The following is a 230,686-nucleotide window of genomic DNA, read 5'->3' as shown; positions in this document are numbered from 1 at the left end:
TATTAAAAATACAGTAGAAGTTCTTGAGTTAACAAAGAAATATTACGACAGAATTTTTGATGAAAATCTTAATTTCGCAGTACTTTTTATTGATAACAAAAACTGGAATAAATATGCCTTTTCTCCACCTCCCGGTATGCCTCAAGCATTCTATGAAGGTAATATCGTTTTAGGTTTAGGAAAGTCAGTAATTGCAAGAAATGCTGAAAATGGAATTAAACAAGCTCCTCCGCCAGTTAAAGAGGTCTTAAAACAACATTTTGGTGAAAATATAGACCTTGACTACTTTTACAGAGATGCGCTGTCACTCCACGAATTGGGTCACCTATATCAATTCTACAGAACAGGTAAAAGCTCACAACGCAGGTGGCTAAATGAGCTTTTCGGAAATCTATGTCAAGTTGGTGCAGCCCGTAGTTTCGACACCCAAACTGTACTTGATCAAATGGACGTTTTACAAACTACCATGATTCGAGGAAATCAATGGGGTGAGCTTAAGTTCAAAACTTTGGGTCAATTTGAAACGGAGTATTTACAAATAATGCAACAAGGACAGAACTATGGCTGGTATCAAACTCAGTTCTACTTTAAAGCAAGGGAATTACACTCAAACTTCGGTGATGATTTCCTCAGGTTGTTTAGAGATTTTTTGATTGACACAAATCCAGACATAATTGGCGAATTAGACAATGCGGAATTGAATCAGCACATACTAGACACTTTTGGAAAGGAAGCAGCTGAAATTATGAAATGGAAATATGATAGCTGACAATATAAATAACTTACATTCAGTCGCTGCGTTTTAAATACGGTGACCGTTATAATACCTAACAAAATACCATTAAATATCGATGAAAGTTTACGGAAAATGTCTTCAGTGTAGTAATGAAATAGCATATGCAACGAGTGCAAATACTCGAGTAGAATTTGCAATGCAAGATGGGGAGATTATAAAATTGACTTGTAAAAATTGCGGGAAAATAAATGAATTTCATGTTGACAAATTACACGCAAAACAATCAAACTTAGCAAAAATTGGTGCGGGTATTATTTTCTTAATTGGTACGCCACTTATGTTTTTATTTGTTAGTCCAATTTTTTCAGAAAGTCGTAATCATTATGTGATTTTAATTATTGGCGGATTTTTAATTATACCAGTAATAGCCTATGGAATTATAAAGAAACAAGATCAAGTTAGGGTTAGTTCTTTCAATCGTAAAAAACTAAAAGGACGGATTCATAACATCTAGGTAAATACACTAAAACCAAAACAACCACAAAATGAAAAACTTATTTACCCTTCAAAATTTAAAATTCGTATTAGGTTTCGCTACCGGTTTTATAATTTATGATGCTTTTGCAAAAGATGAAATCGACTGGGTTAAAGCAATTGTAGTGGCTATTCTGTCAGTGGTTATCATGTTTGTTATTGAGCGGATAAAAAATATAACTGTTTCAGCCAACTAAGTAGACTAATATTTTAGCTCTGTTCTTAAACAAATATGAGTTTTATAAATTTAAAGTCAGAATTAGTCCGAAAAATAGCAGCTTAAATACCTTAAAAAACTGATAGAATGACCATAACTGACCTTTTCAGAGTTATAATTAAAATCTTTGGAATTTATTGTTTTACAACTCTTATATATCGATTACAGCCAAGAATGACGGTTAATTTTGGATTTGATTTTTTCGAATTTATAATTAGTATAATTCACTTGGTTCTTATGGGATTAATTGTTTTCTTTTTTCTGTTCAAAACGGATAGATTAATTAAACTCTTTAGACTTAGTAAAGGGTTTGATTCCCATATAATCGATATGAAAAATCTAAACGAGGTTGGACTTTTTAAATTTGGAATAATAATAATTGGACTTTTAATGATCGTTGACAATATTGCTCCCTTTTTAAACTACTGTTTTTTAGAGTTTAAAAAGCAAGTTTGGACAAACAAAATGGACGAAAGTTCAAGGATGATCTTGAACTTATCTATCGACTATAACAGGTGGTTTACTTGTGGATTTAATATTTTTATTGGAGCTATATTTTTAAACAATAACAATAGAATTTCAAAATTCTTAATGAAAAAAGGGAAAAACGTTGGGTAAGAATGCCTACTTCAAGAAGAGCTTAAAGGTTCAAATTTAAAATTCGTATTAGGTTTTACAACCGGTTTTATTATTTATGATGCCTTTGTAAAAGATGAAATCGACTGGGTTAAAGCAATTGTAGTGGCTATTCTGTCAGTGGTTATAATTTATAGAGTTAAGCACGTAATGCTTTACGTCTTTAGAATTTGTACTAGTTTATTTTCTTACATTTAAATAATACGGATTTAATGTTTGGTTAAAACGTTGGTATCTAAATTGCTATAATTTTAATTAGTTTTCAATACCAGCATTATAATGAAGATTTTAAATTTTTCGCTACCGTATAGTACAAAGATTTTAGGCTTGATACTGCTAATAATAGCATGCATTTCATGTTCAGAAGAAAATGATGACGATATCTTAGAAGCTGATGATAATGAACAAATAGAAAATGATAATCTCATAGTTTCAGGGAAGCCAGAAAATAATGATTTTATAGTAACCGCATCTTATGAGAGTCTGTTCACCGTAGATGCTAAAACAGGACAAGAAACACTTGTATATACATTTTCCGATCAAACAGATATAGAAAAACTTGCAGATTATGATGAAGGCAACCTATTTGTTACTACCGATGATAACAGTGTAAACGCAATAAATCTTGCCAACAAAAATCTACTGTGGAGTACTCCAATGCTAAATTATGATACGAGTAGTTATGGGATAACGCCACCTGCATGTGTAGATGGCAAATGCTATGCATCGGGTACTTATGGAGTTGTTGTAGCTTTAGATCAAAATACTGGAGAACTTTTATGGTATTATTCAACGCATCCAAATGGGGATTTGGATAATGGTTTAAACGAGAATAGAACACCTGTAGTTCATGATGATAGGGTGTTTGTAATGTCTGAAGAAAGCTTTTATGGGTATTTCCCTACCTATCTGCATATTTTAGATAAAGAAACTGGGCAATTATTACAGAAGATTGAATTTCCAGAAGATATAGAAGTTATCAATGAACCGTTGATTGTAAATGACATCCTTTACATATCAGCTAAAAATCTATATGCTATAGATTTACAAAGCTTAGAAGTTATATGGATTTTTGAAGCTGAAAAACTAGGCGATATAAATATTTTAAACAATAGTTTGGTGGTACAAGGGGAGCCAATGAGGGATACGGTTTATTCTTCACTTTTCTGTCTTGATTCACAGACAGGTGAATTACAATGGGAAATTGAAACTGGTTTTAAGGCCATATGGTCACCAATTATTGTGGAGAATGTGGTTTATGGGCTTTATGATAAGGGTAGTAGTTTATCTTTTTATGATTTAAGACCATATGCAGTTTCTTTGAGCAATGGAGAACAACTTTGGTTTAGGGATGATATCTCCGTTGATAACAGTCCCGTTTACGCCTATGGACAATTGTTTTATCATGGGCATGCTATTAATTATACAGATGAAACTAAAAATAATTCAGGTTTAATGGCATTGAACGCCAATAATGGAAATATAGATTGGTTAAATCCTGCTTATAGGTTTGGTACATCAATGGCTCCATTAGTAGTAGGTCAAAACGGTGTATTTGGTCCATCTTATTATAGAGGAGGAAATTGAACATGCACCTATTCTAATCTTCTGGTACTCGTCTTGACGGTTTGGGAGATGAATATTTTCTAAAAGCATTGTTCTAATTGATAGGCTTAAAAAAATAGAATTAAATTTGCTTTGACCTTAGGTTTTAAAATTCTTCTAACTCCCATACGGGTCACTAGTTAACGCAAACATTCAATTTATTTTATACCAAGCCTAAAACACCCTCATGATTACATTTATTACATCCATTATCCTTTTGGTGTTGGGTTATATCATCTACGGCAGATTTGTAGACAAAACGTTTAAACCGAATGAAACAGAGCAAACTCCCGCACATGCTATGGAAGATGGGGTGGACTTTGTACCCATGAATAGTAATAGAAATGCATTTATTCAAATTTTGAATATTGCAGGTGTAGGTCCCATTTTTGGTCCCATATTGGGTGCTCTGTATGGTCCCATCGCATTTATTTGGATTGTGCTTGGATCTATTTTTGCCGGTGCCGTGCATGATTACCTAACCGGTATGATCTCGTTACGTTTTGGTGGTGCGCATTTACCGGCATTGGCATCACGTTTTTTAGGAAAATCGTTTAGCCACGTTGTAAACTTCTTTGCGTTACTACTTTTAATTTTGGTAGGTACTGTTTTTGTAACCGCACCTGCGAATATGATTAACGACCTTATTGGTACAGATACCAGTTATTTGACCATTGTACTTTTTTCAATTTTTGTTTACTACATTATTGCCACATTATTACCAATAGATAAAATCATCGGTAAAATTTATCCTGTACTTGGTTTGTTGCTCATACTAAGTGCCATTGGTATTTGTATAGGTATGTTTGTTATAGGAAACCCTATTCCTGAGCTTACATTTCAAAATATGCATCCGCAGAACATACCCTATTTTCCAGTAATTTTCTTGACTATTTCATGTGGTGCCTTGTCGGGTTTTCATGCTACGCAATCTCCCATAATTTCACGTACCATCAACAATGAAAAAGATGGTAGAAAAGTGTTTTATGGTATGATGATACTTGAAGCCGCTATTGCCATGGTATGGGCGGCTGCATCAATGAGTATTTTGGACGGAGATTCTTTAAACGAGCTTTTACAAAATGGCGGACCAACTGCTGTGGTGAATAAGATTGCCACAATTTCTTTGGGAGCCATTGGTGGTACCATTGCTGTTTTGGGAGTAATCGTATTACCCATTACATCGGGAGACACTTCTTTTAGAGCTGCACGTATGATCATTGCGGATTATTTAAAAATTGATCAGAAAGTGTTGAAGAATAGATTTATGGTGGCTATTCCGCTGTTTATTATTTCGTTCATTTTAACCAATATGGACTTTCAGTTATTGTGGAGGTACTTTTCATGGGCAAACCAAGTAACGGCAGCCATTGCATTGTGGATCGGCGCCGTGTACCTGTATCAAAAGAAAACACATTACTTAATTGCCTTGGTTCCTGCATTTTTCATCACAACGGTTGTGGGCTCCTATATATTTTATGATCCTAACGTAGGTTTAGGCTTGGACATTGAAATTTCCAATTGGATAGGAGTAGGGATATCTACGCTAATTACTTTTCTGTTTTTCAATAAAAAGAGAGAACAGGATATACCACAATAAACTTCATCGCCATATAATAGCAATGAAATGTATTTTTGTCATCATGAGCGTTAATTAGAATTAATGGAAAACGAAAAGATATTTAGAACAAAAACAGGATTTTGCCATATTTTACCGGACAGAATTTTGCTTACAAGAGATGGGGTCAAAGGTAATATTGCAAATGCTACTGTTGGTAAAAATATCACTGGTATTTTAATTATTTACGGTGGTATGGCTGCATTTTTACTGTTTTCGGCATTTCAAAGTTTTCAAAAAGGAGAGATACCTATAACTGTGGTTTACATTGTAGTTGGACTGTTTTTGGTATATGGAATTTTTAAAAGTCTAAATAATTCGGCTACACCAATTATCCGAAGAGATAAAATTAAAAGTGTGAAATTTAAGAAAGCGATCATGGCAATTACGCGGTCTAGATTTGAAGTTGTTTTTGAAGAGGATGGGGCTATTAAAAAGCGTATAATTATGTTGCCAGGTATAATGTCTGATGGACAAAATGAGACAGAAAAGGCTAGAAAAATTATGATTGAGGAGCAATTATTAAATGAATAGCATTTAGTTTAATCGATGATAAGAGAAATACTTAAAAAGCTAATCTGGCTAATTCTTTATCTCCTGTTCAATGCGGTACTATTTTTTATTGAAATCAGTGTGTTGTTCACTACGAATGATAGTTTTACGGGCGGTAGCGGCTTTACGTCCGTTGACGATATTTTAGAAGCGTTCAATGTAGTATTTAACATCCTTGAAGGCATGGTTATGGTGTTCTATTTATATACAGCGATAGGCTTGGCTATTGTTGCTTTGTTACTGTTTATTCCTCTTCAAGTGTACTATATAAACCGTAAATTTAAAAATCATAAGAAGAAGTTTTTATATAGTTTACTAGCTTCCTTCGCTGTAGTAATGACCTTGAAGTTGCTATTATATGCTTGGATGTTTATAGATCTGAATTATCTGTAATATTGTTCTAGAATTTTATAGTTTGCCATAGGTCAAATAAAATATAATCAAAACCCACCAAACAAATAACCATGGGAAAGAAATTAGAATCCATCACTCCCGATTTACAAAAATTCATAGAAAAGCAAAAGATATTTTTTGTGGGTACGGCTGCTGCTGAGGGGAATGTAAATGTATCCCCAAAAGGAACGGACTCATTTCGGGTAATCGATAAGAATAAAATTGTTTGGTTGAATCTCACCGGTAGCGGTAACGAAACTGCGGCACATTTGATCAAGAACAACCGAATGACCATTATGTTCTGCGCCTTTGAAGGAAAACCTATAATTTTACGATTGTATGGTACTGCGGGTATATATCACAAAAGAGATATAGAATACAAAAAATATATAGACCTATTTCCTGCGAATACTGGCGCTAGACAGATTATAGAAATGCAGGTAGACTTGGTACAAACATCTTGCGGTTTTGCCGTTCCGTTCATGGATTTTAAGGAAGAACGCACCACTTTAAACGATTGGTCTAGTAAGCAGGGAGAAGAAAAAATTAAAGCGTACTGGAAAAATAAGAACACCAAAAGTATAGACGGATTTGAAACGAATATTCTTGGTAATTAATCAGTAAAAAGAAATACAGAGTGAAGCAATTTATAGCACGTATAGCATTAGTCGTAAATGATTACGATGAAGCCATTGAATTTTATACCAAAAAACTGAACTTTTTACTTGTTGAAGATACCAGTTTAGGTGAGGGTAAAAGGTGGGTGGTTATTGCTCCCAGAGGAGAAGATAATTGCTCTTTAGTGTTGGCAAAAGCAGATAGTGCTGAGCAGAAATCTAGAGTAGGTAACCAAACAGGTGGTCGCGTTTTTCTTTTTTTATATACCGATGATATCGCAAGAGATTATCAAAATATGACTGCTAAAGGAATCAATTTTAAGAGACTTCCAGAAAAAATGCCTTATGGTACTGTTGCCGTCTTTGAAGACCTGTATGGTAATTTGTGGGATTTAATTCAGCCCATAGACGAACAACAGCAACAACAGCAGCAACAATAGTATTGGCGTTTCGTTACTATGTGGAAATTTCTAAAAGACATATTCAATTTAAAGAGAAAAGAATCTTCCTTGAATTCTAATAGGTCTTTAGAGTTTTTCAATGCAAAAAAACTACTATGTGGTATTGGGAAATCTGAAATACGTGAAAGTGAAATTCTTATTACCGAGTATCCATTTGAGCCATCCATAGCCTACCCAACAGCTATAATTTCTGCTAAGGATATAGATAGTATGTCCTTGGAAATAGGAGTGTGTAAAGTGCATACAAAAAATGATATCATTTTTGTTTCGGCAGAACTCAAAGAAAAAATGAAACAGTTCGCCAAAAGTAATAACATTAGACTTATACCGCAAAGTTGGAATTGGGATTGGATTCTAGAGCCTTATCTAGATACCGAATTTACCAAAGAAAATGAGCAACGCGCTTTAGAACGATTACTAGAAAACGGATTCACGGCAAGTGAAGTAGATGCCATAAGAGCCGAGGTGAAAAATCAAATGTATGCCTATAATTTTGACACCATGCTGTGGGATTGGTGCAGCCTTGGTCTATCTGATATACTATCTGCTATGCGGGCAAAATATGGTAAAGAGCAATTCCGTGAGTTTTACAAAAGAGCTTTGGAAATAGAAAAGCGAACAGGTAACAGTACGACTTCTAATAGATTTTAATACCATAAAAAAAAGGGCAAAAATCTTGATAGACTTTTACCCTTTTGTATAACTGTAAATGTATTTTATTTCAAGGTAGATTTAAGCATCCAGATTAATTTCTCTTGTCCGGATATTAAATCACTGATTAAGGTAACCGTACCTTCATCATCATTGTTCGATGAGAATTCTAATATTTCTCGTTCTTGGATCAATAACTCGTTTAAGTTGTCTATAAGTAAAGAAATACCTGTAGCGCCATCAGACACTTCTTTGATAATTCTAATGGTCTTATTGTCCAAATAATCTTCAAACGTATGTAAAGGCTGTTGGTCTAAAGTTAAAATACGCTCAGCAATTTCATCAACTGTTTCCGTAGCTTCAGTATATAACTCTTCGAATTTCTCATGTAATAGAAAGAAATTGCTTCCTTTTATGTTCCAGTGCATACCTCTCAAGTTCATATAATGAATTTGATAATTAGCTAATAGGACGTTTAATTTATCACTGATTTCTATTTTATAATCTTGGTTTAATCCCACGTTTTTATTTAAAGTTTCCATGATTTTGTTGTTTTAATTTCTTACTGTAAAATTACGCATAAAGCCCCTGTTTTAAGGTAACTAAAGTTACATAACCAATACGTTTTGTTTATACTGCTATTAAATTTTATGAATAAATATTCTTGTCATTTTAAGCAATTGTAGTTCAGAAAATAGATTCGTAAATTAGAAAGGTTAAAATGACACTGAACTACCATGCAAATTCCAGAAATTCCTAATTTAATTCATTATGCTATTCCTTTTTTTACGGTTACGGTAATTTTAGAAGTGATACTATCCGTAAAGATAAAACTACATGACTACGAGTTTAAAGACGCCGGTACCTCTATTGTTATGGGGCTAGGTAATGTTGCCATAGGTTTAATTACCAAAGGTATTGCATTGGGGTTTTTCTACCTATTGTATAATTTTTGGCATCTATTTGAAATTCCGTTTGCGTGGTGGTCATGGATCATTTTACTTTTTGCCGAAGACTTATGTTATTATTGGTTTCACAGAACCAGTCACGAAAGTCGGTTTTTTTGGGCGAGTCATGTGGTGCATCATTCTTCTAAAAATTACAATCTGAGCACGGCATTACGACAGTCGTGGTCTGGCGGATTTTACACCTTCATTTTTTGGATTCCATTAATTCTCATCGGTTTTCATCCGGTGATGGTTTTGGTGCAGATGTCCGTCAGTCTCATCTATCAATATTGGATCCATACCGAGTTCATCACTAAAATGCCCAAGTGGTTCGAAGCTGTTTTCAATACACCAAGTCATCACAGGGTGCACCATGCTACGAATCCGCAGTATTTAGACAGAAACCATGCTGGAATTTTTATTATTTGGGATAGAATATTTGGCACTTTTGAGCCAGAGGTGGAAAAACCGGTTTACGGTTTGGTGAAGAATATTGACACCTATAACCCTATAAAAATTGCTTTTGGGGAATGGTACAAGATGCTCGGCGATTTTTTTACCTCTAAAACCAATTGGCGTAATAAATTCAAATATCTAATGAAGCCACCCGGTTGGAAACATGATGGTACCAGCATTCTATCAGCTGATTTGCGGAGGGAGTGGGAGGAGCGTAATAAGGTATAATTATAGTTTTTATGTAACATACAGTTCTTTTTAGCGTCATATAAAAACCAACCACCAGTAGAATGACCAATAAACTAGTAGCATACATAGGAATTTTAGGAGTAAGTTTATTTGCGATAGCCGCCATCGTGGGACCGTTGTTAATTGATGATTACAGTGTAGTAAGTCAATATATTAGTGAATCTTTTGCGATAGATACCCAATACGGTAAATACTTGCAGTACTTCGGATATATACCTAGCGGAATTCTCATTACCATTTTTTGTTTTAGTGCTCCCAGAAAACTACCTAGTTCAAAACTGATTGTAGCCGGTTTTTTTGGTTTGGCGCTTTTTTACGGATTGGGAACTATTTTGGTAGGAATTTTTCCTTGCGATGCGGGGTGCCCAACAGATGTAATGGATTCCAGCCTTGCTCAACTTATACATAATGCAGTGGCATCTTTAACGTATATATTTTTTCCCATTTGTTTATTAGGTATCGGGTTAGGATTAAAGAAGTTTGAGAACTACGGTCGCTTATCTCAAATAGCTATCGCTATGGGAATCATTAGTGGAATTTTTATCTTCTCACTATTCTCTGATCCCAATTCAGGTTACCGGGGAATCTTACAGCGAATTATAGAAACGTCCTTTATTGTGTTTATGGTTTCTAGTGCGTTGCGAATTTCCAAGGATGCGGGAAAATAGTATTACGTATGGAGTATTAAGTGCAAAGTATCAAGTACAAAGTATTAAGTAAAAAGTAAAAAGTACGAGGTACAAAGTACAATGTATTTAGTATTAAGTACAACGATTAACGGTCTTTAAATAGCTGCGCTTGCTCGCTATGACGAACAACCAACAACGAAAAACGAAAAACGATTTTTAGTCACTAAGCGTAGTCGAAGTGAACGTGTCCAATAGAACAGATAGCCGCGCTCTGCTCGCTATGATGAGTAGCTTAAAGAATCGTCTTTGCGAGGAGTTTTTTACGACGAAGCAATCTGAATAAATTGTGTTTGTATGATTATTTCTGGCTATTAACTTAATAGTCACTAATTGAACGTGTTCCAAAAGAACAGATAGCCGCGCTTGCTCGCTATGACGAACAACCAACAACCAACAACGAACAACGAGCAACCAACCAACAACCAACAACTACTCCAAATAAACCACCCCATCTTTCATTACAAAAGATACATTCTTCATAACAGCAATATCCTCAACCGGATTTCCTTTTACCGCAATAATATCAGCTAGAAATCCCTTTTTTAGGTTTCCTAATTTGTTTAAGTGAAACATTTTGGCATTGTTTGCAGTGGCAGATTTTAGCACATCAATAGGCTTCATTCCGTAGGCAACCATTAATTCCATTTCACGATAGTTTTCGCCATGTGGAAAAACACCCACATCACCACCAAAAACAATTTGTACTCCAGAATCCAGCGCCATTTTAAAGGACTTTCTTTTTTGTTGAATGCGTTCGGGCTCTGGATCGGTTCCTTTGTTCCAACCTCTGTATTGGGTAATGGCATCGCCTGCAGCAAGGGTAGGGCATAAGCCAACACCTTTTTCTTTCATCAGCTTAAAAATTTCGGGAGTACCACCATCACCATGCTCAATAGTTTCAACACCGCCAAGTATGGCTCTTTTCATACCTTCGGGAGTGCTGGCATGGGCAACTACATATTTACCAGCAGTAGTTGCAGTGGCTACCATGGCATTAATTTCCTCTTGTAAAAAAGTAGGTTTAGAAGCGGCACCGGGAGTCCAACGGTAATCGGCATAAATTTTAATCAAATCGGCACCGTTTCCCATTTGTCTACGAACGGTTTCAATACACTGGTCAACACCACTTGCCGCTTCAGCACCTAATGGAACCGTTACACCGTCATGAAATCCCTTTGGTCCGTATGCACCCGTTGCCACAATTGCAGGTCCGGCAACCAATAACCGCGGTCCGTCAATAATTCCGTTATCAATCGTTTTCTTTACATAAACATCGCTATAACCGGCACCTTCGGCACCCAAATCTCTCATGGTGGTAACTCCCGCTATAAGCGAATTTTTTACGTGTACCGTACCTCTAATAGCACGTTCAACAGGAGATTCCTTAAGCACCTGGTCGTTCCAGTCTGTTTCGTTATAGGGGTGTAGTAGTACATGTGAATGTCCTTCTATAATACCTGGCATTAGAGTAGAACCGGCTAACTCAATTTCTTTTGGAGCATTAGTTAAGTCAATTCCGTTTACTTTACCGGCATAGGTAATTAGATTATCTTCTACTAAAACTACCCAATCATCATGCATTTCTACACCATCAAAAACGCGGTCTGGTTTTAAGAGTGTTTGTGAAAAACATAGGAAAGGAGAAAATAGGCAGATGAAAATAATTGATTTCATGGAATAAGTTGTTTAGTTGGCAATGGCAGTAGTTAATAGGCTATCTAAATCTTGTTTAGTATGCTGATTTCCATTAGATATTACCATGTAAATATCTTGGGTATTTTTAATGTTTTCTAGCGGATTGCTGTTAAGCAATACAAGGTCGGCAATTTTGCCTTCGGTAACTGATCCATAATCAGCATCTTGCTTTAAAAACTTAGCACCGTTATAAGCGGAAGCTTTTAAGGCATCTAGTGGAGGAATTCCTGTAGCGACCATTGCTTCAAGTTCTTTATGTAACGAAATACCAGGATAGGTGTAACTATTGTAAGCACCACTATCGGAACCAGCTAAAAGTGATACTCCGTTTTCGTTTAATTTTGATGCAAGTTTACCAAAGAATTGGTCCAATGCTTTCCGGTCTGCTACTTGCTTTTCAGTGGCATATTTTACGCGGTCAATTCTTCCTTGGTATGTTTTCTGAATTCCGTCGCTCATGTACTTTAAGTAGGTGTCTTCAGTATGGTCGACTTCATCTAAATAACTAAGTACACCACCAATATGCAATGTAGGCACTACAAAAACATTGTTTGCTTTAAGTTTTTGAAATGTAGCGAGTGCCGTTGAATCTGTATAAGAAGACTGTAGTAGGGGCATAGCATCCCAAAATCCTATTTCTTTGTCTATCAGTTTTTGTGTAATTTCTTTTTCATTACTTGAGCATCCTTTCATAATATAATACAGGTGCTCCACAGCATCAATACCGACATCGATGGTGGCATTAAGTTCCACGGTAAAAGGCATGTGCCCAGAAGTTATAAGGTTTCTCTTTTCTGCTTCTTCTATCACCTTTAAATAATTCTCGCCAGAAATACGACTATCATAAATTTTTACAAAGTCCGACGGTATCGCTTGCAATGAATCTAACGCATTATGAATATCCGAATCATTGTCCACTTCCAAAGAACCTGCCCAAGTACCGCCTGGTCCATCAATTTTTGGTCCCGATGTAAAAATCGTAGGTCCGACCAACTCATTGTTCTCAATAGCTTTTCTCCATTCCAAAACCGAAGAAGTAAGGTCACCACCGGCATCGCGAACCGTGGTTATTCCATTAGCCATAAATAGGTTTAGAAATTTCTTGTTCGCTTCAATTAACGAATCGCCACCTCTAAAATGGGTATGGTTATCCCAAAACCCGGGTACAATGAATTTATCTTTAGCATCGATTACTGTATTCGCTTCAATGCTACCGAACTCTTCGCTTGAAATAATTTTGGTAATTCTATCATTGTTGATCAGTATGCTTACAGTGGAAATAGAACCATCTTCCAAATTAATTACATTTCCGTTTTTAATAAGAACGTCATATGTGGTTTGTTTTTCGTGTTTGCAGCCCGTAAACATTATAAGAGAACAACAGGTTAATGCACATATCAATTTCGATAAACTCATAGTATTTAGGCAATTTTTAAGGGTAAGATAAAAAGAAAATATGGTGAATGTTAGTTCGGCATCCTATATTAAGGTATGATTTAGCACATGAACAATAAGGCTTATTTAAATTGGTAAAATGATGTTATACCGACTATGATTTTTACTTTTTCGCAGATTGCCATCCACCACCATCACGATACTTGATATTTTCGGCAGCATGATAAATTATACCCTCAATTCTTTTATTTCTAGTTTCTTCACGCTTTGCTTGATTTAACCAATAGAGGTAACTTTTACGTTGACTGTGTGTAAAGTTTTTGAAGTTGGTAAAAGCTTTTGGGTTTTTATCAAATGCCATTTGTAGCTCATGGGGAATAACACCGTTCTCCACATCATCTAAAGAAGACCAAGAGCCATTGGCTTTAGCAATTTTTATGGATTCTAATCCTTTGGCATGCATCAAACCGCTAGCTTTTAATTCCTTAATGTGTACTTTATTTACCTTGCTCCACACACTCTTAGGTTTTCTAGGACAAAAGTATTGTCGTCTTTTACCATCTCCAAGACTTTTTACGGTACTATCGATCCAGCCATAACATAAGGCTACCCGAACAGCTTCTTCCCAACGCATACTTTCCTGCTCATGTGCCACGGTATAAAATATAAGATGAACGCCTTTATGGGTAGAATGATTATTATGTAACCATTTTCTGAATTCATTATCGTTTTTAAAGTATATCTCCGGAATATTTAACATAATTCGATTAAATGAGCATTAATTTATCATAAAAGTACAATGTTTAATACAGAAAGTATTGGTTAATACAGCTACTCGCCCTATTTTTATGCATTCTTAAATCAACTAAACAACAATTAATAACGTATGAAAAAAATCTTCAATGCGCTGCTTTTTGGCTTTGCGCTTATTATTGTCTCTTGTGGTGGCAATAAACGAGAAGGAGCACCAAAGGTATTGGTGTTCTCTAAAACAATGGCTTTTAAACATGCATCTATTCCTGCTGGTGTCGCTGCAATTCAAAAGCTAGGTAGTGAAAACGGATTTGTCGTAGATACTACTAAAAATGCAGAACTATTTACCGATGAGAATTTAAAAAACTACTCCGCCGTAATATTTCTAAGTACTACGGGAAATATATTGGACCAATACCAAGAAGCGGCTTTTGAGCGCTACATTCAAGCGGGTGGTGGTTATGTAGGTATACACGCTGCGGCAGATACCGAGTACGATTGGGGCTGGTACAATGATTTGGCCGGAGCACAATTTTTAAGTCACCCAAGGGGTATGCCTACTGCAGATTTCATTATAAAGGATAAGAACTTTAAGGCAACCGAGTTTTTTACGGATTCAGTTTGGACCAGAACAGATGAATTGTACAACTACAAGAACATCAATCCAGATGTAAATGTAGTTATGACCTTAGATGAATCTAGCTATGAAGGTGGTAAAAACGGAGATTTTCATCCAATAGCCTGGTACCATGACTATGATGGCGGGCGCGCTTTTTATACGGGCGGCGGGCATGCCGATGCCAGCTACTCAGAAGATTTATTCTTAAAGCATGTTTTGGGCGGTATTCAATATGCAATTGGTGAGAATTTAAAGCTGGACTATGGTAAAGCAAAATCTCAAATACCACCTGATGCCGATCGTTTTACCAAAGTAACCCTAAGTGAAGGTCAGTTTTTTGAACCTACAGAAATGGCGGTATTGCCAAACGGAGATGTCTTAGTGGCACAACGTAGGGGAGAAGTAATGTTATATAATAATGAAACACAAGAGCTAAGTGAAGTATTAAAGCTTGATGTTTATAGCAAAACCTTGAATACTCCGGGGGTAAATGCGGAAGAAGGATTAATGGGCTTGCAAAAAGATCCAGATTATGCAAATAACCATTGGATATATCTATACTATGCGCCAACAGGTGATGAGTGGGTAAACCGTTTATCACGTTTTAAATTTGAAAATGGCAAGTTCGATACGGCATCTGAACAAGTAATTTTAGATGTTGATAGTCAGCGTGAAATATGCTGCCATACCGGTGGTTCCATCGCATTCGGACCAGATGGATTATTATACCTATCTACGGGTGATAATACTACGCCGTTTAATGAAAAAGGAGTAAAATATGTTCATAATGGTTTTGGACCAATGAACGATATACCGGGTCACGAACAGTACGATGCACGTCGTTCTTCAGGTAATACCAATGACTTAAGAGGTAAGATATTACGAATTAAAGTAAAGGAAGACGGTTCTTATGATATACCGGAAGGAAACTTATTTCCGGTAGGTACAGATAAGACCAGATCTGAAATTTATACAATGGGTCATAGAAATCCGTACAGAATATCCGTAGATATGAAAAAAGGATATGTGTATTGGGGAGATGTAGGTCCAGATGCAAGAGCCGATAGTCTAGGAGTTAGAGGACCAAGAGGTTATGATGAAATGAACCAAGCCAAAAAAGCAGGAAATTTTGGATGGCCAATGTTCATTGGTGATAATTATGCCTATAACGAGTACAATTACGAAACTGGTGAAAGCGGACCGGAATATGATCCCGAAAAACCAATGAATACCTCACGCAACAATACCGGATTAACGGAATTACCACCTGCTATGCCAGCATATGTGTATTATCCATATGCAGAAACGCAGGCTTTTCCACAGACGGCTACAGGCGGTAGAAATGCTATGGCAGGACCTACGTACTATTCAGATATGTTTGAGGGTGACGAGAAATTACCGAGTTACTACGATGGCAAAGTAATTATCTATGACTGGATGCGTGGATGGATGTTCGCGGTACATTTAGATGAAAACGGGGATTTCAGTAAAATGGAACCTTTCGCGCCAAATGTTAAGGTCAATAACTTAATTGATATGGAATTAGGACCTAATGGTAAAATCTACCTATTGGAATACGGTAGTGGTTGGTTCTCTCAGAATGCAAATTCCGCTCTAGGCTATATTGAATTCAATGGAGGAAACAGACCACCTTTAATTAATGAAGTTACCGTTAGTGAAACATCTGGGAAAACTCCATTGACGGTAAACGCTTCGGTAGAAGCAAGTGATCGCGAAGATGATGCCATTAAATACATATGGAATTTTGGAAATGGTGATACCAAAGAAACAACCGAACCGAATGTAAGCTACAGCTATGCAGATGCGGGCGTATACAAATTAAATGTAACCGTAGCAGATGATAAGGGTGAAGAAGCTGTAAGCGAAAGCACAAGTATAATTGCAGGTAACTCCAGACCCGAAGTTTCGATTTCGTTAGGTGAAAGTACTCCGGCATTTTACTTACCAGGACAAAAAATTGCATATGATGTATCGGTAACCGATCCAGATGGTACAGAAATAGACGAGAATAATATTTTTGTGAGTGTTGATTATTTAGAAGGTATGGATAAGGTGGCCATGAGTATGGGACACCAACAAGTATCTGCAACCGTAACCGGTAAAGCGTTAACGCAGGCGATGGATTGTAAGACATGTCATAAAGAGGCGGAAGCATCCATAGGGCCTAATTACAAAGATGTAGCTGCTAAATATAAAGAGCGTCGTGATGCTTTAAAGTATCTACAAGGTAAGATCGTAACTGGAGGTAACGGTGTTTGGGGAGAAGTGACCATGCCTGCACACCCTAATGTTACATCAGATGAATCTAGACAGATTGCACTTTATATCCTTTCCTTGAATGGTGATGATAAAAAAGAAAAATCGTTGCCAGCGAAAGGCACTATAACGGCCGAATCATCTGCGCCAGGTAATATGTTGGTCATAACGGCTAGTTATACCGATGCGGGTGCAGAAGGGACTATTCCTCTTACAGGTTCTAAATCTATCGCGATACCGAGTAGTACGGTAAAGTTTAATGATCAGATGAAGTTGGACGGAATGCAAGCGGTACAGTTCGGCGGTATGGATCTATTGTTGATCAACAAATCGGCAGGATGGTTTATGTTGGAGAATATGTCATTAAAAGGAGTAAAATCGGTTGCCTTAACTGCAGGATGGCAAGAAGCACCGAACATGTACTTTGATTTTGAAATACATGAGAATACCCCAGACGGACCATTATTAGGAAAGGGTCAAATGCCAGCTCAGGCAAAAGGGTCGGAAGGCACTATGATTACAATACCTATTACGGGTACGGTATCGGGTGAAGGTCCATATTATATAACCTTTAAAGGTGAAGAAGGTAAAGAGCTAGCACAAGTAGCACTTACCGGAGCTGTTTTTAAATAAGTAAATACTGATACAAATGAAAAGCCCGCTATTAGCGGGCTTTTTTATGTCTTACTTTGGGGTGGGTTAGCTTAATTTCTTGCTAATTAATGTTCCAATTTCCATGAGTAAATCTGTTTCAGCTGCGGTAAAATCATAAGGCACGGGCTTAGCGATGCCAATAGTTCCGTACAGCTTGTCATTATGCATTAACGGGGCCGCCAGCGATCCTTCTACTTTGGTATCTTTTGCTGACGGTTTGGCAACACCAGAATCATCTGTTTGAAGGTTGCACATTTCAACAGGCTTTCTTCTCTCTGCAGCAATGCCGGCCATGCCTTTACCTATGGGTATAGTAGCTAGTTTAGGAATAAGAAATTCAGGAATACCTACTTGGGTTTTTAATTGTAAAAGTGAATTGGTATCTAAAAAGTGTAAGGTGCCTGTAGAGCAATCAAAATGCGCTAAGGTCATTTGTAAAAGATTGTCCCAGTTTGGGGTTACCTTATTTAGTTCCGTTTCTATATTTGATTTAAAATCTTCTGGGTTCATTTTTAAGTATTCAAAATTTATCGTAATTCTAAATTAATCATTTCACTGATTTCATGTGCCCTGTCAACAATCATAAAATGTTCTCCACCTTGAATTAAGTGCATTTTAGTATTTCCTCGTGGGGGAATTAATTTATCACTAGTTCCATTTATTTTAACTATAGTATTGTAACGATTGATGTTTTTCCATGTTATGAATTCATGTAATACCCATTTCACAAAACTTAAGTCAGTATCATTTAAAATTTCCGTTAATAGTTTAGTATTTTTAGCTCCCATTAAATAATTAGCTAAAATGTGAGGGGGTTTAAATAAAAAGGTAGGAATAAATTTTATACAATTTAATTTACCAATCCACTTATAAATTGGTCTTATTTCCTGTTCAGTATGTACGGAAGATATGAGTATGATTTTTTTTGGTTTTAATAATTGGCTTATTTCCGTTGCTATTAACCCGCCAAAACTTACACCTATTAAACAAAATTCTTCGTTGTTATCTATAGCTGTGCTAAGCCTTTTGGAATAATCTTTAATTGATTCATTGGGATAAGGGGAAATCCAGTCTATAGAAATAAGTTCTAGTTCTAGATTTAAGTAATTGAAAACCCTTTTATCTGCACCTAATCCGCTAATACCGTATACCTTCAAACTATCTTTTTAATAAGCTCTAACATTTAAATAGTAGCTACAATAAAGATACATTTTTAATTCAGGTACAAGGTATATAATACTATGCTACTTTCTTTAACCTTGGCGGTCTTCGGTAGGCATAGTAGCCTAGAACCACTTCTAGTGCTTTTGCAATAGCTATTCTAATAGGAAACAGTTCGGCACCCAAAGATTCATCAATTGAACGTAACTGCATATAATAATTACTGATTAGCGGATAATTGTTCTTTGATGCAATATGAATTTCTGCTGCGGCTACAGCTTGTGGTTTTTGTTCCTTAATTGGTTTACAGGTTACTAGAGTCGGCGTATTGTTTTTATGCAACATAGCAGAGAAACCGAACAATCTACAAATGAGTCCGCGGTGTGCATACTCAGAGCAAAAACCTTTTGCTCCGGGTGCAATTACCGTATTAAGTACGGGACATAGTGTAGTTGAAGTATTGTTTTGTAAGAGTTGCAACCATTCTTCGGCTTTTCCATCTTTTAATAGATGGTAGGCGAGGGGTAAAAATTCTAACGCAGTAGCGTTAATGTCAGGTTTTAAACAGCAGTTTCCACAATTGGCAACACAACCAAGACCAGTGGATTTTTGAAAGGAGCCCAACTCCTTTTCCAGTTGATAGAACACACGGTCTACCGCTCGGACTTTTAGGTATATCGACACTATTTTGTATAAGGTTGCACGAAGATAGTCTTAGTTTATATACAAAAAGCAGAAAAACAATTTATTATAGAAAGGTTATGATTTGAGTTTATCTTGTTGATAAACAAATAATTAAAATTTTGAAGTCTTAAGCTTTAATGGTTTTTGATCTGTATTTAAAACAATATCGAAACCAATTACTCCTAATACCTGTTCTTCTTCGGTCAGCACTTGCACTTCCCATTCACCTGGCATTACATTATCTTTATAGGTATAGCCTCTAAAACCACCATCTCTACCGCCGGTAATGTCATAGCCTATATCATCTACCGTTTCCCAAGTTTTGGTTTGTTCATTATATTTTCTCCATCTATGAAAAATGGATTTTTTTAAATCTGTAGGGGCAAAAATCGAAGAGAAAATATAGACTCTTTGTTCGGGGGTGTAACTAAAATCTAACTTGTGCTTTCTCCAAAAAATATGGGATTCTTCCGATTCATAGGTAACCTCATATTTGCCGTTTTTCTGAACAATATTATGGGCAACAATGCCTTTATCCAAAGCCAAGGGAACTGGAGGAATTAATCTTAAAAAATAGAAGAGGTTGATTATACCGTAAATAGATATGATAATGGTAATCATTTTCCAAAGCTTGATTTCTTTTCGCGTGCTGGGACTTTTACCATAAATAAAAGTAAGTAAAACCAAAGTGCTTACTAAACTTGCGGCACCCGAAATCAAAAAAATAGTGGTGTTCAACTCTTTGATAAACACCGGTATCATGAACGTAAAAAAAGTAAAGCTTATAAAGTAATATACCCCAAACTGCAGGTATTTATTGGAAATTCGCTTTTTTAGAAATTCATTGGCTATAAGTAGTAGTACGAGTATTATGAAGAAAGATGCTGTTTTGGACAATGAAACACTTCTTGAAAAATATATGACATACGCACTGGATAATCCTCCGAAAAAAAACTGAATCGCTAATGGTAAATATTCTTCATAGCGTTCTAAAAAAGTACCTTTCCATTTACCATCATCTACTAAGTTGTAGAGGTATAATGTAATGGATAATGACGTCATATGTAAGCAGAGCACAGTGAGGTCATAAAGGCGATCAATACGCCCTAGCGTAAAGGTGTCGAATATGAATCCGCCTATAAAGAATAAAATAGGGGCATATTTAGAATGCCTTCTAATAAAGCTTCTAAAAGCGCTGTTTTTGTATCTAGCTAGCGTGTTCTTCATGTAGGGTTATAGGTGCTGAGCAAAATTAGGTGTTATTGGGTACCTATGTTGACCCTAAATACAATTAGGTGAACGTTAAAATTTATTTCATTAGTAATGTTGAATCAGTTTTTTGTGTCAACATAGAAATTTGGATCAACATGCAAAGAATCTAAGTTGCCTTTTATCTTTTTACTCAGCCATGATGTGGATGGATTTAACCAAACTGGTTCATCATCTATAAAAACCCGTATCGGAATTTTAAAATCTTTAACCGTATTGTTGAAACGATAGGATAATTTTTTACCATCAATTGAATACTCAAATACCGGAATTTTAATGGTGCGCAAATATTGGTCAAAAAATGGGCTGAGATCAAGGTCCATTTGAGATGAAATATAATCTTCAATCTGTGCCGTGGTCACTGTTTTATGGTAGAACTCTGAATTGAGTCCGCGTAAAATGGCTCTCCACTTTTCATCATCATTGACTATTTGACGTAGTGTATGTAGAATATTTGATCCCTTATAGTACATATCACCACTACCTTCATGATTTACATCGTAAATACCGATGATAGGTTTATCATTGCGAATATTTTTACGAATGCCCTGTACATAAGCATTTGCTGCTTCTGTGCCATAATGGTAGTCTAAAAACAAACTTTCTGAGTAACAGGTAAATCCTTCATGCACCCACATATCTGCAGCATCTTTATAGGTAATATTGTTGGCAAACCATTCATGTCCCGCTTCATGGATGATGATGAAATCAAACTTCAATCCCCAACCAGATTGGGATAAGTCCCTGCCTAAATATCCTTTTAAATACTGATTTCCGTAAGTAACCGAGCTTTGGTGTTCCATGCCCAAATAAGGAACTTCAACTAGCTTAAAGGAATCTTCATAAAAAGGGTATGGACCAAACCAATGTTCAAAAGCTTGCATCATTTTGGGTGCATCTTTAAAATGGACTTTGGCTTTCTCCAAATTGTCTTTTAAGACGTAATAATCCATGTCAAGTGCTCCTTTTTCACCTTGATATACTTCATCAAAATGAACATAATCTCCAATATTAACATTGACTCCGTAATTGTTGATTGGGTTAGAAACGAACCAATTATATGTATTACTGACTTTATCTACACTCCTCAATCTACCGTTAGATATGTTAATAAGTTCCTTTGGGGCCTTTACACTGATCAGCATACTGTCAACTTCATCATACATATGATCTTTATTGGGCCACCAAACACTGGCACCTAAGCCTTGGCAAGAGGTAGCTACGAAATCCTTACCGTTGTTATCTTTCTTCCACGAGAATCCGCCATCCCAAGGGGCATTTACAGCCTCTTTTGGGTGCCCGGAATACGTAACGATTATTTCATTGAACTCACCTTTGATTTGAGGTTTGCTCAACTGAACAAAATGTGCGTTAACGTCGTGTTTTACTTCAAGTTCTTTTCCGTCTTGAGTGACCTTTTCAATGGTTAAAGGTGGCTGTAGATCCACCTGTAAAACTTGATGAGGTTCCAAAACTTTATAGCGAATGGTATTACTGCCGCTTATAAATTTATCATCTGGGTCAACGGCAATATCCAAATGGTAGTAATTTAAATCCCACCATTCACGTTCTGGGGTAATACTGCCCCTTAAGGTATCTTGTTTGGTAAATGTTTGGGCTTGCGAAAAAGAACATAGCCCTAAAGCCAGTGCAACTATAAATTTGTTCATGTACAACGTAATTTGGTCTTATCTAAATATTCCATTTGGAAAAACAACCGGACTCTCAAATCCGTCTTCGCCAACAGCCGAAACTCCAAAGAAGTAATTATCAATAACAATGCCGTCCAGAACAAACTCGCTCACATCGCCTACGTATCTACTATGGTCCCAAGTAGGGGAGGTGGTATCTCTCCAATATATTTTATAACCTTTTGCCCCATCTACCTTGCTCCATTGAAATTTGGCGGCAGGTTCAACGATACCGCCAATTTTAACCGTTTCAGGAGCTGGTGGCGCCCATGCTATAGAGGCAAGATTAATAGCGTTCGCTGCCGTTAATTTAGCGGCATATTCGAAATTTACATGCTCTAACACATCGCCGTAGGCAATACCATCTTCCACACGAATATCTTGATGTTGTTGCGTGTAGTTTTCATGAGCTTCCATGATACGAATTCCTGGAAAACCTGCATCATTAAAAGGTCTATGATGACCACCACGACCAAAGCGATCTAAACGATAGATCATCATGGGGTTCATTTCTGGCATATATTGCTTTACGTTTTTATGAACGTAGCGTGCCAATTGTCTAGAAACACCATCGACCTCACCACCGTAAAATCTTCGGGCTTTACGTTGCTCTTCGGTTTCAGTTGGGGGTACAGGTTCAGAAAAAATCCTAAAATCTACATTGCTGATGGTGCCATCTACACCTTTTATATTACCGATCATGTCATTATTGAAAATACCAATGATTTCCCAACCTTGATCTTTAGCATATTGTGCAATACCGCCACCGCCAAAAAGACCTTGTTCCTCACCAGAAAGTCCCATATAAATAATACTATTCTCAAATTGATACTTAGAAAGTACACGAGCGGCTTCTAAGGTACCTGCCATACCACTGGCATTGTCATTTGCACCAGGGGAATCATCTGTAAAATTAGTTGGGTCACTAACACGAGAATCTATATCACCGCTCATAATAATATAGCGATTAGGATATTTTGTTCCTTTTTGAATAGCAAGTACATTTACTACTTCCACATCTTTTACGATACGTTTATTAGCACCTTTTTTTACTAAATCTTTTTGAAAGAACACATTTAAACAATCGTTGCATTCGGATGATGTTTTTTCGAACTCACTTTTGATCCATCTACGTGCAGCTCCAATACCTCTTGTGGTAGAGACGGTATCGCTTAATGTATGTCTAGTGCCAAAATTGGCAAGCTTGGTAACATCCTTTTCAATACGTTCGGCTGAAACGGCATCTATAATATCATAAATACGTTGATCGGTCTGTGCAGTTATCGTAAAGATTGTAGTTAGAAAGGCGAAGAGTAAAAGTTTTTTCATTTTAATTTTTTGATAAGTAAAGTTTGTTTGGGTAATCGGATTCTAAAATTAAGTAAAATATAGGGCTGATAATAATTTCATTTTGAAAAGTATATATGTATGCTGTAGAAAAATATTTTTTGAATAGGTATTTTCATAGGGCTGTTCGATTATTAGACTTTCTTCTGAATTAAATAATATACTCCAATTAACGGTCCAATACCTAAGGTAATGAACAGTTGATCAATAGGAATGATCGCTTGAAGTGATCCTAGAAGCTGTATACTCAAAATGGTTATTGCATACCCAATACAATTTACCAGGGTCAAAGCAGTTCCTTTTAACTCAGGTGATACTGCCGATGCTACCAAATTGGAGAACTGAGGTGAATCTGCAGTAACGGCAATTCCCCATAAGCACCATCCCGCCAAAAAAAAGTATACGGGTAAGGAAAACAGTAATGGAGAAATAAAACAAAAGAATCCCGATGCTATCAAAGCCACCAAAGCTACTTTTTTACTACCTGCACGTTGGGAAAGAATACCACCGTAGGCACAAGATAATCCGCCTAAGGCAATAACGATTCCCGTCCATAAAAATACCGAAATATCGTTGCCGGATTTCAGGGCAAACCACTGTATGGCAATTGGGGTAAACGCCCAAAAGGCATATAGTTCCCACATGTGTCCAAAATACCCGAATGCAGCTTTTTTAAAATTATAATTTTTGAAGAGTTTTGGTCCGGCATTTAACTGTAATGATGTACTTGCCACTCTGTAAGGACCGTTAGGGATGAGAAAAAATAAAAGAAAACCTCCCAACACCGTAATACCGGAGGTAAGTTTTATAACACTATCTGGATGACTGGCCCAAGTAGTACCCTTAATAAGAAACGGAAAAGCGGTACCCAAAACCAAGGCGCCAACTAAAAATCCCAATGCTTTGCCCAGTCCTTTTTCATAATAATCTGCGGCTATTTTCATACCCACCGGATATATTCCCGCAAGAAAAAAACCCGTGCCGAATCTAGCCATTAATAAACCCGTGACATTTAATTGCGGAAAAATGAGCGATACATTTGATAAAGCCGCTAAGCAAGCACACACCATAAATACTTTTGAGGGGGAAAACCTATCGGCAATCATAAGAATGCCAAAGATCAATGTGCCCATTATGAAACCGAACTGAACAGATGATATAACATAACTAACGATTTCGCCACCAAAATCGAGCTTTTTGGTCAATGATTCTATAATGGCATTACCTGCAAACCAAGTAGAGGTACAGGCAAACTGAGAAAGAATGATGATAGGGAGAATATGCAGTTTTTGCTTCAATAGATGATGAGATTTAACCAGATTCTAAAACGAATATTTAGAATCTGGCTGATTGATCTATCTTTTGTCGGCAAAACGTTTCAAAATTTCACGAACATTCTTTGTATTGTCCACAAAATATCTTGCTTGTGTTTTTTGGCGACCCACTTTAACGGTAATGGATTCTTCCGGTAACTCTTGAAACATAAATTCATCGGTCCAATCATCACCGATAGCGAAAACAAAATCGTATTCATGCTCTGTATATACACGCATAGAGGCTCTACCCTTGTTTACATTGCTACTCTTAATTTCCATTACCTTATTTCCGTTTAATACACTAAGGTCATCGTTAGCGATCAAACTGGTCAACACCGTATTTAATTCTACAGAACGTTTTTGGCCAAAATCTGGATCGGTATTTCTATAATGCCATGCTAAAGAGTAATTCTTTTCCTCAATAAAACTACCGGGCGTTCGATCTACAAAAGACTCAAGAACCGGTAATATTTTCTCCATCCAATCTTTTTTAACCGTTTCAAGCATTCTAAACTCCTCACCGCCCTGTGAGATCCAAACCCCATGCTCAACGATCATATTGTATTTTTTGGGTAAGAACCATTTTGTAAATGTCTCCTTGTCTCTTCCACTTATTAAATACATATCGGTATTGGGCTGAGATGAGATCTCGTCCAATAAACTATATAGTTCTTCATCTGGTGATGCTTTTTGCGGGTCGTTGTGAAAGCCTGCCAAAGTACCGTCGTAATCTAAAAATACCAATCGTCGTTTCGCGTTGGTATAACTATTCATCACCGTATTCATAATATCTACCGATAATCTTCTAGATCTATACGTTTGATCTTTCTCTTTTTGGTTGACAAGCGAGTTCATAAAGTCGTTGGCCCATTTTTCTACATTGTAGCGTTCCAATCTCTTCTGTAATAAGGTATTTCTAGAGATTTGTTCCTCTTCTGGCATATTGATAGCTTCAAAAAGAGAATCGGCTATTTGCTCAAAATTATTGGGGTTGATCAGCAATGATTCATTCATTTCATTTGCAGAACCTGCCATTTCACTAAGTATTAGTACCCCGGTTTTATCTGTTCTTGTGGCTATATATTCCTTGGCTACCAAATTCATACCATCTCTAATAGGTGTCAACCAGGCAATATCAGAAGAGGTATAAAGGTCGATAAGGTTATCAAAAGGCATTGATCTGTAGAAATACCATATCGGGGTCCAGCTTACGGTAGACAGTTCTCCGTTAATACGTCCTACCAATTCGTCTACTTCACGTTTCAATAATTGATATTGCGGTACGTTAGATCTAGACGGAACCGCAAGAATTATAAGTCTAACCTTTTCTTTGTACTGCGGATATTTCTTCAAGAAATATTCAAACGCATTCAAACGTTTGGCAATACCCTTGGTATAATCTAAACGGTCTATCGAAAGGAAAAACTTGGCATCTGGTGCAGATTTTTTATGCGTGTCCAGTCTTTTTTGTAATTCGGATTTTTCATCCTCGGTACGTTGAGAGTGTTCTTTTGCCGCGTCGCTAAATTTCTTATAGTCAATTCCCATAGGAAAGGAATCCACTTTTATCACTCTATCATCTAAATAGATATCGTTAAAGCTAACTTCTAAGCCCAATAGCCTTCTTACAGAGCTTAAAAAGTGACGTTCGTAGTCGTACGTATGAAAACCGATTAAATCAGATCCCAGCAGTCCTTGTAATACTTCACGCCTCCAAGGTAAGGTTCTAAAAATCTCGTACGATGGGAAAGGAATATGCAAAAAGAACCCAATGGAAATATCAGGTCTTTCAGCTCTTACCATTTGGGGTACCAACATTAATTGATAGTCATGGATCCAAATAGTATCTTCATTATCTGCCTTAGCAAGAATGGCATCGGCAAATTTTTGATTTACAGCTTTATAAATTTCCCAGCTATCCAATTCAAATTCAGAATACTCTAAAAAGTAATGAAACAATGGCCATACGGTTCTATTACTAAATCCGTAATAAAAACCATCTACTTCTTTCTCTGTTAAATTAACCTTAGATGAACCGTGTTCCGCTAAGGCACTATCTATTTTAGGGATTAGTTCTTCGGGTATTTCCTCATCTGTCAATCCGCTCCAACCAATCCATAAACTATCACCTCCAGAGTGAACAGATTTCATTCCAGTAGCCAGTCCGCCTACACTTGGTACCGCAGAAATGTCGCCATTGCTAATTTGTAATTGTACAGGTAGTCTATTTGAGATAATGATAGTTTTCGCCATAAAAGAGGATTTTTTGCTTCTTCTTGATAATTATTTCTCTAAATTTCGGGAAAAAGGAGGGCAATACCAATTGAAACCTCAAATGAATCAAGAATTTTATTGAATGGATAATTTAGACTACGGAATAATAGGAAATTGCAGAAGTGCAGCATTAATTTCAAAGACAGGAAGTATAGATTGGTGCTGTTTGCCAGAATTTGATAGTCCGTCTGTATTTGCCAAGTTATTGGATGAAAATATAGGAGGAAGTTTTGAAATAAAGGTGAATGACAGCTATGAGATTACCCAAAGTTATGAGCGGTACACCAATATTTTAATTACCTCATTTAAATCTGGTGACGACCATTTTGAAATTCATGATTTCATGCCTAGATATCGAAAATTGGATGGTAGTCATCATGCACCGCCAGAATTGATCAGATTTTTTAAACATATATCCGGTAAGCCAAGTTTTTCGGTTTTGTATGATCCAAGACTGGAGTATGCAATGGGTAAGACCGAAACCTACATCAAAAAAGATTTCATAGCCAGCTTAACCTACGATGTTAAGTTCGATACGGTATTCTTATATACTTCTTTTGATAAAGAAGCTATTGTCAATAGTGTTGAATTGGAGCTGGTACAAGATGAATTCATGCTTATGGGCTACAATGAAAAGTTGTTGCTGCCAACCACTCAGAGAGCTTATGTAGATCTTCAGAATACTAAGGTATATTGGTTAAACTGGACTGACTTAACCCCAACCTATAAGAAGTTTAATGATGAAATATCTAGAAGTGCTTTGACCTTAAAGCTATTGAGCTATGATAAGACCGGTGCCGTTTTAGCTGCAGCTACAACTTCTTTACCAGAAACCATTGGAGAAGTTCGTAATTGGGATTATCGTTTCTGTTGGATCAGAGATGCTTCTATGGTTATAAAGGTAGTATCAGAATTGGGGCATAAGAATGTTGCAAGAAGATATTTACAATTCATTATAGACCTGATACCCGATAAGGCAGAGAAACTACAGATCATGTACGGTATCAATAAGGAGAAAAAACTGACCGAGGAAACGCTAGAGCATTTGGCTGGTTATAAAGGTTCAAAACCGGTTCGTATAGGTAATGCGGCTTATCACCAAAAGCAAAATGATATTTATGGTATTCTGATGGATGTGATTTATGAACAAATGGTAAAGTTCAGCGTTGATATTGAAAATGGAGAAGATTTATGGGCCATTACAAAAGGTATCGTTTGGATTGTAAGTAATAATTGGAAGGATGCCGATAAGGGTATTTGGGAATTCCGTACAGAAGACAGGCACTTTACATTTTCAAAAGTACTTTGTTGGACGGCATTGGACCGTGCGATCAAAGTAGCCGAAATGTTAGGAAAGCAACACAAAATAGATAAATGGGAACCAATAAGAGCAGAGATTTGGCAAGATATCTATGATAACGCTTGGAACGAAGAAGTTGGTGCATATACCCAATCGTACGGTTCTAAAGACTTGGATGCTTCCGTTTTATTGATGGAGTCTTATGGTTGTGTTGAAGCCAAAGATGAAAGATATATAAAGACCGTCAATGCCATTGGAAAGGAATTAAGTAATGACGGATTGCTTTATAGATATAAAAATGAGGATGACTTTGGTTTACCTTCATCTTCGTTTACCGTATGTACTTTCTGGTACATCAATAGCCTGTTTAAAATAGGAGAAGAGAAAAAGGCACTGGAATATTTTGAGAGATTGTTAGGTTACAGTAACCATTTAGGTCTGTTCAGTGAAGATATTGATTTTAAGACAAAAAGGTTATTGGGTAATTTCCCTCAAGCTTATTCCCATTTAGCCTTAATAGAGTGTGCTATTAATTTCTCAAAGAAAGAAAGCGAAGACAAAATGTTAGAATCGTTGAGAGAATAATCAATGTAAAACTAAAGCCTTTATTTTAGTAACTAAGGCTTTAAAATGTTCTTCTGTTGTAAACGGATTCATGACGGTTATGCGCAAGAAATGAACATTTTTTAATTTCGTTTGTACAATATAAAATTCGCCATCTTCTAAAAGTTGCTGGCGAATTTTTATGTTTACTCCATTCTGCTCATCAATATTTAAGTTAGGTAGAACATACCTAAAGCATACAATATTTGACATAGGGCGTAATGCCAATTCAAAATTAGGTTCAGCTTTAATAATATCTGCGAACAAAGACCCTAAATCGTAAAGTAGTGTAACATTGGCATCAAAAACTTCTTCACCATATAATTTAAGAAGTGTAAACCAATGTATGCCCATCATGTTTTTGGTGCATTCAAAAGTCCGCTTTCCAGAATTGTACCAATCTTCATGTTCCGAATCGCTCAACAAGTAATCTGCTTTTTGACTGAACGTAGCCTTGGCATTGTTTTCATCCTTAAAGAGTAGGGCAGTGGTCAATGCAGGCATCATCATCATTTTATGACCGTCAATAACTACTGAATCGGCATGTTGAATGCCGTTTAAGGTATGTCTGTATTTTTTAGAGAAAATACCGGCACCGCCATGGGCACCATCAACGTGGAACCAAATATTATGTTCTTTGGCGAATTTAGCAATGTATTCAAGATCATCAAAAATACCGGTGGCTGTTGACGGTGCGCTACCAATTATGGCAAAAACCTCAATTCCCTTTTGTTGAGCTTCTTTTAACTTCAAGTCCAATAAATCGGTATTTATATTGTATTCATTGGTGACAGGAACTTTTATAATGCCTTGATCGCCCAATCCCATTATTCTGGCAGCACGATCTACACAGTAATGGGCTTCTTCGCTAACCATAATTCCTAACTGGTTTTGACTTCCTTCTCTCCACACGTTCTTTTTTGTGACAGCTTTTCTTGCGCTTAATAATGCGGTAAGATTTGCCAGGGTGCCACCTGAGGTTAAAAACCCACCGGCATTATCATTAAATCCAATTTTATCACATATAAATTCTATAATTATGCGTTCAATGGCATTGGATGACATACCCATTTCATAGACTGCGGTTCCATTGTTTAATAGGGAGCTCAATAAACTTGTTAGTGCAGTAATAGGCGCTGGCGGACTCACTTGATGACCAAGGTAATTGGGGTGATGTATATGAGTGGTACGCTGGTTTATTTCTTGAAACAAATTTTTGCTATCCCCATTTTTAAGAAAATCATTCCAAAATTGTAGTTCATTCGCAGGATTGTTCCATTGAATGGCATTTCGTGAATTTCCATTCAACTTATCTTCTAAATGACTGGTCAACTGGTCAATAAGTTCGTGACCATTGGCATTAAAATTCGAGGTATTGTAAACTTGTTCAAGTAATTTTTTATGCATGGTCTAAAAGTAGTCGCAATAAGAATGTTTACCAAACAAAAAAACCGCCCCAATGGGGCGGTTTAACATTCAAGTTACCAAACAACAAAAGTAATCTGAATTAGTCAAAGGTGTACCCGTTATCTGCAGCTACTTTATCCGCAATTTGCGTACGTAGTGCAACTACATTTGGGTAATTTGTATATTTTGTAAAACGTTTAAGTCCCATTAACATCATTCTTTGCTCATCACCTTCGGCAAAAGAAACTATAGCTTCTTTACCTTTCTTAATGATAGTTTCGGTAGCATTATACAAATATAACTTAGACATAGCAATTTGAGTAGCCTGAGCTTCTTCGCCATAACGTTTTGCATTTTTTTCTGTACGTAACAAAGCAGATTCTGCCATGTATACTTCAATAAGAATATCGGAAGCAGCAAGCATTAACTGCTGGTGCTTTTCCAATTCTGGACCAAATTTTTGTACTGCAGATCCAGCGACCATTAAAAATACCTTTTTAAGTCTCTTCAAGATATCTTTTTCCTCTGCAAATAGTTCAGAGAAATCAGGAGTGTCGAAAGAAGGAATACCCATTAGCTCTTCGCCAACTGCAGTTGCCGGTCCTAAAAGATCTACATGACCTTTCATTGCTTTCTTAACAAGCATACCCACCGCCAACATTCTGTTGATTTCGTTAGTACCTTCATAAATACGAGCAATTCGAGCATCTCTCCAAGCAGATTCCATAGGTGTATCTGCACTAAAGCCCATACCTCCAAAAATTTGGACACCTTCATCTGCCGTATGTTGTACATCTTCCGAAACCGCTACCTTTAGAATAGAACATTCTATTGCGTATTCTTCAACACCTTTTAGTTCGGCTTCTTGGTGAGTATTACCTTCGCTTTCACGTATTGCAATTCTATCTTCAATATTTTTTGCGGCACGGTAGCAAGCAGATTCACCTACGTAAGCGTTGGTTGTCATATCTGCCAATTTAGCTTTTATAGCTCCAAAATTAACGATCGGAGTTTTGAACTGAATTCTTTCGTTGGCGTAGTTTACCGCCTCATTGATTACTCTTCTTTGAGCTTCTAAACAAGCTGCAGCTAATTTTATACGACCAACGTTCAACGCATTCATCGCAATTTTAAAGCCATTTCCTCTTGTAGAAAGCATATTTTCAACAGAAACCTTGGTTTCATTAAAAAATACTTGGCGGGTAGAAGAGGAGTGAATACCTAATTTCTTTTCCTCATCACCTAAGGTAATACCATTACTAGGGTCATTTTCTACGATAAACCCAGTAATGTTCTTGTCATCTTCAATACGTGCGAATACGATAAACAAGTTACAGAAACCAGCGTTTGATATCCACATTTTCTGACCGGTAATGCTGTAAGTTTTTCCATCTTCGGAAAGAACAGCTTTAGTTTTACCTGAATTTGCATCAGACCCTGCACCTGGTTCTGTAAGGCAATAAGCACCAAACCATTCGCCTGAGGCTAATTTTGGAACATATTTTTGCTTTTGTTCCTCTGTACCATATAAAGTTATTGGCATAGTACCAATACCTGTATGTGCACCAAATGCCGTACTAAAAGAACCAGTTGCACCAGAAATGTAATCACATACCAACATGGTAGAAACAAATCCCATGCCCATACCACCGTAAGATTCTGGAACAGCTACGCTCAATAAACCTAATTCACCGGCTTTGCGCATGGTTTCTTCGGTATATGCGTAATCTTTTTTCTCAAAACGTTCCCAGTGTGCCCATAATTCTCGATCAACGAATTCTTTGGTGCTTTCACGCATCATTCGTTGTTCTTCGTTCAAATCTTCCAAAGTGAAAATATCATCACAGTTGGTCTCCTTAACAAGGAATTGTCCTCCTCTAAGAATGTCTTTATCCGATGTTTCTGTACTCATGTTGTTAATTGTATTTAGAAGTTAGAATTGAGAGAATAGAAAATAGATTTACGAAAGGCTATTTTGAAAACCCATTGTCATTTTCTGAAATTCTTCAATCTTTTCTTCGAGTAATTTTAATTTAATATCCGTTATATAATTTCTATGGTATGCTATTAGCAATTGTGTTCCTAGTTCAAAAGAAGAGCCTAAAGAAATACTTAAAAAATGGCTAAATGATTTATCTGTTCTTGCAGAACCTTCTGCAATATTACTTGGAATAGAAATTGAACATCTACTCATTTGAGAGCTTAAATCAAATCTTTCATGCTTTGGAAAATTTAATAGAATATCTGATATGTCATTAGCTATGCTGATACCTAGTTTCCATATTTTCAAATTTCTATAATTATGCCTTAAAGCCATTTAGCAATAATCTTATCTCTTTTTTCTATAATCTATCTTCTTTCGGTTATTTTAAAAATTCGAATATGCCGGCAGCACCTTGTCCCGTTCCTACGCACATGGTAACCATACCATACTGACCTTGCATATTTCTTTTACGCATTTCATCAAAAAGTTGAACCGATAACTTAGCACCTGTACAACCTAATGGGTGACCTAATGCTATAGCTCCTCCGTTTACATTAACTATATCTTGATTCAAGTCCAATTCTCTGATGACCGCTAAGGATTGAGAAGCAAAAGCTTCGTTCAATTCGATCAACTTTATATCATCTTGTTTTAAACCAGCTTGTTTTAGTGCTTTTGGCACAGCAGCTACAGGTCCTATACCCATTATTCTTGGCGGTACACCTGCTGCGGCATAATTTACAAGACGCGCAATAGGCTCAAGATTCAATTCTTTTACCATTTCTTCGCTCATTACCATTACAAAAGCGGCACCATCACTCATTTGTGAAGAGTTACCTGCTGTAACACTACCACCTGCGGCAAAAACCGGTCTAAGTTTGTTCAATATAGCGGTTGAAGTACCGGCTCTAGGTCCTTCATCTTTGGTTACCGTATATTTTTTAGTAGCCTTTTTACCATCAGCTCCAACATAGGTTTCTTCAACCTCTATTGGTACTATTTGATCTTGAAATCTATCTTCTGCCTGGGCGCGAAGAGCTTTCATATGAGAGTTATAGGCAAATTCATCCTGATCTTCTCGCGAAACTTTGTACTCATTTGCAACGGCCTCAGCGGTATTTCCCATACCCCAGTAATAATCTTCATGGCCCGCCTTAACTACATCATAATTCAATTCTGTCTTATAACCTGTCATAGGTACTGAACTCATGCTCTCGGCACCACCGGCAATAATACAATCCGCCATACCTGACTGAATTTTGGCAGTTGCAATACCGATGGTTTCGATGCCCGACGAACAAAATCTATTTACGGTAACTCCAGGAACATCAACGATATCCAATCCCATTAGCGAAATTAAACGTGCCATGTTCAAACCTTGAGAACCCTCAGGCATTGCGTTACCAACAATAACATCGTCAATTCGTTTTTTATCTAAGTTTGGCAATTCTTTCATCATATACTCGATGGTTTCGGCTGCCAATTCATCGGTACGTTTAAAGCGAAAGACCCCTTTAGGTGCTTTACCTACCGCTGTTCTATAACCTTTAACTATATATGCTGTTTTCATTTTTTAATCTTGCTTTTAGCTGTCAGCTTTTTGCTGCTAGCATTATTTGTTGTTAAAATAAGACTGCCACTAATTATAAGCTTATGGCATATAGCTGAGTAAATTAATTACGTAACGGTTTTCCAGTTTTCAACATATGCTGAATTCTTTCTAAAGTTTTTCTTTCTGTACAAAGTGAAAGGAAAGCTTCTCTTTCTAGGTCTAACAAGTATTGCTCGTTTACCAAGGTCGGCTCGGATAAATCGCCCCCGGCCATTACATAGGCCAGTTTATTTGCAATTTTCTTGTCATGCTCACTAATGTAGTGGCTGGCCTCCATAGAATCTGTTCCTACTAAGAACATACCCAATGCCTGTTTTCCTAAAACTTTAATATCTGAACGTTTCGGTTGTTGCGTATAACCTTGTTCGGCCATCAATTTCGCATAGGCTTTGGCCGTTGCAATTTGTCTGTCTTTATTAACTACAACAATATCTTTACCATGTTGCAATATGCCTAAATCATAAGCTTCATAGGCAGAAGTGGAAACCTTGGCCATACCTATGGTCAAGAAATACTCTTGAAGAACATTCAGCTCAACATCGTTCTTTTTGAAGGTATCTTGTGCGCGAACGGCAAATTCTTTAGATCCGCCACCGCCAGGAATTACCCCAACACCAAATTCTACAAGTCCGATATATGTTTCAGCGGCTGCAACTACCATATCTGCATGTAAAGAAAGCTCGCAACCACCACCCAATGTCATGCCATGAGGGGCAGAAATTGTTGGTATCGCAGAGTAGCGCATACGCATCATAGTATCTTGAAACATTTTAATGGCCATATTAAGCTCATCATATTCCTGCTCAACGGCCATCATGAAAATCATACCAATGTTTGCTCCTACAGAGAAGTTCGCAGCTTGGTTACCCACAACCAATCCTTGGAAATCTTTCTCTGCCATATCAATTGCTTTGTTCAAGCCAGATAAAACATCGCCACCAATGGTATTCATTTTAGACTGGAACTCAACATTTAATATTCCGTCACCTAAATCTTCAACAACAACACCGCTGTTTTTAAATACCTCTTTAGATTTTCTGATATTGTCAAGTATGATAAAAGAATCTTGACCAGGTATTTTTTCTACTGATTTTTTAGGGATATCATAATAATAGGTAGCCCCTTCTTTAACTGCGTAGAAAGAATTTATACCAGCGGCTTTCATATCATGAACCCAAGCAGCAGCTTCAAGACCTTCTGCTTTAATAAACTCCAATCCTTTATCAATGCCTACGGCATCCCAAATTTGAAATGGTCCATGTTCCCAACCAAAACCGGCTTTCATAGCATCATCAATTTTATAAAGCTCATCGGTAATTTCAGGGATTCTGTGAGATACATAGGCAAATAACTGTCCGAAACTTTTTCTGTAAAATTCTCCAGCTTTATCCTTTCCGCCAACAAGTACGGCAAAGCGATCAACTACTTTATCTATTGTCTTGGTCAATTCTAAAGTTGCAAATTTTGCACTCTTTTTAGAACGATAATCCATCGTATCCAAATCAAGGGTCAAAATTTCGGTTTTACCTTTATCATCTTTAGATTTTTTATAAAAACCTTGTCCCGTTTTGCTTCCTAACCATTTATTGTCCATCATTGTACTGATGAATTCAGGCAGTTTAAACAGTTCATGGCGCTCATCATCGGCACAATTATCATAAATACCGTTAGCAACATGTACAAGAGTATCTAAACCTACAACATCAACAGTTCTAAAAGTGGCCGACTTTGGTCTACCTATTACTGGACCTGTTAATTTATCTACTTCCTCCACGGTCATACCCATTTCCTTTACCATATGGAAAAGACTCTGAATACTGAATATGCCAATTCTATTTCCTATAAATGCAGGGGTGTCTTTAGCAACAACAGATGTTTTGCCCAAGAATTTTTCACCATACCCATTTAAGAAATCCAATACTTCAGGCGAAGTTTTAGGACCAGGAATAATTTCAAAAAGTTTTAAATAACGTGCAGGGTTGAAAAAGTGGGTACCACAAAAGTGCTTTTGAAAGTCGTCACTTCTACCTTCTGACATAAATTTAATAGGAATACCGGAAGTGTTCGAGGTAATTAAAGTACCTGGAGTACGGTATTTCTCTAAATTTTCAAAGACCTGTTTTTTTATGTCCAATCGCTCAACAACTACTTCGATAATCCAATCTACCTTGGATACTTTAGCGATATCGTCTTCTAAATTTCCAGTCGATATGCGACTAGCAAATTTTTGATGGTAAATAGGAGATGGTTTTGATTTTAGCGCTGCCGCTAATGAATCGTTCACCATTCTATTACGTACTACTTTGTCTTCTAATGTTAAGCCTTTCGCCTTTTCTTTATCATTTAGTTCACGAGGAACAATATCTAGCAATAAAACCTCTACGCCAATATTTGCAAAATGGCAGGCAATACCGCTACCCATTATTCCTGAGCCAATTACTGCTACTTTTTTAATGTGCTTGTTCATGTACTTTATGCTGTATTAATTGATAAGTTGAATTAAAATAATTTTTTGTCTGCAATAAGCTTGTTAATGGCTTCGGTAACTTCAAAAAAATTAGCAAGCTTTTCATCTGTCACTTCACTTTTAACCACTTCATTGAACCTAAGAACCGTGTTTTTAGAATCGTTTCTTTTTTCCAACCCAAATTCAGTCAAATAAATAAGAACGCCTCTACCATCGTTAGGGTTCGGCTTTCGTAAAATGAGACCTTTTTGCTCCATACTTTTTAAAATTCTGGAGAGGCTCGTCGCTTCCATTCCCATCTTCGGACCTAGAGATGTAGAAGGTGTACCTGTTTTTGGGTCTATGCTCAATAAAGTAAAGCCAACTGCCATAGTAGAATCAAACTTCTTTGCTTCTTCATTATACATTCTTGCTACCGCTTGCCAAGTAGCTCTCAACGCATAATCTATCGTTGCTTCTTTCATACTCATTTAGTTGGTTCCCAAATATAATAAAATTTATTATGCATGCATAATAAATTTTATTATATTTTATTTAAATGAATCTTACTAAAGTAATTTAAGCCAGCATCCTTTATATGTTGCTGTTGAGTTGGTTATAGCTTAAACCGCTGCTCAATTATTTGTACTGTTAAATGGTGAAAAGCAAAACACCCAACTAAAATATTATCATTATTTAGTTGGGTGTCATAGTTATAAGTTGAACTGTTATCTTAATTTATTATCGCTCGTATATATCATTGTAAAGGGAAATATATTTTTCCTTGATAACTTTTCTTTTCAGTTTCATGGTTGGGGTCAAATGACCACCATCAATACTCCAAACATCTGGGGTAAGTCTAAACTGTTTTACTTTTTCCCATTTAGCAAATTTCTCATTGGCTTCATCAATTTCTTGCTGATAACGAGCCAATACTTTTTCGTTTTTTATGATATCGGAATTTACGGGTATTTCAATTTTATGTATCGCCGCCCATTCCTGTAAAAATTCAAAATCTGGTTGTATAAGGGCAGCAGGCATTTTTTCACCTTCACCAACTACCATTATCTGCTCTATAAATCTAGATTGTTTAAAACGATTCTCTAACAATTGAGGAGCTACATACTTACCACCCGAAGTTTTGAACATTTCTTTTTTACGATCAGTAATTTTAAGGAAGCCTTCACTATCAAGTTCGCCAATATCTCCTGTTAAAAAATAACCGTCAACAATTACTTCTTTGGTTTTTTCCTCATCTTTATAATAGCCCAGCATTACTTGTGGACCTTTAATACAGATTTCTCCGTCTTGCGCAATCTTAACCTCGGTACGGTCAATGGGTTTACCGACTGTGCCAATTTTAAATCCGCCATCTCGCATATCATTTACCGAAACTACAGGTGATGTTTCAGATAAACCGTAACCTTCCATTAAGCCAAATTCCGCCGCATTGAAAATTCTTGATAATCTGGGTTGTAAAGCGGCACTACCTGAAGCTATTAAACTAAGGTTGCCACCTAAGCCTTCTTTCCATTTACTAAAAATAAGTTTTCGGGCTATGGAAAGTTGAGTTTCATACCACCAACCATTTTTACCGTACGGTTCATATTTTAAACCAAGTTCCACTGCCCAGAAAAATAATTTCTTTTTTAAACCGGTTAGCTCTGTTCCTTTGGCATAAATTTTATCGTAAACTTTTTCTAAAAGTCTTGGTACCGCTGTCATCACATGCGGACTCGTTTCTTTTAAGTTGTCGCTAATTTTATCCAGTGATTCTGCATAGTATATGGTAACACCTCTAAATTGATATAGGTAAATTAGCATTCGCTCATATACATGGCAAAGAGGTAAAAAGCTTAACGCCTTGGTTTCACCGTCAACTATTGGAAAACGCTTAGAGCTTTCAATGGCATTACTAACCAGGTTGTTGTGAGATAACATAACACCTTTAGGTCTTCCGGTAGTACCAGAAGTATAGATTAGTGTCGCCAAATCGTCTGGAGTAACTTTATTCTTTAATTTTTCAACCTCTTCTTGGTTAGCGGTATCTGCACCTAGCTCCAATACTTTTTCCCAATTGTCGCAATTAGAAAGATCGTCAAAAGAAAAAATGTTCTTTAGGCTCGGCACCTGGTCCTTTATTGAAACTACTTTATCATGTACTTCGCCACAAGAGACAAAACAGTATTTAGCTTCGGAGTGATTTAAAACATAGGCATAATCCTCTTCCGATATGGTAGGGTAAACCGGTACATTCTGGGCACCTAATTGTAATATACCGATATCCATGATATTCCACTCAGTTCTGTTCGTGAGAGAAATAACCGCAATTTTATCATTGGGCTGCACGCCTAGTCGTAATAAGCCACGGCTAATAGCATTTGCTTTGTTGATATATTCTTGTGTAGATGTACTAATCCACGTTCCATTTTTTTTTGACACCAAAGCCTTTTTCAAGGCATGCTTTTCTAGCTGATAATATGGAAAGTCAAAAAGACGGGTAACTTTTTGCATACTTAATTTATAATAAGAATTGCAAAATAGTGAAAGAACTCGATATTTTAAAATTGTATTATTAAATAAATCAGCTTCTTATTACAATATTCTTAATTCGAGTAGTTTAGGTGGTATTGTATCGATTTTTGCCATTCGACCACAATAAATTGTTATTGAGCGTGTTATGTATACATCTCAACCTTTTGTAGGAATTTTCCTTATTAAATAAGGTTAGGTTTGTATGGAAGATTATTATCCCAAATCGTAGAAAACATGAAAAATAACTACTTAACGAAAACATTTTTTAAGTCTATTGCAATATTTCTCGTCTCTTTTTCAGGATTGACGTTGATGGCGCAATCAGAACCTTTTAATTGCGATTACAACGCATATTTATTTCAGTATAATGATATCTATGCCTTAGACCTTGCCTCGGGCAGTTCTTATTTGGTAGCTGAAAATATAACATCGGGTAATGTAAACGGTGTGGGCTATAATCCAACAGACGGTTATTTGTGGGGTTATCTTTCTACACCATCTAGTACCATAGTAAGAATAGGTAAGGATTATTCAGTTGATCAATATACAATACCAGAATTGCCAACGGGTAATAAATATGTTGGCGATATATCTCCAGATGGAATTTATTATTTTAAAGCTGGCGGCTCATCATATTATAAGGTAGACATTAACCCTGAATCGGATACGTATTTAGAATACTTGGGTCAATTTCAATTAAGTCAGAGTATGGGAATAGCCGACTGGGCTTTTAATGCAGCCGATGGTATGCTATATACAGTAGAGGGTAGTACTAGATTATTATATAAAATAGACCCAGAAACGGGTACGGTTTATAATTTGGGTGCTGTTCCTATTCTTGATGGTTTAAAATATACGTTTGGTGCCGTTTACTTTGATGTTGATGGTAACTTTTATATTTCTGCCAACCAAACTGGTTCTGTTTATAAAATTGATAATGTTCAAGACATCACCTTAGGTGTCATACAATCTAACATATTTGCATTTGGTCCAGCAGCATCTAGTAATGATGGTGCGCGTTGCCCTACGGCACCTGTACCTCAAGAAGACTGTTTAAATGGAATAGATGATGATGGTGATGGGCTTGTGGATTGTGATGATCCTTCATGTTCTGGTGTAGCTGCTTGCCCCGTAATAGTTACCACCTCTAGTGCCAATAAGGGAGGACTGGAAAGTAACGACAGACTGGCGAATTTGATAAGCAAAAGAAATTTTAACCGTGCCAAGACCAACTATGTATTCGATAAAACAAAGGCTAAAAAGCTTGTTAAAAATGCATTTTACGGTCTAAGTTCAAAGAATGATGTAAATAATATTCCATTGAACTCTTTGGTACCATTAGGGGTAGTAGGTGAGACCAGTACTATTGAATCTTCACCTAGCGACCTGTTGGACTTGACCAATGCTTCAGATATTTACTCGGTTGATTATTTAAATGGCACTGAAAATCTGGGGTCGCTTATGGTCATCAAAACCGATAATAAGGTTTATGAACACAGTAAATTTATTTGTGACCGTTTTTTAGGCGCTCAATTGTTATCTGTAAGTAATATTCAATTAAGGGAAAAGGACTTTATTAAATCTATCATCAAGCAACCAGATGGTAGTCTGGAATTTGCCTTAACTTTTTCGGCTAGGGTAAATACAGCAGGGAACTTTACTGTAGAATCTCACTGGAATATTGATGCCTACACAAATGATACCTCATTTTACAATTTTCAAATTTGGTCAAATTCAGTAGATGACTTATTATTATTGGCTGATGAAATACTAGATCTTTTAGAAGCCAATTCAGAAATATCTGAATACACGGGATCTACACCGCCACCTGTTTTTGTAAAATCTGCTAGTTATAAAAACGGCGAGGTTTTATTAAATATCGTGAACAACAATAACTCAGAAAGTATCAACTTGGAGGGAGGGCTAAAGCTTACCGAAACAAGTGATACCGAAGTATTAGGAGTTTCTGCTGATATAGATGGATATTTAGATTCTGTAGCGTTGAAAACAGGTACACTGTTTGATCTTGGCTTTAGAATTAGCACTGGGGCAGGTGCTACGCCAGATGATTTATTTGTTGCCGATGCTCCATGGGGCTTAGATGATTCTGCCGATGGAACTACGGTATCCACTTACGAAGTTTTACCTGCTGAAGGACCTTACGTAGGCGATGGTTATCCTATAGAAAGAAATATTAAACTTGGTGGTACAACCAGTAATTATTTAGGTGTGTACAGAGCTTTAAATCCTAGGTTTACTGCAGTTGATTTAAGTGATTATTCTAAGATTAGTTTTGAGGCAAAAGGTACATCGAACTTAGATGTGCAGCTGATCAAAGGTAATGGTTCAATTTATAAGACTACTATTACATTAGATAGTGAACTTAAAGTATACACGCTTTCTAAAGATGATTTTACAAATGAATCTGGTGAAGCAACCGATTTTTCTGATATTAAAGTATTGTCTTTCAATTTGATTGCAGAGAATGGTTATGCTGAAGAAAAATCTATGGAGCTGCAAAATGTTGATTTTCATAACAGAGAGCCAGGTCAGGAATTTGTAGATACAGATTTAAACAAATCTGTTGTATATCCTAATCCTATGGTAGAAAGTACAAGCCTATACTTTTATGAGGAAGATGCAGATACTTATGAGTTGGATCTATATTCTCTTAGTGGAAGGCTGATCGGTAGTCACCATATGGAAGGAGAAAGTATTGCCGGGCAAAATGAGATAATTGTTCAAAGAAAAGATTTGGCCCCAGGGCTGTACCTCTATAAACTTCAAAACTCCAAAGAAAAAACATGGAGTGGAAGGTTATTGGTGCGATAATATGTTTTGGTTGAAGTAAAAAGCTGTGTATCCAATTTATTGGAAGTACACAGCTTTTGTGGTTATAATAGGTTGTAATTATTTCTGATTAAGTAACCATTCTTTGGCATTAATAAAAGCAGTGATCCATGGTGAAACTTCATCATTTTTATCTGCTGGATAATGCGCCCAGTTCCACGGAAAAATAGAACGCTCTATATGTGGCATGGTTACAAGATGACGCCCTGTTTTGTCACAAAGCATAGCGGTGTTAAAGTCACTGCCATTAGGGTTTGCCGGATAGCCTTCGTAACCATATTTAGCAACAATATCATAGTTCTCCTCAGATTGTGGTAAAGAGAATTTGCCTTCCCCGTGAGAGATCCAAACGCCCAGTTTGCTTCCTTCTAATGAGGATAGCATAACCGAGTTGTTCTTTTGTATTTCCACCGAAGTAAAGTTGCTCTCATGTTTATGAGAATCGTTGTACGTCATTTTACCGTGCGTTTCATGCTCTGGATTAATTAAATCCAATTCCATGAACAATTGGCATCCGTTGCAAATGCCAACCGATAATGTATCTGGTCTAGCAAAGAAGTTTTTAATAACCGTATTTGCCTTATCGTTGTACTTAATGGCTCCTGCCCATCCTTTTGCACTACCTAGCACATCGGAATTGGAGAAACCACCAACTGCACCTAGAAACTGAATATCCTCTAAATTTTCACGACCCGAGATAAGGTCCGTCATGTGAACATCCTTAACATCAAATCCTGCCAAGTACATCGCATTTGCCATTTCGCGCTCAGAGTTACTCCCTTTCTCACGAAGAATAGCAGCTTTAGGTCTAGTTGTTGATTCATTATGAGCTCTGCTTGGTAGCTTCAATGTAGTGGCAGTTGGAAAATTATAAACTAATGGTTGAACTTTATAATTGTCAAATCTATCTTTTGCCAAACCATTTGCGGTTTGTTGATTATCTAATAGGTAAGATGTCTTAAACCAAGTATCACGAAGGGTCTCAATATTCAAGCCCATTTCCATACCATTATTTTTTATGGTTAGAACAGCTTCGTTTGTAGTGGTTCCTAATTTAATGGCATCTATCTTATTCGATTCAAAAACAGTTTCAATGCTATCATCTTTTGCCTGTAAAACAATACCTGCGTTTTCAGAGAACAATACTTTAATGGTGTCAGATTCACCTAGCGCTGTAAGATCAAGATTTGCACCTAAATCTATATCGGCAAAACAAAGCTCAAGTAATGTAGTGATCAGTCCGCCAGACGCAACATCATGCCCTGCAACAATTTTATCATCTTTAATTAAAGATTGAACTGTATTAAAAACAGTTTTAAAGTAAGCGGAATCGGTAATCGTTGGTGTTTCGCTACCAATGCTGTTTCTGGTTTGTGAGAACGAAGAACCACCTAATTTAAAAACATCTTTAGAAAGGTTGATGTAGTAAATAGATCCGGCATCTTTTTGTAATACCGGTTCAATTACCTTATTGATATCGCTACAATTTCCGGCAGCGGAAATGACCACCGTACCTGGAGAGATAACATCGCCATCCTTATATTTTTGTTTCATGGAAAGTGAGTCTTTTCCTGTAGGTACATTGATACCTAATTCAATGGCAAAGTCAGAAACCGCTTGAACCGCTTTGTATAAACGGGCATCTTCACCTTCATTTTTACAAGGCCACATCCAGTTTGCAGATAATGAAACAGAAGCCAATCCGTCTTTTAACGGTGCCCAAATAAGATTGGTCAAAGATTCTGCAATACTATTTTTACTTCCGGCAGATGGGTCTATAAGGGCAGAAATAGGGGAGTGCCCAATACTTGTGGCAATACCTTCCTTACCTTTAAAATCCAACGCCATTACACCACAATTGTTAAGTGGTAATTGTAATGGGCCAGCACATTGTTGTTTAGCAACGCGACCACCAACACAACGGTCGACCTTGTTCGTTAACCAGTCTTTACTAGCGACAGCTTCAAGCTGGAGTACGGCGTCTAAATAATCATGAAAAAATTCAAGCGAATAGTTAGCGTTTGCATAGTTTCTTTCGACCGTGTTATCTGTCAATATGGTCTTGGGCGAGCTACCGAACATGTCCGATAATTCCAGATCCATAGGTTTTGCACCATTAGTCTTTGATTCGAAAGTAAAACGGTCATCACCGGTGACATCACCAACTTCGTACATTGGCGATCGCTCTCTATCTGCAATACGTTGAAGTAAATCAATATCCTTTTTTCCAATAACCAGTCCCATTCGTTCTTGAGACTCATTACCTATAATTTCTTTGGCGGATAAGGTAGGGTCACCCACAGGTAACTTATCCAAATCTATATTACCACCAGTTTCCTCAACAAGTTCTGACAAGCAATTGAGGTGTCCGCCAGCTCCGTGGTCATGAATGGAGACAATGTTGTTTTCCTCACTTTCTACCATACCGCGAATAGCGTTGGCAGCTCTTTTTTGCATTTCTGGATTTGAACGTTGTACTGCGTTCAATTCTATAGCAGAACTGAATTCTCCGGTATCGGCACTAGAAACCGCTGCACCACCCATACCAATTCTATAATTATCACCACCTAGAATTACAATTTTGTTACCCGTTTCTGGTTCAGCCTTAATGGCTTGTTCTATTTTGCCGTAACCTATACCGCCCGCTTGCATAATAACTTTATCATAGCCTAGCTTACGGTGATTTGAGGTAGTAGTATTTTTGTTTTCTTCGGATGAATCAAATGGAGATGAATTTTCATCGTACTCGAAAGTCAATACAGATCCAGAAATTAATGGCTGACCAAATTTATTTCCAAATTCGGAAGCGCCATTAGAAGCTTTTATAAGAATATCCATAGGTGTTTGGTACAACCAATCTCTTTCGGTCATTCCTTTCTCCCAAGGTCTATCTTTTTCTAATCGGCTATATGCTGTCATATAAACCGCTGTACCTGCTAATGGTAAAGAACCTTTACCACCAGCCAATCTATCTCTGATTTCTCCACCAGCACCCGTTGCCGCACCATTAAAAGGCTCTACGGTAGTAGGGAAATTGTGGGTTTCCGCTTTTAACGAGATAACGGAATCAAATTCTTTTTCTTGATAGAAATCTGGCTTATCAGCACTTTTAGGGGCAAACTGTACAACTTTTGGTCCTTTAACAAAAGCTACATTGTCCTTATAGGCAGATACAATATCATTTGGGAATTCTTGTGATGTCTTTTTAATTAGCTTGAAAAGGGAAGTGGGCATCTCTTTGCCGTCAATAACAAAAGTACCATTGAATATTTTGTGTCTACAATGCTCTGAGTTTACTTGGCTAAAACCAAAAACTTCAGAATCGGTTAACTTTCTACTCAGTTTTTTACTAAGGTTTTCTAGATATTCTACCTCTTCATCGTTAAGCGCTAAACCTTCTTGTTTGTTGAAAGCGCTAATGTCCTCAATATTCAGAATGGGTTTTGGCTCTACGTGAATAGTAAAGATATCTTGATCTAGGGCTTTATATTTTTGGGAAATCATTGGGTCAAAGCCCATGAAATTCTCTTCCACTGTATTGAATTCCTCAATACGAATGATACCGGCAATACCCATGTTTTGAGTAATTTCGGTAGCGTTGGTACTCCAAGGAGTAATCATTGCAGCCCTTGGACCAACAAAAAAGGCGTCAAGAGACGCCGCATTTATTTTTGGTTGGTTGCCAAACAACCATATCAATTTATTTGTATCTTCAGATGAAAGCTCCTTAGCGGTCTGTACCGCAAAAACCTTAATTGTAGGTTCCCCAAAAAAGTGAATCATTTTCGTGTGTCTGGTATTGATTTTTAAAGTACAAAATTAAGGTTTTACAAGCTAAGATTTACGGGAATTTAAAACACTTTTAAACACTGATTGTTAATGAAATTAATGAGATATTGTTTTATCTTTATCCATCAAAATCTAAAATCCTACTCAAGTTTTACTTTATAGGTCTAAAATGTAGACAATTACATTTAAATTTGTTTAAGTCTGAATTTTAGAGTTCATTGAATTTATAGTGAGTTAGCTACAATTGTAAGTGGAAAATATAAAAAATAAAATGACAAAAGAAAATTTAGAACCCAAGGCTCTCGAATATTGTATGGAAATGATAGGTGGTAAATGGAAACCTGTTATTCTATATCATGTTGTTAAAGGAACCAACCGTTTTAATAAACTTTTCAATGAGATTGAGGGTATTAATAGGCAAATGCTAAGCAAGCAATTAAAGTCGTTGGAAAAGACCGGTATTCTTGATCGTACCCTTTATGGGGAAATGCCACCTCGTGTAGAATATACGTTAACGCCTTTGGGGAAATCTCTTTTGCCAGTTGTACAGGCAATGACCAAGTGGGGGCAAAAACAAACCAAAGAGAAAGTTGAGGTAGTTGACCTACCACAAAATCAGCAATTACCTCTTTTTTAAAATTGTTCTGATGCGCTTTCTTAAAACGGCATTTCAATAGCGCTAAAATTTCTATAATTACAAAAATAGCTTAGTAAGTTTTGAATTAGATAAAAATTCAGGGGTACCGCTCATGTACCAATGAATTTATGTACCTTTTAGTAACTAATTCAAACTAAAATGAAACAAAAAACTACCTTATTTACAGTGGTGTGTTGTATGTTGACCCTATTAGGTACATATGCACAAAAGAAACGATCAAATAAACAGATCGAAAAATTAAAATCTGAAGTCTCGGTCCTTGTTGAAGAGAATAAAAAATTATCGCAAGTTATGGTCGATAAGATATTCAGCTTTTCTGAACTTGGATTTCAGGAAATTGAATCCTCTAAATATTTAACGGGTATTCTTTCTGAGAACGGGTTTGAAATAGAACATTCTATTTCAGGAATACCAACGGCATGGTTCGCTACTTGGAGTAATGGTGACGGACCAATAATTGCTTTAGGTAGTGATGTTGATTGTATACCAAAGGCATCCCAATATCCAGGTGTAGCATATCATAAACCTATAGTGGAAGGCGCTCCCGGTCATGGAGAGGGTCATAATTCGGGTATTCCGATGAATATTTCATCTGCCTTGGCGGTCAAGAAAATTATGGAGCGTGAAAATATTGGCGGTACACTATTAGTGTGGCCGGGTATAGCTGAAGAATTGGTGGCAGCAAAAGCTTGGTATGTTAGAGATGGACTTTTTGATGATATTGACATGTGTATTTTTACTCATGTGGGTAATAACCTAGGGGTGTCTTACGGTCCAACAAGAGGTACGGGTCTCATATCGGTAGAATATAGTTTTGATGGCGAAGCTGCTCATTCTGCAGGCTCACCTTGGAGAGGAAAAAGTGCTTTGGATGCAGCGGAACTTATGAATGTTGCATGGAATTATAAGAGAGAGCATTTACATCCCTTAAAACGGTCTCATTCCATATTCACCGATTCAGGTGATCAACCTAACGTGGTACCTTCAAAAGCTTCCATTTGGTTTTATTTTAGAGATATCAAATATGAGGGAATTATGGAAATGTATGCAATGGCCAACGATATGGCCAAAGGAGCTGCTCTAATGACTGGGACAACCATGACTTCAAAGGTTTTGGGAACGGCATGGCCTAGACATTATAATAAGGTTATAGCGGAAACCATGTACGAAAATATTAAAGAAGTTGGTTTGCCAGAGTGGTCTGATGCGGACCAAAAACTGGCAAAAGCGGTACAGACTGAAGTCAATTCGGAAAAAATAGAAGGTTTGCCAACTAAGTTGTCCGATTTGGGACTACCTGTATTGGAGCCCATAAGTGGTGGTTCTGATGATATTGGAGATATATCATGGAAAGTACCAACGGTTACCTTGAGGTTTCCGTCAAATATACCAGGATTACAAGGTCATCATTGGAGTAATGCTATTGCTATGGCTACACCTATAGCGCATAAAGGTGTGGTGGCAGGAGCTAAGGTAGAGGCTATGACCATTATCGACTTTTTATTAAAGCCAGATTTGTTGGAAGGGGCTTGGGATTATTTCAATAACGAGCAGCAGAAAGAAACGAAATACCAACCTATGATATCGGAAAGTGATATGCCACCTATCTACTTAAATAAAGACAAGCAAGACCAATTTAGACCGGACTTGGAAAAATACTATTATGATGAAACTAAATATGATACATATTTAGAGCAATTAGGAGTAGAATATCCAACGCTAAAGAAATAGGTGAGTAGATACTATCCATTAAAAAAGCCTTTCCGTTTTAAGTAACGGAAAGGCTTTTTTCATTGTCACTCTGACGATTAAATACTTTTTTCCAACAATGCCATGTAAAAGCCATCATATCCGCTTTTAGAAGCATATATTTTTTTGTCCTTTACCAAACTAAAATCCTTTCCTTCCTCTGATTTTAAGAACGACTGTACTTGATGACTGTTCTCTTGTGGTAAAATAGAACAGGTAGCGTATACCATTTTGCCGCCTGGTTTTACAATTTTACTGTAATTTCTAATGATTTCGTGCTGTGTCTTTACAATTTTGTCTAGAAACTCCGGTTGCATTTTCCATTTAGAATCTGGGTTTCTTCTTAGCACGCCTAATCCTGTACAAGGGGCATCAATAAGAACTCTATCTGCACTACCGTAAAGTTTCTTATACACTTTTGTAGAATCTATTTCGCGAACTTCAATGTTATGGGCGCCATTACGTCTAGCCCTTCTTTTAAGTTCTTTCAATTTACTTCCATAGATATCCATAGAAATTAATTGTCCCTTGTTTTCCATTAAGGCCGCTAAATGCAAAGATTTTCCACCGGCACCGGCACATGTGTCTACAACGCGTTGCCCTGGTTCAATATCCAAAAAGTCTGACACCAACTGTGAAGAGGCATCTTGAACTTCAAACATACCGTCCTTAAAAGCTTGGGTTACAAAAACATTGGCTCTTTCAACAAGCTTTAAAGCAGAAGGATAGCCTTTAATGGGCTCGGCAACTATATTTTCGTCCAACAGTGCTTTGCGTAAGGTTTCTTTGTTTGTTTTTAAGGTATTGGTACGTAAAATTACTTCTGCTGGCTCATTTAATTTGGCAAGCTCCTCCGTCCATAATTTATCTCCTAAAGCTTTTTCCCCAAGCTCGTCTATCCAATCCGGAACCGCTTCCCTAAATTTTCTAGTTTGCGAAAGTTCGTCGAATTTTCCTTTAATCCTTCTTTCGGGTGTTGGTTCTATTTGTTTCCAATTAGGTAGTTTAATTCCTTTTAAAACAGCCCAAACCGCCCACATGCGAAATAGATCCGGTCTGCTAAAGGGGGCTTTAACTTCTGCTATCTCAGCATAAAGGCGTTTATAGCGCACCATTTCATACGTAGTTTCCGCAATAAAACCACGATCTCGCGAACCCCAGCGTTTATCGAATTTTAATACTTTTTGAACTACCTTGTCGGCATACTGGTTTTCGTTAAATATAAGGTTAAGCGCATCTATTACGGCAAACACCAAATTTCTGTGTAATTTCATTAGAAGTGTTATTGTTACAATGTCAGAAGATTTGAAGCCGTTATTAATTTCAATTTAATTGATATAGGCTTTTATCCTCCAAAAAATTATGGCTGCAAAGGTATTGTTTTAGAAGCGATTCCATTTATTTTTGATAAACTTTATACCTTATTTACATGCGTTACATCATTCTTCTGGTAATTTTAATGGTCTCTTGTTCAGAAAATGTACAACGCGTGCCCTTTAGTTCGGTCAATATAGAGACGGTTTATTCAGATTCTATAAGTATTAGGGCCATTGAAATAATGGGGAACAGTTTGGCATTTGCAGCTAACAAGGGTGCGTTTGGTACTGTTGATTTCTCAACGGGTAAAATAAGAACGAACATTCAAAAATATCATACCGGTATTCCCGCTTTTAGGGCAATAGCCCATACTTCATCAGATTTTTTCATGCTGTCGATAGAATCGCCTGCATTGTTGTATAAAACGGGAGATAACGGACAAATGGAATTGGTATACAAAGAGGAGGGAGAGGGCGTTTTTTATGATTCCATGACTTTTTTGAACGATATGGATGGAATTGCCATGGGCCATACGGTTGATGGATGTTTGAGTGTTATTATAACTTCGGATGGCGGAAAATCATGGTCAAAATTACCTTGTTCGCAATTACCGGAAGGTATTGAGGGCGAAGGAGCTTTTGCAGCAAGCAATACCAATATTAAGACTATTGGCAACAACATTTGGATGGCAACCACGGCTGGGCGAATTTTATTTTCTTCGGATAAAGGAAAGACATGGAAAACTTACCGGACGCCCATTATAAATAATGAACCGACCGAAGGAATCTATTCAATTGATTTTTACGATGAAAATTTAGGGGTTGCTTTTGGTGGTGACTATACGAAACCAGAAAATGCAATGGCAAATAAGGCAATAACAACCGATGGAGGAAAAACCTGGAAATTATTGGCAAATGGTAAGCAGCCAGGGTATAAAAGTTGTGTGCAATTTGTACCAAATTCAAATGGTAAAGAATTGATTGCAGTAGGGTTTACTGGTATATCATATTCCTATGATATGGGTGAAAGTTGGAAAGAACTATCTGACGAATCTTTTTATACGATTCGGTTTCAAAACGATTCCGTTGCATATGCGGCAGGAAAGAACCGAATTGCTAAACTCGTGTTCAAATAGTTATCTACCGCCTTTGTTTTGACGATATTGCTTCATTAATTGACGCTTAAACTCTTCTTCAGATCGCAGTAATAACAACGTCTTTTTTGCGGTTATAACCTTGCTTACGTCTTTTAGGAATTTAGTGTCCAGTGCTTCCTCTTCTTCTTCAATTTTAATATGCAAGGCTAAGAGGTTTTCTGCCTCTTTTTCGGTAAGACCATCGGCATCTTTTATTTTACCTCTAATTTGGTCGTGATTCTTTTTTCGTAATTTATTTCTATCCTCTTGATATTTGTTGTAAACAGGCCAAAAATCTTGTGCTTCTTTACTGCTTAAAGAGAGTTTTTCGGTTATAAAAGCTACTTTAAGGGTATTTATCTTTTCCCAATCTTGATTTCTTTGTGCAAAAGAAATAGAGGAGACAAACAGAAATATAATAAGTACAAGTCTATTCATTATCGTAAAAATTTAATTCGTCAAAATCACTTACATTTTCATTTAAGTAATCGAGAAGGTTATCGCTCTCAATAGGAGCGTTTAAAAAATCTGAAAACTCGGTATTCGTTACCGGTAGAACTTCGGCTATCTCGTAAGGAGATAATTCAAAATCGTTATTTTCAAAATAGGCTTCAATATCGGTATTCGCCAAGTCGCTAAAACTTAGTTCTTGTTCACTGTTCCAATCGTACCCTAAGGCAATTAGGGCAATTGCAGCAATCGATGCGGCTACAGCAATAATTTTCTTAATTGGAAAAAGCGGAATTACTTTTGATTCATTCTCAAGCTTCTTGTTTAACCTTTCGTTGAACGACTCAAAATAATTGTCAGGAACCTTAAACGCACTTTCTTCTGGAAAAGAACTTTCAGGTTGAGACAATTTATCCATCAACCTTTCCTCGAAGCTATTGAAATAGCCTTCTGGAGTTTTAAACGGAATGTTATTTTTTTTGTTCATGATACAAGTTTGACACTCAATTATATAAAAGGTTTAATCTTCTTTTAAATACTGTTCAAGTTTTTTCACCGCTAGGTGGTAAGATGCTTTTAAGCCGCCAACAGAAGTGTTCAATATTTCAGAAATTTCTTCATACTTAAGCTCCTGAAAATACTTCATGTTAAAAACCAATTTTTGCTTTTCAGGTAACGTAGCAATTGCCTTTTGAAGTTGAAGTTGAATTTCGTCTCCTTCAAAATAAACGTCTGCTTCTAAATTTTCAACTAATCTATCTTGGTAGTCCGTATCAGATACGCCTTGTATTTTTGCTCTTTGCTTTATAAAATTTAAAGCCTCGTTGGTGGCAATACGGTACATCCAAGAAAATAATTTACTATCACCTTTAAATCCGTCAATATTTTTATAAACTTTTATAAAGGTATTTTGTAGTACATCATCGGCATCATCATGGTTTAAAACAATACTACGTATTTGCCAATACAGACGCTCTTTATAGGTATTTACCAATACCTCAAAAGCTTGCGCTTGCTTGCTTTTAATTTTTAAATCCAATACTAATGTTTCCTCTTCGATCACTTAGAAATGAGGTTTGTTTATCTTTAGACCATGAAGTTGGCTAAAGGTTTAATCTTGTGGAAATTTAATCTAATTTTAATCGTTGTTATCTGCTATTTAAGCCAAAGATTGCATTTGCACCAGCTTATGATATGTACCGTTAAGCTCTAAAAGTTCATTGTGTGTGCCTTGCTCTACAATTTCTCCTTTTTGGAGCACTACAATAGTATCTGCGTTTTGAATAGTAGAAAGCCTATGTGCAATAACGATGGAAGTTCTATTCATCATCATCTTTTCTAGGGCATCTTGTACCAATCGTTCACTCTCGGTATCTAAAGCGGATGTAGCTTCGTCTAAAATCATTATTGGCGGATTCTTTAGAACAGCCCTCGAAATGGATAGACGCTGTTTTTGACCACCACTTAATTTATTTCCGCTATCACCAATGTTGGTATCGTACCCATTTGGTAATTCCATGATGAAATCATGTGCATTGGCAATTTTTGCGGCCGCTATTATTTCTTCATCCGTAGCATTTTCTTTACCTAACCCTATATTATTTTTAACCGTATCATTGAAGAGTATTGAATCTTGAGTAACCAACCCTAACAAACCACGAAGCGATTTTTTACTTAGATTTTTGATGTTATTTCCATCAATGCTAATATCTCCTTCGTTAACATCGTAAAAACGCGTTACAAGATTGGCAATGGTGCTTTTTCCACTACCAGATTGCCCTACGAGTGCTACCGTCTTACCTTTTTCAACCCTTAGGTTAAAGTTTTTTAAGACGTAATCATCTTCATACTTAAATGAAATATTATTGATGCTTACAGCCGTATCAAATGTATTTTGTTGAATGGGATTCTCAATCTCGGAAATAGGATTTCCGGTTTCTAAAATTTCTAAAACACGTTCTGCAGCTGCATTTCCTTTTTTAACTCCGTAAGATGCTTTACTAATTGCCTTTGCCGGAGTCAGTATTTGGTATGACAATGCCATGTAAGTAATGAATAGTTCCGCTTCAAGCGTTTTTTCTACAAGTACCATTTGTCCGCCATACCAAAGGATTACACCTATAGCGGCAATACCGAAAAATTCACTTGTTGGTGACGCTAAATTTTGTCTGTTCAACAAGCTATTTGAAAAATTAAAAAATCGTTTAGTGGAAGCTTGAAATTTCTTCGCAAATACAGATTCTGAATTAAAAGCTTTTATAACCCGTAAGCCACCTAATGTTTCCTCTAAAATAGATAAGAAATAACCTTGTTCATTTTGAACCTTGTCCGATTTTTGCTTTAATGATTTTCCGATTAGTGAAATTAAAAAGCCGGAGAGGGGAAGAAATAGAAAAACAAACAATGTCAATTTCGGACTTATTGCGAGCATGGCTATAATGGTGAAAATTATGGTAAGCGGCTCTCTAACAATTAATTCCAATATAGATAAGAAAGAATGTTGAATTTCTAAAACATCTGAAGTAATACGGGCAATAGTGTCACCTTTCCTTTTTTCCGAATAATAGGAGATGGGCAATTCTACTGTTTTATCATAAAGCTCGTTACGTAAGTCCTTAAGTACACCATTACGTAAAAAAGTAATGAAATACATAGCTAGGTAATTGAAAAGATTTTTTAGCAAGAACATGGTAATGATCAACCCCACCATAAGCATAAGAACTTCACCAGGGTCACTATGCTGGCTTTGTTCCGTTATATAAAAATTTAGCGAATCTGTTACATAATCTTTTAATCCGGTAATACCATCCCACTGTGGTTTGGTATATATTTTTTCCGTTTGTTTAAAAAGCACGTTCAACATTGGAAATAATGATATCATTGCCAATGTTGAAAATAGTGCATAAAAGATGTTAGATATAATGTTTAGAAAAGCATATACCTTGTAAGGCTTCGCAAAGCGAAGAATCTTTTTGAAATAGTTCATTAAGCTAAATTAAGCTCAGCAAGTATGTTCTTGATCTTTTGATCAAGTTCTGCTGCTACTTTTTTATAATCTTCAGTTTTTTGCAATTTCGTATTGGTGCTGATGTAGAATTTAACCTTAGGTTCTGTGCCGCTAGGTCTTGCTGCTATTCTAGTACCATCTTCCGTCTCGTATATTAATACGTTAGATTTCGGAATATCAATAGCTTTTTCTTCACCAGTTAATACATTTTTAGCAATTGAAGTGTTATAATCTTCAATCCACTTTACTTTAGAACCAGCTACCGATTCTACCGGGTTTTCTTTAAAGTCCTTCAACATCTGCTTAATTTCTTCGGCACCACTAATACCTTTTTTAGTGATGGAAACTAAATGCTCTTTATAAAAGCCATAGTCAACATAACATTGAATTAAGTCTTTGTAAAAAGAACTGCCATTGGCTTTCGCTTGGCTAGCAATTTCGCAAGCCAATAGGGTAGAGGTAACCGCATCTTTATCGCGAACAAAATCACCTACCATATAACCAAAACTCTCTTCGCCACCACCGATAAAATCGGACTCGGGGAAATCTTTGATCATTTTACCGATCCATTTAAATCCGGTCAAAGAAGTTTTAAATTCTACTCCGTATGCTTTCGCCATGGCTTCCATCATAGGGGTGGATACAATAGTTGTAGCAATAAACTCATTGCCTTTGAAGCCTTTTTCTTTTCTCTTTTCTAGAAGAAACTTTGTCATTAGTACCATTGCCTGGTTTCCGTTGACAATTTCCATTTCGCCGTCAAGGTTTCGTACGGCAATGCCTAAACGGTCACTATCGGGATCTGTACCTACAACCATGTCTGCACCAATTTCTTCAGCCTTTTTTACAGCCATTGAAAGTGCTTCTGATTCTTCTGGATTAGGAGATTTAACCGTTGGAAAGTTTCCGTCTGGTTTGGCTTGTTCTTCAATTATAGTTACGTTTTCATACCCGCCAAGTTTTAATACCTCTGGTATAGCAGTAATTGATGTGCCGTGTAGCGATGTGAAAACTATTTTAAAATCATCTTTTCCTGCAGCATTAAAATTACCGGCAGCAACTGATTGTGAAATAAAAGCTTCATCAACTTCCTTATCGATTACTTGAATTAAACTATCATTGGCAGTGAATTTGATATCTTCAAAACCAAGGGCGTTAATTTCGGCAATAATCTCTCCATCCTGTGGAGGTACTATTTGTCCGCCATCTGTCCAATATACCTTATAACCATTATATTCTGGTGGATTGTGAGATGCGGTCAAAACAATACCTGCATGGCAGTTTAAATGTCTTACGGCAAATGAAAGTTCTGGTGTGGTACGTAATTCTGAGAAAAGAAATACTTTGATTCCATTTGCAGAAAATACTTCGGCAACCGTTCTAGCCAGGGTGTCACTATTATTACGACAATCGAATGCGATGACTACTTTAATATCTTCGCCTTGGTATACTTTATTTAAATAGTTGCTAAGACCTTGTGTGCTCTTACCAAGCGTGTATTTGTTGATACGGTTGGTGCCTACACCCATAACGCCTCTCATTCCGCCGGTTCCGAATTCCATATTTTTATAAAAACGGTCGCTCAGTTCTTCTTTATCGTTAGCGATAAGGTGTTCAATTTCTTTTTTTACGGCTGGATCAAAAAAATCGGTTAGCCAGGTTTTTGCGGTATCTAGGATGTTATCCATAGGTTTATAGTTTTATGTGCATTTAAGTTAATGAGAATTTTATTATTCTAAAAGAGTCGTGTTCAATTCTTTAGATATTATATATCTCTTTTCTTCTTTCTTTGAACGTATTAGTATTTCACCAATAAAACCGGCTAAGAACAATTGAGTTCCTATAACCATGGCAACCAGTGAAATATAGAACTGTGGTCGGTCTGTGAGTAATCTTCCAAATTTATTTATGAATAGTTTGTCTATCCCTAAATATAAAGCAAATCCGAATCCGATTAAAAACATTAAAACGCCCAATGCACCGAATAAGTGCATAGGTCGTTTACCGAATCTAGAAACGAACCAAATGGTCAATAAATCTAGAAAACCATTTATGAAACGTTCCATTCCAAATTTTGTTTTACCATATTTACGCGCTTGGTGTTGAACGACCTTTTCCCCAATTTTGGAAAAGCCCGCATTTTTTGCCAATACCGGAATATACCTGTGCATTTCGCCAGAAACTTCAATATTCTTGACCACATTTTTTGCATAGGCTTTTAGACCACAATTAAAATCATGTAAGCGAACACCGGAAGTTCTTCTAGCGGCCCAGTTGAACAGTTTAGAAGGTGTATTTTTAAATATTACTGAATCGTAGCGTTTCTTTTTCCATCCAGAAACCAATTCATAACCTTCATTGGTTATCATGTTATATAACTCGGGGATTTCTTCTGGATTATCCTGTAAATCGGCATCCATGGTGATGATAACATCTCCTTCAACAGCTTTAAAACCGGCATGCAATGCTTGCGATTTGCCAAAGTTTCGTAAAAAATGGATTCCCTTGACCGAGGGATTTTGGTTGGATAATTCTGTAATTATGTTCCAAGAATTATCTGTACTGCCGTCATCGACAAAAAGTATTTCATAAGAAAAATGATTGGATTGCATTACAGATACAATCCAATCATGAAGTTCTTTAAGTGATTCTTCTTCGTTAAGTAAAGGAATTACTATTGATAATTGCATGCGCGACTTCTGGTATTATCTCCAAAAATACTACAATTACTTAGTATTAATAAGCTGCTTCTTCTTTTTTCAAGATTAATCCGGTGATTAGCCCCACTATAGTCGCAAAAATTGCGGAAATAAGCATAAAAACACACATTATAACCCAAAAGAAATCCTGTTGTACTTTCATTCCTTGATCAAATTGTTCAGGAGTCATTTTAGGATTTTCGGCTAATGTTTTAATTTTTGCCATTTCGGCGCTTTTAGCCATAAAGTCCGGTTCTATAACATTTGAAAATAGAAGGAACCAAATAATTCCTATTATAAAGCTTATAACAGCTACTCCAGGAGCAATTTTTACTGCTTCTATAACTTTAAGTAATCCGGAATTAGATTTTTTAAATTGGATTATAGCAAGAACAACAAATGTGGCTAGAATAAGAAATTGAATTACTTGAATTGCAAATCCTTGTTCGTACTGCATATCCATTATATAAAGCAATACCGAAAAGACTACTCCGGTAATTCCTGACAGCCCTCCAAAAATAAGTGCAAATTTTCCTGTTTTAGGTTGATTTTCTTCCATTTGATATTGTGATTATAGGTTGATTTATTTATTAGTATCGTATTGGTTTATTTTGTTACAAATGTGATGAAATATTATTTTTGTTTTTTTTACGATTTGTAATTGTTCATTTATAGAATTTCACTATTTTTGCAGCCTTAAAATGAGTGCCCGTCGGAATGGGTGCGTTAAAGTTTTTAAAATGAAAAAAGATATACACCCAGAAAATTATAGAATCGTGGCCTTTAAGGACATGTCTAACGAAGAGGTATTTTTAACAAAATCTACAGCGGATACAAAGGAAACTTTAGAGGTTGATGGTGTTGAGTATCCATTGGTAAAATTGGAAATCTCAAGAACTTCTCACCCTTTTTACACTGGTAAAGCCAAATTATTGGATACAGCCGGTCGTATCGATAAGTTCAAGAACAAGTACAAGAAATTCTCGAAAGAAGAGAAATAATCATTTTATTTCTTTAGATAAATATAACGCCTTCGAATTTTTCGAAGGCGTTTCTTTTTATTTTAACTTTTAAATAATGGAAGTTGTCCATTATATATAAACGCTCAAAGGATAATTGTTAATTTTGAAAAAAAATCATCTTGTATGAACTTTATTCTTTTTGATGGTCCGCGTAGGAATCATTTATTGCCTTTTACTTTTACCCGTCCGGTTTCAGAAATTCGCGTTGGTATTTTAACGCTTCGTGAAAGGTGGGAAGCATATTTAAAAGATTCCATTTCATCTCTAACAGAAGACTATTTAAGTATTAAATATCCCGTCAATATAAAAGGTGAAAATATATTTATAGATGCATCGGTTTTGCCTAATGATAATTTGCTTAAAGCAGTAAAATCTTTAAATAGCGGCGAGGTCTTAAAATTAGGGGATTTAACCATAGCTTATTCAAGTGATTCGGCAAAATCTGATGATGAATTGACTTCTTTTAAAATAGCTGAGTTTGCAGGAGAATTGGTTCAGATTAATAATACGTGGGATATTTTTGATAAGAATGCCGAGATTTTACAATCTGACTTTGATTTTATCACCAAAGGAAGAAAAAGTCAACCTATTTCAGAAACAAATCAATTGATTCACCCAGAGCGTATATTTCTTGAAGAAGGTGCCAAGGTTGAATTTAGTATACTCAATGCAACTGACGGACCTATTTATTTAGGGAAGAATTCCGAAATATGGGAAGGAAGTCTTGTGCGAGGAGCCCTTGCCCTTTGCAACAATGCAATTATAAAAATGGGTGGTAAGCTTTATGGTGCAACAACTATTGGGCCATATAGTAAGGTGTGTGGTGAAGTAAGTAACTCCGTTATTTTTGGCTACTCTAGTAAAGGTCACGAAGGGTATTTAGGTAATGCCGTATTAGGGGAGTGGTGCAACATTGGTGCGGATTCCAATAACTCTAATCTTAAAAATAATTATGCAAAAGTTCGTTTATGGGACTATGCAACAGAACGTTTTGAACAAACGGGATTACAGTTTTGTGGGTTAATGATGGGTGATCATAGCAAAACGGCCATAAATACCATGTTCAATACGGGGACTGTAATTGGTGTAAACTCAAATATATATGTTCCGGGTTTTCCAAGAAATTTTGTTCCTAGTTTTAGTTGGGGCGGTGCTTCTGGTTTTACAGCCTATCAACCGGCAAAAGCATTTGATGCAGCTAAGGTAATGATGGCTAGAAGAGGAGTGGAGTTTAATGAGGTTGAAGCCGATATTTTGACACATGTATTTGAAATAACAAAGAAATGGAGAAAGTACTAATTGCTTAATTCTGACTACCAATTAGTTGTAATTTTTTAAGCTAATATAAGATTAAGTATTTTTGCATTCTCAAAGAGATGATTAGATGAAGAAAAAAGTGGCATTTTACACTTTAGGATGTAAGTTGAATTTTTCAGAGACCTCTACCATTGCCAGAAACTTTACAGATGAAGGTTTTGAAAGGGTGGACTTTTCCGAAGAAGCGGATATGTACGTTATTAATACATGTTCTGTGACAGATAATGCCGATAAGAAATTTAAGACGATTGTAAAAAAGGCTCAAAAAATTAATCCTGATGCATTTGTAGCTGCTGTTGGTTGTTATGCGCAGTTAAAACCTGAAGAACTGGCAGATGTTGATGGTGTCGATTTGGTTTTGGGGGCTACTGAAAAATTTAAGATAACCGACTATATAAACGATTTAACCAAAAATGATCATGGTCAAGTGCATTCGTGTGAAATTGCAGATGCAGATTTTTATGTTGGTAGTTATGCTATTGGTGATAGAACAAGGGCTTTTTTAAAAGTTCAAGATGGCTGTGACTATAAATGTACTTATTGCACTATACCACTGGCAAGAGGTATTTCTCGAAGCGATACGCTGGAAAATGTACTTAAGAACGCTGCAGATATTTCTGAACAAGGTATAAAGGAAATTGTGCTCACAGGTGTTAATATAGGTGATTACGGTAAAGGGGAGTTCGGTAATAAAAAGCACGAGCATACTTTTTTGGATTTGGTAAAGGCGTTGGATGATGTGGATGGTATTCACCGTCTTCGAATTTCGTCAATTGAGCCAAATCTTTTGAAAAACGAAACCATTGAGTTTGTTGCTCAAAGTAAAACTTTTGTACCTCATTTTCATATTCCGTTGCAAAGCGGTAGTGATGATCTTCTAAAATTAATGAAGCGTAGGTATATGACCAATCTCTATAGAGAACGTGTTTCTAAGATTAGGGAGGTGATACCAAACTGTTGTATTGGTGTAGATGTTATCGTCGGTTTCCCGGGTGAAACGGAAGAACATTTTTTAGAGACTTATCATTTTTTAAATGATTTGGATATTTCTTACCTACATGTATTTACCTATTCTGAAAGAGATAATACTCCGGCGGCTACTATGAACGGTGTGGTGCCGAATAAGATACGTAACAAGAGAAGTAAAATGTTACGAGGCTTGTCCGTAAAGAAAAGAAGGGCGTTTTACGAAAGCCAACTCGGTAATGAACTTACCGTATTGTTTGAAGGGGAAAACAAAGAAGGTTACATACATGGTTTTACCGAAAACTATGTAAAGGTAAAAGCACCATGGAATCCTGCATTGGTCAATACTTTACATAAAGTGCAGCTTACGGAAATTGATGCTGATGGTTTGGTTCGGTTTAATTTTGTAAAAGAAGAAGTAGAAGTATAAAAAAAAACCTTTCGTAAAAGAAAGGCTTTTAAATTTTGTTAGATTCGAATACCTATCGGTAACATCTCTTTGTACTGTCTTCGGTTTTTACGAAGAAATCCGGCAATATGCGGACTAGTTGGAACAACTCTAAGGTTTCTTTCTTGAATAATACTTAGAACGGCTTTGATGAAGTTTTCTCTAAAACTCTCGTCTGTAATTTCTTCTGGAACTACCAATTTGGTAAGAAAGACTTTTCGTTCTTGAGAAGAGTATTCAATTCTCGCAAGATGACCGTTTACGGTAGTTTCAAATTGGCGCAGAAAAGAATTGTCATTAATGATAACATCGTTCATATAGATAATTTTAGTGTTGTTATTAGACAAAAAAATTACGATGTTCTCATATCGTAATTTTGTCATTTAGAAATGCTATAAAAAATTAAACACAATGAAAAGAAAGTGTTTTTCACATTCTCTTACAAAACTAGTTAAAAATTACTTAATTTCCTAGTTTTTACTACGTTTCATGGCTATGAAAGATAATAGAATTCATTTGTATTGTATGCCGGGTATGGCTGCAAGTCCTACTATATTTGAGTATTTAAATCTACCACAAGATAAATTTGTGTTGCATTTTTTAGAATGGATTATTCCTACAAAGGGTATTTCCTTTACTGACTATGCAAAGAAAATGAGCGGAGAAATCAATGAAGATAATGTGGTGTTGTTAGGTGTGTCATTAGGTGGGCTTCTGGTACAAGAAATGACCAAATATATACAGGTAAAAAAGGTAATTATCGTTTCAAGTGTAAAAACGCGACATGAGCTACCAAAAAGAATGTTGTTTGCAAGATACACCAGTATACATAAATTGCTTCCCACAGGGTTGATCAATAATGTAGAATTAGTTGCCAAATATGCCTTTGGTGAAAGCGTAACCAAGAGGTTGTCGTTATATGAAAAGTATCTGTCAATTAGAGATAAAAATTATATAGATTGGTGTATTCATGAATTGGTAAATTGGAATCAAGAAGTACCGTGTGATAAATTGGTACATATTCATGGGGAGAAAGACACTGTTTTTCCAATAAATCATATATCCAATTGTATTCGGGTTAAGAATGGAACCCATACCATGATAATTCATAGGGCAAAATGGTTTAACGAGAACTTGCCAACAATTATTTTGGAATAAGATAGTTCTATATATACCTTTGGTAGACTATAAAAGTGGGTAGAAACAAATTAAAAAATAAAATTCATGAAAACTATTAAGAATGTATTGATGTTGTTAGGAGTGGTATTTGTTGCGGGTACATTGATATTTGCCGTGGGTAATACCAATGCAGCCGTTGTTAAAGACAATTTAGTGGTAAATGATAGTGTTCAGAAAAATGTGGCAAAATCATATAAAATTTCGTCTATTGAGATACCTGAGAATTTAAATTTCGCGGGGGAAGTGGTTCCACAAGATGATCCAGAGATTTTAGAAAGAATTGATCGTGAGTTTTTGGTGAATACATACTGGCAGTCAAATGCCGTTTTACTTATTAAAAGAGCTCATAAATATTTTCCGGTTATAGAGCCGATTTTAGCAAAAAATGGTATTCCAGATGATTTTAAATATTTGGCTGTTGCAGAAAGCGGTTTAACAAATGTGGTTTCTCCTGCTGGGGCTACAGGATTTTGGCAAATTATGAAAGGTACGGGTAGGGAGTATGGTCTTGAAGTAAATTCTAACGTAGATGAACGTTATCACCTAGAAAAATCTACAGAAGTAGCTTGTAAGTATTTAAATAGATGGAAGAATAAATATGGTAGCTGGGCTTTAACGGCAGCTGCTTATAATGCAGGTCCTGGTGCGATCAACAAATACATGGGTATACAGCAAGTTGATAATTATTGGGATTTATTGCTGGGTAGTGAAACCGGTAGATATGTGTTCAGAATTATGGCTATAAAGGAGATTCTTTCTAATCCTGAAAAGTATGGTTTTCATATAGAAAAAGAAGACATGTACGAGGCTGTACCTACTTTTACGGTAGAAATAGATGAGCCAGTTGCTGATTTTGCCGACTTTGCTCAAGAGTACGAAATCAATTATAAAATATTAAAGCGCCATAACCCATGGTTGAGAGAGGCGCATTTAAATAATAGTTCTCGAAAAAAGTATACTATAGAAATTCCGAATAAAGGATATTATCGAGGAACCAAATAAATTTAGATTTTTTTCATTTGTTGCTGCATCATTTTAATTTGATCCGTCAACATATTGTTTTTGTCTAGCTTTTTTGCTTCGTTCAATAATGTAGTAGCTTCTCTTTTGCGTCGTTTCTGCATAGATATGCCTGCCAAGCTAAGTTTTGCCATAGCAACATCATAGTCCATCGTAAGACCTAGCTTTAATGCTTTTTTAAAGTATTTTTCCGCCTGGGTTAAATTGGTTTGTGAAAAAATGATACCGTGTAGGTAGTTATAATAACCTTGTTGTTTAACGGTTAATGCAGCTTCAGGGTTTTTAATTTTATCTAACCAGTTTTTTGTTCCGGTCAAATCTTGCTTACGCATTCTTAAAAATGCCAAGAGAATGATTTCATTTCTAAAATAAAGGAATATAAATATTAAAGAGAATAGGATAAGAAATATACCATTTCCAATATTACCTTCTATAAATTGGTATACGGCGTAGGCAATTATTAGTCCTGCAATAACTAATTTTAAATTTTTATTGAACATATTTTGAGTATTTTAATCTAGTTGATCGTTAAATTGAAATTTTAATTTTTATCAAAACCCTATTAAAATAAAGCGGTTTCAAGGCAAAAATTGAATTCGGGCAAAATTAATCAAAAGCTTCGTTTTCAGACGTACGGATTTATAAAAATATTTTTTTTCATAACCCTTGCTAAAGCAAAAACTCTTTGTATATTTGCGCCCAGTTTTACCTGTCCTTTGAAAAGGACGAATTTCAAAATTAATACAAAGCATTTAATTATATAGGCGATGAGCAAGAGAACGTTTCAACCATCAAAGAGAAAAAGAAAGAACAAACACGGTTTTCGTGAGCGTATGGCTTCCGTTAATGGAAGAAAAGTTCTTGCAAGAAGAAGAGCAAAAGGAAGAAAGAAGTTAACTGTTTCCTCTGAACCAAGTCATAAAAAATAATGATTTCATTGTTTTAAAAATATTTAGGTGTTACTTTTCTGAAAGTAACACCTTTTTTTTGTCCAATTCCCAAAATACAAAGTTTTAAAAATGCCAAAAAGAAAAGATTTAAACTCCATTTTATTAATAGGATCAGGTCCTATAGTTATCGGTCAAGCATGTGAATTTGATTATGCAGGTAGTCAGTCTTTACGTTCGTTACGTGAAGATGGTATCGAAACTATTTTGATAAATAGTAACCCAGCGACCATTATGACCGATCCATCGATGGCCGATCATGTTTATCTAAAACCTTTGACAACTAAGTCGATTGTGGAAATTTTAAAAGCACATCCACAAATTGATGCCGTTTTACCAACTATGGGAGGTCAAACCGCATTGAACTTGTGTATAGAGGCCGATAAAAAAGGAATTTGGGAAGATTTCGGTGTCGAATTGATCGGTGTAGATATTGATGCAATTAACATTACCGAAGATAGAGAGCAGTTTAGAGAGTTAATGTTGAAAATTGGTGTTGGCATGGCACCACAAGCAACGGCAACTTCTTTCTTAAAAGGAAAAGAAATAGCTCAGGAATTTGGTTTTCCTTTAGTAATACGTGCTTCATATACCCTTGGTGGTGCAGGAGCATCTATTGTATACAAGCCAGAAGATTTTGACGAGCAATTAAGTTATGGTTTGGAGATTTCGCCTATACATGAGGTAATGATCGATAAAGCCCTAATGGGGTGGAAAGAATATGAGTTGGAGCTTCTTCGCGATAAAAACGATAACGTAGTTATTATCTGTACTATTGAGAATATGGATCCAATGGGTATACATACAGGCGATTCCATAACGGTAGCACCGGCAATGACATTATCCGATAGAACCTTTCAGAAGATGCGAGATATGGCTATCAAAATGATGCGTAGTATCGGTGATTTTGAAGGAGGATGTAATGTACAGTTTGCCGTTAGTCCAGATGAAAATGAAGATATTATTGCAATTGAAATTAATCCGCGTGTATCAAGATCTTCAGCTTTGGCATCAAAAGCTACGGGTTACCCTATTGCAAAAGTTGCTACAAAATTAGCTATAGGTTATTCTTTAGATGAGTTGGATAATCAAATTACAAAATCTACATCGGCATTATTCGAGCCAACGTTGGATTATGTAATCGTAAAAATTCCTCGTTGGAACTTTGATAAGTTCGAAGGTTCTGACCGCACCTTAGGTCTTCAGATGAAATCTGTTGGAGAGGTAATGGGAATAGGTCGTTCTTTTCAAGAAGCCTTGCACAAAGCAACTCAATCGTTAGAAATTAAGAGAAATGGTTTAGGTGCAGATGGTAAAGGATATAAAAATTATGAACAGATCATAAGTAAGCTTACCATACCAAGTTGGGATCGTGTATTTGTAATTTATGATGCCATTCAAATGGGTATTCCATTAAGTCGTATTCATGAAATTACCAAAATCGATATGTGGTTCTTAAAGCAATATGAAGAACTGCACTTTTTGGAAAAAGAGATTTCAAAATATACCATTGCTACACTTTCAAAAGATTTGTTGTTAGAAGCAAAGCAAAAAGGATTTGCCGATAGACAAATTGCGCATATGGTAGATTGTTATGAGAGTGAAGTATACAATAAGCGAACAGAACTCAATATCAATAGAGTTTATAAGTTGGTAGATACCTGTGCAGCTGAGTTTAAAGCAATGACACCATATTACTATTCAACTTTTGAAGAAGAAATAGAAAAGCCAGATGGCACACGATATGTAGAGAACGATAGTATTGTTACCGATAAAAAGAAAATTGTAGTTCTTGGTTCCGGTCCAAATAGAATAGGTCAAGGTATCGAGTTTGATTACTGCTGTGTTCATGGTGTGTTAGCCGCTGCAGAATGTGGTTATGAAACCATTATGATCAACTGTAACCCAGAGACAGTTTCTACAGATTTTGATACGGCAGATAAACTGTATTTTGAACCTGTTTTCTGGGAACATATTTATGACATTATCCGTCATGAGAAACCAGAAGGGGTTATAGTTCAATTAGGCGGGCAGACTGCACTTAAGCTTGCTGAAAAGTTATCTAAATATGGGATTAAGATCATAGGGACTAGTTTTGAAGCTTTAGATTTAGCAGAGGATAGAGGTAACTTCTCCGATCTTTTAAAAGAAAATGATATTCCGTTCCCAAAATTTGGTGTTGCAGAAACAGCCGATGAGGCTTTAGCGCTATCGGATGAATTAGATTTTCCATTATTGGTAAGACCGTCTTATGTTTTAGGTGGTCAGGGAATGAAGATTGTTATTAATAGAGAAGAGTTAGAAGAACATGTAGTGGATCTTCTTAGAAAAATACCAAACAATAAACTGTTGTTAGACCATTACCTAGATGGCGCTATTGAAGCGGAAGCGGATGCTATTTGTGACGGTGAAGATGTGTATATCATTGGGATCATGGAACATATTGAACCATGTGGAATTCATTCAGGAGATTCAAATGCCACTTTGCCACCATTTAACCTAGGTGAGTTGGTTATGCAGCAAATAAAAGATCACACCAAGAAGATTGCTTTGGCATTGAATACAGTTGGGTTGATTAATATACAGTTTGCGATAAAAGATGAAGTTGTTTATATAATCGAGGCAAACCCAAGAGCATCTCGAACGGTTCCTTTTATAGCTAAGGCATATAAAGAGCCTTATGTAAATTATGCAACCAAGGTAATGTTAGGCGAGAAAAAAGTGAAAGACTTCAATTTTAATCCGCAACTAGAAGGTTTTGCTATTAAGCAACCAGTATTCTCTTTCAATAAATTCCCAAATGTGAACAAGAATTTAGGACCTGAAATGAAGAGTACAGGAGAGAGTATTTTATTTATAGATAGCCTAAAAGATGATGAATTTTACAATCTTTATGCTAGACGTAAAATGTATTTAAGTAAATAGTCCTATAATTAGACTAATCTTGAAAAGCAGAAGGAAAACTCTAAAATATTAGAGTTTTCCTTCTGCATACAATCTTCTTATTTCCTTCTTGTCAAATTTACCCACACTAGTTTTGGGTACTTGATCTATAGTAACAAAATGATCAGGAATTTGATACTTCGCAAAATCTTTTGCTAAATATTCTTTTAGCACTTCACTTGAAACAGTATTATTTTTGTCTGCTAAAACTATTGTGGCCAACGGTCTTTCTGACCATTTTTCATCGGGTATGGCAATAACGGCTGCTTCACTAATTTTTGGATGTGACATTAATGCCGATTCAAGGGCGACACTAGAAATCCATTCTCCGCCACTTTTAATCAAGTCTTTAGTACGGTCAGTAATTTCCATGTAGCCATCCGCATCGATTGTACTGACATCTCCAGTTCTAAACCATCCATCTTTCGTGAAGCTATCTCGGCTATTGGTTTTAAAATAGGACTTTATGACCCAAGCACCTTTCACTTGTAATTCTCCCATTGTTTTCCCATCACGAGGAGCAACTTCGCCATCATCGCCAACTATACGCATTTCTATACCGGGAAATTCAATTCCTTGTTTTGCTCTTATTTTAATTTGTTCCTTTTCGCTAAGATTCTCATGCTTTTGCTGTAATCTACTAGCGGTACCTAAGGGAGAGGTTTCCGTCATTCCCCAGGCTTGTACACCTTTAATACCAAAATCTTTTTCAAAATTTTCAATAAGACTTGCAGATAGGGCAGAACCACCAACAAGATATTCCTCTAAAGCTAATTTAGTTTTTGGCGGATTCTTTTTCATTGCTTCATAAACACCTCTCCATATAGATGGTACCCCATTAGCCTTATTGATCTTTTCGCTTTCTAGAATTTTTATGATCGCATCGGGTTGTAAATGTAGAGATGGCATTACCATATCTGATCCCGTTAAAAGGCACATATAGGGAAAACCCCAAGCCATAACATGAAACTGTGGTACAATGAGTAAAATTGTGTCCTTATTACTGTAATTGCCGGCATTTGGGGTAAGAATGGTCATGGCGTGTAAGTATGTTGATCTATGTGAGTATAGCACACCCTTTGGCATACCGGTAGTGCCGCTTGTGTAACACATACCGCTAGCATCGTTTTCATTTAAGGAAGGCCAGTCTATGGTTTCTATTTGCTCACCAATTAAATCTTCATAATGCATAATATTAGGCAGGGAAGTGGTGAAACCCGAAGCCGCATTTATAATGATGTACTTTTCTACGGTTTCCAATAGAGGGGCAATTTTTTCTAAAAGAGGCACTAATGTAGCATCAACAAATATGACCTTGTCTTCAGAATGATTGATAATGAATTCCGTCTGTTGCGATGATAGTCTAATGTTTATTGTATGGCAAACAGCGCCAATGCCTGGTATGCCGTAATACAGTTCTACATGCTGATAGTGGTTCCAGGCAAAAGTGCCTACCATATCGCCCTTCGTGATTCCAAGTTTGTTCTTTAAGGCATTTGCAAGTTGACAGCACCGTTTATATAGTTGTCCATAAGTGTATTCATGCCTTGTTCCATCAGGTAAATAGGATATTAATTTTTTATCGGGAAAAGCGCTCTTTGCATAATTTAAAATAGTGGTTGTGGTAAGCGGGTAATCCATTATTAATCCATTCATGATAATACGGTGTATTTTAAAATTAGATATTAATATGAAATTAAATACTTGATTAAATTAAGATATAACTAAAATTTTAACTATTAATATTTAAAAATAATAATCTTCTGTTAAGAGGTATGGTGTAACCGCTTTTTAGGTTAAAAAATAATTTTATCCGGTAATTAACTTTTTGATTTTATCGGTAAACTTGATTGTAGATTAAATAAAAGAACTTGAAAAAATTAATATTGGGTATTGGGGTGTTATTATTGGTTTTTGCCGCTTTGACTTATTGGTCACTATCAAGTACCGCAGAGACCTTTAAAACTTGCGAAATTTTAGGCATGCCAGATGTAGATAAGATTAATTTTAGGCAATACGATTCAGTTTTGATTGCGGCAAGTACTTTGTACGAGGCAAATGGGGTAAAAACCGTAATGCAGGGCGAACAATATAGAGAGGCGTGGTCAACACCAATTAAAGTTCCAATTTTATTCTTGAATGAAAAAGAAAATCCACTTAAAATTTTAGAAGAAGGTGGCGGAAAACAGACACATTCTTTAAAACTACAGAAAGAGGATGGAACATTAATGACTTTAAGGAGTGTAACCAAAGACCCATCTCCCTTGGTGCCTAAAATAGCGGAGACTTTGGGTATAGAAAACATAATTGTGGACGGAATTTCGGCACAACATCCGTATGCTGCATTGGTAGTTGCACAGCTATCTAATAAGGTGGGTGTGCTCAATACTAGACCGCAGTTAGTATTTGTGCCAAAACAAAAGTTTCTTTCAGATTATAATCATAAATATGGCAATAGACTATTTCTATTGGAATACGAAACCGAAGGAAATGCTAAGTGGTTGCAGTTAAAGAATGTTGATTCATTAATAGATACTGACGATTTGCAAGAGCTGAAAATAAAGCATCCGAGCAAGGTAGAGCTTAGTACTGAATCATTGGTAAGAGCTAGACTGTTCGATCTTTTAATAGGAGATTGGGATAGACATGCAAAGCAGTGGGGTTGGGCTATTGAAAATAATGGTGATGCCGTAAAAGCAATTCCTTTACCATGTGATAGAGATAATGCCTTTTTTAATTTAGAAGGTGTTTTGCCATCACTTATCTCTAACAATGCCTTTTTGCCAGAGGTGCAGAGTTTTGAAAAGGAAATCGATTTTTTACCTGGTCTAATTTCGCCTTTTGATATTTATTTTCTGCAAGATATTCCTTTATCGACCTTTAAGAAAGAGGCAGAAAAATTACAGTCATTATTGACAGACGATGCAATAGCATCATCATTTACAGTATGGCCGCAGTCAATTTATGAATTGGATGGAGAAGAGCTTATAGCAAAAGTAAAGAACAGGCGTAAGCACTTGGTAGCATATGCGACACAATTTTACCACGAGATTAAAAAGAGTGAAAGGCTGACCACGGCATTAAAAGGTTCAGAGGATATTGAAATGACCAAAGAAGAAATGGGTTGTTTTAACTGTACCGATAAATAAATTTCATCAAAAGGTAATGCCAAATTGTTGAAATTAGAAATATAAAATTATGACTGAGATTCTAGTAAAAAAAACCGAGAAATATATAAAGAACTTGTTAGCTGAACAGATGAACAAGAATTTTCTTTTTCATACCCAAGGTTATGCCAAGAAAACCATAGGTAAGGCAGAAAAAATATTGGAAGATAGTGAAGTGTCCAAGAACGATAGAAATGAGATCTTAATTGCTACTTGTTTTATTCATGCCGGTTATGCAGTAGATTATAACAATCATGTAGAGGAAAGTGTGCAGTTGGCGTCTAACTATTTGCGGGATAATAATGTTGATAAAGATAAAATCGACAAAGTACTCGATTTAATACGTAGCGCTTGGAACAATAAAGAACCGAAGAGTGTATCTGAGAAGATTGTAAAAGATGTTCGTACATGGTTTTACGCCTCAGAGGATTTTGAAGAGATGTTGCAGTTGTTGAGGCTTGAACTTGAAAATTTTGACAAATCTGTACCCGATATGGATACATGGCGTTTAGATTATGTAGAAGAGTTAAGGGTAAAACATCGGTTTTATACCGAATATGCGAAGGAAAATTGGCAAGAAGAGAAAGAAGATAATATTCTTTCGTTGATTTCTCGGTTGCAGAAAGCGGAAAAAACAGAAAGGAAAGAAGTTTTAAAAGCTAAGCTAAAAGATGAAAGTCCGCAGAGAGCTATTCAATCCCTATATCGAATTGAATTAAGAAATCATATAAAATTAAGTGATATTGCAGATACCAAGGCAAATATTCTTTTATCTGTCAATGCTATTATAATCTCTCTTTTGTTAGCTAATTTATTGCCTAAACTAGATACGCCATCAAATTCATATCTTATTTATCCTACGGTTATTTTCGTTCTATTTAGTATTGCTTCAATGATCATGTCGGTATTGGCTACTAGACCAAAGGTTGATAATGAAGATGTGGTTGAAAACGAAATCAATAAAAAGGATACAAATTATCTCTTCTTCGGTAATTTTCATACCATGAATGTGAAAGACTTTAAATCAAAGATTAGAGATATCATAAAGAGCCAAGATACTATTTATGATTCATTGAGTATGGACTTGTATTATCTAGGTAAGGTTTTACAAGAAAAGTACCGATTATTGAGGTGGACGTATACCATTTTCATTATAGGTATAATACTGTCCGTCGTTGCCTTCGGTTTTGCATTAAAGTACTATGGTATGGAAGATGAACTATTAGATGCTGTAACACCTATACCAGAGCAATAGGTAATTTTAATTAAACCAAACGGCATACTTTTTTCGCCTTAGCTCTAAAGCAAGCTCCTTTTCAATTTTTAATGCTTCTGCTCTTGTAGTTACAGGATCTATGTGGTTAAAAAGACTACCGCGTAGGTAGAGCCCATATTTGTTAACAATTTTAGAAGATATATTGTGTCCTTTTTTGCTTAAAGTTCCCTTTTTGTGTTGATCAAATCGTTCCTTTGGGGTTTTACTGGTCATGCCCACATACAAGCATTCTAACACACCGTTAAATTGTGGGTTGGCTTCTCTGAATTTTCTATGTTCAGTGTATACTTTTTTAGATAGTTCTATAACATAAATGGTATACATGAAGTGTAGTGTGATAAGTAGACTTAAGTATATTTTAAAAGCTTAGAGCTATTCTTCGAAAACTTCAATGCCTTCAGTGGTGAAAGAGAATGCCTGAGCTCCCAGACCACCTACCATAACAGCTTGAAACAATGGATTTAATTTTTTCTTTGAATACCAATCTATCATAAAATTAGCACCGCTACCACCCGAGGTGTCTTGTTGTTCTATGACATAATCAATAGTTTCCATTGGGGTAAGATAAATAGGGGAGTCTATATAGCTTCGTACCAAATCTCCTTCAGTATTGTAATAGTCGATCTTACTTACGAATAGACTATCTTTTAAACTAGTATTTCTAATACTCAAAGTAGCCGTCAGTAGCGTTCGAGAATCTCTTGTTTGATTATAGATATCTGAATAAATAGGAACGTAAACTTGTCTTTTAAAAGCATTGTTTGAGGCGGTATTTGCCTTTCTATTCAATGTATGATTATCTAAAATCTCAACAGGCACCTCTTCCGCAGATTTTTGTCTGCAAGAGAATACTGTTATTGCAAGAATACAAAAAAGGCAAATACCACCACTAAACTTTCTATTTTTCAAATGTCATATTTTAATCTTCCCATTCTGTATGGAAAATACCTTCGCGATCTAAACGCTCATACGTGTGAGAACCGAAATAATCACGTTGTGCTTGAATTAAATTTAATGGCAACTTGCTAGAAGTATACGCATCAAAATATGTAAGGGAATTTGATAGTCCAGGTAAAGGAATTCCGTTCTGTGCTCCAAATGCCACTAATTCTCTAGCTGCACCAACCGTTTCTTTTACTTTGTCAACAAAATTAGGCGAAAGCAAAAGGTTAGGTAATGATGGTTCCGCTTTAAATGCTTCTGTAATATCTGCTAAAAGTCCGGCACGTATAATACAACCCGCTCTCCATATTTTTGCAATAACCGATATATCCAAATCGTAACCATATTCTTTAGAAGCATCTGCCAATTGATGAAGACCTTGAGAATATGTGATAATAAATGAAAAGTAAAGCGCTTTTTCGGTAAGCTCTTCTAACTTCTCTTTATCCATATGTGTAACAGATGGTCTGTCATACAAAGCATCAGCTTTGATTCTTTCATCCTTTAGGGCAGATAGTTCACGCATACTAACAGCAACGTCTATAGATGGTACAGGAATGCCAAGATCCATGGCATTTTGGCTTGTCCATTTACCGGTACCTTTTTGTTTTGCCTTATCTAGAATTTGATCTACCAATCTGCCTTTGGTCAAATCATCTTCCTGCTCAAAAATTTCAGATGTAATTTCAACTAAAAAAGATTGCAGTCTACCTGAGTTCCATTTGGCAAAAGTGCTATGTAACTCATCATTATCATAATCACCTCCTTTTTTAAGAACATCATAAATTTCAGAAGTTAGTTGCATTAACCCGTACTCTATACCATTGTGAACCATTTTCACATAGTTTCCGGCAGATTTAGGTCCTAAATAGGCAACACATGGTTCACCATTATATTTTGCCGATACGGCTTCAAAAATTGGTTGAATATGCTCGTACGCAGATTTTGAACCACCAGGCATAATACTTGGTCCTCTACGGGCACCTTTTGCGCCACCAGATACACCGGCACCAAAAAAGTTGATTCCTTTTACTTGTAAATCAGCTTCTCTTCTATCGGTATCGGTAAAGAAAGAGTTTCCGCCATCAATGATGATATCACCCTTGTCTATATGCGGTAAAAGTGATTCTATTACCCCATCGACAATTTTTCCCGCCGGTACCAAAAGCATAATTTTACGTGGCTGCTTTAAATTTTTTACAAATGTTTTTATGTTGCTAGATGCACTTACTTTATCTAAATCTCCACCTAAAGTCTTTAAAGCCTCAACTTTTTCGTCATCTAAATCATATCCATAGGCAGAAAATCCGTTATCTGCCACGTTCAAGATAAAATTTTGTCCCATTACCCCAAGACCTACTAAACCAAAATCATACATAAATTGAATGTTTTATAATTAAAAGACATTGAAATGTTACAACTTAATAGCTGTTTGTTGTTTGTAACATAATGCGAATCAAAAATAATTTAAAATATTGACTTTAAATCCAAATTGTATCTTAATAAAGCCCGATAATGGCGTACTTTTTAAGATATTTGACGAATAAAAGAATATCTACCTAAAAATGAAAAAGACAGAAAATCATATGCTCATAATTTTTGGAGCATCTGGAGATTTAACGGCAAGAAAACTAATACCTGCAATATTCAATTTATATAAAGGAAACGATCTTCCTGAAAATTTTGTGGTATTAGGTGTGAGTAGGAGTGATTTGGGCGATTTAATATTTAGAAACAAAGTAGTTTTAGAAAGTCCATATTTAGAAAAGGAGCGAGAGGAGTTCGATGCGGATTATATTCAGAAATTTGCCGATAAGCTTTTTTATGAAGATTTAGGTTCAGACTATGATACCTCTTATGAGCGTTTAGAAAAGCGTATTTCAGATTTAGATCAAAAATATGGTACCAATGGTAACCATATGTTCTATTTGTCTACACCACCTAGTTTATATGAACCAATTGCGAAAAATTTATCTGATCAAGGGTTAAATGACGAATCTAGAGGTTGGAGAAGACTAATCGTAGAAAAGCCATTTGGCTATAGTTTAGAATCGGCTAAGGAACTTAATGATGGGCTACATACCTATTTTAAGGAAGGTCAGATTTTTAGAATTGATCACTATTTAGGTAAAGAAACGGTACAGAATTTATTGGTAACGCGTTTTGCCAACAGTATTTTTGAGCCACTTTGGAACCGTAACTATATTCACCATGTAGAAATTACCAATGCAGAAAGTGTAGGTGTTGAAAAAAGAGGTGGCTATTATGATAAATCTGGTGCATTGAGAGATATGTTTCAGAGCCATTTATTGCAAATTGTTGCATTAATAGTAATGGAGCCTCCATTAAGTGCAGATGCGGAAGAAATTCGTAATGAGAAATTGAAGGCATTGAAGTCTCTTAAAATTATGAAGGATGAGCAAACGCTTTTTGAAAATACGATCAGGGCACAGTATGTAGCCTCTAAAATTGATGGTCAAGAAGTAAAGGGATACCGTGAAGAAGAAGGTGTAGATGAAAACTCAACAACAGAGACATTTGCTGCAATTAAGTTCTTTGTCGATAACTGGCGTTGGGCAGATGTACCTTTTTATGTAAGAACGGCCAAGCGAATGCCTACAAAGGTAACAGAGGTAGTTATACATTTTAAAACTCCACATCATCAGATATTTAAAGAGTCGGGCATAAGTAATAAAGACAATAAATTAGTCATTCGAATTCAGCCCGATGAGGGAATCTTGATTAAATTTGGAGTAAAGGTACCTGGTCAAGGTTTTGAAGTAGAACGTGCAAATATGGATTTCTACTATTCTAGTTTAACCGAAACTCACGTAATGGAAGCATACGAGCGTCTGTTGTTAGATGCCATGCAAGGTGATGCTACTTTATATGCAAGAGCAGATGAGGTTGAAGCTGCCTGGGCATTTGTGGATCCGATTCTAGAGTATTGGAAAAATAGTAAAGATGTAAAAATGTACGGTTATGCGGCCGGTGTTTGGGGACCAGAAAATGCCAATGATCTTATAGAAGGATTGGGTGAGTGGCGTAACCCTAGCGAGAACTTGGCAGACGAATCTGGCTATTGTGTTATTTGCTAATTAAACGGCATTATAATTAAAGTAAAAGTTTAGAATGGAATTAAAAGTATATCAAAATAAAATAAAGGTAGCAGAAGAGTTCTCTAAGTATCTAATTGAAAAATCGGGTACTCAAGACGCTTTTCATATTGCCTTATCTGGTGGTAGTACACCTAAAATAGTCTTCGATGTTTTAGCGGATGAATTTTCAAATGATATAGATTGGAAAAATATTCATTTGTATTGGGGAGATGAAAGATGTGTTGCACCAGATGATGATGAGAGTAATTACAAAATGACGGTTGAGCATCTTATTTCTAAAGTAGATATACCGGAAGGAAATATTCATAGAATAAAAGGTGAGGCAGATCCAAAGCAAGAAGCAAAACGATATGGAGAACTGCTGGAAAAAGAATTACCAAAAGAATTGGGCTTGCCTCAATTCGATTTAGTGATTTTGGGTATGGGTGATGACGGGCATACGGCATCTATTTTTCCGCACGAAATCAATTTATGGGTTTCTCCAGATAATTGCGAAGTGGCTACACACCCAGAATCTGGTCAAAAACGAGTTTCACTTACCGGTAGAATAATCAATAATGCCAAAACCGTTACTTTTTTGGTAACAGGCGAGAGCAAGGCTGAAAAAGTGAAAGTAATTGTGGATAGGGAAGAAGGGTATATAGATTACCCAGCAAGTCACGTAGCACCTAAAACAAAAGACTTGGTCTGGTTCTTAGATGCTGCCGCGGCAAAATTGCTTACTTCATATCAATCTTAATATTCTCAGATTCCAATTCTTTAATATAATCTTCTGAGTTGAAGGATTTAGATTCAAACTTGGTGTCTCTTTCTTGAGCTTCAAGTTTACGGTATTTGCTGCGTGCAAATCTTCTTACTCCTTGATCATCTGTTATGATAAGACCTGGTACGGGAACATTTTTACCATCTGTTCCCTTAGCTACCATGGTGAAATATGATGAATTGCAATGCTTTTTAGTACCCGATGTTATATTTTCCGATTCTACACGAACACCAACTACCATAGATGTTCTACCAGTGTAGTTGATGCTTGCTTTCAAGGTGACCAGTTCACCCACTTCAATAGGGTTTAGAAAGTTTACTCGATTAACAGAAGCGGTTACACAATACTGTTGAGAGTGTTTAGAGGCACAGGCAAAGGCAATTTGATCCATTAAGTTCAATATATGCCCGCCATGTACCTTTCCTCCAAAATTAGAGTGGGACGGAAGCATCAACTCTGTTATAGAAACTCTAGATTCTTTTACACTTTTAAACTTTTCCATAAACTTGTTGCTATAATATTCTGGGGTTATTTAATTTCTAAAATGAGGTGATTTTTCAGGGTGTACTTCGGTAATGAAGTATTTGGTGTCGCCCAACCAAAAGAAAGTCGTATAGCGTTCTACATAATTTACTTTTACATACTGACCTTGGTATTCCTGTAATTTTTCTATGACCTCTTTATCCTTGTCCAATACGGAAAATGAGAAAATTTGAGCACCAGAAATTCCCTGGCTAATTTCACCTTCCCAAGTTTTAACCAGTACGCCTTTGTGGCTTATTTTAATGAGTTCTCCAGAGCGTACACCTTCGCTAAAGGTTACGAAGTATATAAAGGCATAATAAAGCGCACCGATTACGACAATGCCTAATAAAAATAATGAAACTATCTTTTTCATGTGTTTAGTTTTAATGTATAATAAGTGGTTGGTTTATAATTTTAATTTGGGTTCTTCTTCAAAATCCTCATCTTCCATTGCACGGTTAATTAAGGATTCTGGAATAGATTTTTTTGCTTTTGCACCCATTTTTTTAAGCTTTTCTATACTGGTTACGATATTACCTCTACCTTCAATCAATTTGTTCATTGCGCCACGATATTCACTTTTGGCATCGTCCATTTTTTTACCCACTTTCATAAGGTCACCAACAAAGCCTTCGAACTTGTCATAAAGAGCACCCGCTTGTCGGGCAATTTCAATGGCATTTCGTTGTTGTTTTTCGTTGTTCCACATACTGTCAATAGTACGTAGGGTAGCCAAAAGAGTAGAGGGCGTAACAATAATTATATTCTGTTCAAATGCTTTATTGTACAATGAACTATCATGATTTATAGCAATAGCAAAAGCTGGTTCTATTGGTACGAACATCAGTACAAAATCGGGACTCTCCATTTCATAAAGGTCTTCGTACTTTTTAGCGGATAATTGGTCTACATGTCTTCGAAGGGAGTTGATGTGGTCTTTTAAATACTTTTCTTTAAGCTCATCTTCGGCATTTACGTAACGCTCGTAATCTGTAAGGGAAACTTTAGAATCCACCACCATTTTCTTGCCGTCGGGTAAGTTGATGATAACATCTGGTAACACTCGGCTTCCGTCATCACGGGTAAAACTTTGCTGTACGGTGTATTCCCGGTCTTTTTCCAATCCCGATTTCTCCAAAACACGCTCTAATACCAACTCGCCCCAATTGCCTTGCATTTTGCTGTCACCTTTTAAGGCTTTGGTCAAATTCTCAGCTTCTTGGGTAATTTTAATGTTTTGGGTCTGTAGGTTTAATAATTGTTCCTTTAAAGCTGAATGAATACTGATGTTTTCCTTTTGACTTTCTTCCACCTTCTTTTCAAAAAGCAGTATTTTTTCATTTAAAGGAGTGAGGATGTTTTTTATGTTCTTCTCGTTACGCTCCGTAAATTTTAAACTTTTTTCTTCTAAAATTTTATTTGCAAGATTTTCAAACTCTTTGGTGAATTTTTCTTGAAGCTTTTCAACTTCATCTTTTTGCTCGCTGTTCTTTTGCTGCAAATTTTCAATATCTGCTTGGTAGCGAACAATTTTATGGCTTAAAAGTTCTTTTTCAGATTGTAGTTGAAGTTTTTGTTTTTCACTTTCCTGTAGTCGGTCTTGAAAAACAGATAGGTTGTTATGCATTTGCTGCTCACGTTCCTCTAACATACTTTGTCGGGATTTCGTTTTTAACAGCTGAATATAATTACCAAGAAAATAGCCAATGGCAAGGCAGAGGATTGTTATAGCTATGTATATGTAAATTTCGTTCATGTGAATGCTACAGTGATCTTGTAAAGATACTTGATTGCAAAGTAAAGTTTAAAAGAGCTGGTCTGTTTTTAATTAACATACCCTATCTAATTTCTGATAAATGTTAAAATAGCTATTTTTTAATCTTAAAAGAACCGGTAGTAGCATCAAAAGAAATAGTATCAGGAGGGAAAAGGGAGTCAAAACTATTATTTTCAATTAGTTTACAAGGTTGATCAAAGGCATTGGTGTCGCCATCTAATATCAACATTTTGTCGCATAATTGAATAGCAAGTTCAATTTCGTGACTGGTGTATAAAATGATTTTATTGGTTTGGTGGGCAATAGACTTTAATAGTTTTAAAATTGAAACTTTATGATATAGATCTAAATGCGTTGTGGGCTCATCCAACAATATAATATCGGTATCTTGAATTAATGCACGTGCTATTAGTATCCGTTGTAGTTGCCCATCGCTAAGTTGAAAACATTTTTTATTTAAGAAAGGCGCTAGCTCTAATAAGGCTATGCTTTTATAGATTACGGAAATGTCATTAGTACCTAGTTTCCCCAGCCAATTGGTGTAGGGTTGTCTACCTAATGCTAATAGCTCGTAAACCGATAAATTTTTAGAAGCGATAGGTTCTGTAAGTACCACACTTATTTTTGAAGCTATTTGTTGTTCATTGTAAGTAGCTAATTCTTTGCCATCTATGCGTATGGAACCTGCAATTTTAGGTTGAAAATTTCCTAATGTACGTAGCAATGTAGATTTACCAATTCCGTTGACCCCCACAATAGCGGCAAGCTCTCCTTTTTGTAAACTAAAAGAAATAGCTGAAGCAACCACCTTACCCTCATAGCCAATGCTAAGGTCGTTGATCAAAAGAGTGGTATGTTGAGAGTTATGGGAGATAATATCTGTTTTAAGTTAAAATATCATTTTACGTTTGCGAACCAATAGCCAAATAACTATAGGAGCTCCAAAAATACTTGTTATGGCGTTAATGGGTAAAACACTTACCGAACCAGGTATTTGAGCGATGGTATCACATAATAACATTAAAATGGCTCCGCAGCAAAGCACCGCGGGAATTTGGATTTTATGATCGGCTGTATGGAATAATTGGCGTGTAACATGTGGTACCGCCAAACCTACAAAAGCAATTGGTCCTGCAAATGCGGTTATTGACCCTGCAAGTAGCCCCGTTGCTATAATAATAGTGTAGCGAGATTTTTGTAAACCGATACCTAAGCTTTTGGCATAATTTTCTCCAAGTAAAAAAGCATTTAAAGGTTTAATTGATAGTACGCTAAGAAGAATCCCCAATAATGTACATAATGCAACAATCAACAACTGCCCCCAAGATAAATCGCCTAAACTGCCAAAAGACCAAAAAATATATTGTTGTAATTTTTCGGCTTTGGTAAAATACGATAATACACTAACTATAGCAGCGGTTATACTACCGAACATGAGTCCGATAATCAATAAAGCCATAGTGTCTTTAACCTTTGCGGCAACTACTAAAACTAACGACAAAACCAAAAAACTGCCCAAACTAGATGCCAATGCTAAGGTTATATCATTAAAGGCGGATAAAGTAATTAATGAAGCACCCATAATTAATAATGCGGCACCTAAACTTGCTCCGGAACTTATACCAAGTACATAAGGTCCTGCTAATGGGTTTCTAAATAAGGTTTGCATTAGTAATCCGCTTAATGATAATCCACCACCAACCATTATTGCCGTTAGCGCTTTTGGTAATCGGTATTCCCAAATGATATAATAGTTAGAGGAGTTTTCCGAAACAGTTCCAAATAATATTTTAAGGCTGTCAATGAATGCAATATTGACAGAGCCTAGGCAAATATTTATACAAGCACAAAGCAGCAATACCAGCAGCAGTATGGTAAAACGAATGCGATATGTAGGCAAATTTGACAATTAAAGCAGTGGTTTAAAGAAATAGGGTATATAGTTGGGTAACAGACCAGGATGTAAAATATGAATTAAATCTTTTAATACAAGATCTGGTCTTTGTGGAGCTAATTCGTAATATAGTGTACCACCGGTTTCACCTTTAGTATTTGCGGTAGTGAACACTTTTTGTTGTTTAAAGGCATCAAACTGTGCATAATGATGACTGGCAGATTGCATTTCTTGGTAAGAACCAAATTGGGCTGGACCTATCCAGTATTCTGCATGTTGACCTTTCTCTAAAACACTTTCCCAGCTTAGCGAAAGGCTTCCTTTTTCGTTGGTATCTTTCCAAAGGTAATTCGCATTGGCATCACGTAGAAAATTTGCGGCCCAACTTTTGCCGCTGGGCAAATACCATATATCTTTATACATTGCGCCACTAATTACAGTTGGTTTTTTCTCCGCTTTAGAAGCTAATTTCTTGGCTTCAAGATATGCCTTCTCGATACGGTTAAAAATGATGTCCGCTTCTTCGGATTTATCGAAAAACGGAGCAAAAAACTTTATCCATTCCGCCTTTCCTAACGGAGTTTCTTCTACCCATTCACCATTGTATACCACAGGTATGTTGGCACGTTGAATGGTTTTGTATGTATTATTGCCATTATTGATTGAAAATCCAAAAATAAGGTCTGGTCGTAATGCTAGAACAGCTTCGGTATTTAAATCTTCATTGACTCCAAGCTCTATAATTTGTCCTGATGCTATTCGTTCTCTTGCCGCTTTTGAAGATATATATTTCGTATCTGGAAAACCGATAAGCCGATTTAAAACACCTAATTCCTCCAAAGCGGGAATGTGGGTCGTTGAGGTAACGACAACCTTTTCTACCGGTGTAGAGATAATGGCATCGTACTCATTTTTGTCTAAAGTTATGCTTGCTTGAATATCTTTCGGGATCAAAGCGTAGCTATAAGTAGTTTCTGCATTTACCCAGGGTGTCAGTACATTAATAACCGTAATTCCATTAGCTTTTTTTACAATACTAAAACCATTTGCATATTGTAAATGCACATTGCTGGTAGTAGTTTGTTTGGGAATTGCATTTTTTTCTTTCTGCTTGCATCCGCATAAAAAGAGAATGGAGGTACTAAAAAATAATCGTTTAAGCATGGTGGGTTTACATCTAGTTTTCAAATGTAGTATTATAAAAGTTTACTTAGAAAGATTAAACTAAATGTTTACTTTCGCCGTGAATTTTGGTTTTCATTGCCTTGGTAATGAAATTAAAAGGGAATCTGGTGAAAATCCGGAACTGTTCCCGCAACTGTAAGTTTATTTCAAACGATTTTATTGGCGAATAGAATCTGTTGGTTACTTCTTTTAGAAGGTGCTATTTACTGCAAAGCCACTTTGTGATCCAAACCGGTTTGGATATCATGGGAAGGCAAAATAGTATTAAACAAGTCAGGAGACCTGCCTGGTTCAAACAAACAATGTTAAACTTTCGGGATAAAAGTTTGCGTATGGGTACAGACATACTACGCTCCCGTTTATGAATTTAAACGAATGAAAAATTATTTTTTGTGGCCAACGGTCACTGTATTATTATGTGCAAAAGTAGGAGCACAGCAAGAGCAAGATTCTACTAAAACGCTACAATTAGATGAAGTAGTCGTAAGTGATTCGCGTTTTGAATTAAAGCGTGAAAATTCAGGAAAAACAGTGATTTCAATTTCTCAAGAAGAATTGAAACAGAACCAAGGTCGTTCAGTAGCTGAAATCATCAATACCAAAAGCGGAATTGAAATTAACGGATCCAGAAGTTTTGCCGGTCAAAATCTTTCTACGTTTGTAAGAGGTGGTAACAACCGCCAAGTTTTGGTAATTATTGATGGTATTCAGGTATCTGACCCTTCAGGAACCAGTGCAGAATATGATCTTCGTTTATTGAATACAGATCAAATTGAACGAATAGAAATTTTAAAAGGTGCTGCAAGTACATTATACGGTAATGCAGCGGCAACCGCAGTAATAAATATTTCGACAAAGAAAGCAAAAAAAGAAGGTCTAGCCTTGGATGTTATCTCTAGCTATGGTACAAACCAGACCGAAGCAGATCAGAATTATAATATTTCCGATATTTCGAACACGGTGAATTTGACCGCTAAATACGGAAAATTATCTATTTTGGCTTCCGGAGGACATCAAAATACAGATGGTTTATCAGCTGCTATAGGAACAGAATCAGATGAAGTTTCTAGAATAGATGGTAATTTTAAAGTGGGATATCAATTTTCTGAACGCTTTGATGTTAACGTATCTGCTTTTTATAATAAATTGAATAGCGATTACGATAATGGATTTCCGATAGAAGATGCAGATTTCTACTTTACCAGTGAACAGTCAAGATTTGGTTTAAGTTCTGCGTATAAGTATGAAAACGGAAGTATTAATGTAAATACGGCATTTAATCAAATTACGAGGGCTTTTGAATCTAGTTTTCCTGCTAGTTATGATTCACAATCATATGTGTTGGATGTTTTTAATAAATACACCTTTACAGAAAACTTTCATACGATAATAGGTGTAAATTATATAGATTATAAAACTTTGTTTTTTGAAGATTACAATTCAAATACGGTTGACCCTTATATAAATGCGGTCTATGTAGGTAAGCAGGGCATAAATGTAAATGCAGGTCTGCGATTAAACAACCATAGTGAATATGGCTCTAATTTTATCTATAATATAAATCCGTCTTACAGAATTAACATCAATAGTGGATACCTGAAGTTTATGGGTAGTTATGCTACATCCTACATTGCACCAAACTTATCGCAATTATACGGACCATTTGGTGCCAATCCAGAATTGGATCCAGAGGAAGATAGTACTATAGAGGGTGGTTTGGAGTTTAAATTATCTGATACTTTTATAATCAATGCTATTTACTTTAATAGAAAAGAAGACGACCGTATAGAATATGTAACTATTGATCCGGTTACTTTTGAAAGCCAGTACAGAAATGCAGCCGAAACGGCACATTTTGATGGAGTAGAAGTAGGGGTGCAGTCAGAACTGGCAAAAGGACTATCTTTTGATGCCAACTATACGTATACAAATTCTAAAGAAGGTTTGGCTTTAAGGGTGCCTAAGAGTAAAATCAATGCAACTTTAGGTTATGTAATAAAGGATAAAACTTATGTTGGATTGGCATATCAATTTGTATCGGATAGAACGGATACTGATTTTGCTACCTTTTCAGAAGTGACCTTAGATAGTTTTAGCTTAGCTAATTTGCAATTGAAACATGAGTTTTGCAGTACCTTATCGGCATTTTTAGCAGTCGATAATTTATTGAACGAAGAATATACAGAATTGGTTTCTTATACCACCAGGGGCAGAAATGTACGCTTAGGGTTTACCTTGAGTTTATAATAAAAAAAGGGACAGCGAATTCGCTGTCCCTTTTTTATTGTTTGATTCCTCAATTTTAGAATTCTAAATTGTAGACCGTATCATCAACCATTTTATCGCTCATTAAACTATACTCTTTAGAACTGCTAATAATTTCTACGGGATAATTTACCGTAAAGTCGCGTTTACCGGTAGCACCAGTAATAACCTCTATGGCTTTTGCTAATAAAGGCTCGTTTTCTTCACCGATAATACCAAGATTGCTATAATCTTCTTTAAGCTCATAATCTGGCTGTAAACCGCTTGTAAAGTCATAAAAACCATCTGCGTTTTCATTTCTACCAATTAAAGGTTGTATTGCCCATTGGTTGTCTGGGTTAATATTATTAACTCTTGAAGGTGTATATAAATATGAATTTTCCCGATCATCTACCAAAGTAGTGGAGAATTCATTTTTTCCCCTGGTAACGTCACCAATCTGTATAACATCGATATAAGGTTCAAGACTATTGATCAATAACTCACTAGCGGATGCGGAACTGGCTGAGGTAATCACGTATAATTTATCGAAGCCAAGAGAACTAATTGTTTCCCCGTCAATCTCATCGGCAAAATATACTTCTAATTGACTATCTGTAAATTGCTCTTGTAACTTATCATTATATCTCTTTCTTAGAAATAGATCGGAAGTGTTTGTACCATAGATCATGCTGGCCAATAACCTAGTAGTATTTACAGAGCCACCAGGGTTGTAGCGTAAATCCATAATTAAATTGGTAATTCCTGCAGCTTTTAAATCTTGAACGGCAGCATAAAGGTCGGCGTCATATTCATTGGTGAATTGGTTATACATAATATAGCCAATGTTCTCACCGCTAATGGTAAAAGATTTGGATAGAAACACAGGGTTTTCAGCAAGTCCTTCCTCTTTAGTTAACGTTACCTCTGCTTCGTTAGGCACAATGTTTCCATTTTCAAAATCTGCCATGTTCAAGGTATACGTATCGTTCTCACCAAAAAGTAAATCGATATAATTATCAATAGTCAACGTTTGTCCGTCAACACCGGTAAACAAATCTCCACGTTGAATATCAACTGTACTTGCATTTGAATTCGGGACAATATAGCGTACAAACCCAAAAATTTCATCACTATCTTGAAATTGAACAAGACCAAATTCCAATCCGTTACTTTTAGAAATACCGGCCAATGAATTGGTAAGTTCACGGTAGTCTTCATTATAGAAGCTAAATCGATCTTCAATATACTGTAATTTATTCTCAAAAAAAGACGCTGGGTCATCTTCAGAGTCAAGAAATGCGGTATAATCGGCACTGCCTTCTTCGGTATTAGCAAAGCGATCATCTGCCAGGTCATCAACATTAGCTTGCCAGAAATACCAAAAGTTCATTGCTTTCCACATGAAATCTTGTACTTCTACATCTGCCGATCCATCTGGATCAACCGTATTTGGCAACGATAGATCATCGTCTTTAGAGCAGGATAAAGCCAAAACAGCAATAAATAATAATATCTTCTTCATAACAGTGTAACTAAAATGTTTTGAATTTATTTCTTTTCAGTTACAGGAATTTTGGCAAGTGGTACACTATTGTTCAATAATAATGTAGTATTTCTTGGGTTATGTAACTTTGAACTTGAAACGATCTCAGCTGGTAATTCCACATCAAAATTTCTTTTGGCACCGTTACCGTTAATCTCTTGAATGGCTCTTGCAAGTAAAGGTTCATTTGCATCGCCTAATACACCTAAGTTGGTAACATCTTCAGGAAGTTCAATATCGGGTATTAATCCATCTACATAATCTGAAAAACCTGCACTGTTCTCAACTCTACTAATTATTGGTTGAAGTCCCCATTGTACATTAGGGTTTATATTGTCTACTCTATCCGCATCATATACATTACCACCTTCTGGATCATCAACAAATAATACCGAACCTTGGTTTTTACCAACCGTTGTACCACCAATGTGAACTACGTCAATGTAAGGTTCTAAACCGACCATCACCAATTCACTTGCAGAAGCCGAAGCCTCAGTAGCAATAATGTATACCTTACTTAAGTTTAATGTATTTAAAGCGGCACCAGAATTACCATCGGTAGTGCCCGTAGTACTTACAAAATAATTATCGGTTAAGCTACTATCAAATTCTGCCTGTAATTTTGCATTATATACTGTTCTATAAAGCAGATCGTTGGTATTGGTACCTTTAATTAAACTGGCTAGAACAGAAGCTGTAGATCCTCTACCACCTGGGTTGTAACGTAAATCAAGTACCAATTCATTTACACCTTGCGCAATGAAATCGGCAAAAACAGCATTCATGGCATCTTCAGATCCGGCAACGAATTGGTTGTACATTAAATAACCAATTTTTTTATCGCCCGAAGTAATTACCGTATTCACATGAATAGGGTCTTCTACAAGTCCCTCAAATTTTGTTAGGGTAACTTTTTTGTCACTAGGACTTATTCCGCCATCCACAATATCTGCCATATTGAGAGTGTAAGTGTCGTTATCACCAAAAAGTAACTCGATATAATTATCAATGTTCAATGTTTGACCATCAACCCCAATAAATAAATCACCTCTTTTAATGTCTTTACTTGAAGCGTCTGAATCTTTAACAACATATTCAACAAAACCAAATACGTCTTCGGTGCCAGAGATTAGACCAAGGCCAAACTGTAATCCATTACTTTTAGAGATACCGGCAGAACTATTTACCAAATCGGTATAATCATCACTATAAAAGGTAAATCTATCTTCAGAAAACAATAGGTCATTTTCTAAGAAAGCAACCGGGTCATCATTTTCTGCAAGATATTCTTCGTAAGCAGTCTGTGTATCAAAACGGTCATCGGCCAAGTCGGGCACATCTCCCTGCCAGAAGTAATAAAGGTTTAGGGTTTGCCAAAAGAAGTTTTGGACTTCAATATCAACTTCAACTGTTTCTTCTTCTACAGGATTTTCAATTTCTTCTTCTTCAACCACTGGGTCGTTATCATCATTGCTACAAGACATAGTAATAAGACCAAGGCAAAGGAGGGACAAGAAAAATTTTTTCATAGTAATTTTTAATTTTAATAAAGGTATACTGCTTTAACGAATTTATGAACTATCATAAACTATACCGAAAAAGACATTTTAGTAAGTACGTATATAATTAGTAATAGGATGTTAAATTTACTTACAAGTCAAAGAAATAAAAATTAATTGTAACAAAAATCGTTCAGTGTCGTCTTCTTTTTGTAAACCGATAAGAAAGGTTACAGACAGCCAAACCAAAATGAAACAAACAGAGTTTTTAAATACAGTATTACCGTTTAAGGATAAATTGTTCCGCATGGCCAAAAGGTTATTGGTGTCTACGGAAGAAGCTGAAGATGCAACGCAGGAGATTTTAATTAAGTTGTGGTCCAAGAAGAATATGATGGACAGTTATAATAATGTAGAGGCATTTGCCATGACCATGACCAAGAATTTTTGTTTGGACCGTTTGAAGTCTAAACAAGCCGGAAATTTAAAATTGGTGCATAGTAATTACACAGATTCTAGTACCTCTTTACAAGGTCAATTAGAGGCAAAAGATAGTATTGATTGGGTAGAACGGATAATGGCAGAATTACCTGAGCAGCAGAAAATGGTATTACAACTACGAGATGTAGAACAATATGAATATGATGAAATAGAAAAATTACTGGATATGAAACCTACGGCCATACGGGTAGCTTTGTCCAGGGCAAGAAAAACCGTAAGGGAAAAATTAATGGAAAAGCATAATTATGGAATTGCATAACATAGAAAAATTAATAGAAAAGTATTTTGAAGCTACCACCACGGTTGCCGAAGAAGAAACACTTAGAAAGTACTTTACAGAGGGTAACGTTGCTCCACATTTAGAACAGCATGCACCTTTGTTCAATTACTTTACAAAAGCAAAAGAAGAACGCTTTACAAAGCAGGTACCATTAAAACCTAGAAAAAATTATTTGAAATGGGCATCCGTTGCTGCGATAGCAATCTTTATGGTAGGGCTTTATTTTTATCAACCTACACCACCTCCTGTTACTTTGGCAGATGAGTATACACCAGAGGAAATTGAATCTGCAAAAGAGGCTTTGGCCTTATTGGCAATGAATTTTAATAAAGGTACAGAGCAACTGAACCATTTAGAAGAATTTGAAAAAACAACGAATAAATTTTTAACGAAAAATAATTAAAATGAAAAAGATACTAGTATTAGCACTTTTAGTGTTAGCTCCGGTAATTAGCACTGCCCAAGATATTTTTGAAAAATATGAGGATAATGATAAGGTAACCTTTGTTGCCATGCAACCAAAAATGTTTCAGATGTTGGGTAAAATGAGTGTTAGCTCAGATGATCCAGAAGCAAAAGAATTTTTTGAGCTAGTGAATTCAATTACCAGCTTTAAGGTAATTACCACTGAAGATGCGGCCATCTCAAAAGATGTAGATAGTTGGGTTACCAATAGGCTAAAGAGTTCTGCTTTTGAAGAATTGATGAGAGTAAGAGACGGTAGCTCTAATGTAAAGTTCTATGTTAAGGAAGGTAAAGACAGTGATCATGTAAAAGAACTTTTAATGTTCGTTACCGGTTTAAAGGATATGGATATAGATGTCAATGGTAAAAAATTGGAAACTGTTCTATTGTCCTTAACAGGGGACATCAATTTAAGGTCGGTATCAAAGTTGACCGACAAAATGGATCTGCCAGGTGGTGATCAATTAGGAAAAGCGGCCCAAAAGGGAAATTAAAGTAAAAATAAGCGTGTCGGTGATTAAAACGGCACGCTTACCATAAAAAAGAATAATTCATCAATCGCCAGAACCTCAATAGGGGAAGGTATTTAAAATCAATAATCATGAGAAAAGTAGCAGTAGTATTTTTAATGGCAATTTTACCCGCAATGGGTTTTTCACAATCTGTATTCGATAAATATGAAGATATGGATAATGTTGGGTCTGTAATAGTAAATAAGGGAATGATAGACCTTGTTTCTAAAATAGGTAGTATTAGCGACGATCCAGAGGCGCAAGAGTTTATGGAAATAGCTAGCGGATTAAAAAATGTAAAGGTATTTATGACGGAGGATAGTTCGGTATCTGCAGATATGTCTTCTACCGTTAAGAAATACTTGAAGTCTTCTAAGTTAGAAGAGTTGATGCGCGTAAAAGATAAAGATGTAAACGTAAAATTTTATGTTAGGGATGGTAAAAAGAAAGATCACGTATCAGAACTATTAATGTTCGTTAGCGGTTTGGAAAATGTTGAAGTGGGGCATAAAGGCAGAAAACTTGAAACTGTTCTAGTTAGCCTTACGGGCGATATAGATTTGAATAAAATAGGGACATTGACCAGTAAAATGGATTTACCCAAAGATTTGAACAAAGCATCGGGAAAATAATTGACTAAAGAAAAAGATCTTCCATGATAATGGAAGATCTTTTTGTAAAAAAGCAGAATATGAAAAACTTATATTGGATGACGGTCATGTTCATTACATTGGTCATATCATCATGTTCATCAGAACAAAGTTTACAAGAGTATTATATAGCAAACGCAGAGAATCCTAATTTTATGTCGTTTGATTTGCCTTCAAGCCTATTAAATTTAGATCAGGCAGAATTAAGTGCAGCTGAAAAAGAAGCTGCGTCGTCGGTAAAGAAACTGAATATATTGGCATTTCCTAAAAAACCTGAAAACGAAGCTGATTATTTAGTTCAAAAAAACACGATTAAATCCATTCTTAAAGGATCGGATTATAGTGAACTTATGAAAATGAATACTCCGTATGGCAAAGCGACCTTACAATTAAAGGAAGATGGTGACACCATTGATGAAGTTATTATCTATGGAGATAACGATGAAAAAGGACTCGTTTTGGTTCGTGTATTAGGGGATGATATGAACCCGGCAAGTTTTGTAAAACTAATACAGGCAATGGAAAAATCTAATTTTGATGGTAAAGGACTCGAAGAACTTGGCGATTTAATTAAAAGTTAAGAATATATTTTATTTGTCTTAAATACAGCCCGTTACAGTAATGTAACGGGTTTTTTATTTGCCCTTCGTGTGCTTTAACATTATTTTTAATGTGACCATTTAAGAATATTGGTGTCATAATAAATGAGAACAATTAAATAACAACCTAACAAACATTAAAAAAATGAAAGACGCAGAAATTTGGATGGATAAAGGAATTGATTTTATAGTACTCTATGGTCCAAAAATTATTGGAGCTATAATTATTTATATTATTGGTTCATGGATTATAAAAAAATTAATAAATGTTGCTAATAAGGGTATGACCAAGCAACAATACGATGAGTCGCTGAAAAGGTTTTTGTTGAATTTAGCAAAATGGGCACTTACAGTATTTCTTATTTTAACGGTCGTATCTACATTAGGTGTTGAGACTACAAGTTTTGCTGCGGTGATTGCAGCAGCCGGTTTGGCAATTGGTCTGGCATTACAGGGTTCACTGTCCAATTTCGCGGGTGGTGTATTATTGATCATCTTTAAGCCTTATAAAATTGGAGACTTAATTGAAGCGCAAGGTGTACTTGGTAGTGTAAAGGAAATTGAGATTTTTACGACCAAATTGGTTACACCAGAGAACAAGTTGGCTATAGTACCTAATGGTGCAATGGCAAATGGAAACATCGTTAATTATACTGCTGAAGGTAAAATTAGGGTAGACACTACAGTTGGTGTAGATTACGGATCTGATTTACAGAAAACAAAAGAAGTATTGTTGGCAATGTTAAAGGCAAATCCACAAGTATTACAAGATCCTGCTCCATCAGTTAACGTATCTGAATTGGCAGATAGTTCGGTGAATTTAGCTGTGCGTCCTTTCTGTAAGCCAGAAGATTATTGGGATGTTTACTTCGCAACTATTGAGGGAACTAAGAAAGCTCTAGATAGTGCAGGTATTGAAATTCCTTACCCACATGAAGTTCAAATAAATAAATAATTTAGTCTAGTTAGTTAATAAAAAGCCCGTTGAACTTGCTCAACGGGTTTTTTTATAATCGAGTTTTTAAAGCTCTGAGGATTATCTCGAAATTTTAGATCAAAATTTACGATGGTATCTTCACCTTATCACAAAGGGTTCTATTCTTTAACAATCTGTAAATTATTTTTTGCGAAGTCCAAAGTTCTAATTGGGAACGGAATGTTGATATCGCGTTCATCAAAGTGTTTCTTGATAATTTTAATGGCTTTATGTCTTGCAGCATGTTCTTGTTTTACGTTAACACAATCTGCCCAAAAACGCACCATAAAGTTTATGGAACTGTCACCGAACTCTGTAAAAAAGAATTCTACATCTTCACCATCATTTTGCTTAAAATTATCGGCAATAACTTTTACCGTTAAATCTTCTACCATTTGAAGGTCACTTTCATAGCCTACACCACAGTTAACAAATATTCTATTTCTGTTGTTCATAGAGTAATTGGTAAAAGAACTATCTATAAACTTTGAATTAGGTATCACAACCACATTGTTGTCCGGCTTCTTAATTATGATATTTCTTAAACTAATCTCCGTTACAAAGCCAGAAACACCATCAGCTGTAATAAAGTCGTTTATTTTTAGCTGTGGCATAAATGAAAGTATGAGACCGCCAAAGGTATTACTCAATGTGCCTTGCAAAGCTAGACCAATGGCAAGACCTACAACCCCGGCACCTGCTAAAATGCTGGTTAATACTTTATCTAGGTCCAAAACGCCAAGGGCTATAAAAAATCCTATTAAAATAATGGATACAAATACCACCTTTGCGATTATTTCTTGAATGGATACTTGAGATATTTTTCTTAAAATAGTTCTTTTAAGCAATTTGCGTATTCCTCTTGCCAGAAAATAAAATAGAAACATCACCAATATCGCCATAGCGAAATTCGGTAATTTTAAGATGATCGATTCAAGCCAACCATCTAATTTATCCCATAGATTACTTACTGATTCTTCAACTGAGAAATTTGTTTGCATACAATTTTAGATTTGTGTTCAAATGGAATATATATGATAAGAAGCACATTCTAAAATGCATATCGCCCAAAATGGGCGATATGAAGTATATGGACTAAAGAAAATTTTTAATGCATTAAAACAGCCTTAAATTCCAGTATAATTACTAGGTGAAATTTGCTTTAATTCGTTTTTGATGTCATCTGAAACTTCTAAGGTATCTATAAAGTTGGCTATTGAATCCTTGTTAATCTTTTCATTGGTACGTGTAAGACCTTTTAGCGCTTCATAAGGGTTCGGGTAACTTTCACGTCTTAATATCGTTTGGATAGCCTCGGCTACAACTGCCCAATTATTCTCTAAATCTTGTTCAAATTTCTCTTTATTCAAAAGTAATTTGTTCAAGCCTTTTAAGGTAGATTGAAAAGCGATAAGTGTATGGGCAAAAGGTACGCCTACATTTCTAAGAACAGTACTATCGGTTAAATCTCTTTGTAATCTAGAAACCGGAAGCTTAGCTGCCAAGTGTTCAAAAAGGGCATTGGCAATACCAAGGTTTCCTTCAGAATTTTCAAAATCTATAGGGTTTACTTTATGTGGCATGGCAGATGAACCCACTTCGCCTGCTTTGATTTTTTGTTTGAAATAGTCCATGGAAACATAGGTCCAAAAATCGCGATCTAAATCTAAAATAATGGTATTTATACGTTTTAAGGTATCGAACAAAGCAGCCATATGATCATAATGCTCTATTTGGGTGGTAGGAAACGAATGTTGAAGTCCTAATTTCTCTTGAACGAATTTTTGACCAAATGCTTTCCAATCAATGGCAGGATATGCTACTAAATGTGCATTAAAATTACCAGTTGCACCTCCAAATTTGGCAGCACTAGGTATATCGTTAAGCAAATTAAACTGCTCTTTTAGACGGGTTACAAAAACCATAATTTCTTTTCCTAAGCGAGTAGGAGAGGCAGGTTGACCATGGGTTCTTGCAAGCATAGGTATATCTGACCATTCTTTGGTCAATTCTTCCAATTTTTCAAGTACTTCTAAATATTGAGGAACATACACATTGTTCATAGCTTCCTTAATGGAAAGAGGAATAGCTGTGTTGTTTATGTCTTGTGAAGTTAATCCAAAATGTATAAACTCCTTAAATTCTGAAATGTTCAAAGCATCGAATGCCTTTTTTATAAAGTATTCAACAGCTTTTACATCGTGATTAGTTGTTCTCTCAATTTCTTTAATTTCTTGGGCATCGGCAGTAGAAAAATCTGTGTATATTTTTCTAAGTGTTTCAAACTTCGATGAGTCAAAAGAAGAAAGTTGTGGTAATGGAATTTCGCATAAAGCAATAAAATACTCTATTTCAACTCTTACCCTATATTTTATCAACGCTTCTTCTGAAAAATAAGCAGATAATGAATTGGTTTTTGAACTATAACGGCCGTCAATTGGAGATATGGCACTTAATGCATTGAGAGACATAAACAATGGTTAAATTAATAAGGGGCAAATATACCTATTCGAGTTAAAGTTTAAAACGATATACAGTAATAGTTATGGAGTTAATTACATCATTATTTTAAGTTGATAAATTAATTTTCGCTTGGTTGTCTCTTTTCAAGAATTTTAAGTGTTCGTTTTGCTCTGGCTTTATATGCTGCACTGCCAGTTTCATAATTTTGTTTTAAAATCTGCATTAATTCTGGGTGGATCCAACTTATACTATATCCTAACCACAGTAGTATTGTCATAGAATAAGCTTTTGGCGCAACTTTGTGTTCACCTATCAACCAATCAAAAGCAACTTCTGTAATTGTATTTAGTTGAGCGTTGGTCAATTTATGATTATGGGAAATTTTGTTATTTGAAAATTCGTTTAAAACTAATAATTCACAAATTTTTGCTGCCGGTCTTATTGATGATTCTAAAGAGATAAATGAAAGTGAATCTACAAAAGTATTTATATGTGATAAAATAGGTTGTAAATCTTTATTGGCCACATATTCTAAAATCCAGCTTGCTTTGCAGGATACCGGATTTATGTCGTCTTTAATAATATCTATAAGAATAGGAATCAATTTTTGGTCGGCTTCTATAATAGAAGCCATTTTACTGCGTTTTTCCCTTAAAGCTGTGACGTAATTCAGTGCTTCACAAAGCTCTAGCTTATTCATAAAATTGTATCTTTATTCCTTATTTCCCCCACAAATGAAATTACTTAAAAAAATTAGCCTAGTTGTTTTGGTCGTTTTTATTGCCATGCAATTTTTTAGTCCTACAAAAAATGTTTCTCCAGGTAATCATGCCAAAGTTTTCATCACAGAAACGAATCCTACACCAGAACTTAAAAGTCTTTTTGAAAATTCGTGTTACGATTGCCATAGTAATAATACAAAATATCCATGGTATAATAATATAGCACCAATATCTTATTGGATGTCAAACCATGTAAATGAGGGTAAAGAGCACTTAAATTTTTCTGAATGGGATACCTATTCCCTAGATAAAAAAGATCATCTGCTAGAAGAGATCGAAGAGGAGGTAGTTGAAGGTAAAATGCCATTGACCGAATATACCTATACCCATGGAGATGCAAAACTTTCAGAAAACCAGGTGAACGATTTGGTAGAATGGGTAAAGCAAACAAGAATTATCTATCAATTAGGGAAGCAACCAAAGTAGGGACCCCAATTACTGCATTTTCTGAAATAACGGTTAAATTTCTTCGTTCATCGCCAGAAATTGCTGGTTTAGGGTCAACAAAGTAAATTGGCGTATCTGTACTAACAAAATCAATTAAACTAGCTGCTGGGTAAACCTGCATTGAAGTACCGATTATTATTAAACAATCGGCTTTTTCAGTAATTTTTATTGCGTTTTCTAACATAGGTACAGCCTCACCAAACCATACAATGTGTGGTCTAAGTTGATATCCGTTGGCGCAAGTTTCGCCCAATAAAATATCTTTTCGGCAATCAAAAATTTCATTTTCAGTATTAACGCTTCTCGCTTTTAATAGTTCGCCATGTAAATGAAGCACATTTGAACTTCCGCCTCGTTCATGAAGGTCATCTACATTTTGAGTAACGATATCTACGTTAAAATGAGTCTCTAAATCTGCGAGTGCTTTATGTGCGGCATTGGGTACAACGGTAAGTAACTGCCTTCTTCGTTGATTATAGAACTCTAAAACCAATTCAGGATTTTTTTGAAAACCTTCTGGTGTGGCAACTTCCATAACATCATGTCCTTCCCATAAACCATTAGAATCTCTAAAGGTTTTTAATCCGCTTTCGGCTGAAATTCCTGCACCGGTTAAAACAACTATATTTTTCATGGCTACTAAAATAAAGCTTAAAAATATACTTTTCTTATCTTGGTTGCATGATAGATATGGAGCTTTTAAACTATTTAGAAGGGTTTATTTCAGAAAATAGAAAAGAAAGATTTACAGAAATTTTAAGTCAGCGAACAAATTATATTACAGTAGCCGTTGAAGATGTATATCAAATGCATAATACAAGTGCCGTGGTTAGAAGTTGTGAGTCTTTTGGGGTGCAAACGGCACATTTAATAGAGGGTAAGTACGGTAAGCGCTTAGATGAAGAAATTGCCATGGGTGCTCAGAAATGGGTAGATATAGAAAGATATCAAAATTCAGAAACGGCCATAGAGACCTTAAGGAATAATGGATATAAGATAGTGGCCACGAGTCCGCACGCAGATAGCTCGCTCTTACAAGATTTTAAATTGGACGGTAAAACCGCCTTGTTTTTTGGTACCGAGAAAAAAGGCTTGAGCCAATATGTGTTAGATAACTCCGATACTTTTTTAAAAATACCAATGGTAGGTTTTACCGAGAGTTTAAACATATCTGTATCCGCTGCTATCATTCTTCAGCAGTTGACTACGCAATTGAAAACTTCAAATATAGATTGGAAGTTAACTGAAACAGAAATGCTGGAAAGGCGATTAGACTGGACGAAAAAGTCAATAAAGAGTATTGATGATATTTTGGAACGTTATAAGTCTGATAATTAAAAAAATGTTAACTTGTTAATCAACAACTAATTAAAAAGATCATGTATACGGCATTAATTATTCTTGGGGTAGTATTGGTGTTGATAGTTTTACTGGCTTTAATAGCGCCAAAAACATATCACGTTTCTAGAAGTATCACATTAAATCATAGCTCGGCTAAGGTTTGGCCTCATTTAAAATTCCTCAAGAAACAGCAAGAATGGTCGCCATGGTCAAGAAAAGACCCTAATATGGAACTTACTTTTACCGGAGTTGATGGTGAGGTTGGCGCTGTTAGCCATTGGAACGGAAACAAAGATGTGGGTGAAGGTGAGCAAGAAATTACAAAAATTGTGGAAGGTGAACGTATTGAACAGGATTTAAGGTTTTTTAAGCCATATAAATCTCAGTCGGACTGTTATATGAATCTAGATACAGTAGATGAAAATAAAAGTAAGGTAACTTGGGGTTTTTCAGGAAAGAATAAGTTTCCGATGAGTATAATGATGTTGTTCATGTCCATGGATAAAATGGTTGGTAAGGATTTTGAGCAGGGATTAGAGAATTTAAAACATAACTTAAACAATGAGATATGATAGCATGGTTTGAAATCCCTGTAACGAATATGGAAAGAGCTCAAAAATTTTACGAAGCTATTTTTGATGTTACCATTACGGTAAATCAATTTGGTGAATTTGTAATGGGCTTATTCCCAGATAAACAAAGTGTTGGGCAGTCTAGCGGAGCATTGGTAGTACATGAAGAATATAAACCTAGTATGACCCATGGAGCTATGGTTTATTTTGGATGTGAAGATGTTGCCAACGTGTTGAGTAAAGTTGAAACAGCTGGAGGACAGATCTTACAGCCCAAAACCGAAATAGGCGAGGGGCACGGATTTATGGGTTTGCTAAAAGATACTGAAGGCAATAGAATTGCTTTGCATTCCAACACATAAAAAGGCTAGTTCAACAGCTCTAATAGTGCTACTTCATTTTCATTATCAAGAATTATTTTATTGTTTTCTACTGTTACTTCGGTTTCCGAATAACGGTCATAAAGTTTTGTTCCATCACCAAAAATACCTTTAACCGATATGGTCTTTTTTCCTTTTGCAAGGTCTAAACCAATTACGACTTTATCTACATATTCATCTTTGGAGAAATATCTGCTAAATACGTACGGAGTTTTGGTGATCCTTTTATGTATGCCTGCACCTATAGCAGGATGGTCATTTCTAAATGTTCCAAGTTTTTGCCAATGAGATAAAATTTCTTTTGTTTTTGGTAAACTATCCAACTCTTCCCAATTCATGAATGAGCGTAAGGTGGCATCGCCTTCGGTACCTTCAATAATTAAGCTACGTGCAGTTTCATCACCATAATATATTTGAGATGCCCCTGGGGTAAGCAATAAAATATTGGCAGCTTTTTTGGGGTTCTCCCTTGCTTGATCAAAAGGTTGACCGTCATCATGAGACGTTAAGTAGTTTAAGACACTCTTATCTTTAAATGTAGTATGTAATAGTTTGCTGTATTTACTAAAAATAGATTCATAGTCTTTTTCGGCATCGGTCTTTAGCTCGAAGTTGATAAGACTTTTGAATCCGTTGTCAAAATAGTTTACTTTTTTATCGCCTAGGTCAAATTCTTGTCCGCCCGAAATACCATAATTATACACTTCACCGACCATATAAAAAGGCTTGTTGTCCAATACTTTATTAGCATTTTTCTTTTTCCAAAGTTCAAAAGCCGCTGAAGCTTCTTTGTATAATTCTGCCCATGCATTTTCATTGGCATGTTTTACCGTATCGACCCTAAAACCATCTACGCCATATTTATGAACATAATCGGTTAGCCATTTAATAATATAAAAACGAGGAGCTCTAGGGTAACCGGTTCTATCAAAGAACAACTCTAGCTCATCTAGCTCTTCACTTAATCTACCTTCTTCTTTCCATTTTGCCATTAAAGCATCGGGTAAGTTTACCGCAGCATCAGATTCCGTTAGAATATCCGGTAAATTGTTCACCAAGGTACAAGCGGTCGTATTTTCGTAGGTAGTAAATTCGCAAGTAGGCGAGGTGCGTACCCATTCTTCTGGCCAGACAGGATCTTCATCGGTAACCGGACCGGTATGGTTTAAAACTACATCTAATAAAATACGTATTCCGTTTTTATGTGCTGTGTCAATTAATGTTTCCAAGTCCTTATCCGTTCCAAAATTCGGGTCAAGTGCAGTCCAGTCTTTAGCCCAGTATCCATGATAACCGTATGTGTTTCCGGTACCTTCATCGGTAGCACCATGAATTTGTTCAACAATAGGGGTAAACCATATGGCATTTACACCTAGGTCTGTAAAATAGCCTTCTTTTATTTTTTGGGTAATTCCTTGAATATCACCTCCTAAAAAACCTCTAAGCTTCCCTGTTTCCTCATCACGTTCGTAGTTGATATCGTTGTTAGGGTTGCCATTATTAAATCGGTCGGTTAAAAGAAAATAAACAGTAGCAGCTTCCCATTGAAAATTGGGGTTCTTCTTAGTGTTTTCTACTTGTTCTTGGGTATCAGCATTAGTTTTTACTTCTTGCTTAGAATTTGATTGGCAAGAAATTAGGATTATGGTGAATAGCCCTAGAAAGAATACGTTTTTCATTTTCCTGTTATTTGCTTTAAAGCTATAACAAGGATTTCGTTTTAAAAAATATTATTTCTTTCTGTTGAGAACTTTATATTCCTCATAACAACTACTAATGGCATCAAGTATCTGAAGATCATTGGCTGTTGTGATAAACGATTTGGAATAATTGCAATTGTTAAGAATGTCTTGAATATCCACTTTTTCCAATTGTAGAAATTCGGTCAACGTTTCTCGGTCAAATTTAGAGGCAAGAAGGTTACGAATGTCGTCATCTTCTCGCATTTGCCTAAGCTTACGCATTTGTGCAGGTTTTTTTCCAAAGAGGTTTCGTAGTAAATCGGCAGGATTCAAAATTGCACCCAATACCTTTGTTACGGCACTTGGGTTTTTGTTACCACCTTCATAACTTACGCCTAAACCAGATATGCTGTACTGGTATGCATTGTTTATAGGAAGGTTCTTTACGTCAATTTCTAAATAGCCCGTTAGTTGATAAGGTCTAACTATAACTTCTTCTAAGGCATATGCAAGCTCGGTCAACGCAATTTCGGTACCTTCAAATTTGAACATATCGTTGGTGACCCTAATTTTTTGGGATTTAAAACCAAGAAAGGAAAAGTACAAAGTATCGTTAACCGCAGCAGTAATGGAAAATTCACCATTTTCATTGGTAATAGTACCAAAAACCTGATTTAGGTTTACTACGTGTACACTTTCAAGAGGTTCGTCAGTTTGAGCATTTTTTACAACAGCATTTAGGCGTTGACCTTCTTCCGTTTCTTGTGAGAAACCCAAAAATGATAGAAAAATAAGTGCAAGCGATAAATAATATTTCATTGTACTAATGCGTAATTTAGTTGCAAACAAAATAAAAAAAATACGCCGAAGCGTATTTTTAATATACAATTAACTAAAAGAAATCTCCTTTTCTTTTGTTGCTTCGTCGTTTTCCGGAGTTTGGAGCACTAGATTCGCTTCTGTCTCTTCTGCGTCCTTTAGACTGAGAACCACCATCTCTTCTTCCTTTTCCGCCGCCTTCATCCCTGCGACCGTTTCTTTTGCCTCTGAAGCCGCCACCACCGCTTCTGCGACGACTACCACCGCCACCGCCAGGGTTTTTAGAAACTTCTACATTTACGAAACGTCCGTCAACCTTAAAGTCGGTGAACTTATCTAGAATTTGTTGTGTAACCTCTGCCTCGGTATTAAAGAAAGAAAAACTCTCTTTAACATCTACTTTGAATACGTCTTCTTGACCTAGACCTACAGTATCTCTAATGAAGTCTTTTAAAGACATCCAATCATAACCGTCCCTTTCGCCAACGTTTACAAAGTATCTTACCGAACCACTAGTTGGTATTTCAGCTTTTCCATTGTTACGGTCTCTACCGCTATCAGAAGAATTTAGATCTTTTGACTTGTTGTAATAGTTAAAGAATCTTGTAAACTCAACTGAGACAATTTTTTTAATCAACTCTTCTCTATCAATACCTTCAAGAACATCGTTAATAGCAGGTAAATAAGCATCTACCTCTTCGTTGACTTTCGTGTCCTTTATCTTATTGGCTAAGTGATATAGTTGGATCTCACAAATTTCCATTCCCGTAGGAATTTTTTTGGATAGGAATTTTTGATTGATCTTATTTTCAATTGCTCTGATCTTACGTTGCTCACTTCGAGTAACGATTACCATAGAAATACCAGATTTTCCGGCTCTACCCGTTCTACCGCTACGGTGGGTATACGTTTCTATTTCATCTGGTAACTGATAGTTGATTACGTGTGTAATATCATCTACATCAATACCACGCGCAGCAACATCTGTTGCCACAAGCATTTGAATTTGCTTCTTACGGAAAGAGTTCATGACCAAATCACGTTGGTTCTGACTTAAATCTCCGTGTAATGCACCAGCATTGTAACCGTCTTCAATTAATTTTTCGGCTACTTTTTGTGTATCACGTTTTGTTCTACAGAAAACAACTGAAAATATATCTGGATTGGTATCTGCTAATCTCTTAAGGGCAGGATAACGATCTCTACCACCAACAACATAATATTCATGTTGTACGGTAGATGCACCGGAATTTTTAGCACCCACTGTAATTTCTTGAGGTGAATGCATAAATTTCTTAGCGATCGTAGCGACCTCTCTTGGCATTGTAGCCGAGAATAACCAAGTTGATTTATCATTAGGCGTACCAGAAAGAATATCTTTGATATCTTCCATAAAGCCCATGTTCAACATTTCATCAGCTTCATCAAGTACACAGTAGTCAATTTTGGAAATGTCAACAAGACGTCTGCTGATCATATCTTTCATTCTACCAGGTGTAGCTACAATAATTTGAGCTCCTCGCTTTATCTGTCTTGCTTGCTCCGTTATGCTGGCACCACCGTAAATGGCAACAACATTAATATTGCGTTCGTATTTTGAATACGCTTGCATTTCTTTTGTGATCTGTAAGCAAAGCTCACGAGTAGGTGATAATATCAAACCTTGTGTGGTTCTACTATCACTATCGATTTTTTGAATTAATGGAAAACCGAATGCGGCTGTTTTACCAGTACCAGTTTGCGCTAAGGCAACTAGGTCGGTTTCACTCTCCAATAAAATAGGAATTGCTTTTTCTTGTACTTCTGATGGGGTTTCGAAACCCATATCAGTAATAGCATCTAATAAGGACTTCTGTAGTCCCAGTGCTTCAAACTTTGTCATAAATATGTTATACTAAATCGCAAATATGAATGTTGCATAGAGCGATTATCGTATATAACCTATTTAGACTCAGCGCAACACATGCTATACCAGCGGCGTTAATTAAGCGGCAAAGGTACTGCTAATATTTGAATCGGTATAATTTAATTAAAAAGTAATATTTATGGTGCCAGCGTATAGCCATATATAGATAAGAATGTACCGGTTGTACCAAAGATGATCATTAGTATAATTAGCCCTTTTTGTAGTGCCGGACTATCATAAATGATGATACATACTGCACCTAAAACAATACAGATTTGATAGAATAGCAGGGCATAATCGAATTTTTTGGTAGCGTAGTCATAGGTTTGCGTTAGTTTTTCCCATTCCTTTACTCCGGTAATGTTCCCTAACTCCCCTTCAATGTCCTGCACCCAATTTTCTTCGCCAACTTGCGAAGAGCCTAATAGAATTTCTGTTTTTTCAGAATCATATTTTGCTATCTTTTTTTCAACCTCGGTAATTTTCTGTTCAATTGCAGGGGTTTTGTCACCAGATACAATTCCGCTTTCAATTAAAGCGTGCAAATAGTCTAGTTCACTTTCTTTCAAACTCTCTTTAATACTTTTAGATTGGTACCAACTAGAATAACTCACTACATTGTTGTGGGCAATCATCATTTCTTCTTCTAGCTCTCCGTTTACCATTTGAGATATGGCCATTAGTGCGGCAAATAAGGCAATAAGAACACCGCCAATAGCTTCTGCCCGTTCAGATGCGACTGATACCTCTACCGTCTCCTTATTGTTTTTACCTTGTAACATGAATAGTATTTAAATATGCAATCAATTTTTTAAATGCCTGTGCTCTATGGCTTATTTCGTTTTTAATGGATAATGGTAATTCGGCAAATGTTTCTTTATAACCATTGGGTTGAAATATGGGGTCGTAACCAAAACCATTTTTACCTCGTTTACTTTCTGTGATTACCCCTTCAATTTTCCCTTCAAATATATGGGTTTCGCCATTTAAGTTCAATACAATTACGGTTTTAAAGTGAGCCGAACGGTCGCTTTTATTTTTTAAATTGACCAGTAATTTGTTCATGTTTGCATTAGAATCATTGTGTTCACCAGCATAACGTGCGGAGTATACACCGGGTTCGCCGTTGAGGGCGTTTACAAGAAGCCCCGTGTCATCTGCAAAACAAGATAGATTGTAATTGTTGGTTACAAAATCCGCTTTAATTTTTGCATTACCTTCTAATGTCTGTGCGGTTTCTGGTATATCAGTAGAACAACCAATAGTATCAAGGTTTATAAGTTCAATTTGGTCTGTGACCATTTGTTGAACTTCTTTTAATTTATTGGGATTGTGGGTGGCAAAAACAAGCTTCATGGGAACAATTTGGAATCTGGTTTGTCAATTTACACTTTCAAAAGTACTAATTTTATAAAATGGAATTAAAGGTACCACCGGTTTTAGTGTTTTTGTGTTTTGGATTAATGATGTATCTATTGGCAGAATTCTTGCCGATCGGATATTTCGATTTTTATGGTAGAATGTTACTGGCAAAAATTTTGGTTGGTGCGGGTATTATAATAGTGATGTTGGCTTTGATCCAATTTAAAATGGTGAAAACCACTGTAGACCCTACAAAACCAGATAAAGCTTCAAATTTAGTAGTTGGCGGCATTTATAAATTTTCAAGAAATCCGATGTATTTGGCTATGCTGTTATTGCTATTGGCTTTGGGTATTTTTTTAGGAAATGCATTCAATACATTGGTTGCTGCAGGCTTTGTGGCATATATGAATCGGTTTCAGATTATACCTGAAGAGCAAATTCTCTTGAATAAATTTGGGCGTACCTTCAAAGATTATTGTATATTAACAAGGCGTTGGTTTTAAGGGAGTTGTTAATTCTTTGCATTAATGAATTACCTAATAATCACAATTATTAACTAATTAGCTTATAATTTAATATATTAGCATTTTAACTAATAACAATGATAGCTATTATAACTGGCGATATTATTAATTCTGAAAATCATCCAAGTTCTCAGTGGATTGATTTGTTGAAGAATTACTTTAACCAATTTGGCGAATCGCCAATGAATTGGGAGATTTATCGTGGAGACGAGTTTCAGTTAAAGGTTACCGAAAAAAATGCGCTATTTACCGCAATACGTATAAAGGCAATGCTTAAAACTATCAAAGGGTTAGATGTAAGAATGGGTATAGGTATTGGGTTGGAAACATATATAGGTACAGGGGTTACAGAATCTAACGGACCTGCATACCAAAGATCAGGACGCAATTTTGAAACCCTTAAGGAAAGTAAAGTAAACCTAAGTATAGCTACAGGTGAAGCAAAAAATGATAGGACATTGAATTTAATGTTACGTTTAGCTTTGGACTTTATGGATGACTGGAGTGTGGTTTCGGCAGAAATTGTCACTCTGGTACTAGATAATCCGCATTCTTCCCAAAAGGAGATAGCCCAAAAATTAGGAATTAAACAATCGGCAGTAAGCCAAAGGTTAAAAAGAGCAAGATTAGATTTGGTTTTAGAAGTCTTGGCATATTACAAAGAATTAATTACCGCAAAATAAATATGTTGATTTTCATAAAACTACTACTGGCTCATTTGGTCGGAGACTTTATTTTACAACCCACACGATGGGTACTTCACAAACAATCTAATAAAATAACATCTAAGTTTTTATACTTGCATGTGCTTTTGCATTTTGTACTCTATATGCTGTTGTTGTGGAATTTGTCACTTTGGAAAATAGCAGTAATGGTAGCGGTACTACATTATGTTATCGATTTACTGAAATTGTATACTAACGACATGTTCAAGAATAAAAGCATTCCCTTTTTTATTGACCAAGCATTACATATTCTAGTAATTTATTGCTGTGCTTTTTACACAGATTTATATTCACATACCTTAGCTCTTTTTGAAAATTTAGATTGGTATTTAATTACGGCAATTGTATTTGTAACATATCCTGCCTCAATAATAATGGGTAAGATTTTAGAGGGGATGTCAAATCAAATAGAAACCGATCATAAATCATTGCCAAATGCGGGTAAATATATTGGAATTATAGAAAGATTATTTGTGTTGATATTTATAGTTATTGGCAGGTGGGAAGTTATAGGTCTGCTCATAGCGGCAAAGTCCGTATTTAGGTTCAATGATTTAAAGGAACGTAATAATAGAAAACTGACCGAATACATTTTAATAGGAACATTGGTGAGTTTTGGTATGGCAATTTTAGCGGGACTCTTGTATATTTCTTAAACAAAGTAGATGTTCAAAAAGCAATTCTTATGCTATTTTCTAATGATGATTTTTTTACAGAAAGCAGCAGCACAAATAAACATTTTCAAATCTTTTGATGGGGTACAAATAGCTTACACAGATGAAGGTATTGGTGCACCGGTTTTATTACTGCATGGCTTTTTAAACTCTAGGAAATCATGGGATAAAACAGCATTAAAGAAAGATTTGATTGATGCCGGCTACCGAGTTGTAATTCCCGATTTACGGGGCAATGGAGATTCAGATCATCCTAAAAATGAAGAAGCATATAAAAATGGGGCAGAGGTTAAAGATATTATGAGTTTAATTACTCACCTAAACATTGAAAACTATAAGGCGATAGGTTATTCTCGTGGAAGTATAGTTCTTGCTAAATTGTTGACACAAGACAATAGAATAGATAAAGCGGTTTTAGGCGGAATGGGAATAGATTTTACGAATCCGAATTGGGATAGAAAAATAATGTTCGCTAAAGCTTTTAACGGTGAGGTAAATGAAATGACCAAAGAAGCGGTAAATTATGCAAAATCTATAAATGCAGATCTACGTTCTCTTTATTTACAACAAAAATATCAGCCAGTTACCACTGTTAAAGAACTGAAAAGTGTAGAGATAGAGGTGTTGGTAATTTGCGGCACGGAAGATTTTGACAACGGAAACGCAAAAGAGTTAAAAGATAGCTTTATTCATGGTAAATTGGTTAAAGTTCCTGGTGGACATAATGGAACTTACAAGACAACGGCTTTTTCAAATTCTGTAGTTCAATTTTTAGAATAAAAGAAGCCATTTTGTTAATTTGCATCATAACCTAACCTTTTTGTTTTATTTACAAGATATCGCATAGCAGGATAAATTAAATTTTTACTTTTGCTTCTTATTTTTAGAACCAAAAATTCCTATCTAACCAAAAGAAAATGATGGTAGAAGTAAGTAGAAAATATGTTTTTGATTTTGATAGTACATTAACTAGGGTAGAAGCTTTAGATGTACTAGCAGAAATGACTCTAGAAGGAAGATCGAACAAAGAGGAGGTTATTCAAGAAATTCAAAAAATTACCAATTTAGGTATTGACGGTGATATTTCTTTTACCGAATCTTTAGAACGTCGCATTAAATTGTTACATGCTAAAAAAGAGGACTTAGATGGGTTGGTAGAGAATCTTAGAAATAAAATTTCAAAATCTATTGCCGCCAATAAAGAATTTTTTGAGAAGTATGCAGATGATATCTATGTGATATCTTGTGGTTTTAAAGAGTTTATTGACCCTATTGTAAAAGAATACAATATACCTTCGGAGCGTGTGTATGCCAACACGTTTAAATTTGATGAAGAAGGTAATATCATCGGTTTCGATGAAGAAAATGTGCTGTCTCAGCATAATGGTAAAATTGATTGCCTAAAACAGATGAATTTGGACGGTGAAGTTCAAGTTATTGGAGATGGTTACAGTGATTATGTAATGCGCGAAGCAGGTATAGCAGATAAGTTTTTTGCTTACACCGAAAACGTGCATAGAGAAAAAGCCGCTAACAATGCGGATTATGTTACACCCAGTTTAGATGAATTTTTATTTGTGAACAAGTTGCCAAGAAATATTTCGTATCCAAAGAATAGGATCAAGGTCCTTTTATTAGAAAATGTGCACACCGCTGCATTCGATAATTTATCAGAAGACGGTTTCTCCGTTGAGCTGATCAAACATAGCTTACCAGAAGAAGAGCTCATAGAAAAGATCAAGGGCGTTCACGTACTTGGTATTCGCTCTAAAACTCAGGTAACAAAAGCTGTTTTAGATGCTGCGGACAAATTATTGGTTGTAGGTGCCTTTTGTATAGGTACAACGCAAATAGATTTAGAAACGGCCAAGAAAAAGGGAATCGTAGCCTTTAACGCTCCGTATAGTAATACAAGATCTGTGGTAGAATTGGCCATAGGTGAGATTATTATGTTAATGAGAAGTGTTTTTGACCGTAGTAGGGAAATTCATGAGGGACAATGGCAAAAAACAGCTGCCGGTTCTCGCGAGGTTCGTGGTAAAAATTTAGGTATTGTTGGTTACGGTAATATTGGTAAGCAATTATCGGTTTTGGCCGAGGCTATGGGTATGCGAGTATATTACTATGATGTAGATGATAAATTAGCGTTAGGTAATGCTGTAAAATGCAATACTTTAGAAGATTTGTTAAGTGTGTCGGATGTAGTTACGTTGCATATAGATGATAATAAAGCCAATAAAAATTTCATTGGCGAACGTGAGCTTAACCAAATGAAAAAAGGCGCGATGTTGATCAACCTTTCTCGTGGATTTGTTGTTGATATTGATGCCTTGGCAGAAAGCTTAAAATCTGGACAAGTAGGTGGTGCGGCAATTGACGTATACCCAGATGAGCCAAGAAGTAATGGTGAGTTTAAAACAAAATTACAAGGTTTTCCAAATGTAATTCTAACTCCTCATGTTGGTGGTAGTACAGAGGAAGCTCAAAGGGATATTGCAGACTTTGTTCCAAATAAAATTATGGATTACATCAACTCAGGTAATACTGTAGATGCTGTAAACTTCCCGAACATTCGATTGCCGAAACAGAATAAATCGCATAGGTTCTTGCACATACATAAAAATGTACCTGGTATTATGGCGAAGATCAATAGGGTGTTGGCTCAGTATGAATTGAATATTAATAGTCAGTACCTTTCTACCGATAACGAAGTAGGTTATGTGATAACCGATTTGGATAGGGAATATAATAAAGAGGTTATAAAAGAATTAAAGAAAGTAGAGAATACAATTAAATTTAGAGTTCTTTACTAGTAAAGTATTTTGACTTTCGCTAATTGCGAAACAGGCGATAATTTATTATAAAGGTGTAAGCTATTTAGTTTACACCTTTTTTGTGCGCATTTTTTTAAATATCGATTACAACATTTTTAATATTATTCGGTTATGGTTATGATGCATTTTCAACTTGTAGGAAATATCTTTAATCATGATAAAAAAGCATTTATCGAAAATTAAATTACCTAAGGGGTTTAACAACTATTACCTTTTGGTAATAACCGTAATTGTATTGACAATATTGATACAGTCAATTATACAGTACTCTCTTTCCAGACAAAGACAAGACTCTCTTAGAATCAATGAAGCAGGGCGACAACGAATGCTATCACAAGCGATTATGAAACACGTCTACGAGTGTAAGTATGGAACTTGTGATTATGGTAAGCTTCGATTGGCAATGAATAAGCTATCTAATGCTAATATTGCATTGCAGAAAGGTAATGAAGCTACAGGTATTCCTGTTTTGGATAATGAGGAAATACAGGAGAACTTTAATAAAATGCAGCCGCACCTAGAGTATATGTTGGCCACTTTAGATGATTTTAATAATATTGGGTCTGTAGATATGGAAAAGCTATCTGCAGAAACGGATAAGTTTCTGGTTTTGATGGATACCATTGTGGGGCAATTTCAAAAAGCATCAGAAGAAGATATAAAAACCTTAATGATCATTGAATTGGAGTTAGCGGTATTTTCTCTATTAATTTTAATTTTTGAAATTTTTTACTTCATTAACCCGTCAATTAAAAAGATGGCAATTCAGAATCAAAAGTTGAAAGAAATTAATTGGCATCAAACCCATGCATTTCAATCACACATGAAGAATATTAAAAATTATAACCATGTGCTGAAAATTGAAAAGAATACAGCACATAAAGAAGAGCTTATCTCATTTTTAATGGAAGAACTTACAGATTTGGAAGGTGTTTCAGATAACATGGTAAAATCCCTAGAAAAACAGGCGTAAATCAAAATATACGGGTAGTTACCGGTGATGGTATGGTTCATTTTTCAGAATGGTAAAGGCTCTGTAGATCTGCTCGGTAATAAATAGACGTACCATTTGATGTGAGAATGTCATTTTTGATAAGCTTATTTTTCCTGAGGATTTTAGGTAAATCTCATTACTAAAGCCATAAGGACCACCAATTAAAAATACCAATCTCTTAATACCAGAATTCATTTTTTTCTGCAAATATTGAGAAAACTCTACAGAACTAAATTGCTTGCCTTTTTCATCAAATAGAACCAATACATCTGTAGGTGTTAGTTTTTTTAGAATAAGCTCACCTTCTTTTTCCTTTTGTTGCTCTTCAGACAAGTTTTTGGTTTTCTTGAGGTCGGGTATGATTTCTATTTCAAAATTGACATAATGCTGTAATCGCTTTTCATAAACATCAATAAGCTGTTGTAATTGGCCGCTATCGGTTTTGCCTATGGCCAAAAGTTTTATAGTCATACGCCAAAAGTAAATCAATTTCGCAAATGGATTTGTAAATTAGCATAACAATAGCGTATAAATATATGATTTCAGAAGACCAGTTTAAAGAAGAAATAAAATTAATCATTGCAAATGCCATTAGGGAAGATGTAGGTGATGGTGATCATAGTTCCTTAGCTTGTATTCCAGATAGTGCAACTGGCAAGGCAAAGTTGTTGGTAAAAGATGAGGGTATTATTGCTGGAGTGGATTTTGCCGAGCTTGTTTTTTATTTTGTTGATCCCAGCTTAAAAATAGACGTATTGATTAAAGATGGGGCTCCTGTAAGTCATGGTGATATCGTTTTTTATGTAGAAGGTAGTTCACAAAGCATATTAAAAGCAGAACGTTTGGTGCTCAATGCCATGCAAAGAATGAGTGCTATTGCGACAAAGACCAATATGTTCGTTAACCTTTTGAAAGGCACGGGAACTAAGATTTTAGATACTAGAAAAACTACCCCGGGTATACGTGCTCTTGAAAAATGGGCGGTGAAAATTGGTGGTGGCGAAAATCATAGGTTTGCACTTTATGATATGATCATGCTAAAAGATAATCATATTGATTTTGCTGGCGGTATTACAAAAGCAATAGATAAGACCAAAAATTACTTGAAAGAAACTGGTCGTGATTTAAAGATCATTGTGGAAGCAAGAGATTTAGATGAGATTAAAGAGATATTAAAATCAGATGGCGTATATCGCATATTAATAGATAATTTCAATTATGAAGATACGCGAAAAGCGGTCGAATTAATTGGAGATACTTGTTTAACAGAGTCATCGGGCGGTATTAATGAAAAGACCATAAGGGAATATGCAGAATGTGGGGTGGATTATATTTCTTCGGGGGCATTAACACATTCGGTATATAACTTAGATTTGAGCTTAAAAGCAGTGTAGATGTCTTTAGAGGTCGAAGAAAAGCTAGAGAAAATACCAATTGTAAATTGGGTGGTCAGGTTTTTAAAACAAATCAGGTTGCCTGGTTTTGAAGGGCTTTCTATTTACGATCTTTTAGAAATGTACGTACTTGGGGTATTGAGGGGAACACTTTCTACAAGAGCTAGTGCTATCGCCTTTAGTCTATTTATGGCCTTGTTTCCTTTGATTATTTTCATGGTAACCTTGGTGCCGTTTTTAGTGTCGTATATTAGTATTGAACATGGAGATTTTGACGTTCAATTCCAGCTTTTTTTAGAATCTTTTCTGCCAAGTGCAACAGGCGATTATTTTGGAGAAGTTTTTACACAAATTAAAGACCAAAAGCGTGGCGGACTCTTATCTTCTGCATTCTTACTGTCTATTTTTTTGATAGCAAATGGCGTAAATTCAATTTTTGGTGGGTTTGAGACGTCGTATCATATAGAACTTACACGACATTTCTTTCGTCAGTACCTATATGCTTTAATGGTCGGGTTGATATTGGCAATTCTAATAATCGTTGGTTTTGTAGCATATATTTATTTTGAATTCTATGTACTTGGTTATTTATCTGAGTTTGCAGCGAAACAAGGCAACTATATTTTAGGTGAAGATGAAGTAGTGGGTATACAGATTGCGAAAGTGTTATTCTTTATTATTCTATCATATTTTACAACGGCTATTCTGTATTATTTTGGCACACGCGAAGGTAAGCAAGCAAAATTTTTCTCTGTAGGAGCGTTAATGACGACTATTTTATTTTTAATTACGTCGTATCTTTTTGGTATTTATGTTGAAAAATTTGCCCGATACAATGAATTATATGGAGCCTTAGGAGGATTATTGATATTAATGGTTTACATCTGGTTAAATTCTAATATATTGCTACTTGGGTTCGAGCTGAATGCATCCCTTAACACTTTACGTAAAATCACAAGAAAAGAATGATAGAAAAAACTGTACAATTAAGTATTCTCTTTACATTATTTATTTCAATGAGCATTTCGGCTCAATCTGTTTTTGGAAAATGGAAAACAATAGATGATCGTACCGGTAAACCAAAAGGACTTATAGAAATTTATGAAAAGGATGGATTAATGTATGGTAAGGTATTGGAGATTTTAGAAGAGGGAAAGGAAGGGAAGTTGTGCGAGAAGTGTGATGGAGAATTAAAGGATAAACCTGTAAAGGGTATGGAAATCATTACGGCAGGAGAAAAAAATAACGATGGTGAATGGAAAGGAAAAAGATTGTTTGATCCAGAACAGGCAATGACGTTTCGTTTTAAAATATGGCTAAACCCTGAAAACTCTAATGAGTTAAAAGTACGTGGGTATTTGGCATTTATCTATAGAACCCAAACATGGTTACGGGTGGAAGGATAGCTATGGCAAACTTTGTTAATGTAATATTGCCAATACCTTTAGAGCGCAGTTTTACTTATTGTATTACTGCTGAAGAGGCAAAGGTGCTTCAGCCTGGCATGCGTGTGGCTGTTCCCTTTGGAAAATCTAAAATATATACCGCAATTGTTTATAATGTTCATCAAAACCCTCCTGAAGCCTACGAGGCAAAGGAGATTCATGAACTGCTAGATGATTACCCCATTGTAAACCCAATTCAGCTTAAGCATTGGCAATGGATAGCTTCTTACTATATGTGTACCTTGGGCGAAGTTGTGCGTAGTGCTTTGCCAAGTGCATTTCTTTTGGAAAGTGAAACGCTAGTATTAAGAAATACGGCATATGAAATTGATGAAAACGAACTGTTAGATGACGAATTTTTGGTTTATGAAGCACTTCAGCATCAGTCTATATTAAAAGTTCAAGAAGTCTCCGCAATCGTAGAGCGTAAAAATGTATTGCCCATTTTACAACGTTTGCTCGATAAAAACATTATCGTACTAAAAGAAGAGGTTTATGAACAGTATAAGCCAAAATTGGTCAGGTATGTTAAATTAGGAAACGAACATGCATCCGACGAAAAACTAGAAGAACTTTTAAAATCATTGACAAGGGCTCCAAAACAAAGTCAGGTAGTGTTATCGCTATTTCAATTGCAGGGTAAAACTCAAAAACCTATTAAGGTTTCTGAACTTGAACAAGCCAGTAATGCTTCTAAGGCAGTAATAAAGTCATTAGTAGATAAGGGAATTTTAGAAGAGTACTTTATAAAGACCGATCGTGTGAACTATGAAGGAGAAAATGATAGTTCAGATTCTAAAGATTTAAATGAATATCAAGAAGTTGCTTTAGCTGATATAAAATCTTCTTTTGAAGCTGACAAGGTTACCTTGTTAAAAGGTGTAACATCATCTGGTAAAACTGAAGTTTATGTAAAATTGATCGAAGAGTGTTTGCAAAAGGGTCAGCAAGCTTTGTATTTATTGCCGGAAATTGCGTTAACTACCCAACTTATTAGTAGACTTCAAGAATATTTTGGTGAGAAAATAGCCATATACCATTCTAAATACAATGTACAGGAAAGAGTGGAGGTTTGGCAAAATGTGTTACAAGCCAAACCTAAAGCACAGCTTGTAATTGGAGCTAGATCTGCAATGTATCTTCCTTTTAACAAACTGGGTCTTATTATTGTTGATGAAGAGCACGAAAGTTCGTTTAAGCAATTTGATCCAGCTCCTCGATATCATGCAAGGGATGCAGCCATAGTTTTGGGTCATCTTCATAATGCAAAAATTTTATTGGGTTCCGCTACTCCCAGTGTTGAAAGTTATTACAACACACAAACCGGTAAATATGGTTATGCAGAGATAACTAGGCGATATGGTAATGTACTAATGCCAGATATGGAATTGGTAGATATTAAAGAGGCGCAAAGAAAAAGAAAGATGAAGGGGCATTTTTCTGAACGACTTTTTCTTGAAATGGAAGAAACTCTCAAAGAAGGTTCGCAAATCATACTTTTTCAGAATCGAAGAGGGTTTGCTCCATTGATGGAGTGTTTAACTTGTGGTCATTCCCCTCAATGCCCAAATTGCGATGTAAGCCTAACTTATCACCAATACAGAAATCAGTTGCGTTGCCATTATTGCGGGCATCATACCGCATTGCCAGAAAGTTGTTTCGCTTGTGGCAGTCCAGAGTTGGATACCAAAGGCTTTGGTACCGAACAAATAGAAAAAGAGGTTAAAGAACTTTTTTCAGAAGCTAAGGTCGGTAGAATGGATTTAGATACCACACGTGGTAAGCATGGTTATGAAAAAATTATTACTGCTTTTGAACAGCAAGAATTAGATATATTGGTGGGCACTCAAATGCTTACAAAAGGCTTGGATTTTAGAAATGTGAATTTAGTTGGGGTAATGAATGCTGACAGCCTTTTAAACTTCCCCGATTATAGGGCGCATGAAAGAACCTACCAATTGCTGACCCAGGTATCGGGTAGGGCAGGGCGTACTAAGAAAAGAGGGAAGGTTTTAATACAAACCTATAACCCATATCATCAGATTCTAAAGCAAGTGACTACTGGTGATTATGAAGGTATGTATAAAGAACAGTTGTATGAGCGTGAGCAATTTAAGTACCCACCAATAAATAGAATAATAAAGGTAACTTTTAAACATAAAAATTATAATGTGCTTAATGAAGCGGCAGATTGGTTTACGGGAGCACTGCGAACCAATTTTGGAGGTACGGTATTAGGACCAGAATACCCACCCGTGGCAAGAATTCGAAATCAATACTTAAAGCATATAGTGGTTAAGGTGCAAAAAGCACAATCTTTGGCACAGACAAAGGCAAATATTAGAAGAATAGAGAAATCGTTTAAGTCCGTAGCGATGTATAGAAGTGTTAGGGTTATATATAATGTAGATCATATATAAAAAAAGACCGCTGATCAGCGGTCTTTTTTTTAGAGTAAAATTATGTCATATATTATACGTTACTAAGCGCTTCGGCAAGTTCTGTTTTCTTATTTCTACTTAACGGAATGGATCTACCGCTAACTTCAACATTTTTACTGTTGAATTTTTCAACCTTTTCAAGGTTAATGATGTATGATTTGTGAATTCTTAAAAATTTGTCTTCCGGTAATTGCTTTTCAAAAGACTTCATTGTTGATAAGATTACAATATTAGCTTCGTCCGTTACTAATTTAATATAGTCACCAAGAGCTTCGATCCACTTAATATCATTTAAAATAACCTTCCTTTTCTTAAGGTTGCTCTTTACAAAAATATGCTCTTCGTCTTCATTGACTCTATGCATTTGTTCGTAATTGGCAACGGCTCTTTTTACAGAGGCATCAAAACGTGCCATTGTAATCGGTTTATGTAAATAATCCGTTACATCGTAATCAAAAGCTTTAAGTGCATAATCAGGTTTACCGGTAATCAAAATTACCTGAGGACTGTTTTCTAGTGACTCGAGTAGGTCGAATCCTGTGATAATTGGCATTTCAACATCAAGAAATATAAGATCTATCTCATGGTTCTTGATTCCATTTTTAGCTTCGATAGCATTACTATATTCTGCTACCATAGTTAAATTTGGATGATTGTTTACCAACTTGGCAACGGCCATCCTTTGCATAGATGAGTCGTCAACGATGATACTTCTTAACTTCATAAGGGTTGATTTGTGGGGTTAAATCATCGACAAAGAACCGAAAAAACATGCTGAACTGCAACAAAAGATGTGAACAATGCGCTGTTGATCGTGTAATTGGTAATGATGATATATTTAAGATTTGGTTTAATTTTTAAATGTTTATACCATTCAATAACGAAGAATATTCGCATTTCTTATATTTATTTTAAAAAAATATCTATTTTTGCACTCCTTAAAAACAAATATAATATGAACCATTACGAAACTGTTTTCATTTTGAATCCCGTTCTATCTGATGTTCAGATAGAGGAAACAGTTAAGAAATTCGAAGATTTCTTAATTAACAATGGCGCCAAAATGGTAGCTAAAGAGAATTGGGGGCTAAAGAAATTAGCGTATCCTATCCAAAACAAAAAAAGTGGCTTTTACCACTTGTTTGAATTCACTAGCGATGGTGAGGTGGTAGCACCTTACGAGCAGGAATTTAGAAGAGATGAACGTGTTATGCGTTTCTTGACCGTTAAATTGGACAAGCACGCAATTGCATGGGCAGAAAAAAGAAGAACAAGAAACAAAACCGCTAAAGCTTAAGTATTATGGCAACATTACAACAACAGGCAAAAGGAAAAAAAGATGGAGAGATCAGGTATCTAACTCCATTGAACATTGAGACCAACACTAAGAAAAAGTATTGTCGTTTTAAAAAATCTGGTATTAAATACGTAGATTATAAAGATGCTGATTTTTTATTGAAGTTGGTAAACGAGCAAGGTAAATTGTTACCTAGAAGACTTACAGGAACTTCATTGAAGTATCAAAGAAAAGTGGCACAAGCCGTAAAGAGAGCTCGTCATTTGGCATTAATGCCATATGTTGCTGATTTATTAAAATAATAAGACAAAGAATCATGGAGCTTATATTAAAAGAAGACGTACAAAATTTAGGTTTTAAAGACGACGTAGTAAATGTTAAGAACGGTTACGGAAGAAACTTCCTTATACCTCAAGGCTTAGCTACTATGGCTACGGTTTCAGCTAAAAAAGTTTTAGCTGAGAATTTAAAGCAAAGAGCACATAAAGAAAAGAAAGTTGTTGATGCCGCTAAGAAAACAGAGGAGGCATTAAAAGCTTTAGAATTGAAAATTACCGCTAAAACAGGTGCTGCCGATAAGTTATTCGGTTCTGTTACGAATGGTGATTTGGCTAGTGCTCTTGAAAAAGAAGGTCACGCAATTGACAAGAAATATATTAGCATACAAGGTGGTGCTGTTAAAAGAACCGGTCCTTACAATGCTCAAATCAGATTACACCGTGAGGTAATCGTTGATTTCGGTTTCGAAGTTGTTGCCGAGCAGAAATAATTAACTCTCAAAGTTAATAACTTTAAAGAGCTATGCGTGCATAGCTCTTTTTTTTTGGTATTTTTGTTAAAGAACTCATAAATAACTCTAAACCAAAAATTCCATGAAAAACAACTTGTTTTTTCAATTGATGTTGTTGCTTTTTGTTAGCGCAACTTATGGCCAGGTTACCACCTCTAATATTAGAGGTTTGGTAATGGATGATCAAGATCAACCGTTATTTGGCGCTAATATTGTCGCTATTCATACCCCAACGGGCACAAAATACGGGTCAATTACCAATGAAGATGGTAGATTCAACCTATTAAACCTTCGCGTTGGTGGTCCTTACACGGTTGAAATTTCTTATGTAGGTTTTAAACCTTATTTACTTACAGACGTAGATTTATCATTAGGTCAAACATTTAATGTAGATGTTAAATTGGCTAGTGAAAGTCAAGCGTTAGACGAGGTTACCGTTGTTTCTGATCGATCAGGTACTTTTAGTAGTGATCGTACAGGTGCGGAAACAAGTGTAGGTAGAAGAGAATTAACTCGTTTACCAACAATTTCTCGTTCAGCACAAGATTTTACACGTTTAGAGCCAACTGCGAGCGGAAACTCGTTTGGTGGTAGAAACGATCAATTTAATAATTTCTCTTTGGATGGTGCTATTTTCAACAACCCGTTCGGATTGGATGCTGCTACACCAGGTGGTCAAACAGACTCACAACCAATTTCTTTAGATGCAATTGAGCAAATTCAAGTATCTACGGCACCATATGATGTAACTCAATCAGGATTTACTGGAGCTTCTGTAAATGCTGTAACTAAAAGTGGTACTAATGAATTTCATGGTACGGTTTACGGATTTTTCAGAAATGAGGATATGACAGGTGGTAAAATTAAAGGAGACGATATTGTTAAGCCTAAATTAGACCAAAGTCAATACGGAGTAAGTATTGGAGGTCCAATTGTAAAGAACAAATTATTCTTTTTCGCCAACTTTGAAAGAGATGAGCGTACAGATTTAGGTACTAACGGATGGGTACCAAATACAGGTTCAGGTGCAATTAACGAATCTAGAGTATTGGAAAGTGATTTAATTAATGTACAAAATCAGTTATTGGCGGTGGGCTATGATCCAGGTGCTTACGAAGGTTTTACACATGATGCTGAATCTACTAAAGGTCTTTTTAAATTAGATTGGAATATTAATGATAATAATCGTTTGGCTGTTATTTATAACTTTTTGAAATCTTCAAAAGAGAAGCCTGCACACCCAACGGCAATACAATTTAGAGGTCCTAATGCAAACACATTACAGTTTCAGAATTCAGGATATGAAATAAATAATGACCTAAAGTCTATTCAAGTTGAATTGAACTCGACCTTATCGGAAACGGCTTCGAATAAGTTACAAGTTGGATATACACACTTTGACGATTATAGAAATCCGTTTTCTACTCCGGCACCTTCTATAAACATTACAAAAGATGGTTCTAACTATATTATTGCCGGTCATGAGCCATTTTCCGCAAATAACAGATTAGATCAAAAAGTATTGCAGATTACCAATAACTTAAATTTTTATAAAGGCGATCATACGTATACAGTTGGTTTTTCTTTGGAGAAATTTATGTTCGATAATTCATTTAACCTAACCGCTTATGGTTTTGATTTATTTGGTGGTGTAGATATTGCAGATTTTGATGCAACTACCTATGATTTTGCTGGTCCACAAGCAACATTTAATGCAAATAATGCTGTGCCAGATGGTGAAGGTTGGGCATTGGCAGAAACTAATGTGGGTCAATTGGCATTTTATGTTCAAGATGAATGGAATGTAAATGAGAAATTCAAATTAACATATGGTGTTCGTTTTGATAAGCCTTTGTTCTTTGATTCTGCAGAGAAAGCACAAGATGTTATTGATAGAGGTTTTGTTATAGCTGATCAGCCATACCAAAATCCTAATACAGGTGAAACTGTATTTATAGATAACACGCAAATGCCTTCTAACGATTGGTTGATATCTCCAAGAGTTGGTTTTAACTATGATGTTTATGATGATAAATCATTACAATTGCGTGGTGGTTCTGGTTTGTTCACCGGTCGTTTCCCATTCGTATGGTTAGGAAATCAGATTTCTTCTCCAGACGTATTTTTCTTGCAGGCTGTTGACCCAGATTATAAGTTTCCACAAGTATGGAGAACAAACTTAGGTGCAGATAAGCGTTTAGATAATGGTATGGTGCTTACTGCAGATGTATCGTATACAAAAGATATCAATGGTCCTCATGTACAAAACTGGGCATTGACTTCACCATCAGGTAATTTATCTGGTGTAGATATAAGAGCAACATATACTGAAGGAGATTTATTAAACAGCTTTGGTTTAGGGGCTGGTCCTTATGTTTTTACAAACTCTAATAAAGGAAGAATTTGGAATGCATCTTTAAAAGCTCAGAAAAACTTCAGCAATGGTTTGTATGCTATGATGGCGTATAGTTATTTAGATGCTAAAGATGTGAATTCAATTGAAGCAGAAATAACATCAGATGCTTTTGCAGGTAACCCGATTGTAAATGATGTAAATGCAGATGTGCTGGCTCATTCTAAGTACGGGGATAAGCATAGATTCATTGGTGTAGCTAGTAAAAACTGGCAATACGGTAAATGGGCTACTACACTTTCTACGTTCTTTGAATATGCTCAAGGTGGTAGATTCAACTATACTTATGGTGGTGATATTAATGGTGATGGATCAGGTATCAACGACCTTATTTATGTTCCAACTTCTGCAGAAATTGGTCAAATGCAATTTTCAGGTGCTGGTCAAGGAACAGCTTTTGATGCATATATTGCTCAAGACGATTACTTAAGTGGTCGTAGAGGTCAATATGCGGAGCGTTACGGAGCTTTAGCGCCATGGAGAGGTCGTTGGGACGTTAAGTTCTTACAAGATTATAAAATCACTGTATCCGAAGGAAAAACAAATACAATTCAGTTTAGTGTAGATGTACTTAATATTGGTAATTTGATCAGTTCTGATTGGGGATTGGTTCAGCAACCAAATAATGTGCAACCAGTAGGTGTTACTGTTGATCCAGATACAAATATTCCTACATATACCTTTAATCCAGAATTGACCGAGACATTTGGTTACGATGCTAGCTTATTATCTAGATGGCAAGCACAAGTAGGATTGAGATATATCTTCTAAGATTATAAAATTAAGTTGTAAAAGCCCTAGCAAATATGTTAGGGCTTTTTATTTTTGCAAAATGAAATATACGAGGCTAACAAAAGAGCAATTAGAGGAATTACATCCAGAATTTATCAATTTTCTTGCGACACAATCAATAACGGGCGATGAATGGGAAGATATTAAAAAGAACGAGCCCAAAGTAGCAGAAGAAGAATTAGATGTTTTTAGCGATTTAGTGTGGGAAGGTGTTTTGGCCAAGGTTTCCTATTTGGAGAATATTTCCAATAATCAAATGCATCTATTTCATTTGACCGAAAAAGAAATGAAACTTATTTCTGTAAAGGTGATGAACCCTGAAATTGATTTGACTACTACTGTTGGTTTTGACTGGTTCAAGAGAAATTGGCAATCAGATTTCGTAGAATATTTGACCGCTGCAAAAGCTTATACTGATGATAAAAATGTAGATAAGTTTTTGTTGATTCAACAAGGTGCGGTAATCACCAAAGGAGAATTATACCAATGGTTCGAGAAAGTAATCGTTACCTCTTAAAATTATATAAATCTAATATTCATACTGCGTAATTATAACCTTATTTTTAGTAAGGTTATATTTGTGATACAATTATAAAATTAATGGCACAGAAACCATCTATACCTAAAGGCACCAGAGATTTCAATCCATCTGAAATAGCTAAGCGTAATTACATTTTTGATATTATCAAAAAGAACTTTCAAACTTATGGTTTTCAACCCATTGAAACACCTTCTTTTGAGAATTCAGATACGTTATTGGGTAAATATGGAGAAGAAGGTGACCGTTTAATTTTTAAGATATTAAATTCCGGGGATTTTATACGTAAGGTTGATGAAGCGACCTATGCAGATAAAAACTCCGCTACCATAGCACCTAGAATTACCGAAAAGGCATTACGTTACGATTTAACCGTACCGTTTGCCCGTTATGTGGTTATGCATCAAAATGATATAGATTTTCCATTTAAACGTTATCAAATTCAACCAGTTTGGAGAGCAGATAGACCGCAAAAAGGAAGATTTAGAGAATTTTTTCAATGTGATGCCGATGTAGTGGGCTCAGATTCCTTATTACAAGAGGTAGAATTGATTCAGTTGTATGATGCCGTATTTTCCGAGTTAAAATTGGAAGGGGCAACCATTAAAATGAACAATAGAAAAATACTGGCAGGTATAGCTGAAGTTATTGGAGCTAAAGATTTACTTATAGATTTTACCGTTGCTTTAGACAAGCTTGATAAAATAGGAGAGGACGGTGTTAAAAAAGAAATGCTTGCAAAAGGGATTTCTGAGGAAGCAATAGAAAAAGCATCTCCTTTGTTTTTACCTCAAGGTAGCAATGAAGAGCAATTAGAGCGTTTAGATGCCTTATTGAAAAATTCTGAAGAAGGTAAAAAAGGTTTGGAAGAACTTCGTTTTATTTTAGAAACGATAGCTGTTTTAGGCTTGCAATCCGCTAATTTATCTATTGATGTAACTCTTGCGCGCGGACTTAATTATTACACAGGGGCTATTTTTGAGGTTGCTGCGCCAGAAGGTGTGAAAATGGGATCTATAGGTGGTGGCGGTCGCTATGATGACCTTACCGGTATTTTTGGATTAAAGAACGTAAGCGGAGTAGGTATATCATTTGGTCTAGATCGTATTTATTTGGTTTTAGAAGATTTAGGGCTCTTCCCAGAGGCAATTGACCAATCTTTACAAGTATTATGCGTTAATTTTGGTGATAAGGAGGCTATGGCTGCTTTGAAACTGGTAAGTCAATTGCGAAAATCGGGTGTTAAAGCCGATATCTACCCTTCTAGTGCCAAGATGCAAAAACAAATGAAATATGCCAATAATCGTAATGTACCTTATGTAGTTTTAATAGGGGAACAAGAGTTGGATAATAATTCATTCGTTGTAAAAAACATGAAAGAAGGTACACAAGAAAAGTACAGTTTAAACAAAGTTCTAGACTTTGTAAATTACTTGAGCTAACTACTTTAAAATCAGATAAAATTTTACTGAGTCATTTTTGATTATATTTGGTTAACCAATCTGGTTGTGCAATTTTACATTGTACAATTGATATAGGCTTAAATCAATATTAAATCAAGTTTTATAATTACAATATCATGACGAATAGTAACAAATTATCTGGAAAGAACATTCTTATTACCGCTGGTGCCCAGGGCATAGGAGAGGCTATTACCAAACATTTTATAGATAGCGGAGCCAATGTTTCCATTCATTATTTTTCTAGTGCAGATACTGCAAATGAATTGGTAAAGTACGCGACCAATAAGGGTTTAAAAGCAATTGCAATATCTGGGGATTTGACCAAGGAAGAAGATGCAAATGCCTTAGTTGAAAAAACGGTTGAAGCTTTAGGCGGGCTTAATATTCTTATAAATAATGCCGGGTCTTTAGTGGCTAGAAAGTTACTAAGCGAAATGGAAACAGAATTTTGGCACAAGGTGATGGATATTAACATGACTTCAATGATGTTCGTTACACGAGCAGCAGCACCATATTTGGCAAAGAATGAAAATAGTAGCATTGTCAACTTGGCATCTTTAGCTGGGCGTAAAGGAGGTCACCCTGGATCATTGGTGTATTCTACCAGCAAAGGAGCTATTTTAACCTATACAAGGGCACTTGCTTCAGAATTAGGACCACAGGGAACAAGAGTTAATGCAGTTGCACCAGGACTTATCTTAGGAACCTCATTTCACAATACACATACCACTAAAGAATCTGCAGCAGAAACTACAAAAGGTATTCCTATTCAAAGAGCCGGTAATGCAGATGATGTTGCCAGAGCTGTGTTATATTTAGCCTCTGAATATGATGGCTTTATTACTGGAGCTACTCTTGATATTAATGGAGGAGTTTATAATATGTAAACATTATGTACTATTGATGTAGTCTTTTCATGATTTCTGTGCATATGGTATTGTAATAAGCTGTTTCATGAGGTACGTAATTGTTTTTCAAAACCTCTGTAATCTCATTTTTGAACTGATCAATGGAAATTAATTTAAAGGATTCTACTTCACTTTCTTGTTTTTGAAGAGCGTGAAGAGGAATTTTTAATTCAGCAATAAAAGTATGATGGTATTCGCAATCTATAAGAGTATCTGAATGTTTGTGTTCAGATTTATAAATTCCTATTTTCTGTAATGCTACCGGTTGAATAGAAAGTCCTATTTCCTCTTCGATTTCCCGTACTGCAGAAATCTTTATATTTTCACCTGCCCCAATATGCCCTGCAACGGAGACATCCCATAGTAAGGGGAATACATCTTTATTTTTTGAACGCTGCTGAAGTAGAATTTTACCTACCATCCAAGGTGTAGAACCATACATGTACTGTCTGGTGATACCATCCATTTTTATGTGCTTCACTTTTCATGGCAGTTCTGTTGGTTAGATTGCCATTAGCATCTAAAATATCAATTAGTTCATCCATAGAATAAAAAAAATCCCTCCATGTATTTGGAGGGATTATATCAGTTTATTCGAAATAATTAAACGTTTCGCCTTCTTTAATAGTAAGCAAGGTTTCGTAGATCAAACGAATTACATTTTCAACATCGTCTTTATGAACCGTTTCTACCGTAGTATGCATGTAACGTAACGGTAAAGAAATCAAAGCAGAGGCAACACCGCCATTACTGTACGCAAAAGCATCTGTATCTGTACCCGTAGATCTAGATGCAGCCATTCGTTGAAATGGAATATTTTTCTTTTCTGCAGTTTCAATAATACGTTCACGTAATTTATTCTGTACCGCTGGGGCATAGGAGATTACAGGTCCTGCGCCAATTTCAGTGTGCCCTTGTACCTCTTTCTTAATCATTGGGGTTGTCGTATCATGACAAACATCTGTAACTATAGCAACGTTTGGCTTAATAGTTTGTGTAATCATTTCCGCACCGCGCAATCCAATCTCTTCTTGTACAGAGTTGGTTATATAAAGACCAAAAGGTAATTCTACTTTATTCTCATGTAGTAGACGTGCAACTTCGGCAATCATAAAACCACCAGCTCTGTTGTCAATAGCTCTACAAACGTATTTGTCTTTGTTGAGAATTTGAAATTCGTCTGGGTAGGTTATTACACAACCTACATGTACTCCAAGTTTTTCAACTTCCTCTTTGGTTGTGGCACCAACATCAACGGTAATATTCTCAATTTTTGGAGTTTCTTCTTTATCTCCTTTTCGTGTATGAATAGCTGGCCAGCCAAAAATACCTTTAACTATGCCATTTTTTGTATGGATATTTACCCATTTAGAAGGAGCAATTAAGTGGTCGCTTCCTCCATTTCTTATAACATGGATAAGTCCGTTGTCCGTAATATAATTAACGTACCAAGAGATTTCATCAGAATGTCCTTCAATTACAACTTTATATTTTGCATCAGGATTTATAACTCCGACAGCAGTACCGTAAGTATCTGTGATGAAGGTATCTACGTAAGGTTTTAGGTAGTCCATCCATATCTTTTGCCCTTCCCACTCATATCCTGTAGGAGCGGCATTGTTCAAGTATTTTTCAAAAAAGTCTTCAGACTTTTTGGTAATTATTTTTTTCTCAGCCATCAATGTTAATTTAAGATACAAACTTAAGAATATTAGCGTTGTATTAATAATAACCTTCTTTAATATTCGTTAATTTTGGCAGGACTTTTGTTAAGCCTATGGTAATGAAATATAACTTTTTACTACTTTATTTACTGGTCTTCGGTGTTTTCATTTGTTCAGCTCAGGTTGAAGAACAAAAACTTGATTCTGTTGCGGAAAAAATGATTATTGTTTCGGGTGATTCATTGCTGCAAAGCTCTATAGCGTTAGAGGAAGCCTATGTATTCGGTAAATTAAAGTTTTCGTCTTATGATGAAAAATTGAGGTATTATATTTTACGTAGAAAAACCCAAAAGGTATATCCGTATGCAAAAATGGCAGCGGAACGGTTAGTAGAGCTAAACGATAGTTTGGCAAATATGAAGAACAAGCGCAAACGTAAAAAGTATACCAAAAAAGTACAGAAATTTATTGAAGAGGAGTTTTCTGAGGAGTTGAAAAAATTGACCAGAACAGAGGGGCAAATTTTGGTTAAACTTATATACAGGCAAACCGGTGCAACTGCCTTTGATTTGGTCAAGGACTTAAGAAACGGATGGCGAGCATTTTGGTATAATACAACAGCTAAATTATTTAATATAAGTATCAAGGAAGAGTTTCATCCAGATTTGGTAGAAGAAGATTACTTGATAGAAGATATTCTGCAACGTGCATTCTCTAAAGGAAAGTTAGAACGCCAAGAAACTGTTTTAGACTATGATTATGATAAGTTGTATAATAAATGGAAGAAAACTACAAAAGTGCCAAAAGACTAAGTCTACTTCGATTTTACACCAAATAATGCATTCATAATTGTCATAATACCTTTGAAACCCAAATATACGGCATAGGCTGCTAGAATCAGACCTAAAATACAAACCGGCCAATACATGGGGTGATCTTCGTTTTTAAACGCTTGCCAAAGTATAATTGGAGCGGTAAACATCAGCACAACGGTTAATGCCAGTCTTTTTAATCCTTTTACAAGTAAATCTTTATCAGTTCTCCTCATTGTTCGTAATTGTAATGCTATCAGTATATTCTTCTACAATGGCAAAATAACCTAGGGCGAAATTATCTGAACGCTCAACATTGTCGACAATTTCGTCGTTATCTATACCGGTTATATTTATGATGTTTCCGCGAACAGTTGCAGCAGGTGTTTGAAATGGACCTTGGTCGCCACCCGACTGTACAATAATCTGATTCATGTAATTGTAGAACTGTTCGTCGGCACCTAGTAAACTTATGTTAACTACAGAACTTGTATTTATGGCTAAATCATTGTCGTAAAAGTACGAGAATATAAAGGTTTGTCCTTGATAAAACTCATCTTCTGTTACTAAAAACTCTCCGAAATCTAAGTCCAACACATAAAAATCATCACTATCGGCCCGGTCGGTAAATGATACTATAACCTCTGTTTCATCACCTGAAAAAAGCGTTTCATCGCCTTGCTCTAAAGAATCTATAGGTACAGATTTCACATAAGTGGTTGTGGCAAAATACTGTTCTTCGCTAGTCTGTATAATCAATTGAAATACGTCACCTTCATCAATACTGCTTACTCTAATTCTTTGATCTGCATCAAAGTTAGGGTCTGGAACCCATTTACCGCTGCCAGGTTCCAATTCTGCTAAATTCGATACTCCGCCACCTTCTAGTATTTCTGGGGCATCAGGGCTTGGTGTTCCATAATAAATAATGGCACTTTCTATCGTGGCAGTGGTATTCTCATCGAAAAAAGAGCTGCTTTCCGAAACCACTATTTCAATAGGTAGAAATTCTTGAGATTCGTCAACGCGTATTACACCATTGACAATCAGTCTTGTGTCGTTTTCGGGTAGTTCTACGTCGATAACATCTTCACATGAAATGAAAAGAACTATGCTTAATGTAATTAATATATAGCGTTTCATTGCTTATAGTTTAAAATTATAAGTAACGGCGGGTACTATGCCAAAAATGGAAGTCCTTACCGCTTCATTTACTCCTGTATCATCATTTTGTCTAAAACTAATAGAAGCCGCATTTCGTCTGTTATAGACATTATAAAGGCTAAAGACCCATTCGCCCTTTAGCTTTCTGTTTCTGTTCTTCTGAGGGGTTAATGTTGCTGAGAGGTCCAAGCGGTTATATGCAGGTAACCGCTGTGTGTTTCTTAACCCATAGTAGGGCACCGTTAAGTCTTGAAATTCAAATTGACCAATTGGGTAATTCGTTGGTTGCCCTGTTTGATAGGTGAAATTTCCACTAAAACTCCATTTGTCATTTAAATCATAGCTTAAAAACATTGAAATGTCGTGGGTTTTATCATAAGGAGTGTTGTACCAATTTCCAAAATTAATTCCGGTTTCAATATTACTACGGCCATTATCGATAACTGAAGTTCTACCTGGGGTACGTTGTTCAGATTTAGATAAGGTGTATGCTAGCCACCCTTGAAGCTTACCTTCGTTTTTTCGTAATAGAATTTCCAGACCGTAGGCACGCGCTTCGCCATTTAAAATTACTTGCTCAATGGCATCATTGGCAATTAGATTGGCGCCGTCTATATAATCTATTCTATTTTGAACATCTTTATAGAAAATTTCAGTTTCAAAAGAAAAATCACCGTCATTAATATTTTTAAAGTAACCAAAGGCATATTGATCCAGAAGCTGTGGTTTTGTAAAAGGGCCACTTGGCGTCCATACATCTAAAGGAGTAGGGGAGCTGGTGTTTGAAAGGAGGTGTAAATACTGGGCTAACCTCGTATAGCTGGCTTTTATAGAACTTGTTTCATTTAATGTGTATGAAAACGATGCTCTAGGTTCAAAATTACTAAATTGAGCGAGTGTAGTACCTCTGCCGGGATTAATGACATCGATAGGGTCCGCTTCTTGGTAAATTAGTAATAATGGATCAAAATAAACTGGGTTATTATTGGCGTATACGTTCAATTCATCTTGACCTAATCGCATAAAATGACTAAAACGTAAACCATAACCTACACTTAAGTTATCACTTAATTTATGTTCAAAATCAACATAAGCGGCAAACTCATTCGCATATTTTTCGGTTAATTGGTCTTCAATTATTCCCGATTCGCTATTACTTGGTTCTATTTTACCGGGATTAAATTGGTAGTAAACGTTGTTAATGCCGTAGTTGACCTGTAGTTTGTCGGTGGCGTAATGTTTAAGATCGTATTTAATATTAAAATTCTGAATTCCCGAATTCCAATTAAATCCAACAAAATCAAGTTTTAATCCGTAGTAATAGTCCGAATATATTAAAGATAAGTTTGAGAATAACTTATCGGAGAAAAGATGGTTCCATCTAAAATTACCGACGGCATTACCATAGGTGTTTACAAAACTATCATTAATACCAAACACATCACGGCCAAAATACCCAGAAAGGAATATGTTGTTTTTTTCGTTTAATCTATAGTTCAACTTGGTGTTCAGGTCGTAGAAATAGGCGGTGTTGTCTACATCAAATAGAGGTAAAAAAAGATGGGCATATGAAGCTCTGCCACCAATTAAAAATGCTGCTTTATCTTTTTTAATCGGTCCCTCTAATAATAACCTACTGGCAACGGCGCCGATACCGCCATTCATTTTAAACTCTTTGCTATTACCTTCTTTTTGAAATATATCTAATACCGATGACACTCTACCACCATAACGTGCAGGTATACCACCTTTATAGAGTTTTACATCTTTTATGGCATCGGGATTAAAAACAGAAAAGAATCCGAATAAGTGTGATGAATTAAAGATGATAGCTTCATCTAAAAGAATAAGATTTTGATCGGCAGCGCCACCCCGAACATTAAAACCCGATGCGCCTTCACCCGCATTTGTAACACCAGGAAGTAGTAGTATTGATTTAATTACATCAGCTTCACCTAAAATTACGGGTATTTTTTTTATGGTGCCCACAGATAGTGTATTTACACTCATTTGTGGTTTTCTGATATCCATCTTTTCCACATTTTCCGTAACCACTACTTCTTCTAATTGTTCCGCCTCTTCATTGAGTGAAAAATCTATTCGCTTATTTTCGGTTAGCGTAATTTCCTGTATAATATTTTCAAAACCCAAGTAACTGATGAGTACGGTATAGGTACCCTCAGGAAGTGTTATGGAATAAAAGCCGTACTCATTAGTGGTGACCCCGGTATTTAATTCTGGTATGGCAACAGTAACACCTATTAGGGTTTCATTACTGCTTGATTCCGATATAGAACCACTTAAGGTATATTTTTGTTGCCCCCATGATGAGACTGAGAAGCAAAATAATGAGATAAGAATAAACGGTAAATATCCCTTCATCAATTTTTTTAGTAAAAATACTTAGAAATAGGAGATACTCCTACAATTAAATAAAGGGCAAAAAAAATACCCTTAACGTTAATTAAGGGTATTTATAAAATTAATTTCTATTAAATGGATTCTAATATACCATTTAATGTAGCGCTTGGTCTCATAGCTTTTTCAACCAATACAGGATCTGGTTTGTAATAACCGCCAATATCTTGTTTTGAGCCTTGTGCATCTATCAATTCTGATAGTATCTGTTCTTCTTTGTCATTGATATCAGAACTAACTTTAGAGAATATAGCTTTTAGTTCGGCATTGTCATCTTGTAATGCTAATGCTTCAGCCCAATATTTAGCTAAGAAAAAGTGGCTACCTCTGGTATCGATTTCCTTTACTTTTCTAGAAGGAGATTTATCGTTCAATAAAAACTTTTCGGTTGCACTATCTAAAGTATCGCCTAGAACCTTAGCAGCAGGATTTGAATTTTTCTCACCAAAAAACTCCAATGAAACGCCTAATGCTAAAAATTCACCTAAAGAATCCCATCTTAGGTGTCCTTCTTCCAAAAATTGCTCAACGTGCTTTGGAGCAGATCCACCGGCACCGGTTTCAAATAGTCCGCCTCCGTTCATCAAAGGAACTATGGATAGCATTTTCGCACTGGTACCAACTTCTAAAATAGGGAAGAGGTCAGTAAGGTAATCTCTTAAAACATTACCGGAAACAGAAATGGTATCCTTACCATCCTTCATTCTTTTTAACGTGAAGGCTGTAGCTTTAATAGGAGACATAATCTGAATGTCCAAACCTTTTGTGTCCTCTTGTGCTAAATAAGTATTTACTTTTTTAATAAGTTCGGCGTCGTGAGATCTATTTTCATCTAACCAAAAAATAGCAGGTACATCTGTTGCTCTTGCTCTTGAGACAGCTAATTTTACCCAGTCCTGAATAGGAGCGTCTTTCACTTGGCACATACGCCAAATATCACCACTATTTACAGTATGCTCAAGTAAAACTGTACCACTAGTAGTGTCAACTACCTGTACCGTACCGCTCTGGTTAATTTCGAAAGTCTTGTCATGAGAACCGTACTCTTCCGCTTTTTGAGCCATTAGACCTACGTTAGGTACTGTACCCATAGTAGTAGGGTCAAAAGCTCCATGTTCTTTACAGAAGTCGATTGTTGCCGTATAAATGCCAGCATAACTACTATCTGGAATTACTGCTTTGGTATCTTGTGGCTTGCCTTCGGCATTCCACATTTGTCCTGAGTTTCTGATCATAGCCGGCATTGAAGCATCTATAATAATATCACTAGGTACATGTAAGTTAGTAATTCCTTTATCGGAATTTACCATTGCTAAATCCGGTCCGTTTGCCAAGGCTTCATCCAAATCGTTCTTGATGGCATCTTGTTCTTCTTTTGGCAAAGCTTCTATTTTTTGATATAAGCTTGCTAAACCATCACTAGGTCTAATTCCTAATTTTTCAAAGGTATCCTCATATTTTTCGAAGACAGACTTAAAGAAGGTGTCCACAACATGACCAAATATAATTGGATCGGATACTTTCATCATTGTAGCCTTTAAGTGTACTGAAAAAAGTACGCCTTTATCCTTGGCATCTTTTACCTCTTTGCTCAAGAAGTCAAGTAGCGCTTTTTTGTTCATTACCGTTGCATCAATAATTTCAGCAGCTTGTAAGCTGATATTATCTTTTAGAATAGTTTCAGAACCGTTAGAAACTAATTTGATTTGTACGGAGGTTTCGTTCTTTAGAGTAACAGATTTTTCGTTGGCTTGAAAATCTCCTTCGCCCATCGTAGCAACATGTGTTTTGGAGTCAGAGCTCCATGCACCCATACTATGAGGATTCTGTTTAGCGTAATTCTTTACGGCCTTTGGTGCTCTTCGGTCAGAGTTACCTTCCCTTAATACAGGGTTTACGGCACTACCTTTTACAGTATGATATCTAGCCTTAATTTCTTTTTCCTCGTCATTTTTAGGCTCATCTGGATAATCGGGTAGTTTGTAACCTTTTGCTTGTAATTCTTTTATAGCCTCGTGTAATTGAGGTACCGATGCACTAATATTAGGTAATTTTATAATGTTTGCTTCTGGCTGTTTAGCCATTTTGCCCAATTCTTCCAAATCATTGGACACTCGTTGCTCTTCCGTTAAAAATTCGGGAAAGGTAGCAGCGATTCTTCCAGCCAAAGAGATGTCTTTAGTTTCAATTTCAATTCCTGATGATTTAGTGAAAGCTTTTACAATAGGTAAAAAAGACTCTGTTGCCAATGCAGGCGCTTCGTCTGTTTTTGTATAAAAAATTTTGGACATGTGCGGTTTGTTTTAATTTAAGCGGAACAAATATACAATTTTATACAGGTATGAAGGTGGAGATAATGCCTTAATATTTAAGGCGGGCGGGAAGTTTTGTTAAATAACAAAAGCCATATCAATGTACGCATACAATGATATGGCTTTTTAGAAAAAGTTTACGGACTGTTTGTTTTAATTTTTCATTAAAACGGCAACCCTTGATTGCATCCGCTTCACTGATTCAACGTTTAAAATATTTTTCGATTCCCAGATACGCAATCCGGCATCTACACAATATTTCTTTTTTATTGTCATCATTGAAAACTAAAAACCTAGTGTATAGTATTTTTAAAATTCAACTAATTTTAAACTTAATTGGCGACAGCCAACAAACTTAAAATTTACCCCATTTAATAATCATTAAATGATATGGTCAAACAATAATACGATAGAACGTAAACTTCGTAATGGTGTCGAAATGGATGCTTTTCTCAATCACCATTTTTTAACCACAGTTCAATTTACAAAAAATAGTAATATAAAACGTAAAATTGTAAACTTTTATTAATCAACACTTTATGAACATCGGTTATTCACTTTTGTTCATAAAAAAAGCACTGTCCTAAAATAGAACAGTGCTTATTATTATTGTGAAGAAGAATTTATCCTCTTACTTCCTTAATTCTAGCTTTCTTACCAGTTAATTCACGGAAGTAGTATATTCTAGATCTACGTACTTTACCACGCTTGTTCACTTCAATTTTTTGAAGAGCAGGTAGGTTAATAGGGAAGATACGTTCAACACCTACAGTTCCAGACATTTTACGGATTGTAAACGTCTCTGTAGAACCAGTACCTCTGCGTTGTATAACAACACCTTTAAAGAACTGTGTTCTTGTTTTCTCACCTTCCTTAATTTCGTAGTAAACAGTGATTGTATCACCAGCAGAAAATTTTGGAAATTCTTTTTTAGTTACGAATTCGTCTTGTACAAATTTTATTAATGATTCCATTGTATAGTTAAAATTGGAATTAAATTAGAGCAACATTCACGATTATCGTCAGAGGTTATTCTAACAGGCTGCAAAATTAGTGTTTATATTAAAATACACAAGTATTTATTTGCTTTTTCTTTATTTTTTTGGATTTTGATTATTCCAACAAATCCGGACGTAACTTTTCTGTACGTTCATATGCTTTGCTTTCTCTCCATTCTTCAATTTTACCAAAATTTCCACTTAGTAGAACGTCTGGAACCTTTGAACCTTTGTATTCAGCTGGTCTTGTATATACAGGCGGAGCTAATAGACCATCTTGAAAAGTATCGGTAAGTGCAGATGTTTCGTCATTGAGTACGCCAGGTAATAGTCTAATTATTGCATCGCATAAAACCGCCGCACCTAATTCGCCACCAGAAAGCACGTAGTCTCCAATTGATATTTCTTTCGTTATAAAAAGATCTCTTACGCGCTGATCCACTCCTTTATAATGTCCGCAAAGAATAATAATGTTTTTGGACATAGATAGGGTGTTGGCTGTTTTCTGGTTTAAAGTTTCGCCATCTGGAGTCATATATATGACTTCGTCATATTCCCTTTCAGATTTTAAACCTGTAATACATTTATCTATGGGCTCAATCATAAGAACCATACCGGCTCCTCCGCCAAATTGGTAATCATCTACGTTTCTATACTTTGTATCGGTATAATCCCTAAGATTATGAAAATGGACCTCGACCAAATCTTTTTCAATGGCTCTCTTTAATATGGAGGCTTCAAAAGGACTGGTGAGTAGCTCAGGTAACACTGTAATTATGTCAATTCTCATTTTTTAATTTTGCATCGTCATTTAACCTGCCAAAAGTAATGAAAACAGTGGTAATCTTTTTCCCAACCAAGCTTTTCGTATAATTTTTGAGCTGGGTTATCGATAGCAGTTTCCAAGGCAAGACCTTTATAGCCATTTATTCTGCAAAATTCTTGAGCTTTTAATAGCAGTTGCTCACCAACAGATTTACCTCTGTGCTCAGCAGCAACGAATAAGTCGTTTAAGATAATAGATTTCTCTAGGCTAACGGAAGAAAAGGTAAAATATAGCTGTACAAAACCAATTGCAATATTTGCTTCATAAGCAGCAAAAATTACAGATTCGTTATTTATAAGTCTATCGTTTAGAAAATCTCTTGCGGCTTCTAAGTCAGATTCCATTTTATAAAATACTCTATATCCGTCAAAAAGATGAACTATGTCATCTATTTGTGCTGCCGTAATTCTTTGTATCATTATTCAGATAAAAAAAGCTCCAATTTGGAGCTTTTTAAATTATTTAGTTTTCTTCTGTTTGTTAATCTCGTCTTGCAGTTGTCTACTGATTTTTTGTTCACGCTCTAAAGCTCTTCGCCTATGATCTTCGTATTCCACTTCTAATTCAGATAAATTCTGTTTTGCTTCCTGTGTAAGAATATTGCTATTTCTAAATTTATAGATAAATAAACCAAGCGTTAGAAATAAGATTCCGATAATGGTCCATAGTACAAAGTTATATGTTCCTTTGGAAACTGGTAAGCCAAGAAAGGACATGCTGTCTTTTTCCTCTGTGACCAAACCTAAGTTGGTAGTGGTCTCTTCTAATTTTTTATTTAAAGAGGTAATGGTAGTTTCATGCTCCGCAATAGTAGCTTTAAGCTCGCCCGTTTTCTTGTTCATGGCGGCTATGGAGTCCAAAACATTTTTTCTGATTTTAAATAAATTAGATTCTTTTACCACTTCATATCTAACACCATCTGCTCTATAGTTTCCTGATCGCTTGGCAATATAATCGAATTGATTGCTGATCGGTCCTTCGTCTAAAGACAACTTATCTTCCTCTTCTTCGGTATTTTGAGCAAATTGTACATTACTAGCTAATAAAAAGGCTAATAACAATAGTATTCTATAGAAATTCATGTAATAGATTCTTAGGTTAATTTGAATAATTTAGAGTTGACTAAAGTACTTTATAAAAATTGAATTATGAAAAAAATATAAAGCTTAAACTTTCTTTATTTACCTACGTTCTTAATTAACAAATGGATCTTTTGTTCGGCAAAAATTAATAATACGTATAACGTCTTACTTTGGCAATGTATTTTGCCAGGCGAATTACTTGATGAGAATATCCGTATTCATTATCATACCATATATATAGGATAACATTTTTTCCGGTACTTGAAACTATGGTAGCCATACTATCATAAATAGATGGAGCAGAAGTACCGATAATGTCAGAGGATACCAACTCCTTGTCCAATGAGTATTTTATCTGTTCCACCAAATCACCTTCCAAAGCATATTTTTTAATCATGGAATTGACTCCGTCCAAAGAAGTTTTTTGGTTGATTTCAAGGTTTAAAATAGCCAAAGAGCCATTTGGTACGGGTACTCTAATGGCATTAGAGGTTAATTTACCTTCTAAAGATGGTAGTGCCTTGGTAACAGCTTTACCTGCTCCTGTTTCGGTAATCACCATGTTTAGGGCGGCTGCACGACCTCTTCTGTATTTACCGTGCATATTGTCCACTAAATTTTGGTCATTGGTGTAGGCGTGTATGGTTTCTAAATGCCCTTTTTTAATGCCGAAAGTTTCTTCTATCGCTTTTAAAATGGGAGTGATGGCATTGGTTGTACATGAAGCGGCTGAAAAAACATCAGTATCATCCGGTGAATATTCCAAGTGGTTTACACCATGCACGATATTGGCAACTTCTTTGCCGGGAGCGGTTAACAACACCTTTGCAGCCCCATTGGCTTGTAAGTGTCTTTCTAACTGCTCTTTTGTTCTAAAAGCACCTGTATTGTCTATGACCAAAGCTTCTTTGATGCCATATTCGGTATAATCTATTTCTTCTGGCATGTTGGCATATATAACATGTACCGTAGTGCCGTTGATGATAAGTTTTAAATTGGAATAATCTACTTTGACCGTTCCGTTAAAAATACCGTGTACCGAATCTGTTCTAAGCAAGCTTGCTCTTTTTTCAAGATTTTCAATACTTGGTTTGCCTCTAACAACAATAGCTCTTAATCTTAATTGGTTGCCTTTGCCAGTTTTTGACATAAGTTCTCTCGCAACCAATCTTCCTATTCTGCCAAAACCATAAAGTACCACATCTTTGGGCTCTATACTTTTAAAATCTTGTGCAGATTGTAGTTTATCTATGACAAAAGATTTTACATTGTTAAGAATATTGGTGTCAGAATGGTATTCGTACGTTAGTTTACCGATGTCTAATTTGGAAGGCGGTAAGGCAATGTCAGAAATTGATCTCAATATTTCTACGGAATCAAAAATAGAAATTGGTTTTTGTACAAATTCACCAGCGTACTCGTGCAAGTGCATAATGTCACTTACATTTTTGTCAATAACCTGATTTTTGAAAAGAACAATTTCAATGGATTTATCATACCATAAATCACTTACGATTTTGATAAATTCTGTAGTAGCTTTTCTGCGGTCTGCTTGAAATGCCAGCTCTTTTTCAAATGTGGTTTGTGGAGCCATAATTAGTTGATTATTTTAGAATTCGCACAAAACTAGAAAAATTAAGCACTTTAAATAAATATTTTTCAAAAAAAAGCCTTCGTTTTTACGAAGGCTGTATTTATTAAGGGTTTTATTATTGAAAGATGAGTCGGTCTCTTTCACCATTGGATCCTAACATGGTAATGACCGTTTTTCCATATTTAGAGATACCGCCAAAAGCTGTATAAGCATCATCAATATTTCCTATTTCTTGATCATCTATTTTTACAATTACCTTTTCAGACAAGCCATAACCTCTATAACGTTCTGGTACACCTATAATCTTAACACCTGTTTTGGTCTTGTATACCTTTTTATCATGTTCGGTAAGGTTCTTAACTTCTAGCCCCATTTCTGGTACTACTAGCGTTTGTCTTTCTTTTAGGGTTAGGGGCAATACTAGTTGCTCATCTTTTCTGTTGATGACAAATTCTAAAGTATCCCCAGGTCTTTTGGTGGATAGATATCCGGTTAAATCAGGATACTTGTGAACATCGATTTCATCAACCTTTTTGATAATATCGCCTATTTCAATACCCGCTTCTTCGGCAGCAGATTCTTCTTCAATGTATTCTATATACACACCATCAATATTATTTATGCCTTTTTCAATGGCGTCTCTAGTGTTAACAGGTGCAGGTCTTATACCCATAAAACCTTTTTGTACATTACCGTATTCCAAGATGTCCTGAATTACTTTTTTCGCAATATTGCTAGGTACCGCAAAAGAATAACCAACATATGAACCGGTTTGTGATGTTATGGCTGTATTAATACCGATTAAGTCACCATTGGTGTTTACCAATGCTCCACCAGAATTTCCCGGGTTAACCGCTGCATCGGTTTGTATAAAGGATTGGTTCTTGCCAAGATTTCGTGCTTTTGCACTAACAATACCAGCGGTAACGGTCGAAGTAAGGTTGAAAGGATTACCAACCGCAAGCACCCATTCGCCGATTTTGGTGTGGTCGGAATCTCCAAACGCCAAATACGGTAATTTCTCGTCCGGGTCGATTTTTATCAAGGCGATATCAGAATTTGGATCGGTACCGATCAATTCGGCATTGTAAGTTCTGTTATTGTTCAAAGTAACCTGTAATTGATTCGCTCTACTGATTACGTGATTGTTGGTAACAATATATCCGTCAGAAGAAATTATAACACCCGATCCCGTACCAACCTGTGGTACGACTTTGCCGCTAGTTCCATAGAAAATATCAAATATATTGGTTGGTGCCTTGCTTATTGTAATATTCTTCACATGGACTACCGCGTTAACGGTGTTTTCTGCCGCATTGGTGAAATCAACCTCATTAATACCTGCTCCCTTAGCTGATGTAGGTGTGTAACTGGCGTTTACCACTCCGTTAGAATTTTCTTGAGCTATTATGGTAAAATTTTCCTTCTCGAAAAATAGTTTATAAGCACCCAATGTAATCGCACCTGCAAAAATGGAAACAAATAGGAGACTTGCTATTCTTTTCATATTCATCAGAGTTTTAACTTATTCTACACAAAATTAATCGTTTTTATGCTATAATATAAGCGTTTAACTACTTTTTAACTAGCGAAGAAAATCTAATTATGTGCTATCTTTGAGCCTTTAATAAAGCATGGAAAATACATTTTATAAATATCAAGGTACAGGTAATGATTTTGTGATGATCGATAATCGCAATGGTCAATTTCCAAAAGAAGATACGGAGTTAGTGGCAAAAATTTGTCATAGAAGATTTGGGGTTGGTGCTGACGGACTCATTTTACTGGAAAATGACACGGAAACCGATTTTAGAATGGTTTATTTCAACGCTGATGGAAAAGAGGGGAGTATGTGCGGCAATGGTGGACGATGTATTGTTGCCTTTGCCAATTTTCTTGATGTAATAGAAGAAGAAACCGTTTTCAACGCTGTAGACGGTTTGCACAAGGCTACAATAGTAGGTGATGTGGTTAGCCTTAAAATGCTAGATGTATCTGAAATTAAAGAGAAATCGAACGCACTTTTTATGGATACCGGGTCGCCACATCATATTCAATTGGTGAATGGTTTAAAGTCTTTTAATGTAGCTAAAGAGGGTGCACGCATACGCTATGGTATTTACGGTGAGAAAGGTAGTAATGTAAACTTTGTGGAGACAAATGTTGATGGTGGGTTCAGTATTAGAACTTATGAAAGGGGAGTAGAAGACGAGACATTATCATGTGGTACGGGAGTTACGGCAGTAGCATTAGGGATGTATCATATAGGAAATACGAAAGAAAAAACGGTTGCGGTAAAAGCGTTGGGGGGTAATTTAGAGGTATCTTTCAAAGAAGACCATGGTGCGTATTCCGATATATATTTAAAAGGAGAGGCTAAACAGGTTTTTAAAGGTGAATTAACGTGGTAACATTAAAAGGAAAACAGATTTATCTAAGGGCTTTAGAACAGAAAGACCTTAATTTTCTGTACCTAATAGAGAATGATACCAAAGTGTGGGAGGTAAGTGGCACCGTAACCCCTTATTCAAAAGATGTGTTGCAGTTGTATTTGGACAATGCCCACAGAGATATTTTTGATGTGAAGCAATTGCGATTGGTTATTTGTACCCATGAGCATAAAACTCTCGGTTTAATTGATGTTTTTGATTTTGAGCCAAATCATAAGCGAGCTGGTATTGGAATAGTTATCTTAGATGAAGACCAAAGAAACAAAGGAATTGGTGCGGAAGCCATAACCTTGCTTACCAATTATTTGTACGAAACATTGGGGTTACAACAAGTTTATGCCAATATTTTAGAGGATAATTTATCAAGCTTACATCTTTTCAAGAAATTGGGCTTTCAGGTAGTTGGGGTCAAAAAAGATTGGGTACGCTTTAAAAATACCTTTAAGAATGAAGTATTTTTGCAAAAAATAAATAGTTAATGTACATCAAGCGTATTTTATTGGGTGTAGTGCTCGTAGGTTTAATCGGAGGTGGAATTTTTGCCTATATGGTTTATGGTACTTTTTTTACTTCAAATACAAGTTTTAACAATGATGAAGCTACTGTATTTATACCAACCAATGCAACTGTTGTTGATTTAGAGGAGCGTCTTTCTCCTGTCTTAGAGGATTTTGATTCATTTGAGTCTGCTGCTGATAGAAAAGGATATTTGTCCAATATTAAGGCAGGGCGTTATAAAATTAAAAAGGGTATGAATAACAATGAGATAGTTAACTCATTGCGAAGTGGAAATTTACCCGTTAAAGTTTCGTTTAACAATCAAGAGAACATCAATGATTTAGCGGGAAGAATTGCTGCACAGATCGAAGCTGACAGTATCTCATTGGTGTCGGCATTTAATGATGAAGAATTTCTAAAAGCTAATGGTTTTGATGATGCTAATAAACTGTCATTGTACATACCCAATAGTTACGAGTTTTTCTGGAATACCTCAGCCGAAGGCTTTAGAAGCAGAATGCTAAAGGAATATAATCGTTTTTGGACAGAAACCCGTAAGAACAAAGCTAGTGCACTTGGCTTGGAGCCAAACGAAGTAATTGCATTGGCATCCATAGTACATAAAGAAACGGCTAAGGTTGATGAGCGCCCAACGGTTGCAGGTGTGTATTTAAATAGGTTGAGAAAAAGAATGTTATTGCAAGCCGATCCAACGGTAATTTTTGCCATAAAGAAAGAAACGGGCAATTTCGATACCATAATAAAAAGAGTGTTGTATAGAGATTTGGAGATGGATTCTCCCTATAATACCTATAAGTATGCCGGATTGCCTCCGGGACCAATTGCTATGCCCGATATTTCTGCTATAGATGCAGTTTTAAATCCTAAAAAACACAACTATTACTATTTTGTGGCTAATGTTGAAAAGTTCGGTTATCATATGTTTGCAGAGAGTTTAACGCAACACAACCGAAATAAAGAGCAGTACATCCGATGGATTAACGCTCAGAAAATCAAGAGATAAGCATTCAACCGAATTTTAGAACTTGTTAACTAATTCTGTATTCTTTTAACAGAACCTTCTTAAACTCTTAAAATTTCAGACCTACCTTTGCCCCAGAAATTTAAGCAGGCAAGTAGTAGTAGCTGTAAGTCTTAAGAAACTATATGTATGAGAAGATGGATATTAGCAAGTTGTCCTCTAATTGTTACGTTTATAATTTCTGGTTACGGTTTTAAACCTTTTAAGGTTGAAGTGCCAAATCAGTTAAAAGTAAACAAGCCAGAGTTGGTTTCTTTTCCTGAAGATGAATCTCTTTTGGCGAATTATCAAATAAATCCCCCTTTTCTTGGTCGCCAGTTTGTAGGTTTCAAAGAAGCGTTAGCTTTTAAGGAGTCTCAAGGAAATTATTTTGTAACCAATACTTTTGGTTACTTAGGTAAGTATCAATTTGGACTGGGCACTTTAGAATTGGTAGGTGTGTACAATGGAAATCAGTTTCTTAACGATCCTGAATTGCAAGAAAAGGTTTTTCATGTAAATACATCTCGTAACAAGTGGATTCTTAGAAGGGACATTAAACGTTATGTAGGTATTCGTATGAACGGCATTGAGGTTACCGAATCGGGTATTCTTGCAGCTGCTCATTTAGCGGGACCGGGCAACGTGAAACTTTATTTGAGATCACATGGGCGCATGGAGATTACCGATGGTTATGGAACTAGTATTTCTAACTATATGAAAAAGTTTTCTGGGTACGATGTTTCTATGGTAGAAGCAAAACGAAATCCTAGAATTTAAAAGTTTAAGTAGATATGAAAATGGGAAACCTTGGCACTAGTTTGTCAAGGTTTTTTTTTATGCTTGAATAATAAAGATTGCAGGTCTTTTATGAAGATCTACATTTTCCTTTTTCCAATTAATGGCTGTTTTGGTCTTAATATACTCTGTAGGTAAGGTAATATCTGCTGCTACACAAATTCTTGTGCTTGGAGCAAGGGTTTTGATCAACTCCTCTAGCATCTTATTGTTGCGGTACGGTGTTTCAATGAACACTTGAGACTGATTTTCGTCTTTTGATCTACGTTCTAAATTTTTAATATACTTTTTTCGATCAGAGCTGTCAATGGGTAAGTACCCGTTAAATGCGAAATTTTGACCGTTCATGCCACTTGCCATTAATGCTAACAAAATGGAAGAAGGACCAACTAACGGAATAACCTGTATGTTTTTGGTATGGGCTATTTTTACCACAGCGGCACCAGGGTCGGCAATACCAGGGCAACCCGCTTCTGATAATATGCCTATGTCATAACCTTCTAAACAAGGGTTTAAAAATGTAGGAATTTCTTCTGGTTCGGTAAACTTGTTCAGTGCAAATAACTTTAAACTTGGCTGAGATTTTCTAGGACTGATTTTCTTGATAAAGTGCCTAGCTGTTTTTTCATTTTCAACCACATAATGGTCAAGTCTTTCAATAGTTTGCTTTATTGAAATGGGTAAAACTTCTAAAGGAGGCATATCGCCTAATGTAGAAGGAATTAAATAGACTTTTCCAATTTTACCGTTTTGTGTACTCATTTATTTACTTTCTAATTTGTCGGCAATATTAGTGCAAGCCTTGTCTATCAGTTGAAATACAGTTTCAAATCCGTCATCGGCATCATAATATGGATCTGGAACTTCTTGGTCTGTTGCGTCTATTTCATTTAATAACAGCTTTACCTTTTCTGCATCGGCTTTATTACGAGCCATGCCGATAATATTGCCATAGTTGCTCTTGTCCATGGCGTATATCAAATCAAACGTATCAAAGTCCGATACTATAAATCTTCTACACACCTGTGAGCTAATATCAATATTGTGATTTTGTGCTACTTTAATGGACCTTGGGTCGGGTGCATTGCCAATGTGATAACCGGCTGTTCCTGCCGAGTCCACAAAAACCTTGGCGGTATCAACTTTGCTTTTAAGAATACCCTCTGCCAATGGAGACCTGCAAATATTACCTAGGCAAACCATTAACACTTTCATTTAAAGATAAGGTTTAAGAGAATTTCTTAGTTAAATCGTCAATATACTTACGAAACTGCTTATCGGTTTCTGCTAAATTATCAACGGTCTTGCACGCGTGAAGTACTGTTGCGTGATCACGCTTTCCTATTTGTGAACCAATACTTGCCAAAGAAGCTTTTGTAAATTTCTTTGCAAAGAACATAGCTAATTGTCTAGCTTGTACTATATGCCTCTTTCTAGTTTTAGATTGTAACGTAGCAACATCCATTTCAAAGTAATCAGAAACAACTTTTTGAATGTAATCGATAGAAACTTCGCGTTTGGTATTCTTCACGAACTTTTCTACAACTTGTTGCGCAAGCTCAATGGTAACTTCTCTTTTGTTCAAAGTAGACTGTGCGATCAAAGAAATAATAGCGCCTTCTAACTCTCTAATATTGGTTTTAATATGTTTTGCAACATATTCTATAATGTCTTCAGGTATTTCTACACCATCTCTATACAGTTTATTCTTAAGAATAGAGATTCTTGTTTCGTAATCCGGACTCTGCAATTCAGCCGATAATCCCCATTTGAAACGAGAAAGTAATCGTTGTTCAATATCCTGCATATCTACAGGAGCCTTGTCAGATGTTAAGATTACTTGTTTTCCGTTTTGATGCAAATGGTTGAAAATATGGAAAAATACATCTTGTGTACCAGATTTACCCGATAAGAACTGAACATCATCAATGATCAAAACATCTATCAGCTGGTAAAAATGAATAAAATCGTTACGTGTATTTTTCTTTACAGATTCAATATACTGTTGCGTAAACTTTTCTGCAGAGATATAAAGTACCGTTCTTTCGGGGTATTTATCTTTTATTTCTACACCAATGGCATGAGCCAAGTGTGTTTTACCAAGACCAACTCCACCAAAAACCAATAAAGGATTGAAAGAAGTGCCACCTGGTTTATTGGCTACCGCCATACCTGCAGAACGAGCCAATCTATTGGAATCACCTTCCAAGAAATTGTCAAAGTTGTAATTCGGGTTTAATTGAGATTCTATCTTAATATTTCTAATTCCTGGAATTACAAAAGGGTTACGTAATTCTGGATTTTTAGATTTGATAGGAACATCCATTTCTTGGGCTGCCATTGCACCTCTATTGGAGCTAGGGATTTTTTCGGTAAATGGTTCTTTGTTGCCATATGTATTTTCCATACGTATGATGTAAACCAATTTAGCAGTCTCTCCTAATTCTTTTGTTAAAGCTACCTTTAGAAGTTTAACGTAATGTTCTTCTAGCCACTCATAGAAAAATTTACTAGGTACTTGAATGCTTAATGCGTTCTCGGTAAGCTTTATAGGTTTAATAGGTTCAAACCATGTTTTGAATGCCTGCGGTTGGATATTGTCTTTAATAAACACCAAACAGTTTTTCCATACGGAATTTGCAGTAACATTCATAATAATCTATACTCTTTTAATGGTTAGCTTTTAGCTAAAAGAGATTGAAATTTTTCAATCTTAGTTCTCGTTCAACTTGGGCAAATATGTGAACAAATTATTTAAAAAAAAAATCGATTGTCATTGAATTTGACCTTTTTTTTTCTCATGTTCGTTTACCGCTTAGGGGAGCTTTTAAATATATACTTTTTACTTGAAATAAATGCGAACAAACGAAATTTCTTTTCGAATTAGATACAGTGAGACAGATCAAATGGGTGTGGTCTATCATGGAAATTATGCTCAATATTTAGAATTGGCAAGAGTTGAATGGTTAAGGCTGTTGGGTATTTCTTACAAAAGTATGGAGGAAGGCGGCATTATGCTTCCTGTGATTAGTCTTTCCATAAATTATTTAAAACCTGCGTTGTACGATGATTTAATAACGGTGAAGGTAGTTTTGAATAAAAAACCAGCAGTAAGAATAGAATTTGATTATGAAATTGTGAATGAAGCAGGTGAATTATTGGCTACGGCAAATACGGTTTTGGTTTTTATGGATATGAAGCGAAAAAGACCAACTAAATGTCCGCAAATACTTTTAGATAAATTAGAGTATTAAATTTTAGCCGTGTTCTTTTACCTCTAATTTGTGATGTGCCTTTAATAATTTCAAGGTTTTTGTGTAGTCACTTTTGTTAACACTTAAAATTACTTTGCATTTTAGATGTAAATCTTGTGATACAATATTCATTTGGTGCTTTTTGACCAAACGCATTACGATATCCATTTCAGAGTACTCAAAAATAACAGTTAGTTCTTTTTGCAAAACTTTGGTTATAATAGATGCGTTTTCTAAAGCTAACTTCGCAGCTTCTTTATAGGCGCTGATCAAACCACCGACTCCTAATTTTGTGCCGCCGAATATGCGTACCACTGCTACCAAAATATTGGTGACATCAAAAGATTGAATTTGTCCATAAATAGGCATACCGGCAGAATTGTTTGGTTCGCCATCATCATTGGCTCGGTATGATTTTGTTTCTATGCCTAATTGCCAAGCATAGCAAACATGATTCGCATTAGGGTATTCTTTTCTTAAGGTTTCTATATGCTCTTTTATGGTTTCTTCATTGGAAACAGGGAAACAATACCCATAAAACTTGCTTTTTCGTTCTTTGAACAAAATAGGTTCAGAAGGTGATGAAAGTGTTTTATAGGTGTCCATGTAGTTTAATAGGTAAAATTAAATATAAGACATTAGTTTTGGTCCAAATGCAACCAGAATAATACTGAAAACAGCTAAACCTATACCGAGCCAGTTTTTAAACGTTAGTCGCTCTTTGAATAATACTATGCCTAAGAGCGTTGAAAACATAACAATAGCTACATTGTTGATAGTAAATACCGATGCACTGTTCCATGTGGGGTGTTGTAATGCCTTCAAGAGAAAGTATATGGAAAAATAGTTTGGAATACCCAAGCAAACACCACCAATAACATTTTTTAAATTAATTTTTATCTGTTGTTGTACAGATTTATATCCTATAAATAATAATCCGAACATTCCTGCGGAGGCAAAAACTGTAGCGGAGAACAGTGCATATTCTTCTTCGGGCATATGTGCGTCTTGAAAATATTTAATACTGGTATCAATTGTACCTGAGCCAATAAAGACTAGAATTGGCAGGGCAAATGCCCATTTTTCGGCTTTAATTTTATTTTCTTTTAGAGAGCTAAAGTAAACTGCCAACAATGCCAATAGTATGCCTATAATTTCTAAAACGGTCAAAACCTCCCTATAGAAAAATACACCAAAAAGAACAGGAATGGTGAGAGACATCTTTGTAGCTACCGAAGCTACCGATACGCCCAGCTTTTGAGAGGTAGCTGCCATTAAATTAAATATTAGTATGAATAACAGACCGAGTAGAATACTGCCCCAAAACCAACTTTTTTGTAGTATTTCAAAAGCATTAATGGGTTTTTGGTAATAAAGTAAACCCACCACACAAGCAATAAAGTAATTTACTATTATCGCATATATCGTTTGAACTTTATATTTGGTATATAGCTTAAAAACTACAAAAATTAAGCTAGAAAATAGAATACTTAGTGCTAAATACATTGATTAGATACGGCTTAAGGTTTCCAGTACATCTTCTTTTCCAACTTGAAGATTCCAACAATGTATGCCTAGTTTAGATGCGCTATCTGTATTTTCTTTTGTGTCGTCTAAAAAGAAAGTCTCTTCTGCAATTAGATTATTCTCTTTCAATACAAATTCATAAATGTCTGTATTAGGTTTGCGCATTTTCATTTTTTGCGATAAATAGAATACTTCAAAGCAGTTTTTGAATCTATTAAACCGCTCCATTCCCATAGATTCTTTTACTTTCTCAATATGTAAATCATTGGTATTACTCAATAGGAATAAACGGTATTGATTATCGCTCTTTAATTTTTCAATGAAATTTAATCGTTCTTCAGGGAAATCTAGAATGATGGAATTCCATGCATCTTTAATCTGTTGTTTGGTTGCATTTGTGAAAATAGCCTGTAGTTTATCAATGAAAGCATCGGTCTCTAGTAAGCCCATTTCATATTCCTTAAAAACAGTGTCTAGTTCTGGGGTCAATTCGGTAAACCCAAATTTTGCCATTTCTAGTAAAGGGGCTTGTTTATCTAGATTGATGAAGATATCACCAAAATCAAATATGATATTTTTAATCATTTCGTACTATGGTTAGTTGGTCGGTTAAAATTGAAGTATGTACTAGAATAGGTCCAGCCACTTTTGGTGCGTTAATTCCTTTTGTGAAATTGTTTGCCCCTTTAAAAATTCGAGCTTCATCCCATAGGTTGGCGGTAATAAAACTTTGTAGTGTTTGCAAACCTCCTTCAATGATGACGCTTTGTATCTGTTCTTCGTACATCACCATACATAATTGCATTGGTAGTTCATGTTTGAAATCCAGCACTTTATAAATTACCCCTTCTATGTACCGTTCGCTGTCGTTTATTTCGGTGCAGACAATAGTTTTTTGTGTTCCATCAAATACATGATAGTCAGAAGAAATTTTTAAGTTTCTATCCAAAATTATTCGTGTAGGTGCCTTGCCGGTCCATTCTCTTACATTTAATTTAGGGTTATCGGCTAAAACGGTATTAGTGCCCACTAATATTCCCGGCTCCTCGCTACGCCATTTATGTACCAATTGCCTAGATTTGGTATTGGTAATCCAAAAAGGTTTCTTTTCTTCTCCTCGTTTGGTAGGTTCAGGGGCTATGAATCCGTCCGCGGTTTCTGCCCATTTTAAAATAATATAGGGTCGGTTTTTGGTGAAAAAAGTTAAAAATCTTTTGTGATGCTCCTCGCATTCTTTTTGTAGAATCCCTACATGAACTTCACAACCAGCTTCTTTTAATTTTTTGATTCCGTTGCCTGCTACTTTTTCATGTGGGTCCTTTAAACCGATAACAACTCTTGGGATGCCCATTTTTATAATAAGATCGGCACAGGGTGGAGTTTTGCCGTAGTGAGAGCACGGCTCTAGTGTTACGTATATGGTTGATGATTTTAAAAGATCAGCATTAGATACTGAGTTAATGGCATTAACTTCAGCATGAGAACCACCGTAGGCACTAGTAAAGCCCTCCCCAATAATTTTATCTTCACGAACAATTACAGCACCTACCATTGGGTTAGGAGCCGTAGTTCCCAATCCGTTTTTTGCAATTTCAATACAGCGAAACATATATTTCTCATCTGTAGAAAGATTATCTAAATGTGCCGACATTGAATTTTAAGAATCAAGATTATTAATGGACATCAAACTTTACCTTTATACGCATAACACGTATCTTCACACCTCAAAAATAGTACTTTAAAACCTATTGGCTTATTCATATGGAAAATGTCATTATACGTGAAATCAGAAAGGAAGATAACCCACAAGTTGCTAGGGTTATACGACAGGTGTTGGAGGATTTAGGAGTGCCAAAAGTAGGTACGGCTTATGAAGACCCTTCCTTAGATAATATGTATGAGCATTATGATAAGCCAAAGGCTACTTACTTTGTAATTGAAGAAAATGGCTCAATTTTGGGCTGTGCCGGTGTTGCACAATTAGATAATTATAAAGGCAATGTTTGTGAGCTTCAGAAAATGTACTTTTTGCAAGAAGCTAGAGGTAAAGGAGTAGGTCATAAAATGATAAATGTTTGTTTAGATAAAGCTAAGGAATATGGTTTTGATGCCTGCTATTTAGAGACAATGCCTTATATGGATGCCGCCCAGAAACTATATAAGAAAATGGGCTTTGAATATATTGATGCCCGTATGGGAGATACCGGTCATTATTCTTGCCCGGTATTTATGCTTAAAACTTTATAATTGTGCTTTTACGGGAAATCAGGAATATTTTTCACACAGAATTAAATGCTGTTTATGGTGCCGAAGAAGTGAGCAGCTTTTTCTATTTACTCATAGAGCATTATTTTGATCTAGAACGCTTTGTGCTTGCTATGCAACCAGATCTGAAAATTGATAAAGATCAAGAAACCATAATTTTTAAGGCACTATCGGAATTAAAATTAGAAAAGCCAATTCAGCATATTATAGGAACAGCTTATTTTATGGATATGGATTTTAAGGTCAACGAACATGTGTTGATCCCAAGACCTGAAACCGAAGAATTAGTACGGTGGATTTTGGATGATCATGATAACGATCATGCGCTTCGTGTATTAGACATGGGTACAGGCAGTGGTTGTATTCCCATTTCTTTGGATAAAAATCTAAAAAACGCAAAAGTATTTGGTCTGGATATCTCTACAGAAGCGTTGCAAGTTGCTAGGGAAAATAATGAAAGCTTGCATACTTCGGTTACCTTTTTTCAAGCAGATATATTATCCATAAACAACTCCACAAAAAATGAAGTTTCGGAATTGAATCAGAAATTTGATATTATTGTTTCCAATCCGCCCTATGTTAGGGAACTTGAAAAAGTTGAGATGCGTAAAAATGTTTTGGATCATGAACCCAATTTGGCACTGTTTGTTGCAGATGATAATCCATTGCAGTTTTACGATAAAATAGTTGAGTATGCCTCAAATCGCTTAGAACATAATGGGTGTCTATATTTAGAAATAAATCAATATTTAGGGGTGGAAATGCAAACATTGCTACATCAGTATGGTTTTAAGACTGTGGTCTTAAAAAAAGATATGTTTGGTAATGACCGCATGCTTAAAGGCGTTAAAAAATGAAAAGTATCGTTGTTTTTTGCGGTAGTAGCGAAGGTGGAAATACCGAATATGGTGAAGCTGCATTGGCGCTAGGTAGTACAATGGCTGAAAAAGATATTCAGTTGGTGTACGGAGGAGCCAAAATTGGTATCATGGGCAAAGTGGCAGAAGGCGTATTGCAGAATGGCGGAAAAGTTATAGGGGTAATTCCTGTTTTTTTAAAGAAGAAAGAAGTAGTACATGAGGGATTGACCCAATTGATCGTCACCCAAAATATGCACGAACGAAAATTAAAAATGCATGAACTATCCGAAGGTATTATAATGCTACCTGGCGGATTTGGGACCTTAGAAGAGTTTTTTGAAATGTTGACTTGGTCTCAGTTGGGGCTACATCAATATCCGATAGGAATACTAAATACCAACGGATTCTATGACTCCCTTTTAAATATGATGCATGACATGGTACAAGAAGGGTTTGTAAAACAAGAACATATAAATACTATTTTGGTAGATAACGATATAAATGCATTGCTCAATAAAATAAAATGCTATGTGCCGCTGCCAACACCAAAATGGATTAAAAAAGACCAGCTTTAAACTATATGAAAGCAAAAATTGAAGCACTAAGAAAAGAATTACGCGAGCATAACCATAATTACTATGTGTTGGATAACCCGACCATTTCAGATTATGAATTTGATATGAAATTGAAAGAATTACAGGAGCTAGAAGCTAAACATCCTGAATTTTATGATGCCAGTTCACCATCTCTGCGTGTAGGAGGTATGATTACCAAAAACTTTGCAACCATAGTTCATGAACACAGAATGTATTCTTTAGATAATTCATATTCAAAGGAAGATATAGAAGATTGGGAAAAACGTATTCAGCGTAATTTGGGCGATGTGCCCGTTGCGTTTACATGTGAGTTGAAATATGATGGAGCATCTATCAGTATTACCTATGAAAATGGGAAACTGGTAAAGGCGGTAACGCGTGGTGACGGAATACAAGGAGATGATGTTACGAATAATATCAAAACCATTAAATCTGTTCCACTACAGTTAAAAGGTGATTATCCGGATAAATTTGATATTCGTGGAGAAATTGTTCTTCCGTTTGATGGGTTCTTAAAAATGAATGAAGAGCGTATTGCAAATGGCGAAGACCCTTATATGAATCCTAGAAATACGGCATCTGGAAGTTTAAAGCTTCAAGATAGTAGTGCCGTGGCTCAAAGACCTTTAGATTGTTTGTTGTATAGTATTGTGGGTAGAAATCTTAATATAGATTCCCAATATCATATGTTGGAGAAAGCCCGTGAATGGGGCTTTAAGGTACCTACTGTCGCAAAGCTCTGCAAAACTACTGATGAAGTTATGGCATTTGTTGAAGAATGGGATGTAAAGCGCCATGAGTTGCCGTATGAAACAGACGGGGTAGTAATTAAGGTAAACAGTCTTCAATATCAAGAAGAATTAGGTTTTACCTCAAAAGCTCCTAGATGGGCAATGGCATATAAGTTTAAGGCAGAACAGGTATTTACGACCTTAAATGAGATTACATATCAAGTTGGTAGAACAGGTGCAATTACCCCCGTAGCCAATTTAGAACCTGTATTATTGGCTGGTACAACGGTAAAAAGAGCTTCGCTACACAATGCAGACCAAATTGAAAAATTGGATATTAGGGTAGGCGATACCGTATTTGTAGAAAAAGGGGGAGAGATTATACCAAAAATTATAGCGGTAGATTTAACCAAAAGACCTGTAGATTCAAAACCAACGGAGTATATACATAAATGTCCCGAATGTGGAACGGAACTTACCCGCACAGAAGGAGATGCCAAACATTATTGTCCTAATGAATATGGTTGTCCGCCACAGATCACCGGTCGTATTCAGCACTATATCTCCAGAAAGGCAATGGATATTGAAGGTTTAGGAGGTGAGACGGTAGAATTGCTATTTAAAGAAGGATTAATAGATGATTATGCCGATTTGTATAAACTCACTAAAGAAGATGTTTTACCATTAGAGCGAATGGCAGAGAAGTCCGCCGAGAATTTGGTGAAAGGGGTATCAGAATCGGTTAACGTACCATTTGAGCGTGTTTTGTTTGCATTGGGTATTCGCTTTGTTGGTGAAACCGTAGCAAAGAAGCTGGCAAAGGCATATAAGAATATAGATGCCTTAAAAGAAGCTGATTTGGAACATTTGACTTCGGTAGATGAAATAGGGGAACGCATAGCACAAAGTGTGATCGATTTTTTTGCGAACCAAAAAAATATAGATGCTATTGAAAGATTACGTAGTTATGGCGTACAATTGTCTATATCAGAAGAAAAGTTACAAAATCTGACCGATACTTTGGCTGGGAAAACCTTTGTGGTTTCGGGGGTATTTGAGATTTTAAGTAGAGACGAGCTTAAAAAGAAAATTGAAGATAATGGCGGTAAGGTAGGATCATCTATATCTTCCAAGACTTCTTTTTTAATTGCAGGAGATAAAATGGGACCTAGCAAGCGTACAAAAGCAGAGAAGCTTGAAATTCCGATTATAAGTGAACAAGATTTTATTAATATGTTAGCATAAACAACTATGGATATTTTTACAATAATTTCGGTACTAGTATTTCTTTCGGCCATTTTTGGCTATATAAATGCAAGATTTCTAAAACTACCCAACAGTATAGGTTTAATGCTTATTACCATAGTGTTTACCTTGGCGGTGTTTGCCATTGGTTACGTTGATGATACATTGATCAATGCAGAACGATATATCATAACCCAAATTGATTTTAAATCGGTTCTACTGGATATTATGTTGAGTTTTCTGTTGTTCGCAGGAGCGCTGCATACTAATTTTGAACAATTAAAAGTACAACGATGGCCAATATTGGTGTTTTCAACTCTTGGGGTATTGGTTTCTACTTTTTTAGTAGGTACAAGCATGTATTACCTTCTGCAATTGTTGGGTATGAATATCAATTTTATTTATTGCTTGCTCTTTGGTTCTTTGATTTCACCAACAGATCCAATTGCTGTATTGGGTATATTAAAAAAGGCAGGAGCACCAAAACAATTGGAAACAAAAATAGTTGGGGAATCATTGTTTAATGACGGAGTAGGGGTTGTGGTGTTTTTAACCATATTTCAACTGGCATCGGCAACCGAAGTTGCGGTTTCTCCTTTAGATATCATTGAGCTATTTGGTGTAGAGGTTATAGGTGGTTTGGCATTGGGTCTCGCACTAGGTTGGGGAACGTACAAGTTAATGCGGTCTATAGATGATTATGATATAGAGGTAATCATCACTTTGGCAACCGTAATGGTTGGTACTTTAATAGCTCAGAAATTTCATTTATCTGCCCCCTTGGCAATGGTGGCAGCAGGGTTAGTAGTAGGTAATGATACGGTGCGTAATTCGGCAATGTCAAAGACTACCGAGACCTATGTAGATAAATTTTGGGAACTTTTAGATATTCTTTTAAATACATTGTTATTTGTGCTGATCGGGATGGAAATGTTGGTGCTGAGCTTTGAAACGGAATATGTTATTGCAGGACTGTTGGCAATTCCTCTAGTATTACTATGTCGCTATTTATCCTTATTGACTCCTATTAAATTTTTTGAGAAAAAGCTAGACTTTGTAAAAGGAACTACTTTGGTAATGACTTGGGGCGGATTACGAGGTGGTATCTCTATTGCCCTGGCTTTAGGGCTATCTGAGGGCATGCATAGAGATGCATTTTTGGTTATTACATACATTGTTGTGGTATTCTCTATTATCGGACAAGGACTAACAGTTGAAAAACTTATTAAACGTGTGGTAAAATGATACCAAAGACCTATTTTGAATTTGAAAAGAGTTTAGAACTATCCGCTGTTCCAAAAGAATGGTCGGACGGACTAAAAGCTGCTTGGTATGATGCCAAAGGCGATTGGGAATCGTCTCACAATATTGCTCAAGACATGCATAATGCTTTAGGTAGTTGGTTACATGCGTATTTGCACCGTAAAGAAGGCGATCGTTTTAATGCAGGATATTGGTATCGTTTGGCGAATAAAGAATATCCCACAATTACCTTAGACGAAGAGCTTAAGGTAATTGTGGAGTATATTATTCAAAATTAAATTGAGTTACTAATTTGTTTCTTCCAATGATACTACGTGAGTAAACTCCGCGCTTCCTTTAGAGTCTTTAGCTTTCACTTTAAATACAGCATCTCCATTAAAATCTGAATTAAATTTAATGGTAGCAATAGATTTTAAAGTAGAATCAGTTGCGCTTTCTTCAATATTAATAATTTCTATACTTCCAGATTCAATAGTCCATGTGATAGTTGCTACACGAGCATTAAACTCCGTAGCGAATGTAATTGTTTCATTAGGTAATGCAAAGTCTGTACCATTGAAACAAACTTTAGTGCTTGTAGGGGAAAAATCCCCTAAATCACAAGAGGTAAAACTTTTTGGGTTTAAGCTTGCCTCGTTATCATCATCATCACTAGAACATGAAAATTGAAAAATTACTAACGCGGCTAACAGTAAAATATTTAATGGTTTATTCATTGTTGGTTGTTATTAAAGATAAATCAGTATTACTTAATTAGTAAGGATATAACTAACTCTAAAATAGGAAAATTAGTACTTTATATAGCTTTTTAACTGTTAAAATTTCTGGATGTTAGTGGGTTCTGAATTTAAAGGTGGTAATTTCCATTTTGGACTACCATTTTAGAAAATTCGCAAAGTACTTCAAGTGAATTAACTTGAACTTTGCAGTATGAAAAAAATATCAAACTTCGGAATATTTACACTGCTGTTAGTGAGCAGTTTAACGATAATGGTAGGTACGGTAATTGCACCATCGTTATCAGGAATTATACAACATAAAGATTTAAGTTTTTCACCCAGTTGGTTAATTACATTGCCTTCATTGGGCGTAGTGGTTTTTGCACCTTTAATTGGTTGGTTGTTGAATAAGATGAGCCCTCTTAAGTTGCTCGCATATGGACTAATTCCTTATGCCGTTTTGGGGTTAATAGGAGCTTTTATAGACAATCAATACCTTTTAATTTTAGATCGCTTTCTTCTAGGTGCCACGACCGTGGCAATACAAGTTTCGGTCACCGCATACATAGCTGCACAATATGAAGGTGAAGCACGTATGAAAATGATTGCTTGGCAAGGGATGGCAATAGAGTTAGGCGGAGTTGTTTTTTTGGCAATAGGTGGTGTTTTAGGTGAAATGTTCTGGCAATACCCCTTTTATATCTACCTCATAGCGTTAGTATGTCTTTTATTGGTTTTTAAAACCTTACCAAAAATTGAAGAATCCGTTAGAGAAGAGGAAACTTCTGCTGAGGTTACTACAAGGGAAAAACTTAAAACACGAATAATAATAGCCTCCTCTTTATTAGCAATGATGTTATTTTTTATAGGTTTTGTAACGCTACCATTGTATCTGCCAACAAATTTTGGCTTTAGCGAATCTGAAACAGGATACCTTATGGCGTTCATTTCTGTTATTGCTATTATTACAGCAAGTCAAATGCCTAGAATGGTTAAATTGTTAGGAGATGGAAAGACGGTGACTTTAGGTTTTGTTTTTTTTATGTTAGGCTATATAGTTCTTGCTTTGGCTACAAGTGTACCCTTCTTAATTCTGACAGCTATATGTATTGGGATAGGATTTGGGTTTACCATTCCACTTTTAAACCATATGACCATTGAGGTTAGTAATAGTCAAAACCAGGGAAAAAATTTAGGGTTGTTTTCTATGGCAGTCTTTGGGGGGCAATTCTTGTCAACCTTTATAGAATATATTTCTAAAAATTATATGGCGGTCTATGGGGTGGCTGCGGCTTTGGCATTAGTAATTGCGTTAGTAATGTATTATCAATTTCAAAAAGCAAGCAAAGACTAGTATTGTTTGAATTCTTTTTACTTTTATGGCTTACCATGAAAGTAAAAGAATTTGCATACCTGGAAAACCAAAATTAAGATTGATTTAAAATTCGATTCGAAAACTGAATTGTCGCATAACTCAATGGGTATTTATTTTGAATATATTCAAGAAAGTAGCGTTGTAGTGCACTTTAAGCCCTTAAACGAGCAATTTAACATGAACTTAAATGTAGGTTCTAAGGGTGTTTTATTGAATTTTGAACGCGATTTAATAGATGAAGATGATATTGAGTATTCGTTGGATGTGATGTCGCTCTTCAATAAATACCCTAAATTTCAAATAAAGGATGTTAAAAAGGTAGAACAGGTCAAAAAGTTGATTGAGTTGCTGAAGGAGGAATATTATAGTGATACGGTATCCTATATTATGCTTAAGACATTGTTGAAAGTTCTTTTATTACATTTAATAAGATATCAGAACAATGAACTATTACCACAAGACATTCAACAGAAAAGAGTTTTTCAGTTTTTAGAGTTAATGGAAATTAATTTTTTGAATGAAACCAGCGCAGAGTTTTATGCAAATAAGTTAGGCATAAGTACTAAACGATTGAATCAAGTTTTACAAGATAAGTTGAGCCTTACCGCTAAACAGATTATTCAGCAGCGTCAGATTACCGAAGCTAAGCGAAAACTTATTAAAAGTGAAATTACTACCAAAGAATTAGCTTTTGAATTGGGATTTGAATCTATCAGTAGCTTTTCCCGTTTTTTTAAGAAAAATGTAGGTGTAAGTCCAACAGTATTCAAATCTCAGCAACACTCATAATTACTACGGATTAACTAAAAAAAATCGGAACCAATTTATGGCTCCGATTGTAAAACTTCTTAAAAAGGGAGATTAAACCATTTTAAAATCAAGTAGAATTTCACCTTCAATAGAAGCTTGTAAATGGTCACCTTTAAAGATTTCACCTGCACCAATTGCGGGTGTTCCCGTAAATATCAGGTCACCGGGGTTTAAGGTCATAAAAGTGGATACAAAACTTATTATTTCTGCAAAATTATAAATGATGTAGCCAGTATTACCAACTTGCTTTTTTTCGCCATTAATAACCAAGTCAAAATTAATATTGTCCAGTTCTGGAAATTCAGAAATTGGTTTTAAACCTGAAATTGGCGAAGCACCATCAAAACCTTTAGCCAAAGCCCACGGTCCTTTCTTGTCTCTACTGGCGGTAAGCACATCTTTTGCGGTATAATCTATACCGATACCTATTTCAGAAATATATGAATTTGCTTCCTCTTCAGATACATTTTTAGCCAATTTTCCAATTTTAACCACCAATTCTACTTCGTAGATTAGCTGATTGGTAATAGCAGGGAATTCAACATCTTTACTATCTGTAACCAATGAAGAATCTGGTTTCGTGAAAATGAGTTGTACATCATTTTTTAAATCATTTATTTCAGATTTATCTAAAACATAGTTTTTGCCAATGCCTATAATTTTCATTACTGTGGTGTTAGTGTGTTATTTATTATGAAGTGAAATTAATGATTAAAATAAGTGTAGTAGCCTCTTTTTATTGAAATCACAAGAATCCATATTTTTGTTTTAAGACTCTTAGTTATAATCAGATTATTTAATGACCTGTAACGCTTTTAGTGCAGCAAGAGTAACCTCTTTTCTTGTTTGTATAAAATCACTTAAGTCTATATTGTTATTAGTAGGTTCTAAATTGGTGGCAAAGAAATAAACATTGTCTCTAACTTCTATATAGCCAACAAACCACCCGTTATATTGTTCGTTACTTATAGATAATCCTGTTTTTCCACTGAGTGTATAATTTTCGGTATCGATCACCATTATTTGCTTTACAATTTTTTGGGTTTTAACAGATATAGGCAGTTGACCACTATAAAATCGTTTTAAAAAATCTATCTGTTGCATTTGATTTATTCTAGATTCGCCTTCTAACCAAAAATTGGAAATATTGTTACTATCAATTTTTAAATCTCCATATTCAATCTTTTTTACATGCTCGTTCATTCGCTGAGGTCCAATTTTGGTTGCTACCTGTTGATAGCAAGGAACACAAGAATAATGAAAGGCATCACGTAGAATTAAATCTTGTTCCCAAAGGTCTAGCCATCTTTCTTGACCATCCCATTTAAAAATGGTGCTATCATTTTTTATTACTCCCGTTTCTAAACCAATTATGGTATTGGCGATTTTAAAGGTTGATGCTGGTAATTTTCCTTGTTTGGTCCAATTAAAATCATTTGAATAGAAATTATTTCTGTGCAGGTCGTATATTAAAATTGCACCATTAACATTAGCAGAATCAATTATAGTTTGAAATTCAGACTTTATTATTTTGTTTTCTTCTGATTTTGATAAATTAGTTTTATGTTGTTGCCTACAAGAAGATATAGATAAGATTAAAAATAGTAGTAAATATAATTTCATAAAGCTAATGCCTGTATTGAATGGTGATGATTTAAATATAAGTATATAGGTATTTAATTAATTACTGTAAATGTTTAAAAATTAAATGTAAGGCAATAAAAAAGCGACAGTGAATAACCATTGCCGCCAAATAAAATAAAACGTATTAATACCTTTTGTATGGTGATTAGTATAAACTTCCCATTGCTTCTATTTTCTTTTCTAGATATTCTTCTTTACTATTTTTCAATTGGTTTTGCTTTGCTAAGGCCGTCAACTTAAGATTGTTTTTTATAGAGAATTTGAGCTTCATATATTTCTCTTGTAAAACACCAAGATGATCATCGAGTCCTTGAGAGTGAATGTTTAAGTGCATAATAATTGAGTTTAGATGAATTTCTAAGTTAAAAATTAATTGACTGATAATCATTTATTTATAAATAAATACGCTCTAGGTAGTTGATTAATGCGAATATGATTTTTTAGTATAACTTAAATTGTGTTTCTCGTATATTTAGTCTGCTATTTTTACGCTGTTGATTATTGTAGACTAGAATTTATAGTTAGGTAGAGTTTGAAAATAATATAGATTTATAACACCTTCCTAAAACAAACACTATTAGCCATGTGCTCGTACGGAGGGTAATTTTCGATAATTGTGTAATTATTCTTTTTATAAAGTGCAATGGCTTCTGGCTGGCGCAATCCTGTTTCAAGAACGGTATTAGAATAATTCAATTCTTTTGCCCAGCTTTCTAGGGCCAATAACAGTCGAGAAGCTAAACCTTTACCACGGTGCTCTGGTAAAACATACATACGTTTAATTTCAACAGCCACTTTATTAAACTGCTTAAAGGCACCACAAGCAACGGGATTGTCGTCAACGTACAGTACAACACAGTTGTTTAGTTGTTCAATACCATTGAACTGTGCGTAGAAAGTATTGTCTTCACCATCTCGCTCAGCTAAATCGGCATCTAAAAGTGCCACCAGATTTTTGAAATGTGTATTGTCGCTAGATGTACGAATGATCGTTGTCATATTCAGTCTTAAAATTAGACCTTAATTGTATATCCATTAGCTGTGGTCGTTGTATTGTCAAAATAGAAATCTATACGACCAAGGTTAACGCCAAAGCATCCTACCTGATTTACAAGAACATCACGTTCGGCAGCGTTACTGATAACGGTTGGTTTATCTAAAAAGGTATGTGTGTGACCGCCAATGATTAAATCTGTGTATTTGGTTCTTTTCGCAAGCTTTAGATCATCTGGTTTTTGGCTACGGTATTCATATCCTAAGTGGGAGAGGCATATAACCAAATCACATTTTTCTTCTTCTTTCAATTTTGTTTCCATATCGGTCGCTAACTCATATGGATCAAGAAATACGGTTTCTTTATAAAGTTGTTTAGTAACTAAACCTGCTAATTGAATACCTAATCCGTATACGCCAACTTTAATTCCGTCTTTTTCATAAACTTTATAAGGCTGTGTTAATCCGTCTAAAACGGTATTGGAAAAATCGTAATTGGCACTGATAAAATTAAACTTAGCATAGGGCATTTGGGCTAAAAGTCCGTCTATACCATTATCAAAATCATGATTTCCAATAGTGGTGGCATCATAATTAAGCATGCTCATTAATTTAAATTCTAGTTCGCCACCATAAAAATTAAAGTAGGGGGTTCCTTGAAAGATATCTCCGGCATCAAAAAGAAAAGTGTTAGGGTTCTCTTTTCTAATACGATCAACCAAACCTGCTCTACGGGCTAACCCGCCCAATCCTGGAAAATCTGCATGGTCATTGGGGAAGGCATCTACATGGCTGTGTACATCGTTGGTGTGTAAAATGGTAATGTGTTTTTTTGAGGCAACGTTGCAAGAATTTAAGCTAAGTCCACCTAAAGTCAACAAACCAGATGTTGCAGCTGTATTTTTTATAAATTTTCTTCTTTCCATTTTACTGTAATTGATAATATCTTAGATCTACTTTTGGGGCTAGGGTATCCACTTTAGAAAAGAAATCTATCATGGCATTTCTTATTTTGTAATCGGTTTCCGTTTTTGAAATGGCATCCTTAAAAAATCCCATATTGTCGCCACCAGTTACCAAATAATCTGATGTAGCCACATAGTAGGATTTGTTTTTATCTAATGATTTTCCACCTACGGTAAATGTATTAACGGTGTTGTCGTTATTTAAAATGATTTGTGCACCGGCTATTGGGTGGGCTCTTTTAGATTTAATTAAATAGTCTACCATTTTCATTAACGATTCACCTTTTAGCTCAACGACGACAACGGAATTTTCAAAAGGCATTACCTCATAAGCGGTTCTAGAAGTAACGTTGCCTTTGGAGATAATTGAACGTATGCCGCCATGGTTCAATAAAACCATGTCTATATTGTGACCAGTTCGTTTCTTGAATATAGGATTGGTTTCACTTAGAACAATATCTGCCATTAAATTACCGGCGGTAGTATTAAATTTTCCGTCACTTTTAGAGATTACGTATGGTGCATATGCCAGTGTGCTGTCTAAAATACTTTCTACCCTATCGTGATACGGTTGAATAAAATTTTGAATACTATCTACAGATGTAAAACTATTATCGATTGCTATTTGCTTGCCAGTCAGTTCAGTAAGGTGCTCGGGAGTGTTCTTGCAAGAAATTAAACTGATAATTGTTATAAATATAACATAATGTTTTATATTTAAAATACCAAAGTGTTTTAACTTCGCCATATGTTGCAGGGATATTATTTACATTTGTCTAAATGTAAAAATACATGTTTTTAAAAGGAATTAAGGACAAGTTTAAACGGAAATCTGGTCGTAAGATCTTAAAACAGTTGGTGACAACACCAATAACTGTAACACGAGAGAGTAAAGGAATACGTTCTGTAGGTTGTATTGTGGATCTAGATAAGTTCGAGAAATCTGAGGTGTTTTTTCAGTTTCAGGAAGAGTTGTCTTTGCATCCAAATGCGGTTAAAATAATTGGATATAAGCGTTTTTACGATAAAAACTCGCCATATGCCACTCCGGTTTTTTCGGATAAGGATTTAGGATGGAACGGCGATATCGAAAACAGTTATGCCCTTGAATTTTTAGGGCGTGAATACGATCTTTTAGTGAACTATTATAACGAGGACAGCTTACTGTTAAATTTAATGTCGGTAAAGACAAGGGCTCGTTTAAAGGTAGGATTTAAAGAAGTTGGTCCTACTTATAATGATTTAATGTTAGATACGCCGTTAAAGGACTTTCAGATTTTTAAAAAAGAATTGAAAAAGTACTTGGGCATTTTTAAGGAGATTTAGTTATGAAGGAATTAAGAGGAGCAGGAGTAGCGTTGATAACGCCTTTTAAGGAAGATGGTACAGTAGATGTTGAAGCTCTTAGAAAAGTTGTTGCCTTTAATATAGAGGGTAATATAGACTATTTGGTGGTGTTGGGTACAACAGCTGAATCTGTCACGCTTTCAAAGACCGAAAAACAATTGGTAATGCGTACCGTAGAAGAGGCGAATGCAGGAGCACTCCCATTGGTAATAGGTGTAGGAGGAAATAATACGGCTGCATTGGTAGAAGAACTTCAAACCACCGATTTATCGGCATATGATGCCATTCTATCTGTATCACCATATTATAATAGACCCACCCAAGAAGGAATTTACCAACACTTTGCGGCACTTTCCAAAGCTTCTCCATTACCAATAATTCTTTATAATGTGCCTGGCAGAACCGGTAGTAATATGCTGCCTGAAACTGTTGTTCGCTTGGCAAAGAAATTTGATAATATTGTTGCCGTTAAAGAAGCTTGTGGTGATATGACCCAGGTTCAAGAGTTGATTTCAAAAAGACCGGAAGGATTTTTAGTATTGTCTGGTGATGATATTACGGCATTACCGACAATTGTTGCAGGTGGCGATGGTGTAATTTCGGTAATAGGTCAAGGTTTGCCCGAAGAATTTTCTAAAATGGTAGATGAAGGATTAAATGGAAATACCGAGGTTGCCTATAGTTACCATTATAAAATGCAAGAAGGTATGAAATTGATTTTTGAAGAAGGTAACCCTGCAGGTATTAAGGTAATCTTTGAATATTTAGGTATTGCAAAGCCTTTTGTGAGACTTCCTTTGATAGACGCATCAGATGCATTAAAGCATAGAATTGTATCATTTATGGAATCTATGATACGCATACCTGCATAAATATTCGTTAAATCTTCATTAGGTAGGGCATTCTTGTGGTTTAAAGCCTGTATTTTTATTGGATTAATTTGTTTTTTAAATCCATTGATAATCACTAATTTTGCAAAATGTTTTTTAAAATGAGGAGAGTTTTCCCAGTACTATTGATTGCCATTGCTTTACAATCTTGTAGCGAATACCAAAAGGTACTTAAGCATGATGATGTAAAAGCCAAATACGACATGGCAGAAACATTCTACGAAGAGGGCGATTTTAGAAGAGCGAATAGATTGCTTGAGCAAATTGCACCAAAATACGTAGGTAAGCCACAAGGGGAACGTGTTATGTTCTTTTTGTCCAACAGTTATTTTCAGCGTGGCGATTACAATATGGCTGGTTACCAGTTTGAACGTTTCGTAAAATCTTATCCTAAAAGTGATAAGGCCGTAGAAGCTAATTTTTTAGGAGCTAAAAGTTACTATAAATTATCTCCCGAATATTCTTTGGATCAAACCGATACCGATAAGGCGTTGTTGAAATTACAGAATTTCATCAATACTTATTCTGAGTCCGAATATTTTGCCGAAGCTAATGCAATGGCACAAGAGTTGACCACTAAAAAAGAAAGAAAGGCCTTTGAAATATTAAAGCAATATAACAAGCTTGGCGAATTTAACTACGATATGCTTAAATCTGCTGTTGCTGCAAGCGATAACTTTGTAGCGGACAATCCTGGTTCTCCTTACAGGGAAGAGGCTATGTTCGTAAAAGTACAAGCGTTGACACATATGGCGGTCAATAGTTTTGAACAATTAAAGGAAGAGCGTTTAAAAAAGGCAAGAGCGGCGCATTCCGCTTTAATGAAGCAGTTTCCGGAGTCTAAATTTGATAAGGAGGCAACAGATTTAATTGAAAAAATTGATAAAGAATTACAACGCATGCAAGCGCAGGTGGTTGAGTCAAAATAAATAATGTAATTATGAATATGAACGATTTAAAAAACTCTAAAGCATCAGTATCTACGGTAACCATTAATCGTAATGAGTTTGATCAGCCTACAGAAAATATATACGAGGCTATTTCAATTACTGCAAAACGTGCTATTCAGATCAATTCTGAAATCAAAAAAGAGCTTTTAGAAAAGTTAGAAGAATTTGCTACTTATAGCGATAGCTTAGAAGAGGTATTTGAGAATAAAGAGCAAATAGAGGTTTCTAAATTCTACGAAAAATTACCTAAGCCACACGCAATGGCAGTAGAAGAGTGGTTAATGGATAAAATTTACCACAGAAATACAGAAAAAGACGCTTAAGAAATATGTTGAACGGCAAAAATGTTCTTTTAGGAATAACTGGAGGCATTGCCGCTTATAAGACAACATTCTTAGTTCGTTTATTTATAAAAGCTGGCGCTAACGTTAAGGTTATACTTACCGATAGTGCCAGTTCTTTTGTTTCCCCACTTACCTTGGCCACATTGGCTAAAAATCCCGTTGTTCAAGATTTTGTTAAGTCCGAAGAAAATATGGTTGATTGGAACAACCATGTGGAAATGGGCTTATGGGCAGACTTAATGGTTATTGCACCTGCAACTGCCAATACCATGTCTAAAATGGTAAGCGGTAATTGCGACAACATTCTAATGGCTACATATTTATCGGCCAAATGTCCTGTGTACGTAGCACCGGCAATGGATCTGGATATGTATAAACATCCAAGTACAAAAAAATCTTTACAAGAACTTGCTTCTTTTGGTAATTTGATTATTCCTGCCACTAGTGGAGAGTTGGCAAGTGGTTTACATGGTGAAGGCAGAATGGCCGAGCCGGAAGAAATCATTGCATTTATCAATAACAACATAGCGCAAGGTTTGCCGTTATCTGGCAAGAAAGTTTTAATTACCGCAGGCCCAACATATGAGGCAATTGATCCGGTTCGTTTTATAGGAAATCACTCATCTGGTCTAATGGGCTTTGAGCTTGCCAAAACAGCGGCTAACCTAGGGGCAGAGGTGTTTTTGGTTACAGGGCCAACCAAATTAATGGTTGCTCACGATAGCATTCATGTTATTAATGTTGTGTCTGCAGATGATATGTTTCAAAATGCGCAAAAGTACTTTGAAACATCGGATGTTGTAATATGTGCAGCAGCTGTGGCAGATTATAGACCTAAAACCGTTGCGGAACAAAAAATTAAAAAATCCGAAGAAAACCTTACTATTGAACTAGTAAAGAATGTCGATATTTTAAAGACATTCGGTGATCATAAAACCCATCAATTTTTAGTAGGTTTTGCTTTGGAGACCGAAAACGAGGTTGAAAATGCAAAAGGAAAGCTAGCACGTAAAAATTTAGATGCTATTGTACTTAACTCTATGCGAGACAAAGGTGCGGGCTTTGGTGGCGATACCAATAAAATTTCATTTATAGATACCAATTCTAACATTACTGCGTTTGAACTAAAGACCAAGGCAGAAGTTGCCGTGGATATCTTCAATGAAATTATTAAAAGACGGTATGCGTAAAGCAGTATTTTTATTTTTTTTCAACCTTTTTTGTTTTGTTTCGCTTGCACAAGAATTAAACTGTGCCGTAACGGTCAATTCAGATCAGCTTTCGCAAGGCGATCTTCAGGTTTTTAAAACTTTAGAGCGTTCATTGAATGATTTTGTAAACAAAACAAAATGGACCAACCGTGTTTATAAGGAAAATGAACGTGTAAATGCACAAATGTTCATTACCATTACCTCTTATGAGTCTAATGTTTTTAGTGGCAATATTCAAATTCAATCATCTAGACCAGTTTATAACACATCTTATTCCACGCCTGTTTTTAATTATAAGGACAACGCGTTTAATTTTCAATACATAGAGTTTCAGCCGTTGATTTTTAATGAAAACCAGTTTGAGTCAAACTTGGTCAGCGTTATGGCGTATTACGTGTACGTAATTTTAGGTCTTGATGCCGATACTTTTTCTTTAGAGGGTGGAACGGAGTTTTACAGAAAAGCACAGAGTATTGTTACGCAAGCCCAAGGAAGTAATTCTGCCGGATGGAGCCAGTCTTCAGATTCTAACCGAAGTAGGTTTGAATTAATAGATAATCTACTTTCTAATACCTATAGGGAGTATCGTATTGCTATGTATAACTATCATAGAAAAGGTTTGGATATTTTGCCTGATAACAATAGCACTGGAAAGCAGGTCATTGCAGGTACCATGAATTTGTTTCAGACCATGATCAATAGAAGACCTAACGCTTTTTTAATATCTACATTCTTTGATGCTAAATCTGAGGAGATAAAGAATATTTTCTCGGACGGACCAAAAGTAGATATCGTTAAGCTTAAGGAAACCTTAAATAAAATAGCACCATTATACGCCACTACTTGGAACGATATTAAGTATTGAACCATTTTACAAAACCGAATTATAGATTACCTTTGTGTATCTAAAATTCTAACGCGTGCTTTCAACCCTTACCATTTCTAATTACGCATTAATTGATAGTCTAGAAGTAGACTTTAATAAAGGTTTTACTGTTATTACAGGAGAAACAGGTGCCGGTAAATCAATCTTATTGGGCGGTTTATCCTTGGTTCTAGGTAAGCGGGCAGATTTAAGCTCATTAAGGGTTAAAGACCAGAAATGTATAATTGAAGGAACTTTTAAAATTGACACCTACGGACTCCAAAATTTCTTTGAGGAAAATGATTTGGATTACGAAGATAGTACAGTAATAAGGCGTGAAATTTTACCAAGTGGAAAATCTAGGGCATTTGTAAATGACACTCCGGTAACCTTAGGCGTTTTATCTGTTTTAGGTGAAAACTTAATAGATATTCATTCACAACATCAAACCATGCAACTTACTGAAAATGATTTTCAGTTGAAATTGGTAGATGCGTTGGCAAACAATCAAAAGAGATTAGCTGAATATAGAAAAGGGTTAAAGATCTTTCGCAAGGCTCAAAAAGAGCTTCAAGAGCTTGTTGAAGTACAGAGTACTGCGATCAAAGAGCAAGATTATAATACTTTTATGTTAGAGGAGCTTGAAAAAGCGCCGTTAAAAGAAGGTATTGTTGAATTGCTGGAAGAGGAATATGAACAGTTGAACAATGTAGAGTTGATCATGGAGCAATTATCCAAAGGTGATCAATTGTTCAATGATGAACAAATAGGTGTTTTGCCATTAGTTACCGAAATGCGCCAATCGTTTTCTAAGCTGATTGATTTCGGTGTTCATTATAAGGATTTGTACGAGCGTGTTCAGTCCGTATTAATAGAGCTAGATGATGTAAACGCTGAGCTGCAGCGCTTACAAGATGGCGTAGAGGCAAACCCTAATCAATTGGAACAGGTTAATGGAAAGCTTCAACTATTATACGATCTTCTTAAAAAACATAACGCCAGTGATGTTTCGGAGCTGATTGAAATTAAGAACAAACTTGCCGATAAAGTATTTGAAACAGCTGGTTTAGATGAAAAGATTGCATCTAAAACCAAGGAGATTCAAGAAATGGAAGCAGTTTTGAAAAAACAGGCAATAGCAATTCGTGAAAAACGAAATGCTGTAATTCCGCAATTGAAGAAAAAATTGGAATCGGACTTAAATTCGTTAGGTATGCCAAGTGCATCGTTTCAAATTAGTCTAAACGATACCGAAAACTTCAATACCACGGGTATGGATGAACTTTCTTTTCTGTTTACCGCCAACAAAGGCGGTAATTATGGGGAGTTAAAGAAAGTGGCTTCAGGGGGTGAACTATCAAGAATTATGTTGGTAATAAAAGCATTGCTTGCCAAGTATGAAAAGCTGCCGACAATTATGTTCGATGAAATAGATACCGGGGTTTCTGGAGAAATATCAAACCGAATGGCAGATATTATGAAAGAAATGAGTGCAGACCTTCAGGTATTCTCCATTACGCATTTACCACAAGTGGCATCAAAAGGAAACCATCACTTTAAAGTCTATAAAACAGAAGGAGCTGAACGTACCATGACCAACCTGAAAGAACTGACCACAGAGGAAAGGGTAGTGGAATTAGCTCATATGCTGGGAGGAAAGGATTTATCAGATTCGGCATTGGCGCATGCAAAACAACTTTTAAATTAAGGGTTTTTACATCGTACTTCAATTTTGTTTTAACATATTTTAGATATCTTTGAATATTAAATCAAACAATAGAATTAACCATCATGGGATATAACTTATTAAAAGGAAAAAGGGGAATTATTTTTGGAGCATTAGACGAAAATTCTATTGCGTGGAAAACAGCACAAACTGTGCATGATGAAGGAGGTACTTTTGTATTGACGAATGCCCCAATTGCCATGAGAATGGGTCAAATAGATGAGTTGGCAAAGAAAACCGGTTCAGAAATTATTCCTGCAGATGCAACTAGTGTAGAAGATTTGGATAATTTGGTTGCAAAATCTGTCGAAATCTTAGGGGGAAAAATCGACTTTGTATTACACTCTATTGGTATGTCGGTCAACGTTCGTAAAGGTAGAGCGTATACGGATGAAAAATACGACTTTACTCAAAAAGGATGGGATGTTTCGGCATTGTCGTTTCATAAGGTTATGCAATCACTTTATAAGGCAGATGCTATGAATGAGTGGGGTAGTATAGTGGCATTAACATACATGGCTGCACAAAGAACTTTCCCAGATTATAATGATATGGCAGATAATAAAGCATACTTAGAGTCTGTAGCGCGTAGCTTTGGTTACTTCTTTGGTAAAGAAAAGAAAGTACGTGTAAATACCATTTCTCAATCGCCTACGGCAACTACAGCTGGTCAAGGTGTAAAGGGGTTTGACGGATTTATCAGTTATGCAGAAAAAATGTCTCCGTTGGGTAATGCCTCAGCTCAAGACTGTGCTGATTATACAGTAACATTATTTTCTGACCTAACAAGAAAAGTAACCATGCAGAACTTGTTTCACGATGGAGGTTTCTCAAATACAGGGGTTAGCCAAGAGGTGATAGAGAAATTTTAATCAATATTTTAATATTCCAATTTTATTGGAGCCTATTATAAAAGGAGAGTAATAATGAACTTATCGTTTTCTTTTATCATTCCCGTATACAATAGACCCAATGAAATTAAAGAATTATTGGATAGTCTACGGTTACAAACCTATGACCAACCTTTTGAAGTGGTTATCGTTGAAGACGGTTCTACTATATCTTCAGAGGAAGTCATAGGTGAGTACGTAGACGTTTTATCCATATCATATTACAAAAAGCCAAATTCCGGGCCTGGTGATTCCCGTAACTATGGAATGCAAAAGGCAAAAGGCAATTACTTTATTATTCTGGATTCTGATTGTATTGTGCCACCGCAGTATTTAATAGAAGCGGATAAAAGTTTGCAAGAAGATTTCGTACACTGCTATGGAGGACCAGATGCTGCACATGAATCGTTCTCTAATGTGCAAAAGGCAATTAATTATGCCATGACTTCATTTTTGACTACGGGAGGTATTCGTGGTGGTAAAAAATCAGTAGATAAATTTCAGCCCAGGAGTTTTAATATGGGTATTTCTAAAGAAGCTTTTGAAAATGTTGGTGGCTACGGAAATATACACCCAGGCGAAGATCCTGATTTAACTATTCGTATTTGGAACAAAGGTTACCGAACAAAATTGATTTCAGAGGCCTTCGTTTATCATAAAAGAAGAATAGACTGGAATAAGTTTTATATTCAGGTCAATAAATTTGGAATGGTAAGGCCTATTTTAAATAAGTGGCATCCAGAAACCCAAAAAATAACTTATTGGTTTCCAACTGTATTTTGTGTTGGTTTCTTTATTTCGTTGTTATTGGCGTTAATTGGCTTTAAGATACTTTGGTTTATGTATTCGACATACTTTTTGGTATTGTTTATTGATGCACTTATTAAAACCCGTAGTTTAAAAGTATCGGTATTGGCATTATTGGCAACTGTGATACAATTTTTTGGATATGGATACGGATTTTTAAAATCAACCCTGTATATTAACTTTTCTAATAAAAAACCCGAGGAGATATTTCCTAAATTATTTTTTAGAGTGAAGTAATGGAGCGTTTGCTAGAATGGATCAAAACAGGTTTAAAAAAAAGGAAGGTAAAAATCTTTCTTGTTTTCTTGTTATGTGCTTCACTTGCCTGGTTAATCAATAAGCTGTCATTGACCTATACTAGTAATACAAGTTTTAAGGTTGAATATGTAAATATACCAGATGATTTTTTATTGGCTACTAGTCCAAAAGATGAAATAGCGGTGAGATTAAAAGCTGTGGGGTTTCAATTTCTTGGTTATGAATTAAAACCTAAGCACATTCAGTTAGATGTGAGTAAGGTGAAGTTTGAGAATGACAGGTACTACCTAACATCAGATCAAATTAGAATTCAATTGGAAGCGCAATTGAGTAATTCGAGCGCTTTGGTCGATTTTGAAAGTGAAGCTATTTATTTTGATTTCACCTCATTGGAAACGAAAAAAATTCCTGTTGAAGCAGTATTGCAGTTAGGTTTTGCAACCAACCATATACTAGATGGCAAAATAACCGTTGATCCAGATTCTATTCAGGTTTCTGGTCCAAAGAGCCAAATAGACTCCATAAAAGTGGTGCGAACTTCAAAAGTTACAAAGAATAACCTATCCAATTCCTTTACTGAAGAAGTAGCTCTTAATTTGCCAAAAGGTTTAGAAGGCACTTCGTTTTCTGATAAAAAGGTTATGGTATCGGGAAAGGTGATTAAGTTTTCTGAAAAGGTAGTTGAAGTTCCTGTAAACGTAGTTAATTTACCTAGTAACGTTCAGGTACGTACTTTTCCTGAAGTAGTGGAAGTGCGTTGTCAAGGTACTATAGAACATCTAAAAGAATTGGAAAAAGAGGATTTTGTTGTTGAGGCAGATTATGAAAAAGCCACTAAAGAAACCGGTAATAGGTTATCTGTAAAATTGGTGCAATACCCTAAAACATTACACAATGTGGTCATCAATGTTAATGAGGTTGAATTTATTTTGCGTAGAGAATGAAGTATGTAGGGTTAACAGGCGGTATTGGTAGTGGTAAATCTACAGTTGCCAAAATGTTTATGCAATTAGGTGTTCCTGTCTATAATTCAGATGAACGCGCAAAACACTTAATGAACAATTCTACAGATATTAAAAAACGATTGGTAGAACTTTTAGGTAGGGAATCTTATAAAGAAGGTCAGTTAAACAGAGCCTTTATAGCTAAACAAGTCTTTAATGATACTGAACTTTTGGCACAACTTAATGCCATTGTGCACCCGGTAGTAAGAGAAGATTTTCTCAATTGGGCAAATCAACAAGATTTTTGTTATGTCATACAAGAAACTGCCTTGTTGTTTGAGAATGAAGCACAAAATTTATATGATTATGTGATTTTGGTAACTGCACCAAAAGAAGAACGTATTTCTCGGGTAGTAAAGAGGGACAGTGTTACCAGAGAGCAGGTAATTGCCCGTATGGATAATCAATTAGAAGATGACGAGAAATTGAATCTAAGTGATTATGTTGTTGAAAATATTGATATAGAAAGAACTAAGTCTTCAGTACTTCAAGTACATGCTTCAATCGTATCTGAATGCTAGTTATTTAGCAATTTTAACATTTTTGTTAAGGTTAGGTTAAACGTACTATCGTCTAACTGTTAAATCTTTAATTTTATCCCCCAATGAACAAAAAGTTATTTGTGCTCTTAGTAGTTTTAATGAGCCTTTCACTTATTGGTCTGATTTTCGTTCAAAGTTTTTGGATCAGCAAATCCATTGATAGTAGTGAAGAACAGTTTTCTAGCAGTGTTTCAGAAGCGCTGAACAGTGTTACCAATAAGATTACAGAAAGGGAGTCAAAAAACTATTTCGATAGGTATTTACATGCGAAGGATAGTGTTGGAGGTGAGCTAAAAGGGGCGCAGCTTACGAATTTTTTCTTTATTGATCGAGATATCAATTCCAATGAAATTTTACTGTATGAACACGGTATATTAGAAGAGGATTACGGAATCTCGTCTACGTTCTTTGATAGTAGTGATGGTGCCGATACCACCATCATTAAAAATTATACCAGCAAACGAACTACATCAATTTTCAAAAAAGATTTTGATTTAGAAGGTAACACTCCACGTTTGAACCCAATTCAACGAATTGAAAAAATTGGAGGTCTTAACAAAATGGAAAAGGCCGCCATGGAAGAAATGTTTATGGTTCATGCCAAACGCGTACCAATTCATAAACGGGTTTCCAAACAAGAAATTGAGCTGTTGTTACAGCGAGAATTAGAAAATAGAGGAGTAGACATTGCTTTTGAATATGGCGTATACAGTAATGGGTTGCCAACTAAAGTAAAGTCTTCAAAATTTAAGTATGCGGAAGCGAACATCTATAAATCTCCCATGTTCGTAGATTTTGAAGGGGTATCAAATTTTGATTTGTTAATTTCCTTTCCAAAGAAAAAACGTTTCTTGGTGCAATCCATACTTGGTTTGGCAATGCTTTCATTGCTTTTTACAATTATTATTGTGGTTGCCTATGCGGGTGCTATTTATCAGTTAATACGTCAGAAACAGATATCTGAAATAAAAACTGATTTCATTAATAATATGACCCATGAGTTTAAAACTCCAATTGCAACTATAAATCTTGCGGTTGAGGCAATTAGAAATCCAAAGATCATAGTTGATCAAGAAAAGGTTTTAAGGTATTTGCATATGATCCGAGATGAGAACAAACGTATGCATGCACAGGTAGAAAATGTTTTAAGAATATCTAAGTTGGAAAAAAATCAGCTAGATATTAGTAAGGATAGGGTAAATGTTCACGACATTATAGAAGATGCCATTACCCATGTTGAGTTGATTGTAGATGATAGAGGAGGCTATATCAATACGCATTTAGATGCAGAACGTTCAGAAGTTTTAGCCAATGAAATGCATTTTACCAATGTTATTGTGAACATGTTGGATAATGCCATAAAGTATTCTGAAGATGCACCAAAAATTGATGTGTATACAGAGCGTGCTAAGAATTATATCATTATCAAAGTTCAAGATCAAGGAGCTGGTATGAGTAAAGGTGTGGTCAAAAAAGTATTTGAAAAATTCTATCGAGAACACACAGGAGACATACATAACGTTAAAGGTCACGGATTAGGACTGGCCTACGTAAAGAAAATAGTAGAAGATCACCAAGGTGAAGTTTATGCCGAAAGTGAAAAAGGAAAAGGAAGTATATTTTACATCAAATTGCCGTTAATATAAAAAAATATGGAAACAATAAACAAGAAGATACTTTTAGTTGAGGACGATCCAAATTTTGGAATTGTGTTGAAAGATTATTTGTCAATGAATGACTTTGATGTCACCTTGGCCAAGAATGGAATGGAAGGTTTTGAGAAGTTTAAAAAAGACAATTATGACATTTGTATTTTGGATGTTATGATGCCTTACAAGGATGGTTTCACCCTAGCTAAAGAAATACGTGAAAAAAATGAGAACGTGCCAATTGTTTTCTTGACGGCGAAGACAATGAAAGAAGATGTTCTTAAAGGTTATAAGGCTGGTGCTGATGATTATTTGAACAAACCTTTTGATTCTGAAGTGTTATTGATGAAGTTAAAGGCAATTCTTCAAAGAAAGGCTTCTAACGGATTGGCAGATAGTAAGAAATTTGAATTCACTATTGGTGGATTTCATTTGAATTCTAAACTGAGGTTCTTGAAATATAAAGATGAAGAATCTATAAAATTATCGCCAAAAGAGAATGAGTTGTTACGTTTATTGGCTTTACATGAGAATGATTTAATGCCAAGAGAACTAGCATTGACAAAAATTTGGAGAGATGACAACTACTTTACTTCTCGTAGTATGGATGTTTACATTGCTAAATTACGTAAGTACTTAAAAGTAGATGATACAGTGGAAATATTGAATATTCACGGTGAAGGATTCCGTTTGGTCGTAAAGACTGAGGGGGAATAAGCTCACAATTTTCATAAATAAAAAAGCATCCTATAAATGGATGCTTTTTTGTTTTTACAGCTCTTTGATTATATCGTCGACTATTTCATTAGGAGATTGGTCTATTGAAACAATTAATGCTTCGGTAGGCGTTTCTAATATATCAAATTGAGATTGTAAAAGACCCGCCGGCATGTAGTGATTTTTTCGTGCGCTTAGCCTTTTATTAATAAGGTCAAAACTACCTTCTAAATAAATAAAAAGATGTTTGTTTTCTAAATCTTGACTTAGAATAGTCCTGTACTTTTTTTTAAGTGATGAGCAAACGATTACGGCACCTGTTGCCAAATTATCTTTTCCAACTTGATTAAGGCGTTCTAACCATCCTTGGCGATCATCATCGTTTAGTGGGTGCCCGGCTTTCATTTTTTTGACATTGGCGTCAGGATGAAAATCATCACCATCAAAAAATGGAAATTGTAATCTATCTGCCAAAAGTTTTCCAATAGTCGATTTTCCACTACCCGAAACTCCCATTATATATAGAATCTGTTTTTTAGCCATGTATTAATTTTTGAATTTCATTGTCAATTTTATCATATAGCTTACTAGGCTCATAATCATAATTGACCCACATTGTATGTTCATTTCGAGAAAACCAAGTAAGTTGTCTTTTTGCGAATCTTCTGGTATTTTTCTTGATTTCAGAAATGGCAAACTCTAAAGTCCATTCATCATCAAAATACTGGAATAATTCTTTATAACCAACCGTTTGTAAGGCGTTTAAGTGTTTAAATGGGTAAACTTTTTTTGCCTCGTCCAATAATCCGGCATCGATCATTAGATCAACTCGTTTATTGATACGGTCATAAATCATAGTTCTTTCTGCCTTTAATCCAATAGTTAAAACCTTAAAGTCTCTTTTCTTTTTTGGTTGGTTAATAAAAGAGGAATAAGGCGTTCCGCTACCTATAGTAACCTCTAGCGCCCTTATAACCCGCTGTGGATTGTTTATATCAACTTTACTGTAATATGCAGGGTCCAACTCCTTAAGTTTTTGTTGTAGAGCTGCAATACCAAATTGCGATAGTTCAGAATTTAATTCCTCTCGCACAGATGGTGAAACGGTAGGGAACGAGTTTAATCCGTCGGTTACGGCATTTACATAAAGACCGCTGCCACCTACCATAATAACTATATTATGTGTTTTAAACAGATCGGTTAACTTCTGGGTTGCCTCTCGTTCAAAATCACCAACAGTATATGTTTCGTTAATACTTTTATGTTGAATGAAATGATGTTTAGCTTGTGTTAGCTCTTCTTTATCGGGCACGGCTGTACCAATACTCATTTCTTTAAAAAACTGTCTAGAATCGGCAGAAATAATTTCTGTTTTGAAATGATTGGCTAATAGAATACCCAATTTGGTTTTGCCAATGGCAGTTGGTCCTACGACGGAAATTAGAATATTATTCATTCAACAAAGATCCACAATTATAGCAATGAGTAGCATCATCTCTATGCCCTTCCTTGGTACATGTTGGACAGCACTGGGTGTTTACGTGCACATATCTACCTGAGTTTTTTAGGTTAGAGGTGTTGTCCTTACCTTGCTTGGCAAACTCTGCGGTTACCATACCGGTAGGAACGGCAATGATGCCATAACCTAATAACATAATTATAGTGGCTATAGCCTGTCCTTGAGGTGTAATAGGGGCAATATCACCGTAACCTACGGTCGTTAATGTTACAATTGTCCAATATATACTTGTAGGTATACTGGTGAATCCGGCTTCATCTCCTTCAACTAAATACATTAATGTGCCCATCATCACAGAAGCAATTAGTACGGCAAATAAAAATACCGTGATTTTTGCCCTACTTGCCTTTAGTGCCCTTTTAAGTTGAGAGGCTTCTCCTAGAAAACGCGCAAGTTTTAGAATTCTGAATACACGTAACAGTCTAAATGCACGAACAGCTAAAAGCACTTGCGAACCAGCAAAAATATAAGAAATATAAAGAGGAATCGTAGACAAAAAATCTATTATTCCGTAAAAACTAAAGATGTAATTACTCGGTTTTTTAATACATATAATCCTTGCTATATATTCAATGGTGAAGAAGATGGTCACCAGCCACTCAAGAATAAATAGCACCTCGTGATACTCTGCATCTATAGCCTTTACACTTTCAAGCATTATAAGTATAACACTAAAAATGATAATTATAAACAAGATAATATCGAACAACTTACCCATAGGGGTGTCTGCTTCATAAATAATTTCATGAAGTTTTTGCTGCCATGGAGATAATTTTTGGTCTTCCTTCAAACTAATCGTTTAATTCCAATATTTTCACTACCCGTTTTTTTCTCAAGTAAGATTCAATTAAATAATTGGCATCTCTGGTACCGTTCATAGGGGTAATTATACTTTCTAAGATATGAATATTATTTATTTGATGGTTTAAATCATAGAAACCGACACCGACTAAAGATCCATTTTTGAGTAAAATAGCACTTTGCTCACCAATTTCCCGGCCCTTGTCTATTACCAACACTTTTTTGCCTTTAATGTTGTTTTTAGATACTGCTGCAATAACTCTCTTATTGTATTCGGCTACATTTTCTTTATTGACACATGCGCCCAAACAAGTACCTTCGTCATAACCGGAACAGTTGTTTCTAGCTTCACTAATACCATTTAATTTTTCACAAAGTTCAAATTCTTTAGTAATCTTGTATCGGTAATTTTTAGCACTGAATACTCCATTGAAAAGAGCTAAAGGTTCTTTACATTCTCTGTAGGGTTCTATTATTAATTTCATGTACCCATTTTCATCAATAGCGGTACAAATTGCATGGCTATACATTCTTTTCTTAGGAATGGTACTGTATTTAGGTCTGATCTTTAATAGCTCTTGATGCTCTTTTAATATGGCGACCAGCTCATTACCGGTAAGCTCATAAGTTACCTTTTTGGTCTCTTTGGCAAGTTTTTTAAATTTATCGTTAGTCTTGGTAAAGATTTGATTTACCCTTTTCTTTATATCGCTGGTTTTGCTTAAATGGATGATGTCCCCATCTTTATTATGCATATAAAACACCCCTGTTTCATTAGGTAAATCCCGTATGATATCCAATTGTTTTTCAGAAAGTTCACCTTGGGTTTCTTTTCTAATCGTGTCTTTGATAATAACTTTTTCAGAATCTTTCGCCAATAAGAGCTTAAATAGTTTTACGGTTGCCAAGGCATCTCCGTTTGCTCTGTGTCTATCACTTACAGGTATGCCCAATGACCTTACTAGTTTTCCTAAACTATAAGATTCTGCATCTGGTAACAGTAGTTTAGAAAGATCTACTGTACAAAGGGTTTTACGTTCAAAATTGTAACCTAAGCGTCTAAATTCCGTTCGTAAAATTCTGTAGTCGAACTGTGCGTTGTGCGCTACGATAACTGTGTCTTCGGTAATTTCAATAATACGTTTGGCAACCTCGTAAAACTTAGGAGCCGTTCTTAGCATTTTACTATTGATACCGGTAAGTTTAACTACAAAAGGTTGTATTTCCTTCTCAGGATTAACCAAACTGATAAATTTATCAACTACTTTTTGACCGTCAAACTTGTGAATAGCAATTTCAGTAATTCCTTCCTCATTAAATTTTCCTCCAGTTGTTTCAATATCTAAAATTGCGTACATGTATTATTTTCTGTTTTGGGTCGTGGTGGTTTTAGGAGTTAATTTCTTGATCCAAAGATACTACTTCCTATACGTACCATGGTGCTGCCTTCTTCAATTGCAATTTGATAATCGCCGCTCATTCCCATAGATAGGACATCGAAATCAGTATATTGGTCTTTAAGTTTTGTGTAAAGCGATTTTAAACCTTTAAACTCACGCCTTACCTGATCCATGTCATCGGTAAATGTAGCCATGCCCATTAGCCCTTTGACTTTTACGTTTTTATGGGCCTTAAAACTATCGGTATGCACAAGTTCAAGTAATTCCTCTTCATTAAAACCAAATTTCGTGTCTTCTTCGGCAATATGCACTTGTAACAGGCAAGAAATTGTTCTGTTGTGTTTTTCGGCCTGCTTATTTATTTCAGCTAGTAATCTAGGGCTGTCTATACCATGAACAAGCGATACAAATTCAGCCATATACTTTACTTTATTTCGCTGTAGGTGACCGATCATATGCCATTCTATGTCCTTAGGCATTTTCTCCCATTTTTCGGTCATTTCCTGAACCCTGTTTTCACCGAAAATTCGTTGTCCCTGATCATATGCTTCTTGTATTGCAGAAATAGGTTTTGTTTTTGATACGGCAACCAAGGTCACATTATCAGGTATTGTTTCATTAATAGCTAAAAGATTTTCTTTTACCGACATATATGTATTTCAATTACTATTTAGTTTGCAAATTGACTTGATACCACCTCGGCTTTTTTGCTTTCGGTGTAATCATAAAAGCCCTCTCCAGATTTTACTCCTTTCTTACCGGCCATCACCATATTGACCAATAAAGGTGATGGTGCGTATTTAGGATTCTTAAATCCATCATGCATGACGTTTAAAATAGAAAGACAAACATCTAACCCTATAAAATCGGCTAGTTGAAGAGGTCCCATTGGGTGCGCCATTCCAAGTTTCATTACCGTATCTATTTCCTGTACACCTGCAACGCCATGGTGCAAAGTTTCTATGGCCTCATTGATCATGGGCATTAATATTCTGTTGGCAACAAAACCAGGGTAATCATTGACCTCGGTAGGTGTTTTGCCTAATTTTTTAGACAATTCCATTATGCTTTCAGTGGTCTCGTTAGATGTGCTGTAACCCCTTATAATTTCAACCAATTTCATAATGGGCACCGGGTTCATAAAGTGCATGCCAATAACTTTATCAGCTCTGCTAGTAACAGCGGCGATTTGAGTTATAGAAATGGAGGAAGTATTGGATGCTAAAATGGTACTGCTATCACAAACTGCATCTAATTCCTTAAAAAGGTTCAGCTTTATAGTTACATTTTCAGTTGCGGCTTCAATGGCAAGTTGTACATCTTTTACACCATCCCTTAGATAGGTAAACGAAGTAATATTTTCCAATGTATTTGATTTCTCCTCATTGGTAATCTTTTCCTTGGCAACCATGCGATCTAAATTGTTGGCTATGGTAGCCAACCCTTTGTCTAAAGCCTCTTGTGAAACATCAATAAGGTGTACCTGAAATCCGCTTTGTGCAAAAACATGGGCAATTCCGTTTCCCATTGTACCTGCACCTATAACTGCTACTTTATTCATATTTTATTTGGATTAAATGCCGCTATAATTTGTAAGGCAACCTTTAGCGCCTGTGTTCCTTGCTTTAAACTAACTATCGGTGTCGTATTGTGCTCAATTGCAGCTGCAAAAGATTCAAGTTCATCTAAAATGGCATTATTGGTTTCAATAGATGGATTTTCAAAATAGATTTGCTTCTTTATGCCTTCAGCATTTTGTAGAATCATATCAAAATCTCCAGGTTCCTTTGGTGCATCCTTCATTTTTACGACTTCTACTTTCTTTTCTAAGAAATCTACCGATATATATGCATCTTTTTGAAAGAAACGAGACTTTCTCATGTTCTTTAATGAAATTCGACTAGCCGTTAAATTGGCTACACAACCATTTTCAAACTCTAGTCTGGCATTGGCGATATCAGGCGACTGACTTATAACAGATACACCACTTGCATTAATTTGCTTTACCTCAGAATTTACAACACTTAAAATAGCATCGATATCATGAATCATTAAATCTAAAACAACAGGTACATCCGTACCTCTCGGATTAAACTCCGCCAACCTGTGCGTTTCAATGAACATAGGTTCTTTTATGGCTTGTTTTACCGCAGTAAAGGCAGGGTTAAAACGTTCTACATGGCCAACTTGACCTTTAACTCCGAATTCTTTTTCCAAGTCTAGCAGAGCGTTAGCTTCTTCTAAGGTGTGGGTTATAGGTTTCTCTATAAAAATATGTTTGCCTTTTTCAATAGATTTTTTTGCACACTCGTAATGTGAAAGGGTAGGAGTAACAATATCGACCACATCTACGGCATCGATCAAATCATCAAGATTTTTGAAATAGGTATACCCAAACTCAGAACTGACTTTTTCTCCATTTGAACTATCGGCATCGTGGAAACCTATTAGTTCATATTTTTCAGATTCGTTTAGAAGTCTAAGGTGGATTTTACCCAAATGCCCAGCTCCTAAAACACCAACTTTTAACATTTGTTTCGTTTTCCTCAAAAATACACATAGTTAGCTACTTTTATCCTATGCGGTATTTCAATTTTTAGAAAAACCATGATAACTTTCAATAGGTTCTTCCCTCGTTAAAAGATCTTTGTTAACTTTGAAGAACAAACCGACTACCATTGAAAGATACCTTAAAACACAGGGGAATGCGCAACCATTTAGCGCAAGTATTGATAGACAAGGGAATAGCTGATAATAAAGTATTAGATGCCGTAAGGGAAATACCAAGGCATTTATTTATGGACAGTAGTTTTGAAGGGCATGCCTATCAAAACAAAGCATTTCCAATTGCAGCGAATCAAACTATTTCCCATCCTTACACCGTTGCTTTTCAGACAGAATTATTACAATTAGAGCAGGGGCAAAAGGTATTGGAGATAGGTACAGGTAGTGGTTACCAAACCGCAATACTTCTAAAGCTAAAGGTAAAGGTCTATACTATTGAAAGACAGCTAGAGCTGTTTAAGAAAACCAACATTTTTTTTAAGAAAATGGGCTATAGACCAAAACAGGTAATTTTTGGAGATGGTTATAAAGGTTTACCGAAAGAGGCACCTTTTGATCGAATTATTGTTACCGCTGGAGCACCCGAAGTTCCAAAGGCACTTCTGTCTCAATTGAAAGTAGGTGGCAGGCTAGTAATACCAATAGGGTTTGAAGAGCAAATTATGACCTTGTTCGTAAGAACAACCGAAAAAGAATTCTCGAAAACGGAATATGGTTCTTTTAGATTTGTACCCTTATTAGAGAATAAAAACTAATTATTAAAGCTCTTTTTAATACGATCGAGGTTTCTTTTATTGTCTCGATCTTTAATGGTTTCCCTTTTATCGTAAAGTTTTTTACCCTTTGCAAGTGCTATCTGCATTTTTGCTAGTCCGCGGTCATTAATAAAAACTCTAAGGGGTACAATGGTAAGACCAGAAGTTTTTACCTCTTTACCAAGTTTTTTAAGTTCCCTTTTATGAAGTAATAACTTACGTTCGGCCTTAGGCTTGTGATTAAAATGAGATGCATGCGAATACTCATCTATTTGCATATTGATCACAAATAGTTCGCCATTGTCGTTAAATTCACAAAAGCTTTCAGAGATAGATGCACGACCTTCTCTAATGGCTTTAATTTCGGTACCCGCCAAAACAATACCTGCCGTAAACTTATCTTGTAACTCGTATTCAAAACGAGCTCTTTTATTCTTTATGTTGATTGTATTCTGCATTACTTACAAAAGTAAGAACAAATCATTTAATGTTTTTGTCTTTTAAAAGTAATTACTGGTACTATTAGGTAATAGCGTATTATTCCGGACAGTTGCAGTTGAAAATAAGCTTATCTACGGTTGGTATGCCATTTATAATTTTTACAATGAACAATGTACCGTTTTCGCTATCGTCAATACTGTAGAATTTTTGTTCGTCGATCAGCATGTTTACAAACTTTGGCGTCGTATTACTGTGGCCCACTACCAATACATTCTTATTTAGGTTGTCTGCTTTAAATTGAGCGATATCAATAGTGCTTGGGTCATAGTATTGAACATCTATATTTTGCTTTACAGAAGTTGGTGCTGCGGTCATTGAAGTTCTGTTATAGTCAGTAGAATAAATAGCATCTAATTCTGTATCAGCCAAAATTTCTGCCCAGTGCATGGCTCTGCCTAAGCCTTTTTGATTTAGTTCTGGGTCAGCATCATCAAGATTGGTTCTATCTTTTTCGGCATGCCTAATTAAATAAAATGTAGATATAGAAGTTTCTTCTTGAGAATTGTCTACAACTGGTTCATCTTTACAAGAAAGATTAACAGACAGTAAAATAAAAAGAATATACTTGATTGCTTTCATGAAATTATGTTTGGTGTATTAATTTAATAACTAAAATTACTTCAAAATAGTACTATAAATAGTCTATTTTTTGTTTTTTTGCATATGAAAAAATTTTGTGGGGCACTTCTTATTGGTTTTGTAGTTCTAGGTCTTAAGGCTCAGGAAGTCGTACTTCCTACCGATTTTAGGCAGCAAAACTTAACAGAATATAACGGGAGCTTACTAAATCCTGCGTATAGCTTAGATAGAAATAATCCTTCTTCTGTTGCATTCTGGGCAAGATGGCAGTGGCAAACTTATGACGGTGACCCAACTTCACTCTTTTTAAATTATACGGCTAAATTAAATGATGTTTCGGCTGCAGGTGTTGGTTTTTTTCAGCATAATACAGGAATTTTTTTAAACACCGGAGCTGCCTTAAATTACGCTTACAACATAGAGCTTAGCGAGAAGGTTTTTTTAGGTGTTGGTATGAATGTATTCGCCTTTCAACAAAAATTGGCTGATGATCGCTTTTTTGTACCTAACCCAATACAGACTACCGCTGAGAATGATTTTATACTTCAAATGGCGCCTGGTATAAATTTAAATATTGATAGATTTAATATTGGATTGGTATCGGAGAATCTATTCGATTACAATTTTACGACCAATGAGCGAAACACAAGTCCAGATGATAGAATGTTTCAGGCATTGGTAAGTTATGATTTTCCCGTGAGTATTTTAAGCACCGACAATAATTCCGTTATAAGACCTATGGTATATTATAGGACCATACCAGGATTGGATGATCAGGTAGGTTTAACCACATTGTTGACTACGAACAAATATTGGGTACAGGCTGGTTATAATAGTTTTTACGGATTGTCTGGTGGTATTGGCGGTCGTTTTTTTAAGCGCTTGTCCTTTGGGGCGTTGGTAGAAGTTGGAACAAGTTCAGATTTAAAAGGACAAGATCCTACTTTTGAATTGGTGACTTCTTATAAATTAGGAAAACAACAAACGCCTGAAGATAAACTTGAAGAAGAACTAATAGCAGGTGATGAGGAAAAGGAAAATTTGCTTGATACACAGGATGAAGAGTTGACTTCAGCGGAATTGACCAAAGCCGAAAAGTTGGCTTTAAAGCGTGAAGCGAAAAAACAAGAACGTTTAGCACTAATTGAAAGTAAGAGAATAAAAGATTCCATTCAAAATGCATCCCGAAAATCAGATTTAGCTGTAAAGCAATCTAAAAGGGATATTAAGAGAAAAAGAGATTCTATTGAGAATGCCAAAGCAGAGCAGGCATTGGCAGCAGCAAGAGCCTTAGACCAACAAAGACAAAAAGATTCGATTGCTACTGTTATGAAGCGTGAGGCAGAAGCTGTTGCATTGGCTCAACAAAGAAGACAAGATTCAATTGCAGAAAGTAAGGCTTTAGCAATGAAGAATGAGGTTGTTGAAGTCAAGGCAGGGGAGAAGTATGAAGAAGTTACCAAAGAAGGGAATCTAGAACCAGGATATTATTTAATTGCCAATGTTTTTGGAACTAAAAAATACTTGGATGCCTTTTTAGCCGACATGAAAAAAAGAGGCATTGATGCCAAATCTTTCTTTAGGGATAAGAATAAATACAACTATGTGTATTTGGCTAAATATGATTTTATAAAAGATGCTAGAAAGGCAAGAGACTCCAAATTAAACGGTAAGTACACAGATAAAATCTGGATATTTAGGGTAACAGGAGAATAAAATAATCCTGACTTCTATTGCAAAATAAAGAATACTAATATGTTATTTTAGTTCCCTTTTAATAAGTACTTCTAGGTAGTTTACCGTATTCAATAGATATTTACGGTCTTTGGTTAGGCTTGCCATGGCAATTGAGCCTTGGATTATAGTAAACAATTGTTTTGAAAATTGTAAAGGAGTAACAGGTAATTTAAATTCACCGTTATTAATTCCGTTTTCAAAAACAAGTGCAATTTTTCCTTCGATTTCTTTGATGGTTTCTTTGGCTGCAGCGGCAAGTAATCTGTTATTGTGCTGGGCATCTATACCAACATTCAAAATAGGGCAACCACCCATTTTTAAGGTAAAAACATCGTATTTTTTGTAGAACTCTATTAAGTTCTTAATCTTCTCCATAGCATTTTCGTCAATAGACAAATGCTCATCTAGGGCATTAAGAAGTAAGTTTCTATTAAATTCGAAGGCTGCTAAGGCTAAAGCTTCTTTGTTTTCAAAATTTCCATACAAAGCACCTTTGGTAAGGTTGGTGGCTTCTGTTAAGTCGCTCATACTGGTACCTACGTAACCATGCTTGTTAAAAACAGGTGCGACAGTCTCAATTATATAAGCGGTAGTTCTTTCGGCTTTTGTGGACATATAAGACTGTTTTATGCGAATATAAAAAATCTATACTGTATGGTATATAATGTTCGCAAAAAAAAGCGCCCATATAATTAAATATGAACGCCTTTTTATCAATTTGTTAAAATTAAACCGTAATATCTTCTTGGTTTCTAAACACTAAACTATTGTCAAAAGCATCAAGTAGCACAACACTATCAGATTTTATCTCACCACTTAAAAGTGATTTGGACATATTATTAAGAACCTCTTTTTGTATGGTTCTTTTAACCGGTCTTGCTCCAAATTGAGGATCATAACCTTTATCTGCCAAATAATCTATTGCTTCTTCGGTGGCATCTAGAGTAATCTGTTGTTTATCTAGCATTTTCTTTAAGTGCTCTAACTGAAGTCTAACAATTTCCTTAATGTTGTCCTTGGTTAAAGGAGTAAACATCACTATATCGTCTATTCTATTAATAAACTCTGGTCTTACCGTTTTTTTCAAAAGACCAAGCACTTCAATTCTAGCGGTTTCAGATGCACTATAGACATCCGCGGTATTTTCAAAAGTTTCCTGAATAATATCACTACCCATATTACTGGTCATAATAATTATAGTGTTTTTGAAATCTGCCACACGACCTTTATTGTCGGTTAATCTTCCCTCATCAAGAACTTGTAATAAAATATTGAAAGTATCTGGATGCGCTTTTTCGATTTCATCTAATAAAACAACGGAATATGGTCTTCTACGAACAGCTTCGGTTAATTGTCCGCCTTCATCGTAACCAACATATCCTGGAGGTGCACCAACCAATCTACTGACCGAATGTCTTTCTTGGTATTCGCTCATATCGATTCTAGTCATTGCATTCTCATCATCGAATAAATAAGAAGCAAGTGTTTTGGCAAGTTCTGTTTTACCTACACCTGTGGTACCCAAGAATAGGAAAGATCCAATTGGTTTTTTTGCATCCTGTAACCCAGCTCTACTTCTTCTAATTGCATCGGACACTGCTTCAATAGCTTCTTCTTGACCTACAACTCTTTTGTGAAGTACACTTTCTAATTTTAAAAGTTTTTCACGTTCGCTTTGCAGCATTTTAGATACAGGTATACCTGTCCATTTAGCTACTACTTCGGCAATGTCATCACTGGTAACCTCCTCTTTGATCAGTGTACCCGCGTGCTGCTGGTTGCTAAGGTCGTCTTGCAATTGTGAAAGCTTTTCTTGCGCTTCCTTTATTTTACCATATCTAATTTCTGCAACTTGACCATAGTCACCGTTACGTTCTGCACGTTCGGCTTCAGCTTTGAAATTTTCAATATCCTGTTTTGTTTGCTGTATATTGTCAACAACCGATTTTTCACTCTCCCATTGCGCAAAAATTTCATTGCGCTCTTCCTTTATATTTGCTAACTCTAAATTCAAAACCTGAAGTTTTTCCTTGTCGTTTTCACGCTTTATAGCTTCAATTTCAATTTCGATTTGCATGATTCTGCGATCCAATACATCAAGTTCTTCTGGTTTAGAATTGATTTCCATTCGCAATTTAGAGGCTGCCTCGTCCATAAGGTCAATAGCCTTATCCGGCAAAAATCTATTGGTTATATAACGCTGGGAAAGTTCTACGGCAGAAATAACCGCCTCATCTTTAATGCGAACCTTATGGTGTGCTTCATATTTTTCTTTAATACCTCTAAGGATAGATATGGCACTTTCAGTATCAGGTTGATCAACGATGACCTTTTGAAATCTTCTTTCCAGAGCTTTGTCCTTTTCAAAGTACTTTTGATACTCATCTAATGTCGTTGCTCCAATAGAACGAAGTTCACCTCTTGCAAGAGCAGGTTTAAGTATATTGGCTGCATCCATAGCACCTTGTCCGCCACCAGCACCGATAAGTGTATGGATTTCATCTATAAATAAAATTATATTGCCGTCTGCACTTACTACTTCTTTTATAACGGCCTTTAAACGCTCCTCAAATTCCCCTTTATATTTGGCACCAGCAATTAGTGCGCCCATATCTAGGGAATAAATTACTTTATCTTTTAAGTTCTCTGGAATATCCCCTTGAATAATTCTATGTGCCAGTCCTTCAACAATTGCCGTTTTACCTACTCCTGGCTCACCTACTAAAATAGGGTTGTTTTTAGTTCGTCTTGATAGTATTTGAAGAATTCTACGAATCTCTTCGTCGCGTCCTATAACAGGGTCTAGCTTGCCACTATCCGCTAATTCATTTAGGTTTTTGGCGTACTTTTGTAAAGAGTTATAGTTGTCTTCAGCACTTTGGGATGTAACTTTTTCCCCATTACGCAATTCGTTAATAGCCGAAGTTAAGTGCTTTTCTGTGGCACCTTGATCTTTTAAAATCTGGGCAATTTTACTTTTTGATTTTAGTATGGCTAAAAATAGATGCTCGATAGAAACATATTCATCGTCCATTTTTTTAGCGATGATGCTAGCTTCATTTAAAGTTTTACCAGCTTCTCTAGAAAATTGTAGCTCACCACCTTGTACTTTTGGGAAACTTGAAAGCTCTTTGTCAAGAATTTGCTGAACCAAGGAAAAATTAATGCCCAATTTTTTAATTAAAAAAGGCATCACATTTTCTTCAACCTCTAATAGGGCTTTAAAAACATGCTCATTCTCTATTTGCTGATGCCCGCTGTTTTGGGCGATCAGCTGGGCTTGTTGAATAGCCTCTTGTGATTTTATTGTGAAATTATTTATATTCATTATATCTAATTTTAGTTAATTGTAATACTTTTGAACATGGTATTTCAACAATCTTACCAATTAAGATTGCAAGACAAAATGGCGTAAGTTTCGTAAAAAAGAACGACAATTAGTCAGGTGTACTATATAGTAAGTATAATATTAAATTAAGAATTTTATGGGAATATTTGGTGGATTATTTGGTGGTTCAAAGAACGGTGAAGAAGGCGATTCGTCTAATATACCTTGGGTTCCGCTAACTTCTATTGAACAATTAAAAGAAATTAAATTAGCATCAAAGGGTAGGCCTCAATTAGTATTTAAGCATTCTACCTCATGCGGTATTAGTAGAATGGTGTTGAACATGTTTAAGAGTGGCTATGATTTGGAAGATGGTCAAATGGACATGTACTTTTTAGACCTATTGGCACATAGGGAAGTTTCAAATGCAGTTGCATCAGAATTTGGAATTACCCACCAATCTCCTCAACTTTTAATTATAAAGAATGGTGAAGTAGTGGTTCATGATTCACATGGATCCATATCGAATATAAATCTAGAACAATATGTATAAAAAAAAGCCCCGTAAAAACGGGGCTTTTTTTTAGTTAAATCGTTGGTTGCTCAGTATGTTTTTGAGGTTGTTCTTTAAGTCTTCACCCGCATCATAGACCATTTGTTCATTGCTTGGAAATGGTACTCTTGCTAACTGTAATAAAGAAACCAGATCATTATCTAAAGCTCTTTTATCACCATCATAATTTGCATAAATATGCTCAAAAACAAACTGGCTAGATAGTGGGTACTGATTAATTTTTTGTTGTTTCTTTAAATCGATAAAACTTACGACACCAGTAACTTTGGCACTTTTAAATTGGGTAAACTGATAAAAATCGCATCGTACAGTTTTAAACTTGTCTACTTTAATACTATTGCCAAGACTGTCTGAAACTACATTACCGTTACTATCTTCCACAAAGGTATAACCATCTTTAATCTGTTTTTCCTTACTTATTTGTTTTTCTCTAATTTGTTCAGGAGAAATACTGATGTCTTGAAAAGACACTTCCATTTGATAATCGTACAGTTGATTTTGAATTCTATTTGTATGATACTCCGTCCAATTGGTATTTAAACCATAAGTATTCAAGTTAAGAAGTTCTTCTTCTAGTCTTTTAGGAATTATCTGATCAGTATTATTGGTCATGTTGACAATTACATAATCCAAACCTTTTAAATAAGCTTCATCAATTTTGGCTACGACATCTTTGTAATTAGGATTAATTTCATTTAAATAGTTAAGGTCGCTATAGGCATTTCTATAATCGGATTTATAATTTGCGTTCGATAATAGGGTAGTGGCCTTATTATATAGAAATTCAGATAAATTATTTTTTGATGCAATTATTTCATCATCATAATTTTTGAAATTGAATTGAGCTCTTCTCCCTTCATCTTGAATCTGTAACGGTAACAAAGGACGAATTCTCTCTTGAATGGATTTCAACCTATTATAAGTATTGAAAATTTCTTCATAGTTAGCAGCATTACCGTCTTTTTCTAGGAATTTAATATGTTGTAATTCCCTTTCGGTATTCTTTTTAAATCCTTCCTCTAAAAGAACAATATATTGCTGATTGCTTTTTTTGGTCTTATTTTCTGCAATATTCATCACTGCCTTGTTAATTGCAGCTTCATAATTTCCAGAATTAAGAGCCTCCTGTGTTTTTTTAACTCCACTACAAGAAAGTAGTAGACCGATAAAACTAAATAGTAGAAATTTTTTCATGTCTATTGTTGTTTAGAATTTATAGTAGCTATTCAACAGCCGTGCCATAAAAGGGTTTTAATTAAACGTTATAGGATGTAGAATAGTATATTTTCGATGATATGCTTGTTTAAGTAAATTCTAAATCCCTAATAAGGTTGTAGTTATTAACTTATTTTGATAAATAAGTTATGCGTTTGTTTCGTTTTTTATATTTCTTTAAGTGCGCTATTTGTATTTTTGCCACTTATTTAAAAGATATATCACATGCAACGCGATACCACTATTTTTAATCTAATAGAAGAAGAGAAGCAACGTCAAATAAACGGCATTGAATTAATTGCTTCTGAAAATTTTACGAGTCCACAAGTTATGGAAGCCCAAGGTTCTGTGCTTACTAATAAATATGCTGAGGGATACCCAGGCAAAAGATATTACGGAGGTTGTGAGGTTGTAGATAAAGTAGAGCAATTAGCTATAGATAGAGCTAAAGAGCTTTTTGGGGCGGCATATGCCAATGTACAACCACATTCAGGTTCGCAGGCCAATGCAGCCGTATATCATGCATGTTTAAAACCAGGAGATAAAATTCTTGGGTTTGATTTGTCTCATGGAGGTCACTTAACTCACGGATCACCTGTAAATTTTTCTGGAAGATTGTATACCCCGGTGTTTTATGGTGTAGATAAGGAAACAGGAAGGTTAGACTATGATAAAATTCAAGAAATAGCAACAAAAGAACAACCAAAATTGATTATTGCCGGTGCATCTGCATATTCTAGGGATATGGATTTTGAGCGTTTTCGTAAAATAGCAGATAGTGTAAACGCTATATTACTTGCTGATATTTCTCACCCAGCGGGTCTAATTGCTAAAGGACTTTTAAGCGACCCAATTCCTCATTGCCATATTGTTACTACTACAACGCACAAAACGTTAAGAGGACCAAGAGGTGGTTTAATATTAATGGGAAAGGATTTTGAAAATCCATTTGGTATAAAACTGAAGAACGGAAACTTAAGAAAAATGTCTGCATTGTTAGATTTGGCTGTTTTTCCAGGAAACCAAGGTGGACCGTTAGAGCATGTAATTGCAGGTAAGGCTATTGCTTTCGGAGAAGCATTGACAGAATCTTATGCGACATATATAGCTCAAGTAAAGAAAAATGCCGATGCCATGGCTAAAGCATTTGTAAAACTTGATTACAATATTATTTCTGATGGTACAGATAATCATATGATGCTTATTGATTTAAGAAATAAAGGTATTTCTGGTAAAGATGCTGAGAAAGCTTTAGTATTGGCTGATATTACAGCTAACAAGAATATGGTGCCTTTTGATGATAAATCACCTTTTGTTACTTCTGGTATTCGTTTTGGAACAGCAGCAATTACGACTAGAGGTTTAGTCGAATCTGACATGGAAAAAGTAGTAGACTTTATTGATCAGGTGATAATGAATCCTGAAAATGAAGCAATAATAAAAGAGGTTAGAGGTAAGGTCAATGAAATGATGAAAACTAGACCTATTTTTAATGCTTAAGTAAGAATTGGAGATTTAGAGTTTTTATTCTGATAAAAACTCTAAATCTCCACTTACATATGTATTCTTATTTACATCATAAATAGATGCTTCATCATCTTTGTCTAGATATATGCCCCAAAATTCGGAATATGATTTAGGTGCAATATTTAACTCCTCTTCATTGTCGTCCATATGTTGAATGGTATCTTCAAAAATAGGGACAAAAATTTCATAAGGTTTCTGTGTTAGACCTCTTGTTAAAAATACATAGTTAAACGCTATTTGTTTTAAGATATCGTTTAATTGGGTTGCAATGCTTCGGTCGTAAATACGCTTTATGACTACACTTGTATCATTCAAGAAAAACGTAAGTTCTTCAATGTCAATATGATACTTGTTTTGTAAATCAAGTATTTCTAGAGCTTGTTCTAGCGGAGATTTTTCTTTACCGTTATATCCCCATCTATCTGTATTAAAATGAGCAAGTAATTCCAATAAGTCTAAATTACAGGAAATCTCCAATACCAAACTTATTGAATTGAAGGTGATGTGCTTGTTATTAAGCTTAACATCTGAGAAGTAATGGAAATCTAAAGACTTCAAAAAATCATCTATACCGATGATTTCCTTAGTGTACTCGGATTTTGAATTATTGATAAAATTTTCGTAATTAAATGGCATACGAGTAGAAATTTATAGCATTCTTTTACATAAAGATACTTTTCTAGCTCCATAATCTGATATAGAAAAACCTTAGAATTTCAGAGGATATTATTATAAAATGAAAATTAAAATTTTAACTTGCTGTAATTCAGGTAGTTGAAAATTGGGTGTTTTATAAGAATCCTCTTGTTTTAGCCTCGTTAATCAAAGCTAGGTCGTTTCCGTTCTTAACATCAAAAAGTGCTTTTAGCTGCCTTTTTCTCGCTTCTACGGTAGTATTTGCAGAGCCAATTAATGGAGCTATGTCTCTTGTATGTATTCCTTGAGATAAATGATACAATATTTTTTGGTCTTGTTCATCTATAACAATGTCAGTAGACATTCTTCGTCTAATAGCAGATAATGCACTGGCTGTGTAATATGGAGAATCATTAACAATGGTTTCTACCATAGTTTTTAGAGACATTTCATCAATCTCCGATTTCACCATATATCCATCAGGATTAACAGTTTTAAATATATTATTAATTCTATAATTATCACTGTAAGAAGACATAAATACAACTTTCGACTTTGGCACTTCTTTTCTAGCGACCATACCTAAATCAATACCCGTTCTTGGGTCTTTAGATTCTGGAGAAAACAATTGAATATCGAGTAATATAACATCATAAGGCACGGCTCTCTTAGACATTTCTATTTTGCTTTTGCCTTGATCAAAGTTTGTTGCAATTTCAACTTTTACGTTAAAGTCAGCAAATTCAGAATCTTCAAGGATATACTTATAACCAAGAGCCGTCATTTCATGATCATCTACCGCTAATATTCTTACAGTATTCATAAGTTGTGATTCTAATGTAATTTACTAAACGTTTTTAACTTAACTATTATTATTGACAAATTTATTACTTTCTATTTAGATTGGAATATTTAAAGAAATAGTAGTGCCTTTACCCTCGGTAGAGTCAATATGAAAGGTACCTTTAAGTTTGTCAATTCTAGAAGTAATGTTTCTGATTCCTATTCCCTTTCTGCCTTTATTAACGTTGTAACCTATGCCATTATCGCTCATAATTACATTGAACTGTTCATCATTTCTGTAAAAGGTAATTTCAAAAAACGAACATTTGGCATGTTTAATTGCATTTTGAAATGTCTCTTGTATTATTCGATATACATTAATTTTAATTTCACCGGCCAAGCTATCCCAATTTTCATCTTCATTAAAATGAAAAATAGTTTTAATCTCGGTATTACGGTTATTTGCAAGCAATGTTTCTACAGAATCTGTAAAATTGCTTATTTTCTGGTATGCACTATGGCTTAATTCGTGTGATATGGACCTAATTTCATTTTCAATTTCTTGTAATGATCCTAAGGCTTTTGATTTTTCTTGAATAGCTTCGTCAGTAGCACGTTTATTTAAACCTGTTAGTATCATACGAGCCCCAAGCATTTTTCCTAAAACGCCATCGTGCAATTCTTCAGAAATTCTTTTTTGTTCAAGCCTCTTTACTTCATCAACTTTCTGTTTCTGCATTAACATCAAGTTAAAAATCTCTTGGTTGTTGATTTGCTGTTGCTGGTCAAATCTTAGTTTTTGATTTTTAGCACGTTGATTAATAATAATGTAAATTGATAACCCTAGTAAAAAGAACCCGGCTGCAATACCGATCCAAATTTGCTTTTGTTTTGAAAGCACTTCTTTTTCACTTTCCAATACAATATTCTCTGCAATGAATTCATCGGTTTCAAAGCGTATTCGGGCAAATCTATTCTGTTGTTTACGTTCTTCTGTTAGTAGGCTATCGTTAAGTTTGGTAAATTTTTTGAAATAATCTGATGCATTGTTCTTGTCTAAAATGGCCAGGTATTGCCAAGTTTTTAATAGACGCTCATTTGACTCACCTTCTATTGCAAATTTTTCTGCCACTTTTGCTTTATGGATAGCTGCGGTAGTGTCATGGGCAAAAGCTTCTAATTCTGCATAATTGTAATAACTCGCAGCAATACTACCTAAATCATTCTCCTTTTTTTTAATTTTTATGGCTTGATCAAATAAATTACGAACATTAGAAGTATCTCTTTTGTAGAGTTTTGAAGTTGCTAAATTACTTAGGGCTAGCGCATATAAACTAGGTCTTTTGGTTAAAACATTATTGGTGCTTAATACTTCTTCAAAATTCTCTATAGCCTTGTCATATTGTTTGTAATTTCTATAAGTTACGCCAATATTGTTTATTACGCTGGCCTCATCAATATAACTGTTAGGAATTTTTTCAAGGTAAAATAAGGCTTCGTTATAATAGGCTAAAGATTTTTCATAATCTTTTAAGTCGGTTAAAATTATACCCAAAAGATTATAACTTCTATATAACTGCTGGTTATTATTTTCTAATGTTTTATAATATTCAATGGCTTTTACGGTATTGGCTTCACTACCAATATAGTCTTTAATCTTCATTTGAATACCGGCCATATTTAAATACATGTAGCCAACATCATCTATATAATTAATTTGTTTGAAAAGGTTAAGAGCTTCTGAGTAATAATAAAACGCACTATCGTAGGCTATTCTATTTTCCAAAAAATAAGCTAAATCCCAATAAATCGCACCTATAGCAGCGGTATCTTTAATTTTTTGGTTCGCTAAAATTGCTTCTTTATTTATTTGTCGGTATAATGAACTGTCAGAAATAAATTGTTGATTGTAAGAGAGATTAGAAAGGTGTAGACTTTTTAAAGAATCTGTTGGTGAATTTATTGCGAATTGGTAAGCTTTGTATTGTAGTTCCAATTTTCTCTTAGAGTCCGCCTCATAACTTTCGGCAGACCATATAGAAATACTATCATTTGTTACAGGTGTTGATTGTATCTCTTTTTTGGATTCAGATTTTGCACAGCTTAAACAAAGTAGAAAAAGTGCGGATATATATATATAAAGCTTGTTCAAAAATAGATGTTATCGGTATAATAAACCAAGGTAAAAAAAAAAGCCTTTAACAATCATGTTAAAGGCTTTTTTTGTATTAATAATTTTATACTTATCCTATCTTCTTTGGTGGTTTTCTATCTCCTAAAGGAGCGTCACAGTCATCACATGTTATTGTTTGAGAATTCTCAATTGCGTTGTCAAATTCGTTAGACGTGTTTTCTATTGAAATAGTAGCCATACCAACTGCCATTACTACTACTGCTAAAATACCTGTTACTTTTTTCATACTGTGTGTTTTTAGGGGTTTTGGTTTTATTATACAGCCAAAGTAGTATGATAAAAAGAGTTTTAAATGCTAAAATTAGAGTTGTAAGTGTACTACACAGTTCTGTGAGTAAATACGCTAGTTTTGAGAGGATTCTTAATTTAATGCTGAAAGTGTGTTTTTAGAAAGAATGGTTTTCAGGTTTTCCATATTTTCTCTGTATGTTTTTGAAAAAGGAATACTTTCGTTTACCTTCTTTATAGCACATATGGATTTACCAAAGTTGATACGTGAAACGTAACTTGTATTTACGATATAGCTTTGATGAATACGCATAAAGTTATCTGGTAAGGTATTCTCAAAGGTCTTTAACGTTTTATATGCATTAATAATTGTACCGTCATTCATGAAAAATTCGGTGGTATTATTATCTGCTTTAAGGTAAAGTATGTCATTGGTATTTAAATATTGAAAATCGTTATACGATTTTAAGCATAAGGTAGCCGGTGCTTTTTCTTTTGGCATTCTTTTTTGAAGCTTCAATAAAGATTTGCGAATATCAAATTCATTGAAGGGTTGCAGCCAATAATCAAAAAAGCCATTTTTGATGGCGTCATAAGCATATTTTTTGGTCGAAGCGATACCTATTAAAATTGGTAATTGATTCATATATTGATGAATCTCGGTAATCATCAAAAAAACAGCGTTGTAGTCATTATTCAGGTTTATAAAAACAATATCCGGCGAATATTTGAGAATATCGTTTAAACCATCGGAAGGATTGTTGGTCGTATTTATGCATTCAAAATCATCATACTCATCTAAGAAAGCATGTAGCTGTAAGTTTGAAACAGCATCAGAGTCTATTATGGTATATGAATAATTCAAATGTAATAGCGTATATCACGAAATTAAACATAGGTATTAAAAAGTAGACCTAGAATGTCCTTATAAAAACAGAGGATATGTTTATAAAATCAGTATTTACGGGGTTTGTGAGCGAAAAATCTTGCATTTAAACGAGCATTCTCGTTAATTTTCCTTATTTATTGCTTGATAAGCACCTAAATCTGGTTCGGGTAATCTAGAGGTTCCTATTATATCAATAGGTGATGAATTAGCAGTGTTTATATCACCTTTGTTTAATACATCACTGTCAAGCCCAATTCTAAAATCATCATCAGTAGGTGAGAAATAGTCTAATTCACCTGCTGTTATAATATGGGTAAAGTATTCCGTATTATTAAAGTTGTACAAAGGATTGTTTATGTTCGAGCTGTTGTCTTCGTTTAATTTTATGTAGCAATTTTGAAAATGGAAGTTAAAATCATTCTGTTCGTTGGTGATCAATGATATTTCATTTTGACCGTTACCGTCAATAATAGAGTTTTTAAATTCAGCTTTCTGTAAGTTGAACCCAACGTCAAAATTATTTCTGGAATGGTTTCTAATATCTAAAGCCGAATTAAATCGAAAGCCTTTGTTCCAATAATTGGCTACAGTGGTATGTATAAAGCTGTAATTGCCACCGTTTTCAATCAAAAAGGAAGAGTTGCCTGCATTACCTAAAATCACATTTTCTCCATATATTTTCGCATTTTTAGCCCATAGGTTTATTGTGGAACTATTGAAGATTTTACTGTTGGTTAGTGTTAATGTAGTTTCTATATTGTTTTCTTGCCCTTGAACAAAAAGACCAAGTTGTGCATTTTTTAAGGTTAAATGGTCAATGAAATTATTTTGACTTCCTTGGCTTATCCAGATTGCGCCCCATTGTCCGGGGATATCATCAAAACCGGGTTCAAGTCGGTCGCCTTCAAAAATTACTTCGCCCTCTAATTCTTCATCGTTTTCGCTAAGTTGTCCGTTTATAGTAAGGGTAGCTCCCTCTTTTATCAAAATGCCCGAATTTTCATGAAAATGTAGTCGTGATCCAGCTTCAATAATTAGCTCTTGATCTTCCTCAACTATGGCATAGCCATAAACCACATAAGGTTTTTGATTATTAAGGGTTAAATATTCATCATTTAAAACAAATCCTTCTATTTCTACAGGTTCGGTTGATTCGTCAATAAAAACATCTAAAATTTCTGTACTACTTTCAAGTTCTTCATTGGGATATAAAAAAATAGCATCTTTGGCTAAAGTCACTAGTTGAACTGATTGCCGGTAAGGTTCGCTATCAAAATCAATAGCATCAATATAAAGCAATTCATTTACCGCTGAATCGGTGATGTCTATAGTTGTTTCTATTAGTATAAACAGGCTGTCTTTGGCATAGATGGGCACATTGTTGAATTCTTTGCCTGCAACACCGTCAACATTGAGTCTATAAAAGCTTTCTAGACCATTTCTTAAGTTTAAAGTGGGAATAACAACATCATCTTTAGTGTCATTAAAAACTTTTAATAAGTAGGTGCTGCTACCAATATTTGAAAACACGGTATCTAAATAAACGGTATCTCTTGAAAAAGATAAATGACCGTTACTTGGTGCATAATCAAAATCTTTTCTACAAGATGTAATCCAAAGTATGGAACATAAAATGGAGAATGTTATTAGAATTTTAGTGCGCACGCGGGTATAGTTTTACAACACCTAAGTTATAGGAAAATTTCCTTTATATTATCTGGAATTCTAATGGGTCTATAAGATTTACTTTCTAACAGGCACCATTCTGTACTTGATTTTACAAGTAACTTGTTCGTTGTTGCGTGTTTCATTTCAACAATTCGTATTGACTTTGCACCAGAGCTAGAATCTATATACGTAGAGATTTTAATAGGGTCATTAAGTACCGCAGCGCGTTTGTATTCAATATGATGACTTAAAACCACCCATATAACCTGATCTTGCATTAAGCTAGATGCGCTTGCTTGCCAATGTTCTTTTGAAATATCTTGAATCCACTGCACGTAGCGTACATTATTTACGTGGTTTAAGTCGTCTAAATCGTCAACAGAAACGGTAATTTCCTTATGAAATGAATTCATTCTTATTTTTTCTCTATTTGAACTTCGAACATTTTGTCCCAAAATTTTCCGGTAACAAAGAATGTTTTTCGTTCTGGATGATAGGCTATACCGTTAAGAACATAATTGGTTTTGTCCCAATTTTCTGTTTTAGTAATTTTATCGCTTAAGCCACTAAAATTGATAACCCCTTCAATAGCACCGGTTTTACTGTCTATGATCATAACGCTGGGTTTTTGGTAGACATTAGCATATATTTTGCCATCAACATATTCCAATTCATTAGCAGAATTAAAAATAGAGGAATTGGTTACCGTTTCTATATGACTTTCCTCTGTCATGGTATCAGGATTTATTAGCCAAATTTTTTCAGTTCCATCACTTTTATAAATTTTAGACCCATCATTGGTCAATCCCCAGCCTTCGCGACTTTTTCCATATTGAAAATTGTCTAATTTTTCAAATGTGTTTAGATTATAAATAAAGCCTAAACCACTTTGCCAGGTAAGCTGATAGATTTTATCATTAAGAATAGTAATGCCTTCTCCAAAATATGATTCGTCCAAATCTATTTGCTTATAAACTTCACCCGTCTTAAAGTTTAGTTTTCTTAAAAAAGACTGACCTTTTTTACCTGTTGATTCGTAAAGAGTATCATTGTAGAACTCTAAGCCTTGTGTATAGGCTTTAGTGTCATGTGGGTACTCGTTAATGATTTTGTAGGTGTAAATTTCAGGTGCTTTCTCTGATAATACTTTAAGGTTTTTGTTTATCTCTACGGTTTCACCATCAAAAGTAATTTTAGCGGTCAAAACTTTATGCCCTAAAGTGGGTAGACTGACTTTAATTTTTCCATTATTTACAGGTATTGTTGTGTTATCAATGCTGTATTCAACACTTTCTATTTGTTTTTCTTTCTTGTTTTTTATTGATATACCAATTTCTTGATTTTGATTTATTTTTTTTAAATTATTTTCTAAATCAATTTCAAATAAGGATGAGGCTTTCTGATTACCACTGCCGCAAGAAGTGAAAAAGCTGGTAATAAGAAGAATACAAATTATTTTGGCGATATTCATGAAGTAAACAGGTATTTTAGATTAAGTAGAAACTCATTAAATGTATGAGTGATTGTTAATAAAAGGCAATTTAATTCATAAAAATTAGAAACTAAAAGGATTGTCAAAGTTTTAAAAGATTGTATATTTGCACCCGGCAAGTCCTACACGACCAGCTCCTGTAGAATCCCCCAGGGTGGGAACGCAGCAAGGGTATACGGTCGTAGCGGTGCGATGTAGGTAGCTTGCCTTTTTTTGTGCCCTAAAGTGAAATAATTTTGTTTTAGGTAACATATTCAAAACCAATTCTATATAATCTTTAGCATCGCTTATTTTCTTTAAAATGAAAACAAAAGTAGTACTAATTACAGGTGGATCTTCAGGTATTGGCAAAGCAATAGGCTTACATTTAAAAAATTTAGGTTATAAAGTTTACGGTACAACCCGTGACAAAAGTAAATACCCATCTTTTAAAGATTTTCCTCTTCTGGAAATGAATGTTAGAAATGTAAATACAATTAAAGAATGTATTACTTCATTATTGAAAATGGAGAATAGAATTGATGTTTTGATCAATAATGCCGGCGTGGGAATTACCGGTCCTATGGAAGAAACACCTCATGAAGAAGTAATTAATGCATTTGCGACCAATTTTAATGGACCGTTAAGCGTAATGAATACTGTTTTGCCGGTGATGCGCGAGCAGAAAGAAGGTTTAATTATTAATATCACTTCAATTGCAGGATATATGGGGTTGCCTTATAGAGGGATTTATTCTGCTTCAAAAGGTGCGCTTGAAATAGTAACTGAAAGCTATAGAATGGAGACCAAGCAATTTGGTATTAAGCTCACCACATTAGCACCTGGTGATTTTGCAACTAATATAGCATCGGGTAGGTATCATACTCCGGTATTTGAAAATTCACCCTATAAAAGTGCTTATAAAAGTACTTTAGAAGCAATTGATGCTGATGTCGATAGTGGAGGAGACCCAGCTGTAGTTGGTAGAAAGATTGCGAAAATCATTGAAACCAAAAACCCAAAACCACATTATAAAGTGGGATCTTTTATACAGAAGTTTTCATTGACGCTTAAAAATATATTACCAGGGCGTTGGTTCGAAAAACTTCTAGAGAGCCATAGTGCTCATTAATTCTTATAAATATTAGAAAAGCCATCAACTATTACTGCATTGTCGGTAATAATAGCTTTGTTGATTGGGTATAAAACTAATTTTTCGGTAAGTTCTTTAAAGTCGTTGCTATGGTACTGTAAAGAAGGGTCTACGCCAAGAGTCGTTAGTATGTTCTTCCATTGGTCGTAATCAGTTTTTATATTAATACCGATGAGTTCATGATCTGGCTTTTTTTCCTTAAGAATGTCAATTCTCTTGAAAATATTCAAATATTGTTTTCTGTTGGTTCCCGACCAAAAATAGAATAATACCTTCTTGTCACTAGCTATTTCGGTTAAAGTCTTAGGCTCGTTTTCAAAGTTGAGTACAGAAAGATTAGGTATCATATTGGTAGGTTGAAGATTTACAATACCCTGATAGAGGTTTTCAATTTCTTCTAGATGCATGTTGTTTTTCGAAACCTTCTTAAATTCTTTAATGAAAATCTCCGTGTTTTCAGGGGCGTCATTCTTCTTTAACAAATAGTCGAAGGCAACGTTTCTGAATAGGTTGTCCCGTAATTCCTTTTCCACAACAAGACTGTCAATTAAATGTAGCTTATGCTTCTTGTAATGTAACTGTTTGCTGTTATTCTCATGAAGGTCGCCACAGTTATCCATACAGGTCATGTAAGATAGGTTCCCCAAATGAGCTTTCATGAAATCGTAGTATGGTCTAAGGTATGTTAACGTATGGTCATCATAATTTATACTGCTTCTGTATTTATAGAAGTCTTTGGGTAAATCATGAAAGTTTTCTTCTGCAGTTCTTCTCTTATGTCTAAAAGGATAAATTTCTTTGTATCTGTTATATGTGTAGTCAATACTGCCCGTTAAAAGTTTAATGGCTTGGTTGGATATTAAATTTTCAGTATTTAGTTCATTTAACTTATTGACTTTTTCTTGTTTAAGAGCGTTTATTTTTGCCAAAAATTCCTTTGGTTCCAATTTGTAATATTCAGAGTACATATCAGAATCTTCTATTTCCGTTGCTAAGAAAAGATCTAAAAGAAAGTTATTCGTTTCTTCATTGCTTCCAGAGAAAACCAAAGATTCATCAAAATAAATAGTGTTAAGTCTAACCATTAGACTATCACCTTTTTCTAAATATACATATTGATGTTCTGGAGCGATATTGAAATGATAAAGACCATTTTCAATAGAAGAAAGTTTAAACTTGAATCTGTTTTTGTCATCAAGTTTCGCGGAATCTATTTTTGAACCGCCTTTTAATAAGATTACTTGGTCACTTGTCGGGTTAACAATTTCACCAGCAAAAAGTACCGAATCTGAATCTTTTTTTGTGGATGAACAACCCACCAATAAAGCTACGCAAGTAGAGAGTAAAATTCTTATCATATAATATATGGGACTGGTATTATCCAAAAATAATAAACCTGATCACCGGATGTTGTTAATAGCTAGTTAAATGTTATGAACCGCTAACTTAAGAATCTTTTATAGAATTTGATGTAAAACTACACACTGTAAGCCTATAAATTCTGTATTTTTGCACGGATTTTTAAAATTTAGTTTCTATGTTATCTGTTTCTAACCTTTCTGTTCAATTTGGAAAAAGAGTATTATTCGATGAAGTAAACGTTGCTTTTACCCAAGGTAACTGTTATGGTATTATTGGTGCGAATGGTGCTGGAAAATCTACTTTTTTGAAAATTTTGGCAGGTCAGATCGACCCTACATCTGGGCATGTGCATTTAGAGCCTGGTAAAAGAATGTCCATCTTAGAGCAAAATCATAATTCTGCTGATGAATATACGGTTTTGGAAGCAGTGGTAATGGGCAATAAGCCTCTCTATGAGATTAAGAAGGAAATAGATGCCCTTTATGCGGATTATGATGATAAAAATGCAGATAGAATAGGGGAGTTACAAGTGCAGTTTGAGGAAATGAACGGTTGGAATGCCGATAGCGATGCGGCTGCCCTACTTTCTAACTTAGGTATTAGTGCAGATATGCATTATAGTTTAATGTCTGAGTTAGATTCTAAATTGAAAGTACGAGTACTTTTAGCTCAGGCTTTATTTGGAAATCCTGATGTGTTGATCATGGATGAGCCTACCAATGATTTGGATTATGAAACAATTAGTTGGTTAGAGAATTTCTTGGCAGATTATGAGAATACGGTTATTGTTGTTAGTCACGACCGTCACTTTTTAGATACCGTTTGTACGGATATTGGTGATATTGATTTCGGAAAATTAAATTTATACTCCGGTAATTACACGTTTTGGTACGAAAGTAGCCAGTTGGCAGCACGCCAGCGTGCACAACAAAACAAGAAGGCAGAAGAAAAAGCAAAAGAATTACAAGAGTTTATTTCTCGATTTAGTGCAAACGTTGCAAAAAGTAAGCAGGCAACGTCACGTAAAAAAATGCTTTCCAAGTTAAAAGTTGATGATATTAAACCATCTAGTCGTAGATATCCGGCAATAATTTTTGATAGGGAACGAGAAGCGGGTGACCAAATTTTGAATGTTGAAGGTTTGTCTGCTAGCACAGAAGAAGGTGAGGTATTGTTTAATAATGTCAATATCAATCTAGCTAAAGGAGATAAGGTTGCTATAATTTCAAGAGATTCTAGAGCTTCATCTGCATTCTATGAAATTATTAACGGTAACAAAAAGGCTGATTCGGGAACGTACCAATGGGGCGTAACGACTACCCAGTCTTATTTGCCTGCTGATAATTCAGATTTCTTTACCAATAATATTAACCTTGTTGATTGGCTACGCCAGTACGCTAAAACAGAAGAGGAGAGAGAAGAAGTTTACATTAGAGGTTTTCTAGGTAAAATGCTTTTTAGTGGCGAAGAAGCGCTTAAAAAGTGTACCGTTTTATCTGGTGGAGAAAAAGTACGTTGTATGTTGAGTAGAATGATGCTAATGCGTGCCAATGTTTTAATGTTAGATGAACCAACAAACCACTTGGATTTGGAAAGTATTACGGCATTTAACAACTCTCTAAAGAATTTTAAAGGAACAGTACTTTTTACGACTCATGATCACGAATTTGCTCAAACTGTGGCGAATAGGATCATAGAATTGACTCCTAAAGGCAACATTGATCGATATTCTACGTTTGATGAATATATGTCTGACAAGGCATTGAAAGACCAGCGTAACAAGATGTACGCTGAGTAAGCATAGAATAAAAGATTAACCCAAATCAATGTTTTATGAAAACCTACAATTTTGTGGCCTACTTCTTGCTGGCCTTTAGTTTCGTTGCCTGCGAAAAATCTACCGATGAGCAACCAGAAGAAATAGTAATCGAAACCGATATAGCTGTTGATTATACGGTCTTTTTAGAAGCTAATGATAATATCAATGCAGCTGTTGTTAGTATGGGTCAAGACAATTTAGTTGTTGGTGAAGAGGTCGCATCTTTTGGTCTTATACCGGCAAATGCCATAAAATTCAAGTCATCAAGTAGTTTAGGTTACTACTATACTGCCAATTGCGAGGCTAGTTTACAGTGGTATAATGCAGAAGAAAAATTATCAAAAAAAATTCAGGTTTTTACTGACGACAATGCTTGTGATATTAATGTGGTTGCTGTAGCATATGATGAAATTGATATGTTTATTGCCTATGAGAGAGATTTATTAGGCAAGGATAAGCACTTTGTGGTTAGAAGAGGGTCATTGAATAATCCAGAAAACTACGCTGAAATTACCTTGAATAATAAACCGGTTGATGTTGTTGCGTCATCTAATAAGCTTTTTGTTTTAACCTTAAATGAATTTGTATCCAATGAATATCATTTAACCATTATTGATTTAAATAGCAATGATGTATTGATTACGTTAGATTTAGGCTATGATGCATTAAGATTATTTAAAAATAATTCTGATCAAATAATTGTTAGTTATCCTGAGCTGCACACAACTATAGACCCGATAACTTTAGATAAGACCTATACAACCTATGGTGAAGATACTGCTCCAGGGTTTATTAATACGAACGACTTTTTTATGGATGGTAATGGAAAATTCTATTTTCAAAAAAACATGCAGGGGGCAAATATAACAGAAGTACCTGCCACCTATGATTTTGAAAAGAACAGTACTGTTGTTTATCTGTATGAAAATTTCCTTTCAGATGCTGAGCTTAACGTAAAATTTAATATTGCCAATACAACTGCAATAGCCTACGACGATAAAAACAATTATATACTTGTAGGATATGAAAAAAACGGAAGTGGCGACAATGGTGGAATTTTAAGAATTACGCCGTCACCAGATTTTGAATTTGTAGATAATATAGATTTGTCCGGTATACCACAAACCATTTTCATAGACTAAATAGAAATGCCTAGCTATTATAATATTTACTGTTCCAAATAGCCGGATTAAAGTTTTTGCTTAAAGCAAAACCATAAAAAATAACTATTGAGGCTATGCATTTAAACATAAAGAAATATAAAATCCAGAATTGAGCATTTGTACTTGATTTTGAAAATAGACCGTTAGGAATCAATAATGTTACCAGAAAACTTACCAATAATACAAGAATAGTTAGGTTGATGATATTTTTAAAAGGCCACATCAATAATCTTCTTAATGGGTGCAGATCATTGCCCCATTGATGTATTAAGTAGTGATACCCATTGCCTATAGGGGCAAATAATAAAGGGTCGTCTTTATCTTCTAATTTAAATAGTTTAGAAGGCGCTATTATTTTAAAACCTTGTATTTCAATATGATGTTCTTTTTCGAGCGTTTTTATTTTTGATAGTGCTTCAGTTGGTAGTGGACCTTTAAAGTATTTAGCATCAAGAAAGCGTAAACGGTAGTCTATGCAAATCTGTTTTATTTCATCAATGTGGTAAATTTTATCACTGTCCAATAAATCAATATTGAATTTATTATTTTGAACACCATTGCTAATAGTTACATTATTTTCTATTCGCTCTAATTCATTATCAAGATTAGATAATATGCTGTAAACTTCTTTCAGGTGTGTTTCTTCGGCTGAAATTCGTTTTTTTCTTACTGTCGACAGCTTCTGTTCAATATTTGTTTTTGGCAGTAACATGTTCTCTTTTTTAGCAATACACTCAAAGTTAAGCAATTAGTATTTTCATGTAAATTTTGTCTAACTTAATTAAAAGTTAATAAAATGTTAAAATAGCTACAATCGTTAATTTTGACTAGGTGTCGATTGCTTCAAATTGTATATTGACGAAGAAATCGTACCATTTGTCGATTTTAAGAACATTTGCCCCTTAAGAACCAACTATTATGAAAAAATGGACATCCCTCGTGTCCTTGTGCGCCTTATTTTTAGGGCTTCAAAGCTATGCACAAGACAATAGTATTGATCTAAAGTTTGATCAATTAATCTCAACTATAAAGACGGAAAAATCTATTTTAGAACGTACGGAATCCTTTGAAAACCATTCTTCTTTATTAAATGCGCTTAAGGCGGTCGATTTAGATAAAGTATTGGATTATAAAGGAGAATTCACAGTTTTTGCACCCTCTAACCTTGCATTTCAAAAGTTATCAGAATCAACAATAGATAAATTGTTCGATCCAGAAAACAAAAGAATTTTAAGGGCAATGCTTTCATATCATATCATTGCTGACAAATTATCTGCCTCAAGTATTCTAAAAGCGATGTGCAGAGGAAATGGGATAGCCACATTTACAACCATTCAAGGAGAAGCGATAACGGCAACAATGAAAGGTATTGATATAGTATTGACCGACAAGTTTGGTAATCATGCTACAATTACAACGGCCGATTCAAATCAGTCAAACGGCATCATTCATGAGATTGACACCGTTTTTGTTCCTGAAAAGATGCTTTAATTAACGAAGGCTTGCTCCTAAATTACGTTCGTAGCTACTTTGTAGTTTAGACATAATTTTTTCGATCTGCTTTTCGGTCAACGTACTTTTGTCATCTTGCAGTGTAAAGCTTACCGCATATGATTTTTTTCCGTCCGGTAAATTTTTCCCTTCGTAAACATCAAATAAAGTCATGTCCTTTAAGAACTTTCTTTCAGTTTTGAATGCAATTTCATGAAGTTCACGATAGGTAGCGTTTTGATCAAGTAAAAGGGCGAAATCTCTCTTAACTTCTGGATGTTTTGGTATTTCTTTAAAAGAAATAGGGGTATTGTCAATTTGTTTCAGCACTGTTCCCCAATCAAAATCGGCAAATAATATATCTTGTTTGATATCAAAATGCTTTAAAATTGATTTTTTGACCAATCCAAATGACACTAACTTATTTTTCTTGTACGTAAACGTTATACCTTCAGAAAATATAGTAGAAGAAGTAGGTTCACTTTTCAAATTATTTAAACCAAGTCTTAAAAACACCGTTTGAACAATTGATTTAAGTTCAAAAAAGTTAGTGGCAACAGGCTTATTTGTCCAACTATCTTGTGTGGTATTTCCAGTTAGTAAAATACTTAAGTATTTTGGTTCAATTCTTTTACCTTCCTTTTCGTAGTACGTTTTCCCAAATTCGAATAATTTAAGATTAGGTCGTCTACGATTTATATTATAGCTAGCGGTTTCCAATGCCGAAAACAAAGAAGTTCTTCGTAAAATAGATAGATCCCCACTTAACGGGTTAATGATTTCGACCGATTTTCTCCCGTCTTCCTCAACTTCAATTAATTGAGTGTAATCTGGGTTGGTTAAACTGTTGGTTAATATTTCATTATACCCCTTAGCAGCTAATGCATTGCCTATAGTTGTTTGTATATTGTGATCTGCCGCTGTTGTTGTACTGGCTATGGAAGCATTTAGCTTTTGACTGAATGCAACATTGTTGTAACCGTACACCCTCAAAATTTCTTCTATAACGTCTACTTGTCTTTGTACATCTACGCGGTAAGAAGGTACTTCCAATCCCATACCGGCTTCTGTAACATTCTTCACTTTAATGTCTAATGAGGCCAATATAGATTTAATGGTATCCTGCGGGATTTCTTGACCAATTAATTTATTGATTTTTTCGAAAGCAAGAAATACTTCAAAGTTGGGGTGCTTTTTAGGGTAAAGGTCATAAATGTCAGAAGTTATTTCCCCGCCTGCTATCTCTTTAATTAATAGTGCGGCACGTTTTAGGCTGTACTCAACATTTTCAATATCAATTCCGCGTTCAAATCTAAATGATGCGTCAGTATTCAGCCCATGTCTTTTAGCCGATTTTCTTATTGAAACAGGGTTGAAATAAGCACTTTCTAAGAAAATAGAAGTTGTTTCTTCCGTTACTCCAGAACCTAAACCACCGAAAACACCAGCCAAACATAGTGGTTTTTCGGTATCGCAAATCATTAAATCATCTTCGTGCAAAGTTCTTTCCACTCCATCAAGAGTTGTAAACTTTGTGCCTTTAGGTAAAGTTTGAACAACAATCTTATGTCCTTTTATCTTGGCGGCATCAAATGCATGTAGTGGTTGACCGAGTTCGTGCAATACATAGTTTGTGGCGTCTACTACATTGTTTTTTGGTGTTAAACCAATAGCTTTTAATCTATTCTGAAGCCAAGTAGGAGAAGGTTGTATAATAAGATTGCTAATTGATACCCCGCAATAACGAGGAGCTAGTTCGGTCTTAATTACATCAACATCGATTTTTAAAGATCGGTCATTAATATTGAAATGACTGGTTGATGGCGTTATAAGTTCTTTTGTAATTTCCTTTTGCTTTAAGCCTGCTTTAAGGTCTCTTGCCACGCCAAAATGACTCATGGCGTCTGCACGATTTGGGGTTAGGCCAATTTCGAAAACTTCGTCTTCCTCAATATCGAAGATATCTGCACAAGGGGTACCAGGATTAAGGTCTTTATCTAAAACCATAATGCCATCATGGCTATCACCAAGCCCCAGTTCATCTTCGGCGCATATCATTCCAAAGCTTTCTTCACCTCTGATCTTTCCTTTTTTAATTGTCCAAGCTTCACCTTCTGGGGTATATAATGTAGTACCTATGGTGGCAACCGGTACTTTTTGCCCAGCAGCTACATTTTTTGCCCCACACACAATTTGTACGGGTGCTTCAAGGCCTATATCGACCATAGTAACATTAAGCTTGTCGGCATTTGTATGCTTCTCACAGCTTAAAACGTGACCTACAACAATACCTTTTAATCCGCCTTTTACAGATTCAAATTTGTCAATTCCTTCTACTTCTAAACCTAAATCGGTTAAAAGTTCTCCGGTTTTTTGAGATTCCCAATCAATTTGTATGAACTGTTTAAGCCAGTTGTATGATATTTTCATTCAAAACATTTATAGGCCGCAAAGATAAAACAATGCCCTAATACATTCAATAAGCTATGAAGTCTTTATTTTAATTTTTAATTCTGCCTTTTTAATTGTTTATTAGAAGCTATTTAAAAAATAAAATATGAGATTCAGTATTGCAGTACTTTCTATTTTGATGTTGTTGGTAGGGTGTAAGGAAAATAAAACCACCAAGAATTTAGCTGAAGGCAATTGGTTGGTAGCGTTGCATGTTATGGATAAGCAGGTGTTACCATTTAACTTAAAGGTCGGTAGGTCTGTCGGAGGAAAGTATTTAATGGAAATTCGCAATGCAGAGGAGGTTATACAAGTAGATGAAGTTGAAATAAAGGGCGATTCTATATTTATGTATACCCCGGTTTTTGAAGGATATTTAGCGGGTAGATTTACTGAAACTACGATTGAGGGTGAATTTATAAAGGAAAGTCTAGATAGAATTGTTCCTTTTACCGCAGTTCATGGGGTTGAAGATAGGTTTGAAGTCAATAACCGAGAAAACAATGAAAATGTTACGGGAATTTGGGAAACTTATTTTAGTCCGGACTTAGAAGCTGAATATGTTGGTAAGGGTATATTTTTACAAGAAGGGAATAAAGTAACCGGTACATTTAGAACTACCACAGGTGATTATAGGTTTTTAGACGGAGTAATGGATGGTGATTCACTTAAATTATCTGCTTTTGATGGTGCGCACGCCTTTTTGTTTACTGCAAAAGTTACTGATTCGAGTATGAACGGTATGTTCTATTCGGGTAACCATTTTAAAGAACCATTTACGGCTACCAGAAATGATGACTTTGAGCTTCCAAACCCAGATTCGCTTACCTTTTTAAATGAAGGTTATGATAAACTGGCATTTACATTCCCCGATAGTAATGGTGACCAAATTTCATTGTCTGATGAGAGGTTTCATAACAAAGTTGTAATAGTTCAGTTAATGGGTACGTGGTGCCCTAATTGCCTGGATGAAACAAAATTCTTAGTTGATTATGTTAAAGAGAATGATAATGTAGAAGTTATAGGTCTTGCTTTCGAATCTGCTAAGACCCAAGAAAAAGCTTTTAAAGGCATACAGCGTTTAAAAGATAGAATAGGGGTAGAATACCCGATATTACTGGCTCAATTTGGCACCTACGATAAATTGAAGGCTCAAGAGAAACTGCCTATGCTAAATCATGTACTTTCATATCCTACTACCATCTTCATTGATAAGAAGGGTGATGTTAGAAAAATTCATACCGGTTTCAATGGTCCGGCAACGGGAGAGAAATTTGAAGAGTTTAAAAAGGAATTTAATGCGTTGATCACGCAATTGAACAATGAGTAATAACGGTTAGTTTAGATAATGGTAGACTTACCAAGACCAATGTTTTCATCGTTGATATTGAAGCTTCCGTCCAATTCCATAATGTTATCGGCAATAAAGTCACCAACATAATTAGTTCCATATTTTGAACTTCCTAAAATATCTGGGGTAACAATTTTTTTAGAGAAGGATTTTAACACGGCAGCAACAACGGCATCAGATTCTTCGTTCATTTTAAAATGTTGAAGAAGCATGGCTACACTTAAGATCGATGCAACTGGGTTAGCGATATTTTTACCTGCAGCATTGGGGTAAGAGCCATGTATAGGTTCGAACATTGCATGTTCAAGCCCAACCGAAGCAGAGGGTAATAATCCAATAGAACCTGCAATAACACTACCTTGATCAGAAAGAATATCGCCAAACATATTATCGGTCAAAATAACATCGAACTGAGAAGGGTTCAATATCATTTGCACGGCGGCGTTATCAATGAAAAGGCAATTAAGCACTACATCAGGATAACTTTCCGAGATATTACGAACTACACGCCTCCATAAACGCGACGTTTCAAGAACATTGGCTTTATCTACTAGGGTAACTTTCTTTTTTCTTGACCTAGCAGATTTAAAGGCTAAGTGAGCAATTCTACTAATTTCAGATTCGGTATAGGTACAGGTGTCCGTTGCCGAATTTTTGTCTTCATCATTGCTTTTGTCGCCATAATAAATACCACCCGATAATTCCCTAAATATGATTAAATCTGTATTCTGTACCTGGGTTTTAGAAAGAGGCGATTGTTTGACCAAGGACGGAAAAACCTTTACAGGTCTAATGTTGGCAAACAATTCCAATTTCTTGCGAAGCTTTAAAAGACCTTGTTCTGGCCAAACTTTTGCTTTAGGGTTATCATCGAATTCTGGAAGACCCAAGGCACCAAAAAGTGTGGCATCGGTACTTTTGCAAAGTTTTAAAGTTTCTTTTGGTAAAGGGTTTCCGGTTTTTTTAATTGCTGATGCACCTATAAGACCGTTTTTAAAAGTAAAACTATGACCAAAAGTTTCCTCAACAGAACGTAGGCACTTAATAGATTGTGCTACCACTTCTGGACCAATACCATCTCCCTCTAAAACAGCAATGTCTAAATGCATAATTAGCTAATACTTTGTAAATCTATTTTAGAAGTCTCAATAATCTGATGGATATCATCGTCTTTAACTTCTTTTTTAACGTCGGCATACTTTAAAAACTCCTGGTATACTTGATCTAACTGGGTCTTGGTCAACTCATAGCCTACAATTTTAGCTCTGTAGGCCAATGCAGCTCTTCCACTTCTTGCAGTCAACACGATCGAAGATTCAGTGACTCCCACATCCGCAGGGTCTATGATCTCGTAAGTTTCTCTATTCTTTATAACACCATCTTGGTGAATACCTGAACTATGTGCAAATGCGTTGGCACCTACGATTGCTTTGTTGGGTTGCACCATCATGCCCATTTTTCTAGAAACCATTAAACTGGTATCGTAAAGTAATTTGCTGTTAATGGTCGTATCTAAATTTAACCCTGGGTGTTGGCGCATGATCATGACGACTTCTTCTAAAGAAGTGTTTCCTGCTCTTTCACCAATACCGTTAATCGTACATTCTATTTGTCTGGCACCATTGATCACACCGGCAATAGAATTGGCAGTGGCCAAACCTAGATCGTTATGACAATGGCAAGATAGGGTTGCTTTATCTATACCCTTTACGTTTTCACGCAAGTACTTTATTTTAGCTCCATATTCATCAGGTAAGCAATAGCCAGTTGTATCGGGAATATTTAAAACGGTTGCACCGGCTTTTACTACAGCTTCGCAAACACGTGCTAAAAATTCATTGTCCGTTCGTCCTGCATCTTCCGCATAAAACTCAACATCTTCAACAAAGGTCTTGGCATAGCTTACTGCTGCCACAGCTCTTTCTATAATAGCATCTCTGTTAGAATTAAACTTGTGTTTAATATGAGAATCAGATGTACCAATACCCGTATGAATTCTAGGAATTTTTGCATGTTTAAGTGCTTCTGCAGCTACCTCAATGTCATTTTTTACCGCACGGGTCAAACCGCAAACTGTGGCGTTTTTAACGAGCTTTGCAATTGCTTCTACAGATTGAAAATCCCCTGGGCTAGAAACAGGAAAACCGGCTTCAATGATATTTACGCCCAATGAATCTAATCGTTCTGCAATGACTAATTTTTGCTCACGGTCTAATTTACAGCCTGGTACTTGCTCTCCATCCCTTAATGTAGTGTCAAATATTTGTACGATATCTTTACTCATATAATTTACGTAGTTTTACTCGTCAAACGAATATATAACCTAAAACACAGAACACACAAATTTTGTGAATATGTTTACAACGTTAAGTCAGTTTTTTAGGTATATAAAACATTGAATTTCAATTATTTAAACTCTTATTTTTACGATGACAAATGCGCATAAAGATGCTTTGTTCGTTTTGGTTAAATCACTTTCAAAATCTGAGAAGCGTCAATTTAAGCTTTACGTGGGCAGATTAGGGGTGAATACCGATGCCAAATTTTTGGCACTATTCAATTTATTGGATAAAATTAAACAATATGATGAGAAAACAATACTTGAAAGCGGTATTGTTAAAAAAGCGCAACTTTCGAATCTAAAAGCACACCTGTATAAGCAGATTTTAGTAAGTCTCAGGTTAAATCCTGTGAATCAGAATATAAGGGTTCAGATAAGGGAGCAATTGGATTTTGCCACTATTTTATATCAAAAAGGACTTTACAAACAAAGTCTGAAAATTTTGGATAAGGTAAAGGCTATTGCAATAGAAAATGAAGAAAAGAATATTGCATATGAAATTGTGGAATTGGAAAAAATAATTGAAACCCAATATATTACCCGAAGCATACCCGACCGTGCCGATGAACTTGCTATACAGGCAAAGGAATTATCTGGTCATAATGTAATGACAAGTAAGCTTTCAAATCTTTCCTTGCAGTTATATGGCATGATGTTAAAGGTAGGTTATGTACGAAGTGATGAAGATTATCAAAAAGTAAAAACCTACTTCAACGATCATTTGCCATTATATAATATTGAGGATTTAGGTTTTCGGGAAAAATTATGGTTGTATAAGGCGCATCTTTGGTACAGTTTTCTTACTCAAGATTTTTTATCCTGTTTTAAATATGCCAGTAAATGGGTAGATCTGTTTTATGCGTATAAAGACATGATCTATTTAAACCCTGTATTCTTTCTAAAAGGGAATCATTACTTGTTAGAATCTCTTTTTTATGTTCAATATAGTTCTCAGTTTAAGGAGGTTTTAGAACGATTAGAGCTTACAATAAAAGAAAAGGAATTTCCTAATAATGACAATATTAATTCATTGGTATTCATGTACTTAAATGCAAATAAATTGAATTTGCATTTTTTAGAAGGAACCTTTGAAAAAGGGCTTTATTTGGTAAAAATTATTGAATACGGTATTAATAAACATCGAGATAGAATAGACGAGCACCACGTAATGGTGCTATATTATAAAATAGCGTGTCTGTATTTTGGAATAGGGGATAACAAGACCTGTATTCAATACCTGAAAAAGATTATTGATAACAAAAATTTAAAAATGCGTGAAGACCTTATGTGTTTTGCTCGTGTATTAAGTTTGGTTGCTCACTATGAAGCGGGTATGGATTATCATTTAGAAGTTCAATTAAAAAGCACTTATAAGTTCCTTTTAAAAATGAACGATATGCACGCTGTACAAAAAGAGATGATAAAGTTCTTAAGAAGTTTGGGCGGCATTTATCCGAGTCAATTGAAGGCGGAGTTCCAAAAATTGTATAATGAATTGAAAAAGTATGAAAATCATCCTTATGAAAAGAGGGCATTTTTATATTTAGATATTCTTTCGTGGTTAGAAAGTCATTTACAAAACAAACCTGTATCTGAAATTATTAGAGAAAAAGCATTGGCAAAATCACGTTAGGTGATACACGGGTAAATGAAAAGCAATCACATTCAACATTTATTGGAAATTAATTTGGCTATGCTCTTTATAGCCACTTCTGGAGCATTGGGCCGTTATGTACAATTGCCGGTGCCGGTTGCTATTGGTGCTAGGGCAGTTCTTGCTTTTATAGCATTGTTTCTGTATTGTAAATGGAAAGGTTTTAGCCTCAAAATCGAGAGAAAAGATACGTTGGTTATCTTCTTGAGCGGTGTATTAATGGGTGTACATTGGGTAGCCTATTTCTATGCGTTAAAATTATCAAACGTTGCAATTGGTATGCTCTCAATTTTTACATATCCAGTAATTACAGCTCTTTTAGAGCCCATTCTGTTAAAGACCAAGTTTCAACTAGTTCATTTGCTTCTTGCTTTTTTGGTTCTTGCAGGTATGTATTTTTTAAGTCCCTCTCTGGATTTTGAAAATTCATATACCATTGCTATTGGCTTCGGTGTTTTTTCGGCTTTAGCATATGCTTTAAGAAATATTCTAATGAAAAGAAAGGTTTCCAAGTATAATGGCTCTATGTTAATGACATACCAAACTGCAATAGTGGGAGTCTTGCTTTTTCCGTTTTTATTTTCGGTAACGTCTAATACACTATTAGGTCAATGGGAAGTACTTGTTGCATTGGCGGTATTAACTACTGCCATTGGCCATACTTTATTTTTAATGACTTTTAAGCATTTTAATATTACTACGGTGAGCATATTGAGCAGTGTACAGCCTGTTTACGGTATTCTGTTAGGAGCTATTTTTCTTTCTGAAATTCCAAAAGGAACAACAATTTTAGGGGGTATTCTTATTTTAAGCTCTGTAGTTATAGAAAGTGTCCGTTCTAAAAAATCAACATAAACCAGTGTATTAATTTTCAGAGTTAATACCCGGTGTAGTGGCTCCAAATTGGTTAATAATGTTATCACCAAATTTAGTGAACTGCTCATTTTTTGCCAATTCCCTGACCTTCACAGGGTCAAAATCACCATTAAAATATAGAAAAGAGCCAGTTCGGTTATCATTATTGTAAACCAAAATTTCCTTAACGGAATTTTTCTTTTCGCGAATGGAAACCACATTGCGCTTTAGTTCATCGTTCTTACGGAACACTTCAATAAATGAATTACCGGTAATACCATTCATTTCTTTATTAAGAAATTGGGTTTTACTAGTGGTAGTGCTTGGAAATTGCATATACCTTAGGTCTTTGGTATTGCCGACCATAGCTTTCATTTCTGGTGAAATCTCACTGATCATCGATAACATAAATTGCGGAACGCGAACTGCAGTTACGTGATTGTCATTTTTGTGAGCATTGTAAAAGGTGTCGATGGAGTTGTAGCTACTGCATGAAACAATAACCAAGAATATACTTAAGGCACAAATTTTCTTTAACATGGTAATAGTGTTTGTGCTAAAAATAGTGAAATTAAAGACATGCATTCCAAATTGGATCATTCGGAGGTGGGGCTATAATTTCGATAGGCTCTTTTTTAACAGGATGTATGAACCTTAATTTTCTTGCATGTAGGTGTATGCTTCCGTCTTCGTTACTTCTATTGAAACCGTATTTTAAATCTCCTTTTATTGGGCTTCCTATTGAAGAGAGTTGAGATCTAATTTGATGATGACGACCGGTTTCAAGATCGACTTCTAAAAGAAAATAGCGGTCTAGTTTTTTTATGATCTTATAAGTTAGTATAGCTTTTTTGCTATCGGGAACTTCTTTTATGTTCGCGTACGATTTATTTTGTTTGGTGTTTCGCTTCATGTAATGAACCAGTCTTTTTTCTGGTTCTGTCGGAGCATTTTTCACTATTGCCCAATATGTTTTATTAGCACTTTTTTCTGCGAACAATTTATTCAACCTGGGTAAGGCCTTAGAGGTTTTCGCAAACAAAACTATGCCGGAAGTTGGTCTATCCAAGCGATGTACAACCCCTAAATAAACATTGCCCGGTTTGTTGTATTTCTTTTTTAGAAAAGCTTTTACGGTTTCGCTCAATGGTTTATCGCCAGTCTTGTCGCCCTGTACAATATCACCAGGGCGTTTATTGACGACTATAATGTGATTGTCCTCAAATAGCACTTGAAGATTATCGACTGTAGAATGTATTTTTTTTGACAAAAAATATCAGATATTAATTAATATTGCTCGTCATCATTAGGAAAATCTTGACTTTTTACATCACTAACATAATTGGAAATAGCATTTCCCATTTCTTCGTACAAATTCATGTATCTACGTAAAAAACGAGGGTTGAACTCGTGTGTCATTCCTAATAAATCATGAACAACCAAAACTTGACCATCAGCATATTTGCCTCCGCCAATGCCTATTGTAGGTATTGTTAGGTTTTCAGATACTTTTTTGGTGAGCATTGCGGGTATCTTTTCTAGAACAATACCGAAACAACCTAATTTTTGAAGTAATTTGGCATCTTCCATTAATTTTTCTGCTTCTTCCTCTTCTTTTGCACGAACGGTATAAGTTCCGAACTTATAGATAGATTGTGGTGTTAGTCCCAAATGTCCCATAACCGGAATACCGGCTGCAAGTATTCTTTTTACTGATTCCTTAATTTCTGCACCACCCTCAAGTTTAACAGCATGTGCACCACTTTCTTTCATGATTCTAATTGCCGATCGCAATGCTTCTTTAGGGTCGCTTTGGTAGCTTCCAAATGGTAAATCTACAACCACCAATGCGCGGTCAATAGCTCTTATGACAGAAGAAGCGTGGTAAATCATCTGATCCAATGTAATTGGCAAAGTAGTTTCATGACCCGCCATTACGTTACTGGCCGAATCACCAACCAAAATAACATCAACCTTGGCGGCGTCAACAATTTTGGCCATAGAATAGTCATATGCCGTAAGCATGGAGATTTTCTCTCCGTTCTTCTTCATATCCACTAAAGATTTAACCGTAACTCTTTTGTATTCTTTTTTAGCTGTTGACATAATTTGTTTTTGGTTTTGCGCCATAAAAGTAAGGAGTTTTAATGAGATTAAGCACTCTCTAAAAAGAATCCATTAGTAGGGTTCTTTTATAATTTCCCTAATTTTGACGCAAATAACTTTTAAAAGGTACGCTATGAAATATTTCTCTTTACTGTTATCACTTTTCATGGTTAACGTAATACAATCACAAATAGATGAAGAGGTAAAGGTAAAATATGCGGTAGAAACTTTTTTTTATGCATTTAATAGTAAAAATGAATTTGCAATGAAAGGTGTTGTAGATGCAGATGTTAAAATGCAGACGGTAAATTTAAATGTACTAGGTAATATGATTGTTCGAAATACGAATTTTAATGATTTAGTAAATTTCATGATTACCACACCAGATTCTATACCTTTTCATGAAAAGATATTGGACTATAAAATACAAATTGATGGTGGTATGGCCCACGTATGGGCGCCGTATGAATTTTGGTATAATGGAGAATTCAGTCACTGTGGGGTTAATTCTTTTCAGTTATATAAAGAGGAAGATGCATGGAAAATCATTTATTTAGTTGATTCCAGAAGAAAAGAAGATTGCGACCCGGATTCAGAGTAAGGTATAACTGTTATTTCCAAGGTCTTGAATTTGACGCATCTGCTGATGGAAAATCTACAGGTACCTTTTGAGTAACTTTTCCGGTTGCTGCCCATTCCGTGCCACGTTGAAGTGTTGTGATAAAGCCAACGCATTGCATAGAATAATCAAAGTGACCTAAGGTAGAATGAAAAACCCGGCCTTCACCATAATTGATTGCCATTAACTGTGGTACATGCTGACCTAAACCTGTAACATTTGGGTCCCATGGTGGTGCATTCTTCTCAACATCGGCATAAGCTGTTGCCAATATAGTAGCATTTTCAAAAGGGCCTCTCATACGCTCATACATTTCATCTGGCGTGTGTAACCATTTTTCAGGTATTCCTTTCATAATTGGGTGTTCAGGCGCTCTTGTGGTAAGTTGAAATTCATATTCTGGTCCGTGAGAGCCGCATACACCGGCTAAGGTATCTTTAATTAGTTCTCCTTCGTCATTGTAATACACGTAGGGTCCTGATTCTTCATTGCGACCTCCCCAAGCACCAAGGCCGATCATCTTATTGTACTCTTCCCAATCTCCCCAAGCGTTATCAGCGGCATGAATAACCACAAGCCCTCCGCCATTTTTCATATAACTTTCAAAAGCTTCTCTTGTTTTTACGGGCCATAAAGGAGAGTCGGAACCAAGGTTAGATATAATTACATCATAGTCACTGAAATTAAGTGTAAAGTCTGAAGTTTTTATTGGACTATTCGATACTTGATATGTCTTGTCTTTCAAAGGGTAGGTCTCAATAAAAGACTCATAGGCTTCTGGCCGTGTTTTATTATATTTTATTCCTAACCATACAGAATCCATTCTTTCAATATCTACAGTGAACAAGTCTGTTTGTTCTAGATAATCTTTCATCATCATTGTCGTTTTTGGCCACACGTAATGATTGTTCTGTCCGTCGATAATAAGGGCTTTTAATTTTACCGGGGATGACATATGTTGAGCAACTTCTTTCTTTTTTTCTCCGCAAGAGATAAGTATTAGACATAACATGGTAATTGCCATTAATTTTTTCATGATGATGTATTTAGGTTACGCTCAAATGTTGCCATTAAATGTACATGAAGTAGTTAAGATTGCAAAAATCTATATAGATTTCATAGGTAATAAACTAGATTTCTTTTTGCTGATCATAAAAACTGATCTTAAATTAGCGGTATATAAAAGTTGAAAACGCATGAAAATATTAGGAATAGGTTCTAGAATCTCACACTCGGAATTTGGTAAAGGTGTAATTACCAATGTTTCAAGTAATATGTACTGGGTAACATTTATGGACAGCGGCTTAGAAACTATTGACATTGATTCGGATTATGAAGTGATCGAGGCAATTGAAAACGAGGTAGATACGGTTAGTTTTTTTGATGTGGAAAGTTCATTGGTTTCCATTTTACAAAAATGGAGCGATGCTACCCAGCGTGTTGCAATAGCCGATAAATGGAAAGGTGGGAATTTGGTGTTAGAACCAGGTGAAGCTGGTTTAAGCAATAAAGAAATACCAATAAATACATTCTTTCATAAGATTGTAATGGTACGTGACCGTATTCGTGTTATGGAGCAAAAAATTAATGCAAGCAAGAATTTAGATGACCAAGAAAAAGTAGACCTTCAGCAGTATATAACACGTATTTATGGTAGCTTAACGACGTTCAATGTACTTTTTAAAGCCAAAAGTGATCACTTTATTGGTGAAAAGGGAGGAAAGTAAATCTTGCTTCAACTTTGAGCTTAATTTTGAACGCGAAGCGATTTTACAATTTCAAATTGTTTCTTTACAATGGCCTCGTTAAAGCCGTGGGCTGCATTTGAAATGGCCACATACTCTTTTCTAGGAGCTCTAATTTTTTCAAAGTAGGGCTTGTTTAGCTTTTGGGAGCAAAGAATATCATTTTCGCCTTGGATCATAAATACGGGTAAGCGAAAAGTAAGTGAGGTTTTGTTGAAATCTATATGACTAACCATCGATTTCACCCCAATTTGTTCATCGCCAACAAGATTTAAAAAGGAATAGTCATCACCGTTATATCTATCTGTAGCATCATCATTATTCTCATATGCAGATGCTATTTTCCACCATGATGATGGGGCAGGGGTGGCGTTAAGTTTTTCGTATTGTTTAACAACACGTAATAACTGTCCGTAGTTTTTTGCTTGTTGATACGGTGGTGGTCCCAATTCCTTTAGTTTAATAAGAATTTGGTCGTCTTCTTTTTCTTCTGCTATTTCAATGACTTCATTATAGGCATTTTTAATATTCGCCAAGAAATTAACAAATTGAGCGTGACCAATGTAGGCATGGAAAATTTCTGGTTGTTTTTGTGCCATTTCGGTCGCTAAAATAGAACCCCATGATGTACCTATTAAAATAACTTTTTTCTTGTCGAGTCGCTTCAATAAGTAGGTTGTAACGGCAATGCCGTCATTGGTCATTTCTTTTATCGATAAGGGGTTACGGGCATAAAAATCTTCGTTGACAGTTTTAGGGCAATTTTTGCCAAATGTTCTGCCGGCACCTCTTTGATCCCAATGAACAATGGTAAAATCTTTCATCCAATCAGCGAATATATCATCTTTATAATGGCTTAATGTACTGCCGGGTCCGCCATGAACAACCAACACCACTGGGTTAGCGCTGTCATTGCCATTAATAGTTATCCATTGTTCGATACCACCAATGTTTATATATTTTTCTTCCGATATTTTATTTTGTCCTAGTGCTACATTAAAGGCTAAAAGTAGGATGGTTAAAGTGAGTTTATTTTGCATTTTGATTGATGATTTGATGAAGTAAGATTAAGATACGAAGAAATGGCTGATTATTCAATTTGTGTAATACCCTATTCTTCTATGTGTGCGTTTCATAAGTTAAAGTGCTTAGTGTTCTACTTGAAATCGTAAAACTGTTTTTAGTTTATCCTTGGCAACCTTTCTAAAGTCCGACAAATAAATCTCTCTATGAATTTTTGATTTTCGCTTTAAGTTGTTTTCTTCGGCATATGTTTCCATCACCTTAAAGGTTTCATTTTCGGTATCGTAACTTCCAATATGTAGCATTTGTACGCATGGTCCTTCTTCTATTTCTTGTAATTTTAGCTTCTCTAAGAGTTTCTGGGGTTTCTTATTTTTTGTGAGCTCAAGCATTTCAGCAAAGAACTCAAATGTTATAAATTCTGGCTGTCGAATCATTAAATTAAATACCAATTCATCTTTGTTGATTTGTTCTGTAAAATGTTGTTTTGCCTTTTCCGAGATATCCCAAACACCTTCTAGTGGGTAAACTGTCCAGTCTATATAATTTTTAGGTAAATCATCCCTTTTTTTTAAAGACATTTTTATGGCATATGCTACACTGTATAGTGCCTGAATATGTTCTGTGAAATAACTACTGTTTGGATTGCCTTCTCCATAAATGGATACATATTTAAATCTTGGAATTGTAACAAGCTCCGGTATATTTTTGGGCAAATAAATGCTTTTTTCCTTTTTTCTCCATTCATGTTTTAGTGGCTGATTCATAATAACAAAGTAAATAAATATGTGAGAGGTAAGATGTTATAATTAGGTTAATGCATATTTTAAAATTTTATAATCATAGGTGCAGGGGTAATGTATCATTCTATACTTGTTTTGAGATATTATGAAATAAGCATAGTATTTTAAATGCACATTGGTTATTTTAGGTTTAAAATTATACTATGGGTCAAATAATAACATTTGGGGAAGTTTTAATGCGAATATCACCGCGCGGCAATAAGAAATTTGTACAATCTAATATTGTTGAATTTTATTTTGGGGGAACAGAACTGAATGTTGGTATATCCATCTCCAATTTTGGGGGTAAAGTAAAGCATATTAGTGCCGTTTCAGATGATTTTATTGGTGATACGGCAATGACTTATATACAAAAATTTGGAGTGGACACTTCTGCCATTGTAAAGTCAAAAAGACCTCTTGGGGTCTATTTTTTAGAGGTAGGTGCGGTAATAAGACCTAGTATGATTTCGTATAATCGTTCTCATTCTGCATTTTCAGAGATTGAACCTTCAAAGGTCAATTGGGAAACCGCTTTAAAAAATGGGGAATGGATGCATTGGACAGGCATAACACCCGCATTGTCACAAGGAGCTTATGATTTGCTGAAGGAAGGGTTAAAATTGGCAAGAGAAAAGGGAATGGCAGTTTCTGCTGATCCTACATACCGAAGTGGACTATGGCAATACGGGCAAGACCCCAAGGAAGCTTTAATTGAATTACTTCATTATTCTACAATCTTTATTGGAGGTGTAAATGAAATTAATGAAGTTTTGGGAACGGACTACGGCTATGAAAACGATGATTTTATTAAGGCAAGTAAACAGTTGATTCAAGAATTTCCGAGTATTGAAAAGGTTTTTGATAAAATTAGAACGTCTTTAAATTCTTCTTGGCATAAAATAAGAGCTCGAATGTGGAACGGTAAAGAGTTTAGGGAAACCGAAGATATCGACATTACCCATATTGTAGATCGTATAGGTACGGGAGATGCATTTGCGGCGGGATTGATTTACGGACTTCAGCAGTATGACGATTATAAGGCAATGGAATTTGCAAGCGCGGCTTGTGCATTAAAACATACCTATGAGGGAGATGTTAATTTCGCTACGGTAAGTGAAGTCAACAATATCATTGCCGGAAATTTAACAGGTAGATTAGTGCGATAAATTCTGTTATATCATGCGATATTATCGTAGAATTTAAGATGAATGCTTATTTGCAGATTAACTAGTGGTAATTATTTTTATATTACCTGATATGGAACATGTTTGTTTCACGGTATTATAAATGGTACCATACTTTTCGATATTCTTTTTCAAAAGAGATACATTTAATTTATCCTCATTACTGTAAATGGTTAAGGTGTACATAATGTCATCCATTCTCGGTGGGTTTTCGAAACGTGCTGCAGTAACTTCCAATGCTGTTTTTTCGTAATTAAATTTCATCATGACAGAAAAACGTTCAACATTTTTTAGCAAACAGGCGGCAAAAGAGCTCAAAAATAACTCTGCAGGGTTGGGTAGTGTATTTGCTGTTTTCGTTGTTGTGCCAAATGCTATGATTGATTCTTTTACTTGAATGGTAGCATCGTTCTGTGATAGGGAAGTGGCAAGTATTTTATAGTTCATAATGAAATAATTTAAAGGAATGTTCTGGTTCATCATTCATTTAGATATTTCAAAACTAAACTTGACAAAAAAAATAAAAGCTGATTTTTATCATGTTCAACATATTTACTCTACGTAAATACCTATTATGATGTGGGTGGGGCGTATTTGTTTTTAAAATCAAACACCTTTTGAGATGCTCCATTCTTCTGAAGGTAATCTAAAAGTTCCACGGCATTCTGTACGGTTGGGTAATCTCCTTCGGAAATCCACCACATTGCTGTAGATACCTTTCCAAATTTGTGAAACCATTCTTTTCTTCTTCTTAGAAAATCGGTATGAAAAGTTTGGTAAACGAATGTTTCTAACAACTCTACAGTTTTCCAAACAGATATGTTTATAATCACTTGTTCGTCATTATAAGGGTTGAAGTTAGTAGCATCGTTGGTTTCATCTTTTAAACGCCAAATGAACCCTTCACTGTGCTCGGCTAATTCATTTACCTTATCTAAATTGTCTACAAATTCTTTCATGATAGGATCATTGATATTAACACCCTTCATTCGAGCAATGTTGATTTGGGCTAACTGATACTTGTTTGGCATGATATCGACTTTGATATAAATGTAATAATAACAAGCGTAGATATTTGTAGTGGTCAGAAAGATAATTTTTTAAACAGCCTCTTTTTTTTCAGATAAATATTTCCAGTAACGTTTTGGCACATGTTGCACATGAAGCTTAGTGTTAATTCTAGACTTAATTGTAGTACTCTTAAAATAATTGTTCCATAAGTCTTGGTACTCATATTCGCTATCCGTGAAAACGGAACTCTTTTCTAGACTATTTGCATGAATATCGGTTAAATCTAGAGAGATTATTTCTACAGTATTCAAATTGTAAAAGATACCATACTTCCGTTTTACGTCATAAATAATCCACTGTTGGTCCGTATATCTATTTCTAAAATGTTTTGAGATTAAAGGCAACACGTCAAAATCTGGTTCTATGTTCGCAAAATATACGTCATCTTTAGTAAGTTGAAAACGAATAAAAGCCTCCATTCGGTGTTTTTCTCTTCCCACTTTATGTGCCATCTGATTAATTTTTAAAATGCCGTCATCACTAAAATCAGTAACTCCTTTATACTTGCTGCTCATTAACTTTTGAATGTAATGGTAAAGAAGAGCTTCTATATTACATTGTTCGCTTAAAAATGCAAAGTATATATTTTTTATCGCGGTATTACTTTTTTTTCGAACACCGTTCCACACACGTTGTGCTTTTTCAACGTTGGTGAAAATGGTTTCTGTCTCAGCGAAAAGTCCACTTTGTAATTGATTGTTTTTTTGAATATCGGCATGGGTTAACTTTTGTTCAAACCCAATAAAAACAGCAGTTAAAAATCCGTTGAAACTACCATCGTAAACCAAAATTTTTGAAGCGTTCATAGGTGAAGTTTTAAAAGTTAAAAAAGAATATTCTAGAGATAATTTTTAGTCGTTTTTTACACTTACTTTTAAGTAATACCAATTGGTACCCAAATGATAATATTTTACATTGAATACGGTTTATAACAGTATCGATTAATGAAGTATTAGCAGGGTTTAAAGTGTTAGATATATTTTCCATAGTTAAAATTAGGATTAAGTGAAACTTTAATTAAATAATGATAATTGACTGTTAAACTGTTTTTTAAATTTACCATTTTGAGACTGTAATATCATACCTTTGATTTTTGCGGCATCTAAATCTCTTCGTTCCCAATCGCTAGAATTACAAATAATAAAATACTTGGCACGGTTTAACGCAATACCCATTTTTTTGAGATGTTCCCAATTAAGATTTCTATATTTTCTTCCATTTATTATTTTGTGAACAGACCCCATACCTATACCGGGAATTCTGGCAAGCATACGAGCATCGGCTTTATTGATGTCGACAGGAAAATGATTGAGGTTTCGTAAAGCCCACATTAATTTTGGGTCAATATCCATATCTAAATTTGGGTTATCGGCGTCTAAAATTTCGTTCACGCTAAAACCATAAAACCGAAGTAACCAATCTGTTTGATACAGTCTATTTTCTCTTAGCATGGGTACCTCTGATCCTAAAGAAGGTAATCTACTATCTGTTGATATTGGAACGTAACCAGAATAGTAGACGCGTTTCATTTTGTAGTTTTTATAGAAATGAGTGGCAGAATACATGATGTCCTTATCACTTTCACCCGTAGCACCTACTATCATTTGGGTGCTTTGACCTGCAGGTGCGTACTTTGCTGTGCTCTTAATTATTTTTTTCTCTTCTTTAAAACGAATTATTTCATCTTTTACCTTTTGCATAGGTTTAATGAAATCCTCGTGTTTTTTATCTGGAGCTAAAAGTTTAAGGCCGGAAATAGTGGGGATTTCTATATTGACCGATAAACGATCAGCATATAAACCGGCCTCGTACATTAATTCATCACTGGCACCAGGTATTGATTTTAAATGGATGTAACCATTAAAGTTTTCTTCTTCTCGTAATTTTTTCGCCACCGCAATCAAACGCTCCATGGTATGGTCGGCACTTTTAAAAATACCTGAACTCAAAAACAGACCTTCTATATAATTTCTTCTATAAAAGTTTATGGTAAGGTCAACTACCTCTTGTATTTTGAAAGCTGCTCTTTGTATATCATTGCTTTTTCGTGTAACACAATATGCACAATCAAAAATGCAATGGTTGGTCAGTAAAATTTTTAAAAGAGATACACAACGACCGTCTTCCGTATACGTATGGCAAATGCCATTGCCGGTATCGCCTAAACCATTATTCTTGTTTTTGCGATTACTACCGCTGCTTGAACAGGAGACATCATATTTGGCGGCATCTGCCAAAATGTTCAGTTTTTCCTTAATTCGGTTAAAATCCATAGTACAAGTAGTATATATTCCAAAATTATGGAAATATTCCTAATTATGGAAATATTCCAAAAAATTAATTGGATATAATCCATATTTACTATATTTGAAGTATCGAGAGGGCTAATGTCTTGATAGAAAAAGGCTTACTATGGAAAATGAGTTGACATTAAAAAGATTTACAGATTTAAGAAGGGAATTGGGCTATACGCAAGCGGAGTTTGCGTCACTTATCGGCGTATCAAATACTACCGCAGATATTGAGCGTGGACGAACCAAATTGTCTGGGAAAGTAGTGTTGGAGTTATTGAAGCAATTCAAGATAAATCCGCTTTGGTTATTTGGTGAAAGTGAGGAGCAATATCTAGAAACTTCAAAAACCAGTGTAATTCCAAAAGTGGTTACGGTAGATTCTGCCAGTCGAGACAATATGGTATTGGTGAATGCCAAAGCGGCTGCAGGATACCCTCAAAACATTTCAGATACTAGTTGGTATAAACAATTACCTGCGTTTGATCTACCTATTCCAGAATTCAGAAATGCGACGTACAGAGGTTTTCAAGTCGAAGGTGATAGTATGATGCCAAATCTGCATCCGGGTGAGTGGGTTTTAGCTAGAGCTATTGAACATATAGATTATGTAAGTGCCAATAAAATGTACGTTGTGGTATTGCAAGACTCTATTATGGTAAAGAAGATAGAAAAGCGGCCGAACTCAAACAATATTACCCTAGTATCTTTGAACGAGACTTATCCTCCTTACGATATAAAGCCTTTTCAAATTCAGGAAATTTGGGAAGTGAGTAGTAAAATTACTTTTAATGTAGACGCTACAACAGATAGTGGTTTGTTGAGGCAATTGCAAGAATCTATGAAAGAGTTAAAAGATCAATTACAGCATGTTAAGAAGGTTAATTAAAGTAAATGTTTAATATAAAGTCCGCTATCTTTTAACTTAAAACCTAAACTTTTATATAGTGCTATTGCCGCGGTTCTATGATGACCGCTAAAGAGTAAAACGTTATCTAGTTTTTCGTTTTTTGCTTGCTCCAATAATTTCTCCATTAGTTTTCTACCTATGCCTTTTCCTCTGTATTTTGAAGAAACAACAACATCTTCGATCATCCCTTTGTGTCCAGATACTACTTTGTATTTTGCCATCATGGCTATTCCTATCAGTTTTTCTTGATCTAGGCATACCACAACATCGGTAGTGTTGTAATCCGATAGGGCAGTAGCGAGGTCCAATTGAGTCAGCTCGGCGTTTAGCTCCTTATAAAGTTCGGTCAATTGAGATTGTAGATCTGACGTTACTTCGTTGAAAGTGATAAGTTTTATATCCATCGATATTCTTTGACTTTTTAAATTATTAGTACAATTATTTTCCTTTTACTTCACCCATCGATATAGATAATGGACCAAGTTTATGCAGTGTAGGTAAATGTACTCCGCTATCGGTTTTGATCCATTCTTCCCATGTTGCTTCAACTCCGCCAATAGGAATAATTTTAGTCCATAGCTTAAAGCTTTTAGGCTTCCCGCTGGGTTCAATGATCCACATATAAGAATCTCCGGGGGTGTCACCACCTTGGGTGTAGGTGACTAACAGAGCTTCAGATCCATCTTCTAAATCCACTAGGTACCTTTCTGTTCCGCGGTCAAAAACTTTGAATGGCGCTACCAACCAAAAAGAATCATTGTTGAAATAACTTTGAGCTTTCTCTATTAAATTCTTAGTTTCTTCATAAGAAGCAGGTTGATTATTAATTGTTGCCTTGCTTGAAGAAGGAGTAATTAAATCTAAATGCACAACCATGTTATTCCAAGAAACGGAAACTATCTCTTTTTCCTTGTCCCATTTGTAATGATGATCACCCCGAAAAGACCATTCAAGTTCCTTGGTGTTATTGTAATTTTTATAATTAAGAGCATCCAACATTCTGTATGCAAGAGCGTCCGCTTCTGGTCCAGATTCCCCCTTAGGAATGGGCTCATTATACAGATAATACAAAACACCGTACCCAATGGCAAGTATCAAAATTATAGCGGCAATAAACTTAAATAGTTTCTTTATCATATTTTAGTTAAATATTTGATTTTAAAAATATTAAATGTTTATGTAAATACTTTGAATTTATAATTTAGACAAATCTAAAATCCTACAGCGGCATCATCTCCACGCTTATCTGCACCACCTTCCAGTTTACCATTTTCCAATACACGAATTGCATCGACCTTGCCTATAATCGGGGTTCTTTCTTTGTTGATAATATACCCTTTAGTTTTCAACTCATCGGTAAGTGTAGGTGAGAATCCGTTAGGTTCAAAAATAACCATATCGGGTAACCATTGATGATGAAATCTTGGAGCGTTGACAGCGTCTTGCATACTCATTTTAAATTCATAACTGTTTAAAATAGTTTGGGCAACCGCGGTAATAATGGTAGATCCTCCTGGGGTGCCGACAACCATCCATAATTTGCCGTTTTTTTCTACTATAGTTGGGGTCATACTACTTAACATTCTCTTTTCTGCGGCAATGCTATTTGCTTCAGCTCCAACTAACCCGAACATATTTGGAACACCTGCTTTAGCACTGAAATCGTCCATTTCATTGTTTAAAAAGAAACCTAGCTCATCTGAGTATAGTTTAGAGCCGTATGCTCCATTAAGGGTAGTGGTAACAGATACTGCGTTGCCTTCTTGGTCAACAATGGAATAATGTGTGGTTTCCATACTTTCTACAATTTCAATACTGCCATGTTCCACTTCTGAGGATTTGGTTGCTTTGTCAAAAGAAAAATTCGCCATTCTTTCTGCAAGGTAGTCATCACTCAATAATCGGTCATAGGGTATATCTACAAAGTCCGGGTCTCCTAAAAAGTAGTTTCTGTCTGCATAGGCCCTTCTTGATGCTTCTGTGAATAATTGTATCATTTTTGGACTATTATGTCCTAATTCGGCCACATCATATTTTTCCATCATCTTAAAAATTTGGTTGATGGTTACCCCTCCGCTACTTGGCGGACTCATTGAAATTATTTGTAAATCTTTATAGTTGAACGTAATAGGGTCCCTCCATACTGCTTGGTATTTTTCAAGGTCTTCTTCGGTGATATACCCTCCTTTTTCTTGAATAAATGCGGCTAACTTTTGTGCTACTTCACCTTTGTAGAAGCCGTCTCTTCCGTTTTTGGCGATACTCCTGAAAGTGTTTGCCAAAGCTGGGTATTTAATTGTGTCATTCTCTTTGTACACAGTGGCAAACTTGGTGCTGTCACTATTGACTTCAATGAATTTGTCTCGTTGACTAGCTAATCTTTTTTCTTGATTAGCAGTAACTACAACACCACGTTCTGCTAAAGCAATGACCGGAGCCATAATCTCTTCAAGAGGTAAGGAGCCAAATTTTTTGTGTACTTCAATAATACCGGCGACCGTACCGGGTACTCCGACAGCGGTAGCTCCCAGGGTGCTTTTATTTGGTATAACATTTCCCAAGGAATCTAAATACATGTCTCTGTGTGCTGATAACGGAGCCTTTTCACGGTAATCTAAAGCGCCCGATTTCCCATCCGCTTTTCTATATACCATAAAACCACCTCCGCCAAGGTTACCTGCAAAAGGGTAGGCGACGACCAAAGCCATTTCCGTAGCAACCATAGCGTCAAAAGCGTTACCTCCTTTTTGCATGATGTCACTACCTATTTTTGAAGCTTCTTTACGAGCAGAAACTACCATTGCTTTTTCTGTAACTGTACCGGTTGGTTTTGTCGGGTTTTCTTTGCAACTGCCAAAAATAACAAATGCAACAAGTAATAATGCTAATTTGAGTTGGTTCATAATTGGTTAAATTATTAGTTTATATAATTGGTTTTAGAATATTGATTATTAATGGATAAAATTAATATTGGTTTACTAACGAATTAAATTTATTTTTTGAGAATGTTATTAGTTCATCAAAGAACTCGGTAAATTCATCTTCAAAAGAGTCATAGTGTTCTTCAAGATCTAAAATGGCAAAATTCATTTTAGACCTATTTTTTGTTCTTCGGTTCATACCATTTAGTACATTGCCGATACCTTCCATTTTTGAGTAATTGTAAAGCCAATTATCAGAAATCATATATGGCATCATTTTTTTTACGCCTATGGGCAAAATTTCATAATTGTCTTCGAGTAGGTCGTAAAAATCATCCACAAAAACATCTAATGGAACATCTGAATATTTTGTCCAGTTTTTTGCTAAAAAGTGATCATAGTAAATATCTACGATGACCCTACTATAATGACTGTAATTTGCATGTAATCTTTTGCTGCTAATTTTTGGAATCAGATGGGTGTCGGTATAGGTATCAATCAGTCGATGCAGTTTTATGCCTTTTTGCACCTTAGTGGGTAGATGTTGAAATTTATTAGCACGTATGCTATCTGCAATAAAATTTCCGATAGTAATCTCTTTATCGCCAAAGGATAAATATATATGGGCTAAAAAATTCATTCCTCTAAATTATGCTTCGTATGTCGAATTTACAAAGAAGGGCAATAGCGATGTAGTACGATACCTTTATATTTGCAAAAACTTATGAAGAATATATGACACTAATAAAATCTATTTCAGGAATTCGAGGAACAATTGGAGGTAAGCCAGGCGATAATCTAACACCTATTGATGCGGTTAAGTTCGCAGCTTCTTACGGAATTTGGTTAAAGGCATATTCTAAAAAAGAGAAGTTAAAGGTGGTTATTGGTCGCGATGCCCGTTTGTCTGGCGAGATGATTCAGAACCTTGTAGTATCTACCTTAGTAGGATTAGGAATAGATGTAGTGGATTTAGATTTATCTACAACGCCAACTGTTGAAATTGCCGTACCAATGGAAAAAGCCGATGGCGGAATTATTTTAACGGCAAGCCATAATCCAAAACAATGGAATGCGCTTAAACTATTAAATGAAAGAGGTGAATTTTTAGATGCTGCCCAAGGTGCTAAAATTTTAGAAATAGCAGAAAAAGAAGATTTTGATTTTTCTGATGTAGATGATTTAGGGCAAATCAATAAAAACGATAGTTATATTGATATACATATAGACGAAGTTTTAAACCTTTCTTTGGTAGATGCCGAAGTGGTTAAAAAAGCGAAATTCAAGGTTGTTGTCGATGGTGTAAATTCAACCGGTGGTATAGTCATCCCTAAACTCTTGAAAGAATTTGGAGTAGAGGTAATTGAATTGTATTGCAAACCAACCGGCCACTTTCCGCATAATCCAGAACCATTAAAAGAGCACTTAAAAGATATTTGTGATTTAGTGGTGAAAGAAAATGCTGATTTTGGTATTGTAGTAGATCCAGATGTTGATCGTTTAGCATTTATTAGTAATGATGGTGAAATGTTTGGAGAAGAATACACTCTAGTAGCCTGTGCCGATTATGTGCTTGGTAAAACTAAAGGTAATACGGTTTCCAACCTTTCATCATCTCGTGCTTTGCGTGATATTACCCAAAAACATGGAGGTACTTATGAAGCTGCTGCCGTTGGAGAAGTAAATGTGGTTACCAAAATGAAAGCTAACAACGCTGTTATAGGAGGCGAAGGTAATGGAGGTATCATTTATCCAGAAAGTCATTATGGTAGAGATTCATTGGTGGGTACGGCTCTTTTCCTAATGTTAATGGCAGAAAAAGGAGGTACGGTTGCAGAACTAAGAGCAAGTTACCCCAGCTATTATATGAGTAAAAAGAAAATTCAGTTAACCCCAGGTTTAGACGTTGATGGTATTTTAAAGGCAATGGCTGAAAAGTATGCCAATGAGGAGTTGTCAACAATAGATGGTGTTAAGGTTGATTTTGCAGAAAACTGGGTACATCTAAGAAAATCTAACACAGAACCAATTATTAGAATTTATACAGAAGCTAAAAGTCAAAATGAAGCAGATGAATTGGCGGATAGAATTATTATAGAAATTAAGGATGTAGCAGGTTTGGAATAGCAAAATCTGTTTGAATAAAAAACCGGAAATAGTTTGAACTATTTCCGGTTTTTTATTTTATAAGTCTTTAGGTTACTTCTGCAAAAGCAGCAGGTTTTTTGCCTCGGTGCTTCCAGCGCTTATGTGTCCAGAGATAAAATTGTGGCTGCTCTAATATTTGTTCTTCTGTTAACCTTAGAAATTTATTGGTAATCTCATGTTCTTCGGTTTCTTTACTGTTTATGGCTATAGGGATAAACTCTGCCTTGTAGTGTCCGCGTTTTACCTTACTTACTTTTAAAAATACCGTAGCTAAACCTGTTTTGCGAGCCAATGTTTCGCCTCCAACGAATATGGGTACGGTAACCCCCATAAAATCAGTCCAATAATGGGCTCTGTGTGCTTGCGGAGATTGGTCGCTTACCATTCCATAAGTAGCTCTTACATTATCTCTATAATTTTTAATTACTGTTTTGGCAGTTTGGGCTTGTGTAATTAAAGTGGTATTCCAACGAGCTCTAACTTTTCTAATAAATTGATCAAAATATGCATTGTTTACTTTTTGGTATACGGCATAGCCCTTTGAGTTCACATAGTTGTTGATGCTAACATTCCATTCCCAATTGGCATAATGTGCGCAAAGTATAATGATACTTCGTTCTTTTTCAATATCAAGTAAAACTTCAGGGTTTACCACTTGGTATTTTTTGGCAACGGATGCTTTACTAAGGTTCATGGTCTTGACCATCTCAAGAAACATATCGCAAAGATGTTTGTAAAATTCTTTCTCAATACGATGAATTTCTTCTTTAGGTTTCTCCGGAAAAACCAAGTTCAAATTTTCTTGAACTACTTTTCTTCGGTAGCCAAAAACCCGATAAATAAAGAAACAGGCAATATCGGATAAACCATAAAATAAACGATGTGGCAAGATGGAAACTATCCATAAAAAAGGATAGATCAAAACAAAGGCCAATAGTTGCATACTAGAAAAAATTATGGGCAAATATAACTATATTTGATGCCAAATAAACAGAGTACAATGTACAACCTTGATCTAGCAACAATAGCATTAATTGCAGCAAATGTATTGGTTTCAATGAAAGGATTTAACGACCCAACCTTCTTTGAGCGGTACAAATTTAGTATTGGGGCCATTAAAGCAGGGCAAAAAGACCGCATGGCTACCTCTGGCTTTTTGCATGTAGATGTTTCTCATCTATTGTTTAACATGCTAACGTTGTACTTTTTTGCAGGAGTTGTAATCAATTGGTTCGGTCAAACTCAATTTCTTATAATTTATGCCGCTAGTCTTTTGGCGGGTAGTTTATTGGCTCTTAGTTTTCATAAAGATGAGCCATATTATTCAGCGGTAGGGGCGAGTGGTGCGGTAACCGGTATTTTATATGCCGCTATACTATTGCAACCAAATATGCAGTTGGGTATTATGTTTATTCCCATTCCGGTGCCTGCCTATGTTGTTGGTATCGGTTATTTATTATATTCTATTTATGGAATGAAAAAGAGATTAGGTAATATTGGCCATACCGCGCATTTTGGTGGGGCAATAGGTGGTTATGCCTGTACCTTGCTTTTCATGCCCAGTTTGCTACAGACCGATACTTTAATGGTGGGATTGCTGGCATTGCCTATTATTTTACTTTTTGTTTTAGGTAAAATGGGTAAAATTTAATTATTTCTCAAGTATTGTGATTTTTTCTGGTTCATGGGCTAAAATATAGTGCATTTCATCGGATTTCTCTGTGTATAGACAACAATACGGCAATTCGGGTCGTTATTGCCAAAACCCGAATTTATCATGAAATCAAACCTATCTATCAGAAAATCATGGCTAGTAACTATTTCGGCAGTATTTTTTATTGCAAGTTGTAGTGATGAAACCACAGTTTTTGAAAACCCCGAAGATAATTTAGTAACAGAAACAGATCAATCGAAGCTTACAAATAGTGTAAGTTTTGATGAAGCAGGTGTTTTGGATATATATGAAGACCCAGCCACCAGTGCAAAAAGATATAATGTCACAGGTAAAACAGAGGCTGCAGGTGACTATCCTTTGACCTTGGTGGCGCAAATTGCACCGCCGACATTTACGAATGGCGAAAATTTAGCGGCTACGCATGTAGCTTTAGATGGTGATTATGGCTATGTTTCATATAACACCGTTGGGCAGGATTATGTGGGCGCAATTGATGTTATCGATGTCAGCGATCCAAATAACCCAAGAGTTACGTCTCGAGTATATTATACGAATGCAGATTTAAATTCTATTGCATATGATAATGGATATTTATATGTTGCAGGTGGCGTAGATGCAGAGCAATCGGTAACCGCAACAGCAAACTCTTTAGTTGCTAAAATAGCAGTAAGCGGAGGTAGAATAAATACGTCAAATATTAGTTACGGCTTTCAAGAAGGTTTTAATGCAACAGATGTTCGTATTGTAGATAACGACGTTGTAGTAACTAGTGGTCAAGACGGTTTTGTGGTTGTCTATGATAAAAATGATCTAAGTGTCAAGAATGAGGCAGCTTTCGCAGATTTAAGGTCTGTTGCATATAATGGCAATGAAATAGCTGTTTTGGATGCCGCACAAGGCGTAAGCTTTTTAGATGCTAATCTAAATACGGCTAGAAGTATATCGATACAGTCCGATTTTGGAGTGGATGCCAAGCGTACATTAGATTTTTTAGGCGATAACATAATTGTCTCTGAAGGTACAAAAGGAGCTGGTGTTTATAACAGTGCATCCGGCAGTTTTGTTGAGTACTTACCAATTTTGACCAATCCTGAAAATGCGGAACCAGGAGAAATTGTAACTAACGGAGTTGCTGTAAACGACGATGTGCTTTTAATGGCCAATGGTGCTGGCGGACTCAGTCTTTCTGAAACAAAAGCTGATAATACTGTTGGTGTAGGCGTTATTGAGCTTACGGGCTCCATCAATTACGTGGCATCAAAGGATGATTACATATTTGCAGCTTCAGGAAAATCTGGATTTCAAATCATTAAACTGAATAGACCA

The 230,686-nt window shown here is 35.5% G+C and carries 222 protein-coding genes, 1 other RNA gene and 1 riboswitch (2 of these 224 cut by a window edge); of the genes, 104 read left to right on the top strand and 119 right to left on the bottom strand.

Annotated features, from left to right (window positions below; genetic code table 11):
- The 11 genes from EXIGUO8A_RS18580 to EXIGUO8A_RS18530 all read left to right on the top strand — a co-directional run.
- A protein-coding gene (locus tag EXIGUO8A_RS18580; protein WP_159304332.1) for a hypothetical protein crosses the window boundary here: on the top strand, nucleotides 1–769 show its 3' portion. Its footprint begins 155 nt before the window's first position; the window shows 769 of its 924 coding nt (coding positions 156–924); the start codon falls outside the window, past its left edge; it ends in the stop codon at nucleotides 767–769.
- An 82-nt stretch (nucleotides 770–851) separates the two neighbouring features.
- Nucleotides 852–1,250 (top strand): hypothetical protein, encoded by a 399-nt coding sequence (locus tag EXIGUO8A_RS18575; protein WP_159304331.1) that lies wholly within the window; start codon nucleotides 852–854, stop codon nucleotides 1,248–1,250.
- 31 nt (nucleotides 1,251–1,281) lie between these two features.
- A complete protein-coding gene (locus EXIGUO8A_RS18570; RefSeq protein ID WP_159304330.1) occupies nucleotides 1,282–1,467 on the top strand; it encodes a hypothetical protein in 186 nt (61 codons plus the stop codon).
- A gap of 107 nt (nucleotides 1,468–1,574) precedes the next feature.
- Nucleotides 1,575–2,105, top strand: a complete 531-nt coding sequence (locus EXIGUO8A_RS18565; protein ID WP_159304329.1) for a hypothetical protein — start codon at nucleotides 1,575–1,577, stop codon at nucleotides 2,103–2,105.
- A 297-nt stretch (nucleotides 2,106–2,402) separates the two neighbouring features.
- Nucleotides 2,403–3,710, top strand: a complete 1,308-nt coding sequence (locus tag EXIGUO8A_RS18560) for a PQQ-binding-like beta-propeller repeat protein (protein ID WP_159304328.1) — start codon at nucleotides 2,403–2,405, stop codon at nucleotides 3,708–3,710.
- A gap of 205 nt (nucleotides 3,711–3,915) precedes the next feature.
- Complete coding sequence (locus EXIGUO8A_RS18555; protein ID WP_159304327.1) at nucleotides 3,916–5,328, top strand: carbon starvation CstA family protein; 1,413 nt, start codon at nucleotides 3,916–3,918, stop codon at nucleotides 5,326–5,328.
- Between the two features lie 63 nt (nucleotides 5,329–5,391).
- On the top strand, nucleotides 5,392–5,880 hold the full coding sequence (locus EXIGUO8A_RS18550) for a phosphoribosylaminoimidazolesuccinocarboxamide synthase (protein ID WP_159304326.1): 489 nt from the start codon (nucleotides 5,392–5,394) through the stop codon (nucleotides 5,878–5,880).
- 15 nt (nucleotides 5,881–5,895) lie between these two features.
- Complete coding sequence (locus EXIGUO8A_RS18545; protein WP_159304325.1) at nucleotides 5,896–6,291, top strand: hypothetical protein; 396 nt, start codon at nucleotides 5,896–5,898, stop codon at nucleotides 6,289–6,291.
- 71 nt (nucleotides 6,292–6,362) lie between these two features.
- A complete protein-coding gene (locus tag EXIGUO8A_RS18540; protein WP_159304324.1) occupies nucleotides 6,363–6,908 on the top strand; it encodes a pyridoxamine 5'-phosphate oxidase family protein in 546 nt (181 codons plus the stop codon).
- 20 nt (nucleotides 6,909–6,928) lie between these two features.
- On the top strand, nucleotides 6,929–7,348 hold the full coding sequence (locus EXIGUO8A_RS18535; protein ID WP_159304323.1) for a VOC family protein: 420 nt from the start codon (nucleotides 6,929–6,931) through the stop codon (nucleotides 7,346–7,348).
- Between the two features lie 18 nt (nucleotides 7,349–7,366).
- Nucleotides 7,367–8,020 (top strand): hypothetical protein, encoded by a 654-nt coding sequence (locus tag EXIGUO8A_RS18530; protein ID WP_159304322.1) that lies wholly within the window; start codon nucleotides 7,367–7,369, stop codon nucleotides 8,018–8,020.
- A 65-nt stretch (nucleotides 8,021–8,085) separates the two neighbouring features.
- Here the strand turns inward: EXIGUO8A_RS18530 and EXIGUO8A_RS18525 are convergent, their stop codons facing one another.
- The gene (locus EXIGUO8A_RS18525) at nucleotides 8,086–8,562 is read right to left on the bottom strand and encodes a Dps family protein (protein WP_159304321.1); all 477 of its coding nucleotides are present in this window, start codon (nucleotides 8,560–8,562) and stop codon (nucleotides 8,086–8,088) included.
- 195 nt (nucleotides 8,563–8,757) lie between these two features.
- Here EXIGUO8A_RS18525 and EXIGUO8A_RS18520 point away from each other — a divergent pair, with 195 nt between their 5' ends.
- On the top strand, nucleotides 8,758–9,651 hold the full coding sequence (locus EXIGUO8A_RS18520; protein ID WP_159304320.1) for a sterol desaturase family protein: 894 nt from the start codon (nucleotides 8,758–8,760) through the stop codon (nucleotides 9,649–9,651).
- A gap of 62 nt (nucleotides 9,652–9,713) precedes the next feature.
- Nucleotides 9,714–10,340, top strand: coding sequence for a DUF998 domain-containing protein (locus tag EXIGUO8A_RS18515; protein ID WP_159304319.1), 627 nt, complete (start codon nucleotides 9,714–9,716; stop codon nucleotides 10,338–10,340).
- A 450-nt stretch (nucleotides 10,341–10,790) separates the two neighbouring features.
- Here EXIGUO8A_RS18515 and EXIGUO8A_RS18510 read toward each other — a convergent pair whose 3' ends face one another.
- The 3 genes from EXIGUO8A_RS18510 to EXIGUO8A_RS18500 form a co-directional block, all read right to left on the bottom strand.
- The gene (locus EXIGUO8A_RS18510; protein WP_159304318.1) at nucleotides 10,791–12,035 is read right to left on the bottom strand and encodes a metal-dependent hydrolase family protein; all 1,245 of its coding nucleotides are present in this window, start codon (nucleotides 12,033–12,035) and stop codon (nucleotides 10,791–10,793) included.
- Nucleotides 12,036–12,047: 12 nt separating this feature from the next.
- Nucleotides 12,048–13,472, bottom strand: coding sequence for an amidohydrolase family protein (locus EXIGUO8A_RS18505; protein WP_159304317.1), 1,425 nt, complete (start codon nucleotides 13,470–13,472; stop codon nucleotides 12,048–12,050).
- 142 nt (nucleotides 13,473–13,614) lie between these two features.
- Entirely contained in the window at nucleotides 13,615–14,211 is a 597-nt protein-coding gene (locus EXIGUO8A_RS18500; RefSeq protein ID WP_159304316.1) for a YdeI/OmpD-associated family protein, read from the bottom strand.
- 126 nt (nucleotides 14,212–14,337) lie between these two features.
- On the opposite strand from EXIGUO8A_RS18500, the gene EXIGUO8A_RS18495 reads away from it, so the two are divergent.
- Nucleotides 14,338–17,733 (top strand): ThuA domain-containing protein, encoded by a 3,396-nt coding sequence (locus EXIGUO8A_RS18495; protein ID WP_159304315.1) that lies wholly within the window; start codon nucleotides 14,338–14,340, stop codon nucleotides 17,731–17,733.
- Between the two features lie 66 nt (nucleotides 17,734–17,799).
- Here EXIGUO8A_RS18495 and EXIGUO8A_RS18490 read toward each other — a convergent pair whose 3' ends face one another.
- The 8 genes from EXIGUO8A_RS18490 to EXIGUO8A_RS18455 all read right to left on the bottom strand — a co-directional run bounded on the left by EXIGUO8A_RS18490 (nucleotide 17,800) and on the right by EXIGUO8A_RS18455 (nucleotide 27,475).
- Nucleotides 17,800–18,264, bottom strand: a complete 465-nt coding sequence (locus EXIGUO8A_RS18490) for a GAF domain-containing protein (RefSeq protein WP_159304314.1) — start codon at nucleotides 18,262–18,264, stop codon at nucleotides 17,800–17,802.
- A gap of 17 nt (nucleotides 18,265–18,281) precedes the next feature.
- Nucleotides 18,282–18,911 carry a YqiA/YcfP family alpha/beta fold hydrolase gene (locus EXIGUO8A_RS18485; RefSeq protein ID WP_159304313.1) on the bottom strand — a complete coding sequence of 210 codons (630 nt, stop codon included), beginning with the start codon at nucleotides 18,909–18,911 and terminating at the stop codon, nucleotides 18,282–18,284.
- Nucleotides 18,912–18,993: 82 nt separating this feature from the next.
- Entirely contained in the window at nucleotides 18,994–19,599 is a 606-nt protein-coding gene (locus tag EXIGUO8A_RS18480) for a YkgJ family cysteine cluster protein (protein WP_159304312.1), read from the bottom strand.
- Nucleotides 19,600–19,710: 111 nt separating this feature from the next.
- Complete coding sequence (locus tag EXIGUO8A_RS18475) at nucleotides 19,711–20,826, bottom strand: DUF2914 domain-containing protein (protein ID WP_159304311.1); 1,116 nt, start codon at nucleotides 20,824–20,826, stop codon at nucleotides 19,711–19,713.
- Nucleotides 20,827–20,930: 104 nt separating this feature from the next.
- Nucleotides 20,931–22,538 (bottom strand): M1 family metallopeptidase, encoded by a 1,608-nt coding sequence (locus EXIGUO8A_RS18470; protein WP_159304310.1) that lies wholly within the window; start codon nucleotides 22,536–22,538, stop codon nucleotides 20,931–20,933.
- Nucleotides 22,539–22,556: 18 nt separating this feature from the next.
- A complete protein-coding gene (locus tag EXIGUO8A_RS18465; protein ID WP_159304309.1) occupies nucleotides 22,557–23,888 on the bottom strand; it encodes a M28 family peptidase in 1,332 nt (443 codons plus the stop codon).
- Nucleotides 23,889–24,040: 152 nt separating this feature from the next.
- Nucleotides 24,041–25,204: an MFS transporter gene (locus EXIGUO8A_RS18460; protein WP_159304308.1), complete on the bottom strand. Its 1,164-nt coding sequence runs from the start codon at nucleotides 25,202–25,204 to the stop codon at nucleotides 24,041–24,043.
- Between the two features lie 57 nt (nucleotides 25,205–25,261).
- On the bottom strand, nucleotides 25,262–27,475 hold the full coding sequence (locus tag EXIGUO8A_RS18455; RefSeq protein ID WP_159304307.1) for a bifunctional alpha,alpha-trehalose-phosphate synthase (UDP-forming)/trehalose-phosphatase: 2,214 nt from the start codon (nucleotides 27,473–27,475) through the stop codon (nucleotides 25,262–25,264).
- 103 nt (nucleotides 27,476–27,578) lie between these two features.
- Here EXIGUO8A_RS18455 and EXIGUO8A_RS18450 point away from each other — a divergent pair, with 103 nt between their 5' ends.
- A complete protein-coding gene (locus EXIGUO8A_RS18450; protein WP_159304306.1) occupies nucleotides 27,579–29,381 on the top strand; it encodes a glycoside hydrolase family 15 protein in 1,803 nt (600 codons plus the stop codon).
- Here EXIGUO8A_RS18450 and EXIGUO8A_RS18445 read toward each other — a convergent pair whose 3' ends face one another.
- The 7 genes from EXIGUO8A_RS18445 to EXIGUO8A_RS18415 all read right to left on the bottom strand — a co-directional run bounded on the left by EXIGUO8A_RS18445 (nucleotide 29,382) and on the right by EXIGUO8A_RS18415 (nucleotide 39,362).
- Nucleotides 29,382–30,806 (bottom strand): pyridoxal phosphate-dependent decarboxylase family protein, encoded by a 1,425-nt coding sequence (locus EXIGUO8A_RS18445; protein WP_159304305.1) that lies wholly within the window; start codon nucleotides 30,804–30,806, stop codon nucleotides 29,382–29,384. It abuts the gene before it with no gap.
- A gap of 100 nt (nucleotides 30,807–30,906) precedes the next feature.
- The gene (locus EXIGUO8A_RS18440) at nucleotides 30,907–32,718 is read right to left on the bottom strand and encodes an acyl-CoA dehydrogenase family protein (protein WP_159304304.1); all 1,812 of its coding nucleotides are present in this window, start codon (nucleotides 32,716–32,718) and stop codon (nucleotides 30,907–30,909) included.
- Nucleotides 32,719–32,766: 48 nt separating this feature from the next.
- The gene (locus EXIGUO8A_RS18435) at nucleotides 32,767–33,123 is read right to left on the bottom strand and encodes a four helix bundle protein (RefSeq protein ID WP_159304303.1); all 357 of its coding nucleotides are present in this window, start codon (nucleotides 33,121–33,123) and stop codon (nucleotides 32,767–32,769) included.
- Between the two features lie 46 nt (nucleotides 33,124–33,169).
- Nucleotides 33,170–34,360, bottom strand: a complete 1,191-nt coding sequence (locus EXIGUO8A_RS18430) for an acetyl-CoA C-acyltransferase (RefSeq protein WP_159304302.1) — start codon at nucleotides 34,358–34,360, stop codon at nucleotides 33,170–33,172.
- Nucleotides 34,361–34,463: 103 nt separating this feature from the next.
- The gene (locus tag EXIGUO8A_RS18425; RefSeq protein WP_159304301.1) at nucleotides 34,464–36,869 is read right to left on the bottom strand and encodes a 3-hydroxyacyl-CoA dehydrogenase/enoyl-CoA hydratase family protein; all 2,406 of its coding nucleotides are present in this window, start codon (nucleotides 36,867–36,869) and stop codon (nucleotides 34,464–34,466) included.
- 32 nt (nucleotides 36,870–36,901) lie between these two features.
- Nucleotides 36,902–37,333: a MarR family winged helix-turn-helix transcriptional regulator gene (locus EXIGUO8A_RS18420; protein ID WP_116769359.1), complete on the bottom strand. Its 432-nt coding sequence runs from the start codon at nucleotides 37,331–37,333 to the stop codon at nucleotides 36,902–36,904.
- Nucleotides 37,334–37,589: 256 nt separating this feature from the next.
- The gene (locus tag EXIGUO8A_RS18415) at nucleotides 37,590–39,362 is read right to left on the bottom strand and encodes an AMP-dependent synthetase/ligase (RefSeq protein WP_159304300.1); all 1,773 of its coding nucleotides are present in this window, start codon (nucleotides 39,360–39,362) and stop codon (nucleotides 37,590–37,592) included.
- Nucleotides 39,363–39,617: 255 nt separating this feature from the next.
- On the opposite strand from EXIGUO8A_RS18415, the gene EXIGUO8A_RS18410 reads away from it, so the two are divergent.
- Nucleotides 39,618–42,215 (top strand): DUF6923 family protein, encoded by a 2,598-nt coding sequence (locus EXIGUO8A_RS18410; protein WP_159304299.1) that lies wholly within the window; start codon nucleotides 39,618–39,620, stop codon nucleotides 42,213–42,215.
- Between the two features lie 78 nt (nucleotides 42,216–42,293).
- Here EXIGUO8A_RS18410 and purL read toward each other — a convergent pair whose 3' ends face one another.
- Nucleotides 42,294–46,016: a phosphoribosylformylglycinamidine synthase gene (gene purL, locus EXIGUO8A_RS18405; RefSeq protein WP_159304298.1), complete on the bottom strand. Its 3,723-nt coding sequence runs from the start codon at nucleotides 46,014–46,016 to the stop codon at nucleotides 42,294–42,296.
- A gap of 277 nt (nucleotides 46,017–46,293) precedes the next feature.
- On the opposite strand from purL, the gene EXIGUO8A_RS18400 reads away from it, so the two are divergent.
- Together EXIGUO8A_RS18400 and EXIGUO8A_RS18395 are read left to right on the top strand one after the other, a co-directional pair.
- Nucleotides 46,294–46,659, top strand: coding sequence for a winged helix-turn-helix transcriptional regulator (locus EXIGUO8A_RS18400; RefSeq protein WP_159304297.1), 366 nt, complete (start codon nucleotides 46,294–46,296; stop codon nucleotides 46,657–46,659).
- Nucleotides 46,660–46,818: 159 nt separating this feature from the next.
- The gene (locus EXIGUO8A_RS18395; protein ID WP_159304296.1) at nucleotides 46,819–48,411 is read left to right on the top strand and encodes a zinc-binding metallopeptidase family protein; all 1,593 of its coding nucleotides are present in this window, start codon (nucleotides 46,819–46,821) and stop codon (nucleotides 48,409–48,411) included.
- Nucleotides 48,412–48,488: 77 nt separating this feature from the next.
- Here the strand turns inward: EXIGUO8A_RS18395 and EXIGUO8A_RS18390 are convergent, their stop codons facing one another.
- Complete coding sequence (locus EXIGUO8A_RS18390; protein ID WP_159304295.1) at nucleotides 48,489–49,703, bottom strand: RsmB/NOP family class I SAM-dependent RNA methyltransferase; 1,215 nt, start codon at nucleotides 49,701–49,703, stop codon at nucleotides 48,489–48,491.
- A gap of 155 nt (nucleotides 49,704–49,858) precedes the next feature.
- Here EXIGUO8A_RS18390 and EXIGUO8A_RS18385 point away from each other — a divergent pair, with 155 nt between their 5' ends.
- The gene (locus tag EXIGUO8A_RS18385) at nucleotides 49,859–50,881 is read left to right on the top strand and encodes a WD40/YVTN/BNR-like repeat-containing protein (protein WP_159304294.1); all 1,023 of its coding nucleotides are present in this window, start codon (nucleotides 49,859–49,861) and stop codon (nucleotides 50,879–50,881) included.
- Here EXIGUO8A_RS18385 and EXIGUO8A_RS18380 read toward each other — a convergent pair whose 3' ends face one another.
- The 7 genes from EXIGUO8A_RS18380 to EXIGUO8A_RS18350 form a co-directional block, all read right to left on the bottom strand.
- Nucleotides 50,882–51,319, bottom strand: a complete 438-nt coding sequence (locus tag EXIGUO8A_RS18380) for a hypothetical protein (RefSeq protein WP_159304293.1) — start codon at nucleotides 51,317–51,319, stop codon at nucleotides 50,882–50,884. It lies immediately after the preceding gene.
- Nucleotides 51,312–51,818: a hypothetical protein gene (locus EXIGUO8A_RS18375; RefSeq protein ID WP_159304292.1), complete on the bottom strand. Its 507-nt coding sequence runs from the start codon at nucleotides 51,816–51,818 to the stop codon at nucleotides 51,312–51,314. The genes EXIGUO8A_RS18380 and EXIGUO8A_RS18375 overlap by 8 nt, the downstream gene beginning before the upstream one ends.
- Before the next feature lie 33 nt (nucleotides 51,819–51,851).
- Nucleotides 51,852–52,394, bottom strand: coding sequence for an RNA polymerase sigma factor (locus EXIGUO8A_RS18370; RefSeq protein WP_159304291.1), 543 nt, complete (start codon nucleotides 52,392–52,394; stop codon nucleotides 51,852–51,854).
- 96 nt (nucleotides 52,395–52,490) lie between these two features.
- Nucleotides 52,491–54,317: an ABC transporter ATP-binding protein gene (locus tag EXIGUO8A_RS18365; protein ID WP_159304290.1), complete on the bottom strand. Its 1,827-nt coding sequence runs from the start codon at nucleotides 54,315–54,317 to the stop codon at nucleotides 52,491–52,493.
- Complete coding sequence (locus EXIGUO8A_RS18360; protein ID WP_159304289.1) at nucleotides 54,317–56,026, bottom strand: phospho-sugar mutase; 1,710 nt, start codon at nucleotides 56,024–56,026, stop codon at nucleotides 54,317–54,319. Before EXIGUO8A_RS18360 ends, EXIGUO8A_RS18365 begins: the two co-directional genes overlap by 1 nt.
- 42 nt (nucleotides 56,027–56,068) lie before the next feature.
- Nucleotides 56,069–57,028 (bottom strand): glycosyltransferase family 2 protein, encoded by a 960-nt coding sequence (locus tag EXIGUO8A_RS18355; RefSeq protein ID WP_159304288.1) that lies wholly within the window; start codon nucleotides 57,026–57,028, stop codon nucleotides 56,069–56,071.
- 46 nt (nucleotides 57,029–57,074) lie between these two features.
- Nucleotides 57,075–57,596, bottom strand: a complete 522-nt coding sequence (locus EXIGUO8A_RS18350) for a DUF4199 domain-containing protein (protein ID WP_159304287.1) — start codon at nucleotides 57,594–57,596, stop codon at nucleotides 57,075–57,077.
- A gap of 181 nt (nucleotides 57,597–57,777) precedes the next feature.
- Between EXIGUO8A_RS18350 and EXIGUO8A_RS18345 the strand changes: the two genes are divergently transcribed.
- The 3 genes from EXIGUO8A_RS18345 to mtaB all read left to right on the top strand — a co-directional run bounded on the left by EXIGUO8A_RS18345 (nucleotide 57,778) and on the right by mtaB (nucleotide 60,772).
- Complete coding sequence (locus tag EXIGUO8A_RS18345; protein WP_058103056.1) at nucleotides 57,778–58,038, top strand: type B 50S ribosomal protein L31; 261 nt, start codon at nucleotides 57,778–57,780, stop codon at nucleotides 58,036–58,038.
- A gap of 144 nt (nucleotides 58,039–58,182) precedes the next feature.
- Nucleotides 58,183–59,358 carry a GlmU family protein gene (locus EXIGUO8A_RS18340; protein ID WP_159304286.1) on the top strand — a complete coding sequence of 392 codons (1,176 nt, stop codon included), beginning with the start codon at nucleotides 58,183–58,185 and terminating at the stop codon, nucleotides 59,356–59,358.
- A gap of 85 nt (nucleotides 59,359–59,443) precedes the next feature.
- Nucleotides 59,444–60,772 carry a tRNA (N(6)-L-threonylcarbamoyladenosine(37)-C(2))-methylthiotransferase MtaB gene (mtaB, locus tag EXIGUO8A_RS18335; protein ID WP_159304285.1) on the top strand — a complete coding sequence of 443 codons (1,329 nt, stop codon included), beginning with the start codon at nucleotides 59,444–59,446 and terminating at the stop codon, nucleotides 60,770–60,772.
- A gap of 38 nt (nucleotides 60,773–60,810) precedes the next feature.
- Here the strand turns inward: mtaB and EXIGUO8A_RS18330 are convergent, their stop codons facing one another.
- The gene (locus tag EXIGUO8A_RS18330) at nucleotides 60,811–61,107 is read right to left on the bottom strand and encodes a GNAT family N-acetyltransferase (RefSeq protein ID WP_058103053.1); all 297 of its coding nucleotides are present in this window, start codon (nucleotides 61,105–61,107) and stop codon (nucleotides 60,811–60,813) included.
- A gap of 178 nt (nucleotides 61,108–61,285) precedes the next feature.
- Here EXIGUO8A_RS18330 and EXIGUO8A_RS18325 point away from each other — a divergent pair, with 178 nt between their 5' ends.
- Both EXIGUO8A_RS18325 and EXIGUO8A_RS18320 read left to right on the top strand, forming a co-directional pair.
- Nucleotides 61,286–61,948 (top strand): alpha/beta hydrolase, encoded by a 663-nt coding sequence (locus tag EXIGUO8A_RS18325; RefSeq protein ID WP_159304284.1) that lies wholly within the window; start codon nucleotides 61,286–61,288, stop codon nucleotides 61,946–61,948.
- Nucleotides 61,949–62,014: 66 nt separating this feature from the next.
- Entirely contained in the window at nucleotides 62,015–62,971 is a 957-nt protein-coding gene (locus tag EXIGUO8A_RS18320) for a lytic transglycosylase domain-containing protein (RefSeq protein ID WP_159304283.1), read from the top strand.
- A 2-nt stretch (nucleotides 62,972–62,973) separates the two neighbouring features.
- On the opposite strand, the gene EXIGUO8A_RS18315 is transcribed toward EXIGUO8A_RS18320, so the two are convergent.
- Nucleotides 62,974–63,489 (bottom strand): DUF2892 domain-containing protein, encoded by a 516-nt coding sequence (locus tag EXIGUO8A_RS18315; protein ID WP_116769341.1) that lies wholly within the window; start codon nucleotides 63,487–63,489, stop codon nucleotides 62,974–62,976.
- A 267-nt stretch (nucleotides 63,490–63,756) separates the two neighbouring features.
- Here EXIGUO8A_RS18315 and rpmH point away from each other — a divergent pair, with 267 nt between their 5' ends.
- Together rpmH and carB are read left to right on the top strand one after the other, a co-directional pair.
- Entirely contained in the window at nucleotides 63,757–63,918 is a 162-nt protein-coding gene (gene rpmH / locus EXIGUO8A_RS18310; protein WP_036155072.1) for a 50S ribosomal protein L34, read from the top strand.
- Between the two features lie 90 nt (nucleotides 63,919–64,008).
- Nucleotides 64,009–66,861 carry a carbamoyl-phosphate synthase large subunit gene (carB, locus tag EXIGUO8A_RS18305; RefSeq protein WP_159304282.1) on the top strand — a complete coding sequence of 951 codons (2,853 nt, stop codon included), beginning with the start codon at nucleotides 64,009–64,011 and terminating at the stop codon, nucleotides 66,859–66,861.
- A 48-nt stretch (nucleotides 66,862–66,909) separates the two neighbouring features.
- On the opposite strand, the gene EXIGUO8A_RS18300 is transcribed toward carB, so the two are convergent.
- The gene (locus EXIGUO8A_RS18300) at nucleotides 66,910–68,535 is read right to left on the bottom strand and encodes a long-chain fatty acid--CoA ligase (protein ID WP_159304281.1); all 1,626 of its coding nucleotides are present in this window, start codon (nucleotides 68,533–68,535) and stop codon (nucleotides 66,910–66,912) included.
- A gap of 215 nt (nucleotides 68,536–68,750) precedes the next feature.
- Between EXIGUO8A_RS18300 and EXIGUO8A_RS18295 the strand changes: the two genes are divergently transcribed.
- Together EXIGUO8A_RS18295 and EXIGUO8A_RS18290 are read left to right on the top strand one after the other, a co-directional pair.
- On the top strand, nucleotides 68,751–70,028 hold the full coding sequence (locus EXIGUO8A_RS18295; RefSeq protein ID WP_236564521.1) for a type 1 glutamine amidotransferase family protein: 1,278 nt from the start codon (nucleotides 68,751–68,753) through the stop codon (nucleotides 70,026–70,028).
- 49 nt (nucleotides 70,029–70,077) lie between these two features.
- The gene (locus EXIGUO8A_RS18290) at nucleotides 70,078–71,301 is read left to right on the top strand and encodes a Pycsar system effector family protein (RefSeq protein ID WP_159304280.1); all 1,224 of its coding nucleotides are present in this window, start codon (nucleotides 70,078–70,080) and stop codon (nucleotides 71,299–71,301) included.
- Between the two features lie 6 nt (nucleotides 71,302–71,307).
- Here the strand turns inward: EXIGUO8A_RS18290 and EXIGUO8A_RS18285 are convergent, their stop codons facing one another.
- From EXIGUO8A_RS18285 to gndA, 3 genes are read right to left on the bottom strand one after another with little or no spacing between them, the layout of a single operon-like run.
- Entirely contained in the window at nucleotides 71,308–71,646 is a 339-nt protein-coding gene (locus EXIGUO8A_RS18285; RefSeq protein ID WP_116769337.1) for a ribose-5-phosphate isomerase, read from the bottom strand.
- Between the two features lie 48 nt (nucleotides 71,647–71,694).
- Nucleotides 71,695–72,231, bottom strand: a complete 537-nt coding sequence (locus EXIGUO8A_RS18280) for a DUF3124 domain-containing protein (protein WP_159304279.1) — start codon at nucleotides 72,229–72,231, stop codon at nucleotides 71,695–71,697.
- 10 nt (nucleotides 72,232–72,241) lie between these two features.
- Nucleotides 72,242–73,642, bottom strand: coding sequence for an NADP-dependent phosphogluconate dehydrogenase (gndA, locus tag EXIGUO8A_RS18275; protein ID WP_159304278.1), 1,401 nt, complete (start codon nucleotides 73,640–73,642; stop codon nucleotides 72,242–72,244).
- 187 nt (nucleotides 73,643–73,829) lie between these two features.
- Here gndA and zwf point away from each other — a divergent pair, with 187 nt between their 5' ends.
- A complete protein-coding gene (gene zwf / locus EXIGUO8A_RS18270) occupies nucleotides 73,830–75,362 on the top strand; it encodes a glucose-6-phosphate dehydrogenase (protein ID WP_159304277.1) in 1,533 nt (510 codons plus the stop codon).
- A 34-nt stretch (nucleotides 75,363–75,396) separates the two neighbouring features.
- Nucleotides 75,397–76,122 carry a 6-phosphogluconolactonase gene (pgl, locus tag EXIGUO8A_RS18265; RefSeq protein WP_159304276.1) on the top strand — a complete coding sequence of 242 codons (726 nt, stop codon included), beginning with the start codon at nucleotides 75,397–75,399 and terminating at the stop codon, nucleotides 76,120–76,122.
- Here pgl and EXIGUO8A_RS18260 read toward each other — a convergent pair.
- From EXIGUO8A_RS18260 to EXIGUO8A_RS18235, 6 genes are all read right to left on the bottom strand, one after another.
- Complete coding sequence (locus tag EXIGUO8A_RS18260) at nucleotides 76,103–76,648, bottom strand: acyl-CoA thioesterase (RefSeq protein ID WP_159304275.1); 546 nt, start codon at nucleotides 76,646–76,648, stop codon at nucleotides 76,103–76,105. The genes pgl and EXIGUO8A_RS18260 overlap by 20 nt on opposite strands.
- Before the next feature lie 30 nt (nucleotides 76,649–76,678).
- On the bottom strand, nucleotides 76,679–77,044 hold the full coding sequence (locus EXIGUO8A_RS18255) for a 6-phosphogluconate dehydrogenase (RefSeq protein ID WP_116769331.1): 366 nt from the start codon (nucleotides 77,042–77,044) through the stop codon (nucleotides 76,679–76,681).
- Nucleotides 77,045–77,077: 33 nt separating this feature from the next.
- Nucleotides 77,078–78,427 carry a DNA recombination protein RmuC gene (rmuC, locus tag EXIGUO8A_RS18250; protein ID WP_159304274.1) on the bottom strand — a complete coding sequence of 450 codons (1,350 nt, stop codon included), beginning with the start codon at nucleotides 78,425–78,427 and terminating at the stop codon, nucleotides 77,078–77,080.
- Between the two features lie 112 nt (nucleotides 78,428–78,539).
- Entirely contained in the window at nucleotides 78,540–79,292 is a 753-nt protein-coding gene (locus tag EXIGUO8A_RS18245; RefSeq protein WP_236564520.1) for an ABC transporter ATP-binding protein, read from the bottom strand.
- A gap of 45 nt (nucleotides 79,293–79,337) precedes the next feature.
- Nucleotides 79,338–80,357, bottom strand: coding sequence for a FecCD family ABC transporter permease (locus tag EXIGUO8A_RS18240; RefSeq protein ID WP_201304138.1), 1,020 nt, complete (start codon nucleotides 80,355–80,357; stop codon nucleotides 79,338–79,340).
- Nucleotides 80,358–81,530, bottom strand: coding sequence for an ABC transporter substrate-binding protein (locus EXIGUO8A_RS18235; protein WP_317164616.1), 1,173 nt, complete (start codon nucleotides 81,528–81,530; stop codon nucleotides 80,358–80,360).
- Between the two features lie 46 nt (nucleotides 81,531–81,576).
- Nucleotides 81,577–81,831, top strand: a riboswitch (cobalamin riboswitch).
- 71 nt (nucleotides 81,832–81,902) lie between these two features.
- Between EXIGUO8A_RS18235 and EXIGUO8A_RS18230 the strand changes: the two genes are divergently transcribed.
- Nucleotides 81,903–83,774 carry a TonB-dependent receptor plug domain-containing protein gene (locus EXIGUO8A_RS18230; protein ID WP_159304273.1) on the top strand — a complete coding sequence of 624 codons (1,872 nt, stop codon included), beginning with the start codon at nucleotides 81,903–81,905 and terminating at the stop codon, nucleotides 83,772–83,774.
- 55 nt (nucleotides 83,775–83,829) lie between these two features.
- Here the strand turns inward: EXIGUO8A_RS18230 and EXIGUO8A_RS18225 are convergent, their stop codons facing one another.
- Nucleotides 83,830–85,296 (bottom strand): S41 family peptidase, encoded by a 1,467-nt coding sequence (locus tag EXIGUO8A_RS18225; RefSeq protein ID WP_159304272.1) that lies wholly within the window; start codon nucleotides 85,294–85,296, stop codon nucleotides 83,830–83,832.
- Nucleotides 85,297–85,322: 26 nt separating this feature from the next.
- A complete protein-coding gene (locus EXIGUO8A_RS18220) occupies nucleotides 85,323–86,846 on the bottom strand; it encodes a S41 family peptidase (protein WP_159304271.1) in 1,524 nt (507 codons plus the stop codon).
- Between the two features lie 220 nt (nucleotides 86,847–87,066).
- On the opposite strand from EXIGUO8A_RS18220, the gene EXIGUO8A_RS18215 reads away from it, so the two are divergent.
- The 6 genes from EXIGUO8A_RS18215 (at nucleotide 87,067) to EXIGUO8A_RS18190 (ending at nucleotide 90,778) form a co-directional block, all read left to right on the top strand.
- Nucleotides 87,067–87,576, top strand: coding sequence for an RNA polymerase sigma factor (locus EXIGUO8A_RS18215; protein WP_116769323.1), 510 nt, complete (start codon nucleotides 87,067–87,069; stop codon nucleotides 87,574–87,576).
- Nucleotides 87,563–88,000 carry a hypothetical protein gene (locus EXIGUO8A_RS18210; protein ID WP_116769322.1) on the top strand — a complete coding sequence of 146 codons (438 nt, stop codon included), beginning with the start codon at nucleotides 87,563–87,565 and terminating at the stop codon, nucleotides 87,998–88,000. Before EXIGUO8A_RS18215 ends, EXIGUO8A_RS18210 begins: the two co-directional genes overlap by 14 nt.
- A gap of 1 nt (nucleotide 88,001) precedes the next feature.
- On the top strand, nucleotides 88,002–88,556 hold the full coding sequence (locus EXIGUO8A_RS18205) for a DUF4252 domain-containing protein (RefSeq protein WP_116769321.1): 555 nt from the start codon (nucleotides 88,002–88,004) through the stop codon (nucleotides 88,554–88,556).
- Nucleotides 88,557–88,663: 107 nt separating this feature from the next.
- Nucleotides 88,664–89,206, top strand: coding sequence for a DUF4252 domain-containing protein (locus EXIGUO8A_RS18200; protein WP_116769320.1), 543 nt, complete (start codon nucleotides 88,664–88,666; stop codon nucleotides 89,204–89,206).
- A 59-nt stretch (nucleotides 89,207–89,265) separates the two neighbouring features.
- Nucleotides 89,266–89,805 (top strand): DUF4252 domain-containing protein, encoded by a 540-nt coding sequence (locus EXIGUO8A_RS18195; RefSeq protein WP_116770131.1) that lies wholly within the window; start codon nucleotides 89,266–89,268, stop codon nucleotides 89,803–89,805.
- Nucleotides 89,806–89,968: 163 nt separating this feature from the next.
- Entirely contained in the window at nucleotides 89,969–90,778 is an 810-nt protein-coding gene (locus EXIGUO8A_RS18190) for a mechanosensitive ion channel family protein (RefSeq protein ID WP_159304270.1), read from the top strand.
- A 140-nt stretch (nucleotides 90,779–90,918) separates the two neighbouring features.
- On the opposite strand, the gene EXIGUO8A_RS18185 is transcribed toward EXIGUO8A_RS18190, so the two are convergent.
- The 3 genes from EXIGUO8A_RS18185 to EXIGUO8A_RS18175 all read right to left on the bottom strand — a co-directional run bounded on the left by EXIGUO8A_RS18185 (nucleotide 90,919) and on the right by EXIGUO8A_RS18175 (nucleotide 93,962).
- Entirely contained in the window at nucleotides 90,919–91,800 is an 882-nt protein-coding gene (locus tag EXIGUO8A_RS18185; protein WP_159304269.1) for a mechanosensitive ion channel family protein, read from the bottom strand.
- Nucleotides 91,801–91,926: 126 nt separating this feature from the next.
- Nucleotides 91,927–93,270, bottom strand: a complete 1,344-nt coding sequence (gene purB, locus EXIGUO8A_RS18180) for an adenylosuccinate lyase (protein WP_159304268.1) — start codon at nucleotides 93,268–93,270, stop codon at nucleotides 91,927–91,929.
- A gap of 110 nt (nucleotides 93,271–93,380) precedes the next feature.
- Nucleotides 93,381–93,962, bottom strand: a complete 582-nt coding sequence (locus EXIGUO8A_RS18175) for an adenylosuccinate lyase (RefSeq protein ID WP_159304267.1) — start codon at nucleotides 93,960–93,962, stop codon at nucleotides 93,381–93,383.
- A gap of 34 nt (nucleotides 93,963–93,996) precedes the next feature.
- Here EXIGUO8A_RS18175 and EXIGUO8A_RS18170 point away from each other — a divergent pair, with 34 nt between their 5' ends.
- Nucleotides 93,997–94,470, top strand: a complete 474-nt coding sequence (locus EXIGUO8A_RS18170) for a heme-binding domain-containing protein (protein WP_159304266.1) — start codon at nucleotides 93,997–93,999, stop codon at nucleotides 94,468–94,470.
- Here the strand turns inward: EXIGUO8A_RS18170 and EXIGUO8A_RS18165 are convergent.
- Entirely contained in the window at nucleotides 94,439–95,125 is a 687-nt protein-coding gene (locus tag EXIGUO8A_RS18165) for an SIR2 family NAD-dependent protein deacylase (protein WP_159304265.1), read from the bottom strand. The genes EXIGUO8A_RS18170 and EXIGUO8A_RS18165 overlap by 32 nt on opposite strands.
- 47 nt (nucleotides 95,126–95,172) lie before the next feature.
- Between EXIGUO8A_RS18165 and EXIGUO8A_RS18160 the strand changes: the two genes are divergently transcribed.
- From EXIGUO8A_RS18160 to EXIGUO8A_RS18150, 3 genes are read left to right on the top strand one after another with little or no spacing between them, the layout of a single operon-like run.
- A complete protein-coding gene (locus EXIGUO8A_RS18160; protein WP_159304264.1) occupies nucleotides 95,173–95,829 on the top strand; it encodes a TrmH family RNA methyltransferase in 657 nt (218 codons plus the stop codon).
- A 41-nt stretch (nucleotides 95,830–95,870) separates the two neighbouring features.
- Nucleotides 95,871–96,404 carry an SRPBCC family protein gene (locus EXIGUO8A_RS18155; RefSeq protein ID WP_159304263.1) on the top strand — a complete coding sequence of 178 codons (534 nt, stop codon included), beginning with the start codon at nucleotides 95,871–95,873 and terminating at the stop codon, nucleotides 96,402–96,404.
- A complete protein-coding gene (locus EXIGUO8A_RS18150; protein ID WP_159304262.1) occupies nucleotides 96,401–96,766 on the top strand; it encodes a VOC family protein in 366 nt (121 codons plus the stop codon). The genes EXIGUO8A_RS18155 and EXIGUO8A_RS18150 overlap by 4 nt, the downstream gene beginning before the upstream one ends.
- A gap of 5 nt (nucleotides 96,767–96,771) precedes the next feature.
- Here EXIGUO8A_RS18150 and EXIGUO8A_RS18145 read toward each other — a convergent pair whose 3' ends face one another.
- The 5 genes from EXIGUO8A_RS18145 to EXIGUO8A_RS18125 all read right to left on the bottom strand — a co-directional run bounded on the left by EXIGUO8A_RS18145 (nucleotide 96,772) and on the right by EXIGUO8A_RS18125 (nucleotide 102,547).
- The gene (locus EXIGUO8A_RS18145; RefSeq protein ID WP_159304261.1) at nucleotides 96,772–98,463 is read right to left on the bottom strand and encodes an alpha-amylase family glycosyl hydrolase; all 1,692 of its coding nucleotides are present in this window, start codon (nucleotides 98,461–98,463) and stop codon (nucleotides 96,772–96,774) included.
- 51 nt (nucleotides 98,464–98,514) lie between these two features.
- Nucleotides 98,515–99,285, bottom strand: coding sequence for a carboxypeptidase-like regulatory domain-containing protein (locus tag EXIGUO8A_RS18140; protein WP_116769309.1), 771 nt, complete (start codon nucleotides 99,283–99,285; stop codon nucleotides 98,515–98,517).
- Nucleotides 99,286–99,358: 73 nt separating this feature from the next.
- The gene (locus EXIGUO8A_RS18135; protein ID WP_159304260.1) at nucleotides 99,359–101,167 is read right to left on the bottom strand and encodes a DEAD/DEAH box helicase; all 1,809 of its coding nucleotides are present in this window, start codon (nucleotides 101,165–101,167) and stop codon (nucleotides 99,359–99,361) included.
- Between the two features lie 161 nt (nucleotides 101,168–101,328).
- The gene (locus tag EXIGUO8A_RS18130; RefSeq protein WP_116769307.1) at nucleotides 101,329–101,973 is read right to left on the bottom strand and encodes a DUF4337 domain-containing protein; all 645 of its coding nucleotides are present in this window, start codon (nucleotides 101,971–101,973) and stop codon (nucleotides 101,329–101,331) included.
- Nucleotides 101,960–102,547 carry a non-canonical purine NTP diphosphatase gene (locus tag EXIGUO8A_RS18125; RefSeq protein WP_116769306.1) on the bottom strand — a complete coding sequence of 196 codons (588 nt, stop codon included), beginning with the start codon at nucleotides 102,545–102,547 and terminating at the stop codon, nucleotides 101,960–101,962. The genes EXIGUO8A_RS18130 and EXIGUO8A_RS18125 overlap by 14 nt, the downstream gene beginning before the upstream one ends.
- 59 nt (nucleotides 102,548–102,606) lie before the next feature.
- On the opposite strand from EXIGUO8A_RS18125, the gene EXIGUO8A_RS18120 reads away from it, so the two are divergent.
- The 6 genes from EXIGUO8A_RS18120 to EXIGUO8A_RS18095 all read left to right on the top strand — a co-directional run bounded on the left by EXIGUO8A_RS18120 (nucleotide 102,607) and on the right by EXIGUO8A_RS18095 (nucleotide 108,286).
- A complete protein-coding gene (locus EXIGUO8A_RS18120) occupies nucleotides 102,607–103,059 on the top strand; it encodes a methyltransferase family protein (protein ID WP_116769305.1) in 453 nt (150 codons plus the stop codon).
- Nucleotides 103,060–103,157: 98 nt separating this feature from the next.
- Nucleotides 103,158–103,763 carry a SatD family protein gene (locus EXIGUO8A_RS18115; RefSeq protein WP_159304259.1) on the top strand — a complete coding sequence of 202 codons (606 nt, stop codon included), beginning with the start codon at nucleotides 103,158–103,160 and terminating at the stop codon, nucleotides 103,761–103,763.
- Between the two features lie 2 nt (nucleotides 103,764–103,765).
- The gene (locus EXIGUO8A_RS18110; RefSeq protein WP_159304258.1) at nucleotides 103,766–104,461 is read left to right on the top strand and encodes a DUF3307 domain-containing protein; all 696 of its coding nucleotides are present in this window, start codon (nucleotides 103,766–103,768) and stop codon (nucleotides 104,459–104,461) included.
- A gap of 9 nt (nucleotides 104,462–104,470) precedes the next feature.
- Nucleotides 104,471–105,259, top strand: a complete 789-nt coding sequence (locus EXIGUO8A_RS18105; protein WP_159304257.1) for an alpha/beta fold hydrolase — start codon at nucleotides 104,471–104,473, stop codon at nucleotides 105,257–105,259.
- A gap of 140 nt (nucleotides 105,260–105,399) precedes the next feature.
- Nucleotides 105,400–107,292, top strand: a complete 1,893-nt coding sequence (gene serA / locus EXIGUO8A_RS18100) for a phosphoglycerate dehydrogenase (RefSeq protein WP_159304549.1) — start codon at nucleotides 105,400–105,402, stop codon at nucleotides 107,290–107,292.
- A gap of 175 nt (nucleotides 107,293–107,467) precedes the next feature.
- Entirely contained in the window at nucleotides 107,468–108,286 is an 819-nt protein-coding gene (locus EXIGUO8A_RS18095) for a type IV pili methyl-accepting chemotaxis transducer N-terminal domain-containing protein (protein ID WP_159304256.1), read from the top strand.
- Between the two features lie 18 nt (nucleotides 108,287–108,304).
- Here EXIGUO8A_RS18095 and rlmH read toward each other — a convergent pair whose 3' ends face one another.
- The gene (gene rlmH / locus EXIGUO8A_RS18090; RefSeq protein ID WP_116769300.1) at nucleotides 108,305–108,778 is read right to left on the bottom strand and encodes a 23S rRNA (pseudouridine(1915)-N(3))-methyltransferase RlmH; all 474 of its coding nucleotides are present in this window, start codon (nucleotides 108,776–108,778) and stop codon (nucleotides 108,305–108,307) included.
- Nucleotides 108,779–108,843: 65 nt separating this feature from the next.
- Between rlmH and nadC the strand changes: the two genes are divergently transcribed.
- The 4 genes from nadC to priA are packed head-to-tail and all read left to right on the top strand — an operon-like array spanning nucleotide 108,844 to nucleotide 113,566.
- Complete coding sequence (gene nadC / locus EXIGUO8A_RS18085) at nucleotides 108,844–109,701, top strand: carboxylating nicotinate-nucleotide diphosphorylase (RefSeq protein WP_159304255.1); 858 nt, start codon at nucleotides 108,844–108,846, stop codon at nucleotides 109,699–109,701.
- Entirely contained in the window at nucleotides 109,702–110,670 is a 969-nt protein-coding gene (locus EXIGUO8A_RS18080; protein WP_159304254.1) for a YihY/virulence factor BrkB family protein, read from the top strand. It abuts the gene before it with no gap.
- The gene (locus EXIGUO8A_RS18075; protein ID WP_116769297.1) at nucleotides 110,667–111,107 is read left to right on the top strand and encodes a DUF2147 domain-containing protein; all 441 of its coding nucleotides are present in this window, start codon (nucleotides 110,667–110,669) and stop codon (nucleotides 111,105–111,107) included. Before EXIGUO8A_RS18080 ends, EXIGUO8A_RS18075 begins: the two co-directional genes overlap by 4 nt.
- Before the next feature lie 2 nt (nucleotides 111,108–111,109).
- Nucleotides 111,110–113,566, top strand: a complete 2,457-nt coding sequence (gene priA, locus EXIGUO8A_RS18070) for a replication restart helicase PriA (protein ID WP_159304253.1) — start codon at nucleotides 111,110–111,112, stop codon at nucleotides 113,564–113,566.
- Between the two features lie 52 nt (nucleotides 113,567–113,618).
- Here the strand turns inward: priA and EXIGUO8A_RS18065 are convergent, their stop codons facing one another.
- Entirely contained in the window at nucleotides 113,619–114,311 is a 693-nt protein-coding gene (locus tag EXIGUO8A_RS18065) for a LytR/AlgR family response regulator transcription factor (protein WP_058103007.1), read from the bottom strand.
- A 231-nt stretch (nucleotides 114,312–114,542) separates the two neighbouring features.
- On the opposite strand from EXIGUO8A_RS18065, the gene rpsF reads away from it, so the two are divergent.
- From rpsF to EXIGUO8A_RS18030, 7 genes are all read left to right on the top strand, one after another.
- A complete protein-coding gene (gene rpsF, locus EXIGUO8A_RS18060; protein WP_116769295.1) occupies nucleotides 114,543–114,884 on the top strand; it encodes a 30S ribosomal protein S6 in 342 nt (113 codons plus the stop codon).
- A 5-nt stretch (nucleotides 114,885–114,889) separates the two neighbouring features.
- A complete protein-coding gene (rpsR, locus tag EXIGUO8A_RS18055; protein WP_027067300.1) occupies nucleotides 114,890–115,186 on the top strand; it encodes a 30S ribosomal protein S18 in 297 nt (98 codons plus the stop codon).
- 14 nt (nucleotides 115,187–115,200) lie between these two features.
- Nucleotides 115,201–115,653 (top strand): 50S ribosomal protein L9, encoded by a 453-nt coding sequence (rplI, locus tag EXIGUO8A_RS18050; RefSeq protein WP_116769294.1) that lies wholly within the window; start codon nucleotides 115,201–115,203, stop codon nucleotides 115,651–115,653.
- A gap of 103 nt (nucleotides 115,654–115,756) precedes the next feature.
- Nucleotides 115,757–118,858 (top strand): TonB-dependent receptor, encoded by a 3,102-nt coding sequence (locus EXIGUO8A_RS18045; protein WP_159304252.1) that lies wholly within the window; start codon nucleotides 115,757–115,759, stop codon nucleotides 118,856–118,858.
- A gap of 61 nt (nucleotides 118,859–118,919) precedes the next feature.
- Nucleotides 118,920–119,396 carry a DUF6495 family protein gene (locus EXIGUO8A_RS18040; protein WP_159304251.1) on the top strand — a complete coding sequence of 159 codons (477 nt, stop codon included), beginning with the start codon at nucleotides 118,920–118,922 and terminating at the stop codon, nucleotides 119,394–119,396.
- A gap of 83 nt (nucleotides 119,397–119,479) precedes the next feature.
- Nucleotides 119,480–120,859: a histidine--tRNA ligase gene (gene hisS / locus EXIGUO8A_RS18035; RefSeq protein ID WP_159304250.1), complete on the top strand. Its 1,380-nt coding sequence runs from the start codon at nucleotides 119,480–119,482 to the stop codon at nucleotides 120,857–120,859.
- A 137-nt stretch (nucleotides 120,860–120,996) separates the two neighbouring features.
- Nucleotides 120,997–121,767 carry an SDR family NAD(P)-dependent oxidoreductase gene (locus tag EXIGUO8A_RS18030; protein WP_159304249.1) on the top strand — a complete coding sequence of 257 codons (771 nt, stop codon included), beginning with the start codon at nucleotides 120,997–120,999 and terminating at the stop codon, nucleotides 121,765–121,767.
- Between the two features lie 10 nt (nucleotides 121,768–121,777).
- Here the strand turns inward: EXIGUO8A_RS18030 and EXIGUO8A_RS18025 are convergent, their stop codons facing one another.
- Together EXIGUO8A_RS18025 and EXIGUO8A_RS18020 are read right to left on the bottom strand one after the other, a co-directional pair.
- On the bottom strand, nucleotides 121,778–122,269 hold the full coding sequence (locus tag EXIGUO8A_RS18025; RefSeq protein WP_236564519.1) for an NUDIX hydrolase: 492 nt from the start codon (nucleotides 122,267–122,269) through the stop codon (nucleotides 121,778–121,780).
- Nucleotides 122,270–122,378: 109 nt separating this feature from the next.
- Nucleotides 122,379–123,467 (bottom strand): M42 family metallopeptidase, encoded by a 1,089-nt coding sequence (locus tag EXIGUO8A_RS18020; RefSeq protein ID WP_116769288.1) that lies wholly within the window; start codon nucleotides 123,465–123,467, stop codon nucleotides 122,379–122,381.
- 104 nt (nucleotides 123,468–123,571) lie between these two features.
- Between EXIGUO8A_RS18020 and EXIGUO8A_RS18015 the strand changes: the two genes are divergently transcribed.
- Nucleotides 123,572–124,264, top strand: a complete 693-nt coding sequence (locus tag EXIGUO8A_RS18015; RefSeq protein WP_159304248.1) for a DUF4294 domain-containing protein — start codon at nucleotides 123,572–123,574, stop codon at nucleotides 124,262–124,264.
- Between the two features lie 2 nt (nucleotides 124,265–124,266).
- Here EXIGUO8A_RS18015 and EXIGUO8A_RS18010 read toward each other — a convergent pair whose 3' ends face one another.
- The 10 genes from EXIGUO8A_RS18010 to EXIGUO8A_RS17965 form a co-directional block, all read right to left on the bottom strand.
- Nucleotides 124,267–124,500, bottom strand: a complete 234-nt coding sequence (locus EXIGUO8A_RS18010) for a DUF6095 family protein (protein ID WP_159304247.1) — start codon at nucleotides 124,498–124,500, stop codon at nucleotides 124,267–124,269.
- Entirely contained in the window at nucleotides 124,487–125,407 is a 921-nt protein-coding gene (locus EXIGUO8A_RS18005; RefSeq protein WP_159304246.1) for a DUF4249 domain-containing protein, read from the bottom strand. The genes EXIGUO8A_RS18010 and EXIGUO8A_RS18005 overlap by 14 nt, the downstream gene beginning before the upstream one ends.
- Before the next feature lie 3 nt (nucleotides 125,408–125,410).
- Entirely contained in the window at nucleotides 125,411–127,810 is a 2,400-nt protein-coding gene (locus EXIGUO8A_RS18000; RefSeq protein ID WP_159304245.1) for a TonB-dependent receptor, read from the bottom strand.
- 110 nt (nucleotides 127,811–127,920) lie between these two features.
- Entirely contained in the window at nucleotides 127,921–130,137 is a 2,217-nt protein-coding gene (locus EXIGUO8A_RS17995; protein WP_159304244.1) for an NADP-dependent isocitrate dehydrogenase, read from the bottom strand.
- Nucleotides 130,138–130,781: 644 nt separating this feature from the next.
- Nucleotides 130,782–131,132, bottom strand: a complete 351-nt coding sequence (gene rplS, locus EXIGUO8A_RS17990; protein ID WP_058102993.1) for a 50S ribosomal protein L19 — start codon at nucleotides 131,130–131,132, stop codon at nucleotides 130,782–130,784.
- Nucleotides 131,133–131,271: 139 nt separating this feature from the next.
- A complete protein-coding gene (gene trmD, locus EXIGUO8A_RS17985) occupies nucleotides 131,272–131,946 on the bottom strand; it encodes a tRNA (guanosine(37)-N1)-methyltransferase TrmD (RefSeq protein ID WP_159304243.1) in 675 nt (224 codons plus the stop codon).
- Between the two features lie 17 nt (nucleotides 131,947–131,963).
- Nucleotides 131,964–132,401 (bottom strand): GNAT family N-acetyltransferase, encoded by a 438-nt coding sequence (locus EXIGUO8A_RS17980; RefSeq protein WP_159304242.1) that lies wholly within the window; start codon nucleotides 132,399–132,401, stop codon nucleotides 131,964–131,966.
- A 39-nt stretch (nucleotides 132,402–132,440) separates the two neighbouring features.
- Nucleotides 132,441–133,064 (bottom strand): tRNA (guanine-N1)-methyltransferase, encoded by a 624-nt coding sequence (locus tag EXIGUO8A_RS17975; RefSeq protein ID WP_159304241.1) that lies wholly within the window; start codon nucleotides 133,062–133,064, stop codon nucleotides 132,441–132,443.
- Between the two features lie 145 nt (nucleotides 133,065–133,209).
- Complete coding sequence (locus EXIGUO8A_RS17970; protein WP_116769280.1) at nucleotides 133,210–134,658, bottom strand: glyceraldehyde-3-phosphate dehydrogenase; 1,449 nt, start codon at nucleotides 134,656–134,658, stop codon at nucleotides 133,210–133,212.
- Nucleotides 134,659–134,773: 115 nt separating this feature from the next.
- Nucleotides 134,774–136,165 (bottom strand): S1C family serine protease, encoded by a 1,392-nt coding sequence (locus tag EXIGUO8A_RS17965; protein ID WP_116770128.1) that lies wholly within the window; start codon nucleotides 136,163–136,165, stop codon nucleotides 134,774–134,776.
- A 127-nt stretch (nucleotides 136,166–136,292) separates the two neighbouring features.
- On the opposite strand from EXIGUO8A_RS17965, the gene dapF reads away from it, so the two are divergent.
- The 4 genes from dapF (at nucleotide 136,293) to EXIGUO8A_RS17945 (ending at nucleotide 139,407) form a co-directional block, all read left to right on the top strand.
- Complete coding sequence (gene dapF, locus EXIGUO8A_RS17960) at nucleotides 136,293–137,069, top strand: diaminopimelate epimerase (RefSeq protein WP_159304240.1); 777 nt, start codon at nucleotides 136,293–136,295, stop codon at nucleotides 137,067–137,069.
- A complete protein-coding gene (locus EXIGUO8A_RS17955) occupies nucleotides 137,063–137,587 on the top strand; it encodes a GNAT family N-acetyltransferase (RefSeq protein ID WP_159304239.1) in 525 nt (174 codons plus the stop codon). The genes dapF and EXIGUO8A_RS17955 overlap by 7 nt, the downstream gene beginning before the upstream one ends.
- Nucleotides 137,587–138,630 carry an endolytic transglycosylase MltG gene (gene mltG / locus EXIGUO8A_RS17950; RefSeq protein WP_159304238.1) on the top strand — a complete coding sequence of 348 codons (1,044 nt, stop codon included), beginning with the start codon at nucleotides 137,587–137,589 and terminating at the stop codon, nucleotides 138,628–138,630. The genes EXIGUO8A_RS17955 and mltG overlap by 1 nt, the downstream gene beginning before the upstream one ends.
- Before the next feature lie 147 nt (nucleotides 138,631–138,777).
- Nucleotides 138,778–139,407 (top strand): hypothetical protein, encoded by a 630-nt coding sequence (locus EXIGUO8A_RS17945; RefSeq protein WP_159304237.1) that lies wholly within the window; start codon nucleotides 138,778–138,780, stop codon nucleotides 139,405–139,407.
- 57 nt (nucleotides 139,408–139,464) lie between these two features.
- On the opposite strand, the gene EXIGUO8A_RS17940 is transcribed toward EXIGUO8A_RS17945, so the two are convergent.
- The 3 genes from EXIGUO8A_RS17940 to dnaA are packed head-to-tail and all read right to left on the bottom strand — an operon-like array spanning nucleotide 139,465 to nucleotide 142,078.
- Nucleotides 139,465–140,187, bottom strand: coding sequence for an SAM-dependent methyltransferase (locus EXIGUO8A_RS17940; RefSeq protein WP_159304236.1), 723 nt, complete (start codon nucleotides 140,185–140,187; stop codon nucleotides 139,465–139,467).
- Nucleotides 140,188–140,640 carry a low molecular weight protein-tyrosine-phosphatase gene (locus EXIGUO8A_RS17935; protein WP_159304235.1) on the bottom strand — a complete coding sequence of 151 codons (453 nt, stop codon included), beginning with the start codon at nucleotides 140,638–140,640 and terminating at the stop codon, nucleotides 140,188–140,190.
- A 13-nt stretch (nucleotides 140,641–140,653) separates the two neighbouring features.
- Entirely contained in the window at nucleotides 140,654–142,078 is a 1,425-nt protein-coding gene (gene dnaA, locus EXIGUO8A_RS17930) for a chromosomal replication initiator protein DnaA (RefSeq protein WP_058102982.1), read from the bottom strand.
- 202 nt (nucleotides 142,079–142,280) lie between these two features.
- On the opposite strand from dnaA, the gene EXIGUO8A_RS17925 reads away from it, so the two are divergent.
- Complete coding sequence (locus tag EXIGUO8A_RS17925; RefSeq protein WP_116769273.1) at nucleotides 142,281–142,679, top strand: acyl-CoA thioesterase; 399 nt, start codon at nucleotides 142,281–142,283, stop codon at nucleotides 142,677–142,679.
- 3 nt (nucleotides 142,680–142,682) lie between these two features.
- Here the strand turns inward: EXIGUO8A_RS17925 and EXIGUO8A_RS17920 are convergent, their stop codons facing one another.
- The 4 genes from EXIGUO8A_RS17920 to ribD are packed head-to-tail and all read right to left on the bottom strand — an operon-like array spanning nucleotide 142,683 to nucleotide 145,857.
- The gene (locus EXIGUO8A_RS17920) at nucleotides 142,683–143,285 is read right to left on the bottom strand and encodes an IMPACT family protein (protein WP_159304234.1); all 603 of its coding nucleotides are present in this window, start codon (nucleotides 143,283–143,285) and stop codon (nucleotides 142,683–142,685) included.
- Nucleotides 143,286–143,303: 18 nt separating this feature from the next.
- Nucleotides 143,304–144,185: an EamA family transporter gene (locus tag EXIGUO8A_RS17915; RefSeq protein ID WP_159304233.1), complete on the bottom strand. Its 882-nt coding sequence runs from the start codon at nucleotides 144,183–144,185 to the stop codon at nucleotides 143,304–143,306.
- Between the two features lie 3 nt (nucleotides 144,186–144,188).
- On the bottom strand, nucleotides 144,189–144,791 hold the full coding sequence (locus EXIGUO8A_RS17910) for an HAD family hydrolase (protein WP_159304232.1): 603 nt from the start codon (nucleotides 144,789–144,791) through the stop codon (nucleotides 144,189–144,191).
- A complete protein-coding gene (gene ribD, locus EXIGUO8A_RS17905) occupies nucleotides 144,784–145,857 on the bottom strand; it encodes a bifunctional diaminohydroxyphosphoribosylaminopyrimidine deaminase/5-amino-6-(5-phosphoribosylamino)uracil reductase RibD (protein WP_159304231.1) in 1,074 nt (357 codons plus the stop codon). The genes EXIGUO8A_RS17910 and ribD overlap by 8 nt, the downstream gene beginning before the upstream one ends.
- 110 nt (nucleotides 145,858–145,967) lie before the next feature.
- Here ribD and EXIGUO8A_RS17900 point away from each other — a divergent pair, with 110 nt between their 5' ends.
- From EXIGUO8A_RS17900 to EXIGUO8A_RS17875, 6 genes are read left to right on the top strand one after another with little or no spacing between them, the layout of a single operon-like run.
- Entirely contained in the window at nucleotides 145,968–146,453 is a 486-nt protein-coding gene (locus EXIGUO8A_RS17900; protein ID WP_159304230.1) for a GNAT family N-acetyltransferase, read from the top strand.
- Nucleotides 146,454–146,455: 2 nt separating this feature from the next.
- On the top strand, nucleotides 146,456–147,328 hold the full coding sequence (prmC, locus tag EXIGUO8A_RS17895) for a peptide chain release factor N(5)-glutamine methyltransferase (protein WP_159304229.1): 873 nt from the start codon (nucleotides 146,456–146,458) through the stop codon (nucleotides 147,326–147,328).
- Nucleotides 147,325–147,906, top strand: a complete 582-nt coding sequence (locus EXIGUO8A_RS17890; RefSeq protein ID WP_159304228.1) for an LOG family protein — start codon at nucleotides 147,325–147,327, stop codon at nucleotides 147,904–147,906. The genes prmC and EXIGUO8A_RS17890 overlap by 4 nt, the downstream gene beginning before the upstream one ends.
- A 5-nt stretch (nucleotides 147,907–147,911) precedes the next feature.
- Nucleotides 147,912–149,903 carry an NAD-dependent DNA ligase LigA gene (ligA, locus tag EXIGUO8A_RS17885; protein WP_159304227.1) on the top strand — a complete coding sequence of 664 codons (1,992 nt, stop codon included), beginning with the start codon at nucleotides 147,912–147,914 and terminating at the stop codon, nucleotides 149,901–149,903.
- 6 nt (nucleotides 149,904–149,909) lie between these two features.
- Nucleotides 149,910–151,148: a cation:proton antiporter gene (locus EXIGUO8A_RS17880; RefSeq protein ID WP_159304226.1), complete on the top strand. Its 1,239-nt coding sequence runs from the start codon at nucleotides 149,910–149,912 to the stop codon at nucleotides 151,146–151,148.
- Nucleotides 151,145–151,444 carry a hypothetical protein gene (locus tag EXIGUO8A_RS17875; protein WP_159304225.1) on the top strand — a complete coding sequence of 100 codons (300 nt, stop codon included), beginning with the start codon at nucleotides 151,145–151,147 and terminating at the stop codon, nucleotides 151,442–151,444. Before EXIGUO8A_RS17880 ends, EXIGUO8A_RS17875 begins: the two co-directional genes overlap by 4 nt.
- Before the next feature lie 9 nt (nucleotides 151,445–151,453).
- Here the strand turns inward: EXIGUO8A_RS17875 and EXIGUO8A_RS17870 are convergent, their stop codons facing one another.
- Nucleotides 151,454–151,882, bottom strand: a complete 429-nt coding sequence (locus EXIGUO8A_RS17870; RefSeq protein WP_159304224.1) for a hypothetical protein — start codon at nucleotides 151,880–151,882, stop codon at nucleotides 151,454–151,456.
- Between the two features lie 214 nt (nucleotides 151,883–152,096).
- On the opposite strand from EXIGUO8A_RS17870, the gene EXIGUO8A_RS17865 reads away from it, so the two are divergent.
- Complete coding sequence (locus tag EXIGUO8A_RS17865) at nucleotides 152,097–153,239, top strand: MFS transporter (protein WP_159304223.1); 1,143 nt, start codon at nucleotides 152,097–152,099, stop codon at nucleotides 153,237–153,239.
- A gap of 123 nt (nucleotides 153,240–153,362) precedes the next feature.
- Entirely contained in the window at nucleotides 153,363–154,049 is a 687-nt protein-coding gene (locus EXIGUO8A_RS17860) for a helix-turn-helix domain-containing protein (protein ID WP_159304222.1), read from the top strand.
- A 72-nt stretch (nucleotides 154,050–154,121) separates the two neighbouring features.
- On the opposite strand, the gene EXIGUO8A_RS17855 is transcribed toward EXIGUO8A_RS17860, so the two are convergent.
- From EXIGUO8A_RS17855 to EXIGUO8A_RS17830, 6 genes are all read right to left on the bottom strand, one after another.
- A complete protein-coding gene (locus EXIGUO8A_RS17855; RefSeq protein ID WP_159304221.1) occupies nucleotides 154,122–154,736 on the bottom strand; it encodes a fumarylacetoacetate hydrolase family protein in 615 nt (204 codons plus the stop codon).
- 126 nt (nucleotides 154,737–154,862) lie between these two features.
- The gene (gene blaOXA / locus EXIGUO8A_RS17850) at nucleotides 154,863–155,693 is read right to left on the bottom strand and encodes a class D beta-lactamase (RefSeq protein WP_159304220.1); all 831 of its coding nucleotides are present in this window, start codon (nucleotides 155,691–155,693) and stop codon (nucleotides 154,863–154,865) included.
- A gap of 166 nt (nucleotides 155,694–155,859) precedes the next feature.
- Nucleotides 155,860–156,048, bottom strand: coding sequence for a hypothetical protein (locus tag EXIGUO8A_RS17845; protein WP_159304219.1), 189 nt, complete (start codon nucleotides 156,046–156,048; stop codon nucleotides 155,860–155,862).
- Nucleotides 156,049–156,263: 215 nt separating this feature from the next.
- Nucleotides 156,264–156,713, bottom strand: coding sequence for a GNAT family N-acetyltransferase (locus tag EXIGUO8A_RS17840; RefSeq protein WP_159304218.1), 450 nt, complete (start codon nucleotides 156,711–156,713; stop codon nucleotides 156,264–156,266).
- A gap of 14 nt (nucleotides 156,714–156,727) precedes the next feature.
- Nucleotides 156,728–157,633: a bifunctional metallophosphatase/5'-nucleotidase gene (locus tag EXIGUO8A_RS17835; RefSeq protein WP_159304217.1), complete on the bottom strand. Its 906-nt coding sequence runs from the start codon at nucleotides 157,631–157,633 to the stop codon at nucleotides 156,728–156,730.
- A gap of 1 nt (nucleotide 157,634) precedes the next feature.
- Nucleotides 157,635–158,420 (bottom strand): 5'-nucleotidase C-terminal domain-containing protein, encoded by a 786-nt coding sequence (locus EXIGUO8A_RS17830; protein WP_159304216.1) that lies wholly within the window; start codon nucleotides 158,418–158,420, stop codon nucleotides 157,635–157,637.
- A 44-nt stretch (nucleotides 158,421–158,464) separates the two neighbouring features.
- Between EXIGUO8A_RS17830 and EXIGUO8A_RS17825 the strand changes: the two genes are divergently transcribed.
- The 13 genes from EXIGUO8A_RS17825 to EXIGUO8A_RS17765 all read left to right on the top strand — a co-directional run bounded on the left by EXIGUO8A_RS17825 (nucleotide 158,465) and on the right by EXIGUO8A_RS17765 (nucleotide 170,872).
- Entirely contained in the window at nucleotides 158,465–158,998 is a 534-nt protein-coding gene (locus tag EXIGUO8A_RS17825) for a DUF6913 domain-containing protein (protein ID WP_159304215.1), read from the top strand.
- 2 nt (nucleotides 158,999–159,000) lie between these two features.
- Nucleotides 159,001–159,891: a 4-hydroxy-tetrahydrodipicolinate synthase gene (gene dapA, locus EXIGUO8A_RS17820; RefSeq protein WP_116769254.1), complete on the top strand. Its 891-nt coding sequence runs from the start codon at nucleotides 159,001–159,003 to the stop codon at nucleotides 159,889–159,891.
- A 119-nt stretch (nucleotides 159,892–160,010) separates the two neighbouring features.
- Nucleotides 160,011–160,838, top strand: a complete 828-nt coding sequence (locus EXIGUO8A_RS17815) for an outer membrane protein assembly factor BamD (RefSeq protein WP_236564518.1) — start codon at nucleotides 160,011–160,013, stop codon at nucleotides 160,836–160,838.
- A 17-nt stretch (nucleotides 160,839–160,855) separates the two neighbouring features.
- Nucleotides 160,856–161,182, top strand: a complete 327-nt coding sequence (locus tag EXIGUO8A_RS17810) for a DNA-directed RNA polymerase subunit omega (protein WP_058104250.1) — start codon at nucleotides 160,856–160,858, stop codon at nucleotides 161,180–161,182.
- 5 nt (nucleotides 161,183–161,187) lie between these two features.
- Nucleotides 161,188–162,393, top strand: a complete 1,206-nt coding sequence (gene coaBC, locus EXIGUO8A_RS17805) for a bifunctional phosphopantothenoylcysteine decarboxylase/phosphopantothenate--cysteine ligase CoaBC (RefSeq protein ID WP_159304214.1) — start codon at nucleotides 161,188–161,190, stop codon at nucleotides 162,391–162,393.
- Entirely contained in the window at nucleotides 162,386–163,279 is an 894-nt protein-coding gene (gene porD, locus EXIGUO8A_RS17800) for a type IX secretion system protein PorD (RefSeq protein ID WP_159304547.1), read from the top strand. Before coaBC ends, porD begins: the two co-directional genes overlap by 8 nt.
- A 55-nt stretch (nucleotides 163,280–163,334) precedes the next feature.
- Nucleotides 163,335–164,987 carry a DNA repair protein RecN gene (recN, locus tag EXIGUO8A_RS17795; protein WP_159304213.1) on the top strand — a complete coding sequence of 551 codons (1,653 nt, stop codon included), beginning with the start codon at nucleotides 163,335–163,337 and terminating at the stop codon, nucleotides 164,985–164,987.
- An 83-nt stretch (nucleotides 164,988–165,070) separates the two neighbouring features.
- The gene (locus tag EXIGUO8A_RS17790) at nucleotides 165,071–165,877 is read left to right on the top strand and encodes an enoyl-ACP reductase FabI (protein ID WP_116769250.1); all 807 of its coding nucleotides are present in this window, start codon (nucleotides 165,071–165,073) and stop codon (nucleotides 165,875–165,877) included.
- A 54-nt stretch (nucleotides 165,878–165,931) separates the two neighbouring features.
- On the top strand, nucleotides 165,932–166,939 hold the full coding sequence (locus tag EXIGUO8A_RS17785) for a glycosyltransferase (RefSeq protein ID WP_159304212.1): 1,008 nt from the start codon (nucleotides 165,932–165,934) through the stop codon (nucleotides 166,937–166,939).
- Nucleotides 166,939–167,904 (top strand): CdaR family protein, encoded by a 966-nt coding sequence (locus tag EXIGUO8A_RS17780; RefSeq protein ID WP_159304211.1) that lies wholly within the window; start codon nucleotides 166,939–166,941, stop codon nucleotides 167,902–167,904. Before EXIGUO8A_RS17785 ends, EXIGUO8A_RS17780 begins: the two co-directional genes overlap by 1 nt.
- Complete coding sequence (gene coaE / locus EXIGUO8A_RS17775) at nucleotides 167,901–168,485, top strand: dephospho-CoA kinase (protein WP_159304210.1); 585 nt, start codon at nucleotides 167,901–167,903, stop codon at nucleotides 168,483–168,485. Before EXIGUO8A_RS17780 ends, coaE begins: the two co-directional genes overlap by 4 nt.
- A gap of 83 nt (nucleotides 168,486–168,568) precedes the next feature.
- Nucleotides 168,569–170,152: a sensor histidine kinase gene (locus EXIGUO8A_RS17770; RefSeq protein WP_159304209.1), complete on the top strand. Its 1,584-nt coding sequence runs from the start codon at nucleotides 168,569–168,571 to the stop codon at nucleotides 170,150–170,152.
- 6 nt (nucleotides 170,153–170,158) lie between these two features.
- Entirely contained in the window at nucleotides 170,159–170,872 is a 714-nt protein-coding gene (locus EXIGUO8A_RS17765; protein ID WP_027067244.1) for a response regulator transcription factor, read from the top strand.
- Nucleotides 170,873–170,926: 54 nt separating this feature from the next.
- Here the strand turns inward: EXIGUO8A_RS17765 and EXIGUO8A_RS17760 are convergent, their stop codons facing one another.
- From EXIGUO8A_RS17760 to EXIGUO8A_RS17730, 7 genes are read right to left on the bottom strand one after another with little or no spacing between them, the layout of a single operon-like run.
- Complete coding sequence (locus EXIGUO8A_RS17760) at nucleotides 170,927–171,415, bottom strand: gluconokinase (RefSeq protein WP_236564517.1); 489 nt, start codon at nucleotides 171,413–171,415, stop codon at nucleotides 170,927–170,929.
- On the bottom strand, nucleotides 171,408–172,328 hold the full coding sequence (gene miaA, locus EXIGUO8A_RS17755; protein WP_159304208.1) for a tRNA (adenosine(37)-N6)-dimethylallyltransferase MiaA: 921 nt from the start codon (nucleotides 172,326–172,328) through the stop codon (nucleotides 171,408–171,410). Before miaA ends, EXIGUO8A_RS17760 begins: the two co-directional genes overlap by 8 nt.
- On the bottom strand, nucleotides 172,321–173,181 hold the full coding sequence (locus EXIGUO8A_RS17750; RefSeq protein ID WP_236564516.1) for an ion transporter: 861 nt from the start codon (nucleotides 173,179–173,181) through the stop codon (nucleotides 172,321–172,323). The genes miaA and EXIGUO8A_RS17750 overlap by 8 nt, the downstream gene beginning before the upstream one ends.
- Before the next feature lies 1 nt (nucleotide 173,182).
- Complete coding sequence (locus tag EXIGUO8A_RS17745; RefSeq protein ID WP_159304207.1) at nucleotides 173,183–174,550, bottom strand: exonuclease domain-containing protein; 1,368 nt, start codon at nucleotides 174,548–174,550, stop codon at nucleotides 173,183–173,185.
- A 38-nt stretch (nucleotides 174,551–174,588) separates the two neighbouring features.
- Nucleotides 174,589–175,242 carry a YggS family pyridoxal phosphate-dependent enzyme gene (locus EXIGUO8A_RS17740; protein WP_159304206.1) on the bottom strand — a complete coding sequence of 218 codons (654 nt, stop codon included), beginning with the start codon at nucleotides 175,240–175,242 and terminating at the stop codon, nucleotides 174,589–174,591.
- A 20-nt stretch (nucleotides 175,243–175,262) separates the two neighbouring features.
- Nucleotides 175,263–176,153, bottom strand: coding sequence for a 3-hydroxyacyl-CoA dehydrogenase family protein (locus EXIGUO8A_RS17735; protein ID WP_159304205.1), 891 nt, complete (start codon nucleotides 176,151–176,153; stop codon nucleotides 175,263–175,265).
- Nucleotides 176,150–177,124, bottom strand: a complete 975-nt coding sequence (locus EXIGUO8A_RS17730) for a Gfo/Idh/MocA family protein (RefSeq protein WP_159304543.1) — start codon at nucleotides 177,122–177,124, stop codon at nucleotides 176,150–176,152. Before EXIGUO8A_RS17730 ends, EXIGUO8A_RS17735 begins: the two co-directional genes overlap by 4 nt.
- Before the next feature lie 146 nt (nucleotides 177,125–177,270).
- On the opposite strand from EXIGUO8A_RS17730, the gene EXIGUO8A_RS17725 reads away from it, so the two are divergent.
- Entirely contained in the window at nucleotides 177,271–177,912 is a 642-nt protein-coding gene (locus EXIGUO8A_RS17725; protein WP_159304204.1) for a protein-L-isoaspartate(D-aspartate) O-methyltransferase, read from the top strand.
- Here the strand turns inward: EXIGUO8A_RS17725 and smpB are convergent.
- Together smpB and EXIGUO8A_RS17715 are read right to left on the bottom strand one after the other, a co-directional pair.
- Nucleotides 177,909–178,370, bottom strand: a complete 462-nt coding sequence (smpB, locus tag EXIGUO8A_RS17720; protein WP_159304203.1) for an SsrA-binding protein SmpB — start codon at nucleotides 178,368–178,370, stop codon at nucleotides 177,909–177,911. The two genes, EXIGUO8A_RS17725 and smpB, sit on opposite strands and share 4 nt — an antisense overlap.
- Before the next feature lie 79 nt (nucleotides 178,371–178,449).
- Entirely contained in the window at nucleotides 178,450–178,992 is a 543-nt protein-coding gene (locus EXIGUO8A_RS17715) for a SixA phosphatase family protein (protein WP_159304202.1), read from the bottom strand.
- Nucleotides 178,993–179,076: 84 nt separating this feature from the next.
- Between EXIGUO8A_RS17715 and EXIGUO8A_RS17710 the strand changes: the two genes are divergently transcribed.
- The gene (locus tag EXIGUO8A_RS17710; protein WP_159304201.1) at nucleotides 179,077–180,708 is read left to right on the top strand and encodes a PorP/SprF family type IX secretion system membrane protein; all 1,632 of its coding nucleotides are present in this window, start codon (nucleotides 179,077–179,079) and stop codon (nucleotides 180,706–180,708) included.
- 42 nt (nucleotides 180,709–180,750) lie between these two features.
- Here EXIGUO8A_RS17710 and EXIGUO8A_RS17705 read toward each other — a convergent pair whose 3' ends face one another.
- Both EXIGUO8A_RS17705 and clpB read right to left on the bottom strand, forming a co-directional pair.
- Complete coding sequence (locus tag EXIGUO8A_RS17705) at nucleotides 180,751–181,344, bottom strand: TetR/AcrR family transcriptional regulator (protein ID WP_159304200.1); 594 nt, start codon at nucleotides 181,342–181,344, stop codon at nucleotides 180,751–180,753.
- 112 nt (nucleotides 181,345–181,456) lie between these two features.
- A complete protein-coding gene (gene clpB, locus EXIGUO8A_RS17700; protein WP_159304199.1) occupies nucleotides 181,457–184,057 on the bottom strand; it encodes an ATP-dependent chaperone ClpB in 2,601 nt (866 codons plus the stop codon).
- A 157-nt stretch (nucleotides 184,058–184,214) separates the two neighbouring features.
- On the opposite strand from clpB, the gene ytxJ reads away from it, so the two are divergent.
- The gene (ytxJ, locus tag EXIGUO8A_RS17695; protein ID WP_159304198.1) at nucleotides 184,215–184,610 is read left to right on the top strand and encodes a bacillithiol system redox-active protein YtxJ; all 396 of its coding nucleotides are present in this window, start codon (nucleotides 184,215–184,217) and stop codon (nucleotides 184,608–184,610) included.
- A gap of 30 nt (nucleotides 184,611–184,640) precedes the next feature.
- Here ytxJ and EXIGUO8A_RS17690 read toward each other — a convergent pair whose 3' ends face one another.
- Nucleotides 184,641–185,825 (bottom strand): hypothetical protein, encoded by a 1,185-nt coding sequence (locus EXIGUO8A_RS17690; RefSeq protein WP_159304197.1) that lies wholly within the window; start codon nucleotides 185,823–185,825, stop codon nucleotides 184,641–184,643.
- Between the two features lie 246 nt (nucleotides 185,826–186,071).
- Here EXIGUO8A_RS17690 and glyA point away from each other — a divergent pair, with 246 nt between their 5' ends.
- Complete coding sequence (gene glyA / locus EXIGUO8A_RS17685) at nucleotides 186,072–187,346, top strand: serine hydroxymethyltransferase (RefSeq protein WP_159304196.1); 1,275 nt, start codon at nucleotides 186,072–186,074, stop codon at nucleotides 187,344–187,346.
- Nucleotides 187,347–187,370: 24 nt separating this feature from the next.
- On the opposite strand, the gene EXIGUO8A_RS17680 is transcribed toward glyA, so the two are convergent.
- The 8 genes from EXIGUO8A_RS17680 to EXIGUO8A_RS17645 form a co-directional block, all read right to left on the bottom strand.
- A complete protein-coding gene (locus tag EXIGUO8A_RS17680; RefSeq protein WP_159304195.1) occupies nucleotides 187,371–188,009 on the bottom strand; it encodes a hypothetical protein in 639 nt (212 codons plus the stop codon).
- A gap of 154 nt (nucleotides 188,010–188,163) precedes the next feature.
- Nucleotides 188,164–188,832, bottom strand: a complete 669-nt coding sequence (locus EXIGUO8A_RS17675; protein WP_116769230.1) for a response regulator — start codon at nucleotides 188,830–188,832, stop codon at nucleotides 188,164–188,166.
- 75 nt (nucleotides 188,833–188,907) lie between these two features.
- Nucleotides 188,908–190,944, bottom strand: coding sequence for a tetratricopeptide repeat-containing sensor histidine kinase (locus EXIGUO8A_RS17670; RefSeq protein ID WP_159304194.1), 2,037 nt, complete (start codon nucleotides 190,942–190,944; stop codon nucleotides 188,908–188,910).
- Between the two features lie 91 nt (nucleotides 190,945–191,035).
- Nucleotides 191,036–191,212, bottom strand: a complete 177-nt coding sequence (locus tag EXIGUO8A_RS17665; protein ID WP_159304193.1) for a hypothetical protein — start codon at nucleotides 191,210–191,212, stop codon at nucleotides 191,036–191,038.
- Nucleotides 191,213–191,347: 135 nt separating this feature from the next.
- Nucleotides 191,348–192,079 carry a LytR/AlgR family response regulator transcription factor gene (locus tag EXIGUO8A_RS17660; protein ID WP_116769228.1) on the bottom strand — a complete coding sequence of 244 codons (732 nt, stop codon included), beginning with the start codon at nucleotides 192,077–192,079 and terminating at the stop codon, nucleotides 191,348–191,350.
- A gap of 144 nt (nucleotides 192,080–192,223) precedes the next feature.
- Nucleotides 192,224–193,768 (bottom strand): hypothetical protein, encoded by a 1,545-nt coding sequence (locus EXIGUO8A_RS17655; RefSeq protein ID WP_159304192.1) that lies wholly within the window; start codon nucleotides 193,766–193,768, stop codon nucleotides 192,224–192,226.
- A gap of 26 nt (nucleotides 193,769–193,794) precedes the next feature.
- Entirely contained in the window at nucleotides 193,795–194,184 is a 390-nt protein-coding gene (locus EXIGUO8A_RS17650) for an acyl-CoA thioesterase (RefSeq protein ID WP_159304191.1), read from the bottom strand.
- 2 nt (nucleotides 194,185–194,186) lie between these two features.
- Complete coding sequence (locus EXIGUO8A_RS17645; RefSeq protein ID WP_159304190.1) at nucleotides 194,187–195,242, bottom strand: glutaminyl-peptide cyclotransferase; 1,056 nt, start codon at nucleotides 195,240–195,242, stop codon at nucleotides 194,187–194,189.
- Nucleotides 195,243–195,376: 134 nt separating this feature from the next.
- Between EXIGUO8A_RS17645 and ffs the strand changes: the two genes are divergently transcribed.
- An RNA gene (gene ffs, locus EXIGUO8A_RS17640) (signal recognition particle sRNA small type) lies at nucleotides 195,377–195,475 on the top strand.
- Nucleotides 195,476–195,564: 89 nt separating this feature from the next.
- The gene (locus EXIGUO8A_RS17635; protein WP_159304189.1) at nucleotides 195,565–196,374 is read left to right on the top strand and encodes an SDR family oxidoreductase; all 810 of its coding nucleotides are present in this window, start codon (nucleotides 195,565–195,567) and stop codon (nucleotides 196,372–196,374) included.
- On the opposite strand, the gene EXIGUO8A_RS17630 is transcribed toward EXIGUO8A_RS17635, so the two are convergent.
- Nucleotides 196,371–197,753 (bottom strand): transaldolase, encoded by a 1,383-nt coding sequence (locus EXIGUO8A_RS17630; RefSeq protein WP_159304188.1) that lies wholly within the window; start codon nucleotides 197,751–197,753, stop codon nucleotides 196,371–196,373. The two genes, EXIGUO8A_RS17635 and EXIGUO8A_RS17630, sit on opposite strands and share 4 nt — an antisense overlap.
- A 179-nt stretch (nucleotides 197,754–197,932) precedes the next feature.
- Between EXIGUO8A_RS17630 and EXIGUO8A_RS17625 the strand changes: the two genes are divergently transcribed.
- Nucleotides 197,933–199,555, top strand: a complete 1,623-nt coding sequence (locus EXIGUO8A_RS17625) for an ABC-F family ATP-binding cassette domain-containing protein (protein ID WP_159304187.1) — start codon at nucleotides 197,933–197,935, stop codon at nucleotides 199,553–199,555.
- Nucleotides 199,556–199,590: 35 nt separating this feature from the next.
- Nucleotides 199,591–200,718: a hypothetical protein gene (locus tag EXIGUO8A_RS17620; RefSeq protein ID WP_159304186.1), complete on the top strand. Its 1,128-nt coding sequence runs from the start codon at nucleotides 199,591–199,593 to the stop codon at nucleotides 200,716–200,718.
- Between the two features lie 10 nt (nucleotides 200,719–200,728).
- Here EXIGUO8A_RS17620 and EXIGUO8A_RS17615 read toward each other — a convergent pair whose 3' ends face one another.
- Nucleotides 200,729–201,451, bottom strand: a complete 723-nt coding sequence (locus EXIGUO8A_RS17615; RefSeq protein WP_159304185.1) for a hypothetical protein — start codon at nucleotides 201,449–201,451, stop codon at nucleotides 200,729–200,731.
- Between the two features lie 206 nt (nucleotides 201,452–201,657).
- Here EXIGUO8A_RS17615 and EXIGUO8A_RS17610 point away from each other — a divergent pair, with 206 nt between their 5' ends.
- A complete protein-coding gene (locus EXIGUO8A_RS17610; RefSeq protein ID WP_159304184.1) occupies nucleotides 201,658–202,230 on the top strand; it encodes a fasciclin domain-containing protein in 573 nt (190 codons plus the stop codon).
- Here EXIGUO8A_RS17610 and pheT read toward each other — a convergent pair whose 3' ends face one another.
- A complete protein-coding gene (gene pheT / locus EXIGUO8A_RS17605; RefSeq protein WP_159304183.1) occupies nucleotides 202,231–204,660 on the bottom strand; it encodes a phenylalanine--tRNA ligase subunit beta in 2,430 nt (809 codons plus the stop codon).
- 127 nt (nucleotides 204,661–204,787) lie between these two features.
- Between pheT and EXIGUO8A_RS17600 the strand changes: the two genes are divergently transcribed.
- Nucleotides 204,788–206,011 carry a TlpA family protein disulfide reductase gene (locus EXIGUO8A_RS17600; RefSeq protein ID WP_159304182.1) on the top strand — a complete coding sequence of 408 codons (1,224 nt, stop codon included), beginning with the start codon at nucleotides 204,788–204,790 and terminating at the stop codon, nucleotides 206,009–206,011.
- Nucleotides 206,012–206,022: 11 nt separating this feature from the next.
- Here the strand turns inward: EXIGUO8A_RS17600 and leuB are convergent, their stop codons facing one another.
- Together leuB and EXIGUO8A_RS17590 are read right to left on the bottom strand one after the other, a co-directional pair.
- A complete protein-coding gene (leuB, locus tag EXIGUO8A_RS17595; protein ID WP_159304181.1) occupies nucleotides 206,023–207,141 on the bottom strand; it encodes a 3-isopropylmalate dehydrogenase in 1,119 nt (372 codons plus the stop codon).
- Nucleotides 207,142–207,143: 2 nt separating this feature from the next.
- Entirely contained in the window at nucleotides 207,144–208,316 is a 1,173-nt protein-coding gene (locus tag EXIGUO8A_RS17590) for a 2-isopropylmalate synthase (protein WP_116769216.1), read from the bottom strand.
- Nucleotides 208,317–208,461: 145 nt separating this feature from the next.
- Here EXIGUO8A_RS17590 and EXIGUO8A_RS17585 point away from each other — a divergent pair, with 145 nt between their 5' ends.
- Both EXIGUO8A_RS17585 and EXIGUO8A_RS17580 read left to right on the top strand, forming a co-directional pair.
- Nucleotides 208,462–210,006 (top strand): hypothetical protein, encoded by a 1,545-nt coding sequence (locus EXIGUO8A_RS17585; protein ID WP_116769215.1) that lies wholly within the window; start codon nucleotides 208,462–208,464, stop codon nucleotides 210,004–210,006.
- Nucleotides 210,007–210,021: 15 nt separating this feature from the next.
- Complete coding sequence (locus tag EXIGUO8A_RS17580; protein ID WP_159304180.1) at nucleotides 210,022–210,882, top strand: DMT family transporter; 861 nt, start codon at nucleotides 210,022–210,024, stop codon at nucleotides 210,880–210,882.
- A gap of 9 nt (nucleotides 210,883–210,891) precedes the next feature.
- Here EXIGUO8A_RS17580 and EXIGUO8A_RS17575 read toward each other — a convergent pair whose 3' ends face one another.
- The 3 genes from EXIGUO8A_RS17575 to panB are packed head-to-tail and all read right to left on the bottom strand — an operon-like array spanning nucleotide 210,892 to nucleotide 212,988.
- Nucleotides 210,892–211,422: a DUF4252 domain-containing protein gene (locus EXIGUO8A_RS17575; protein WP_236564515.1), complete on the bottom strand. Its 531-nt coding sequence runs from the start codon at nucleotides 211,420–211,422 to the stop codon at nucleotides 210,892–210,894.
- Nucleotides 211,423–211,453: 31 nt separating this feature from the next.
- On the bottom strand, nucleotides 211,454–212,152 hold the full coding sequence (locus EXIGUO8A_RS17570; RefSeq protein ID WP_159304179.1) for an RluA family pseudouridine synthase: 699 nt from the start codon (nucleotides 212,150–212,152) through the stop codon (nucleotides 211,454–211,456).
- Nucleotides 212,153–212,169: 17 nt separating this feature from the next.
- Nucleotides 212,170–212,988 carry a 3-methyl-2-oxobutanoate hydroxymethyltransferase gene (gene panB / locus EXIGUO8A_RS17565; protein ID WP_116770122.1) on the bottom strand — a complete coding sequence of 273 codons (819 nt, stop codon included), beginning with the start codon at nucleotides 212,986–212,988 and terminating at the stop codon, nucleotides 212,170–212,172.
- Between the two features lie 133 nt (nucleotides 212,989–213,121).
- On the opposite strand from panB, the gene EXIGUO8A_RS17560 reads away from it, so the two are divergent.
- Nucleotides 213,122–213,589 carry a nuclear transport factor 2 family protein gene (locus tag EXIGUO8A_RS17560; protein ID WP_159304178.1) on the top strand — a complete coding sequence of 156 codons (468 nt, stop codon included), beginning with the start codon at nucleotides 213,122–213,124 and terminating at the stop codon, nucleotides 213,587–213,589.
- Between the two features lie 10 nt (nucleotides 213,590–213,599).
- On the opposite strand, the gene EXIGUO8A_RS17555 is transcribed toward EXIGUO8A_RS17560, so the two are convergent.
- Complete coding sequence (locus tag EXIGUO8A_RS17555) at nucleotides 213,600–214,643, bottom strand: ThuA domain-containing protein (RefSeq protein ID WP_159304177.1); 1,044 nt, start codon at nucleotides 214,641–214,643, stop codon at nucleotides 213,600–213,602.
- 160 nt (nucleotides 214,644–214,803) lie between these two features.
- Here EXIGUO8A_RS17555 and EXIGUO8A_RS17550 point away from each other — a divergent pair, with 160 nt between their 5' ends.
- Nucleotides 214,804–215,334 carry a hypothetical protein gene (locus tag EXIGUO8A_RS17550; protein WP_116769208.1) on the top strand — a complete coding sequence of 177 codons (531 nt, stop codon included), beginning with the start codon at nucleotides 214,804–214,806 and terminating at the stop codon, nucleotides 215,332–215,334.
- Between the two features lie 20 nt (nucleotides 215,335–215,354).
- Here the strand turns inward: EXIGUO8A_RS17550 and EXIGUO8A_RS17545 are convergent, their stop codons facing one another.
- Together EXIGUO8A_RS17545 and EXIGUO8A_RS17540 are read right to left on the bottom strand one after the other, a co-directional pair.
- Entirely contained in the window at nucleotides 215,355–216,392 is a 1,038-nt protein-coding gene (locus EXIGUO8A_RS17545) for an alpha/beta hydrolase (protein WP_159304176.1), read from the bottom strand.
- A 108-nt stretch (nucleotides 216,393–216,500) separates the two neighbouring features.
- Nucleotides 216,501–217,142 carry a GyrI-like domain-containing protein gene (locus tag EXIGUO8A_RS17540; protein ID WP_159304175.1) on the bottom strand — a complete coding sequence of 214 codons (642 nt, stop codon included), beginning with the start codon at nucleotides 217,140–217,142 and terminating at the stop codon, nucleotides 216,501–216,503.
- Between the two features lie 179 nt (nucleotides 217,143–217,321).
- On the opposite strand from EXIGUO8A_RS17540, the gene EXIGUO8A_RS17535 reads away from it, so the two are divergent.
- Nucleotides 217,322–218,326, top strand: coding sequence for a sugar kinase (locus EXIGUO8A_RS17535; protein ID WP_159304174.1), 1,005 nt, complete (start codon nucleotides 217,322–217,324; stop codon nucleotides 218,324–218,326).
- 57 nt (nucleotides 218,327–218,383) lie between these two features.
- On the opposite strand, the gene EXIGUO8A_RS17530 is transcribed toward EXIGUO8A_RS17535, so the two are convergent.
- From EXIGUO8A_RS17530 to EXIGUO8A_RS17515, 4 genes are all read right to left on the bottom strand, one after another.
- A complete protein-coding gene (locus EXIGUO8A_RS17530) occupies nucleotides 218,384–218,791 on the bottom strand; it encodes an OsmC family protein (RefSeq protein WP_159304173.1) in 408 nt (135 codons plus the stop codon).
- 125 nt (nucleotides 218,792–218,916) lie between these two features.
- Entirely contained in the window at nucleotides 218,917–219,375 is a 459-nt protein-coding gene (locus EXIGUO8A_RS17525; protein ID WP_159304172.1) for a DUF3291 domain-containing protein, read from the bottom strand.
- A gap of 69 nt (nucleotides 219,376–219,444) precedes the next feature.
- Entirely contained in the window at nucleotides 219,445–220,221 is a 777-nt protein-coding gene (locus EXIGUO8A_RS17520; RefSeq protein WP_159304171.1) for a TIGR03915 family putative DNA repair protein, read from the bottom strand.
- A gap of 207 nt (nucleotides 220,222–220,428) precedes the next feature.
- Nucleotides 220,429–221,688, bottom strand: a complete 1,260-nt coding sequence (locus EXIGUO8A_RS17515) for a putative DNA modification/repair radical SAM protein (RefSeq protein ID WP_159304170.1) — start codon at nucleotides 221,686–221,688, stop codon at nucleotides 220,429–220,431.
- 139 nt (nucleotides 221,689–221,827) lie between these two features.
- Between EXIGUO8A_RS17515 and EXIGUO8A_RS17510 the strand changes: the two genes are divergently transcribed.
- Complete coding sequence (locus EXIGUO8A_RS17510) at nucleotides 221,828–222,595, top strand: XRE family transcriptional regulator (RefSeq protein WP_159304169.1); 768 nt, start codon at nucleotides 221,828–221,830, stop codon at nucleotides 222,593–222,595.
- Here EXIGUO8A_RS17510 and EXIGUO8A_RS17505 read toward each other — a convergent pair.
- From EXIGUO8A_RS17505 to EXIGUO8A_RS17490, 4 genes are all read right to left on the bottom strand, one after another.
- Entirely contained in the window at nucleotides 222,592–223,020 is a 429-nt protein-coding gene (locus EXIGUO8A_RS17505) for a GNAT family N-acetyltransferase (RefSeq protein WP_159304168.1), read from the bottom strand. The genes EXIGUO8A_RS17510 and EXIGUO8A_RS17505 overlap by 4 nt on opposite strands.
- A gap of 34 nt (nucleotides 223,021–223,054) precedes the next feature.
- Nucleotides 223,055–223,753: a hypothetical protein gene (locus EXIGUO8A_RS17500; RefSeq protein WP_159304167.1), complete on the bottom strand. Its 699-nt coding sequence runs from the start codon at nucleotides 223,751–223,753 to the stop codon at nucleotides 223,055–223,057.
- 74 nt (nucleotides 223,754–223,827) lie between these two features.
- Nucleotides 223,828–225,519, bottom strand: coding sequence for a gamma-glutamyltransferase (gene ggt / locus EXIGUO8A_RS17495; RefSeq protein ID WP_159304166.1), 1,692 nt, complete (start codon nucleotides 225,517–225,519; stop codon nucleotides 223,828–223,830).
- Between the two features lie 61 nt (nucleotides 225,520–225,580).
- Complete coding sequence (locus tag EXIGUO8A_RS17490) at nucleotides 225,581–226,177, bottom strand: acyl carrier protein phosphodiesterase (RefSeq protein ID WP_159304165.1); 597 nt, start codon at nucleotides 226,175–226,177, stop codon at nucleotides 225,581–225,583.
- Between the two features lie 95 nt (nucleotides 226,178–226,272).
- Here EXIGUO8A_RS17490 and glmM point away from each other — a divergent pair, with 95 nt between their 5' ends.
- Nucleotides 226,273–227,664 (top strand): phosphoglucosamine mutase, encoded by a 1,392-nt coding sequence (gene glmM, locus EXIGUO8A_RS17485; protein ID WP_159304164.1) that lies wholly within the window; start codon nucleotides 226,273–226,275, stop codon nucleotides 227,662–227,664.
- 67 nt (nucleotides 227,665–227,731) lie between these two features.
- Here glmM and EXIGUO8A_RS17480 read toward each other — a convergent pair whose 3' ends face one another.
- Entirely contained in the window at nucleotides 227,732–228,628 is an 897-nt protein-coding gene (locus EXIGUO8A_RS17480; RefSeq protein ID WP_159304163.1) for a lysophospholipid acyltransferase family protein, read from the bottom strand.
- A 57-nt stretch (nucleotides 228,629–228,685) separates the two neighbouring features.
- On the opposite strand from EXIGUO8A_RS17480, the gene EXIGUO8A_RS17475 reads away from it, so the two are divergent.
- Nucleotides 228,686–229,336: a rhomboid family intramembrane serine protease gene (locus EXIGUO8A_RS17475; RefSeq protein WP_116769194.1), complete on the top strand. Its 651-nt coding sequence runs from the start codon at nucleotides 228,686–228,688 to the stop codon at nucleotides 229,334–229,336.
- 126 nt (nucleotides 229,337–229,462) lie between these two features.
- A protein-coding gene (locus tag EXIGUO8A_RS17470; RefSeq protein ID WP_236564514.1) for an LVIVD repeat-containing protein crosses the window boundary here: on the top strand, nucleotides 229,463–230,686 show its 5' portion. It continues 435 nt past the right edge of the window; the window shows 1,224 of its 1,659 coding nt (coding positions 1–1,224); the start codon lies at nucleotides 229,463–229,465; its stop codon lies off the right edge, out of view.

This window comes from Maribacter litoralis (genome assembly GCF_902506355.1).
In the GTDB taxonomy this organism is placed as follows: Bacteria; Bacteroidota; Bacteroidia; order Flavobacteriales; family Flavobacteriaceae; genus Maribacter; species Maribacter litoralis.
Note: the sequence above shows the minus strand (reverse complement) of the source record. Positions and strands in the feature narration are given on the sequence as shown.

What these genes read in the sequence shown, in the direction of transcription:
- EXIGUO8A_RS18415 (WP_159304300.1), bottom strand. Translation starts at nt 39,362, where the DNA reads ATGCAAAAAGTTACCCGTCTTTTTGACTTTCCATATTATCAGCTAGAA.
- EXIGUO8A_RS18200 (WP_116769320.1), top strand. Translation starts at nt 88,664, where the DNA reads ATGAGAAAAGTAGCAGTAGTATTTTTAATGGCAATTTTACCCGCAATG.
- EXIGUO8A_RS17910 (WP_159304232.1), bottom strand. Translation starts at nt 144,791, where the DNA reads ATGATTAAAAATATCATATTTGATTTTGGTGATATCTTCATCAATCTA.
- EXIGUO8A_RS18550 (WP_159304326.1), top strand. Translation starts at nt 5,392, where the DNA reads ATGGAAAACGAAAAGATATTTAGAACAAAAACAGGATTTTGCCATATT.
- EXIGUO8A_RS18255 (WP_116769331.1), bottom strand. Translation starts at nt 77,044, where the DNA reads ATGAAAAAGATAGTTTCATTATTTTTATTAGGCATTGTCGTAATCGGT.
- rpsR (WP_027067300.1), top strand. Translation starts at nt 114,890, where the DNA reads ATGGCAACATTACAACAACAGGCAAAAGGAAAAAAAGATGGAGAGATC.
- EXIGUO8A_RS18435 (WP_159304303.1), bottom strand. Translation starts at nt 33,123, where the DNA reads ATGGCTTTAAGGCATAATTATAGAAATTTGAAAATATGGAAACTAGGT.
- dapA (WP_116769254.1), top strand. Translation starts at nt 159,001, where the DNA reads ATGAAGGAATTAAGAGGAGCAGGAGTAGCGTTGATAACGCCTTTTAAG.
- EXIGUO8A_RS18470 (WP_159304310.1), bottom strand. Translation starts at nt 22,538, where the DNA reads ATGAACAAATTTATAGTTGCACTGGCTTTAGGGCTATGTTCTTTTTCG.
- EXIGUO8A_RS17615 (WP_159304185.1), bottom strand. Translation starts at nt 201,451, where the DNA reads ATGTTACTGCCAAAAACAAATATTGAACAGAAGCTGTCGACAGTAAGA.
- EXIGUO8A_RS18000 (WP_159304245.1), bottom strand. Translation starts at nt 127,810, where the DNA reads ATGAAGGGATATTTACCGTTTATTCTTATCTCATTATTTTGCTTCTCA.
- EXIGUO8A_RS18545 (WP_159304325.1), top strand. Translation starts at nt 5,896, where the DNA reads ATGATAAGAGAAATACTTAAAAAGCTAATCTGGCTAATTCTTTATCTC.
- EXIGUO8A_RS18175 (WP_159304267.1), bottom strand. Translation starts at nt 93,962, where the DNA reads ATGAATAAGCTAGAGCTTTGTGAAGCACTGAATTACGTCACAGCTTTA.
- EXIGUO8A_RS18430 (WP_159304302.1), bottom strand. Translation starts at nt 34,360, where the DNA reads ATGAAAACAGCATATATAGTTAAAGGTTATAGAACAGCGGTAGGTAAA.
- EXIGUO8A_RS18540 (WP_159304324.1), top strand. Translation starts at nt 6,363, where the DNA reads ATGGGAAAGAAATTAGAATCCATCACTCCCGATTTACAAAAATTCATA.
- EXIGUO8A_RS17560 (WP_159304178.1), top strand. Translation starts at nt 213,122, where the DNA reads ATGAAATATTTCTCTTTACTGTTATCACTTTTCATGGTTAACGTAATA.
- EXIGUO8A_RS18015 (WP_159304248.1), top strand. Translation starts at nt 123,572, where the DNA reads ATGAAATATAACTTTTTACTACTTTATTTACTGGTCTTCGGTGTTTTC.
- EXIGUO8A_RS18315 (WP_116769341.1), bottom strand. Translation starts at nt 63,489, where the DNA reads ATGTTCAATAAAAATTTAAAATTAGTTATTGCAGGACTAATAATTGCC.
- EXIGUO8A_RS17475 (WP_116769194.1), top strand. Translation starts at nt 228,686, where the DNA reads ATGTACAACCTTGATCTAGCAACAATAGCATTAATTGCAGCAAATGTA.
- EXIGUO8A_RS17770 (WP_159304209.1), top strand. Translation starts at nt 168,569, where the DNA reads ATGAACAAAAAGTTATTTGTGCTCTTAGTAGTTTTAATGAGCCTTTCA.
- EXIGUO8A_RS18390 (WP_159304295.1), bottom strand. Translation starts at nt 49,703, where the DNA reads ATGAAATTACACAGAAATTTGGTGTTTGCCGTAATAGATGCGCTTAAC.
- EXIGUO8A_RS17600 (WP_159304182.1), top strand. Translation starts at nt 204,788, where the DNA reads ATGAGATTCAGTATTGCAGTACTTTCTATTTTGATGTTGTTGGTAGGG.
- EXIGUO8A_RS17880 (WP_159304226.1), top strand. Translation starts at nt 149,910, where the DNA reads ATGGATATTTTTACAATAATTTCGGTACTAGTATTTCTTTCGGCCATT.
- EXIGUO8A_RS18205 (WP_116769321.1), top strand. Translation starts at nt 88,002, where the DNA reads ATGAAAAAGATACTAGTATTAGCACTTTTAGTGTTAGCTCCGGTAATT.
- EXIGUO8A_RS18490 (WP_159304314.1), bottom strand. Translation starts at nt 18,264, where the DNA reads ATGAACCCAGAAGATTTTAAATCAAATATAGAAACGGAACTAAATAAG.
- trmD (WP_159304243.1), bottom strand. Translation starts at nt 131,946, where the DNA reads ATGAGAATTGACATAATTACAGTGTTACCTGAGCTACTCACCAGTCCT.
- EXIGUO8A_RS18120 (WP_116769305.1), top strand. Translation starts at nt 102,607, where the DNA reads ATGGAATTAAAGGTACCACCGGTTTTAGTGTTTTTGTGTTTTGGATTA.
- EXIGUO8A_RS17585 (WP_116769215.1), top strand. Translation starts at nt 208,462, where the DNA reads ATGACAAATGCGCATAAAGATGCTTTGTTCGTTTTGGTTAAATCACTT.
- EXIGUO8A_RS17815 (WP_236564518.1), top strand. Translation starts at nt 160,011, where the DNA reads ATGAGGAGAGTTTTCCCAGTACTATTGATTGCCATTGCTTTACAATCT.
- gndA (WP_159304278.1), bottom strand. Translation starts at nt 73,642, where the DNA reads ATGTATGATTTTGGTTTAGTAGGTCTTGGGGTAATGGGACAAAATTTT.
- coaBC (WP_159304214.1), top strand. Translation starts at nt 161,188, where the DNA reads ATGTTGAACGGCAAAAATGTTCTTTTAGGAATAACTGGAGGCATTGCC.
- EXIGUO8A_RS17620 (WP_159304186.1), top strand. Translation starts at nt 199,591, where the DNA reads ATGAAAACCTACAATTTTGTGGCCTACTTCTTGCTGGCCTTTAGTTTC.
- EXIGUO8A_RS17915 (WP_159304233.1), bottom strand. Translation starts at nt 144,185, where the DNA reads ATGTATTTAGCACTAAGTATTCTATTTTCTAGCTTAATTTTTGTAGTT.
- leuB (WP_159304181.1), bottom strand. Translation starts at nt 207,141, where the DNA reads ATGCATTTAGACATTGCTGTTTTAGAGGGAGATGGTATTGGTCCAGAA.
- EXIGUO8A_RS18005 (WP_159304246.1), bottom strand. Translation starts at nt 125,407, where the DNA reads ATGAAACGCTATATATTAATTACATTAAGCATAGTTCTTTTCATTTCA.
- ligA (WP_159304227.1), top strand. Translation starts at nt 147,912, where the DNA reads ATGAAAGCAAAAATTGAAGCACTAAGAAAAGAATTACGCGAGCATAAC.
- EXIGUO8A_RS18105 (WP_159304257.1), top strand. Translation starts at nt 104,471, where the DNA reads ATGTTCAAAAAGCAATTCTTATGCTATTTTCTAATGATGATTTTTTTA.
- EXIGUO8A_RS17765 (WP_027067244.1), top strand. Translation starts at nt 170,159, where the DNA reads ATGGAAACAATAAACAAGAAGATACTTTTAGTTGAGGACGATCCAAAT.
- EXIGUO8A_RS18185 (WP_159304269.1), bottom strand. Translation starts at nt 91,800, where the DNA reads ATGCAAACAAATTTCTCAGTTGAAGAATCAGTAAGTAATCTATGGGAT.
- dnaA (WP_058102982.1), bottom strand. Translation starts at nt 142,078, where the DNA reads ATGAATGTTACTGCAAATTCCGTATGGAAAAACTGTTTGGTGTTTATT.
- EXIGUO8A_RS18210 (WP_116769322.1), top strand. Translation starts at nt 87,563, where the DNA reads ATGGAATTGCATAACATAGAAAAATTAATAGAAAAGTATTTTGAAGCT.
- EXIGUO8A_RS17665 (WP_159304193.1), bottom strand. Translation starts at nt 191,212, where the DNA reads ATGAAAAAAGTAACAGGTATTTTAGCAGTAGTAGTAATGGCAGTTGGT.
- EXIGUO8A_RS18225 (WP_159304272.1), bottom strand. Translation starts at nt 85,296, where the DNA reads ATGAAGAAGATATTATTATTTATTGCTGTTTTGGCTTTATCCTGCTCT.
- EXIGUO8A_RS17965 (WP_116770128.1), bottom strand. Translation starts at nt 136,165, where the DNA reads ATGAAAAGAATAGCAAGTCTCCTATTTGTTTCCATTTTTGCAGGTGCG.
- EXIGUO8A_RS17810 (WP_058104250.1), top strand. Translation starts at nt 160,856, where the DNA reads ATGAACGATTTAAAAAACTCTAAAGCATCAGTATCTACGGTAACCATT.
- EXIGUO8A_RS17730 (WP_159304543.1), bottom strand. Translation starts at nt 177,124, where the DNA reads ATGTTAAAAGTTGGTGTTTTAGGAGCTGGGCATTTGGGTAAAATCCAC.
- EXIGUO8A_RS18170 (WP_159304266.1), top strand. Translation starts at nt 93,997, where the DNA reads ATGAAATTACTTAAAAAAATTAGCCTAGTTGTTTTGGTCGTTTTTATT.
- purB (WP_159304268.1), bottom strand. Translation starts at nt 93,270, where the DNA reads ATGTCTCTCAATGCATTAAGTGCCATATCTCCAATTGACGGCCGTTAT.
- EXIGUO8A_RS18150 (WP_159304262.1), top strand. Translation starts at nt 96,401, where the DNA reads ATGATAGCATGGTTTGAAATCCCTGTAACGAATATGGAAAGAGCTCAA.
- EXIGUO8A_RS18030 (WP_159304249.1), top strand. Translation starts at nt 120,997, where the DNA reads ATGACGAATAGTAACAAATTATCTGGAAAGAACATTCTTATTACCGCT.
- EXIGUO8A_RS18135 (WP_159304260.1), bottom strand. Translation starts at nt 101,167, where the DNA reads ATGACAAAGTTTGAAGCACTGGGACTACAGAAGTCCTTATTAGATGCT.
- EXIGUO8A_RS17550 (WP_116769208.1), top strand. Translation starts at nt 214,804, where the DNA reads ATGAAAATATTAGGAATAGGTTCTAGAATCTCACACTCGGAATTTGGT.
- EXIGUO8A_RS18190 (WP_159304270.1), top strand. Translation starts at nt 89,969, where the DNA reads ATGAAAGACGCAGAAATTTGGATGGATAAAGGAATTGATTTTATAGTA.
- EXIGUO8A_RS18455 (WP_159304307.1), bottom strand. Translation starts at nt 27,475, where the DNA reads ATGGCGAAAACTATCATTATCTCAAATAGACTACCTGTACAATTACAA.
- EXIGUO8A_RS17515 (WP_159304170.1), bottom strand. Translation starts at nt 221,688, where the DNA reads ATGGATTTTAACCGAATTAAGGAAAAACTGAACATTTTGGCAGATGCC.
- EXIGUO8A_RS17935 (WP_159304235.1), bottom strand. Translation starts at nt 140,640, where the DNA reads ATGAAAGTGTTAATGGTTTGCCTAGGTAATATTTGCAGGTCTCCATTG.
- glmM (WP_159304164.1), top strand. Translation starts at nt 226,273, where the DNA reads ATGACACTAATAAAATCTATTTCAGGAATTCGAGGAACAATTGGAGGT.
- serA (WP_159304549.1), top strand. Translation starts at nt 105,400, where the DNA reads ATGGTAGAAGTAAGTAGAAAATATGTTTTTGATTTTGATAGTACATTA.
- EXIGUO8A_RS18095 (WP_159304256.1), top strand. Translation starts at nt 107,468, where the DNA reads ATGATAAAAAAGCATTTATCGAAAATTAAATTACCTAAGGGGTTTAAC.
- EXIGUO8A_RS18420 (WP_116769359.1), bottom strand. Translation starts at nt 37,333, where the DNA reads ATGAAAGAAGCAACGATAGATTATGCGTTGAGAGCTACTTGGCAAGCG.
- EXIGUO8A_RS18145 (WP_159304261.1), bottom strand. Translation starts at nt 98,463, where the DNA reads ATGAAAAACGTATTCTTTCTAGGGCTATTCACCATAATCCTAATTTCT.
- EXIGUO8A_RS18290 (WP_159304280.1), top strand. Translation starts at nt 70,078, where the DNA reads ATGACTGAGATTCTAGTAAAAAAAACCGAGAAATATATAAAGAACTTG.
- clpB (WP_159304199.1), bottom strand. Translation starts at nt 184,057, where the DNA reads ATGAATATAAATAATTTCACAATAAAATCACAAGAGGCTATTCAACAA.
- EXIGUO8A_RS17545 (WP_159304176.1), bottom strand. Translation starts at nt 216,392, where the DNA reads ATGCAAAATAAACTCACTTTAACCATCCTACTTTTAGCCTTTAATGTA.
- pheT (WP_159304183.1), bottom strand. Translation starts at nt 204,660, where the DNA reads ATGAAAATATCATACAACTGGCTTAAACAGTTCATACAAATTGATTGG.
- EXIGUO8A_RS18520 (WP_159304320.1), top strand. Translation starts at nt 8,758, where the DNA reads ATGCAAATTCCAGAAATTCCTAATTTAATTCATTATGCTATTCCTTTT.
- hisS (WP_159304250.1), top strand. Translation starts at nt 119,480, where the DNA reads ATGGCACAGAAACCATCTATACCTAAAGGCACCAGAGATTTCAATCCA.
- EXIGUO8A_RS18260 (WP_159304275.1), bottom strand. Translation starts at nt 76,648, where the DNA reads ATGGAAAAGTTTAAAAGTGTAAAAGAATCTAGAGTTTCTATAACAGAG.
- EXIGUO8A_RS17500 (WP_159304167.1), bottom strand. Translation starts at nt 223,753, where the DNA reads ATGATAAAGAAACTATTTAAGTTTATTGCCGCTATAATTTTGATACTT.
- EXIGUO8A_RS18040 (WP_159304251.1), top strand. Translation starts at nt 118,920, where the DNA reads ATGAAATATACGAGGCTAACAAAAGAGCAATTAGAGGAATTACATCCA.
- EXIGUO8A_RS18575 (WP_159304331.1), top strand. Translation starts at nt 852, where the DNA reads ATGAAAGTTTACGGAAAATGTCTTCAGTGTAGTAATGAAATAGCATAT.
- EXIGUO8A_RS18115 (WP_159304259.1), top strand. Translation starts at nt 103,158, where the DNA reads ATGATAGCTATTATAACTGGCGATATTATTAATTCTGAAAATCATCCA.
- EXIGUO8A_RS17645 (WP_159304190.1), bottom strand. Translation starts at nt 195,242, where the DNA reads ATGAATATCGCCAAAATAATTTGTATTCTTCTTATTACCAGCTTTTTC.
- EXIGUO8A_RS18365 (WP_159304290.1), bottom strand. Translation starts at nt 54,317, where the DNA reads ATGAACTATTTCAAAAAGATTCTTCGCTTTGCGAAGCCTTACAAGGTA.
- EXIGUO8A_RS17525 (WP_159304172.1), bottom strand. Translation starts at nt 219,375, where the DNA reads ATGCCAAACAAGTATCAGTTAGCCCAAATCAACATTGCTCGAATGAAG.
- EXIGUO8A_RS18530 (WP_159304322.1), top strand. Translation starts at nt 7,367, where the DNA reads ATGTGGAAATTTCTAAAAGACATATTCAATTTAAAGAGAAAAGAATCT.
- rmuC (WP_159304274.1), bottom strand. Translation starts at nt 78,427, where the DNA reads ATGAACGAAATTTACATATACATAGCTATAACAATCCTCTGCCTTGCC.
- EXIGUO8A_RS17780 (WP_159304211.1), top strand. Translation starts at nt 166,939, where the DNA reads ATGGAGCGTTTGCTAGAATGGATCAAAACAGGTTTAAAAAAAAGGAAG.
- EXIGUO8A_RS17980 (WP_159304242.1), bottom strand. Translation starts at nt 132,401, where the DNA reads ATGATACAAAGAATTACGGCAGCACAAATAGATGACATAGTTCATCTT.
- EXIGUO8A_RS17705 (WP_159304200.1), bottom strand. Translation starts at nt 181,344, where the DNA reads ATGTCCACAAAAGCCGAAAGAACTACCGCTTATATAATTGAGACTGTC.
- EXIGUO8A_RS17710 (WP_159304201.1), top strand. Translation starts at nt 179,077, where the DNA reads ATGAAAAAATTTTGTGGGGCACTTCTTATTGGTTTTGTAGTTCTAGGT.
- EXIGUO8A_RS17735 (WP_159304205.1), bottom strand. Translation starts at nt 176,153, where the DNA reads ATGAATAAAGTAGCAGTTATAGGTGCAGGTACAATGGGAAACGGAATT.
- EXIGUO8A_RS18110 (WP_159304258.1), top strand. Translation starts at nt 103,766, where the DNA reads ATGTTGATTTTCATAAAACTACTACTGGCTCATTTGGTCGGAGACTTT.
- EXIGUO8A_RS17845 (WP_159304219.1), bottom strand. Translation starts at nt 156,048, where the DNA reads ATGCACTTAAACATTCACTCTCAAGGACTCGATGATCATCTTGGTGTT.
- EXIGUO8A_RS18155 (WP_159304263.1), top strand. Translation starts at nt 95,871, where the DNA reads ATGTATACGGCATTAATTATTCTTGGGGTAGTATTGGTGTTGATAGTT.
- EXIGUO8A_RS17870 (WP_159304224.1), bottom strand. Translation starts at nt 151,882, where the DNA reads ATGAATAAACCATTAAATATTTTACTGTTAGCCGCGTTAGTAATTTTT.
- EXIGUO8A_RS17610 (WP_159304184.1), top strand. Translation starts at nt 201,658, where the DNA reads ATGAAAAAATGGACATCCCTCGTGTCCTTGTGCGCCTTATTTTTAGGG.
- mtaB (WP_159304285.1), top strand. Translation starts at nt 59,444, where the DNA reads ATGAAGAAAAAAGTGGCATTTTACACTTTAGGATGTAAGTTGAATTTT.
- EXIGUO8A_RS18565 (WP_159304329.1), top strand. Translation starts at nt 1,575, where the DNA reads ATGACCATAACTGACCTTTTCAGAGTTATAATTAAAATCTTTGGAATT.
- EXIGUO8A_RS17830 (WP_159304216.1), bottom strand. Translation starts at nt 158,420, where the DNA reads ATGGCGAAGTTAAAACACTTTGGTATTTTAAATATAAAACATTATGTT.
- EXIGUO8A_RS17680 (WP_159304195.1), bottom strand. Translation starts at nt 188,009, where the DNA reads ATGCCATTTAATTACGAAAATTTTATCAATAATTCAAAATCCGAGTAC.
- purL (WP_159304298.1), bottom strand. Translation starts at nt 46,016, where the DNA reads ATGATTCACTTTTTTGGGGAACCTACAATTAAGGTTTTTGCGGTACAG.
- EXIGUO8A_RS18560 (WP_159304328.1), top strand. Translation starts at nt 2,403, where the DNA reads ATGAAGATTTTAAATTTTTCGCTACCGTATAGTACAAAGATTTTAGGC.
- rplI (WP_116769294.1), top strand. Translation starts at nt 115,201, where the DNA reads ATGGAGCTTATATTAAAAGAAGACGTACAAAATTTAGGTTTTAAAGAC.
- panB (WP_116770122.1), bottom strand. Translation starts at nt 212,988, where the DNA reads ATGTCAACAGCTAAAAAAGAATACAAAAGAGTTACGGTTAAATCTTTA.
- EXIGUO8A_RS18075 (WP_116769297.1), top strand. Translation starts at nt 110,667, where the DNA reads ATGATAGAAAAAACTGTACAATTAAGTATTCTCTTTACATTATTTATT.
- EXIGUO8A_RS18215 (WP_116769323.1), top strand. Translation starts at nt 87,067, where the DNA reads ATGAAACAAACAGAGTTTTTAAATACAGTATTACCGTTTAAGGATAAA.
- EXIGUO8A_RS17690 (WP_159304197.1), bottom strand. Translation starts at nt 185,825, where the DNA reads ATGAAAAAATTTCTACTATTTAGTTTTATCGGTCTACTACTTTCTTGT.
- EXIGUO8A_RS18045 (WP_159304252.1), top strand. Translation starts at nt 115,757, where the DNA reads ATGAAAAACAACTTGTTTTTTCAATTGATGTTGTTGCTTTTTGTTAGC.
- ytxJ (WP_159304198.1), top strand. Translation starts at nt 184,215, where the DNA reads ATGGGAATATTTGGTGGATTATTTGGTGGTTCAAAGAACGGTGAAGAA.
- EXIGUO8A_RS17590 (WP_116769216.1), bottom strand. Translation starts at nt 208,316, where the DNA reads ATGAGTAAAGATATCGTACAAATATTTGACACTACATTAAGGGATGGA.
- EXIGUO8A_RS18525 (WP_159304321.1), bottom strand. Translation starts at nt 8,562, where the DNA reads ATGGAAACTTTAAATAAAAACGTGGGATTAAACCAAGATTATAAAATA.
- EXIGUO8A_RS18495 (WP_159304315.1), top strand. Translation starts at nt 14,338, where the DNA reads ATGAAAAAAATCTTCAATGCGCTGCTTTTTGGCTTTGCGCTTATTATT.
- EXIGUO8A_RS18195 (WP_116770131.1), top strand. Translation starts at nt 89,266, where the DNA reads ATGAAAAACTTATATTGGATGACGGTCATGTTCATTACATTGGTCATA.
- ribD (WP_159304231.1), bottom strand. Translation starts at nt 145,857, where the DNA reads ATGTCGGCACATTTAGATAATCTTTCTACAGATGAGAAATATATGTTT.
- EXIGUO8A_RS18510 (WP_159304318.1), bottom strand. Translation starts at nt 12,035, where the DNA reads ATGAAATCAATTATTTTCATCTGCCTATTTTCTCCTTTCCTATGTTTT.
- EXIGUO8A_RS18400 (WP_159304297.1), top strand. Translation starts at nt 46,294, where the DNA reads ATGACAAAAGAAAATTTAGAACCCAAGGCTCTCGAATATTGTATGGAA.
- EXIGUO8A_RS17760 (WP_236564517.1), bottom strand. Translation starts at nt 171,415, where the DNA reads ATGGCTAAAAAACAGATTCTATATATAATGGGAGTTTCGGGTAGTGGA.
- EXIGUO8A_RS18140 (WP_116769309.1), bottom strand. Translation starts at nt 99,285, where the DNA reads ATGAAATATTATTTATCGCTTGCACTTATTTTTCTATCATTTTTGGGT.
- smpB (WP_159304203.1), bottom strand. Translation starts at nt 178,370, where the DNA reads ATGCAGAATACAATCAACATAAAGAATAAAAGAGCTCGTTTTGAATAC.
- EXIGUO8A_RS18340 (WP_159304286.1), top strand. Translation starts at nt 58,183, where the DNA reads ATGAACTTTATTCTTTTTGATGGTCCGCGTAGGAATCATTTATTGCCT.
- EXIGUO8A_RS18475 (WP_159304311.1), bottom strand. Translation starts at nt 20,826, where the DNA reads ATGAAGAACACGCTAGCTAGATACAAAAACAGCGCTTTTAGAAGCTTT.
- EXIGUO8A_RS17925 (WP_116769273.1), top strand. Translation starts at nt 142,281, where the DNA reads ATGCGAACAAACGAAATTTCTTTTCGAATTAGATACAGTGAGACAGAT.
- EXIGUO8A_RS17860 (WP_159304222.1), top strand. Translation starts at nt 153,363, where the DNA reads ATGGGTATTTATTTTGAATATATTCAAGAAAGTAGCGTTGTAGTGCAC.
- EXIGUO8A_RS17490 (WP_159304165.1), bottom strand. Translation starts at nt 226,177, where the DNA reads ATGAATTTTTTAGCCCATATATATTTATCCTTTGGCGATAAAGAGATT.
- carB (WP_159304282.1), top strand. Translation starts at nt 64,009, where the DNA reads ATGCCAAAAAGAAAAGATTTAAACTCCATTTTATTAATAGGATCAGGT.
- nadC (WP_159304255.1), top strand. Translation starts at nt 108,844, where the DNA reads ATGATTTCAGAAGACCAGTTTAAAGAAGAAATAAAATTAATCATTGCA.
- EXIGUO8A_RS17945 (WP_159304237.1), top strand. Translation starts at nt 138,778, where the DNA reads ATGAGAAGATGGATATTAGCAAGTTGTCCTCTAATTGTTACGTTTATA.
- EXIGUO8A_RS18555 (WP_159304327.1), top strand. Translation starts at nt 3,916, where the DNA reads ATGATTACATTTATTACATCCATTATCCTTTTGGTGTTGGGTTATATC.
- EXIGUO8A_RS17865 (WP_159304223.1), top strand. Translation starts at nt 152,097, where the DNA reads ATGAAAAAAATATCAAACTTCGGAATATTTACACTGCTGTTAGTGAGC.
- EXIGUO8A_RS17970 (WP_116769280.1), bottom strand. Translation starts at nt 134,658, where the DNA reads ATGGCTCCACAAACCACATTTGAAAAAGAGCTGGCATTTCAAGCAGAC.
- EXIGUO8A_RS18465 (WP_159304309.1), bottom strand. Translation starts at nt 23,888, where the DNA reads ATGAAAAAACTTTTACTCTTCGCCTTTCTAACTACAATCTTTACGATA.
- EXIGUO8A_RS17740 (WP_159304206.1), bottom strand. Translation starts at nt 175,242, where the DNA reads ATGTCGGTAAAAGAAAATCTTTTAGCTATTAATGAAACAATACCTGAT.
- EXIGUO8A_RS17580 (WP_159304180.1), top strand. Translation starts at nt 210,022, where the DNA reads ATGAAAAGCAATCACATTCAACATTTATTGGAAATTAATTTGGCTATG.
- EXIGUO8A_RS18500 (WP_159304316.1), bottom strand. Translation starts at nt 14,211, where the DNA reads ATGTTAAATATTCCGGAGATATACTTTAAAAACGATAATGAATTCAGA.
- EXIGUO8A_RS17635 (WP_159304189.1), top strand. Translation starts at nt 195,565, where the DNA reads ATGAAAACAAAAGTAGTACTAATTACAGGTGGATCTTCAGGTATTGGC.
- EXIGUO8A_RS17530 (WP_159304173.1), bottom strand. Translation starts at nt 218,791, where the DNA reads ATGAACTATAAAATACTTGCCACTTCCCTATCACAGAACGATGCTACC.
- EXIGUO8A_RS18375 (WP_159304292.1), bottom strand. Translation starts at nt 51,818, where the DNA reads ATGAACAAAAAAAATAACATTCCGTTTAAAACTCCAGAAGGCTATTTC.
- EXIGUO8A_RS17855 (WP_159304221.1), bottom strand. Translation starts at nt 154,736, where the DNA reads ATGAAAATTATAGGCATTGGCAAAAACTATGTTTTAGATAAATCTGAA.
- EXIGUO8A_RS18165 (WP_159304265.1), bottom strand. Translation starts at nt 95,125, where the DNA reads ATGAAAAATATAGTTGTTTTAACCGGTGCAGGAATTTCAGCCGAAAGC.
- EXIGUO8A_RS17510 (WP_159304169.1), top strand. Translation starts at nt 221,828, where the DNA reads ATGGAAAATGAGTTGACATTAAAAAGATTTACAGATTTAAGAAGGGAA.
- EXIGUO8A_RS17715 (WP_159304202.1), bottom strand. Translation starts at nt 178,992, where the DNA reads ATGAAAGCAATCAAGTATATTCTTTTTATTTTACTGTCTGTTAATCTT.
- EXIGUO8A_RS18350 (WP_159304287.1), bottom strand. Translation starts at nt 57,596, where the DNA reads ATGGAAGAAAATCAACCTAAAACAGGAAAATTTGCACTTATTTTTGGA.
- EXIGUO8A_RS18440 (WP_159304304.1), bottom strand. Translation starts at nt 32,718, where the DNA reads ATGAGTACAGAAACATCGGATAAAGACATTCTTAGAGGAGGACAATTC.
- EXIGUO8A_RS18385 (WP_159304294.1), top strand. Translation starts at nt 49,859, where the DNA reads ATGCGTTACATCATTCTTCTGGTAATTTTAATGGTCTCTTGTTCAGAA.
- EXIGUO8A_RS17840 (WP_159304218.1), bottom strand. Translation starts at nt 156,713, where the DNA reads ATGACAACGATCATTCGTACATCTAGCGACAATACACATTTCAAAAAT.
- EXIGUO8A_RS18505 (WP_159304317.1), bottom strand. Translation starts at nt 13,472, where the DNA reads ATGAGTTTATCGAAATTGATATGTGCATTAACCTGTTGTTCTCTTATA.
- EXIGUO8A_RS17480 (WP_159304163.1), bottom strand. Translation starts at nt 228,628, where the DNA reads ATGCAACTATTGGCCTTTGTTTTGATCTATCCTTTTTTATGGATAGTT.
- EXIGUO8A_RS18325 (WP_159304284.1), top strand. Translation starts at nt 61,286, where the DNA reads ATGAAAGATAATAGAATTCATTTGTATTGTATGCCGGGTATGGCTGCA.
- EXIGUO8A_RS18395 (WP_159304296.1), top strand. Translation starts at nt 46,819, where the DNA reads ATGAAACAAAAAACTACCTTATTTACAGTGGTGTGTTGTATGTTGACC.
- EXIGUO8A_RS18360 (WP_159304289.1), bottom strand. Translation starts at nt 56,026, where the DNA reads ATGGATAACATCCTAGATACCGCAAAAACCTGGCTAACCGATTTTTTT.
- EXIGUO8A_RS17540 (WP_159304175.1), bottom strand. Translation starts at nt 217,142, where the DNA reads ATGAATCAGCCACTAAAACATGAATGGAGAAAAAAGGAAAAAAGCATT.
- EXIGUO8A_RS18410 (WP_159304299.1), top strand. Translation starts at nt 39,618, where the DNA reads ATGAAAAATAACTACTTAACGAAAACATTTTTTAAGTCTATTGCAATA.
- EXIGUO8A_RS17675 (WP_116769230.1), bottom strand. Translation starts at nt 188,832, where the DNA reads ATGAATACTGTAAGAATATTAGCGGTAGATGATCATGAAATGACGGCT.
- coaE (WP_159304210.1), top strand. Translation starts at nt 167,901, where the DNA reads ATGAAGTATGTAGGGTTAACAGGCGGTATTGGTAGTGGTAAATCTACA.
- EXIGUO8A_RS18285 (WP_116769337.1), bottom strand. Translation starts at nt 71,646, where the DNA reads ATGTATACCATTTATGTTATAGAACTATCTAAAAAAGTATACACTGAA.
- EXIGUO8A_RS18080 (WP_159304254.1), top strand. Translation starts at nt 109,702, where the DNA reads ATGTCTTTAGAGGTCGAAGAAAAGCTAGAGAAAATACCAATTGTAAAT.
- miaA (WP_159304208.1), bottom strand. Translation starts at nt 172,328, where the DNA reads ATGAATAATATTCTAATTTCCGTCGTAGGACCAACTGCCATTGGCAAA.
- glyA (WP_159304196.1), top strand. Translation starts at nt 186,072, where the DNA reads ATGCAACGCGATACCACTATTTTTAATCTAATAGAAGAAGAGAAGCAA.
- EXIGUO8A_RS17825 (WP_159304215.1), top strand. Translation starts at nt 158,465, where the DNA reads ATGTTTTTAAAAGGAATTAAGGACAAGTTTAAACGGAAATCTGGTCGT.
- EXIGUO8A_RS17535 (WP_159304174.1), top strand. Translation starts at nt 217,322, where the DNA reads ATGGGTCAAATAATAACATTTGGGGAAGTTTTAATGCGAATATCACCG.
- EXIGUO8A_RS17785 (WP_159304212.1), top strand. Translation starts at nt 165,932, where the DNA reads ATGAACTTATCGTTTTCTTTTATCATTCCCGTATACAATAGACCCAAT.
- EXIGUO8A_RS18220 (WP_159304271.1), bottom strand. Translation starts at nt 86,846, where the DNA reads ATGAAAAAATTTTTCTTGTCCCTCCTTTGCCTTGGTCTTATTACTATG.
- EXIGUO8A_RS17890 (WP_159304228.1), top strand. Translation starts at nt 147,325, where the DNA reads ATGAAAAGTATCGTTGTTTTTTGCGGTAGTAGCGAAGGTGGAAATACC.
- EXIGUO8A_RS18570 (WP_159304330.1), top strand. Translation starts at nt 1,282, where the DNA reads ATGAAAAACTTATTTACCCTTCAAAATTTAAAATTCGTATTAGGTTTC.
- EXIGUO8A_RS17975 (WP_159304241.1), bottom strand. Translation starts at nt 133,064, where the DNA reads ATGAATTTCTATAGAATACTATTGTTATTAGCCTTTTTATTAGCTAGT.
- EXIGUO8A_RS18300 (WP_159304281.1), bottom strand. Translation starts at nt 68,535, where the DNA reads ATGAATGGATTAATAATGGATTACCCGCTTACCACAACCACTATTTTA.
- EXIGUO8A_RS17555 (WP_159304177.1), bottom strand. Translation starts at nt 214,643, where the DNA reads ATGAAAAAATTAATGGCAATTACCATGTTATGTCTAATACTTATCTCT.
- EXIGUO8A_RS17995 (WP_159304244.1), bottom strand. Translation starts at nt 130,137, where the DNA reads ATGTCCAAAATTTTTTATACAAAAACAGACGAAGCGCCTGCATTGGCA.
- EXIGUO8A_RS17625 (WP_159304187.1), top strand. Translation starts at nt 197,933, where the DNA reads ATGTTATCTGTTTCTAACCTTTCTGTTCAATTTGGAAAAAGAGTATTA.
- EXIGUO8A_RS17835 (WP_159304217.1), bottom strand. Translation starts at nt 157,633, where the DNA reads ATGGAAAGAAGAAAATTTATAAAAAATACAGCTGCAACATCTGGTTTG.
- porD (WP_159304547.1), top strand. Translation starts at nt 162,386, where the DNA reads ATGCGTAAAGCAGTATTTTTATTTTTTTTCAACCTTTTTTGTTTTGTT.
- EXIGUO8A_RS17745 (WP_159304207.1), bottom strand. Translation starts at nt 174,550, where the DNA reads ATGTACGCAATTTTAGATATTGAAACAACTGGAGGAAAATTTAATGAG.
- EXIGUO8A_RS17505 (WP_159304168.1), bottom strand. Translation starts at nt 223,020, where the DNA reads ATGGATATAAAACTTATCACTTTCAACGAAGTAACGTCAGATCTACAA.
- EXIGUO8A_RS18330 (WP_058103053.1), bottom strand. Translation starts at nt 61,107, where the DNA reads ATGAACGATGTTATCATTAATGACAATTCTTTTCTGCGCCAATTTGAA.
- EXIGUO8A_RS18130 (WP_116769307.1), bottom strand. Translation starts at nt 101,973, where the DNA reads ATGTTACAAGGTAAAAACAATAAGGAGACGGTAGAGGTATCAGTCGCA.
- EXIGUO8A_RS18010 (WP_159304247.1), bottom strand. Translation starts at nt 124,500, where the DNA reads ATGAGGAGAACTGATAAAGATTTACTTGTAAAAGGATTAAAAAGACTG.
- EXIGUO8A_RS17920 (WP_159304234.1), bottom strand. Translation starts at nt 143,285, where the DNA reads ATGGACACCTATAAAACACTTTCATCACCTTCTGAACCTATTTTGTTC.
- ggt (WP_159304166.1), bottom strand. Translation starts at nt 225,519, where the DNA reads ATGAACCAACTCAAATTAGCATTATTACTTGTTGCATTTGTTATTTTT.
- rpmH (WP_036155072.1), top strand. Translation starts at nt 63,757, where the DNA reads ATGAGCAAGAGAACGTTTCAACCATCAAAGAGAAAAAGAAAGAACAAA.
- EXIGUO8A_RS17940 (WP_159304236.1), bottom strand. Translation starts at nt 140,187, where the DNA reads ATGAGTACACAAAACGGTAAAATTGGAAAAGTCTATTTAATTCCTTCT.
- EXIGUO8A_RS17630 (WP_159304188.1), bottom strand. Translation starts at nt 197,753, where the DNA reads ATGATAAGAATTTTACTCTCTACTTGCGTAGCTTTATTGGTGGGTTGT.
- rlmH (WP_116769300.1), bottom strand. Translation starts at nt 108,778, where the DNA reads ATGACTATAAAACTTTTGGCCATAGGCAAAACCGATAGCGGCCAATTA.
- priA (WP_159304253.1), top strand. Translation starts at nt 111,110, where the DNA reads ATGGCAAACTTTGTTAATGTAATATTGCCAATACCTTTAGAGCGCAGT.
- rplS (WP_058102993.1), bottom strand. Translation starts at nt 131,132, where the DNA reads ATGGAATCATTAATAAAATTTGTACAAGACGAATTCGTAACTAAAAAA.
- EXIGUO8A_RS18020 (WP_116769288.1), bottom strand. Translation starts at nt 123,467, where the DNA reads ATGGCTGAGAAAAAAATAATTACCAAAAAGTCTGAAGACTTTTTTGAA.
- EXIGUO8A_RS18230 (WP_159304273.1), top strand. Translation starts at nt 81,903, where the DNA reads ATGAAAAATTATTTTTTGTGGCCAACGGTCACTGTATTATTATGTGCA.
- zwf (WP_159304277.1), top strand. Translation starts at nt 73,830, where the DNA reads ATGAAAAAGACAGAAAATCATATGCTCATAATTTTTGGAGCATCTGGA.
- EXIGUO8A_RS18425 (WP_159304301.1), bottom strand. Translation starts at nt 36,869, where the DNA reads ATGAACAAGCACATTAAAAAAGTAGCAGTAATTGGCTCAGGAATAATG.
- EXIGUO8A_RS18065 (WP_058103007.1), bottom strand. Translation starts at nt 114,311, where the DNA reads ATGAAGTTAAGAAGTATCATCGTTGACGACTCATCTATGCAAAGGATG.
- EXIGUO8A_RS18355 (WP_159304288.1), bottom strand. Translation starts at nt 57,028, where the DNA reads ATGCAATTATCAATAGTAATTCCTTTACTTAACGAAGAAGAATCACTT.
- EXIGUO8A_RS17650 (WP_159304191.1), bottom strand. Translation starts at nt 194,184, where the DNA reads ATGAATTCATTTCATAAGGAAATTACCGTTTCTGTTGACGATTTAGAC.
- EXIGUO8A_RS18345 (WP_058103056.1), top strand. Translation starts at nt 57,778, where the DNA reads ATGAAAAAAGATATACACCCAGAAAATTATAGAATCGTGGCCTTTAAG.
- EXIGUO8A_RS17900 (WP_159304230.1), top strand. Translation starts at nt 145,968, where the DNA reads ATGGAAAATGTCATTATACGTGAAATCAGAAAGGAAGATAACCCACAA.
- blaOXA (WP_159304220.1), bottom strand. Translation starts at nt 155,693, where the DNA reads ATGAAATTATATTTACTACTATTTTTAATCTTATCTATATCTTCTTGT.
- pgl (WP_159304276.1), top strand. Translation starts at nt 75,397, where the DNA reads ATGGAATTAAAAGTATATCAAAATAAAATAAAGGTAGCAGAAGAGTTC.
- EXIGUO8A_RS17575 (WP_236564515.1), bottom strand. Translation starts at nt 211,422, where the DNA reads ATGTTAAAGAAAATTTGTGCCTTAAGTATATTCTTGGTTATTGTTTCA.
- dapF (WP_159304240.1), top strand. Translation starts at nt 136,293, where the DNA reads ATGGAAAATACATTTTATAAATATCAAGGTACAGGTAATGATTTTGTG.
- mltG (WP_159304238.1), top strand. Translation starts at nt 137,587, where the DNA reads ATGTACATCAAGCGTATTTTATTGGGTGTAGTGCTCGTAGGTTTAATC.
- EXIGUO8A_RS18125 (WP_116769306.1), bottom strand. Translation starts at nt 102,547, where the DNA reads ATGAAGCTTGTTTTTGCCACCCACAATCCCAATAAATTAAAAGAAGTT.
- EXIGUO8A_RS17520 (WP_159304171.1), bottom strand. Translation starts at nt 220,221, where the DNA reads ATGAACGCTTCAAAAATTTTGGTTTACGATGGTAGTTTCAACGGATTT.
- EXIGUO8A_RS18160 (WP_159304264.1), top strand. Translation starts at nt 95,173, where the DNA reads ATGATAGATATGGAGCTTTTAAACTATTTAGAAGGGTTTATTTCAGAA.
- EXIGUO8A_RS17875 (WP_159304225.1), top strand. Translation starts at nt 151,145, where the DNA reads ATGATACCAAAGACCTATTTTGAATTTGAAAAGAGTTTAGAACTATCC.
- EXIGUO8A_RS18380 (WP_159304293.1), bottom strand. Translation starts at nt 51,319, where the DNA reads ATGAATAGACTTGTACTTATTATATTTCTGTTTGTCTCCTCTATTTCT.
- EXIGUO8A_RS18450 (WP_159304306.1), top strand. Translation starts at nt 27,579, where the DNA reads ATGGATAATTTAGACTACGGAATAATAGGAAATTGCAGAAGTGCAGCA.
- rpsF (WP_116769295.1), top strand. Translation starts at nt 114,543, where the DNA reads ATGAACCATTACGAAACTGTTTTCATTTTGAATCCCGTTCTATCTGAT.
- EXIGUO8A_RS18320 (WP_159304283.1), top strand. Translation starts at nt 62,015, where the DNA reads ATGAAAACTATTAAGAATGTATTGATGTTGTTAGGAGTGGTATTTGTT.
- EXIGUO8A_RS18445 (WP_159304305.1), bottom strand. Translation starts at nt 30,806, where the DNA reads ATGCATAAAAAATTACTTGAACAAGTTTACAATACCTCGAATTTTAAT.
- EXIGUO8A_RS17790 (WP_116769250.1), top strand. Translation starts at nt 165,071, where the DNA reads ATGGGATATAACTTATTAAAAGGAAAAAGGGGAATTATTTTTGGAGCA.
- EXIGUO8A_RS18515 (WP_159304319.1), top strand. Translation starts at nt 9,714, where the DNA reads ATGACCAATAAACTAGTAGCATACATAGGAATTTTAGGAGTAAGTTTA.